General features: G+C 56.3%; 190 protein-coding genes, 10 tRNA genes, 9 rRNA genes and 1 pseudogene (1 of these 210 only partly in view). 76 read left to right on the forward strand and 134 right to left on the reverse strand.

The window, feature by feature from the left end; translation table 11 throughout:
* The 5 genes from aspA to DVA44_RS21920 all read left to right on the forward strand — a co-directional run.
* Window positions 1-46: the 3' portion of an aspartate ammonia-lyase gene (aspA, locus tag DVA44_RS21900; RefSeq protein ID WP_114388122.1), read on the forward strand. Its footprint begins 1391 nt before the window's first position; 46 of the gene's 1437 nt are visible here — the last part of the coding sequence; its start codon lies beyond the left edge, outside the window; the stop codon is at window positions 44-46.
* 114 nt (window positions 47-160) lie between these two features.
* On the forward strand, window positions 161-1462 hold the full coding sequence (locus DVA44_RS21905) for an anaerobic C4-dicarboxylate transporter (RefSeq protein WP_103791334.1): 1302 nt from the start codon (window positions 161-163) through the stop codon (window positions 1460-1462).
* A gap of 112 nt (window positions 1463-1574) precedes the next feature.
* Complete coding sequence (gene cutA, locus DVA44_RS21910; protein WP_114388123.1) at window positions 1575-1898, forward strand: divalent cation tolerance protein CutA; 324 nt, start codon at window positions 1575-1577, stop codon at window positions 1896-1898.
* Window positions 1874-3577: a protein-disulfide reductase DsbD gene (locus tag DVA44_RS21915; protein ID WP_114388124.1), complete on the forward strand. Its 1704-nt coding sequence runs from the start codon at window positions 1874-1876 to the stop codon at window positions 3575-3577. The genes cutA and DVA44_RS21915 overlap by 25 nt, the downstream gene beginning before the upstream one ends.
* A gap of 47 nt (window positions 3578-3624) precedes the next feature.
* Window positions 3625-4200, forward strand: a complete 576-nt coding sequence (locus tag DVA44_RS21920; RefSeq protein ID WP_103822969.1) for a transcriptional regulator — start codon at window positions 3625-3627, stop codon at window positions 4198-4200.
* On the opposite strand, the gene DVA44_RS21925 is transcribed toward DVA44_RS21920, so the two are convergent.
* Both DVA44_RS21925 and DVA44_RS21930 read right to left on the reverse strand, forming a co-directional pair.
* Window positions 4197-4787, reverse strand: a complete 591-nt coding sequence (locus DVA44_RS21925; RefSeq protein ID WP_114388125.1) for a LysE family translocator — start codon at window positions 4785-4787, stop codon at window positions 4197-4199. The genes DVA44_RS21920 and DVA44_RS21925 overlap by 4 nt on opposite strands.
* A gap of 36 nt (window positions 4788-4823) precedes the next feature.
* A complete protein-coding gene (locus DVA44_RS21930) occupies window positions 4824-5666 on the reverse strand; it encodes an AraC family transcriptional regulator (RefSeq protein ID WP_114388126.1) in 843 nt (280 codons plus the stop codon).
* A gap of 172 nt (window positions 5667-5838) precedes the next feature.
* On the opposite strand from DVA44_RS21930, the gene DVA44_RS21935 reads away from it, so the two are divergent.
* A tRNA-Phe gene (locus DVA44_RS21935) sits at window positions 5839-5914 on the forward strand.
* 532 nt (window positions 5915-6446) lie between these two features.
* Here DVA44_RS21935 and rrf (DVA44_RS21945) read toward each other — a convergent pair.
* From rrf (DVA44_RS21945) to DVA44_RS21970, 5 genes are all read right to left on the reverse strand, one after another.
* Window positions 6447-6562 (reverse strand): 5S ribosomal RNA (gene rrf / locus DVA44_RS21945).
* Between the two features lie 64 nt (window positions 6563-6626).
* Window positions 6627-9525, reverse strand: a 23S ribosomal RNA gene (locus DVA44_RS21950).
* 181 nt (window positions 9526-9706) lie between these two features.
* Window positions 9707-9782: transfer RNA gene (locus DVA44_RS21955), tRNA-Glu, on the reverse strand.
* 85 nt (window positions 9783-9867) lie between these two features.
* Window positions 9868-11406 (reverse strand): 16S ribosomal RNA (locus DVA44_RS21960).
* Together the 16S, 23S and 5S rRNA genes with 1 tRNA gene alongside form the textbook arrangement of a ribosomal RNA operon.
* Window positions 11407-11912: 506 nt before the next feature.
* Window positions 11913-13331: a DUF4832 domain-containing protein gene (locus DVA44_RS21970; RefSeq protein WP_371413875.1), complete on the reverse strand. Its 1419-nt coding sequence runs from the start codon at window positions 13329-13331 to the stop codon at window positions 11913-11915.
* 236 nt (window positions 13332-13567) lie between these two features.
* Between DVA44_RS21970 and DVA44_RS21975 the strand changes: the two genes are divergently transcribed.
* Together DVA44_RS21975 and galE are read left to right on the forward strand one after the other, a co-directional pair.
* The gene (locus DVA44_RS21975) at window positions 13568-14494 is read left to right on the forward strand and encodes a hypothetical protein (protein ID WP_114388128.1); all 927 of its coding nucleotides are present in this window, start codon (window positions 13568-13570) and stop codon (window positions 14492-14494) included.
* Window positions 14495-14615: 121 nt separating this feature from the next.
* Window positions 14616-15632 (forward strand): UDP-glucose 4-epimerase GalE, encoded by a 1017-nt coding sequence (gene galE / locus DVA44_RS21980; protein ID WP_114388129.1) that lies wholly within the window; start codon window positions 14616-14618, stop codon window positions 15630-15632.
* 39 nt (window positions 15633-15671) lie between these two features.
* Here galE and DVA44_RS21985 read toward each other — a convergent pair whose 3' ends face one another.
* From DVA44_RS21985 to proP, 11 genes are all read right to left on the reverse strand, one after another.
* A complete protein-coding gene (locus DVA44_RS21985; RefSeq protein ID WP_114388131.1) occupies window positions 15672-16079 on the reverse strand; it encodes a hypothetical protein in 408 nt (135 codons plus the stop codon).
* 2 nt (window positions 16080-16081) lie between these two features.
* Window positions 16082-17194 (reverse strand): glycosyltransferase family 4 protein, encoded by a 1113-nt coding sequence (locus DVA44_RS21990; RefSeq protein WP_114388133.1) that lies wholly within the window; start codon window positions 17192-17194, stop codon window positions 16082-16084.
* A gap of 1 nt (window position 17195) precedes the next feature.
* Entirely contained in the window at window positions 17196-18407 is a 1212-nt protein-coding gene (locus DVA44_RS21995; RefSeq protein WP_114388134.1) for a glycosyltransferase family 4 protein, read from the reverse strand.
* Window positions 18407-19405 carry a glycosyltransferase family 2 protein gene (locus DVA44_RS22000; RefSeq protein ID WP_114388136.1) on the reverse strand — a complete coding sequence of 333 codons (999 nt, stop codon included), beginning with the start codon at window positions 19403-19405 and terminating at the stop codon, window positions 18407-18409. The genes DVA44_RS21995 and DVA44_RS22000 overlap by 1 nt, the downstream gene beginning before the upstream one ends.
* Window positions 19402-20778: a capsular biosynthesis protein gene (locus DVA44_RS22005; RefSeq protein WP_114388137.1), complete on the reverse strand. Its 1377-nt coding sequence runs from the start codon at window positions 20776-20778 to the stop codon at window positions 19402-19404. The genes DVA44_RS22000 and DVA44_RS22005 overlap by 4 nt, the downstream gene beginning before the upstream one ends.
* On the reverse strand, window positions 20775-21986 hold the full coding sequence (locus DVA44_RS22010; protein WP_114388139.1) for a lipopolysaccharide biosynthesis protein: 1212 nt from the start codon (window positions 21984-21986) through the stop codon (window positions 20775-20777). Before DVA44_RS22010 ends, DVA44_RS22005 begins: the two co-directional genes overlap by 4 nt.
* The gene (locus DVA44_RS22015; RefSeq protein ID WP_114388140.1) at window positions 21983-24109 is read right to left on the reverse strand and encodes a polysaccharide biosynthesis tyrosine autokinase; all 2127 of its coding nucleotides are present in this window, start codon (window positions 24107-24109) and stop codon (window positions 21983-21985) included. Before DVA44_RS22015 ends, DVA44_RS22010 begins: the two co-directional genes overlap by 4 nt.
* Window positions 24110-24111: 2 nt before the next feature.
* Complete coding sequence (locus tag DVA44_RS22020) at window positions 24112-24669, reverse strand: polysaccharide biosynthesis/export family protein (RefSeq protein WP_114388141.1); 558 nt, start codon at window positions 24667-24669, stop codon at window positions 24112-24114.
* 1 nt (window position 24670) lies between these two features.
* Complete coding sequence (locus DVA44_RS22025; protein WP_114388143.1) at window positions 24671-25957, reverse strand: outer membrane beta-barrel protein; 1287 nt, start codon at window positions 25955-25957, stop codon at window positions 24671-24673.
* Window positions 25947-27362: an undecaprenyl-phosphate glucose phosphotransferase gene (locus DVA44_RS22030; protein WP_114388144.1), complete on the reverse strand. Its 1416-nt coding sequence runs from the start codon at window positions 27360-27362 to the stop codon at window positions 25947-25949. Before DVA44_RS22030 ends, DVA44_RS22025 begins: the two co-directional genes overlap by 11 nt.
* A 405-nt stretch (window positions 27363-27767) precedes the next feature.
* Window positions 27768-29270, reverse strand: a complete 1503-nt coding sequence (gene proP, locus DVA44_RS22035) for a glycine betaine/L-proline transporter ProP (RefSeq protein WP_114316117.1) — start codon at window positions 29268-29270, stop codon at window positions 27768-27770.
* Between the two features lie 654 nt (window positions 29271-29924).
* Here proP and kdgT point away from each other — a divergent pair.
* Window positions 29925-30920 carry a 2-keto-3-deoxygluconate transporter gene (gene kdgT, locus DVA44_RS22040; RefSeq protein WP_114388146.1) on the forward strand — a complete coding sequence of 332 codons (996 nt, stop codon included), beginning with the start codon at window positions 29925-29927 and terminating at the stop codon, window positions 30918-30920.
* Window positions 30921-31379: 459 nt separating this feature from the next.
* Here kdgT and DVA44_RS22050 read toward each other — a convergent pair whose 3' ends face one another.
* The gene (locus tag DVA44_RS22050) at window positions 31380-32258 is read right to left on the reverse strand and encodes a diguanylate cyclase regulator RdcB family protein (protein WP_103825447.1); all 879 of its coding nucleotides are present in this window, start codon (window positions 32256-32258) and stop codon (window positions 31380-31382) included.
* Window positions 32255-34612 carry a clamp-binding protein CrfC gene (gene crfC / locus DVA44_RS22055; protein ID WP_114388147.1) on the reverse strand — a complete coding sequence of 786 codons (2358 nt, stop codon included), beginning with the start codon at window positions 34610-34612 and terminating at the stop codon, window positions 32255-32257. The genes DVA44_RS22050 and crfC overlap by 4 nt, the downstream gene beginning before the upstream one ends.
* A gap of 591 nt (window positions 34613-35203) precedes the next feature.
* Here crfC and DVA44_RS22060 point away from each other — a divergent pair.
* The 15 genes from DVA44_RS22060 to phnP all read left to right on the forward strand — a co-directional run bounded on the left by DVA44_RS22060 (window position 35204) and on the right by phnP (window position 46453).
* On the forward strand, window positions 35204-35539 hold the full coding sequence (locus tag DVA44_RS22060) for a zinc ribbon domain-containing protein YjdM (RefSeq protein WP_103825445.1): 336 nt from the start codon (window positions 35204-35206) through the stop codon (window positions 35537-35539).
* 156 nt (window positions 35540-35695) lie between these two features.
* Window positions 35696-36484, forward strand: a complete 789-nt coding sequence (phnC, locus tag DVA44_RS22065) for a phosphonate ABC transporter ATP-binding protein (protein ID WP_114316119.1) — start codon at window positions 35696-35698, stop codon at window positions 36482-36484.
* Window positions 36485-36507: 23 nt separating this feature from the next.
* A complete protein-coding gene (phnD, locus tag DVA44_RS22070) occupies window positions 36508-37524 on the forward strand; it encodes a phosphonate ABC transporter substrate-binding protein (protein ID WP_103825443.1) in 1017 nt (338 codons plus the stop codon).
* 50 nt (window positions 37525-37574) lie between these two features.
* Complete coding sequence (phnE, locus tag DVA44_RS22075; RefSeq protein ID WP_103825442.1) at window positions 37575-38354, forward strand: phosphonate ABC transporter, permease protein PhnE; 780 nt, start codon at window positions 37575-37577, stop codon at window positions 38352-38354.
* 20 nt (window positions 38355-38374) lie between these two features.
* Window positions 38375-39100: a phosphonate metabolism transcriptional regulator PhnF gene (gene phnF / locus DVA44_RS22080; protein ID WP_114388149.1), complete on the forward strand. Its 726-nt coding sequence runs from the start codon at window positions 38375-38377 to the stop codon at window positions 39098-39100.
* Window positions 39101-39553 (forward strand): phosphonate C-P lyase system protein PhnG, encoded by a 453-nt coding sequence (gene phnG, locus DVA44_RS22085; protein ID WP_114388150.1) that lies wholly within the window; start codon window positions 39101-39103, stop codon window positions 39551-39553.
* Complete coding sequence (gene phnH, locus DVA44_RS22090) at window positions 39550-40134, forward strand: phosphonate C-P lyase system protein PhnH (protein WP_103825439.1); 585 nt, start codon at window positions 39550-39552, stop codon at window positions 40132-40134. Before phnG ends, phnH begins: the two co-directional genes overlap by 4 nt.
* The gene (locus DVA44_RS22095) at window positions 40134-41198 is read left to right on the forward strand and encodes a carbon-phosphorus lyase complex subunit PhnI (protein WP_114388151.1); all 1065 of its coding nucleotides are present in this window, start codon (window positions 40134-40136) and stop codon (window positions 41196-41198) included. The genes phnH and DVA44_RS22095 overlap by 1 nt, the downstream gene beginning before the upstream one ends.
* A complete protein-coding gene (phnJ, locus tag DVA44_RS22100; RefSeq protein WP_103177903.1) occupies window positions 41191-42036 on the forward strand; it encodes an alpha-D-ribose 1-methylphosphonate 5-phosphate C-P-lyase PhnJ in 846 nt (281 codons plus the stop codon). The genes DVA44_RS22095 and phnJ overlap by 8 nt, the downstream gene beginning before the upstream one ends.
* A complete protein-coding gene (gene phnK, locus DVA44_RS22105) occupies window positions 42033-42788 on the forward strand; it encodes a phosphonate C-P lyase system protein PhnK (RefSeq protein WP_114388152.1) in 756 nt (251 codons plus the stop codon). Before phnJ ends, phnK begins: the two co-directional genes overlap by 4 nt.
* A 108-nt stretch (window positions 42789-42896) precedes the next feature.
* Window positions 42897-43577 (forward strand): phosphonate C-P lyase system protein PhnL, encoded by a 681-nt coding sequence (gene phnL, locus DVA44_RS22110; RefSeq protein ID WP_103825435.1) that lies wholly within the window; start codon window positions 42897-42899, stop codon window positions 43575-43577.
* Window positions 43574-44710: an alpha-D-ribose 1-methylphosphonate 5-triphosphate diphosphatase gene (gene phnM, locus DVA44_RS22115; protein WP_114388154.1), complete on the forward strand. Its 1137-nt coding sequence runs from the start codon at window positions 43574-43576 to the stop codon at window positions 44708-44710. The genes phnL and phnM overlap by 4 nt, the downstream gene beginning before the upstream one ends.
* The gene (gene phnN / locus DVA44_RS22120; protein WP_114388156.1) at window positions 44707-45264 is read left to right on the forward strand and encodes a ribose 1,5-bisphosphokinase; all 558 of its coding nucleotides are present in this window, start codon (window positions 44707-44709) and stop codon (window positions 45262-45264) included. Before phnM ends, phnN begins: the two co-directional genes overlap by 4 nt.
* A complete protein-coding gene (gene phnO / locus DVA44_RS22125) occupies window positions 45251-45685 on the forward strand; it encodes an aminoalkylphosphonate N-acetyltransferase (RefSeq protein WP_114316128.1) in 435 nt (144 codons plus the stop codon). The genes phnN and phnO overlap by 14 nt, the downstream gene beginning before the upstream one ends.
* Before the next feature lie 9 nt (window positions 45686-45694).
* Window positions 45695-46453 carry a phosphonate metabolism protein PhnP gene (gene phnP, locus DVA44_RS22130; RefSeq protein WP_114388158.1) on the forward strand — a complete coding sequence of 253 codons (759 nt, stop codon included), beginning with the start codon at window positions 45695-45697 and terminating at the stop codon, window positions 46451-46453.
* An 82-nt stretch (window positions 46454-46535) separates the two neighbouring features.
* On the opposite strand, the gene yjdP is transcribed toward phnP, so the two are convergent.
* The 3 genes from yjdP to DVA44_RS22145 all read right to left on the reverse strand — a co-directional run bounded on the left by yjdP (window position 46536) and on the right by DVA44_RS22145 (window position 49953).
* Window positions 46536-46859 carry a DDRRRQL repeat protein YjdP gene (yjdP, locus tag DVA44_RS22135; protein WP_103177896.1) on the reverse strand — a complete coding sequence of 108 codons (324 nt, stop codon included), beginning with the start codon at window positions 46857-46859 and terminating at the stop codon, window positions 46536-46538.
* A gap of 69 nt (window positions 46860-46928) precedes the next feature.
* Window positions 46929-47561 carry a GNAT family N-acetyltransferase gene (locus DVA44_RS22140; RefSeq protein ID WP_114388159.1) on the reverse strand — a complete coding sequence of 211 codons (633 nt, stop codon included), beginning with the start codon at window positions 47559-47561 and terminating at the stop codon, window positions 46929-46931.
* Between the two features lie 100 nt (window positions 47562-47661).
* Window positions 47662-49953, reverse strand: a complete 2292-nt coding sequence (locus DVA44_RS22145) for an ATP-binding protein (RefSeq protein ID WP_114388161.1) — start codon at window positions 49951-49953, stop codon at window positions 47662-47664.
* Between the two features lie 130 nt (window positions 49954-50083).
* Here DVA44_RS22145 and DVA44_RS22150 point away from each other — a divergent pair, with 130 nt between their 5' ends.
* The 6 genes and pseudogenes from DVA44_RS22150 to DVA44_RS22175 all read left to right on the forward strand — a co-directional run bounded on the left by DVA44_RS22150 (window position 50084) and on the right by DVA44_RS22175 (window position 56191).
* The gene (locus DVA44_RS22150) at window positions 50084-51604 is read left to right on the forward strand and encodes a sugar ABC transporter ATP-binding protein (protein ID WP_114316132.1); all 1521 of its coding nucleotides are present in this window, start codon (window positions 50084-50086) and stop codon (window positions 51602-51604) included.
* Window positions 51601-52596, forward strand: coding sequence for a ribose ABC transporter permease (locus DVA44_RS22155; RefSeq protein WP_114388162.1), 996 nt, complete (start codon window positions 51601-51603; stop codon window positions 52594-52596). The genes DVA44_RS22150 and DVA44_RS22155 overlap by 4 nt, the downstream gene beginning before the upstream one ends.
* A gap of 32 nt (window positions 52597-52628) precedes the next feature.
* Window positions 52629-53570, forward strand: a complete 942-nt coding sequence (locus DVA44_RS22160) for an ABC transporter substrate-binding protein (RefSeq protein WP_103177891.1) — start codon at window positions 52629-52631, stop codon at window positions 53568-53570.
* A gap of 54 nt (window positions 53571-53624) precedes the next feature.
* The gene (locus DVA44_RS22165) at window positions 53625-54311 is read left to right on the forward strand and encodes a D-lyxose/D-mannose family sugar isomerase (protein ID WP_114388164.1); all 687 of its coding nucleotides are present in this window, start codon (window positions 53625-53627) and stop codon (window positions 54309-54311) included.
* A 9-nt stretch (window positions 54312-54320) separates the two neighbouring features.
* Window positions 54321-55181, forward strand: coding sequence for a ketose 1,6-bisphosphate aldolase (locus tag DVA44_RS22170; protein ID WP_114388165.1), 861 nt, complete (start codon window positions 54321-54323; stop codon window positions 55179-55181).
* A pseudogene (locus tag DVA44_RS22175) lies at window positions 55178-56191 on the forward strand (carbohydrate kinase family protein). The gene DVA44_RS22170 and the pseudogene DVA44_RS22175 overlap by 4 nt, the downstream one beginning before the upstream one ends.
* Here the strand turns inward: DVA44_RS22175 and DVA44_RS22180 are convergent.
* Window positions 56188-56922 (reverse strand): response regulator, encoded by a 735-nt coding sequence (locus tag DVA44_RS22180; protein ID WP_114388166.1) that lies wholly within the window; start codon window positions 56920-56922, stop codon window positions 56188-56190. The pseudogene DVA44_RS22175 and the gene DVA44_RS22180 overlap by 4 nt on opposite strands.
* A gap of 266 nt (window positions 56923-57188) precedes the next feature.
* On the opposite strand from DVA44_RS22180, the gene fdhF reads away from it, so the two are divergent.
* Together fdhF and DVA44_RS22190 are read left to right on the forward strand one after the other, a co-directional pair.
* Window positions 57189-59336, forward strand: coding sequence for a formate dehydrogenase subunit alpha (gene fdhF / locus DVA44_RS22185; RefSeq protein ID WP_114388168.1), 2148 nt, complete (start codon window positions 57189-57191; stop codon window positions 59334-59336).
* A gap of 194 nt (window positions 59337-59530) precedes the next feature.
* Window positions 59531-60205, forward strand: coding sequence for a tetratricopeptide repeat protein (locus DVA44_RS22190; RefSeq protein ID WP_114388169.1), 675 nt, complete (start codon window positions 59531-59533; stop codon window positions 60203-60205).
* 76 nt (window positions 60206-60281) lie between these two features.
* Here the strand turns inward: DVA44_RS22190 and gltP are convergent, their stop codons facing one another.
* Complete coding sequence (gltP, locus tag DVA44_RS22195) at window positions 60282-61595, reverse strand: glutamate/aspartate:proton symporter GltP (RefSeq protein WP_103825416.1); 1314 nt, start codon at window positions 61593-61595, stop codon at window positions 60282-60284.
* 420 nt (window positions 61596-62015) lie between these two features.
* Between gltP and acs the strand changes: the two genes are divergently transcribed.
* The 3 genes from acs to actP all read left to right on the forward strand — a co-directional run bounded on the left by acs (window position 62016) and on the right by actP (window position 66067).
* A complete protein-coding gene (acs, locus tag DVA44_RS22200; RefSeq protein ID WP_103177882.1) occupies window positions 62016-63974 on the forward strand; it encodes an acetate--CoA ligase in 1959 nt (652 codons plus the stop codon).
* Between the two features lie 132 nt (window positions 63975-64106).
* Window positions 64107-64421 carry a DUF485 domain-containing protein gene (locus tag DVA44_RS22205; RefSeq protein WP_103825415.1) on the forward strand — a complete coding sequence of 105 codons (315 nt, stop codon included), beginning with the start codon at window positions 64107-64109 and terminating at the stop codon, window positions 64419-64421.
* Window positions 64418-66067 carry a cation/acetate symporter ActP gene (actP, locus tag DVA44_RS22210; protein ID WP_103177880.1) on the forward strand — a complete coding sequence of 550 codons (1650 nt, stop codon included), beginning with the start codon at window positions 64418-64420 and terminating at the stop codon, window positions 66065-66067. The genes DVA44_RS22205 and actP overlap by 4 nt, the downstream gene beginning before the upstream one ends.
* A gap of 210 nt (window positions 66068-66277) precedes the next feature.
* On the opposite strand, the gene DVA44_RS22215 is transcribed toward actP, so the two are convergent.
* On the reverse strand, window positions 66278-67855 hold the full coding sequence (locus DVA44_RS22215) for a hypothetical protein (protein WP_114388171.1): 1578 nt from the start codon (window positions 67853-67855) through the stop codon (window positions 66278-66280).
* A 45-nt stretch (window positions 67856-67900) separates the two neighbouring features.
* Here DVA44_RS22215 and DVA44_RS22220 point away from each other — a divergent pair, with 45 nt between their 5' ends.
* Window positions 67901-69196 carry a Gfo/Idh/MocA family protein gene (locus tag DVA44_RS22220; protein WP_114388172.1) on the forward strand — a complete coding sequence of 432 codons (1296 nt, stop codon included), beginning with the start codon at window positions 67901-67903 and terminating at the stop codon, window positions 69194-69196.
* A gap of 107 nt (window positions 69197-69303) precedes the next feature.
* A complete protein-coding gene (locus DVA44_RS22225; protein ID WP_114388173.1) occupies window positions 69304-70581 on the forward strand; it encodes an ABC transporter substrate-binding protein in 1278 nt (425 codons plus the stop codon).
* A gap of 84 nt (window positions 70582-70665) precedes the next feature.
* Here DVA44_RS22225 and DVA44_RS22230 read toward each other — a convergent pair whose 3' ends face one another.
* Together DVA44_RS22230 and DVA44_RS22235 are read right to left on the reverse strand one after the other, a co-directional pair.
* A complete protein-coding gene (locus tag DVA44_RS22230) occupies window positions 70666-71355 on the reverse strand; it encodes an LrgB family protein (protein ID WP_114388175.1) in 690 nt (229 codons plus the stop codon).
* Complete coding sequence (locus DVA44_RS22235; RefSeq protein WP_103177875.1) at window positions 71348-71758, reverse strand: CidA/LrgA family protein; 411 nt, start codon at window positions 71756-71758, stop codon at window positions 71348-71350. The genes DVA44_RS22230 and DVA44_RS22235 overlap by 8 nt, the downstream gene beginning before the upstream one ends.
* 101 nt (window positions 71759-71859) lie before the next feature.
* Here DVA44_RS22235 and DVA44_RS22240 point away from each other — a divergent pair, with 101 nt between their 5' ends.
* Window positions 71860-72744 carry a LysR family transcriptional regulator gene (locus DVA44_RS22240; RefSeq protein WP_103177874.1) on the forward strand — a complete coding sequence of 295 codons (885 nt, stop codon included), beginning with the start codon at window positions 71860-71862 and terminating at the stop codon, window positions 72742-72744.
* A gap of 78 nt (window positions 72745-72822) precedes the next feature.
* Here DVA44_RS22240 and DVA44_RS22245 read toward each other — a convergent pair whose 3' ends face one another.
* The 4 genes from DVA44_RS22245 to soxR all read right to left on the reverse strand — a co-directional run bounded on the left by DVA44_RS22245 (window position 72823) and on the right by soxR (window position 77674).
* Entirely contained in the window at window positions 72823-74469 is a 1647-nt protein-coding gene (locus DVA44_RS22245; protein WP_103825409.1) for a Na+/H+ antiporter, read from the reverse strand.
* 151 nt (window positions 74470-74620) lie between these two features.
* The gene (ghxP, locus tag DVA44_RS22250) at window positions 74621-75970 is read right to left on the reverse strand and encodes a guanine/hypoxanthine transporter GhxP (protein ID WP_103825408.1); all 1350 of its coding nucleotides are present in this window, start codon (window positions 75968-75970) and stop codon (window positions 74621-74623) included.
* Window positions 75971-76268: 298 nt separating this feature from the next.
* Window positions 76269-76940, reverse strand: coding sequence for a glutathione S-transferase family protein (locus tag DVA44_RS22255; protein WP_114388177.1), 672 nt, complete (start codon window positions 76938-76940; stop codon window positions 76269-76271).
* A 275-nt stretch (window positions 76941-77215) separates the two neighbouring features.
* Window positions 77216-77674: a redox-sensitive transcriptional activator SoxR gene (gene soxR / locus DVA44_RS22260; RefSeq protein ID WP_103177870.1), complete on the reverse strand. Its 459-nt coding sequence runs from the start codon at window positions 77672-77674 to the stop codon at window positions 77216-77218.
* A gap of 98 nt (window positions 77675-77772) precedes the next feature.
* Here soxR and soxS point away from each other — a divergent pair, with 98 nt between their 5' ends.
* Window positions 77773-78099 (forward strand): superoxide response transcriptional regulator SoxS, encoded by a 327-nt coding sequence (gene soxS, locus DVA44_RS22265; protein WP_103177869.1) that lies wholly within the window; start codon window positions 77773-77775, stop codon window positions 78097-78099.
* On the opposite strand, the gene DVA44_RS22270 is transcribed toward soxS, so the two are convergent.
* Complete coding sequence (locus DVA44_RS22270; RefSeq protein WP_114316146.1) at window positions 78096-79682, reverse strand: EAL domain-containing protein; 1587 nt, start codon at window positions 79680-79682, stop codon at window positions 78096-78098. The genes soxS and DVA44_RS22270 overlap by 4 nt on opposite strands.
* A 339-nt stretch (window positions 79683-80021) precedes the next feature.
* Window positions 80022-81425 (reverse strand): sensor domain-containing diguanylate cyclase, encoded by a 1404-nt coding sequence (locus tag DVA44_RS22275; RefSeq protein ID WP_114388178.1) that lies wholly within the window; start codon window positions 81423-81425, stop codon window positions 80022-80024.
* Window positions 81426-81972: 547 nt separating this feature from the next.
* Here DVA44_RS22275 and DVA44_RS22280 point away from each other — a divergent pair.
* The gene (locus DVA44_RS22280) at window positions 81973-82254 is read left to right on the forward strand and encodes a YjcB family protein (protein ID WP_103825404.1); all 282 of its coding nucleotides are present in this window, start codon (window positions 81973-81975) and stop codon (window positions 82252-82254) included.
* A gap of 84 nt (window positions 82255-82338) precedes the next feature.
* Here DVA44_RS22280 and ssb1 read toward each other — a convergent pair whose 3' ends face one another.
* Window positions 82339-82863: a single-stranded DNA-binding protein SSB1 gene (gene ssb1 / locus DVA44_RS22285; protein WP_114316148.1), complete on the reverse strand. Its 525-nt coding sequence runs from the start codon at window positions 82861-82863 to the stop codon at window positions 82339-82341.
* A gap of 251 nt (window positions 82864-83114) precedes the next feature.
* Here ssb1 and uvrA point away from each other — a divergent pair, with 251 nt between their 5' ends.
* Window positions 83115-85940: an excinuclease ABC subunit UvrA gene (uvrA, locus tag DVA44_RS22295; protein WP_114388180.1), complete on the forward strand. Its 2826-nt coding sequence runs from the start codon at window positions 83115-83117 to the stop codon at window positions 85938-85940.
* Here the strand turns inward: uvrA and DVA44_RS22300 are convergent, their stop codons facing one another.
* The 5 genes from DVA44_RS22300 to dnaB form a co-directional block, all read right to left on the reverse strand.
* Window positions 85941-86294 (reverse strand): MmcQ/YjbR family DNA-binding protein, encoded by a 354-nt coding sequence (locus tag DVA44_RS22300; protein WP_103825401.1) that lies wholly within the window; start codon window positions 86292-86294, stop codon window positions 85941-85943.
* Between the two features lie 2 nt (window positions 86295-86296).
* Window positions 86297-86713, reverse strand: a complete 417-nt coding sequence (locus tag DVA44_RS22305; RefSeq protein ID WP_114388182.1) for a secondary thiamine-phosphate synthase enzyme YjbQ — start codon at window positions 86711-86713, stop codon at window positions 86297-86299.
* Window positions 86714-86885: 172 nt separating this feature from the next.
* Complete coding sequence (gene tyrB / locus DVA44_RS22310) at window positions 86886-88079, reverse strand: aromatic amino acid transaminase (protein ID WP_114388183.1); 1194 nt, start codon at window positions 88077-88079, stop codon at window positions 86886-86888.
* 533 nt (window positions 88080-88612) lie between these two features.
* Complete coding sequence (alr, locus tag DVA44_RS22315; RefSeq protein WP_114388184.1) at window positions 88613-89692, reverse strand: alanine racemase; 1080 nt, start codon at window positions 89690-89692, stop codon at window positions 88613-88615.
* A gap of 31 nt (window positions 89693-89723) precedes the next feature.
* The gene (gene dnaB / locus DVA44_RS22320) at window positions 89724-91136 is read right to left on the reverse strand and encodes a replicative DNA helicase (RefSeq protein ID WP_103177851.1); all 1413 of its coding nucleotides are present in this window, start codon (window positions 91134-91136) and stop codon (window positions 89724-89726) included.
* Window positions 91137-91207: 71 nt separating this feature from the next.
* Between dnaB and DVA44_RS22325 the strand changes: the two genes are divergently transcribed.
* Complete coding sequence (locus tag DVA44_RS22325) at window positions 91208-92191, forward strand: quinone oxidoreductase (protein WP_114388186.1); 984 nt, start codon at window positions 91208-91210, stop codon at window positions 92189-92191.
* 187 nt (window positions 92192-92378) lie between these two features.
* On the opposite strand, the gene pspG is transcribed toward DVA44_RS22325, so the two are convergent.
* The 4 genes from pspG to DVA44_RS22345 all read right to left on the reverse strand — a co-directional run bounded on the left by pspG (window position 92379) and on the right by DVA44_RS22345 (window position 95802).
* A complete protein-coding gene (pspG, locus tag DVA44_RS22330) occupies window positions 92379-92621 on the reverse strand; it encodes an envelope stress response protein PspG (protein ID WP_039031939.1) in 243 nt (80 codons plus the stop codon).
* Window positions 92622-92762: 141 nt separating this feature from the next.
* On the reverse strand, window positions 92763-93758 hold the full coding sequence (gene dusA, locus DVA44_RS22335) for a tRNA dihydrouridine(20/20a) synthase DusA (RefSeq protein WP_114388188.1): 996 nt from the start codon (window positions 93756-93758) through the stop codon (window positions 92763-92765).
* 80 nt (window positions 93759-93838) lie between these two features.
* Window positions 93839-95149 (reverse strand): conjugal transfer protein TraF, encoded by a 1311-nt coding sequence (locus DVA44_RS22340; protein ID WP_114388189.1) that lies wholly within the window; start codon window positions 95147-95149, stop codon window positions 93839-93841.
* Between the two features lie 164 nt (window positions 95150-95313).
* Window positions 95314-95802, reverse strand: coding sequence for a cupin domain-containing protein (locus tag DVA44_RS22345; RefSeq protein ID WP_114388191.1), 489 nt, complete (start codon window positions 95800-95802; stop codon window positions 95314-95316).
* Between the two features lie 112 nt (window positions 95803-95914).
* On the opposite strand from DVA44_RS22345, the gene zur reads away from it, so the two are divergent.
* Window positions 95915-96430, forward strand: a complete 516-nt coding sequence (gene zur, locus DVA44_RS22350; RefSeq protein ID WP_039031935.1) for a zinc uptake transcriptional repressor Zur — start codon at window positions 95915-95917, stop codon at window positions 96428-96430.
* A 68-nt stretch (window positions 96431-96498) separates the two neighbouring features.
* On the opposite strand, the gene DVA44_RS22355 is transcribed toward zur, so the two are convergent.
* From DVA44_RS22355 to DVA44_RS22370, 4 genes are all read right to left on the reverse strand, one after another.
* Window positions 96499-96708: a CsbD family protein gene (locus DVA44_RS22355; RefSeq protein WP_103177846.1), complete on the reverse strand. Its 210-nt coding sequence runs from the start codon at window positions 96706-96708 to the stop codon at window positions 96499-96501.
* Window positions 96709-96849: 141 nt separating this feature from the next.
* Window positions 96850-98169 (reverse strand): MATE family efflux transporter DinF, encoded by a 1320-nt coding sequence (dinF, locus tag DVA44_RS22360; RefSeq protein WP_114388192.1) that lies wholly within the window; start codon window positions 98167-98169, stop codon window positions 96850-96852.
* A gap of 63 nt (window positions 98170-98232) precedes the next feature.
* Window positions 98233-98841 (reverse strand): transcriptional repressor LexA, encoded by a 609-nt coding sequence (gene lexA / locus DVA44_RS22365; protein ID WP_103825393.1) that lies wholly within the window; start codon window positions 98839-98841, stop codon window positions 98233-98235.
* A gap of 109 nt (window positions 98842-98950) precedes the next feature.
* Window positions 98951-99319 carry a diacylglycerol kinase gene (locus DVA44_RS22370; protein ID WP_103177843.1) on the reverse strand — a complete coding sequence of 123 codons (369 nt, stop codon included), beginning with the start codon at window positions 99317-99319 and terminating at the stop codon, window positions 98951-98953.
* A 155-nt stretch (window positions 99320-99474) separates the two neighbouring features.
* On the opposite strand from DVA44_RS22370, the gene plsB reads away from it, so the two are divergent.
* Window positions 99475-101895 carry a glycerol-3-phosphate 1-O-acyltransferase PlsB gene (gene plsB, locus DVA44_RS22375; protein ID WP_103177842.1) on the forward strand — a complete coding sequence of 807 codons (2421 nt, stop codon included), beginning with the start codon at window positions 99475-99477 and terminating at the stop codon, window positions 101893-101895.
* Window positions 101896-101989: 94 nt separating this feature from the next.
* Here plsB and ubiA read toward each other — a convergent pair whose 3' ends face one another.
* From ubiA to malK, 5 genes are all read right to left on the reverse strand, one after another.
* Complete coding sequence (gene ubiA, locus DVA44_RS22380; RefSeq protein WP_114388193.1) at window positions 101990-102859, reverse strand: 4-hydroxybenzoate octaprenyltransferase; 870 nt, start codon at window positions 102857-102859, stop codon at window positions 101990-101992.
* 12 nt (window positions 102860-102871) lie between these two features.
* On the reverse strand, window positions 102872-103369 hold the full coding sequence (gene ubiC / locus DVA44_RS22385) for a chorismate lyase (protein ID WP_114316159.1): 498 nt from the start codon (window positions 103367-103369) through the stop codon (window positions 102872-102874).
* A 181-nt stretch (window positions 103370-103550) separates the two neighbouring features.
* Entirely contained in the window at window positions 103551-104513 is a 963-nt protein-coding gene (malM, locus tag DVA44_RS22390; protein WP_114388195.1) for a maltose operon protein MalM, read from the reverse strand.
* Between the two features lie 113 nt (window positions 104514-104626).
* Entirely contained in the window at window positions 104627-105934 is a 1308-nt protein-coding gene (locus tag DVA44_RS22395) for a maltoporin (protein ID WP_114388467.1), read from the reverse strand.
* Between the two features lie 71 nt (window positions 105935-106005).
* Window positions 106006-107115 carry a maltose/maltodextrin ABC transporter ATP-binding protein MalK gene (gene malK / locus DVA44_RS22400; protein WP_103825387.1) on the reverse strand — a complete coding sequence of 370 codons (1110 nt, stop codon included), beginning with the start codon at window positions 107113-107115 and terminating at the stop codon, window positions 106006-106008.
* Between the two features lie 370 nt (window positions 107116-107485).
* Here malK and malE point away from each other — a divergent pair, with 370 nt between their 5' ends.
* The 3 genes from malE (at window position 107486) to malG (ending at window position 111243) form a co-directional block, all read left to right on the forward strand.
* Complete coding sequence (malE, locus tag DVA44_RS22410) at window positions 107486-108676, forward strand: maltose/maltodextrin ABC transporter substrate-binding protein MalE (protein WP_139157118.1); 1191 nt, start codon at window positions 107486-107488, stop codon at window positions 108674-108676.
* Window positions 108677-108793: 117 nt separating this feature from the next.
* Window positions 108794-110338, forward strand: coding sequence for a maltose ABC transporter permease MalF (malF, locus tag DVA44_RS22415; protein WP_114388197.1), 1545 nt, complete (start codon window positions 108794-108796; stop codon window positions 110336-110338).
* Between the two features lie 14 nt (window positions 110339-110352).
* On the forward strand, window positions 110353-111243 hold the full coding sequence (malG, locus tag DVA44_RS22420) for a maltose ABC transporter permease MalG (RefSeq protein ID WP_032615951.1): 891 nt from the start codon (window positions 110353-110355) through the stop codon (window positions 111241-111243).
* 94 nt (window positions 111244-111337) lie between these two features.
* Here malG and psiE read toward each other — a convergent pair whose 3' ends face one another.
* Both psiE and pgi read right to left on the reverse strand, forming a co-directional pair.
* Window positions 111338-111748 carry a phosphate-starvation-inducible protein PsiE gene (psiE, locus tag DVA44_RS22425; RefSeq protein WP_103825384.1) on the reverse strand — a complete coding sequence of 137 codons (411 nt, stop codon included), beginning with the start codon at window positions 111746-111748 and terminating at the stop codon, window positions 111338-111340.
* A gap of 176 nt (window positions 111749-111924) precedes the next feature.
* On the reverse strand, window positions 111925-113574 hold the full coding sequence (gene pgi / locus DVA44_RS22430) for a glucose-6-phosphate isomerase (RefSeq protein ID WP_114388198.1): 1650 nt from the start codon (window positions 113572-113574) through the stop codon (window positions 111925-111927).
* A gap of 304 nt (window positions 113575-113878) precedes the next feature.
* Between pgi and lysC the strand changes: the two genes are divergently transcribed.
* Window positions 113879-115228, forward strand: coding sequence for a lysine-sensitive aspartokinase 3 (gene lysC, locus DVA44_RS22435; protein WP_114388200.1), 1350 nt, complete (start codon window positions 113879-113881; stop codon window positions 115226-115228).
* A 64-nt stretch (window positions 115229-115292) separates the two neighbouring features.
* On the opposite strand, the gene DVA44_RS22440 is transcribed toward lysC, so the two are convergent.
* Window positions 115293-116519 carry an RtcB family protein gene (locus DVA44_RS22440; protein ID WP_114388201.1) on the reverse strand — a complete coding sequence of 409 codons (1227 nt, stop codon included), beginning with the start codon at window positions 116517-116519 and terminating at the stop codon, window positions 115293-115295.
* A 221-nt stretch (window positions 116520-116740) separates the two neighbouring features.
* Here DVA44_RS22440 and rtcR point away from each other — a divergent pair, with 221 nt between their 5' ends.
* The 3 genes from rtcR (at window position 116741) to DVA44_RS22455 (ending at window position 119711) form a co-directional block, all read left to right on the forward strand.
* On the forward strand, window positions 116741-118321 hold the full coding sequence (rtcR, locus tag DVA44_RS22445; RefSeq protein ID WP_114388203.1) for an RNA repair transcriptional activator RtcR: 1581 nt from the start codon (window positions 116741-116743) through the stop codon (window positions 118319-118321).
* Between the two features lie 110 nt (window positions 118322-118431).
* Window positions 118432-119376 (forward strand): ketopantoate/pantoate/pantothenate transporter PanS, encoded by a 945-nt coding sequence (gene panS / locus DVA44_RS22450; protein WP_114316165.1) that lies wholly within the window; start codon window positions 118432-118434, stop codon window positions 119374-119376.
* A 62-nt stretch (window positions 119377-119438) separates the two neighbouring features.
* Entirely contained in the window at window positions 119439-119711 is a 273-nt protein-coding gene (locus tag DVA44_RS22455) for a DUF3811 domain-containing protein (RefSeq protein WP_103177828.1), read from the forward strand.
* Here DVA44_RS22455 and rluF read toward each other — a convergent pair whose 3' ends face one another.
* The 5 genes from rluF to metH all read right to left on the reverse strand — a co-directional run bounded on the left by rluF (window position 119712) and on the right by metH (window position 127024).
* Window positions 119712-120587: a 23S rRNA pseudouridine(2604) synthase RluF gene (gene rluF / locus DVA44_RS22460; protein ID WP_103825377.1), complete on the reverse strand. Its 876-nt coding sequence runs from the start codon at window positions 120585-120587 to the stop codon at window positions 119712-119714.
* Window positions 120588-120638: 51 nt separating this feature from the next.
* Window positions 120639-120977, reverse strand: coding sequence for a helix-turn-helix domain-containing protein (locus DVA44_RS22465; protein WP_114388205.1), 339 nt, complete (start codon window positions 120975-120977; stop codon window positions 120639-120641).
* Complete coding sequence (locus DVA44_RS22470; RefSeq protein WP_114388207.1) at window positions 120974-121330, reverse strand: type II toxin-antitoxin system RelE/ParE family toxin; 357 nt, start codon at window positions 121328-121330, stop codon at window positions 120974-120976. Before DVA44_RS22470 ends, DVA44_RS22465 begins: the two co-directional genes overlap by 4 nt.
* A 108-nt stretch (window positions 121331-121438) precedes the next feature.
* Window positions 121439-123070, reverse strand: a complete 1632-nt coding sequence (locus DVA44_RS22475; RefSeq protein ID WP_114388208.1) for a Na/Pi cotransporter family protein — start codon at window positions 123068-123070, stop codon at window positions 121439-121441.
* 270 nt (window positions 123071-123340) lie between these two features.
* Window positions 123341-127024 carry a methionine synthase gene (metH, locus tag DVA44_RS22480; protein ID WP_114388210.1) on the reverse strand — a complete coding sequence of 1228 codons (3684 nt, stop codon included), beginning with the start codon at window positions 127022-127024 and terminating at the stop codon, window positions 123341-123343.
* 195 nt (window positions 127025-127219) lie between these two features.
* Here metH and iclR point away from each other — a divergent pair, with 195 nt between their 5' ends.
* Entirely contained in the window at window positions 127220-128044 is an 825-nt protein-coding gene (gene iclR, locus DVA44_RS22485; protein ID WP_103177822.1) for a glyoxylate bypass operon transcriptional repressor IclR, read from the forward strand.
* Window positions 128045-128125: 81 nt separating this feature from the next.
* On the opposite strand, the gene aceK is transcribed toward iclR, so the two are convergent.
* The 12 genes from aceK to pepQ form a co-directional block, all read right to left on the reverse strand.
* On the reverse strand, window positions 128126-129853 hold the full coding sequence (aceK, locus tag DVA44_RS22490) for a bifunctional isocitrate dehydrogenase kinase/phosphatase (RefSeq protein ID WP_114388212.1): 1728 nt from the start codon (window positions 129851-129853) through the stop codon (window positions 128126-128128).
* A 69-nt stretch (window positions 129854-129922) separates the two neighbouring features.
* Window positions 129923-131227, reverse strand: coding sequence for an isocitrate lyase (gene aceA / locus DVA44_RS22495; RefSeq protein ID WP_114388214.1), 1305 nt, complete (start codon window positions 131225-131227; stop codon window positions 129923-129925).
* 32 nt (window positions 131228-131259) lie between these two features.
* The gene (gene aceB / locus DVA44_RS22500; RefSeq protein WP_114388215.1) at window positions 131260-132861 is read right to left on the reverse strand and encodes a malate synthase A; all 1602 of its coding nucleotides are present in this window, start codon (window positions 132859-132861) and stop codon (window positions 131260-131262) included.
* Between the two features lie 270 nt (window positions 132862-133131).
* Window positions 133132-134061: a homoserine O-succinyltransferase gene (gene metA / locus DVA44_RS22505; RefSeq protein WP_103177818.1), complete on the reverse strand. Its 930-nt coding sequence runs from the start codon at window positions 134059-134061 to the stop codon at window positions 133132-133134.
* A gap of 215 nt (window positions 134062-134276) precedes the next feature.
* Window positions 134277-134392: ribosomal RNA gene (rrf, locus tag DVA44_RS22510) — 5S ribosomal RNA — on the reverse strand.
* 63 nt (window positions 134393-134455) lie between these two features.
* A 23S ribosomal RNA gene (locus DVA44_RS22515) occupies window positions 134456-137357 on the reverse strand.
* 180 nt (window positions 137358-137537) lie between these two features.
* Window positions 137538-137612 (reverse strand) — tRNA-Glu (locus tag DVA44_RS22520).
* 87 nt (window positions 137613-137699) lie between these two features.
* Window positions 137700-139237: ribosomal RNA gene (locus DVA44_RS22525) — 16S ribosomal RNA — on the reverse strand.
* A gap of 377 nt (window positions 139238-139614) precedes the next feature.
* Entirely contained in the window at window positions 139615-140157 is a 543-nt protein-coding gene (hemG, locus tag DVA44_RS22530; protein WP_103825366.1) for a menaquinone-dependent protoporphyrinogen IX dehydrogenase, read from the reverse strand.
* 11 nt (window positions 140158-140168) lie between these two features.
* Complete coding sequence (trkH, locus tag DVA44_RS22535; RefSeq protein ID WP_114316445.1) at window positions 140169-141620, reverse strand: Trk system potassium transporter TrkH; 1452 nt, start codon at window positions 141618-141620, stop codon at window positions 140169-140171.
* A gap of 40 nt (window positions 141621-141660) precedes the next feature.
* Window positions 141661-142275 (reverse strand): IMPACT family protein, encoded by a 615-nt coding sequence (locus tag DVA44_RS22540; RefSeq protein WP_114316444.1) that lies wholly within the window; start codon window positions 142273-142275, stop codon window positions 141661-141663.
* A complete protein-coding gene (pepQ, locus tag DVA44_RS22545; protein WP_114388217.1) occupies window positions 142275-143606 on the reverse strand; it encodes a Xaa-Pro dipeptidase in 1332 nt (443 codons plus the stop codon). The genes DVA44_RS22540 and pepQ overlap by 1 nt, the downstream gene beginning before the upstream one ends.
* A 187-nt stretch (window positions 143607-143793) precedes the next feature.
* Here pepQ and fadB point away from each other — a divergent pair, with 187 nt between their 5' ends.
* Both fadB and fadA read left to right on the forward strand, forming a co-directional pair.
* Window positions 143794-145983 (forward strand): fatty acid oxidation complex subunit alpha FadB, encoded by a 2190-nt coding sequence (fadB, locus tag DVA44_RS22555; protein WP_114388219.1) that lies wholly within the window; start codon window positions 143794-143796, stop codon window positions 145981-145983.
* Window positions 145984-145992: 9 nt separating this feature from the next.
* Window positions 145993-147156 carry an acetyl-CoA C-acyltransferase FadA gene (gene fadA, locus DVA44_RS22560; RefSeq protein WP_114388220.1) on the forward strand — a complete coding sequence of 388 codons (1164 nt, stop codon included), beginning with the start codon at window positions 145993-145995 and terminating at the stop codon, window positions 147154-147156.
* Window positions 147157-147339: 183 nt separating this feature from the next.
* Here the strand turns inward: fadA and fre are convergent, their stop codons facing one another.
* Together fre and ubiD are read right to left on the reverse strand one after the other, a co-directional pair.
* Window positions 147340-148041, reverse strand: coding sequence for an NAD(P)H-flavin reductase (fre, locus tag DVA44_RS22565; protein ID WP_114388222.1), 702 nt, complete (start codon window positions 148039-148041; stop codon window positions 147340-147342).
* 43 nt (window positions 148042-148084) lie between these two features.
* Entirely contained in the window at window positions 148085-149569 is a 1485-nt protein-coding gene (ubiD, locus tag DVA44_RS22570; RefSeq protein WP_114388224.1) for a 4-hydroxy-3-polyprenylbenzoate decarboxylase, read from the reverse strand.
* Between the two features lie 183 nt (window positions 149570-149752).
* Between ubiD and rfaH the strand changes: the two genes are divergently transcribed.
* Window positions 149753-150244 (forward strand): transcription/translation regulatory transformer protein RfaH, encoded by a 492-nt coding sequence (rfaH, locus tag DVA44_RS22575; RefSeq protein WP_114316438.1) that lies wholly within the window; start codon window positions 149753-149755, stop codon window positions 150242-150244.
* Here the strand turns inward: rfaH and tatD are convergent.
* The 9 genes from tatD to udp all read right to left on the reverse strand — a co-directional run bounded on the left by tatD (window position 150241) and on the right by udp (window position 158108).
* On the reverse strand, window positions 150241-151023 hold the full coding sequence (tatD, locus tag DVA44_RS22580; protein WP_114388225.1) for a 3'-5' ssDNA/RNA exonuclease TatD: 783 nt from the start codon (window positions 151021-151023) through the stop codon (window positions 150241-150243). The two genes, rfaH and tatD, sit on opposite strands and share 4 nt — an antisense overlap.
* Before the next feature lie 41 nt (window positions 151024-151064).
* Window positions 151065-151817: a Sec-independent protein translocase subunit TatC gene (gene tatC / locus DVA44_RS22585; RefSeq protein WP_103825356.1), complete on the reverse strand. Its 753-nt coding sequence runs from the start codon at window positions 151815-151817 to the stop codon at window positions 151065-151067.
* Window positions 151818-151819: 2 nt separating this feature from the next.
* A complete protein-coding gene (gene tatB / locus DVA44_RS22590) occupies window positions 151820-152347 on the reverse strand; it encodes a Sec-independent protein translocase protein TatB (protein ID WP_103177420.1) in 528 nt (175 codons plus the stop codon).
* A 3-nt stretch (window positions 152348-152350) separates the two neighbouring features.
* Window positions 152351-152605, reverse strand: a complete 255-nt coding sequence (gene tatA, locus DVA44_RS22595; protein WP_103177421.1) for a Sec-independent protein translocase subunit TatA — start codon at window positions 152603-152605, stop codon at window positions 152351-152353.
* A gap of 76 nt (window positions 152606-152681) precedes the next feature.
* Window positions 152682-154322 (reverse strand): ubiquinone biosynthesis regulatory protein kinase UbiB, encoded by a 1641-nt coding sequence (gene ubiB, locus DVA44_RS22600; RefSeq protein ID WP_114316436.1) that lies wholly within the window; start codon window positions 154320-154322, stop codon window positions 152682-152684.
* Entirely contained in the window at window positions 154319-154924 is a 606-nt protein-coding gene (ubiJ, locus tag DVA44_RS22605) for a ubiquinone biosynthesis protein UbiJ (RefSeq protein WP_114388227.1), read from the reverse strand. The genes ubiB and ubiJ overlap by 4 nt, the downstream gene beginning before the upstream one ends.
* Before the next feature lie 13 nt (window positions 154925-154937).
* On the reverse strand, window positions 154938-155693 hold the full coding sequence (gene ubiE / locus DVA44_RS22610; RefSeq protein WP_103177424.1) for a bifunctional demethylmenaquinone methyltransferase/2-methoxy-6-polyprenyl-1,4-benzoquinol methylase UbiE: 756 nt from the start codon (window positions 155691-155693) through the stop codon (window positions 154938-154940).
* Between the two features lie 89 nt (window positions 155694-155782).
* Complete coding sequence (rmuC, locus tag DVA44_RS22615; RefSeq protein ID WP_114388229.1) at window positions 155783-157207, reverse strand: DNA recombination protein RmuC; 1425 nt, start codon at window positions 157205-157207, stop codon at window positions 155783-155785.
* 139 nt (window positions 157208-157346) lie between these two features.
* Window positions 157347-158108 carry a uridine phosphorylase gene (udp, locus tag DVA44_RS22620; RefSeq protein ID WP_114388231.1) on the reverse strand — a complete coding sequence of 254 codons (762 nt, stop codon included), beginning with the start codon at window positions 158106-158108 and terminating at the stop codon, window positions 157347-157349.
* 251 nt (window positions 158109-158359) lie between these two features.
* On the opposite strand from udp, the gene DVA44_RS22625 reads away from it, so the two are divergent.
* From DVA44_RS22625 to DVA44_RS22640, 4 genes are all read left to right on the forward strand, one after another.
* Window positions 158360-159163 carry a dienelactone hydrolase family protein gene (locus DVA44_RS22625; RefSeq protein ID WP_114388232.1) on the forward strand — a complete coding sequence of 268 codons (804 nt, stop codon included), beginning with the start codon at window positions 158360-158362 and terminating at the stop codon, window positions 159161-159163.
* Window positions 159164-159407: 244 nt separating this feature from the next.
* Window positions 159408-159905: a type VI secretion system tube protein TssD gene (locus DVA44_RS22630; RefSeq protein ID WP_114388234.1), complete on the forward strand. Its 498-nt coding sequence runs from the start codon at window positions 159408-159410 to the stop codon at window positions 159903-159905.
* A complete protein-coding gene (locus DVA44_RS22635) occupies window positions 159902-160270 on the forward strand; it encodes a tlde1 domain-containing protein (protein ID WP_114316431.1) in 369 nt (122 codons plus the stop codon). Before DVA44_RS22630 ends, DVA44_RS22635 begins: the two co-directional genes overlap by 4 nt.
* A gap of 32 nt (window positions 160271-160302) precedes the next feature.
* Complete coding sequence (locus DVA44_RS22640; RefSeq protein ID WP_220436651.1) at window positions 160303-160713, forward strand: Shiga toxin A subunit; 411 nt, start codon at window positions 160303-160305, stop codon at window positions 160711-160713.
* A gap of 63 nt (window positions 160714-160776) precedes the next feature.
* Here DVA44_RS22640 and metE read toward each other — a convergent pair whose 3' ends face one another.
* Complete coding sequence (gene metE / locus DVA44_RS22645; protein WP_114388238.1) at window positions 160777-163038, reverse strand: 5-methyltetrahydropteroyltriglutamate--homocysteine S-methyltransferase; 2262 nt, start codon at window positions 163036-163038, stop codon at window positions 160777-160779.
* A 117-nt stretch (window positions 163039-163155) separates the two neighbouring features.
* Between metE and metR the strand changes: the two genes are divergently transcribed.
* On the forward strand, window positions 163156-164109 hold the full coding sequence (gene metR / locus DVA44_RS22650; protein ID WP_114388239.1) for an HTH-type transcriptional regulator MetR: 954 nt from the start codon (window positions 163156-163158) through the stop codon (window positions 164107-164109).
* Here metR and DVA44_RS22655 read toward each other — a convergent pair.
* From DVA44_RS22655 to pldB, 3 genes are all read right to left on the reverse strand, one after another.
* Window positions 163997-164896 (reverse strand): carboxylate/amino acid/amine transporter, encoded by a 900-nt coding sequence (locus DVA44_RS22655; protein WP_114388241.1) that lies wholly within the window; start codon window positions 164894-164896, stop codon window positions 163997-163999. The two genes, metR and DVA44_RS22655, sit on opposite strands and share 113 nt — an antisense overlap.
* Window positions 164897-164978: 82 nt before the next feature.
* Window positions 164979-165779: a sugar/pyridoxal phosphate phosphatase YigL gene (gene yigL / locus DVA44_RS22660; protein WP_103177433.1), complete on the reverse strand. Its 801-nt coding sequence runs from the start codon at window positions 165777-165779 to the stop codon at window positions 164979-164981.
* Between the two features lie 25 nt (window positions 165780-165804).
* A complete protein-coding gene (pldB, locus tag DVA44_RS22665) occupies window positions 165805-166797 on the reverse strand; it encodes a lysophospholipase L2 (protein WP_114388243.1) in 993 nt (330 codons plus the stop codon).
* Between the two features lie 109 nt (window positions 166798-166906).
* On the opposite strand from pldB, the gene rhtB reads away from it, so the two are divergent.
* Window positions 166907-167527 carry a homoserine/homoserine lactone efflux protein gene (rhtB, locus tag DVA44_RS22670; protein WP_114388245.1) on the forward strand — a complete coding sequence of 207 codons (621 nt, stop codon included), beginning with the start codon at window positions 166907-166909 and terminating at the stop codon, window positions 167525-167527.
* Here rhtB and rhtC read toward each other — a convergent pair.
* From rhtC to pldA, 3 genes are all read right to left on the reverse strand, one after another.
* Window positions 167524-168144: a threonine export protein RhtC gene (gene rhtC / locus DVA44_RS22675; RefSeq protein WP_114388247.1), complete on the reverse strand. Its 621-nt coding sequence runs from the start codon at window positions 168142-168144 to the stop codon at window positions 167524-167526. The genes rhtB and rhtC overlap by 4 nt on opposite strands.
* Before the next feature lie 61 nt (window positions 168145-168205).
* Window positions 168206-170035 (reverse strand): ATP-dependent DNA helicase RecQ, encoded by a 1830-nt coding sequence (gene recQ, locus DVA44_RS22680; protein ID WP_103825341.1) that lies wholly within the window; start codon window positions 170033-170035, stop codon window positions 168206-168208.
* Window positions 170036-170126: 91 nt separating this feature from the next.
* Window positions 170127-170987 (reverse strand): phospholipase A, encoded by an 861-nt coding sequence (gene pldA / locus DVA44_RS22685; RefSeq protein ID WP_114388249.1) that lies wholly within the window; start codon window positions 170985-170987, stop codon window positions 170127-170129.
* Between the two features lie 156 nt (window positions 170988-171143).
* On the opposite strand from pldA, the gene yigI reads away from it, so the two are divergent.
* Both yigI and rarD read left to right on the forward strand, forming a co-directional pair.
* Window positions 171144-171611: an acyl-CoA thioesterase YigI gene (yigI, locus tag DVA44_RS22690; RefSeq protein ID WP_114388251.1), complete on the forward strand. Its 468-nt coding sequence runs from the start codon at window positions 171144-171146 to the stop codon at window positions 171609-171611.
* A gap of 51 nt (window positions 171612-171662) precedes the next feature.
* Window positions 171663-172559 carry an EamA family transporter RarD gene (gene rarD / locus DVA44_RS22695; RefSeq protein WP_103825339.1) on the forward strand — a complete coding sequence of 299 codons (897 nt, stop codon included), beginning with the start codon at window positions 171663-171665 and terminating at the stop codon, window positions 172557-172559.
* Between the two features lie 80 nt (window positions 172560-172639).
* Here rarD and corA read toward each other — a convergent pair whose 3' ends face one another.
* The 8 genes from corA to DVA44_RS22730 form a co-directional block, all read right to left on the reverse strand.
* Window positions 172640-173590: a magnesium/cobalt transporter CorA gene (gene corA, locus DVA44_RS22700; protein WP_039031208.1), complete on the reverse strand. Its 951-nt coding sequence runs from the start codon at window positions 173588-173590 to the stop codon at window positions 172640-172642.
* Window positions 173591-173738: 148 nt separating this feature from the next.
* On the reverse strand, window positions 173739-173795 hold the full coding sequence (gene ysgD, locus DVA44_RS26130; protein WP_212743980.1) for a YsgD/CorL family protein: 57 nt from the start codon (window positions 173793-173795) through the stop codon (window positions 173739-173741).
* A 149-nt stretch (window positions 173796-173944) separates the two neighbouring features.
* Complete coding sequence (gene uvrD, locus DVA44_RS22705; RefSeq protein WP_114316423.1) at window positions 173945-176107, reverse strand: DNA helicase II; 2163 nt, start codon at window positions 176105-176107, stop codon at window positions 173945-173947.
* A gap of 107 nt (window positions 176108-176214) precedes the next feature.
* Window positions 176215-176931, reverse strand: coding sequence for a 5-amino-6-(5-phospho-D-ribitylamino)uracil phosphatase YigB (gene yigB / locus DVA44_RS22710; protein ID WP_114388252.1), 717 nt, complete (start codon window positions 176929-176931; stop codon window positions 176215-176217).
* Entirely contained in the window at window positions 176931-177833 is a 903-nt protein-coding gene (gene xerC / locus DVA44_RS22715) for a tyrosine recombinase XerC (RefSeq protein ID WP_114316422.1), read from the reverse strand. Before xerC ends, yigB begins: the two co-directional genes overlap by 1 nt.
* Window positions 177830-178537 carry a DUF484 domain-containing protein gene (locus tag DVA44_RS22720; protein ID WP_103825334.1) on the reverse strand — a complete coding sequence of 236 codons (708 nt, stop codon included), beginning with the start codon at window positions 178535-178537 and terminating at the stop codon, window positions 177830-177832. Before DVA44_RS22720 ends, xerC begins: the two co-directional genes overlap by 4 nt.
* Window positions 178534-179358: a diaminopimelate epimerase gene (gene dapF, locus DVA44_RS22725; RefSeq protein WP_114388254.1), complete on the reverse strand. Its 825-nt coding sequence runs from the start codon at window positions 179356-179358 to the stop codon at window positions 178534-178536. The genes DVA44_RS22720 and dapF overlap by 4 nt, the downstream gene beginning before the upstream one ends.
* Before the next feature lie 32 nt (window positions 179359-179390).
* Window positions 179391-179594: a lipoprotein gene (locus DVA44_RS22730; protein WP_114388255.1), complete on the reverse strand. Its 204-nt coding sequence runs from the start codon at window positions 179592-179594 to the stop codon at window positions 179391-179393.
* Between the two features lie 136 nt (window positions 179595-179730).
* On the opposite strand from DVA44_RS22730, the gene cyaY reads away from it, so the two are divergent.
* The gene (cyaY, locus tag DVA44_RS22735) at window positions 179731-180051 is read left to right on the forward strand and encodes an iron donor protein CyaY (RefSeq protein WP_114388257.1); all 321 of its coding nucleotides are present in this window, start codon (window positions 179731-179733) and stop codon (window positions 180049-180051) included.
* Window positions 180052-180142: 91 nt separating this feature from the next.
* Here the strand turns inward: cyaY and cyaA are convergent, their stop codons facing one another.
* Complete coding sequence (gene cyaA, locus DVA44_RS22740) at window positions 180143-182689, reverse strand: class I adenylate cyclase (protein WP_103177448.1); 2547 nt, start codon at window positions 182687-182689, stop codon at window positions 180143-180145.
* A gap of 345 nt (window positions 182690-183034) precedes the next feature.
* Here cyaA and hemC point away from each other — a divergent pair, with 345 nt between their 5' ends.
* From hemC to DVA44_RS22770, 5 genes are all read left to right on the forward strand, one after another.
* Entirely contained in the window at window positions 183035-183976 is a 942-nt protein-coding gene (gene hemC, locus DVA44_RS22750; RefSeq protein ID WP_103177450.1) for a hydroxymethylbilane synthase, read from the forward strand.
* On the forward strand, window positions 183973-184713 hold the full coding sequence (gene hemD, locus DVA44_RS22755) for a uroporphyrinogen-III synthase (protein WP_114388259.1): 741 nt from the start codon (window positions 183973-183975) through the stop codon (window positions 184711-184713). Before hemC ends, hemD begins: the two co-directional genes overlap by 4 nt.
* 21 nt (window positions 184714-184734) lie before the next feature.
* Entirely contained in the window at window positions 184735-185913 is a 1179-nt protein-coding gene (gene hemX / locus DVA44_RS22760) for a uroporphyrinogen-III C-methyltransferase (protein WP_114388261.1), read from the forward strand.
* Between the two features lie 2 nt (window positions 185914-185915).
* Window positions 185916-187115 carry a protoheme IX biogenesis protein HemY gene (gene hemY, locus DVA44_RS22765; RefSeq protein WP_103825327.1) on the forward strand — a complete coding sequence of 400 codons (1200 nt, stop codon included), beginning with the start codon at window positions 185916-185918 and terminating at the stop codon, window positions 187113-187115.
* A 160-nt stretch (window positions 187116-187275) separates the two neighbouring features.
* Window positions 187276-188481, forward strand: coding sequence for an MFS transporter (locus tag DVA44_RS22770; RefSeq protein WP_114388263.1), 1206 nt, complete (start codon window positions 187276-187278; stop codon window positions 188479-188481).
* Between the two features lie 501 nt (window positions 188482-188982).
* Here the strand turns inward: DVA44_RS22770 and DVA44_RS22775 are convergent.
* The 17 genes from DVA44_RS22775 to trxA form a co-directional block, all read right to left on the reverse strand.
* Window positions 188983-189059: transfer RNA gene (locus tag DVA44_RS22775), tRNA-Pro, on the reverse strand.
* A 43-nt stretch (window positions 189060-189102) separates the two neighbouring features.
* Window positions 189103-189188, reverse strand: a tRNA-Leu gene (locus DVA44_RS22780).
* Between the two features lie 21 nt (window positions 189189-189209).
* Window positions 189210-189285 (reverse strand) — tRNA-His (locus tag DVA44_RS22785).
* Window positions 189286-189359: 74 nt separating this feature from the next.
* Window positions 189360-189436 (reverse strand) — tRNA-Arg (locus DVA44_RS22790).
* Window positions 189437-189541: 105 nt separating this feature from the next.
* The gene (locus DVA44_RS22795; protein WP_114388265.1) at window positions 189542-190924 is read right to left on the reverse strand and encodes an amino acid permease; all 1383 of its coding nucleotides are present in this window, start codon (window positions 190922-190924) and stop codon (window positions 189542-189544) included.
* Window positions 190925-191192: 268 nt separating this feature from the next.
* Window positions 191193-191933, reverse strand: a complete 741-nt coding sequence (gene wecG / locus DVA44_RS22800) for a lipopolysaccharide N-acetylmannosaminouronosyltransferase (RefSeq protein WP_114388267.1) — start codon at window positions 191931-191933, stop codon at window positions 191193-191195.
* A 12-nt stretch (window positions 191934-191945) separates the two neighbouring features.
* The gene (wzyE, locus tag DVA44_RS22805) at window positions 191946-193298 is read right to left on the reverse strand and encodes an ECA oligosaccharide polymerase (protein WP_114388269.1); all 1353 of its coding nucleotides are present in this window, start codon (window positions 193296-193298) and stop codon (window positions 191946-191948) included.
* Entirely contained in the window at window positions 193295-194374 is a 1080-nt protein-coding gene (locus DVA44_RS22810) for a TDP-N-acetylfucosamine:lipid II N-acetylfucosaminyltransferase (RefSeq protein ID WP_114388271.1), read from the reverse strand. The genes wzyE and DVA44_RS22810 overlap by 4 nt, the downstream gene beginning before the upstream one ends.
* On the reverse strand, window positions 194371-195621 hold the full coding sequence (gene wzxE, locus DVA44_RS22815; protein ID WP_114388273.1) for a lipid III flippase WzxE: 1251 nt from the start codon (window positions 195619-195621) through the stop codon (window positions 194371-194373). Before wzxE ends, DVA44_RS22810 begins: the two co-directional genes overlap by 4 nt.
* A gap of 1 nt (window position 195622) precedes the next feature.
* A complete protein-coding gene (gene rffA, locus DVA44_RS22820) occupies window positions 195623-196753 on the reverse strand; it encodes a dTDP-4-amino-4,6-dideoxygalactose transaminase (RefSeq protein ID WP_114388275.1) in 1131 nt (376 codons plus the stop codon).
* Between the two features lie 4 nt (window positions 196754-196757).
* A complete protein-coding gene (gene rffC / locus DVA44_RS22825) occupies window positions 196758-197435 on the reverse strand; it encodes a dTDP-4-amino-4,6-dideoxy-D-galactose acyltransferase (RefSeq protein ID WP_114388277.1) in 678 nt (225 codons plus the stop codon).
* Window positions 197432-198694 carry a UDP-N-acetyl-D-mannosamine dehydrogenase gene (gene wecC / locus DVA44_RS22830; RefSeq protein WP_114388278.1) on the reverse strand — a complete coding sequence of 421 codons (1263 nt, stop codon included), beginning with the start codon at window positions 198692-198694 and terminating at the stop codon, window positions 197432-197434. Before wecC ends, rffC begins: the two co-directional genes overlap by 4 nt.
* The gene (gene wecB / locus DVA44_RS22835; protein WP_114316407.1) at window positions 198691-199821 is read right to left on the reverse strand and encodes a non-hydrolyzing UDP-N-acetylglucosamine 2-epimerase; all 1131 of its coding nucleotides are present in this window, start codon (window positions 199819-199821) and stop codon (window positions 198691-198693) included. The genes wecC and wecB overlap by 4 nt, the downstream gene beginning before the upstream one ends.
* Window positions 199822-199878: 57 nt before the next feature.
* Window positions 199879-200925: an ECA polysaccharide chain length modulation protein gene (gene wzzE, locus DVA44_RS22840; RefSeq protein WP_114388279.1), complete on the reverse strand. Its 1047-nt coding sequence runs from the start codon at window positions 200923-200925 to the stop codon at window positions 199879-199881.
* A 12-nt stretch (window positions 200926-200937) separates the two neighbouring features.
* Window positions 200938-202041 (reverse strand): UDP-N-acetylglucosamine--undecaprenyl-phosphate N-acetylglucosaminephosphotransferase, encoded by a 1104-nt coding sequence (gene wecA, locus DVA44_RS22845; RefSeq protein ID WP_114388280.1) that lies wholly within the window; start codon window positions 202039-202041, stop codon window positions 200938-200940.
* A gap of 240 nt (window positions 202042-202281) precedes the next feature.
* The gene (gene rho / locus DVA44_RS22850; protein ID WP_001054528.1) at window positions 202282-203541 is read right to left on the reverse strand and encodes a transcription termination factor Rho; all 1260 of its coding nucleotides are present in this window, start codon (window positions 203539-203541) and stop codon (window positions 202282-202284) included.
* A gap of 337 nt (window positions 203542-203878) precedes the next feature.
* Window positions 203879-204208 carry a thioredoxin TrxA gene (gene trxA / locus DVA44_RS22855; protein WP_006179218.1) on the reverse strand — a complete coding sequence of 110 codons (330 nt, stop codon included), beginning with the start codon at window positions 204206-204208 and terminating at the stop codon, window positions 203879-203881.
* Window positions 204209-204352: 144 nt separating this feature from the next.
* Between trxA and rhlB the strand changes: the two genes are divergently transcribed.
* Window positions 204353-205618 (forward strand): ATP-dependent RNA helicase RhlB, encoded by a 1266-nt coding sequence (rhlB, locus tag DVA44_RS22860; RefSeq protein ID WP_103825314.1) that lies wholly within the window; start codon window positions 204353-204355, stop codon window positions 205616-205618.
* A gap of 4 nt (window positions 205619-205622) precedes the next feature.
* Window positions 205623-207107 (forward strand): guanosine-5'-triphosphate,3'-diphosphate diphosphatase, encoded by a 1485-nt coding sequence (gene gppA / locus DVA44_RS22865; protein ID WP_114388281.1) that lies wholly within the window; start codon window positions 205623-205625, stop codon window positions 207105-207107.
* A 45-nt stretch (window positions 207108-207152) separates the two neighbouring features.
* On the opposite strand, the gene rep is transcribed toward gppA, so the two are convergent.
* On the reverse strand, window positions 207153-209174 hold the full coding sequence (gene rep / locus DVA44_RS22870) for a DNA helicase Rep (RefSeq protein WP_114388282.1): 2022 nt from the start codon (window positions 209172-209174) through the stop codon (window positions 207153-207155).
* A gap of 112 nt (window positions 209175-209286) precedes the next feature.
* Between rep and ppiC (DVA44_RS22875) the strand changes: the two genes are divergently transcribed.
* Together ppiC (DVA44_RS22875) and ppiC (DVA44_RS22880) are read left to right on the forward strand one after the other, a co-directional pair.
* Complete coding sequence (gene ppiC, locus DVA44_RS22875) at window positions 209287-209568, forward strand: peptidylprolyl isomerase PpiC (RefSeq protein ID WP_103825311.1); 282 nt, start codon at window positions 209287-209289, stop codon at window positions 209566-209568.
* A 49-nt stretch (window positions 209569-209617) separates the two neighbouring features.
* Window positions 209618-209899 carry a peptidylprolyl isomerase PpiC gene (ppiC, locus tag DVA44_RS22880; RefSeq protein WP_001140251.1) on the forward strand — a complete coding sequence of 94 codons (282 nt, stop codon included), beginning with the start codon at window positions 209618-209620 and terminating at the stop codon, window positions 209897-209899.
* Window positions 209900-210066: 167 nt separating this feature from the next.
* Here the strand turns inward: ppiC (DVA44_RS22880) and ilvC are convergent, their stop codons facing one another.
* Complete coding sequence (ilvC, locus tag DVA44_RS22885; protein WP_114316402.1) at window positions 210067-211542, reverse strand: ketol-acid reductoisomerase; 1476 nt, start codon at window positions 211540-211542, stop codon at window positions 210067-210069.
* Window positions 211543-211693: 151 nt separating this feature from the next.
* On the opposite strand from ilvC, the gene ilvY reads away from it, so the two are divergent.
* Window positions 211694-212584: an HTH-type transcriptional activator IlvY gene (gene ilvY, locus DVA44_RS22890; RefSeq protein ID WP_006179210.1), complete on the forward strand. Its 891-nt coding sequence runs from the start codon at window positions 211694-211696 to the stop codon at window positions 212582-212584.
* Here the strand turns inward: ilvY and ilvA are convergent.
* From ilvA to ilvL, 6 genes are all read right to left on the reverse strand, one after another.
* Window positions 212581-214125 (reverse strand): threonine ammonia-lyase, biosynthetic, encoded by a 1545-nt coding sequence (gene ilvA, locus DVA44_RS22895; protein ID WP_114388468.1) that lies wholly within the window; start codon window positions 214123-214125, stop codon window positions 212581-212583. The two genes, ilvY and ilvA, sit on opposite strands and share 4 nt — an antisense overlap.
* Before the next feature lie 2 nt (window positions 214126-214127).
* On the reverse strand, window positions 214128-215978 hold the full coding sequence (gene ilvD, locus DVA44_RS22900) for a dihydroxy-acid dehydratase (protein ID WP_114388283.1): 1851 nt from the start codon (window positions 215976-215978) through the stop codon (window positions 214128-214130).
* Between the two features lie 60 nt (window positions 215979-216038).
* Window positions 216039-216968 (reverse strand): branched-chain-amino-acid transaminase, encoded by a 930-nt coding sequence (gene ilvE, locus DVA44_RS22905; protein WP_103825309.1) that lies wholly within the window; start codon window positions 216966-216968, stop codon window positions 216039-216041.
* Window positions 216969-216985: 17 nt separating this feature from the next.
* On the reverse strand, window positions 216986-217255 hold the full coding sequence (gene ilvM / locus DVA44_RS22910; protein ID WP_103177473.1) for an acetolactate synthase 2 small subunit: 270 nt from the start codon (window positions 217253-217255) through the stop codon (window positions 216986-216988).
* On the reverse strand, window positions 217252-218898 hold the full coding sequence (gene ilvG, locus DVA44_RS22915; protein ID WP_114388284.1) for an acetolactate synthase 2 catalytic subunit: 1647 nt from the start codon (window positions 218896-218898) through the stop codon (window positions 217252-217254). Before ilvG ends, ilvM begins: the two co-directional genes overlap by 4 nt.
* Before the next feature lie 139 nt (window positions 218899-219037).
* Window positions 219038-219136, reverse strand: coding sequence for an ilv operon leader peptide (gene ilvL, locus DVA44_RS22920; protein ID WP_001311244.1), 99 nt, complete (start codon window positions 219134-219136; stop codon window positions 219038-219040).
* Between the two features lie 342 nt (window positions 219137-219478).
* Here ilvL and DVA44_RS22925 point away from each other — a divergent pair, with 342 nt between their 5' ends.
* Window positions 219479-220999, forward strand: coding sequence for a YifB family Mg chelatase-like AAA ATPase (locus DVA44_RS22925; protein ID WP_114388285.1), 1521 nt, complete (start codon window positions 219479-219481; stop codon window positions 220997-220999).
* A 25-nt stretch (window positions 221000-221024) separates the two neighbouring features.
* Here DVA44_RS22925 and DVA44_RS22930 read toward each other — a convergent pair whose 3' ends face one another.
* Window positions 221025-221363 (reverse strand): DUF413 domain-containing protein, encoded by a 339-nt coding sequence (locus tag DVA44_RS22930; RefSeq protein WP_039031246.1) that lies wholly within the window; start codon window positions 221361-221363, stop codon window positions 221025-221027.
* Between the two features lie 118 nt (window positions 221364-221481).
* On the opposite strand from DVA44_RS22930, the gene hdfR reads away from it, so the two are divergent.
* Window positions 221482-222303: an HTH-type transcriptional regulator HdfR gene (gene hdfR, locus DVA44_RS22935; protein WP_114316399.1), complete on the forward strand. Its 822-nt coding sequence runs from the start codon at window positions 221482-221484 to the stop codon at window positions 222301-222303.
* Between the two features lie 101 nt (window positions 222304-222404).
* Here the strand turns inward: hdfR and DVA44_RS22940 are convergent.
* From DVA44_RS22940 to btuB, 8 genes are all read right to left on the reverse strand, one after another.
* Window positions 222405-222480 (reverse strand) — tRNA-Trp (locus tag DVA44_RS22940).
* 50 nt (window positions 222481-222530) lie between these two features.
* A tRNA-Asp gene (locus DVA44_RS22945) sits at window positions 222531-222607 on the reverse strand.
* Between the two features lie 55 nt (window positions 222608-222662).
* Window positions 222663-222778, reverse strand: a 5S ribosomal RNA gene (rrf, locus tag DVA44_RS22950).
* Between the two features lie 64 nt (window positions 222779-222842).
* Window positions 222843-225744: ribosomal RNA gene (locus tag DVA44_RS22955) — 23S ribosomal RNA — on the reverse strand.
* Window positions 225745-225924: 180 nt separating this feature from the next.
* Window positions 225925-225999 (reverse strand) — tRNA-Glu (locus tag DVA44_RS22960).
* Window positions 226000-226086: 87 nt separating this feature from the next.
* Window positions 226087-227625: ribosomal RNA gene (locus DVA44_RS22965) — 16S ribosomal RNA — on the reverse strand.
* A 381-nt stretch (window positions 227626-228006) separates the two neighbouring features.
* The gene (gene murI, locus DVA44_RS22970) at window positions 228007-228858 is read right to left on the reverse strand and encodes a glutamate racemase (protein WP_114388286.1); all 852 of its coding nucleotides are present in this window, start codon (window positions 228856-228858) and stop codon (window positions 228007-228009) included.
* Complete coding sequence (gene btuB / locus DVA44_RS22975) at window positions 228803-230656, reverse strand: TonB-dependent vitamin B12 receptor BtuB (RefSeq protein ID WP_114388287.1); 1854 nt, start codon at window positions 230654-230656, stop codon at window positions 228803-228805. The genes murI and btuB overlap by 56 nt, the downstream gene beginning before the upstream one ends.
* Between the last annotated feature and the right edge of the window lie 30 nt (window positions 230657-230686).

Genomic DNA, 230686 nt, shown 5'->3' on the forward strand with positions numbered 1-230686 from the left:
CCCGGCCTATAAAGCAAAAAGATATACGGATGAAAGTGAACAATAACAGTTCAGGTTAAACTTCATGAAGGCACGTCAGATGACGTGCCTTTTTTCTTTTTAGGCGTTACCAAAACACAACAATTTAATATCAACTTGTTAATAAGCAAGGTAGGAACTTATGTTCGGAGCAGAACTCGTCATCGTCCTGTTGGCGATATACTTAGGCGCAAGACTCGGGGGGATCGGCATCGGTTTCGCCGGGGGTCTCGGCGTGCTTGTCCTCACTCTCTTTCTCCAGATTAAACCCGGTGCTATCCCGTTTGACGTTATTGAAATCATCATGGCGGTTATCGCCGCTATCGCAGCCATGCAGGTTGCAGGCGGTATGGACTATCTGGTGAGTCTGGCGGAGCGTATGCTGCGCCGTCATCCAAAATACATTACCTTCCTTGCTCCGCTGGTCACCTGGTTTATGACCATTCTGGCCGGTACCGGCCATACTGCATTCTCCACCCTGCCGGTGATAACCGAAGTGGCGAAAGAGCAGGGCATCCGCCCCTCCCGTCCGCTCTCTATCGCCGTTGTCGCATCGCAGATTGCCATCACCGCCTCGCCCATCTCGGCGGCAGTGGTGTTCTTTGCCGGTATCCTTGAGCCGCTGGGCGTGAGCTACCTGACGCTGCTGGCGATCTGTATTCCGGTGACCCTGATTGCCGTGATGATCACCGCGGTGTTCTGTAACTTCCTCGGCGCCGAGCTGAAAGACGATCCGGTCTATCAGGAGCGTCTGGCAAAAGGCGAAGTGAAGCTGCGCGGCAGCCAGGCGTTTATCCTGAAGCCACACGCTAAGCGCTCCGTGCTGCTGTTCCTGATCGGCATTGTCGCGGTGATGTTCTACGCCACCGCCATCAGCGATACCGTTGGGTTGATCAAGAACCCGGTCCTGCCGCGTAACGAAGCGATCGTGGTGTTTATGCTGACCATCGCCACGCTGATTAGCATCACCTGTAAAATCGACACCAGCGAAGTGCTCAACGCCAGCACCTTCAAATCCGGTATGAGCGCCTGCGTGTGTGTGTTGGGCGTGGCCTGGCTGGGCGATACCTTTGTAAAAGCGCACATCACCGATATCCAGACCGTGGCGGGCGACCTGCTGCATAATTATCCGTGGTTGCTGGCGGTGGTGTTGTTCTTTGCCGCGACCCTGCTCTACTCTCAGGCGGCCACCACCAAGGCGCTGATGCCTGCGGCACTGATGCTGGGCGTCTCACCGCTCACCGCCATTGCCTCTTTTGCTGCCGTCTCCGCGCTGTTTGTGCTGCCAACCTACCCGACCCTGCTGGCCGCGGTCGAGATGGATGACACTGGCTCAACCCGCATCGGTAAATACGTCTTCAACCACGCCTTCCTGATCCCGGGCGTGATCGCCATTACCCTGTGCGTGATCCTCGGCTTCATCATCGGTGGGATTGTGCTGTAAATTCTTTTTGGTTGTAAAAAGAGTTAAAGTCGGGCCGCTTAGCGGCCCGATTCATTAATGAGCAGCGTCCCGTCGTGGTATAGTGATTTTTTTGCGATAACGAGGTCGACCTGTGAACACGCCTGACACTGTTGTTGTACTCTGTACCGCCCCCGATGAAGCGACCGCTCAGGATTTGGCTGCCAAAGTCCTGGCAGATAAGCTCGCCGCCTGCGTGACCATCCTCCCCGGCGCCACCTCCCTTTACTACTGGGAAGGCAAACTGGAACAGGAGTATGAAGTGCAGATGCTGCTCAAATCGAGCGTGGCGAAACAGCAAGCGCTCCTCGACTGCCTCAAATCGCATCACCCTTACCAGACTCCGGAGCTGCTGGTGCTGCCAGTGCTCCACGGCGATAACGACTATCTCTCATGGCTCAACGCTTCCTTACGCTAATCCTGCTGCTGTGCAGCACATCCGTCTTTGCCGGGTTGTTTAATGCACCCGGCCGCTCGAACTTCACCCCTGCCGATCAGGCTTTCATCTTCGATTTTCAGCAAAACCAGCATGAACTAAATCTCAACTGGAATGTGAAGGAGGGCTATTACCTCTATCGCAAGCAGATCAGCATCACGCCCGCTCAGGCGCAGGTCGGCAAACTCCAGCTGCCTGCGGGCGTCGCCCACGAAGATGAATTCTACGGCAAAAGCGAAATCTACCGGGGCCAGCTGTCAGTTCCCGTGACGGTGGATCAGGCCGCTAAAGGCGCCACCCTGACGGTCACTTATCAGGGCTGTGCCGACGCCGGGCTATGCTATCCGCCAGAGACGAAAGTGGTGCCGCTGAGCGAAGTCAAAGCGGCTGCTGCACCTCTTCCCGTCTCTCCTGAGAAGAGGGAAACGGCCCCAGAAAAAACCGGCAGTGAACTGCCCTTCTCCGCCCTCTGGGCCTTGCTGATCGGCATTGGCATCGCCTTCACGCCGTGTGTGCTGCCCATGTACCCGCTCATCTCCGGCATCGTGCTCGGCGGTAAGCAGCGCCTCTCTACCACCCGCGCGCTGTTGCTGGCGTTTATCTACGTGCAGGGGATGGCGCTCACCTATACCGCCCTCGGTCTGGTGGTCGCGGCGGCCGGGCTCCAGTTTCAGGCGGCGCTCCAGCATCCATGGGTGCTTATTGGGCTTTCGATCGTCTTTGTCCTTCTGGCGCTTTCAATGTTTGGTCTCTTCAGCCTGCAGTTGCCTTCCTCCCTGCAAACCCGCTTAACGCTGATGAGCAACCGTCAGCAGGGCGGCTCCGTGGGGGGCGTGTTTGCCATGGGCGCCATCGCCGGGCTGATCTGCTCGCCCTGCACCACGGCGCCACTCAGCGCGATCCTGCTCTACATCGCCCAGAGCGGCAATATGTGGCTCGGCGGCGGCACGCTCTATCTCTACGCCCTGGGAATGGGTCTGCCGCTGATTCTGGTGACGGTATTCGGTAACCGTCTGCTGCCGAAAAGCGGCCCGTGGATGGAGACGGTCAAAACCGCGTTTGGCTTTGTCATCCTGGCCCTGCCGGTCTTCCTGCTCGAGCGCGTGATCGGTGATGTCTGGGGCCTGCGTCTGTGGGCGATGCTGGGCGTGGCCTTCTTTAGCTGGGCCTTTATCAGCAGCCTCAGTGCCCGCAAGCCCTGGGTCCGCATTGTGCAAATCCTGCTGCTGGCCGCCGCGCTGGTCAGCGTGCGTCCGCTACAGGACTGGGCATTTGGCGCACCGGCCGCGCAAAACCAGGCCCACCTGAATTTTATGCCGGTTAAGAACGTCAATGACTTACATCGCGCGCTGGCTCAGGCGCAAGGTAAACCGGTGATGCTTGACCTCTACGCCGACTGGTGCGTCGCCTGCAAGGAGTTTGAAAAATACACCTTCAGCGACCCGCAGGTGCAAAATGCTCTCAACGATACCGTTCTTTTGCAGGCTAACGTCACGGCAAACGGTCCAGAGGACAAAGCCCTGCTGAAGGCGCTGAATGTACTCGGTCTGCCCACCATCCTGTTTTTCAACGCTCAGGGTGAGGAGCAGCTCGCTCAACGGGTAACCGGCTTTATGAATGCCGCCGCGTTCAGTGCGCATTTGCGCAATCGCCAACCGTAAACGACACTTTAAGCGGGAAAGTACGAAAGTAGACGGAGGAATAAACCGTGCAACGTGAAGATGTTCTGGGCGCAACCCTGCAGTTGCTTGAAATACAAGGGATAGCCAGCACCTCGCTGGAGATGGTTGCTGAACGTGTTAATTATCCTCTGGATGAACTACGTCGTTTCTGGCCCGATAAAGAGGCGCTGCTGTACGATGCCCTGCGCTACCTGAGCCAGCAGGTGGATACCTGGCGCAGGCAACTGATGCTTAACACCGAGCTCTCGGCGGAGCAAAAACTCATGGCGCGCTATTCCGCGCTCACCGAATGCGTGCGTAATCACCGCTATCCGGGCTGCCTGTTTATTGCCGCCTGTACCTTTTACCCGGATCCCGACCATCCGATCCATCAACTGGCCGATCAGCAAAAACGCGCCTCTCATGACTTTACGCATGAATTGCTGACCACCCTTGAAGTAGACGACCCGGCGATGGTGGCGAAGCAGATGGATCTGATCATAGAGGGCTGTCTTAGCCGGATGCTGGTGAATCGAAGCCAGGCCGATGTCGATACTGCCCAGCGGCTGGCGGAAGATATTCTGCATTTCGCGCAATGTCGCAAAGGTGGGGCGCTGACTTAAGCCAGCATCCCCGCCCAGGCAGAAATAAAGAGACAGAGCGCCATCAGGCGCTGAAAACGCACCATGGCGGCAGGGGTGCGAAACAGCCTGTTTACCGCCTGCCCCAGCCATGCCCAGCCCAGCAGGCAGGCCACCGAAATCAGTAAAAACCAGAGCGCCATCAGCGCGATCTCCCGCAATGCCCCCTCTCCCGCCGGTGCAAACAGGCTGACAACCGCCAGCGCCATCATCCAGGTTTTGGGATTGATAATCTGCAATAGCGCCGCGGCACGCGCGGTGAAGCGGGTATAGGTATCCCCGGATAAATTTGCCGCAGGCGCGCAAAAAAGCTGCCAGCTCATCCAGCTTAACCACAACACCCCGGCCCAGCTCATCACCTGGCGCACCAGCGGATACTGCCGCAGCATCTCGCCCGCTCCGGCTCCCGAAATCAGCACAATGGCGCTGGCTGCCGCGCAGGCACTCACCAGCGCAGGCAGGGTCGCCTTCACGCCGTAATGCTGGCTGTTGGTCAGAATCAGGATATTGGTGGGGCCTGGGGTTATCGAGGCGACAAAAGCAAACAACAGAAACGGCAACATATTCACAGGTAGCTCCTTTTTATAAGAGCCCTGACATTGCCGTTATTTTCTGGAAACGTCTGGAAGGTTTGTGCACAACCTCCGGTAGTGGGCTGGCGTAATGCGATAGGCGCGCTGGAACCAGCGCCCGAGATGGCTTTGATCGGCAAAGCCCAGCGCTGCCGCTACATCGACGGGCTGATCCCCGCGGGCCAGAAACTGCCGCGCTTTTGCCAGCCGCAGCTGAATCAGCCACGCATGAGGGGCCAGGTGAAACTCACGCTTAAAGCAGCGGGTGAGCGTGAAGCGATCGGTGCCGGTCTCCCGGGCCAGATCGGAGAGGCCAATATTGTCGCCCAGGTGGGCATAGAGATAGTCCCGCGCCCGGTGCGCCACCGCCGCGCTCTGCAACTGTGAGGGCAATTTTCTGCGCCAGTGGCAATGGGAGGTCAGTTGAGAGAGCAGATTATCCATCGTGCTTTGCTGGACGATCTTCATCTCGTCAGTGTGCAGCGTCGCAAAGGTGTCGCCAATGGTCCGTACCAGTTGCGGCTCGCGGGTCAGGGTCTGCGTGAAATGCAGCGAATAGCTGCCGGGCGTCGAGTCATACAGGCCATGCAGGGTCTGGGTCAACCAGCGCTCATCAAGATAGAACGTCAGATAGGTGAAGCCCCCCGCGACAGGGGCATCACCGTCGTGGATCTCACCCGGCTCAAGCAGGAACGCATCACCCGGATGGCTACGATGACGTTCACGACGGCAATGAAACTGCTGGGTACCGCTGAGGGTGATGCCAACCAGATAACTGTCGTGCCAGTGAGGATCAAAGGCATGCCCTTCAAAGTGCGCCTTGATCGTTTCTATTCCCGTATCTGCATGCTGTCGCAGCTCAAGCCAGTCTTTCACCGTCGCGCCCCCTTTTTGGCGGTCAGCATTGCCCGAGAGGACCTTTCTGTCTGGAAGATTTGTGCAAAATCGACGCGTAAACCGACAGATTGCCGCAAACTTAAGCAGTTGAACAGCGATTCCCGAAATAAGGTTGACGATTGTACGTGATTACGGTTTAATGCGCCTCGTTGCCCGGATAGCTCAGTCGGTAGAGCAGGGGATTGAAAATCCCCGTGTCCTTGGTTCGATTCCGAGTCCGGGCACCACTATTTAAAGAACCCGCCCAAAAGGCGGGTTTTTGCTTTCTGAGAGCCGGACTCTTCATCGAACGATGTTCGATTATTCGCCGCAAGCGGCTCACCCCTCCGGGGCCAGCGCGACAAGCGCGCTGTTCAACGCCTGCGGCGTTAGTCCGAGTCCGGGCACCACTATTTAAAGAACCCGCCCAAAAGGCGGGTTTTTGCTTTTCAGGGTTCTGTCAGCTCCCCCTCCTTCAAGCCTGCTTATCGCCTATTGCATCTCTCACGTAACGTATCTCTGCGTACCGCAGACAGCGGTTCACCCCACTGACATTTTTGGTACAACATCGCTTAAAAAGGGCCTCATAACGCGACTCAGGGCGCCAGACATGCATCAGTTAAAAGATCGACTGCTGGTACATGCGCGATCCTGTTGAAAAGGGGAAATAAACGAAGGAAGAAATACATTCAGGCCGATAAGCGCAGCGTCGTTCGGCGTGCTGCGGCGCAGAAACGCAAAAAGCCCGTCCTTGCGGACGGGCTCTCGGCTTTAATTGATGCCTGGCAGTTCCCTACTCTCGCATGGGGAGACCCCACACTACCATCGGCGCTACGGCGTTTCACTTCTGAGTTCGGCATGGGGTCAGGTGGGACCACCGCGCTACAGCCGCCAGGCAAATTCTGTAATCTGTATCAGCTGAAAATCTTCTCAAATCCACCGAAACAGCTTCGGCGTTGTAAGGTTAAGCCTCACGGTTCATTAGTACCGGTTAGCTCAACGCATCGCTGCGCTTACACACCCGGCCTATCAACGTCGTCGTCTTCAACGTTCCTTCAGGACTCTCAAGGAGTCAGGGAGAACTCATCTCGGGGCAAGTTTCGTGCTTAGATGCTTTCAGCACTTATCTCTTCCGCATTTAGCTACCGGGCAGTGCCATTGGCATGACAACCCGAACACCAGTGATGCGTCCACTCCGGTCCTCTCGTACTAGGAGCAGCTCCCCTCAATTCTCCAGCGCCCACGGCAGATAGGGACCGAACTGTCTCACGACGTTCTAAACCCAGCTCGCGTACCACTTTAAATGGCGAACAGCCATACCCTTGGGACCTACTTCAGCCCCAGGATGTGATGAGCCGACATCGAGGTGCCAAACACCGCCGTCGATATGAACTCTTGGGCGGTATCAGCCTGTTATCCCCGGAGTACCTTTTATCCGTTGAGCGATGGCCCTTCCATTCAGAACCACCGGATCACTATGACCTGCTTTCGCACCTGCTCGAGCCGTCACTCTCGCAGTCAAGCCAGCTTATGCCATTGCACTAACCTCCTGATGTCCGACCAGGATTAGCTGACCTTCGTGCTCCTCCGTTACTCTTTAGGAGGAGACCGCCCCAGTCAAACTACCCACCAGACACTGTCCGCAACCCGGATTACGGGTCCACGTTAGAACACCAGCCATTAAAGGGTGGTATTTCAAGGACGGCTCCATGCAGACTGGCGTCCACACTTCAAAGCCTCCCACCTATCCTACACATCAAGGACCAGTGTTCAGTGTCAAGCTATAGTAAAGGTTCACGGGGTCTTTCCGTCTTGCCGCGGGTACACTGCATCTTCACAGCGATTTCAATTTCACTGAGTCTCGGGTGGAGACAGCCTGGCCATCATTACGCCATTCGTGCAGGTCGGAACTTACCCGACAAGGAATTTCGCTACCTTAGGACCGTTATAGTTACGGCCGCCGTTTACCGGGGCTTCGATCAAGAGCTTCGCGTTACCGCTAACCCCATCAATTAACCTTCCGGCACCGGGCAGGCGTCACACCGTATACGTCCACTTTCGTGTTTGCACAGTGCTGTGTTTTTAATAAACAGTTGCAGCCAGCTGGTATCTTCGACTGATTTCAGCTCCACCCGCAGGGGCTTCACCTACATATCAGCGTGCCTTCTCCCGAAGTTACGGCACCATTTTGCCTAGTTCCTTCACCCGAGTTCTCTCAAGCGCCTTGGTATTCTCTACCTGACCACCTGTGTCGGTTTGGGGTACGATTTGATGTTACCTGATGCTTAGAGGCTTTTCCTGGAAGCAGGGCATTTGTTGCTTCAGCACCGTAGTGCCTCGTCATCACACCTCAGCGTTAAAAAGGTACCGGATTTACCTGGAACCTCCGCCTACATGCTTAAACCGGGACAACCGTCGCCCGGCCAACATAGCCTTCTCCGTCCCCCCTTCGCAGTAACACCGAGTACAGGAATATTAACCTGTTTCCCATCGACTACGCCTTTCGGCCTCGCCTTAGGGGTCGACTCACCCTGCCCCGATTAACGTTGGACAGGAACCCTTGGTCTTCCGGCGAGCGGGCTTTTCACCCGCTTTATCGTTACTTATGTCAGCATTCGCACTTCTGATACCTCCAGCATGCCTCACGGCACACCTTCGCAGGCTTACAGAACGCTCCCCTACCCAACAACACATAGTGTCGCTGCCGCAGCTTCGGTGCATGGTTTAGCCCCGTTACATCTTCCGCGCAGGCCGACTCGACCAGTGAGCTATTACGCTTTCTTTAAATGATGGCTGCTTCTAAGCCAACATCCTGGCTGTCTGTGCCTTCCCACATCGTTTCCCACTTAACCATGACTTTGGGACCTTAGCTGGCGGTCTGGGTTGTTTCCCTCTTCACGACGGACGTTAGCACCCGCCGTGTGTCTCCCGTGATAACATTCTCCGGTATTCGCAGTTTGCATCGGGTTGGTAAGCCGGGATGGCCCCCTAGCCGAAACAGTGCTCTACCCCGGAGATGAATTCACGAGGCGCTACCTAAATAGCTTTCGGGGAGAACCAGCTATCTCCCGGTTTGATTGGCCTTTCACCCCAGCCACAGGTCATCCGCTAATTTTTCAACATTAGTCGGTTCGGTCCTCCAGTTAGTGTTACCCAACCTTCAACCTGCCCATGGCTAGATCACCGGGTTTCGGGTCTATACCCTGCAACTTAACGCCCAGTTAAGACTCGGTTTCCCTTCGGCTCCCCTATACGGTTAACCTTGCTACAGAATATAAGTCGCTGACCCATTATACAAAAGGTACGCAGTCACACCGAAGGTGCTCCCACTGCTTGTACGTACACGGTTTCAGGTTCTTTTTCACTCCCTCGCCGGGGTTCTTTTCGCCTTTCCCTCACGGTACTGGTTCACTATCGGTCAGTCAGGAGTATTTAGCCTTGGAGGATGGTCCCCCCATATTCAGACAGGATACCACGTGTCCCGCCCTACTCTTCGAGTTCACAGCATGTGTGCTTTCGTGTACGGGAGTATCACCCTGTACCCTGCGACTTTCCAGACGCTTCCACTAACACACAAGCTGATTCAGACTCCGGGCTGCTCCCCGTTCGCTCGCCGCTACTGGGGAATCTCGGTTGATTTCTTTTCCTCGGGGTACTTAGATGTTTCAGTTCCCCCGGTTCGCCTCGTTAACCTATGTATTCAGCTAACGATAGTGTGACGAATCACACTGGGTTTCCCCATTCGGACATCGCCGGGTCAAGGGTTCATATCACCTCGCCGGCGCTTTTCGCAGATTAGCACGTCCTTCATCGCCTCTGACTGCCAGGGCATCCACCGTGTACGCTTAGTCGCTTAACCTCACAACCCGAAGCTGTTTCACTTCGCGTTGTGAAAATTTGAGAGACCCGAACACACTTAACGTGTGTCGTTTCAATTTTCAGCTTGATCCAGATTTTTAAAGAGCAAATATCTCAAACGTAACTCGATGAGTTAGTTTTGAGATATAAAGGCAGGTGACTTTCACTCACAAACCAGCAAGTGGCGTCCCCTAGGGGATTCGAACCCCTGTTACCGCCGTGAAAGGGCGGTGTCCTGGGCCTCTAGACGAAGGGGACACTGAAGTCTCAATCGCAAGACGCCTTGCTATTTACTTTTCATCAGACAATCTGTGTGAGCACTACAAAGGCAGGTTCTTTAAGGTAAGGAGGTGATCCAACCGCAGGTTCCCCTACGGTTACCTTGTTACGACTTCACCCCAGTCATGAATCACAAAGTGGTAAACGCCCTCCCGAAGGTTAAGCTACCTACTTCTTTTGCAACCCACTCCCATGGTGTGACGGGCGGTGTGTACAAGGCCCGGGAACGTATTCACCGTAGCATTCTGATCTACGATTACTAGCGATTCCGACTTCATGGAGTCGAGTTGCAGACTCCAATCCGGACTACGACGCACTTTATGAGGTCCGCTTGCTCTCGCGAGGTCGCTTCTCTTTGTATGCGCCATTGTAGCACGTGTGTAGCCCTACTCGTAAGGGCCATGATGACTTGACGTCATCCCCACCTTCCTCCAGTTTATCACTGGCAGTCTCCTTTGAGTTCCCGGCCGGACCGCTGGCAACAAAGGATAAGGGTTGCGCTCGTTGCGGGACTTAACCCAACATTTCACAACACGAGCTGACGACAGCCATGCAGCACCTGTCTCAGAGTTCCCGAAGGCACCAAGCCATCTCTGGCAAGTTCTCTGGATGTCAAGAGTAGGTAAGGTTCTTCGCGTTGCATCGAATTAAACCACATGCTCCACCGCTTGTGCGGGCCCCCGTCAATTCATTTGAGTTTTAACCTTGCGGCCGTACTCCCCAGGCGGTCGACTTAACGCGTTAGCTCCGGAAGCCACGCCTCAAGGGCACAACCTCCAAGTCGACATCGTTTACGGCGTGGACTACCAGGGTATCTAATCCTGTTTGCTCCCCACGCTTTCGCACCTGAGCGTCAGTCTTTGTCCAGGGGGCCGCCTTCGCCACCGGTATTCCTCCAGATCTCTACGCATTTCACCGCTACACCTGGAATTCTACCCCCTCTACAAGACTCAAGCCTGCCAGTTTCAAATGCAGTTCCCAGGTTGAGCCCGGGGATTTCACATCTGACTTAACAGACCGCCTGCGTGCGCTTTACGCCCAGTAATTCCGATTAACGCTTGCACCCTCCGTATTACCGCGGCTGCTGGCACGGAGTTAGCCGGTGCTTCTTCTGCGAGTAACGTCAATCACTGTGGTTATTAGCCACAATGCCTTCCTCCTCGCTGAAAGTACTTTACAACCCGAAGGCCTTCTTCATACACGCGGCATGGCTGCATCAGGCTTGCGCCCATTGTGCAATATTCCCCACTGCTGCCTCCCGTAGGAGTCTGGACCGTGTCTCAGTTCCAGTGTGGCTGGTCATCCTCTCAGACCAGCTAGGGATCGTCGCCTAGGTGAGCCATTACCCCACCTACTAGCTAATCCCATCTGGGCACATCCGATGGCAAGAGGCCCGAAGGTCCCCCTCTTTGGTCTTGCGACATTATGCGGTATTAGCTACCGTTTCCAGTAGTTATCCCCCTCCATCAGGCAGTTTCCCAGACATTACTCACCCGTCCGCCACTCGTCACCCGAGAGCAAGCTCTCTGTGCTACCGTTCGACTTGCATGTGTTAGGCCTGCCGCCAGCGTTCAATCTGAGCCATGATCAAACTCTTCAATTTAAGTTTGATGCTCGTGAATTAAACTTCGTAATGAATTACGTGTTCACTCAGAGACTTGGTATTCATTTTTCGTCCGAGGACGTTAAGAATCCATGTCACTTTGAGTGCCCACACAGATTGTCTGATAAATTGTTAAAGAGCAGTGCAACGCGGCTTTCGCTCACCGTTGCGAGGTGGCGTATATTACGCTTTCCTCTTTCAGAGTCAAGCGATTATTTTCGCTTTTCTCCTCAACCGGCCCGGCTGTTAGTGTGAAGTGATTCACATCTGCCGTGTCGATGGAGGCGCATTATAGGGAGTTCTCCGGCGCCCGCAACCCTTAAATGTCATAAAAATGACTGACTGCTGCATTCCCCAGCAAAAGCCCGCCTTATACCTGCTTGCCCACAGAGTTATCCACAAAGAGAACGATATTCTTCATCAGGAAGCCCAGGAAAGGGCTTCCTGAGCGCATCGGGAGAAGCTTTCTATATAGAAGAAGCTTTCTCTATATAGAAAGAAACTGGTCAGTTAATCACGATCGACGACAGCCTGTACCAGCCATCATTGAGTTTCCCCTCGTTAGCCAGCTGAATACGCGCTTTGTTGTGTTTATCCACCAGCGCCACGTCCAGTTGATAGCGCCCCGCCGCAAGGTTACGCGGAGTAGCAAGTTGATAAGCCGAACTGTGCCTGCCTGGCAGCCACTGGCGGATGTCATCCCCGGCGCTGCCCTGGGCAACCGTGCTCCCGCCATTATCCTGCAGCCGCCAGGCCAGGGTATAACGCAGATAAACGGGCGCCACGCCATCATTTGACCATTGGCTATTGAGCGATACGGCCTGTCCTGCATGCACGCTCGCCGGATGGGTCAGCGATACCACCCGGAAGCGGTAGCCTATTTTGGCCAGCGCCTTGTCGACGATATCGCGATAGACCTTCGGTATTTCGGTAGATTTAATATTCAGGGTGCTGGCATGCTGCGCCAGCGCCCAGTCAAAGGTGGCCTGTACCTCTTGGCGCGTATACTTCTGCTCGGTCAGCCATTCCGCCATATGACCGCAAATCTCCAGGCTGACAGGCGCTTTTTTCCATGCCTCGTTGAACCCTGGCCAGGCTGACTGCGTCGCCGCGATACGTTCCGGGTAATCTTTGGCCATGTGACTCCAGGTGGGGCTGAAGTTGCGCCAGTCTCCCCAGCAGTCCGCCCGCCATCCAGCCCCTTTTTTTGCCGCATAGGCCACGGAATCATAGCCGTTAATCAGCATGATTTTAGGTGTGTCAGGAAAGGCGCTGAAATGCATATCAACGTATTGGTTAAGCAGCGCGGGCGGGTAGCGCTCCTGCAACGGCGGCAGGTTCGGGAAGTTACTGTTATGCCACTCTCCCCATGCGCCCACCATCCCGATATCGATGAACGCCAGTTCCGGGTTATTGTTATAGCGCGCGCCAAATGCCTGCAGCAGGCGCCGGGCATAAGCCATATAGGTGGGATCGTCCAGATCGGGGGCAAAGGTTTTATGATCCAGCGTCCAGGTGCCTTTGATCCCTTTATCGATAAGCCATTGGGGGATCTCTGAGCCCGACTCCGGCCCATCGAGGATCATAAACCGCAGACCGACATTCATGGCTGGCTGATGCGCGGCCGCAGCAGCAAACCCCTCGTCTACCAGCGCAAAATTGTACTGCCCTTCTCGCGGCTCCACTTCGCGCCAGTAATAGCGTCGATACTCAAGACCCGTCGCCGGATAGTCGGCAATGCTTAAGTCCTGATCGTGAAAACGGGCAACACCGTTTCCCGGGTTTGCCAAAGGGCCGTTAAGGGCGGGCGGATTCACCGTTTGTAACCGGTCTGCGCTCTCCGCCCAGGCGCCACCTGAAAGGAGTAGCACTGCTCCGGCGACAAGAAGTAACAACCGCTTTTTACGGCGTGGCAGTTTGTTAATGCACATTAAATACTCCTTTCCCCAGAGTGTTACGTCCAACAGAGAAGATTTTATTTCACACGATATATTCCCGGACTCACCCAATATTACTATTTCCATGCGTAAACGCTGGGCTAATGTTGATATGTTACTGCGCGGGAAGAGCGAGTGTTATGATTCACCTTTCATACTTCTGGGACTAAAGACACCGCTTATTTCTGAGTTTATTCATATTTATTCATGAGTACCATGGTAAAATGTTCAATAAAAATAATAGAATAATCAAGAAGCTGTTCTTCCATGAGTCCTGGGACATTATGGTCATCAACAGCCACGGCCAGCATGTTTTCCCGGAAAACACGCTGGATATTCTTTGTAATGCGAAAGCACGGCAGCTTGATAAAAAATATATTTTCCAGGCCGATCCTTTTATTATCGATAAAGGTGAGCGGCTGTATGTTTTTTATGAAGCTTTCTCCTTCCTCACCTCAAAGGGAGTACTGCGCTGCCGTGTCCTTAATAAAGACCTGGAGGAGATAGAGGACGTTAAGCTCGAGGGGTTTGACGATTTAAAATGCCACCTCTCCTTTCCCTTTCTGTTCGAACTCGACGGCAAACTGTTTATGATCCCGGAATCGGCAGAGCGGAAAGAGGTCATTTTGTTCCAGTCGGTTGATTTTCCCGCGCGCTGGGAAAAGGTGAAAGTCCTGGTTTCCGATATGGCCGTGACGGATAACGTGATCTTTGAGCTGAATGGCGTGAATTTCATGGCCTCCACCACCATGGACAATGAGCTGGTGATCCACACCTCAGACGCTATTCTCGGTGACTGGCAGCAAATTTCTCCTGACCTGGATATCTGTAATATGCATGCCAGAGGCGCCGGAAAGCCCTACTCGGTCGACGATAAAACCTACCTCTTTACCCAGGAGTGCAGTGCTGGATTTTATGGGAAATCCATATTCATCAAGGAATTGACCAATCTGACGCCGCATAAATATGAAGAAAGGTTGGTCGGTAAAATAAGCCCGTCGATTAATAACAGTGACGGTATCCACACGTTAAACTTTACCGATAACTATATTGTCTACGATACAAAGCACCTGACTTTCAGCCTACTTTCCACCCTTAAAAAGCTGGCCTATAAAGTGATGGTGAATCACCGCAAGCGTCTTTTTAGCTAAGTGACAATATCGGTATTCAGAACTAATCTAACCAGAGTGACAGGATAAAACACTGTAAAAGAGCTCCCCTGTTCCGCCACGTCAGTGCGCGGGCCACTGCTGGCTTTTTGAGGGCGTTAATATGGCGATTCTGGTTACGGGCGGTGCAGGCTATATTGGTTCACATACGGTACTGGCATTACTCGAGCGGGGAGAAGAGGTCGTTGTCATTGATAACCTTTCAAATGCCTCGCAGGAGTCATTAATCCGGGTTGCAGAATTAACGGGCAAACGGCCAATAGTCTGTATTGCTGACATTCTGGATCGCGACGCTTTAAAAACCCTTTTCACTCAACACAGCATCACCGACGTCATTCACTTCGCTGGTCTTAAATCGGTTTCTGAATCTATTGCACACCCTCTCGCCTATTATGAAAATAATGTGGCCGGGACGATGGTGCTTCTACAGGAAATGCAGCAGGCGAGTGTGTCCAGCCTTATTTTCAGTTCCTCGGCCACGGTTTATGGCAATCCCGATACCGTTCCCTTAAGCGAAAAGTCCCCTACCGGCGGTACAACTAACCCATACGGCACTTCCAAGCTGATGGTGGAGCAGATTTTGCGAGATTTCGCGGCGGCGCAACCGCAATTCAGGATCACTTGCCTGCGCTATTTTAATCCGGTGGGGGCGCACCCTTCCGGACGCCTGGGCGAAGATCCAAACGGGATCCCCAATAATCTTGTACCCTATATTTCTCAGGTTGCTATCGGCAAGCTGGCGTGTCTGACCGTCTTTGGCGATGATTATCCCACGCCTGATGGAACGGGCATTCGTGATTATATCCATGTGATGGACCTGGCCCACGGCCACCTGGCGGCGTTGGATCATAAAGACGAAGGGGACGCCTTCAAGGTTATCAACCTCGGTACCGGCGTCGGTTATTCGGTGATTGACCTGATCAAAGCATTTGAAAAAGCGGCGCAGACCAGAATCAATTATCGCATCGTCGGCAGGCGCTCCGGCGATGTGGCAGAGTGCTGGTCAGATTCATCGCTGGCGCGCCAGCTCCTCGGATGGCAGGCGACGCGCAATCTAGATGAGATGATGCGCGACGCCTGGAACTGGCAAAAGAACAACCCCGGCGGGTATAACGCCTGATTACCAGCAGGGTAACAGGTGCCATGAGGCACCTGTTAATTACTGATACTTCAGGTTAAGCCACCAGTCCCAGATCCCGACGTGAAAGTGCTGGAACAGATCTATCTCCAATGCCGATTTGATCATATAGAGCGTCAGCAGCACGCAACACAGCAGGAAAAGCGTGGCGAACAGAATGAGAAAAGTGACCACGATACGCGACAGTCTTGACTCCGGGCGCGACCGCGTGCGGAGATCCCGCCCCAGTAAAAACACCATATAGAGGCGTTTGCCGAAGAAAGGGAAACTTTTACGGATATCGATCCGGTGCCGCGACGCCAAGGTGATCGAGACAATCGCGCTCTCGATCTCCTCTTTTTGCTCAGGCGTCAGCTGAGCGGTAACGTTCTTATCAAGCACTTCGTAAAAACGATCGATAACGATCGGGTTTCTGGGCTTACTGGTCAATTTTAACCTATTGATTTGTCTAATCCGTGGTAAATGGAGACGGTTTTCCTGGCGATTTCATCCCAGTTGTAACGCTTCAGAAAATCGCCGTAATCAACGCGGGGCAAATGCGCCTGACTTGCCATTTTTGCTGCTAAATCAGCAACGTTTCCCAGCTTAAAACTGGTCTCATCCGGCAAACCGACCTCGAGGTTCGGCAGAATATCGCTCACCACCACTGGCAGGGAATAGGACATCGCCTCAAGTAGCGCAATGGGTAAACCCTCATGGTACGACGGCATCACAAAGAGCGACGCCTGAGAGAAGACCACCTGCAACGCCTCGCCCTTTAAAAACCCCGTCATCACTACGCCAGGCGTGTCAAACGCGAGCTGTTTCAAACGCAAACTGTACTCCGAGGGATGATCCGCATCCCCCACCAGCACCAGCGGCAGCGTCAGGCCCGACTGTTGATATGCGGCGATGGCATCATGCATCCCCTTCTCTTCAACAAAACGCCCGACCATCACAATGTAGCGCCCTGGCTGCAAATCATACCGTCCGAGGATCTTATCGATTGTCTCTTTATCCAGTGGGCCCGGCACGTTAACCCCGTTATAAACCAGATGCGCATCATAACGGTGGTATTTCTGCTGGATCAGCTGGTTGATCACCTCGGAGATCACAATCACTTCGTTGGCATACTTCACCGCCACTTTCTCGCCGAGCATCAGGATTTTTTTCGCCGTCTTGCCCCACTTCTGGCGATCGTAATCTGGCCCATGATGGGTAAAGACCACGCGTTTACCCAGCAGGCGTAACAGCGGCACCACGAGGCCCGGTCCGATGGCGTGAACATGCACAATATCGGATCGATCGACGAATGTCCTCAACGCAGCAATAACAGAGTGCACAATGGCCTCAAAACTGCGTTTTTTGGGCGCCCACAGCGCCAGGGTCTCCACGTTTTTGTAGCGTGAGCGCCGGTAGGGTACATAAGGTGACCGGGCGATGACGCAAATCTCCACCTCATACTGCTGGCGGATAGCCGGGTAGAGATTCTGACAATGGGTTTCAACGCCGCCTAAGACATCCGGGATGCCGCGGGTACCCAACACCGTGATTTTTTTTGCCATGTTATCGCCCGTCGAGCAGCTCGCGGTAGAGCGCCTGCAACGTCTCCATGTGCTTACGCAGTGAGTATTTCTGGCAAAGTCGTTCGCGGCCTTTCTGCCCCATCTCCCGGGCCTGCTGCGGATTTTCCGCTATCACGTCCAGCGCATCGGCCAGATCCTGAGCGTTGCCAGGTTCAAACAGCAATCCTTCAATACCGTGTCGTATCTGCTCCGGGATGCCGCCAATGCGGGCCCCCACCACCGGGCGGGCGAACGACATCGCCTCCAGCACCGCCATGGAGCAGTTCTCATAACATTCAGAGGGCAGCACCACCGCCCGGGCATGTTTAATCAGCGCATCCAGCTCCGGTCCCTGTTGCACATAGCCGAGGAACTCCGCATGGGGGAAGGTTTTTACCATGTCGTCATACAGCGGCCCGTGGCCGACCACCTTTAACGGCATTTTATTCCGCATAAGCTGATGCGCCTGAGTCAGCGTCGGCACCCCTTTTTCACGGCTCAGGCGTCCGACATAGAGTAGATAACCTTCATCCGGGCCCTCTTCCGGCTGCTGGCTATCGTCGATACCGTTCACGATGACATCGATACGGGAGTCCGGCAGCGAGCGCCTCAGCTCGTTACGCAGAAATTCGCTCGGGGAGACAATCACGTCCAGCGCCTGATAATTTTGCGCGATGTACTGCCAGGTCGCTTCTAACGACAGCAGCAGACTCTTCGCTGCCGAGCCCTCCTGGCAGCGATAGCGAAACGCATTAAACACGCTGCCGGTCACGCAGGCATCACATACCTTGCCATCACGCAGCATGGAGTAGGAGGGACACATAATTTTATAGTCGTGAGCGGTTAGCACCGTCTTACAGCCGAAATCCCGGGCGACTTTAATCAGCGCAGGCGTCAGCTGATGATAAATATTGTGGAAATGGACGATCTCCGGGCGCGTCTGTTGCAGCAGCGCCACCATTTTTTTGCACGCTTCCCGGTTGTGAATAAAGCTGATGGCGGTTTTTGCTCCCGCCAGCAGGCCGCCCTCTTTGTGGTAATCCACATTAGTGACGAAGTAGTCCGCATAGTCAGAGGGAAAATTTTTCTCGTGCTGCATTGAGAAATCAATCACCTCCACCCCGGCCTCTTTCAGCATGTTACGTTCCTGAAAATAGACCGTTTCAGCTCCTCCTTTGATAAAGAAGAACTTATTCACCAGTAAGACTTTCATTACTCTACCTGCTCATGAATAACTTTATTGCCCGGTGGCACCCTGGGATCGCGAAGGGGGTGGAAAAGGCCTTTAACCAGCCCGGCAGAGAGCACCGCCAGATTAATCACGCTGTTGAGGCCGTTTTTTAATGAGCGGTTGCGAATGGTTTTCAGCAGGATGAAGGCCAGAAGCGGCAGCAACGCAATGTCGATCAGGCTGACGTCGAAAGTGAAGAACACAATCAGAACGATAAAGATGTAACTTGCGAAAATCACTTCGTTTTTCACCAGCATCAGCGCATCGCGAAACCAGGGCTTGCCCCATGCGCTGCGCAGCAGTTCTCCCGGCGCCTGATGAAACCCGCTCTTCCAGCGATAGCGCAGCATTTTAAAGGTCGGCATGGTGTAGGAGGTATGGCGGAAATAGGGCACGTTCAGGCGATGCAGTTTGTAGCCCGCGGTCAGCAGGCGAATGCCCAGCTCCGCCTCTTCATAGGCGTGCAGGCTGCGGTTGGTCAGATAACCGATGTCAGCAATTGCCGACAGGCGATACAGGCCACCACCGCCTAAATGGTCGCAGTCGCCCAGCGGATAGATCTTATTGATGCGCTGTTTGCGGGAGGTAAATTCATAGTTTGAGGCGTCGTCCATCTCCACCGTGCCGGCCACGCCAGCATACTCAGGGTTTTCCTGCAGAAACGCCACCGCCCGATCGATAAAGCCCGCCTCCAGCTCCATATCGCCATCCATCAGCAGAATGAACTCCCCTTCGCTGTGAAGGTAGCCCAGCTGATGCCCGACACCGCAACAGCGGTCTGCCGGTTCGGTTAACGACACCACCATCACCCCTTTATTGCTGGCCAGCTGCTGGGTGTTATCCGTAGAAAGACTGTCGGCAACGATAATTTTATGCGGATACTCCACAATCTGGCTGCGAATACTGTCGATGGTCTTCTCAATACATTCAGCTTCGTTAAACGTTTTAATACTTACGGTAATAAACGGTTTGTACATCAATAGAGCCCCGTATAACGGCGTACGGTCCGGCGGATAATCAAGCTGGAACCTAAAGATAAATAGAATAAGAATTGCAGCATTGGTACGATCATCAGTATCTGACTGTAGGGCAGACTAAGCAGACAGGCGATGGCAAAAACATTAAATGCCGGTGCAAAGCTCAGAAGCTGGAGATCTTGTTTATCAATTTGGTCAACGGATAACAGAGGTTCAGGCTGAACCACTTTCAGTATATAAACAAATAGCCCAATAAATATCAGTGTGCCCACCACGCCCACTTCCCAGAGCAGCATACTCATGGCGGTACTGTCGAGGATCAGGTTATAGACCTGATTCAGGAAACCTGGCGAGAGGAAGCTGCCGCTGTTGGTGGCATTCAGCCCATAGCCGAACAGCGTGCCTGGCAGCCCCGACAGGTCGTTATGCTGGAGCCAGAACGTCAGGGTGGTAAAACGCCCAATCTCCCCGCCTGGCAAGATGAAATTCGGATCGAAAATATAGCTGAGTGAACCAAAGAAAACCGTGAACGGGTTTTCTGACATGTCGATGCCATAGGCTGCGGTATAGCTGTAGGCGAGAATGACAATGGCCAGCCCGATTAACAGTACCATCGCCGCCAGAATGGAGAGCAGCACGGCTAAATTCACCTTACTCGCCTCTTTGACCCAGGAGGGCATAAGCCACACCCAGCCCAGCAACAATGGCGACAGCAGGATCACGAATTTCACTTCACCAATAATGCACATCACAAACCCCAGCGCGATATGCAACGCCATGTTTTTAAAGCTGGTCAGCCCATGCTTATACTCCGAAACCTTCAGCAGCATGATCAGAAGACAGAACAACCCCATCGCCGCGGTGTTGCCGCCGCCCATCGGGTCGCCACCGAACGTCCCCACCACCGAGTCCCATTTTTCCTCTTCGCCGCGTAACGCCACGCGCTGCGGCACCACAAAGAGGAGCTGGTAGAGCGCAACCGGGAACTGGATATAAAAAATCCAGTACAGGCCGCGCGTCACCTGATAGATCTGCGATTCCCGGCAGAACCCCAGCAGCAGGCAGAGCATCACCAGCGAGAGCGCAATCTCATTCTTGAATCCGATCAGGGTGATCAACGCCCCGCCCTGAAACAGGGTCGAAATTCCCGCCAGCACGACAAAGGAGAGATAGAGCGTCAGAACAATCGCTTCCTGAGCATCCAGCCGCACGGGTTCATAACGGGTCTGCAGCACGAGGAAACCGGCCATCAGCATCGTCATAAAGAAGGGGAGCCACAGCACCGCCAGCTCACCGGTGAAGTACTGCACCAGCCCGATGAAGATGAGGGTCAGCAGGGTGAAGGTTTGTAAGTAATGTCCGGTATTAAGATTCATGATGCCACTGACCCGTTTTTCAGAATGTCGGCGCGCTTATTCACCTTCAGGTAGATGAAGGCGTAGCGAATGAACGTCAGAATCGAAAATAAGATAATGGAGGTCGCATAGTCATTGTAGACATACGGCACGATGACAAACGCGATGACCACGATCGCCAGTTGCTCCAGCTGGATCCGCAGGAAATAGCGATGGGAGCCAAAAATCAGCTCAATCACCGTCAGCGGACAGACCGCCAGCGCCGGGAAGAGGTACGGCAGCATATAGCGCGAGGTCGGCACGGAGGCGATCCACTCCTCGCTGAAGCCCAGGTTCATCACAATCGGATAGAAGATGAAGACCCCCAGCGTGCAGATCACCCCCAGCACCAACAGCAGCAGGCGGACCTTCGTATACTCTTCGTAGTTGAAGACGTTGTTTCTGAAATCAATCGACCATTTTGAGAAAATGGTGTTCCGCACCGCATTGCCGACAATCACCACCGGGGCCAGGCAGAAGCGGCTCACCACCGAGAAGTAGCCCGCCGTTAAGGCCGAGAACCAAAAGTTGATGAGCATGATCGGCAGGTTGTTATTAGCCATCGCCAGCACTTCGGCACTGCCCACTTTGGTAATGTGGTGGATATTTTTTTTCAGGAACGCCAGGTTACTGGAGGGCCACAGGTGATGCAGGGTGACGGTGCGAATATCAAACGCCCGCAAGATGCAGGCGCTGGTCAGTGCCATCATCAGGATCGCCCACATCCAGTAAAAGGCCATCACCTGGTGGGTGAGCAGCACGGAGACCACCACCACCACCGAGACGGAGATGCGTTGCACCACCAGAAAGCGAAAGTTTGCCGTACGCAGCGACAGGTTCTCGGCTATCAGCACCCAGGTATTCGAGAGCGTGAGCAGGTAAAGAAAAAGCATATTCTGGTGAAACAGCCAGCCCGTCAGCACCGCATAAGGAATGGCGATGGTCAGGCTTTGCAGAAGACAAAACACCACATTCTGGGCCAGCTCGTCATCCTGTTGTCTGGGGATCAACAGCTGCGAGGCAAAGGTACAGACCTGGGCCCCAATCAGGGCAATACTGTAGTTGAGCGCGTAGAGCCCCACTTCGCCAAGATCGTACTTATGCGAAATGAGCCAGATCGACAGGGCACCAATCAGCTGTGAAATAACTGATGACCCTGCGATCGTGGAGGCGCTCTTGAGAAGACTCATGCCCGGCCTGTGTTATTCATCAGTTCATGCGTATGGTAGTTAAGTGAACGCAGTCCCTCTTTACTCTCCAGATTTTTATCCACGACCTGGTTCAGCACGCCGCCGATAATCACATTGTGGTGGTGGGTCGCTTTCTCAATCGCCGGTCCAGTGGTGTCGGCGGTGTTCAGACCCGCTTTGAGGACAAAGATCAGACCGTCCGTTACCTGGTTAACCAGCTGCACTTCCTGGCTCTGATTCACGGCGGCGACATCGACAATGATGCGCTGGTAGCAGCTACGCAGCGAATCAATCAGCGGTTTTAACCGTTCAGGCGACAGCAACAGCAGCGCCGAGACCGGCGTATTGCCGCGCGGCAGAAAATCGAGATTATCGTTGATCTTCACCAGCACGTTGTCGGTCGCGTTGTCGCCGCGCAGTACTTCTGCCACGCCAGGCGCCTTCGGTGAGCCCAGCTCGCCCGACAGCCCGTCGCTGTTAAAGAAGTCCATATCGATAAGCAGCGTTTTCTGGTCGAAGCTGAAGGAGCTCGCCAGCAGATTCGCCAGCAGCGTCCGTCCCTCGCCGCCTTCCGCAGACGTCACGGTAATCACCTGCAGCGGATGGCTGCTGAGCATGATCTGCGTGCGCATGCTGTGAATAACGTCCGCGTTCAGCGGATCGCTCATCATCAGATCGCTGATTTTGCTGCGTCCGCCCACGCCTTTAAAGCGGCGGATCTCACCCAGCGGCATCAGATTCAGCCGTTTTTGCATCTGGCTGAGGGTATTCACCGACTTGTCCGTGGCCGTTTTCACCATGATGTACATCACGTAGAAGAGCATCACCAGCAGCACAATCATCAGCATCAACAGCGGCTTGTTCGGTTTAGCCGGCTGCGCTGCGGGCACGGCAGGATCGTAGATCTCCGCATCCGCATCGGAATAAGAGCCGGGTAGTGCCAGCTCCTGCGTACGCTGATAGGCCATCTTGTACATCTCTTCCGTTTTATCCAGCGCCAGCTTGAGATCGTTGTAGCCGTCACGCTTCAGGGAGAGCTTCTGGAAGTTCGCTTTCTGCTCTTCCAGCTGCTTCTGGTAATTTTTTTCGTCCGCCAGCGCCGCCTCGTAGGTCTGGCGTATTCCAGCCTCCTGCTCTCTGAGCGTCATCGCCGTTTGCGCCTGAATGGCGCTGATACGCGCCCGGGCCTGGATCACTTTGTCATGCTGGGGACCGTAGGATTTCTCCAGTTGGGAAAGCTCGCTGTTGGCCTGGATCAGGGCAATGCGTAAATCCTGGATCTGGGCGTGATTTGAGATGGATGGCAGCGAAATGACTTGCCCCCGCGAGCCACCGGAGCGGATTTCGTTATAAACAGATTCCGCCGCTACCCGGCGCTCGGTCGCATTCGCCAGGCGGTTGGTGATAATGCCCATCTGCTCCGTTTCAAAGCCATCAACGCCACGGAAGGTTAGCAGCCCCTCTTTTGCCAGATAGCTATCCAGCGCGGTCTTTTGCTGCACCATTTGCTGCTGGAGTTCCTGCAGCTTCTGCTGGTTATCTTCCCTCGCCTTCGCCGTTTTTTGCTGCTTGAGCGCAAGGGTGTAATTAATAAACGACTCCGCCACGCCATTGGCGATATCCGCCGCCAGCTGTGGCGAGGTGGATTCATAGGAGACGGTAGACAAATGGGTCGTACGCACGTTGCTGATCGTCAGATCCTTCTGTAGCGTTTTCAGGGCATGATCAACCCGCTGCTGTTCGTTCGCCGGGGTTGCGCTGCTGCCAGCCCCCTCGCCGTTAAACGCCGGGTTTTGATCGAGTTTCAGCGTGCGAATGGCTTGCTCAAGCACCACGCGTGATTGCATCAGCGCATTTTGCGTTTCGTAGTACCCGTTACGGGTGGAGTCATAGCCTTCCACTTTCTGGAAAGGTGAAACATTGTCCGGCTGAGCTTTAATCAGTACCGTGGCAGTGGAAACATACTTCGATGACATCAAACTCATTAATGGCCAGGCAATCGCCCCGGCAATCACGCCGGAGAGAACGATTTTCCAGGAGTTCTTTTTAATTTCTCTGGCAAATCTGGCGATATCGATAGCGCTTTCTCGCTTTTTGCCATTTTCCACTATTGATAGTTTCATGGTCAGAAGAACCCTATGCCAATAATTACGAGATCGCCCGGGAGAACGGAGTGGGTAACATCAACATTTTCAAGTAACTCACCGGAGGATGATTGACGAATGCTGAGATCCGTACGGTCTGCCCGGTCGGTATAACCCCCCGCAAGCGCGATGGCTTTTTCCACGGTCATACCCGGCTCATAGGAATAGCCATTCGGGTTCTCAACTTCACCAGAGATATAGAACTTACGGAATTCGGCGATATTTACGGTCACCATTGGATTAAGCACAAAGCCATTACGCAGGCGTTGCGTAATCTCTGCATCAACCTGACTGGCGGTTTTGCCCTTTAATTCCAGCTTGCCAATATAGGGGTAATTAATAGCCCCACTATTATCAAGTACTACTTTCATGGTCAGGTCAGGTTGACCGGCAACGTTAATGTTGACGATATCCCCGGAGCCCAGTAAATAATTTGCTGTATCGACCACACTATTGTCCTTTAACGTCGGCTGCGGTGATTTGCAGCCAGCAACAAGGACACTGAGAAGTAAAAACGCGTACAGTTTCATTATTTTCATTTTAAATCTGAACCTTAGCTGTAAGCATAATCAAAGATTGATCGTAGCCCAACGTTTCAGTCACCACGCGATCGTCGTTAGGGCCGATGGTAAAGGTATCGGTATCTTTATTAGACTTAAGCGTATCTAGATGATATTCCACACCAAAGTTAATCGATGGTGTGAGGTCATAACCTACAATAAATGAAAACACGCCATTCTTATCGTGACGGTCCTTGTCCTGATCTTTGTAGTCTTCCGTAATGTATGCGTAATCAAGTAACGTCGTTAACCGGTTGTTCATCCAAAAATGTTTGTATGAAACGCCGTACTCCGTGACTAAATTATATCCTCCCGCTTCGGAAGGGTCTTTAATACTTTGGGATGTTCTTAACGTAAAAAGTGACTGTTGGAGAGGTCGCCATTCACCCAGAATATCCCAGTTAATCCCGTTAAAATCCTTCGAACCCGGGTTATTTTCAAAGGTTTTATAAAGCCACGACACGTTCATATCAACGTTCGTTTTGCCCGTCAGCTGCGACTGAATGCCATAACGCAAATAGTATTCATTACTGTCTTTTTCCGACGCATGGCCATAGCGAAACTGGTTGGTAATAAAACTATAGCGAAAACGCGTCTTAGATGTGTATTGATCGAAAATTTCTGCAATCAGCGTATTTTCGTCCCACTCCTGTTCGCGAATATATTGTGCGAAATCTTCATCCTTACTCTCAACCTGGCCAGTATTGCCGAAGGTCCACTTGCGGTGCATCAACGCCAGGTCTGCCCTTCCACGGCCATCTGGCGCACCGTAACTATAGCGCAGCTCACTGTTGACCAAATTGGTAGTTAACGGTGACCTCACGCCAAATTGCCGGAACTGTTCAGGCAGGAAGCCTTCCGTCACGCCGCGCCCGCGCTCCTCATGGCCAAGGGAATCTTCCAGATTCAGGGTCAGGCCATGCATCAGCCCAAAACGCCAGTCACCTTTAAAGCGGAAAAAGTGATCGTCATAATCATCCGCAGAATCGCTCGAGTAGTGGCGATAATCCCCGGAGTATATCAGCAGGTACTTATCCTGACCTCGCTCCCCGTTCATGCTCAGGACAGGTTTGAGCCCTTGGAAGTCAGAGCCTTTTTCATCGCTGTCGTGAGGCTGGAAAGTCACGTTATCGTTGTGTCCATACTCCACCCCAACGTTGCTCTGAAAGTCGATGCCCGCCCAGCCGATATGTGATTTTGGCGTTAATTCTGCTAACGCGACCGGAGACGCTATCATCCCAGCGATAATAATAATTTTAGTATGCATTCTTACCGACAAATCCCTTAAAAATGGTTTTAATGATGATTTTTATATCTAACCAAAAGGACCAGTTCTGAATATATTCAATGTCGTACTGGACTCGCTTTTCCATTTTATATAGCGCATCAATTTCGCCACGATAGCCATTAATTTGCGCTAAACCTGTGATCCCAGGCTTTACTTTATGGCGAATCATGTAGTTTTCGACCTGCTTACGGTAAAGCTCGTTGTGCGCCACAGCATGAGGCCGCGGGCCGACAATCGACATATTTCCTTGAATAACATTGATGAACTGCGGCAGTTCATCTAGAGACGTCCGACGTAAGAATGCGCCAAAGCGCGTGACCCGGGGGTCATCTCGTGTCGCCTGTATCACCGTGTCGGTATTTTCCATGACTTTCATGGTCCGGAACTTCCAGACTTTGATCTTCTGCCCGCTCAGGCCATAACGATCCTGTTTAAAGAAAACCGGGCCGCGCGAGGTGAGCTTGATGCCGATGGCAATGACGATCATTAACGAGACAATCATTACCATAATCGCGCTGCCCAGCACCAGATCTTCTGCGCGTTTAATAAACGAACCTCCGCCATCCAGCGGCGAAGTGAAAATACCGATCGTTTGTAAGTTATGGATAGAGCGTATCTGCGACGTATTGGTACTGTAAGCGTAAAAATCTGGCACGATGTACGTATTGACAGTGGTGTCGGACATCATGGCTAAAAAATGGCGTATACGTTGCAGCGCCACCATCGGCAGGGCTATGTAGATTTCATCCACTCTGCCCGCCTTCGCCTCCTCCACCAGCTTGATCACCGGCCCGTTATACGGGCTGGTAATTCTTTTCGCCAGTTCACCCAGCCGTTCCGGGCCACGTTCATCGTAGAAGGCCAGCTCCAGTTGCACATCCGCATATTCAAGGCGCAGAGCCTTTTCCGCCGCCAGGCCGTTATCGGTGATCCCGATAATCGCCACTCTGATACGCTTTTTAGCCGACAGCTTAAAAATAATCAGCCGGATCACATAAAGAAAAGGGATCGGCGAGGCATACCAGAGCGGCATTGCCGGGATATTTCGGACATCAATAAAGCTCAGGTAGCCTAAAGAATATAATTTCGCGACTAAAATGCGCACCATGCCGATAAACAGGATGGCTAAAAATGCCGTCAGAAAAAGACGCCGCTGGTTACGTAATTTATTGTTTTTAGGTCGATACAGATAACACTCAGTGTACTCACCAAACAGTAAAAAGGTAATGGAGTACAACAAGCTGATCAAAATCACAGTGTCGAAAGACTCCATTTTCAACCACCAACCGCTGAGCATCAGAATTAAATTAATTGAGAAGAAATCAATTAATTTAATGAATACTGAGTAACCTCCATGGGTGATCTTCTGCGAATTTCTCAGCATGTCCTGACCTACTTATAATTAAGCATCGGTATTACTTTTTTTGTGCTAATTGCACCAGTAAGCGTATTAAAAATAATAAAATGCTGTTTCGCGCAAGAATACGTTACCGAAAAGATTCAGCATCTCAGGGTCTGTCTGCATTCATAACTATGTTGGTGTAAAACCCGGCATACACATCTCTCATAGCGCTCTGAGCGTCGATTTTTTAGAGGCATCTGCTTATATACAGCGTAAGCACTATTCAATCAAAGCGCCAATAAACTTTAGTCGTATTCCTTTTAGGTATGAAAAAAAATGATTACGCAGGCAAAATCAGGAAAACCATAGAAAATATGATCTACCTTATATGCTGTGACGTTATGGTGACGAAAGACGCAAAACCCGGCCGAAGCCGGGTTTTGTTATTTACTCATTGATGCGGGGATGTTGATCGACCAGTCGGGAACGCTTCGCCTGCAGCTCGGCAATTTCAGCATCGATATCTTCTATCTTCTGCTCAATGTTGTCGTGGTGCTCACGCAGGATCTCTTTCGCTTCCTGAAGGTCAGACGCAGCAGGCGTCGCCCCTTTCAGCGGCAGGTTCGCCGTCTCTTTCATATAAATGCCGGTGACCAGACCGATGACCGCAATCACCATCAGGTAATACGCTGGCATCATCAGGTTCTGGGTACTCTCCACCAGCGACGCCGCCAGAGTCGGGGTCAGACCGGCAATCAGCACCGAGATATTAAACGCCGCCGCCAGAGCGCTGTAACGGATGTGCGTCGGGAACATCGCCGGCAGGGTTGAGGCCATCACGCCGATAAAGCAGTTAAGGATCACCGCCAGCATCAGCAGGCCGGCAAAAATTAGCCCGATCACATTGCTGTTGATCATAATGAAGGCCGGGATAGCCAACAAGAACAGCGCGACACTGCCGAAAATAATGAAGGGACGACGGCCAAAGCGGTCGCTCAGCAGACCCATGATCGGTTGGACAAACAGCATCCCCACCATAATGGCGATAATAATCAGTACGCCGTGATCTTCCGAGTAGTGCAGGTTATGCGACAGATAGCTCGGCATATAGGTCAGCAGCATGTAATAGGTCACGTTGGTGGAGATCACCATACCGATACAGGTCAGCAGGCTGCGCCAGTGTTTGGTGGCAATTTCTCTGAACGAGACTTTCGGTCCATCCTGCAGGCCCTCGCGGTCGCCCTGCTCCAGCTTATCAACATGCTGCTGGAACGCCGGGGTCTCTTCTAAGGCGTGGCGCAAGTAGAGGCCGATAATGCCCAACGGCAGCGCCAGGAAGAACGGAATACGCCAGCCCCAGGAGAGGAAGTTCTCTTCACCCACCACGGTAGAGAGCAGCACCACCACGCCCGCGCCCAGTACGAACCCGGCAATGGAGCCAAAGTCGAGCCAGCTGCCCATAAAGCCGCGCTTACGGTCCGGGGAGTACTCGGCAACGAAGATCGACGCACCGGTATATTCGCCCCCGACCGAGAAGCCCTGTGCCATCTTACAGAGCAGCAGCAGGATCGGCGCCCAGATACCAATACTGGCGTACGACGGGATCAGACCAATACAGAAGGTACTGACCGACATAATCACAATCGTGATGGCGAGGATTTTCTGACGGCCATACTTATCCCCCAGCATGCCGAAGAACAGGCCACCCAGTGGTCGGATAAGGAAAGGAACAGAGAAGGTCCCGAGGGCGGCAATCATCTGCACGCTGGGATCGGCATCCGGGAAGAAGACTTTACCTAGCGCATAGGCCACGAAGCCATACACACCAAAATCGAACCATTCCATCGCATTACCGAGCGAGGCGGCGGTGATCGCTTTGCGCAGTTTGCTGTCGTCAATAATGGTGACGTCGCGCAGGGTGATCGGTTTAACTTTTTTCCTTTTAAGCATTGCTATCCTCATAGACTAAGCCCAGTCCTCACCACAGCGCTGAAAAATGCGCTCTATGGAACCCGGGAAGCGCCTCATGCGCATTCTCCTTTCTCAAGCGTAGCAGGTTTACTTACACTGACCTTTCGGAGCGGTACAACCGAACCTGTGACGCCTGTCTGGGCTGTTAATGATGCCCTTACCCTACCAGCGTTTATATTTGTGATCAACTTCACACATTTATTAGGGTTTTTACCGGAAGAGTCAAAACTGTAAATACATGCCAATCAGTTGTTTCTTATGTCTGGCTCGGTAGATATCTTTTCAGCCGTTATTATTTGCTGTGAAATCAAAAAAGAACGACATTATTTTACAATGCATTTACAGCGGTTTTAATAATCAAGAGGCAAATATCGTGTTTCCTCAAAATATGTGACGCAGATAACTAAAACACTGTTTTATTTTCATTGAATCATCATTCCAACGATCGCATCATAAGCCCGTCACAACGAGTCTGGTGGCCTTTGAGTGAAGGCTTAAAAAAACCAAACTGGTTATATCTGCTGTATGAATGACGAGTCCGCTGACGCCACTGCGTCACAATTCGTTGAATTCATTAGATTATTAAATATGACTTGTCCGCTGGCGATGCGCGATGAGATGTGAGGGTTGATGATGAAGATTAAAGCCGCGATTGAACGCATCCCCGGAGGGATGATGCTGGTTCCGCTGGTATTGGGTGCAATTTTAAATACCTTAGCACCTAATACTGGAGCCTATTTTGGTGGATTCACCAAAGGCATGATTACCGGCACAGTACCGATCCTTGCGGTCTGGTTCTTCTGTATTGGCGCTTCCATTAATTTACGTGCAACGGGCACGGTATTACGTAAATCCGGTACGCTGGTAATTACCAAAATTGCCGTAGCGTGGATTGTGGCGATGGTTTGCGCCATGTTTATTCCGGAAAACGGTATTCAGACCGGCTTCTTCGCAGGCCTCTCGGTGCTGGCGATTGTCTCTGCAATGGACATGACCAACGGTGGCCTGTATGCCAGCCTGATGAACCAGTACGGCACTAAAGAAGAGTCCGGCGCCTTCGTTCTGATGTCTCTGGAATCTGGCCCGCTGATGACCATGCTGATCCTCGGCTCCGCCGGCCTGGCCTCCTTTGAACTTCATCACTTTGTCGGCGCCGTGCTGCCGTTCCTGATCGGTTTTGCCCTCGGCAACCTCGACCACGATCTGCGCGACTTTTTCAGTAAAGCAACCCCGGTTCTGATCCCGTTCTTCGGCTTCGCGCTGGGTAACACCATCAACCTGAACGTGATTCTGGATACCGGCCTGCTGGGTATCGTGCTGGGTGTGGCGGTTATCATCATCACCGGTATCCCACTGATTATTGCCGACCGCGTTATCGGCGGCGGGAATGGTACTGCGGGTGTCGCCGCCTCTTCCGCAGCAGGCGCTGCGGTGGCAAACCCAGTGATTATCGCCCAGATTAACCCGGCGTTTGAACCAGTTGCCGCCTCCGCTACCGCGCTGGTTGCAGCAAGCGTCATCGTCACCGCAATTCTGGTGCCGATTATTACCGCGCTGTACGCCAAACGCTTTGGCAACGTTCCATCCACGACCGAAGAACAGCGCCCGGTTGAATCACTGCACCACTAATACCTGACCCTCCCTCCCGGGAGGGTTTTTTATTTAAAGCCACAAAGTAGTAACAGAATAATTAATAGCTTACAGCGGCTCCCAGGTCCGGCTGAAAATCGCCGAAGCGTTTCCGGAAGGCCGGGGCGAGGCGCAGGGACGCGCCGAGAGGGCATAGCCTGCAGGGATGCAGGCTGGTGCCCGACCCGAAAGCCTGAAGGAATAAGCTGAGGACAAAATTGCCGGGAGCAATTTTGGACAGCGCTTGCGCTGGCCCCGGAGGGGTGAGCCCCAGGGATGGGGCGAACAATCCGCGAAGCGGCGATTTTCTTGCCGGGTGCCGGGATTGTTAAGGGGGCGCGATAGCCCCCTTAACACGTTCACAGGTGACGTGGTTTACCGGGAAGCAGAGAACATAAAGTGAACGGAACCACCACTGCAGCCACATATTCCCTCACCGCTGCAACATGCTCATTCCCCCTACTCCCCAAACACCTCCTCCACCATCGCTTTCGCCAGCCTCGCCGCCGAACACAACCTCGGCATCCCCAGCGCCACATTCTGCCAGCTTTGCGTCACCGACCAGCACACCGGATGCCTGTCGGCATCACACCAGTCACCCAGCCAGCCCAGCATATCTTTATGGTCGATAATCCCCGGCGTACTGGGCGTGGTAAGCCACTGGTGATAAAAATGGCGGGTATTAGGTGCAGCGTTGATCCCCTGCGCCAGATAGTTAGCCACCATACTGCACAGGTTATCTTTCAACATGGCGCTGACGTCTGCATTTGCCAGTCGACAGGCATCACCGAACGCCCCCCAGCGCAGCTCCTCCAGCACCACATAACCGCGACCGGCCAGCGACCAGCCGTCGTAGTGCCCGGCGCGCCAGCGGGTAAAAATCTGCTCGCTGTGAACGCCTGCCTGCACCGTTAATCCGCGCTGGGTTAATGCCTTCTCTTTGAACTGCGCACGTTGCTGAAAATGGGCGGAGAGGGTTTCGTATTGATGCACCACACCAATCGGCGGCTGATTGCGCAGGCTGGCCTGCTGGCGCAGCGTGGAGAGAATGTGCGTCATGCGGGTCAACGCCAGATGGCCGGGGTCAAACATGCCCGCCAGCTTCTCCGCCAGCCCGAGCCGCAGCACAGCATTTTCGCTGAACATTCCCCCCATGGCCCACTGACGAAGCTGAGACTGCGCCATGATCTCCTGGGTTAAACGTTCACGAAAGTGCTGCTGTTGCGACACCACAGAGGTGTGACGCTGCGCGTCAGCCCCCTGCACCAGGTCGACCATAAATTTAGGATGGATACATTCCAGCGTCCGTCCGGGACCGTCCAGTAGTTGTTTTGTCATGGTTGCTCTGCCGCGAATAACGTTTGAATATCATCGCGTAACAGTCGGGTATCTTCCTGAATCCACGTCGCAGTCGTAATGCATTGCTGCAACAGCTGGCTGAGCGCCCGTGTGGCATGCTCATTTTGCTGACGCACTGCGAGGCTATCACGCAAGCTTTCCTGTAACCCTGCAAGGCATAACGAGAATTCCGCAAAGAATGTCGCCATACCCGCTGTAACAGAGACATCGACCTGCGCAGCCAAAGCTTTACGAATTTGTTCACAAAAGTGATCTATATGCTGTTTAAATTTTTCATGAAGCTCTGACACGTTAATAACATAGCGCGTCCGCGTCATCACATAATCTTCCCAGCCCCAGCCCGGATTGTTTAACCAGCGGGAGACCGTGTCGCGCAGCGCACTGCTGGTTCCCTGCCCCTGGCCAGCCGGCAGGCTCTCCTGAGCGATAGCATCGCTGAACAGCCCCCGGGTATTAAAGTTAAGCTGGTTTGCCTGAAATGCCGGGAAGCTGATCCGCGCGCGGAATCCGGCATGGCTTAGCTCCTCTTTAATCCGCGTTTCAATGGGCCGCATGGCGTCGTTCAGGGAGCGGGCCAGCGTGGTTTCCAGCTGGTCAAACCGCAGCGCCAGCTCGCGACCGATTTTGGCCTGAGCATCCAGCAAGATCATTTCACAGGAGGAGCGGATTTTGCTCAGCAGGATCTGCGCCTGACCTTCATCGTCCAGCACCAGATGCCCCGGCGTAGCTAACGCCTCGGCATGCAGCGTGTGCGGCTTAAACCCGGCCAGATCGAGCAAATTATCCGGATTGAAAATGTGCGCTACCGCAAGTTTGATATCGTTCTGCTGCGTGCTGATAAACAGGTCGGTCGCCGCCAGCGCCTGTCCGACTTCATGCCGCACCTCATTGCTTACCGACACCTGACGGGACTGCAACAGCGCCATATCCTCTTCCAGGCGAGCGATATTCAGCTCCAGCTCGTCGAAGGCGACCGTTAGCCCCTGATAGCGGAAATCCAGGTATTCCCGGGCATTCTGGGCATAGTTCAGCAGCTTATGCGAGGCCGAGCGTAACGCATACAGCGAGGCATTGGCGTAGGCGGTATAAATCAGCTTGCGGATCGGCTGCTCAAAGAGGGAATCTTCCCACAGCAGATCGGCTGAGTGGCGAACATGTTCAATATCGTCCAGATCGGCAGTCCGCCAGCGGCGGCCCAGCGCAGCTTCGGCAAAATCCTGCACCCAGCGCTGCTCCTGGTGATCCGGCAACTTGCCGTGCTGATTCAGCTCATGACGCGCCCGATTCGCCAGGTACCCCCACATCGAGGAGACCGGGAAGATCTGCCCTGGGGAAATATGGCCTTTCATCAGGGTGCCGGAGATCATCGCCCGCACCTGCTCTTCATCATCGCTGTTGCGGTCTTTCTGATCGAATTTGTTGACCAGCGCATAGAGCGGTACCGATTTGCTGACGGCAGAAATAGCCAGCCGCACTTCGGCGTCGGAAATCGACTTCAGTTGCGTATAGTCCATTACCGCCAGCACCGCCGAAGCGCGGGCGAGCTGCTCGGTAAGCATTTTTTGCAGATGCGGTTGCCCGGCCTCATTCGGCCCGGGGGTATCCAGCAAAGTTAATTGCCCCAGATGGCCATCCAGCCCGGCCAGATGGACAAACTCCACCTCAATAACCGGGATATTCTCAATCGCTGCATAGGCAGAGAAGGGAAAATCTGTTCCCAGCGCCTGAGAAAGTCGCACTAAATCATTCAGGTTTTTTAAACAATTAAATATCGGCTGCGCGCCTAAATAATGTTTTTCAAACGCTACGCCGGTTTCAATGCGCCCCAGCAACGCATTCATATCTTTATCAATTTCAAGTTGCTGGGCCAGCTTGCCGCGATCGTAATTGGCCAGCTTCTTTTGCATTTGTTTTATTAATGTATCGATCGGCGCCACGTGAGAAAAATGCAGCACCGGCTCCTTCTGACCAGGCGTATGACGGATCAGCGTCGGCAACGCGGTCATGGGACGGTTGCGATTGGGCAACACCTCCGTTCCCACAATGGCGTTAATAGTCGTCGATTTACCGGCTTTCATGGTGCCCACAATCGCCAGCACCATCTCCAGACGGGTAATTTTGCGCAGTTCATTATTCAGCATGGACTGCTGCGCTTCTAAACCACGGGCACTAAAATGTAGAGGTAAAACGTTGCTGGTTTCGCCGGTAAGGGCCGACGTTGCATTGTCCAGCATCGCAGCAGGCATGGCGCTTAGTGACTCGAGATTCTGCAATGAGAGTTGCAGCAGTCTTTCAGCTTCCTGGCTTAACTCAAATATTGTTTGTGTATGCATAGTAAAAAGCCTTCCCTTAACACAAATTTTATATAACCGAATTATTTTAAGAATGAAGGATCGGCTTATATGATTCCGTGTAGCAAATATGTTCGACGCAAAATAATTGTCTGATGACAATCAAATATATTCTTTAAGCGCATAAAACAGCGGAGCGCGCTCCTTCGGTCAGGGAAACCGAAAGACTAAGAGCGTAGCTCAAATTTAATAAATTTCAGGATAAACCATCTTTAATCGCCCACCAAAAATGAGGGGGTAATCATCCCTGCAAGCCCGGGGATGGCTATAAAAACCTTTACGGTGAATATCATTAGCACCTTAACCTTATCCGAAATGACACGGCGTATCAATTTGCCGCAATAAAATATTATTGCTTTCATTCGCAAGCATTTCATTCTCGCGCCGGGTACTTATCATTACCTGAGTCACTGACAGACTCTGTCATCAGAAACGCTTTTTTTAGCCAAAAGCGAAAAATAATATCACCGACAAAAGTAAGGACATGCGCTATACTTGCCGCCTTTTTCGACAACCTGTCGATTTTTGGCGGGCCTCATTGCCGCCGGTTCGCACTATTTTGAGGAGAACACCATGTCACTGCCACACTGCCCGAAATGCAACTCTGAATATACCTATGAAGATAACGGTATGTTCATCTGCCCGGAATGCGCTCACGAATGGAACAACGCAGAACCCGTAGCCGAGAGCGATGAGCTGATCGTTAAAGATGCCAACGGCAACCTGCTGGCGGATGGCGATAACGTCACCGTCATTAAAGACCTGAAGGTCAAAGGCAGCTCTTCAATGCTGAAGATCGGCACCAAAGTGAAGGGCATCCGTCTGGTCGAGGGCGACCACAACATCGACTGCAAAATTGACGGCTTCGGCCCGATGAAGCTCAAATCCGAGTTCGTTAAGAAGAACTGATTTGTCTTTTATAGGCCCGGCAAGCGAAGCGCCGCCGGGCCTGCAGTCACTGTCATCGCTTTCACCTCAACTCTTCAAACTCCCGCAACCAACACTTAACCTAAATGTCACATTGATCCGCCAGCATGAGGCCACATTTGAATTGAGGCCTTACCCATGCACACTGTCATCCGCGTCGAGAAACTGAGCAAAACCTTTCATCACAATAAGGCTCTGCATGCCGTTGATCTGACCGTCCAGCAGGGCGAAATGGTAGCGCTGCTGGGACCATCCGGTTCAGGTAAATCCACTCTTCTGCGCCACTTAAGCGGCCTCATCACCTGCGACAAAACCTCAGAAAGCCACGTTGAGCTGCTGGGCAATACCGTGCAGCGCGCGGGCCGTCTGGCGAGTGATATCCGCAAAAGCCGCGCCCAGACCGGCTACATCTTCCAGCAGTTCAACCTGGTGAACCGCCTGACGGTGCTGGAGAACGTGCTGATTGGCGCGCTCGGTAGCACCCCATTCTGGCGCACCTGTCTGCGCTGGTTCTCCCCGTCCCAGAAGCAAGAAGCTCTGCAGGCGCTCACCCGCGTCGGCATGGCCCATTTCGCCCACCAGCGCGTCTCCACCCTGTCCGGTGGACAGCAGCAGCGCGTGGCGATTGCCCGGGCGCTGATGCAGAAAGCGAAAATCATTCTCGCCGATGAGCCGATCGCCTCGCTGGACCCGGAGTCGGCCCGCATCGTCATGGAAACCCTGCGCGACATTAACCGCAAGGACGGCATCACCGTGGTGGTCACGCTGCACCAGGTGGATTACGCCCTGCGCTACTGCGAGCGCATCGTCGCCCTGCGTCAGGGGCACGTCTTCTTCGATGGCGCCAGCCACCAGTTTGATAACGAACGTTTTGATCATCTCTACCGCAGCATTAACCGCGTCGAAGAGAGCGCGCAGGCTGCTTAACGTCCCCACAATGAGGAATGGAAATGAGCTATAAGACGGTTGCCGCGCTGGCCTTTACCAGCATGTTCAGCATCAGCACCCTGTTCAGCCCGGCGTTTGCAGAGGAGCAGGAAAAGGCGCTGAATTTCGGCATTATTTCGACGGAATCACAGCAGAACCTGAAGCCACAGTGGGAACCCTTCCTGAAGGACATGGAAAGCAAGCTGGGGATCAAAGTGAACGCCTTCTTCGCCCCGGACTACGCGGGCATCATCCAGGGGATGCGCTTCAATAAAGTAGACATCGCCTGGTACGGCAACCTCTCGGCGATGGAAGCGGTGGATCGTGCCAACGGTCAGGTCTTTGCGCAAACCGTGGCCGCCGACGGCTCCCCGGGTTACTGGAGCGTGCTGATCGTCAACAAAGACAGCCCGATCAACAACCTCAACGACATGCTCGCCAAACGTAAAGAGCTCACCTTTGGTAACGGCGATCCCAACTCCACGTCGGGCTTTCTGGTGCCGGGCTATTACGTCTTTGCCAAAAACAATGTTTCCACCAGCGAATTCAAACGCACGGTCAACGCCGGGCATGAAACCAACGCCCTGGCCGTCGCCAACAAGCAGGTGGATGTTGCCACCAACAACACCGAAAACCTCGACAAGCTGAAGACCTCCGCGCCGGACAAGCTGAAAGAACTGAAGGTGATCTGGAAATCCCCACTGATCCCGGGCGACCCGATTGTGTGGCGTAAAAATCTCTCCGAAAGCACCAAGGAGAAGGTATACGACTTCTTTATGAACTACGGCAAAACCGCGGAAGAGAAAAACGTGCTGGAACGCCTGGGCTGGGCGCCGTTCCGCGCCTCCAGCGACCTGCAGCTGGTGCCGATTCGCCAGCTGGCGCTGTTCAAACAGATCCAGGGCGTGAAAGACAACAAGACGCTGAAAGAGGAAGAGAAGAACAGCAAGCTGTCTGAAATTCAGGCGCAGCTGGACGATCTCGACCGCCTGACCGCCGCGCTGGGCGCGATGACCAGCGTGACCAAAGCGGTGCAGTGATTACGTTCCCTCTCCCTTGAGGGAGAGGGAGAACAGATTAAGGAGCACACATGCAAACCATCACTCTCCCACCGCCAAAGCGCAGCTGGTTCTCGCTGATCAGCTGGGCCGTACTGCTGGCAGTGCTCGTCGTCTCCTGGAAAGGGGCGGAAATGGCCCCGCTGACGCTGATCCAGGACTCCGGCAACATGGCGACCTTCGCCGCCGACTTCTTCCCGCCGGACTTCAGCCAGTGGCAGGACTACCTCAGCGAGATGGCCGTCACGCTGCAAATTGCCGTCTGGGGCACCGCCCTGGCCGTGGTGCTCTCCATTCCGTTTGGCCTGATGAGCGCCGACAACATTGTACCGTGGTGGATTTACCAGCCGGTGCGCCGCCTGATGGACGCCTGCCGCGCCATCAACGAAATGGTCTTTGCGATGCTGTTCGTTGTCGCCGTCGGTCTCGGTCCCTTCGCCGGGGTGCTGGCGCTTTTTATTCACACCACCGGCGTGCTCTCCAAGCTGCTTTCGGAAGCGGTGGAAGCCATTGAGCCCGGCCCGGTCGAAGGCATTCGCGCCACCGGTGCCAACAAAATTGAAGAAATTCTTTACGGCGTGCTGCCCCAGGTGATGCCGCTGCTCATCTCCTACTCCCTCTACCGCTTTGAGTCCAACGTCCGCTCCGCCACCGTTGTCGGCATGGTGGGCGCAGGCGGGATTGGCGTCACCCTGTGGGAAGCGATTCGCGGTTTCCAGTTCCAGCAAACCTGCGCCCTGATGGTGCTCATCATCATCACCGTCAGCCTGCTGGACTTCCTCTCTCAACGTTTGCGTAAGCACTTCATCTGAGAAGCGAGGCTTTGATTTGTATGCACTTATCCAGACATCCGACCAGTTACCCCACCCGCTGGCAAGAGATTGCGGCAAAGCTCGAAGTGGAGCTGCGCACGCACTACCGCTGCGGGGATTATCTGCCTGCGGAACAGCAGCTTGCCGATCGCTATGAAGTCAACCGTCACACCCTGCGGCGGGCCATTGACCAGCTGGTGGAGCGCGGTTGGGTACAGCGCCGCCAGGGCGTCGGCGTGCTGGTGCTGATGCGCCCGTTCGACTACCCGCTCAACGCCCAGGCGCGTTTCAGCCAGAACCTGCTGGATCAGGGCAGCCACCCCACCAGCGAAAAGCTGCTCTCGGTGCTGCGTCCGGCCTCCAGTCACGTGGCGGATGCGCTGGGGATCCAGGAGGGAGACAACGTCATCCACCTGCGCACCCTGCGCCGGGTTAACGGTATCCCCCTCTGCCAGATCGACCACTACTTCGCGGACCTGGCCCTCTGGCCGGTGCTGCAACATTTCACCAGCGGCTCGCTGCATGACTTTCTGCAGGATGCCACGGGCATTGCGCTCAAACGTACCCAGACGCGCATCAGCGCCCGCCGCGCGCAGGCCAAAGAGAGCAAGGTGCTGGAGATCCCCAACATGGCGCCCCTGCTCTGCGTACGCACCCTTAACCACCGTGACGACGAGGTGAATGCGACGGAGTACTCCGTCAGCCTGACCCGCGCCGACATGATCGAATTCACCATGGAGCACTGAATGCATTTCGATACCTCCACCCGCCAGCACTGGATGGCCGTGCTCGCCCATAGCCAGCCTGCGGCGCTTGCCGCGCGGATGTCGGCGCTGAGCCTGACGCCCGCTTATGAACTGATCCGCGCCCCGGAAACCGGACTGGTGCAGATCCAGGCGCGGATGGGCGGCACCGGGGCCCGCTACTTTGCCGGCGATGCCACCCTGACCCGCGCCGTGGTGCGTCTTGCAAGCGGCACCCTCGGCTACAGCTACCTGCTCGGGCGTAACAAACCCCACGCCGAGCAGTGCGCCGTTGTGGATGCCCTGCTGCAGGAAGCTTCCCATTTTCAGGCCCTGATGGAAACCGTTATTGCCCCGCTGGATGCCGACCGCGCCGCACGCCTTGCCGCCCGTCAGGCCGAAGTGAACACCAGCCGGGTCGACTTCTTTACGCTCGTTCGCGGAGACAACGCATGACCCTTCAACCCGCTTTTACTCTTGCCGTGCAGGATGCCCAGCACAGTTTTCGTCGTCTGCTGAAAGCGATGAGCGAGCCGGGCGTCATCGTCTCGCTGCATCAGCTTAAGCATGGCTGGCAGCCGCTGAACCTCGCCACCACCAGCGTGCTGCTGACCCTGGCCGATAACGACACCCCGGTCTGGCTGTCGGGCTCCGTCAGCAACGATATCGTCAGCAGCAACCTGCGTTTTCATACCAGCGCCCCGCTGGTGGAGCAGCCGCAGCAGGCGGTGTTCGCCGTCGCCGACGAGCAGATCGGCCACGAGCAGCTCAACGCCCTGAGCGAGGGCAGCGCTGTGGCGCCGGAGACCAGCGCCACCCTGATTTTGCAGGTCTCCAGCCTGAGCGGCGGACGCATGCTGCGCCTGACCGGGGCCGGCATCGCCGAGGAGCGGATGGTCGCCCCGCAGTTACCTGAGTGCATCATTCACGAGCTGACCGAGCGCCCGCACCCGTTTCCGCTGGGCATCGACCTGCTGCTGACCTGCGGCGAGCGCCTGCTGGCGATCCCGCGAACCACCCACGTGGAGGTGTGCTGATGTACGTTGCCGTCAAAGGGGGGGAGAAGGCGATCGCCGCCGCCCACGCGTTGCAGGAGCACAGACGCCGGGGCGATGAGCAGATCCCCGAGCTGAGCGTCGCCCAGATTGAACAGCAGTTGAACCTGGCCGTTGACCGGGTGATGACTGAAGGCGGCATCGCCGATCGCGAGCTGGCGGCCCTGGCGCTGAAGCAGGCCAGCGGCGATAACGTCGAGGCCATCTTCCTGCTGCGCGCTTACCGCACTACGCTGGCAAAGCTGGCGGTGAGCGAGCCCATCAACACCGCAGAGATGCGCCTGGAGCGCCGCATTTCGGCGGTCTATAAAGACATTCCCGGCGGCCAGCTGCTTGGCCCGACCTACGACTACACTCACCGCCTGCTCGATTTCACCCTGCTGGCAAACGGCGAAGCCCCTCGCCTTACCCCCTCACACACCGAGCAGAATGCCGCGCCGCACGTCTTTAGCCTGCTGGCCAACCAGGGGCTGGCGAAAGCGGAAGAGGATTGCGGCGATGAGCCAGACGACATCACCCGCACGCCGCCGGTTTACCCCTGTTCACGCTCATCGCGCCTGCAGCAGCTGATGCGCGGCGACGAGGGCTATCTGCTGGCGCTGGCCTACTCCACCCAGCGTGGCTATGGCCGTAACCACCCCTTCGCCGGGGAGATCCGCAGCGGCTATATCGACATCGATATTGTGCCGGAAGAGCTGGGATTTGCGGTGAACGTCGGTGAATTGCTGATGACCGAGTGCGAAATGGTAAACGGCTTCGTCACTCCGGATAACGACGCACCGCACTTCACCCGCGGCTATGGTCTGGTGTTTGGCATGGGCGAGCGCAAGGCGATGGCGATGGCGCTGGTTGACCGCGCCCTTCAGGCCCCCGACTACGACGAGAACATTACAGGCCCGGCGCAGGACGAGGAGTTTGTACTGGCCCATGCGGATAACGTTGAGGCCGCAGGCTTTGTCTCGCACCTCAAGCTGCCGCACTACGTCGATTTCCAGGCTGAACTGGAGCTGCTTAAACGTCTGCAACAGGAGCGCAACAATGGCTAACCTCAGCGGCTACAACTTTGCTTATCTGGATGAGCAAACCAAACGCATGATCCGCCGCGCCATTTTAAAAGCGGTGGCCATCCCCGGCTATCAGGTGCCGTTCGGTGGCCGTGAAATGCCCATGCCCTACGGCTGGGGCACCGGTGGCATTCAGATCACCGCCAGCGTGATTGGCGAAGCGGATGTGCTGAAGGTGATTGACCAGGGGGCGGACGACACCACCAACGCCGTCTCGATCCGCCAGTTCTTTACGCGCGTGACGGGGGTGAACACCACCGAGCGCACCGAAGACGCCACGCTGATCCAGACCCGCCACCGCATCCCGGAGACCCCGCTCGTTGAAGATCAGATTTTGATTTTCCAGGTGCCGATCCCCGAACCGCTGCGCTTTATCGAGCCGCGCGAAACCGAAACCCGCACCATGCACGCCCTGGAAGAGTACGGCGTAATGCAGGTGAAGCTGTACGAGGATATCGCCCGCTTCGGCCACATCGCCACCACCTACGCCTACCCGGTGAAGGTTAACGGGCGCTACGTGATGGACCCGTCGCCAATCCCGAAATTCGACAACCCGAAGATGGACATGATGCCCGCCCTGCAACTTTTTGGTGCCGGTCGCGAAAAACGCATCTACGCCGTGCCGCCCTACACGCGGGTTGAGAGCCTCGACTTTGACGATCACCCATTTACGGTGCAGGAGTGGGATGAGCCGTGCGCCATCTGTGGGTCGAAGCACAGCTATCTCGACGAAGTGGTGCTGGATGACACCGGCAAACGGATGTTTGTCTGCTCCGATACCGATTTTTGCCGCCAACAGAGCGAGGCCAACAGCCAATGAAACCGCTGCTTTCGGTCAATAACCTGACCCACCTTTATGCGCCGGGCAAAGGCTTCAGCGACGTGTCGTTTGACCTGTGGCCGGGGGAAGTGCTAGGGATTGTCGGCGAGTCCGGCTCCGGTAAAACCACCCTGCTGAAATCCCTCTCGGCGCGCCTGACGCCGCAGAACGGCGACATTCTCTATGACGGCCACTCGCTGTATGGCATGAGCGAGGCCGAGCGCCGTCGCCTGCTGCGCACCGAGTGGGGCGTGGTGCACCAGCATCCGATGGACGGCCTGCGCCTCCAGGTGTCGGCGGGGGGCAATATCGGCGAACGGCTGATGGCGACCGGCGCGCGCCATTACGGCGACATCCGCGCGACGGCGAAACAGTGGCTGGAGGAGGTAGAGATCCCGGCGTCGCGCATCGACGACCTGCCCACCACCTTCTCCGGCGGGATGCAGCAGCGCCTGCAGATCGCCCGCAACCTGGTTACCCATCCGAAGCTGGTCTTTATGGATGAACCCAGCGGTGGGCTGGACGTGTCGGTGCAGGCCCGCCTGCTGGATCTGCTCCGCGGTCTGGTGGTGGAGCTGAACCTGGCAGTGGTGATTGTCACCCATGATTTAGGCGTCGCCCGCCTGCTAGCGGACCGTCTGCTGGTGATGAAGAGCGGCGAAGTGGTGGAAAGTGGGCTGACCGACCGGGTGCTCGACGATCCCCATCATCCGTACACCCAGCTGCTGGTGTCATCGGTATTGCAGAATTGAGGTTGCTGTTGCCGGGTGGCGGCTTCGCCTGACCCGGCCTACGGACCGCGCTCTTTGTAGGCCGGGTAAGCGAAGCGCCACCCGGCAAGAAAACGCCACGAGGCCAAGATGATCCACGTACAAAACGTAAGTAAGACCTTTGTGCTCCACCAGCAAAACGGCGTGCGCCTGCCGGTGCTGCAGAATGCCTCTCTGAAAGTGAACAGCGGCGAATGCGTGGTGCTGCATGGCCACTCCGGCAGCGGCAAATCGACCCTGCTGCGCTCGCTGTATGCCAACTACCTGCCGGATGAAGGCCATATCCATGTGCGCCACGGCGACGAATGGGTCGATCTGGTGCAGGCCCCGGCGCGTAAGGTGCGGGACGTCAGGCGCACCACCATTGGCTGGGTCAGCCAGTTTTTACGGGTGATCCCGCGCGTTCCGGCGCTGGAGGTGGTGATGCAGCCGCTGCTGGATCTGGGCGTGCCGCGGGACACCTGCGCTGCCAAAGCCGCCAGCCTGCTGACGCGCCTGAACGTGCCGGAACGTCTGTGGCATCTCGCCCCCTCCACCTTTTCCGGCGGCGAGCAGCAGCGGGTCAACATCGCTCGCGGCTTTATCGTCGACTACCCGATTTTACTGCTCGATGAACCGACCGCCTCGCTGGATGCCAAAAACAGCGCAGCGGTTATTGAACTGATCGAAGAGGCCAAAGCGCGCGGCGCGGCGATCGTCGGGATCTTCCACGACGACGCGGTGCGGGATCGCGTGGCGGATCGTCTGCACCCGATGGGGATCACCGCATGATCGTGAACAACGTAAAACTGGTGCTGGAAAACGAGGTCGTTGACGGCTCCATCGATATTCAGGACGGCATCATTCGCGCCTTTGCCGAAACCCAAAGCCGCCTGCCGGAAGCGATGGACGGTGAAGGCGGCTGGCTGCTGCCGGGGCTGATTGAGCTACACACCGACAACATGGATAAGTTCTTCACCCCGCGACCCAAAGTCGACTGGCCAGCCCATTCGGCCATGAGCAGTCACGACGGGATGATGGTCGCCAGCGGCATCACCACGGTGCTGGATGCGGTGGCGATTGGCGACGTGCGCGACGGCGGAGATCGTCTTGAGAATCTGGAGAAGATGATCAACGCCGTGGAGGAGACGCAGAAGCGCGGCCTTAACCGCGCCGAGCACCGCCTGCACCTGCGCTGCGAGCTACCCCATCACACCACCCTGCCGCTGTTCGAGAAGCTGGTGGGCCGCGAGCCGGTGACCCTGGTGTCGCTGATGGATCACTCTCCGGGCCAGCGCCAGTTCGCTAACATCGAAAAGTATCGCGAATATTATCAGGGCAAATATGCCCTCAACGACGCGCAGATGGCGCGTTACGAAGAGGAACAGCTTCAGCTTGCTGCCCGCTGGTCGCAGCCCAACCGCCAGGCCATCGCTGCCCTCTGCCGGGCGCGCAATATCGCCCTCGCCAGCCATGATGACGCCACCGCGGAGCACGTGCTTGAATCCCGCCAGCTTGGCAGCGTAATCGCCGAATTTCCTACCACGTTCGAAGCCGCAGAGGCCTCCCGCCAGCACGGAATGAACGTGCTGATGGGTGCGCCCAACATTGTGCGCGGCGGCTCGCACTCCGGCAACGTGGCGGCAAGCCAGCTCGCTTCGCTCGGCCTGCTGGATATCCTCTCCTCCGATTACTACCCGGCCAGCCTGCTGGATGCGGCGTTCAGGGTGGCGGACGACGAGGAGAATCGTTTTACCCTACCGCAGGCGATCCGCCTGGTGACCCGCAACCCGGCGCAGGCGCTCAACCTGCACGATCGCGGGGTGATTGGCGAAGGCAAGCGGGCAGACCTGGTGCTGGCGCACCGTAAAGGCGAGCATATTCATATCGACCACGTCTGGCGTCAGGGAAAAAGGGTGTTCTGATGGGAAGAGTGATCTGGTTAATGGGGCCTTCCGGCTCCGGAAAAGACAGCCTGCTGGCGGCGTTGCGCGAGCAGCCCCATCCACAACTGCTGGTGGCGCACCGCTACATCACGCGCGCCGCTACTGCCGGGAGCGAAAACCACATCGCCCTCAGCGAGCCGGAGTTTTTTACCCGCGCCGGGCAGCACCTGTTTGCCCTGAGCTGGCACGCTAACGGCTATTATTATGGGGTGGGCCTGGAGATCGATCTCTGGCTGCACGCCGGATTTGACGTGGTGGTAAACGGCTCGCGCGCTCATCTGCCCCAGGCGCAGGCGCGCTATGCCGGGGCGTTGCTGCCGATCTGCCTGCAGGTGTCGCCGGAGATCCTGCGTAGCCGACTGCAGGCGCGTGGGCGGGAGAGCGCTAAAGAGATCGACCAGCGGCTGGCGCGCGCCGCCCGTTACACGCCGTCCGATTGCCCGATCCTTAACAATGACGGCAGTTTGCACCAGTCTGTCGACAACTTCCTTTCACTCATTAGCCAGAAGGAGAGAAACCATGCCCGAGTGTGAGTTGCGCCCCGCCACCGCGGAGGACGTTGACGCGGTCTATGGCCTGATCTGTGAGTTAAAACAGGCGGAGCTTGACCGTTCGGCGTTCCATGCGGGGTTCGCGGCCAATCTGCAGGATCACAATATGCGTTACCAGCTGGCCGAACAGGATGGACATATCATCGGGATGATCGGCCTGCACATGCAGTTTCACCTGCATCACGCCAACTGGATCGGCGAGATCCAGGAGCTGGTGGTGATGCCGCAGGCCCGCGGTCTGAAGGTCGGCAGCCAGCTGCTGGCCTGGGCGGAAGAAGAGGCCCGCCACGCCGGGGCGGAGATGACCGAGCTCTCCACCAGCGTAAAGCGTCTCGATGCGCACCGCTTTTATCTTCGTGAAGGGTATACCCAGAGCCACTTCCGCTTCACCAAACCTCTGTAAGGAGGCGTCATGAGTCTGACCATTACGTTAACGGGAACCGGTGGCGCCCAGCTGGTGCCCGCTTTTGGCTGCGACTGTCCGGCCTGCCGTCGGGCGCGTTTGCAGGAAGATTATCGCCGTCGCCCCTGTAGCGCGGTGGTCAAATTCAATGATGCAGTGACGCTGCTGGATGCCGGGATCCCGCATCTGATGGACGACTGGCCTGCGGGCAGTTTTCAGCAGATTTTACTCACCCATTACCATATGGATCATGTCCAGGGGCTGTTTCCGCTGCGCTGGGGGGTGGGGGCGACCATTCCGGTCTACGGCCCGCCAGATGAAGCCGGGTGCGACGATCTCTTTAAACATCCCGGCCTTCTCGACTTTAGCCATACTCTCGAGCCGTTTGTGATCTTTGAACTCCAGGGCCTGCGGGTGACGCCGCTGCCGCTCAACCATTCGAAGCTGACTTTTGGCTATCTGCTGGAGAGCGCCCACAGCCGCGTGGCCTGGCTCTCCGATACCGCCGGACTGCCGGAGAAAACGGTGAAGTTTCTGCTCAACAACCAGCCGCAGGCGATCGTGATCGACTGTAGCCATGCGCCGCAGGACGAGCCCCCGCGCAACCACTGCGATTTAAATACGGTTATTGCGCTCAATCAGGTAATTGGCTGCCCGCAGGTGATCCTGACCCATATCAGCCATGAGTTTGACGTGTGGATGATGGACAACCCGCTCCCTGTGGGGTTTGAGGCGGGGTATGACGGGATGGTGCTGGCGCTGGACTGAGGCATTGCCGGGTGGCGGCTTCGCCTTACCCGGCCTACAAAACCGTAGGCCTGTGCAAGCGACGCGCCGCCGGACACTGGCATTACCGCCGATCGTAATCCTCTTCCAGCCTGCGCTCGTCATCTTCTAAGCGACGCCGATCCTCATCCAGCTGGCGCTGACGTTCATCCAGACGACGACGGCGATCGTCCAGCTGGCGCTGGCGCTCTTCATACTGTCGGTTATCGCTGCTACGACGCCGATCGTAACGGTCATCGTCATCGTTACTGCGGTCGCTGTTAGGGTTGTAGGCGTCGTTAATCGCCTGCTGAATATTGCCGATGGTGTCGTCAACAATATCAGCGTGAGCCAGATGGCTGGTTAAAGAGAGCAAACCCAATAACAGGGCGGTAGAGTAGTGTTTCATAAAGCCAGTCTCGCAGGTGAGCTGGCTTTACGGTAATAAACAGCGGGTGGAGCGAGTAGCGGAGGAATCTCAAATGCTGTAAGGGGAAGTTTCTTCCATAAGGTGATTCGCACGTTGCCTGTTCTCGGCCACTAAAACAACGCGATGGCATTTTTGGTCAGGCGAAACACTCCAGATACGCTCCTCAGGAATACAGCCGCCATCGTAAATCACTTTACTGCCATCATAAGGCCAAAATGCGCCTTGCTCGGTATCCAGTACGAACACAGCGATTTGATCCGATTCACGGGCAATCTTTTGCCAAAGCATTTTACCGCCTTCGTACTGATCAAAATCGCTTATTAGCGTAATACCGCACTGGAGGATTAATGCCTCATAAAGTCGGGTTGCCAGCCCTTTATCCCGCTCGCCAGGATCAACACAGATGCCTTCAACCTGAAGGATGTGGGCATCTTCCCAGCAGCGTTCAACGGCAACGATATCTTTACCGAGTGCAGGTTTGCGCTGTAAATCCAGCGCTGCCACAACCCGATGTCGCGGTATGCCTTCAAAGATTTCGATATCCGCTTCAATGATTGCCGCGCGAGGAGTCTGGGGATCATAGATGACATGCAGCAATCGCCCTGAGAGTTCAATCTCTTCCACCCGCGTAAAGGCGCGCGCGACTGTCATCGGGCTATAGGTTGTAGGCATCACGATCATATGTGAGTCCCCTCTCGTCAGTACCGGCATAAGTCCTTTTATATCCTAATCCGCTCATTTTTGCGCAGATTAACATCACTAATGCAGCGGTTACGATTGATTAATTCTTAAACATGGCACCGATTTTTTGCAGCGCCTGCGCCAGCTGCGCACGGGTAAAAGGCTTGCGCAGCAGCTCCACGTCCGGCAGCTGTGGGTTATGTGCCGGGCGCAGATCCTGGCCGCTCATCAATAGCACGGGGAGATGCGGGAACTGCTGGCGGACCTGCTGGATCACCTCCGCGCCGCTCAGGGTGCCGGGAAGCATTAAGTCGCTAATAAACATCTCGATATCCGACGATGCGCTCAGCATATGCAGCGCCTGCTCGCCGGTTTCCGCCTCCAGCGTCAGGTAGCCCAGCTGGTGCAGCTGTTCGCACAGGGTCTGGCGGACATCGCTCTGGTCGTCCAACACCAGTACCAGCCGGTCGCTTCGTACCGCTGCGGCGGCTGCCAGCGTCTCTGGCTGGGGAAGTGCCTGCTGGGTGGCGCGGGGCAGATGCAGCCGCACGGTGGTGCCTTGCCCGGGCGCGCTTTCGATCTCCACCCGCCCGCCGGACTGGCGCACAAAGCCATACACCATCGACAGCCCCAGCCCGCTGCCGCTGCCGGTCTGCTTGGTGGTGAAGAAGGGTTCAAAGACCCGGGATTTGATGGCCTGCGACATCCCGCAGCCGTGGTCGATCACCTCCAGCGCTATCATATCCTGCCTGCGTCCGTCGCTGCGGGTGACGCGCTGGTTCCAGGTGCGGATTTTTATCACTCCACTTTGCCCTTCCATCGCATCCCGGGCATTCATCACCAGGTTGATGATGGCGTTTTCCAGCTGGCTGATGTCAATCCACGCCGGCCACGCCGGGGTCTGCGCTTCGATCTCCAGCGAAAGGGTGGCGGGAAGGGAGTGGCGCATCAGCTCGGCCAGGTTTTCCAGCAGGGGTTTCATCTCCACCGCGTGCGGGTTCAGGGACTGCTTGCGAGAGAAGGCCAGCAGGCGCTGGGTTAACAGCGCCCCGCGCTCGGCGGCCTTCAGCGCGCGGCTGATGCGCGGCGCATCCGGTGAATGGGGGTCGGCCAGCTCCAGGCTGCCGATGATCACCGCCAGCAGGTTATTGAAATCATGCGCCAGCCCGCCCGTCAGCTGACCCACCGCCTTCATCTTCTGGCTGTGGAGTAGCGCCTCCTCCAGCCCCTGACGTTCAATGCGATCCACCTCCATCTGGGAGGTTTTCTCTTTCAGCAGCCGGGTGGTGTGCTCCAGCGAGGCGGTATTGCGGGCAAAGACGTTAAATGCCCGCGCCAGCTCGCCCAGCTCATCCCGGCGTTGCAGCGCAGGCACCGAGACATCCTGTTCCCCATGGGCCAGCCGCGACATCGCCCGGGAGATGGCGGTCAGGTTGGTGCCCAGGTTGCGGTAGATGTACCAGCAGGCAAAGGCGGTAATGATCAGCGCCAGCACGGCGGAAAGGGTGATAAAGACGCTGATGGAGCGCAGCTCCTGATGGCTCTGGGCGGTACGCAGCTGGGATGCCTGCGCCACCTGCTCCACATACTGATTGATATCGCTGTTGAGGATCGCCACCAGCGCTTTGATGTGAAACATATACCAGCTGATCGACAGGTCGCTCTCTTCCAGCTGCCGGGAGAGCGGGCCGAGCTTGTTCAGCTCGGCGTTAAAATCGGGCAGCACAAAGCCCACCACCGGCTGAGTGGCTCCTGGGGGCAGCATCGCCGTCACCGTATCAAGCTGCTGGATGGTCGCTCGCGGCGAAGGGGTTTCGATGGCGGCGACGATCAGCCGGTCCATCTCGCTGAGCAGGCGAGCATCGGGCACATTACTGGCGTAGCGGCGGTTGATCTCCTGGAGATGGCGGAGATAGCTCTGGCTCTGGTAGAGCGCGCTGAGCAGGGCATTACGCTCCAGGTGGCGTCGTTGCCCGCGTTCCAGCATCCCGGTCACGCTTTGTTGCAGCTCGTTGCTGCGCCGGATGATCCGCGCCACCAGTGCGGGCTCCTGCTGCGCCAGCGGCGCATCGGCAAGCTGCGCCAGCGAATGGCCCAACGCCGTCTGGGTCTGCTTTAGCCGGTTGGCTTCGTCTTTATATTCCAGCGCCCCCACCACCTGCGACAAACGTACCGCCGCCGTCGCCACGTTGGCGGTTTCCCGCGACAAATTCATGCTGCCGGTCATGTCGTCCAGCGTCTGGCGCTGCACCTGCTCCTGGATATGGCTGGCGTGGCGAAAGCCCAGCACCGCCACGCCGCTGACCATTAAGGTCACCGCCACCATCAGCAGATTGAAGATCAGCAGGCGGCCACGGGCGCTGGCGAAAAAGGGAGGACGGCGTGAAGGCATGTTGGCTCCGTGGCGTAACTGTGATCCACATTAACTATTCATAACTATGACAAATATGAACGACTTCTGACATTTTGCATTTACCGGGCTGTGATGAAGTGCGGATATCGAACGTCACAGGAGATCCGCCATGAGCAGGACCCCGGTTTTAGAGATGCGCAACATTGCCAAAACCTTTGGCAGCTTTCACGCGCTGAAGGGTGTGGATCTGACGGTCTTCCCCGGTGAGATCCACGCGCTAATGGGTGAAAACGGCGCCGGAAAAAGTACGCTGATGAAAATTCTCGCCGGGGCTTATATCGCCACCAGCGGCGAGATCCTGATCGACGGCAAGCCGTTTCACATCAAAGGCCCGAAAGATGCCCTGGCGGCGGGCATCACCCTGATTTATCAGGAGATGCAGCTCGCCCCCAACCTTACCGTGGCCGAAAACATCTTCCTCGGCAGCGAGCTGTCGCGCGGCGGACTGGTGCAGCGTAAAGAGATGGCGGCCCAGGCCCAGGCGGTGATTGACCGGCTCGGCGCCCAGTTTAAGGCCACCGATCTGGTGATGAAGCTGACCATCGCCGAGCAGCAGCAGGTGGAGATTGCCCGCGCGCTGCACCGCAACAGCCGCATTCTGGTGATGGATGAACCCACCGCCGCCCTCTCCTCTCGCGAAACCCATCGTCTGTTTGAACTGATTTTGCGCCTGCGCGATGAAGGGATGGCGATTATCTATATCAGCCACCGCATGGCGGAGGTGTATGAACTGTCGGATCGCGTCAGCGTGCTGCGTGACGGCCAGTATGTCGGCAGCCTGACCCGCGACAAGCTCAACGCTGCTGAACTGGTGCGGATGATGGTCGGGCGTCCGTTGAGCGATCTGTTCAATAAAGAGCGCGATATCCCTCTCGGCAGCCCGCGCCTGAATGTCCACCATCTGACCGACGGTGGCAAAGTGCAGCCCTGTAGCCTGCTGGTGCGCTCCGGCGAAATCGTCGGGCTCGCCGGGCTGGTGGGGGCCGGGCGTTCGGAGCTGGCCCAGCTGATTTTTGGCGTGCGCAAGGCCACCGGCGGCATGATTGAGGTCGATGGCGAGCCGGTGGTGATCCACTCTCCGCGTGCCGCCATTGAACACGGCATCGGTTTTTTAACCGAGAACCGCAAGGAGCAGGGGCTGTTCCTTGAGCTGGCGGCGCAGGAGAACATCACCATGGCGACGCTGGAGCGCGACGCCACCTTCGGCATGCTTAACCGCAAAAAAGCGCAGTCGATCTCCGATGACGCCATCGCCCTGCTTAACATTCGCGTGCCGCATTCCCAGGTGCGGGCGGGCGGCCTCTCCGGTGGCAATCAGCAGAAGCTGCTCATCTCCCGCTGGGTGGCGATTGGCCCACGCATTCTGATCCTCGACGAGCCGACCCGCGGCGTGGATGTCGGCGCCAAAAGCGAGATCTACCGGATCATGAACCAGATGGCGCGCAAAGGGGTGGCGATCCTGATGATCTCCAGCGAACTGCCGGAAGTGGTGGGCATGAGCGATCGCGTCTATGTGATGCGCGAAGGGAGCATCGCTGGCGAGCTGCATCGGGCCGATATCACACAAGAAAACATCATGACGCTGGCGACCGGCGTCAACGACTCTCATCACCAGGCGGTAAAATCATGAGCCAACAAAATAGTCCGCAACAGGTGGCCAAAGCGGCCTCCGCCAAAAAAATGCTGATGGGCGATCTGATGCAAACCATCGGGATCCTGCCGATATTGATCCTGATTGTCGCCGTCTTTGGTTTTATCGCCCCTAACTTCTTTACCGAAAGCAACCTGCTGAACATCACCCGTCAGGCCTCCATCAATATCGTGCTGGCGGCGGGGATGACCTTCATCATTCTGACCGGCGGCATCGACCTCTCGGTAGGCTCGATTCTGGGCACCACCGCGGTGGCGGCGATGGTGGTGTCGCTGATGCCGGAGCTCTCCATGCTCTCGGTCCCGGCGGCCCTGATGCTCGGACTGGTGCTGGGCACCATCAACGGGGCGCTGGTGGCCTTTGCCGGATTGCCCCCCTTTATCGTCACGCTCGGCACCTACACGGCGCTGCGCGGGGCGGCCTACCTGCTGGCGGACGGCACCACGGTGATTAACTCCAGCATCAGCTTTGAGTGGATCGGCAATAACTACCTCGGGCCGGTGCCATGGCTGGTGGTGATCGCCCTCGCGGTCATCGTCATCTGCTGGTTCATCCTGCGCCGCACCACCCTCGGGGTACACATCTACGCGGTGGGCGGCAACATGCAGGCGGCGCGCTTAACGGGCATCAAGGTCTGGATGGTACTGCTTTTTGTCTACGGCATAAGCGGCCTGCTCTCGGGTCTGGGCGGAGTGATGAGCGCCTCGCGGCTCTACAGCGCCAACGGCAACCTTGGCACCGGCTATGAGCTGGACGCCATCGCCGCGGTGATCCTCGGCGGCACCAGCTTTGTCGGCGGCATCGGCACCATCACCGGCACGCTGGTGGGGGCGCTGATTATCGCCACCCTTAACAACGGCATGACGCTGATGGGCGTCTCCTACTTCTGGCAACTGGTGATCAAAGGGGCGGTGATCATCATTGCGGTACTGATCGACAAATACCGTACCCGACACCATCAAAGTGCATAACAACAATACCCTACATAACGAGGACGAAAAATATGCGTTTAAAACCTCTTGTTACCGCGCTCTGTGCTGGCGCACTGCTTGCAGCAACCCCGTTTGTCCAGGCCAAAGAGCTGAAGTCCATCGGCGTGACGGTGGGCGATCTGGCGAACCCGTTCTTTGTGCAGATCACCAAAGGGGCGGAGCTGGAAGCGCGCAAACTGGCGGGAGATAACGTGAAAGTGACGCTGGTCTCCAGCGGTTACGATCTCGGCCAGCAGGTGTCGCAGATTGATAACTTCATCGCTGCGAAGGTCGATATGATCATTCTCAACGCCGCAGACTCGAAGGGGATCGGCCCGGCGGTGAAGCGCGCGAAAGATGCCGGGATCGTGGTGGTGGCGGTTGACGTGGCGGCAGAAGGCGCCGATGCGACCATCACCTCCAACAACACCCAGGCGGGCGAGATGGCCTGTAAGTTGATTACCGACCGTCTGAAAGGCAAAGGCAACGTGGTGATCATCAACGGACCGCCGGTTTCTGCGGTACAGAACCGCGTGGAAGGGTGCCAGACCGAATTTAAAAAACATCCGGATATCAAGGTGCTCTCGGATAACCAGAACGCCAAGGGCAGTCGTGAAGGCGGGCTGGAGGTGATGACCTCCCTGCTGGCCGCCAATCCGAAGATCGACGGCGTGTTCGCCATCAACGATCCGACGGCGATCGGGGCCGATCTGGCGGCGAAACAGGCGCAACGTAACGAGTTCTTTATCGTTGGCGTGGATGGTTCCCCGGATGCGGAAGAGGCGCTGAAGCGCGAAAACTCCCTCTTTATCGCCACCCCGGCGCAGGACCCGCAGGTGATGGCGGCGAAAGCGGTAGAGATTGGCTATGGCATTCTGCAGGGCAAACCGGCGCCGAAAGAGCCGGTGCTGATCCCGGTGACGATGATCGATAAGAACAACGTCGGCACCTATAAGGGCTGGACGGTTAAGTGAGATCGGTGCAGAGCCTCTTTATCAGGGGCTCTGCATATCACGTAAGGAGTTACCATGAAACGCTCCGAAATTAACGAAATCCTCGGCCACACGCGGCAGTTTTTCTCCATGCACGATGTGCATTTGCCCCCCTTTGCCAGCTTCCCCCCTGCCCGCTGGCAGCAGCTCGACGCACAGGCCTGGCGCGAAGTGTTCGACCTGCGTCTTGGCTGGGACGTGACCGCCTTCGGCGGCGATAACTTTGCCGTCCAAGGGCTGACCCTTTTTACCCTGCGCAACGGCTCGCCCGGCGGCAAGCCGTGGGCCAGATGTTACGCGGAAAAGATCATGCACGTGCGCGACGGCCAGGTCACGCCGCTGCATTTCCACTGGCGTAAACGCGAGGACATCATTAACCGCGGCGGCGGCAATCTGATTCTTGAGCTGTGGAACGCCGATGAAAATGAGCAGAAAGAGGATGGCGATATTACGGTCTCCATCGACGGGTGCCAGCAGACTCACGCGGCAGGCAGCCATATCCGTCTCGCGCCGGGAGAGAGCATCTGTCTGCCGCCCGGTTTGTACCACAGCTTCTGGGGTGAAGAGGGCTTTGGGGATGTGCTGGTGGGCGAGGTCTCCTCGGTGAATGATGACGATACCGACAACCATTTCCTGCAACCCACCGCCCGCTATAACAACATTGATGAAGACGAACCGGCCGTGCTAGTGCTGTGTAACGAGTACAACCTGTTTCGTCTGTAAGGAGTGAACATGCCGCTTATCTCTCTCGCCGACGGGCTGGCGCATGCCCGGGAACAGCGTTACGCGCTGGGGGCGTTTAACGTCCTCGACTCTCACTTCCTGCGGGCGCTCTTTGCCGCGGCCCACCAGGAGAGCTCGCCCTTTATCATCAACATTGCCGAAGTGCACTTTAAGTACGTGTCGCTCGATTCACTGGTGGAGGCGGTGAAATTTGAAGCCGCCCGGCATGACATTCCGGTGGTGCTGAACCTCGATCACGGTCTGCATTTCGAGGCGGTGGTACGGGCGCTGCGCCTGGGGTTCAGCTCGGTGATGTTCGACGGCTCAACGCTGAGCTACGAAGAGAACATCCGCCAGACGCGGGAAGTGGTGAAGATGTGCCACGCGGTGGGCGTGTCGGTGGAGGCGGAGCTGGGCGCAGTGGGGGGCGATGAGGGCGGCGCCCTGTACGGTCACGCCGACGAAGCCTTTTTCACCGATCCGGCCCTGGCGCGGGAATTTGTCGACCAGACCGGCATTGATGCCCTGGCGGTAGCCATCGGCAATGCCCACGGCAAGTACAAGGGGGAGCCGAAGCTCGATTTCGCCCGTCTTGACGCTATCCGCCAGCAAACCGGCCTGCCGCTGGTGCTGCACGGCGGCTCCGGGATCGGTGACGCCGATTTTCGCCGCGCCATTGAGCTTGGGATCCACAAAATTAACTTCTATACCGGCATGTCCCAGGCGGCGCTGGGGGCCGTGGAGCAGCGCATGGCCAACCGGCAGCCGCTGTATGACGAGTTTGCTGAGCTGTTGCTGGGCATCGAAGAGGCGATTACCGACACCGTCGCCGCGCAGATGCGTATCTTCGGCAGCGCGGGGCAAGCATAATGGAACGCCGGGGCATTATCGCGGCGGGTAATATGCTGGTGGACCATGTCCACCAGATTGTGCAGTGGCCGGAGCGCGGCTGGCTGGCGGAGATCACCCACAGCGAGCGCGCCACCGGCGGCGCACCGCTCAACGTGCTGTTAACCTTGGCAAAAATGCATACCGGGATCCCGCTGCAGGCGGTCGGGCTGGTGGGGGAGGATAACGACGGGGATTACATTCTCGCCATGCTCGACCAGTATCACGTCAACCGCCAGCGGGTAGAGCGCACTACCTTTGCCCCCACCTCCATGTCGCAGGTGATGACCGACCCCAGCGGCCAACGTACCTTTTTCCACTCACCGGGGGCGAACCGCCTGCTGGATCTGCCCGCCTTTGACCGGCTCGATTACAGCATGAAGATCTTCCATCTGGGTTACCTCCTGCTGCTCGACAGCCTGGATATGCCGGACGACGAATATGGCACCCGCAGCGCGCGGCTGCTGGCGCGGATGCGCGATCTGGGGTTTAAAACGTCCCTCGATCTGGTGTCGCGTAAGGGTGATCCGCGCTATCAGCCGCTGGTGCTCCCTGCCCTACGCCATCTCGACTATCTGGTGATTAACGAGCTGGAGGCGGGCGAGTTCAGCGGCCTGCCGATGCGCGATGACTAGGATGCGCCGGTGATCGCTAATATTGCCGCGGCGGCGGCAGATCTGCTGGCGGCGGGGGTGAAGTCACGGGTAGTGATTCATTGCCCGGAGGGGGCGTGGGGAGAGGAGCCGGGCCAGGCGGGAAGCTGGATCCCCTCGTGGCGGCTTACGCAGGAGGAGATTGTCGGCAGCGTCGGGGCTGGCGATGCCTTCTGCGCCGGATTTTTGTATGGCTGCCACGAATCGCTGTCGCTGACGGAGAGTATTCAGATGGCGCACGCCTGCGCCCGCGCCAGCCTGCTGGCCGCCAACGCCATCGACGGGGCAAAAACGTTGCAGGAGCTGCAGCTGTTTATTGAGGAGAACCGCCTGGTCTAGGCCGCCCTGTCGCCATGCTGCACGTCGGCGGCAAAGACGTAGCCCAGCCCGCGGATGGTTTTAATCAGCAAGGGCTGATGAGGATTGATTTCGATTTTGCGTCGCAGGCGCATGATCAGCACGTCGATGGTGCGGTCAAACACCTCCGCGCTTTCGCTGTGGGTCAGCTCCAGCAGCTGTTCCCGGCTCAGTACACGCCGGGCATTCTGGGTGAGCGCCAGCAGCAGACCGTATTCGCCCTGGGTCAGGGAGACCACGTTGCGCGCGGCGTCAATTAGCTCGCAGCGGGCGGTATCCAGCGTCCAGCCGTTAAAGCCGATCCCGCCTGCCCGCGGGACCGCTGCAGGCTCCGCCGCCAGCGCGCCGGTGCGACGGAGCACGGCCTTGACGCGCGCCACCACCACCCGGGGGTTAAAGGGTTTGCCGATATAATCGTCCGCCCCCATCTCCAGCCCCACCACCACATCCGACTCGCTGCCAAGACCCGTGAGCATAATGACCGGCAGCTCAGGACGCTGCTTTTGCAGTTGCTGTAATACCTGCAGGCCGTTGATATCCGGCAGCATCATATCGAGCAAAACCAGCGCAATATCCGGCATCTGGCAGGTCAGACGCAGCGCATCCTGCCCGTTGTGGCAGACATGGACGGTAAAGACGTGCTCGTTGAGAACGTCCTGCAACAGTTCGCAGACCGCGGTGTCGTCATCGACCACCAGAATTGCTGGTTTCATTACGGGACCCCATAGAGAAGATAAAGATCAGTCTGGCCCATTCTGTGCAAGGCTCCAGCCCAAACGCCTTTTCCATCACGAATCTTCAACCGCCGTCACATCCCCCGTCACTTCCGCTGTCGCAATTTTTGCCGCAGGCCTGTTTTTCGTCAGGGTATTGCCCAGGATTCACCCGTAAAGTCAGGGAAAAACCACAACAAGAATGCGGCTTAGAGGCGGCATACTCAACCGACATATCAGCATCATGTGAAACTGGAGCGAGATCGATGAAAAACGTCATCACGGTTTGCCCCTATTGCGCATCAGGTTGCAAGATCAACCTGGTGGTCGATAACGGCACAATCGTCCGGGCGGAGGCGGCCAACGGCAAAACCAACCAGGGCACGCTGTGCCTGAAGGGCTACTTCGGCTGGGATTTTATTAACGATACCCAAATCCTCACCCCGCGGCTGAAAAGCCCGATGATCCGCAGAACGCGCGGCGACAAGCTGACGCCCGTTTCGTGGGAAGCGGCGCTGGATTACGTCGCCAGCCGCCTCACCGCCATCAAGGAAAAGCACGGCCCGGACGCGATCCAGACCACCGGCTCGTCACGCGGCACCGGGAATGAAACCAACTATCTGATGCAGAAGTTTGCGCGCGCCGTTATCGGCACCAATAACGTCGACTGCTGCGCCCGCGTCTGACACGGCCCCTCGGTTGCAGGTCTGCACCAGTCGGTCGGCAATGGCGCCATGAGCAATGCCATCAACGAGATTGATAACACTGCGTTAGTCTTTATTTTTGGCTATAACCCGGCGGATTCGCACCCGATTGTCGCCAACCATATTCTGCGCGCGAAACAGAACGGGGCAAAAATCATTGTCTGCGATCCACGGCGCATCGAAACCGCCCGCATTGCCGATATGCATATCGCGTTGCGAAACGGCTCGAATATCGCCCTGCTCAATGCCATCGGCCACGTGATTATTGCCGAGCAGCTCTACGATCGGGCCTTCGTTGCCAGCCGCACGGAGGGCTTTGATGAGTACCGTAAAATCGTTGAACGCTATACGCCCGAGTCGGTGGAGACCATCACCGGCGTGAGCGCGGGAGAGATCCGCCAGGCGGCACGCCTGTATGCCGGGGCCAACACCGCTACCCTGCTGTGGGGCATGGGGGTGACCCAGTTCTGGCAGGGGGTGGAAACCGTGCGTGCGCTCACCAGCCTTGCCATGCTTACCGGCAATCTCGGCAAAGCCCACGTGGGGGTCAACCCGGTGCGCGGGCAGAATAACGTGCAGGGTGCCTGCGACATGGGGGCACTGCCGGATACCTATCCGGGCTACCAGTACGTTAAGTTTCCGGAAAACCGTGAGAAATTTGCCAAAGCCTGGGGCGTGGAGAGCCTGCCGGCGAACCCCGGCTACCGTATCAGCGAGCTGCCGCACCGCGCGGCCCACGGCGAGGTGCGGGCGGCGTACATCATGGGCGAAGACCCGCTGCAAACCGATGCTGAGCTCTCGGCAGTGCGCAAAGCTTTTGACGACCTTGAGCTGGTGATTGTCCAGGATATCTTTATGACCAAAACCGCGGCAGCAGCGGACGTGATCCTGCCCTCCACCTCCTGGGGCGAGCATGAAGGGGTCTACACCGCAACCGATCGCGGCTTCCAGCGCTTCTTCAAAGCCGTGGAGCCGAAGTGGGACCTGAAAACCGACTGGCAGATTATCAGCGAGATTGCCACCCGGATGGGTTATCCGATGCACTACGACAACACCCAGCAAATCTGGGACGAGCTGCGCCAGCTCTGCCCGGCCTTTAAGGGGGCAACCTACGAGAAGATGGGCGAGCTGGGCTATATTCAGTGGCCCTGCCGGGACGAGTCGCCGGAAGATCGGGGCACCTCATACCTGTTCGCCGAGAAATTCGATACCCCGAACGGGCTGGCGCAGTTCTTCACCTGCGACTGGATGGCGCCGATGGATACGCTGTCGCCAGAGTATCCGATGGTGCTCTCCACCGTGCGCGAAGTGGGTCACTACTCCTGCCGCTCCATGACCGGCAACTGTGCGGCGCTGTCGGCGCTGGCAGATGAGCCCGGCTATGTGCAAATCAACACCGGGGATGCCAAACAGCTGGGCATTGAGGATGACGCCCTGGTGTGGGTCACCTCCCGTAAAGGCCGGGTCATCACCCGGGCCCAGGTGAGCGATCGGCCAAACAAAGGTGCGGTATACATGACCTACCAGTGGTGGATTGGTGCCTGCAACGAGCTGGTAACGGAAAACCTGAGCCCGATAACCAAAACGCCGGAATATAAATATTGTGCCGTGCGCCTCGAGCCGATAGCGGATCAAGCTGCCGCCGAGCGCTATGTTATCGATGAATATAATGCGTTGAAAAAGCGTTTACGGGATACCGCGATGGGGTGATGTAACACTTGAAGTATGACGGGTATAAAGAGTGAACAACACGAAGTGGCGGCTAATTAGCCTGCGCAGCAGGCTAACTTCAGCGGGCGGGGAGACCCGCCCGGCTTGTAGGTAGTGGAGGTCTTAACGCACCCATTTTTTTCTTCACATCGCCCGCTTATACTGCCCGCTATCTACCCCTACGAAAATAACGCATGAAACTTCTTTATCTGTTGTTGATCCTTTTTACTTCTCTGGCGAGCGCCGAGGAGATTGGCGGCCAGTACCGGAAGCAGGCTGAAGCGGGCGACAGTCGGGCCCAGTACTATCTTGCCGAAACCTGGTACAGCTCGGGTGATGATAAGCAGGCCGAAATCTGGGCCGAAAAAGCAGCGAAAAACGGCGATATCGATGCCATGGCGCTGCTGTCCCAAATCAAGTTAAAGCACGGCGATTTAGCCCAGGCCAAAGGACTTGCGCAGCAGGCGACCGTCGCCGGGAGTTCACCGGGGGCCGTAATGCTGGCGCGGCTGCTGGTAAACACCCGGGCCGGGAAGACCGACTATCCGCAGGCGCTGAGCTTACTGCACAAGGTCGCTGAGAATACCGAAGACGACGCCGCCGTTGATGCCCAGCAGCTGCTGGGGCTGATCTACGCCAACGGCGTGGAAGTGGCGCAGGATGATGTGCAGGCCGCGCGGTGGTTTAAGCAGAGTTCCACCCTGTCGCGCACAGGCTATGCGGAGTACTGGGCGGGCCAGATCTTTAAGCAGGGCGAGGAAGGATTTATCACCCCCAATAAACAGAAGGCGCTCTATTGGTTGAATCTGAGCTGTAGCGAAGGGTTTGATACCGGATGTGAGGAGTTTGATGCGTTAAGCGGGGAGTAAATGCCCGGCGGCACTACGTTTGCCGGGCCTACGGTGATGTAGGCCGGGTAAGCGAAGCGCCACCCGGCTTTTCACTTTACTGGTCAGCCGTCTTATCAAACCGCCCCAGCACCTCGCGCTCATAGGCCAGCGCTTTTTTACGGTCAAACTTGTGTTCCCACTTGGCAATCACCAGCACCGCCAGCGCGTTACCCACCACGTTCAGCGCGGTACGCGCCATGTCGAGGATACGGTCAACACCGGCGATAAACGCCAGTCCTTCCAATGGAATGCCCACACTGCCCAGGGTCGCCAGCAGCACCACAAACGACACGCCCGGCACACCGGCAATGCCTTTTGAAGTCACCATCAGCGTCAGCACCAGCACAATCTCCTGCCACAGGGAGAGGTCAATGCCGTACAGCTGGGCAATAAAGATCGCGGCGATACTCTGGTACAGCGTGGAGCCATCAAGGTTAAAGGAGTAGCCGGTCGGCACCACGAAGCTGGTGATCGACGCCGGCGCGCCGTAAGCCTCCATCTTCTGGATGATGCGCGGCAGCACGCTTTCAGAGCTGGCGGTGGAGTACGCCAGAATCAGCTCGTCCTTCAGAATGCGGATCAGGATCCAGATGCTCAGCCCGCACATACGCGCCACTAAACCCAGCACCACCAGCGCGAAGAAGATGATGGCGAAATGGACCAGCAGTACCAGCTTCGCCAGCGGCCACAGGGAAGCAAAACCGAAGTTCGCCACCGTCACGGAGATCAGCGCAAACACCCCTACCGGCGCATAGCGCATCACCATGTGGGTCACTTTAAACATGGTTTCAGAGATGGAGCGGAACACGGTCACCAGCGGCTCGCGGTGGGCGGAGGGCAGCGACGCCAGCCCCAGACCAAACAGCACCGAGAAGAAGATGATCGGCAGCATTTCTCCCTTCGCCATCGACGCCACGATATTGGTCGGCACCAGCGACAGGATCGTCCCCATCAGGCCATGGGAGTGACTCTGCACATCGGCGGTTGTGCTCTGGTATTTCGAAATATCCACCGTCGCCAGCTGCGACATATCAATGCCCGCGCCCGGCTGGAACACATTCGCCAGCGTGATGCCGAGAACGATGGCCACCGTAGTGATCACTTCGAAATAAAGGATAGTTTTCGCGCCGATGCGGCCCAGTTGCTTCGCGTCACCCACCCCGGCAATCCCCACCACCAGCGTCGAGATAACAATCGGCACCACAATCATCTTGATCAGATGAATAAAGATATCGCCAGCAGGCGACAGTAAGTTGGCGATCAGCCATTCGCGGCTGTCACTGTGATAATGCAGATAACTACCCAGCAAGATACCCAGCACAAGGGCCAGCAAAATTTGCCAGGCCAGGCTGACTTTCAAATTTTTCATAACAAGAGACTTCCTCAACGAAGTGTTCGTACTCGTAAAACGAAGGGGACGACACATACTGAAAGGGTATGAATTGTGTTGCGTTCATTTATGGGGTTTTTTAACGCGCGGTATCAGTACCATTTGCACGGCATGCTGCGCAAGCCTTTAAGAACGAGGCATTTGACTGACAAAAGAGGTGGTTACGCTAATTTGTATCGATGATGATAAATAACCTTTTGTAATGAAAACGCTTTTTTATCCATAAAAGCAAATAATCCTCAAGAGCAATTATTTTCCTTCAAAGTGTCATTTGCGCGTTTTTTGTTCTCTTTAACATTTGCGTGATCTGTCGCCCAAATAGTAAACAAAGCTGCCAAAGCCCCTACAATTAACGTTTTTGCGACATATTATTAACATCCTACAAGGAGAATAAAAGCCATGAGCCAAGTCCATAAACACGACATTCCCGCAAATATTGCGGACCGTTGCCTGATTAACCCTGAGCAGTACCAGGAGAAGTATCAACACTCCATCACCAACCCTGACGCTTTCTGGGGCGAACAGGGCAAAATCCTTGACTGGATCACGCCCTATCAGACGGTCAAGAACACCTCTTTTGCCCCAGGTAACGTCTCTATTAAATGGTATGAAGACGGTACGCTGAACCTGGCCGCCAACTGTCTGGATCGCCACCTCGCCGAGCGCGGTGACCAGACGGCGATCATCTGGGAGGGCGACGACGCCACCCAGAGCAAAAATATCACCTACCGCGAACTGCACCGCGATGTCTGCCGCTTTGCTAACGTGCTGCTGGCTCAGGGCATCAAGAAAGGCGACGTGGTTGCCATCTATATGCCGATGGTGCCGGAAGCGGCCGTGGCGATGCTGGCCTGCGCCCGCATCGGCGCCGTGCACTCTGTGATCTTTGGCGGCTTCTCGCCGGAAGCGGTGGCCGGGCGCATTATCGACTCCAGCTCCAAACTGGTGATCACCGCCGACGAAGGCGTGCGTGCTGGCCGTGCCGTTCCGCTGAAAAAGAACGTCGATGACGCGCTGAAAAACCCTAATGTAAACAGCGTCAACAGCGTGATTGTGCTCAAGCGCACCGGCAACGCCATTGAATGGCATGAGGGGCGCGACCTCTGGTGGAGCGACCTGATTGAGCAGGCCAGCGACCAGCACCAGCCGGAAGCGATGAACGCGGAAGATCCGCTGTTTATCCTCTATACCTCCGGCTCAACCGGTAAGCCGAAGGGCGTCCTGCACACCACCGGCGGCTATCTGGTCTATGCGGCCACCACCTTTAAGTATGTCTTTGATTATCATCAGGGCGATATCTACTGGTGCACCGCTGATGTGGGCTGGGTCACCGGCCACAGCTACCTGCTGTACGGCCCGCTGGCCTGCGGCGCCACCACCCTGATGTTTGAAGGGGTGCCAAACTGGCCGACCCCGGCGCGCATGAGCCAGGTGGTGGACAAACACCAGGTCAATATTCTCTACACCGCCCCGACCGCGATCCGCGCCCTGATGGCGGAAGGCGATAAGGCGATTGAAGGCACCGACCGCTCATCCCTGCGTATCCTCGGTTCCGTGGGTGAGCCGATCAACCCGGAAGCCTGGGAGTGGTATTGGAAGAAGATCGGCAACGAGAAGTGCCCGGTGGTCGACACCTGGTGGCAGACCGAAACTGGCGGGTTCATGATCACCCCGCTGCCGGGCGCCACCCAGCTGAAAGCCGGTTCCGCGACCCGTCCGTTCTTTGGCGTTCAGCCTGCGCTGGTGGATAACGAAGGCACGCCGCTGGAAGGGGCCACTGAGGGCAACCTGGTCATCACCGACTCCTGGCCGGGTCAGGCTCGCACCCTGTTTGGCGATCACGATCGCTTTGAGCAGACCTACTTCTCCACCTTCAAAAATATGTACTTCAGCGGCGACGGCGCGCGTCGTGATGAAGACGGCTACTACTGGATCACCGGGCGCGTGGACGACGTGCTGAACGTCTCCGGCCACCGTCTGGGGACCGCCGAGATCGAATCTGCCCTCGTGTCACATCCGAAAATCGCCGAAGCGGCGGTGGTCGGTATTCCACACAACATCAAAGGCCAGGCGATCTATGCCTACGTCACCTTAAACCACGGCGAAGAGCCGTCACCCGAGCTCTATACCGAAGTGCGTAACTGGGTGCGGAAAGAGATTGGCCCGCTTGCCACCCCGGACGTGCTGCACTGGACCGACTCGCTGCCGAAAACTCGCTCCGGCAAAATCATGCGCCGTATTCTGCGCAAGATTGCGGCGGGGGATACCAGCAATTTAGGCGACACCTCTACGCTCGCCGATCCTGGCGTGGTGGACAAACTGCTCGAAGAGAAGCAGGCCATCGCAATGCCATCGTAATACCCTCACCTTAGCCCTCTCCCTTAAAGGGAGAGGGGAATATAAAAACCACCCCAAAGGATTTCGCGTTGCAGGTACGTGACTGCTCAGGCTGCGTGAAAACCGAAGGGGGATACCTCTGGAGATTCTGTGATGAATGACAATATTTGTCAGCAGATAGAGAACAGTGCGCACTACAGGGAACTGGTGGATAAACGGCAACGGTTTGCCTTCATTCTCTCTATTATCATGCTGATCATCTACGTGGGCTTTATCCTGCTGATCGCCTTTGCGCCGCACTGGCTGGGCACGCCGCTGCATGCGGGCACCAGCGTCACGCGCGGCATCCCTATCGGCATCGGTGTGATTGTCGTTTCGTTTGTGCTGACTGGCGTCTACGTCTGGCGCGCTAACGGTGAGTTCGACCGTCTGAACAAAGCGGTTCTGCGCGAGGTAAAAGCATCATGAAGAGAGTCCTGACGGCGCTTGCCGCCGCCCTCCCCCTCGCGGCAAATGCCGCCGATGCCATTGGCGGCGCGGTTGAACGCCAGCCGACCAACTGGCAGGCGATTGTGATGTTCCTGATCTTCGTGGTGCTGACGCTGTACATCACCTACTGGGCGTCGAAACGCGTACGCTCCCGTAACGATTACTACACCGCGGGCGGCAACATTACCGGTTTTCAGAACGGGCTGGCCATCGCCGGTGACTTTATGTCGGCGGCCTCCTTCCTCGGCATCTCCGCGCTGGTCTATACCTCCGGCTACGACGGGCTGATCTACTCTCTGGGCTTCCTCGTCGGCTGGCCGATTATTCTGTTCCTGATCGCCGAACGCCTGCGTAACCTGGGACGTTATACCTTTGCCGACGTGGCATCTTATCGCCTGAAACAGGGGCCGATTCGTACCCTTTCCGCCTGCGGCTCGCTGGTGGTGGTGGCCCTCTACCTGATCGCCCAGATGGTGGGAGCCGGCAAGCTGATCCAGCTGCTGTTCGGCCTGAACTACCATGTCGCGGTGGTGCTGGTGGGGGTGCTGATGGTGATGTATGTCCTGTTTGGCGGCATGCTCGCCACCACCTGGGTGCAGATCATCAAAGCCGTGCTGCTGCTGTTCGGCGCCAGCTTTATGGCCTTTATGGTCATGAAGCATGTCGGCTTCAGCTTTAATAACCTCTTTACCGAAGCGATGGCGGTACACCCGAAAGGCGAAGCGATCATGAGCCCCGGCGGGCTGGTGAAAGATCCGATCTCGGCGCTGTCGTTAGGGCTGGGCCTGATGTTTGGTACCGCGGGCCTGCCGCACATTCTGATGCGTTTCTTCACGGTGTCAGATGCGCGCGAAGCGCGTAAAAGCGTCTTCTACGCCACCGGCTTTATGGGTTACTTCTACATCCTGACCTTTATCATCGGCTTCGGCGCCATCATGCTGGTGGGTGCAAACCCGGCCTTCAAGGATGCGGCGGGCGCGCTGATTGGCGGCAACAACATGGCGGCAGTCCATCTGGCTGACGCGGTGGGCGGCAACCTGTTCCTCGGCTTTATCTCCGCCGTGGCCTTCGCCACGATTCTGGCGGTGGTGGCTGGCCTGACCCTGGCGGGTGCTTCTGCGGTCTCCCACGACCTCTATGCCAACGTCTGGCGTAAAGGCGCCTCTGAACGCGACGAACTGAAGGTCTCCAAAATCACCGTTCTGGTCCTGGGGGTCGTCGCCATTCTGCTGGGGATCCTGTTCGAGAATCAGAACATCGCCTTTATGGTGGGGCTGGCCTTCTCCATTGCGGCAAGCTGCAACTTCCCGATCATTCTGCTCTCTATGTACTGGTCGAAGCTGACCACCCGCGGAGCGATGATTGGCGGCTGGCTCGGCCTGCTGACGGCGGTGATCCTGATGATCCTCGGCCCGACCATCTGGGTGCAGATCCTCGGTCACGAAAGCGCCATCTTCCCGTATGAGTACCCGGCGCTCTTCTCCATTGCCGTGGCCTTTATCGGCATCTGGGTCTTCTCGGCAACCGATAACTCGCCGGAAGGCAACCTGGAACGCGAGAAGTTCCGCGCCCAGTTTATCCGCTCCCAAACCGGCCTGGGTGTCGAACAGGGCCGCGCGCACTAAAATCCCCTCCCCGGCCGCTGGTCGGGGATCACATTTTTTTCCCCTTCTGGTGACGTTTATCACGTCGCCAGAACAGAAAAAGCCGATGCGGATCACAGGCTTTATCTGCAATCCGCAACCTCCATCACACTTTTCCCGATTCCACGCCGATCCCCCGCATTCCCTACCCGCAGCATACAGACAACCCCGACCGCAGTTTTTATTCTTTAGTTACAGCGACTCGCCGAGGCTTCTGGCAAAGCGCTCCAGCCGAGCCGGGCTCAGCAACAGCGGCAGGAAGAGCGGGCTGCTGGCGGGCGGTTCTGTCAGCCAGCGATCCAGGGTGTCGCTGAAGTGCAGCAGCCGCTGCTGATGCTGCTTCAGGATGTCGGCAGGCAGACTTTGCGGACCGTAGTGATCCAGCCACACGACGTCGGTCACGGCGGCGGCGACATGAGAGAACATCTGGCTGTAGATCTCCGCGCTGCGCCAGGCGGCCAGCAGGATCGCCAGGGTGTCGTCCGGGCAGGTTATACGCGGCATCAGTTCACGCAGGTTGTGCAGCGTACGTGACGCCAGGAAGCAGGCGGCCTCTTTTTCCAGCGCCACCCGTTCACGCTGCTCTTTGCCAAGAACAGGATCGTCGGCGGGCATCAGCGGCTGCCAGGCGTGCAGCCAGTTGGCGCTGCGGGTGTCCGTATGGAGCAATTGCTGCGCCTGGGCAATGCTCTCCGGGATCTGGCTCTGGTAGTGCAGCCGCCGTCCGAGGAAGTTTGGCGTTTTGCACAGCCAGTCGTAGCTGGCGTGGAGGATGGCCGAAAGCTGATGTTTGTCCGCCAAAGCGCGAAAGCCGAACTGATGGTGTTCAGCCCAACGCTCGAAGGTAGCGGGCAGCGCGGCATCGGCGGCATGGTTGGCGGCAGAGAGGCCAAACAGGTTGATGGCGTTGACGGAGTCCATCACCCGGCTGTCGGGCAACCACTGCCAGCTCACGCGGGAGGTAATCGCTTCGATTTCGTTTTCTGTGGCGCTGAGCGCCCAGCTTAAGCGGCCACCAATCTCATCGGCCAGATAGCATGGCAGGGCAGTCCAGCCGTAGCCGATACCGAAGAGATCGTATTCGATCCACTTTTTATGCCCCGGCAGGTTGGCGATGTTGGGATGGTTGGCAAAACCGGGGTGGTAATCCAGCTCGGTGGCTTTTACCGAGGCGCGCACGTCGTCCGGGAGCGTCGCCAGAATGCCGGAGAGCTGCTGTCGCGGCCAGCTGTTGTCAATGAAGTCGCGCAGGATGAGCTTTTTTCCCTGGGCGCGCAGTAGGCTCCAGACATCATGCAGGCTTTGCTGCCAGCGGCTGGTCTGAAAGTCTGGCGTCGTCAGGCTGAGAATAAGCCCGCCGAGATGGGGCAGCGCCTGTAAAAGCGGATGCAGTATCGCGGCATAAAAAGGGTGCCAGAAATCGGGCGCGTGCTTTTCGTCGAACGTCAGTTCCGGAAACTTACGCTTAATAATGTCGTCATTGGGCGCGGCCTCACCCTGAAGCCAGAACGATAAATTATTTTCCGCCAGGTAACTGTCGACGCGTTTTAAATAGTGCAGGGCGTAATTTTGCTGATGAATAAGGTTCTCGACGTTGAGTTTCTGGCTTAGCGGCGAGGGCGTCGCAAGTATTGAAAGCAGTTCCTGTTGGTGCAGGATGATGCCAGTGAAACCGTGCTGTTTCGCGCTTTTCACCCCCTGAATAAACCAGGGCCAGTGCCAGATAAACGTGCTGTTCAGCTCCATCAGTTGATGGGGAATACGTTTCATTGCGTCACCTGCTGATATTAATTCTGTTATTTAATCGAGGATGCCATGAAAAAATATGCTCTGGTCGGAACCGGCGGTCGCGCGGGTTTATATATTTCCGCCATCGGTGGCGCCTGGCGGGAAAATGCCAGACTGGTCGCGTTCTGTGATACTAACAAGACGCGCATGCAGTACGCCAATCAGTTATTAAAAAACGAAAGGGCGGAGCCGGTTTCCACCTGGCTGGCGGCGCAGTTTGAAGAGATGATCCGCGAGACGCAGCCCGATATCGTCATTGTTACCACCATGGACCGTACCCATGATGACTACATCGTGCGCGCCCTGCACGCTGGCTGCGATGTGATCACCGAAAAGCCGATGACCATCGACGAACAGCGCGCCTTGCGCATACTCGATGCCATTGAAGAGACGGGCCGTAGCGTGCGCGTGGCCTTCAACTACCGCTACGCGCCGCACCACAGTAAAGTGCGCGAACTGCTGATGCAGGGGACCATCGGCAAGGTCACCTCGGTCCATTTCGAGTGGCTGCTCAACACCGAACACGGCGCGGACTACTTCCGCCGCTGGCACCGGGAAAAGCGCAACAGCGGCGGCCTGCTGGTGCATAAATCCACCCACCACTTCGATCTGATGAACTTCTGGCTGGGCAGCTACCCGGAACGGGTTTACGCCGAAGGCAGCCTGCAGTTCTACGGCAGAGAAAATGCGGAGAAACGCGGCGTGACCCGGTTCTACCCGCGCGCCCACGGCTTTGCCGACGCGAAAGACGACCCGTTTGCGCTGCATATGGAAGAGAATGCGCAACTTAAGGCGCTCTATCTGGACGCCGAACACGAAGATCGCTACTTCCGCGATCAGAGCGTCTTCAGCGACGGGATCACCATCGAAGATACGATGTCGGTGCTGGTGAAATACCAGAACCAGGTCCAGCTCACCTACTCCCTCAATGCCTACCTGCCGTGGGAAGGGCTGAACGTGGTCTTTAACGGCACTGAAGGACGTCTTGAAATGAAGATCGTCGAGAAGTCCTACGTCAATGCCGGGGGCGAGCGCGAAAATGAGGGCAGCCTGGAGCAGTGCGACCTCACCGTCTTCCCGATGTTTGCCGAACCCTGGAAAGCGGAATTCAGCCTCGGCGAAGGGGGCCACGGCGGCGGCGACAACGCGATGCTGGCCGACCTGTTCGGCGAGCCACGCCACGATCCGCTGCAGCGCGCAGCCGACCACCGTGCCGGGGCTATGTCTATCCTCACCGGCATTGCGGGCAATATCTCCATGCAGCAGCAGCGTCCGGTCAACTTTAAGGAGTTTGAGCTGGTATCCCGTCTGACGAAACGCTAAGCGTCTCACCCCGGCGCGGCCCGCTGCCGCGCCGGAACCGCCGGTAGTATTTTGCAGTTACTCACCTGTTTAATAACAATATTTATGCCTCTGTTCCGGAGACAATAATGAAAAAACTCGTTTCAGGTGTTATCGCATCGCTGTTATTTTCCTGTACCTCTGTCTGGGCACAAGCGCCCGTTGAACTACGCATGTCGTGGTGGGGTGGCAACAGCCGCCACCAGGCCACACTCAAGGCGCTGGAAGCCTCCGAAAAAGCGCATCCGGAGATTAAGGTCAAGCCCGAATACACCGGCTGGGACGGGCATCTTTCGCGCCTGACCACCCAGATGGCGAGCGGCACCGAGCCGGATGTAATGCAGACCAACTGGCCCTGGCTGATCCTCTTTTCCAAAAACGGCGAAGGGTATTACGACCTGAATAAGCTGAAAGCGGAGCTCGATTTAAGCCAGTACCAGGCGCAGGATCTGCAATCGACCACGGTGAAAGGCAAGCTCAACGGCCTGCCGATCTCGGTCAACGCCCCGGTCTTTTACTACAACGACGTCACCTGGCAGAAAGCCGGGCTGGCGTATCCGAAAACCTGGGACGACTTTTTTGCCGCCGGGAAAGTGTTCCAGCAGAAGCTCGGCAACAACTACTACCCCTACGCCATGGTCGATCAGGATGTCATTTTGCTGCTCAATGCGTACATGATGCAGACCCACCAGAAGCCGATGTTCAACAGCGATGGCACCTTTGCATGGAACGATGCCCAATGGGTCGAGGCCTTCGATTTTGTGAAACGTCTGAGCGATGACCACGTTCTGCCGTCGCCAAAGACCCTCTCCTCCTACGGCAAGGGCAATCTCTATGAGATGAAGCCGTGGATTAACGGCGAGTGGGGCGGGCTCTTCACCTGGAACATCACCATTCGCATGTTTGCCAACAACATGACGCCACCGGCGAAGCTGGTGCTGGGCGACTACGTGATGCAGCCCGGCACAGAGGAGTCCGGAGTTTACTTCAAAACGGCGCAGATGCTGTCGGTGGCAAAATCCACTAAACATCCGAAAGAGGCGGCGATTCTGGTGAATTATCTGCTTAACGATCCGCAGTCGGTGGAGGCTCTTGGGCTGGAGCGCGGCATTCCGCTCAACAAGGCGGCGGAGGCGCAGCTGACGGAGAAAGGGGTGATTGACCCGCAGGATCCGGTAATTGCCGGGCTACGCCAGGCACAGTCGCTGCACACCACAGTCGTCGCCACGCCCTATATTGAGGATTTACAGGTGATCGACCAGTTCACCTCGGCGCGGGAAAAACTGGAACAGGGCCAGGCATCCGCTCAGGTCGCGGCGGATTTCCGCCAGAAGGTGGAGCGGATTGTGCGCAGACTTAACCGTTAGAGTATTGCCCGGCGGCGCTGCGCTTGCACGGGCCTACGGTCTTTGTAGGCCGGGTAAGCGCAGCGCCACCCGGCAGAAAACGGCTCAGAACATCAACCAGCCCACCAGCGGGGCCACCAGCACCATCACCACGCCGGAGAGCATCATCACCAGGCTGGCCACCACGCCCTCCTGCTGGCCCAGCTCGTAGGAGCGCGCGGTGCCCGCTCCGTGGGAGGCCGCGCCAAACCCGGCCCCTTTCGCCATCCCTTCGCGGATCGAGAGCCGCAGAAACAGCATATCCCCTACCGCCATACCAAACACCCCGGTGACCACCACGAACAGCGCCACCAGATCCGGCTGTCCGCCGAGCGGTTTTGCCGCGGCCAGAGCAAAGGGCGTGGTGACGGAGCGAACCGCCAGGCTACGCTGGATCTCGTCCGACAGGGTAAACAACCGCGCCAGCCAGACCGAGCTGGTGACGGCCACTACCGTGGCGGTGATCACCCCGGCGGAGAGCGACATCCAGTGGCGCTTTATCACCGCGAGGTTATCGTAAACCGGCACCGCAAAGGCGATGGTCGCCGGACCCAGCAGCCACAGCAGCCAGTGCGCTTCGCCAATATAGTTCTGCCACGAGATATGCCCCCACACCAGCATCATCACCAGCAGGATCGGGGTGAAAACCAGCGGCATCAGGGGCAGTTTACGAAAGCGGCGGTAGAGGCGCTTGTTGGCAAAATAGACCACCAGCGTCACCACCAGACAGAGGACGCTGACCTGAAAGTTAGTCATGTTTCTGCCTGCTGATCTCAAAGCGGTAGACTTTATCCACCACCCACGCGGTCGCGCCCAGCACCATTAGCGTGCTCAGGGCGATCACCGCAAAGATACGCCAACCGTCCACCATCAGCAGCTGAACGTAATTGACCACTGCCACCACTGCCGGAACGAAAAAGAGCAGCATCTCCGCCAGCAGCCAGCGCGACCCCGCCCGCACCCAGCTAAGAGGAATGACGCGACAGAGGATCAGGCTGAACATCAGCACCATGCCGACCAGATTGGCTGGCAGCGGCAGATGGAGCCAGCGAACAAGGTATTCAGCGAAGACAAAAAGAGCGGCATAGAGCAGGACCTGAACCGGTACCTGGAGTCGTTGCACGACGGCAGGCGTAACGCGACCTAACGCCACGGTCATGGGGGATTTCCTCAAAATGAGACGGAGCGCCAGTATAGTCAGCGCACGTAATTGACTGAAATGAATTAAAATCATCAAAGGTATAGTTTCGAGGAATAGTCATGGACATACGCACGCTGCGTTACTTTGTCGAAGTGGTCCGCCAGCAGAGTTTTACCCGCGCCGCGGAGAAGCTCTTTGTTACCCAGCCCACCATCAGCAAAATGCTGAAAAACCTCGAAGATGAACTGAACTGTACCCTGCTGATCCGTGACGGGCGCAAGCTGCTGCTGACCGACACAGGCCGCGTGGTGTTTGAACGCGGGCTGGCGATCCTGGCGGAGTTTCGCCAGCTGGAGGCCGAGCTTGGCGACATTAACCACCTGAACAAGGGCATACTGCGCCTCGGCATCCCGCCAATGGTGGGAATGATGATGGCCGGCCCTATCGGTCTGTTTCGCCAGCGTTACCCCGGCGTGGAGCTAAAAATTTCTGAATTTGGCGGCTTAACCGTCCAGCAGGCGGTGATCAACGGCGAGCTGGATCTGGCCATGACCGCCCTGCCGGTGGAAGAGGATAGCGGTCTGACGGCGCTGCCGCTGTTCAGCCATCCGCTCTGTGTGCTGGTGCCGCGCTCCGGCAGCTGGTTGTCGCTTGACGCCATCAATCCTGAACTCCTCGCCGAGCATCCGCTGCTGATCTACAACGAAGATTTTGCCCTCAGCCGCCAGCTGATGCAGCTGTTTAACCAGCACGGCGTTAAGCCGCGTATCGCGGTGCGTAGCGGGCAGTGGGACTTTCTGGCGGCGATGGTGCAGGCGGGGGTCGGGATTGCAATATTGCCGCAGCCCATCTGCGAGCGGCTGGATAAAAAGACCCTGCGCTGGATCCCGCTCCAGAGCGATCTGCACTGGCAGTTGGGGATGATCTGGCGGGAAGGGGTCTATCTGTCGCACAGCGCACAGGCGTGGTTGAAATGCTGTGAAGGGTTTTGGGTGGGAGAGTAGCGCCGGGTGGCGGCGTCGCCTTACCCGGCCTACGGTTTAGCAGGCCCGGTAAGCGCAGCGCCACCGGGCAATCAACCACTACGGCTTCTCAACCAACAGCGCTTCCATCAGGTCGAGATCGTGCAGCAGTTTTTGCAGCGTCTCGTTGCTGATCTCCCGGGTGGCGCGCAGATGATACAACTCCGCACGTTCGGCGCGCAGGGCGGCCAGGCGGAAGCGACGCTCCAGGTTCTCTTCCTGCAGCGAGCTCTCTACATCATTTCGGCCATCCGCGCGGCGGCGCAGGTTACCAATGACCCGCGAGCTCACCTCTTTCAGCAGCTGCGTATCGAGGTTCTCTTCGGTATCTGCGGCCATTCGCTCTTCCATCTTCTGGATGGTGACAATCGCCACTTCCGCGGTGGCCGCCCGGGCGATACGCGCCTCTTTATGCTGTTGAACGTGATCGCCCACCTCCATATGTTGCAGCAGGATGGGCAGCATCACCACGCCGACAAACAGCGAGAACAAGATCACCCCCGCCGCCAGGAACACCAGCTCATAGCGGGCCGGGAAGACGTCGCCGGTCGGCAACAGCAGCGGAATGGAGAGCACACCGGCCAGAGTGATCGCCCCGCGCACCCCGGCGAAGGTGGAAATCAGCAGCTCACGAGTGGACCAGGAGCCAAACTCCATCGGTTTCTTTTTCAGGAAACGCATGCTGAACTTTTTCATCGTCCACAGCCAGCCGAAACGCACCAGCATCAGCGCGGCGTAAATCAGCACAATATCGGTAAACAGCATCCAGGTTTCGACATTCGGGTCGGCCTCAGCCGCCACCAGGGAGGACTCCAGGATGCCCGGCAACTGCAGGCCCAACAGCAGGAAGACCATGCCGTTAAAGACAAACTCCAGCATCGACCAGGTGCTGTTGGCGCGCAGGCGCATCGCCAGCGGCGCGCGGCGCATGACACCAGCACGCGTGATGGTCATCCCCGCCGCCACCGCGGCCAGAATGCCCGATACACCAAGGTGTTCCGCAATCAGGTACGACGCGAACGGCAGCAGGAACAGCAGCACGATTTGCGTGGCAGGCTCGTCGCCGCCCCAGCGGCTGAGGAAGCGCAGCGAACGGCCATACAGCCAGCTCACCACAAACCCGGCGAGGATACCGCCAATCGCCACTTTAAAGAATTCAACGGACGCTCCGCCGACGGTGAAGACCATGGTGCCCATCGCCACGGCGACGGCAAACTTCAGCGCCACCAGGCCTGAGGCGTCGTTCATCAGCGCCTCACCTTGCAGGATGCCCATGATTTTCTTCGGAATGCGTCCTTCGCCCACGATCCCGGAGAGCGCCACGGCATCGGTTGGCGACAGCACCGCCGCCAGCGCGAAGGCCGGTATCAGCGGGATCCCCGGCACCACCCAGTAGATGAGAAAGCCAATCCCCACCACGGTGACCACCACCAGCGCCAGCGCCAGGCCCAGGATCTCGCGCCCGTGTTCGAGGAACTCACGGGTTGGCGTTTTCCAGCCGTCGGCAAACAGCAAAGGAGGAATAAACAGCACCAGAAACAGTTCGGGATCAAACTCGACATGCAATCCGAACGTCGGCCACGCCAGCAGAGCACCGATGGCGATCTGCATCAGCGGCAGCGGTAACTGAAAGGGCAGTACGCGGGTGACTACCCCGGAAAGTGAGACCAGAAGGGTCATGATGAGTATTGTGAAGAAAATTTCCATGCGATCCCTGTTTGCGATAAATCTGTTCGTTTAAGCCATTGGCATCTTGCCTTAGTCTACCTTCCCCAGAGTAACGCATAAGACAACGAGATGTGTTCCGAAAATGAAAACGGGCGGCCTGAGCCACCCGTCTTTTTGCGCAGTTGACAGCTTAGATCGCCCAGCCGCCCGCGTAAAACGCCACCAGTGCCACGGCAATCACCACCGTACCGATGTTCAGCTTACGCCATTCACCGGAGACGATACGCCCGATCACCAACGACGCGAAACCGATCATGATGCCGGTAACGATGTTACAGGTCAGCACGATAAATACCGCGGTGATCAGACCGGCCATTGCGTCAACGAAGTCGGCAAAGTCAATTTTCGCCACGTTGCTCAGCATCAGCAGGCCCACATACATCAGCGCAGGTGCGGTGGCGTACGCCGGCACCAGATAGGACAGCGGCGCGAGGAACAGGATCAGCAGGAACAGCACGCCGATGGTGATCGCCGTCAGACCGGTTTTACCGCCTGCCGCCGTACCCGCCGCCGATTCGATATACACCGCAGCAGGTGCCGCACCTACCAGACCCGAGAAGACGCTACTCAGGGAGTCGGTGGTCAGCGCTTTGCCGCCGTCGATAATCTGGCCATCTTTATCCAGCAGGTTCGCCTGACCGGCTACCGCGCGGATGGTGCCGGTGGCATCAAAGACCGCGGTCATCACCAGCGCCAGCACGCTTGGCAGCACGACAGGGTTGAGCGCGCCCATGATATCCAGGCTGCCAATCAGCGAGTTGCCGTTTTCGTCACTCAGGGATGGCATGGCGAATACGCCGGAGAAGTGTACGGCAGGGTCGAAAATCAGGCCGACAATGGAGACGCCGATGATGGTCAGCAGGATGCCGCCCGGCACTTTCAGTTTTTCCAGACCAATGATCACCGCCAGGCCAATCAGCGACATGATCACCGGGAAGCTGGCGAAATCACCCAGCGCAACCGGCAGACCGTCCAGCGGGTTTTTGATCACCAGACCCACGCCGTTGGCGGCAATCAGCAACAGGAACAGACCGATACCAATCCCGGTGCCGTGCGCAACGCCTTGCGGCAGGTTGCGGAGGATCCAGCTACGGATGCCGGTGGCAGAGATAATGGTAAACAGCACACCCATCAGGAACACGGCGCCCAGCGCAACCGGCACGCTGATCTGCTGGCCCAGCACCAGGCTGAACGCGGTGAAGGCGGTCAGCGAGATGGCGCAGCCGATCGCCAGCGGCAGGTTAGCCCACAGGCCCATCACGATGGAGCCGACACCGGCCACCAGACAGGTGGCGACGAAGACCGCCGCCGGTGGGAAACCGGCTTTACCCAGCATGCCCGGCACCACGATCACCGAGTAGACCATCGCCAGGAAGGTCGTCAGACCGGCAACGATCTCCTGACGCGCGGTGCTGCCGCGGGCAGAAATTTTAAAAAAGGCGTCGAGTGAACCGCCGGTACGCGCAGATGGCGTAGACATAGAAAACATCCCCTGAAAATTATGATTGTCGTCTGTCAGCGTGACGGACACTCCACGACCCGCTAAACCTCATATCCTTGTGCTGCGTTTATGACAAAAAGGGGAGTCATAAAAAAAGCAAACGTTTAGCTTTGCGCTGACAAAACGGGTGTCGAAATGAAGGCAAACGATTATCCGTCCTCAATGCGGGCATTTTCAACTTAACTTTGACGTTTTTCGCCAAAATGCGTGCGAGGCGGTGAAGAAGTGAACAGAGTATGCGCAAACGTTATCGTGAATGCGCAATTTGATAACAATTTCAGGACCCGCCTGGGATCTCGAACGGCCCGCCCTGCTGGATCGCCCGCTGCCAGGCCGGACGCATTTCGACGTTTTTCTTCCAGCTTTGCAGGCGGGGAAGATTGTCTATGCCGCCGCGTTCCAGCAGGGCGAAGACCGGAAAACTCATCTGCACGTCCGCCATGCTGAGATGATCCCCGGCGAACCAGCGATGCTTCTCCAGCGAGGATTCCAGAAAGCGGGCGTGCGTTTCCAGCTGACGGTTAAGATAGGCCTTCTCAACCCCCTGCCCCAGCACCTTGCCGAGCGTTCGCAGGCCAAACGGGACGGGCGGTTTACCGAGGCTGGCGAAGACCAGCTTCATCAGCAGCAGCGGCATTAACGATCCTTCTGCGTAATGAAGCCAGAAACGGTATTGCAGCTTTAGCTCACGATCCTGGGGCTTCATCTGCGACCCGGGATCGTAAGTTTCCTGCAAATATTCGAGGATAGCGCCCGATTCCGCCAGGATCAGGCCGTTGTCCTCCAGCACCGGGGATTTTCCCAGCGGGTGGATTTTACGCAGCGTGGCGGGGGCCATCATGGTCTTATCCCGCTGATAACGAACGATCTGGTACGGTAGAGAGAGCTCTTCCAGCGCCCAGAGCACGCGCTGCGATCGGGACTGGTTGAGGTGGTGGACCTTAATCATCGTCATCTCCAGTTGGGCTTATCCACTAACTATAGAAAATTGCACAACCTGGCAAAAAAATTTTGCCGAGTTTTTGCGCGATGAGGCTGGTAAAGCTAAGGCCGCGGCCTAGACTTAAAGTGTCAGCACAAGCCGGAACCTCCACCAGATGCTCGACTGAGGGGTGTTGATGTCGGGGGAAACCCTCCTGTGAACCAGCGGGATAGAGAGAAAGACAAAGACCGGGAACAAACTAAAGCGCCCTGTTGTGGCGCTTTAGTTTTTTATGCGGCCGGTTAATCCTCTTCCAGCAGCCGCGCGCCGGTTCCCTGCTCCCCCAGCTTATCGCCAGGGTTACGCAGCGGGCAGTCGCTGCGCGACAGGCATCCGCAGCCAATGCATCCATCCAGCTCATCGCGCAGCGCCACCAGGGTGTGAATGCGCCGGTCCAGCTCATCGCGCCACTGGGAAGAGAGTGCCTTCCACTCCTTTGCGCTCAGGGTATGCCCTTCCGGCAGGATACCAAACGCCTCGCCAATGGTGGCCAGCGGGATACCAATACGCTGGGCAATCTTAATGATCGCCACATAGCGCAGCACGTCACGGGTATAGCGGCGCTGGTTGCCGGCGTTGCGGATGCTTTTAATTAACCCTTTGCTTTCATAGAAGTGCAGTGCAGAGACCGCCACACCGCTACGCCTTGCCACCTCGCCCGGAGACAGCAGCGGTTTAATCCGCGGTAATTTCTTTTCCATAAAACCTCTTTACCTCAAGTTAACTTGAGGAATTATACTCGCCCGCAGACAAAACGACGAATCAACCGATACAGGTGTATCCAGAGAGAGGCTGCTCTATGTCACATCAACAAATTATTCAGACACTTATTGAATGGATGGATGACCATATCGATCAACCTTTGAGTATTGATGTGGTGGCGAAGAAGTCGGGTTACTCGAAGTGGTACTTACAGAGAATGTTCCGCGCCGTCACGCATCAGACGCTGGGCGAATACATTCGTCAACGCAGATTATTGCTGGCTGCCCAGGCGTTACGCACCACCCAGCGGCCCATTTTTGATATCGCCATGGATCTGGGATATGTCTCCCAGCAGACTTTCTCTCGCGTCTTCCGCCGCGAATTTGATCGCACCCCCAGCGACTATCGCCATCAGCTCAATTAGTGGCTATGAGCAAGGGCTGTCGCGACGGGTTGATGTTGCCAGGTCATGAAATCCTGCGGTGACATCGCCTTGGCAAAGTGCCAGCCCTGGCAATACTGCACGCCGCGCTTGTTCAACCACATCACCTGCTCTACGGTTTCTACCCCTTCCGCGATGGTTTTCAGGCGCAGGCTTTGGGCCATTTCGATAATGTGCTCAACGATAAGATGGCTGGTGCTGTTGGTGGTCAGCGTATCGATGAAGGTCTTGTCGATTTTCAGGATATCCACGTTCAGCGAGTAGAGGTTGTGCAGGTTGGAATAGCCGGTACCAAAATCGTCAATCGCCACCTCATATCCCGCCTGGCGGAATGCCTGAATCACCGGCGTAGTCCTGGGGACATCAATGAAACCGCGCTCCGTCACTTCAATTTTGATCTGCTGGGCCCGCACATTATAGTGCCGGGCTTTATCGGTGATCATCGCAATCAGGCGCGAAGAGTGGAAGTCCGTTGCCGAGAGGTTAATGGAGATATAAAGATGCGGGTTACAGGCCAGGAAATGGCCCAGATCGCTGAAGACTTCTTCTACCACGTAATCGGTAATGCGTTCGCTCATCCCCTCTTTTTCTGCCAGCGGGATAAACTCTACCGGGCTCATTACCGGGCCGTTAAAGCCTGGCCAACGCAACAGCGCTTCTGCGCCGACACACGCATTTGTTTTAATGTCGATAATGGGCTGGTAATGCAGGCAAAGTTGTCTTTTATTTAATGCCCGATGCAATAAGCGACCCGGAGAATTAAATTCGCGTCGCGTCCGAGACCACATCAATAAAATGATAATACTGCTGATCATGCCCAGCGGCAGGGTTAATGTCGCCTGATGATAGAGCACTTCGTAAAAGCGCTGATTAGTCGTGGAAACAATAGCGGCAATCGGGCGTTTGTCCGAATGAACAATAGTGTAAAAGCGGCCTTCGTTCTGGAATATAGCTTCGTTATCGCCAATCAGCTTTTTTAATGCCTTTTCTTTTGCCTGTTCACTGATAGAGAAAAAGTCGTTGTTCACCGTATCAAATACCCCCCACGCCAGGGAGCGGTCGGCTGACATGACTTCGCTATAGGTCAGGGGATTAACTACCACCACATAATTACCGACCTGCATATAGGTCATTTTATATCCCGCATAAAAAGGCGTATCGCGGTAATAATAGATAGAGACGTCAGGGGCGCGTTGGTAATTGGCAGCAGAGATTAAATAGGGGTTTTCAGGCGTGCTGGTGGTTGAGCAGAGAAACGCTTTACCTTCGGCGTACAACAGGTCGGCAATGTAGAGTCGGCCCCGGACGATATTTAACATATATTGCCGGTGTTCCGGTGTGCAAATATTACCCGAGTATTTTTCAGCCGCATGACGTGCCAGCTCAACCTGCTGAATAACCAGTTCAGTTTTGTCTAAAGCAAGAGCAGCAAATGAGCGAAGTTGACTGCTTGTTTCGTTGACCGCGCGTTGCTGAGCAAACCATAGCGCAAGCATCACAGGTAGCAAAACTACCATGATAACCCCGACTATCCTCAGCACCTTGTCCCGTGCGTTACGATTCATTTCCGCCCTATTATCCCTGCTTTTTATGTGCCTGTAGTCATGAAGGCCGGATGCTTTGCTAAACAGGTGATTACGTTGCATGAATCATGCGAAGTTAGCAACTGACTTTTAACGCCAATAACCTAATATTGAGTTATGCCGATAATATTTGTCCGTAAGCCAAACTGAAAGTATTCGTTTCGTGTTTATTAAGTTAAATAATTACCGATCCAGGAAGCCAGGCTCCCGGATAACTCAACAGAAAATCGTCGATTAAGCCAAACTACCTACAGAATGAAAAAAGCGCAACTTCATCATGAAATTTTGTGCTATTTAACCCTTCAGGATGATTGAAGTGATTTATAAATAATCAACCGCGACGATTGTTTTACCTCTTCCACCACGCTTGGCATCGTAAAGTGCCTTATCTGCGCTAATGAGTAGCGATGAGGTATCGCGTGGTTTTCCGCTCACCTCCACCACGCCCGCACTGAAAGAGAGCCTTAAGGTGCGGCTGCCGACCTTAAGCGGCGTGAGGGAGAGCGCCTGACGGAGCACCGTGGAGAGCTGCACCGCCGCGTCGCTGTGAGTTTTGGGCAGCAGCAGTAAAAACTCCTCTCCCCCTACCCGGCCCAGCGCTGCCCCCGAGGGGATCACCGTCCGCAGGCAGTCGCAAAAATGCACCAGCGCGGCATCGCCCACCAGATGCCCCCACTTATCATTAATCTGTTTAAAGAAATCCAGGTCGAGCATCATGACAGAGAAGTGGCTGTCGGCCTCTTCGCGCTGGCAGGTCTCCAGCGCAGCGCCAATCTGCTGCAGGATGGCAGAGCGGTTCAGACAGCGAGTCAGATCGTCGGTGGTGGCCTTCACCTCCAGCTGCTGCTCCGCTTTTTTACGCGCGGTAATATCGAGCCCGATATTAAGGATAGAGCCGTCCGGCAGAGAGATGTTTGACCACAGGATCGTCAGCTGAACGCCGTCCCGCCGCAGCGGATGCCATTCATACATATCGTTCAGCGGGGTGGTATTGACCGACTCGCGCACCCGGCGGCGCTCCTCCGGGTCAGGGTAAAAGAGCGCCAGCGGATCGGCATGGGCGTTGATCTCCGCCATCGTCCAGCCAAACACCTTTTCGCATTCGGCATTCCACAATACGCAGCGGCTATGCCGGTCAAAGGAGTTCATCAGTACCGGCGCCCGCTCAAACAGGGTTTTATACTGGGTGATCATCCGCTGCATCTCTTTTGCCGTGCGCTCGCGGGCAACGAGGCCGGTCAAATAGTCCTTCAGTTTTTCGACCAGGATCACCACCACCTCTTTTAGCACGGTGATGCTGCTTTGCGGTTGCGTAAAGCCGAGGAAGAAGTAGCCGTTGCAGCGATCCTGTTGCAGCGACAATTTATACAGCACGCCACACTGTAAATGCGTATGGCCCGGATGGGCGGCAGGAAATAAAAGCGTACCGATCTTCTCTTTCCAACAGATCACCCGCCATGCCCGGTGGTGACGTTGCAATAACGCACTGGAAAGAAAGGCTTTAATTTCTGGAGAATGGCAGGTTAATTCGCCGACGCTGACAAACTGCGGCTGGCCCACATCGTCCTCCATCATCACCCAGCTGGTCTGGGCGCCAAAGGTATGGTTAATCGTCTGGAGAAGATCGGTTAAGGTTTGCTGCGACGATAATTTTGGCATTAATTTAGCTAATGCGTGCAGAGCCCGCGTGCTGTCATTTATATTCTCTCGATTTGCTTGCTTCATCGTTTTATTCGTCGCTCATTTAACGAGATAAAAAATGTCGCAACGAATAAATCAGGAGTGAAAGGATACGCAGCCAGCATCTATTATTGCGGCTGTCTGACCCTGTCGAAAAAGAAAGTGTGTGTAAAATTAAAAGTACAGCAAATAATAACCAGTAAAAGCCTGATTTATTTATTACGGGCTAGTCACGTAACCGGATGAAGCATAATCCATAGCCCTGAGGCTGTAAATATTGTACATCGGCATGCTGCCTGTACATGTTTTCTTATCTCAATGAATTTTCAATAAAGTTGTCGCAAACGGGCACTTAGCAGACTAAAGAAATATTTCTTCGGGCTATTTATACAACAAAAGCCGGGTTAAAAAACGCCATTTTCATGCATTTGCCCACTGGCGAATAAAAGAACAAGTGTGATATAGTTCACACATCTGATGTAACAAAAAACATCGTTTCATTTTGTCAGTCTGAGCTTGCCGGTAGCCAGTTTGCCACGTCCGGGCAACGTCGCGCTACACCCGGCGGCGGTTATCTTTGAGGATCGGTCTTATGGCAGCTATTACCACCGGTGTTGTCTTTGCACGCTGGGAGTTGTTGAGCGCGGTGCTGATGTTTCTGGCCAGTACGCTGAATATACAGTTCAAGAAATCGGATTACGCGGTACTGGCGGTGATCAGCACCTGTCTGGGTCTGGCGGCGGCCTGCTGGTTTGCCACCGGCCTGTTGGGCATCACCCTGCTGGATATGGCCGCGGTCTGGAATAACGTTAAAACGATCATGGTTGAGGCAATGAGCCATACGCCGCCGGACTGGCCGATGATGTACACCTGATGCCCGCGGGCATAAAGGCTGAATACAAAAAACCCAGACATGCGTCTGGGTTTTTTTGTTTTTGCGAATCGCGGGTTCTGGCTATCAGAACGGGATGTCGTCGTCGAAATCCATTGGCGGTTCGTTGGACTGCGCTGGCGCAGACGGCTGCTGCGGACGGGACTGCGCGCCGCCGCTGAACTGGTTGCCGCCCTGCGGCTGCTGAGGCTGACCCCAACCGCCCTGCTGCTGGCCGCCACCTGCCGGCGCGCCGCCACCCTGACGACCACCCAGCATCTGCATGGTGCCGCCAACGTTCACCACCACTTCAGTGGTGTATTTTTCCTGACCGGATTGATCGGTCCATTTGCGGGTACGCAGCTGGCCTTCAATATAGACCTGAGAACCTTTACGCAGATACTCACCGGCCACCTCGGCCAGTTTGCCAAACAGCACGACGCGGTGCCATTCGGTCTGCTCTTTCATCTCACCGGTCGCTTTATCACGCCAGGATTCGGAGGTAGCCAGCGTAATGTTGGCCACTGCACCACCACTCGGCATATAGCGTACTTCCGGGTCCTGGCCCAGATTACCGACGAGAATCACCTTGTTTACGCCTCTGCTGGCCATGATCGTGTCTCCTGAAAACAATTTCTAAATAGTGTAAACGCGCGAGTGTACCATTTCCATGCCGCATGTTCATAGCTACGAGGCGGATTCCACCCAACTCTTTTCGTGGTCTATTTTTGCACAACGAATCTGAATTTGCATCTCAATACTGTATATCCAGACAGGTCAATTTGTGTCATAATTAATCGTTTATGCCGGTTGTCCTTCAAACAAACCAGGCATTCCGTGTATCTACCTACCGGGAAAGGTGAATGGATAAGATCGAAGTTCGGGGCGCCCGCACCCACAATCTCAAGAATATCAACCTCGTCATCCCTCGCGACAAGCTGATTGTCGTCACCGGGCTTTCAGGCTCAGGCAAATCCTCTCTGGCTTTCGACACCCTCTATGCCGAAGGACAGCGTCGTTACGTTGAGTCGCTCTCTGCTTATGCGCGTCAGTTCCTGTCGCTGATGGAAAAACCGGACGTCGACCATATCGAAGGGTTGTCGCCTGCCATCTCCATTGAGCAGAAGTCGACCTCCCATAACCCGCGCTCCACCGTCGGGACCATCACCGAAATCCATGACTACCTGCGTCTGCTCTATGCCCGCGTGGGCGAGCCGCGCTGCCCGGACCACGATGTCCCGCTGGCGGCCCAGACCGTCAGCCAGATGGTGGACAACGTGCTGGCGCAGCCGGAAGGCAGACGCCTGATGCTGCTGGCGCCAATCATTAAAGAGCGTAAGGGCGAGCACACCAAAACGCTGGAAAACCTGGCAAGCCAGGGCTATATCCGCGCCCGTATCGACGGGGAAGTGTGCGATCTCTCCGATCCACCGAAGCTGGAGCTGCAAAAGAAACACACCATTGAGGTGGTGATCGACCGCTTTAAGGTGCGTGACGACATGACCCAGCGCCTGGCGGAGTCGTTCGAGACCGCGCTGGATCTCTCCGGCGGTACGGCGGTGGTTGCCGATATGGACGACCCGAAAGCGGAGGTGCTGCTCTTCTCCGCCAACTTCGCCTGCCCGGTGTGCGGCTACAGCATGCGCGAGCTGGAACCGCGTCTGTTCTCGTTCAACAACCCGGCGGGCGCCTGCCCGACCTGTGATGGCCTGGGCGTACAGCAGTACTTCGATCCCGATCGGGTGATCCAGAACCCGGAATTGTCGCTGGCTGGCGGCGCTATCCGCGGCTGGGATAAGCGTAACTTCTACTATTTCCAGATGCTGAAGTCGCTGGCAGAGCACTATAAATTTGACGTTGAAGCGCCGTGGGGCAGCCTGAGCCCAACCGTGCACAAAGTGATCCTGTTCGGTTCCGGCAAAGAGAACATCGAGTTCAAATACATGAACGATCGCGGCGATACCTCGGTGCGTCGCCATCCGTTTGAAGGCGTGCTGCACAATATGGAGCGCCGCTACAAAGAGACCGAATCCAGCGCCGTGCGTGAAGAGCTGGCGAAGTTCATCAGCAACCGCTCCTGCGCCACCTGTGACGGTACCCGTCTGCGTCGTGAAGCGCGCCACGTATATGTGGAAAACACGCCGCTGCCGGCCATCTCAGACATGAGCATCGGTCATGCGATGGACTTCTTCACCAACCTGAAGCTCTCCGGCCAGCGGGCGAAAATCGCCGAAAAAGTGCTGAAAGAGATTGGCGATCGTCTGAAATTCCTGGTGAACGTTGGCCTGAACTACCTGACGCTTTCCCGCTCCGCAGAGACGCTTTCCGGCGGCGAGGCCCAGCGTATCCGTCTGGCGAGCCAGATTGGTGCGGGCTTAGTGGGCGTCATGTACGTGCTGGATGAGCCGTCTATCGGCTTGCATCAGCGTGACAACGAGCGTCTGCTTGGGACCCTGATCCACCTGCGTAACCTCGGTAACACGGTGATTGTGGTTGAGCACGATGAAGATGCCATCCGCGCCGCCGACCATGTGATCGACATCGGGCCGGGTGCGGGTGTCCACGGCGGCCAGGTAGTGGCGGAAGGGCCGCTGGACGCCATCATGGCGGTGCCGGAGTCCCTGACCGGCCAGTACATGAGCGGTCAACGCAAGATTGAGGTGCCAAAACAGCGCGTGCCTGCCAACCCGGAAAAAGTGCTGAAGCTCACCGGCGCTCGCGGCAACAACCTGAAAGACGTGACGCTCACCCTGCCGGTCGGCCTGTTCACCTGTATTACCGGGGTGTCGGGTTCCGGTAAATCGACGCTGATTAACGACACGCTGTTCCCGATTGCCCAGACCCAGTTGAACGGGGCGACGCTGGCTGAACCGGCGCCGTATCGCGAGATCCACGGTCTGGAGCACTTCGACAAAGTGATCGATATCGACCAGAGCCCAATTGGTCGTACCCCGCGCTCTAACCCGGCGACCTATACCGGTGTCTTCACGCCGGTACGTGAACTCTTTGCCGGCGTGCCGGAATCGCGCTCACGCGGCTACACGCCGGGCCGCTTCAGCTTTAACGTGCGCGGCGGGCGCTGCGAAGCCTGTCAGGGCGATGGTGTGATCAAAGTTGAGATGCACTTCCTGCCGGATATCTACGTACCGTGCGATCAGTGCAAAGGCAAGCGCTATAACCGCGAAACGCTGGAGATTAAATACAAAGGCAAGACCATCCACGAAGTGCTGGATATGACCATCGAAGAGGCGCGCGAGTTCTTTGATGCCGTTCCGGCGCTGGCGCGTAAGCTCCAGACCCTGATGGATGTTGGTCTGACCTACATTCGTCTGGGCCAGTCAGCAACCACCCTTTCCGGCGGGGAGGCGCAGCGCGTGAAGCTGGCGCGTGAGCTCTCCAAACGCGGCACCGGACAGACGCTGTACATTCTGGATGAGCCGACCACCGGTCTGCACTTTGCCGATATCCAGCAGCTTCTCGACGTGCTGCACCAGCTCAGAGATCAGGGCAACACCATCGTGGTGATTGAGCACAACCTGGACGTGATTAAAACCGCGGACTGGATTGTCGATCTCGGTCCCGAAGGCGGCAGCGGCGGCGGTGAAATACTGGTTTCCGGCACCCCGGAAACCGTCGCGGAGTGTGAAGCCTCGCACACCGCCCGCTTCCTTAAACCGCTTCTGAAGTAGTTACACTGACAGCTGCTGCCGGGTCATCTCCGGCAGCAGTTCCACCGCCTGCTTGTAAGAGGCATCCACCAAATAATAAATCTGCGAATCCGGAATCGACCCGTCCAGATAGACCGTGCTCCAGTGAGCTTTATTCAGGTGCTTGCTGGGACGCACGTCGTTGTGCTGCTGGCGCAACAGTTCCGCCAGTTCAGGGCTGGTTTTTAACGAGGCCGCCGGACGGCCCTCCACATCTTTCACCATCGCAAACAGCACGTCGGCGACTTTGATCTGGGTTGCCTTCCAGTCGCTGTGCACACTTTGCTCCGCACCCGGCTTATTCATGCAGTACTGAAGTATCTCCGAAATTGTCATCTTTATTCCCCTTGTAGCGTGGCGATGATTTTGCGCGAACCGCCGTGGATACGATGTTCTCCCAGCCAGATCCCCTGCCAGGTGCCCAGCTGCAGACGGCCATGATTGACCGGCAGCAGTAAAGAGACGCCTAGCGTGGAGGATTTAATATGGGAAGGCATGTCGTCTGGCCCCTCGTCATCATGTTCCCAGCGGGCACTGTCGGGAATGGATTTGAGAAAATGCTGCTCCATATCGGAACGGACGGTGGGATCGCAGTTCTCGTTAAGAGTGAGAGAGGCTGACGTATGTTGCAGCAACAGATGAAGTAAACCCACGTTAATGCGGGGAAGATCGCGAATCTGACCGATGATCTCGTCCGTCACCAGGTGAAAACCGCGAGACCTGGCGCGCAGGGTCAGGGTTTGCTGATACCACATGTGCTGCTCCGTTTTACAGGTTGATCCCTCTAAGTGTGCAGCAATACGTCGAAAGGTAAAACCCGCAGCGGGTAAATCTGCTTAAAAAGTGTTCCTGTCTGCGCCAGGGACCAGTGAGGGATGATCTCTTTACGGCCCCCTTCGCCAAAAGAAGGAGGCCGTGAGTAAGTGCTTACATTACAGCAGCGAAGGCCTTCGCCACGCGCTGAACGTTGCCACTGTTCAGGCCTGCAACGCACATGCGTCCGCTGGCAATCAGATAGACGCCGAACTCGTCGCGCAGGCGGTCTACCTGCTGCGCGCTGAAGCCGGTATAGCTGAACATGCCGCGCTGCTGTAGCAGGTAGTCGAAGTTGTGCCCCGGAACGGCATCCTTCAGCACATCCACCAACGTCTGGCGCATGGCGAGAATGCGGGTGCGCATCGCTTCCACTTCTGCCAGCCACTCGGCTTTGAGTTCGTCATCACCCAGCACAGTTGCCACCACCTGCGCACCGAAGTTTGGTGGGCTGGAGTAGATACGACGCACGGTCGCCTTCAGCTGACCCAGCACGCGCCCGGCGGCGTCCTGATCTTCACAGACCACCGACAGGCCGCCGACACGCTCGCCATACAGCGAGAAGATTTTGGAGAAGGAGTTGCTGACCAGCGCCGGCAGGCCTGCGCTGGCGATAGCGCGGATGGCGTAAGCATCCTCTTCCATCCCGGCGCCAAAGCCCTGGTAGGCGATGTCGAGGAACGGGATCAGATTGCGGGCCTTCAGCACCCCGATAACCGCATCCCACTGCGCATTCGTCAGATCGGCACCGGTCGGGTTATGGCAGCATGGGTGCAGCAGCACGATGCTGCGTTCCGGCAGGGTACTCAGTTTTTCCAGCAAGGCGCCAACGCGTACGCCGTTGGTCTGGTCGTCGAACCACGGATAGGTATTCACCGTGAAGCCCGCGCCTTCGAAGATGGCGACGTGGTTTTCCCAGGTCGGGTCGCTCACCCAGACACCCGATTCCGGGAAATATTTGTGCAGGAAGTCGGCGCCGACCTTCAGCGCGCCGGAGCCGCCCAGCGTCTGGATGGTTGCGACACGCTTCTCCGTCAGCACCGGATGGTCTGCGCCAAACAGCAGCGGGGCGATGGTGTGACGGTAGCTGTTAAGCCCTTCCATCGGCAGATAGAGCGACGCACCGTGCGGCGTGGCGTTCAAACGCGCTTCGGCTTTGGCAACGGCCTGCAGCTGCGGGATGATGCCCGCTTCGTTGTAGTAAAGACCGATACTGAGGTTAACTTTATCGCCACGCGGATCGTCTTTGAAACGCTCCATTAAGGAGAGGATGGGGTCGCCAGCATAGGCGTCGACTTTCTGGAACACGCGATGGTTCTCCGGATAATAATGAGGCAGGGAATTCAACAATAAACCGGAAGTGGCAGAAGATCGAGAGGATGTTAATGAAGATGGGGTGTGGGCGACACGTTGCGTGGCACTTCATAAAAAACGGGCGTAGTCGGTTTCTTCAACCTGAGGATGAGGGGGAACATGCGACTCAGGTGGTGGTTCCGTTCACCTTACGTTTCTTGCTTCTCTGATACATCTGAACCGGTGAACGTGCCAGGGTGGCTCAATCGCCACCACCCTGGCGACCCGGGCTCCCGGCAAGAAAATCGCCGCTTCGCGGTCCCCTCAGCTTATTCCTCCAGGCTTTCGGGTCGGGCACCAGCCTGCATCCCTGCAGGCTATGCCCTCTCGGCGCGTCCCTGCGCCTCGCCCCGGCCTTCCGGAAACGCTTCGGCGATTTTCAGCCGGACCAGGGAGCCGCTGTAAGTTCTTTATTCACTTATTAATATTCATCGCTTAAGCACAAGATAATTACTGGCGATCTCTCATCCCTACAAGGAAAGTCGCGTTCAATCAAGATACCGCATCGCCAGGCGCGACGTCAGCCGCGTGATAAGTTCGTAAGCACTTACTTTTGTGATTTCCGCGATTCGCTCCACGGGCAAACCTTCGCCCCACAGCGTCACCGGATCACCCGCTTTCTCCTCGGCCTCTGGCCCAAGGTCAACGCAGATCATATCCATCGCCACGCGGCCAACAATGGTCACTTCCCGGCCATTCACCAGCACTGGCGTCCCGGATGGCGCCGCGCGCGGATAGCCGTCGCCGTAGCCCATCGCCACCACGCCTAAACGGGTGTCGCGTTCGCTGATCCAGGTCCCGCCGTAGCCAACCGGCTCCCCGGCTTTGTGCTCGCGCACCGCAATTAGGCTGGAGGTGAGTGACATTACCGGCTGAAAACCGAGGTCCGGTCCCCAGGGCTTACCCTCCAGCGGCGAGACGCCGTACAGGATTATGCCTGGACGTGCCCAGTCGAAATGAGACTGCGGCCAGAGCAAAATGCCGCCGGATGCCGCAATCGAGCGCATCCCCGGCTTACCTTCGCAGAAGGTATTGAAGATATCGAGCTGCTGCTCAGTGGCACCACAGTCAGGCTCATCGGCGCGGGCAAAATGGCTGACGATATTGACCGGCTGACGGACATTCCTGCACTGGCTTAAGCGCTGGTAAAACGCCTCCGCCTGCTCCGGGCGCACGCCCAGACGGTGCATGCCAGTGTCGAGCTTCATCCACACGGTGACGGGCTCGCTGAGCACCGTATTTTCCAGTGCTTCGAGCTGCTCCAGATTGTGTACGGCGGTATGCAGCCGTTGCGTGGCGATAGTCGGGAGATCGGCGGCGTTAAAGAAGCCTTCGAGCAGCAGAATCGGCTGGGTGATCCCCCCTTCGCGCAGGCGCAGGGCTTCTTCGAGACGGGCGACGCCAAAGGCGTCGGCATCAGGGAGCGTTCGCGCGGTCTCAATGAGACCGTGTCCGTAAGCGTTCGCTTTCACGACTGCAACGAGCTTGCTGGCGGGCGCCAGTTCACGCAGGCGTTGCAGGTTGTGTCGCAGAGCGCGGCGGTTAATGACTACTGTTGCCGCTTGCATTGCAAATCCTTGTTAAAAGAAGGTCGGAGAGTTATTCGTCATCGTATTGCGGGCCAGCGTAGTTGTCGAAACGCGACCACTGGCCGTTAAAGGTAAGCCGCACCGTACCGATGGGGCCGTTACGCTGCTTACCGATAATAATTTCCGCGATCCCTTTCAGGTCGCTGTTCTCGTGATAAACCTCGTCACGATAGATGAACATAATTAAGTCGGCATCCTGCTCGATAGAGCCGGATTCACGCAGGTCGGAGTTAACCGGACGTTTGTCGGCACGCTGCTCCAGGGAGCGGTTAAGCTGCGACAGCGCAACCACTGGCACCTGCAACTCTTTCGCCAGCGCTTTCAGCGAGCGGGAGATTTCGGCGATCTCAAGCGTTCGGTTATCAGAGAGCGACGGGACGCGCATCAGCTGGAGGTAGTCGATCATAATCAGGCCAATGCCGCCGTGCTCGCGGGCGATACGGCGCGCGCGGGAGCGCACTTCCGTTGGCGTCAGGCCGGAGGAATCATCAATATAGATATTACGTTTTTCCAGCAGAATGCCCATGGTGCCGGAGATCCGCGCCCAGTCCTCATCGTCCAGCTGCCCGGTACGAATACGGGTCTGGTCCACGCGGGACAGCGAGGCCAGAGAACGCATCATAATTTGCTCGGAAGGCATCTCCAGACTGAAGATTAAAACCGGTTTATCCTGCAACATCGCCGCATTTTCGACGAGGTTCATCGCAAATGTCGTCTTACCCATCGACGGGCGCGCGGCGACGATAATCAGATCCGATGGCTGCAAACCGGCGGTCTTTTTATTCAGATCGTCATAGCCCGTGTTAACGCCTGTAACCCCGTCGTGCGGCTGCTGGAACAGCTGCTCAATACGCGAGACGGTGGCGTCCAGCACGTCGGCGATGTTCTTCGGCCCTTCGTCTTTATTGGCCCGGCTTTCGGCGATTTTAAATACCCGGGATTCGGCCAGGTCGAGTAGTTCATCACTGTTACGCCCCTGCGGATCGAAACCAGCTTCGGCGATTTCGTTGGCAACGGAAATCATGTCGCGTACCACCGCACGTTCACGCACGATGTCCGCATAGGCGCTGATGTTCGCCGCGCTTGGGGTGTTTTTTGACAGTTCAGCCAGATAAGCGAAGCCGCCTACCGACTCCAGCTGCCCCTGACGCTCCAGCGATTCCGCGAGCGTGATCAGGTCGATGGGGCTGCCGGACTCCTGCAACCGCGCCATTTCGGTAAAGATATGGCGGTGCGGGCGGGTGTAGAAATCGTCAGTGACCACGCGCTCGGCGACGTCGTCCCAGCGTTCGTTATCCAGCATTAAACCGCCCAACACCGACTGTTCCGCTTCGATCGAGTGAGGCGGAACCTTTAATCCGGCTAACTGGGGATCGCGTTCCCGGGGTTCAGTCTGTTTGTTGAAGGGTTTGTTTCCTGCCATAGTGAATGGAGTTACCGAGATAGAGAGTGGGTCGAAAGATTACCATATTTTCTAATTCTAATGGAGGGAGCATGGCAACGCGTATTGAATTTCATAAACACGGCGGCCCGGATGTTCTTAGGGCGGTAGAGTTCACTCCCACCGCGCCTGGGGAGAACGAAGTCCAAGTCGAAAACAAAGCCATTGGTATTAACTACATCGACACCTACATCCGCAGCGGGCTCTATCCGCCCCCTGCTCTGCCGAGCGGTCTGGGTACCGAGGCGGCGGGCGTGGTGGTGAAAGTCGGTAGTACGGTAAAACATATTAAAGAGGGCGATCGCGTGGTGTATGCGCAATCGGCTCTCGGCGCCTACAGCTCGGTCCACAACGTCCCGGCAGATAAAGCAGCGATTCTGCCCGGCGCCATCTCCTATGAGCAGGCAGCCGCCTCCTTCCTGAAGGGGCTGACGGTCTTCTACCTGTTGCGCAAAACCTACGAAATCAAACCTGACGAACAGTTTCTGTTCCACGCTGCCGCCGGCGGTGTGGGCCTGATCGCCTGCCAGTGGGCAAAAGCGCTGGGGGCTAAACTCATCGGCACGGTGGGTAATGCGCAAAAGGCGCAGCGCGCGCTGCAGGCGGGCGCCTGGCAGGTGATTAACTACCGTGAAGAGAGCATTGTTGAGCGGGTGAAAGAGATCACCGGCGGCAAGAAGGTGCGTGTGGTGTATGACTCGGTGGGGAAAGATACCTGGGAAGCCTCGCTGGACTGCCTGCAACGTCGCGGCTTGATGGTTAGCTTCGGCAATGCTTCCGGCCCGGTGACCGGCGTTAACCTCGGCATTCTTAACCAGAAGGGGTCGCTGTTTGCCACCCGTCCTTCGCTGCAGGGCTATATCACCAACCATGACGAACTGGTCGAGGCCAGCAACGAACTGTTCTCGTTGATTGCCAGCGGCGTGATTAAGGTGGATGTGGCCGAGGCGCAGAAGTATCCGCTGAGTGATGCGCAACGCGCACATGAAGTGCTGGAGAGTCGGGCGACGCAGGGGTCGAGTTTGCTTATCCCTTGATAAAAAATTGGGCTTCCCGTGGGAAGCCCTTTTCTTTCTTTGCTTTTTTTAGTTCGGCTGTATGTAGGGTACAGCGCGATGAATTCTTTAACGGCGGTCATAGTGACAGATTCGATAACTAAATCCTATTCTGTTCTAAGTGATGATGCCGTAAAAGTTGCAAGGATGTGACGAACCGCTCAATACCTTAGTAACGAAAACGGTTATTGCGCTGATAGCGTGGGAGTTTTGGCGATTTAATCGCCCGTATTGCCCACACCACCGCCACGGCTAACAGCAACCACGGCAACAGTTTCAACATCAGGGCAAACAGTCCCCCGATAAACATCACGACTGTCGCAACCACCAGTGCGGCGATGATCCCCAGCAACGAGACGCCGGTTGCCAACAGCATGACAAAAAATCCAATCACAAAAAGTAGTTCCAGCATGGCTCTCTCCCAAATGCATCACAACGATACGCTGATGTGATATTTACAAGATCCGTGCCAAAAATAACCTATTGATATTGAAACAAAACGCCCGGCAATGCGGTGCCGGGCGTGGTGAATTTGACGAAGTTTTGGTGAAAATTATCGTTTGTCTGCCACCAGACGCAGCGCCTGCTCCAGCACCTCGATATCGGCACCCGCTTTATGGGCGTTTTCGCTCAGGTAACGACGCCACTGGCGCGCCCCCGGAATTCCCTGGAACAGCCCCAGCATATGACGGGTGATATGGCCCAGATAGGTGCCGTTGCTCAGCTCGCGCTCAATGTAAGGGTACATCGCCCGCACCACCGCCACCGGGTCACGATCGGCAACGTCCACACCAAAGATTTCGCGATCTACTGCCGCCAGCACGCCCGGGTTCTGGTACGCCTCACGGCCCACCATGACGCCGTCCATATGCTGCAGATGTGCTTTCGCCTCTTCAAGGGACTTGATGCCGCCGTTAATGGACATGGTCAGCTGCGGGAAATCGCGCTTCAACTGGTAAACACGTGGGTAATCCAGCGGCGGGATCTCGCGGTTCTCTTTCGGGCTCAGGCCAGAGAGCCAGGCTTTGCGGGCATGGATGATAAACATCTCGCACTCCCCCTTGCCAGCCACCGTGCCGATAAAATCACAGAGAAATTCGTAGCTGTCCTGATCGTCGATGCCGATACGGGTTTTTACCGTCACCGGAATGGAGACTACGTCGCGCATCGCTTTCACGCAGTCGGCCACCAGCTGCGCATTACCCATCAGGCAGGCGCCGAACATGCCATTCTGCACGCGATCGGAAGGACAGCCGACGTTGAGGTTAATCTCGTCGTAGCCACGCGCCTCAGCCAGCTTCGCGCAGTGCGCCAGCGCCGCCGGATCGCTGCCGCCCAGCTGTAACGCCACCGGATGCTCCTCTTCGCTGTAGGCGAGATAGTCACCCTTGCCGTGAATGATCGCCCCGGTGGTCACCATCTCCGTATAGAGCAGGGTGTGGCGCGACAGCAGACGCAGGAAGTAGCGGCAATGTCTGTCTGTCCAGTCGAGCATCGGCGCGATGGAAAAACGGTGGGCAGGATAGCGGGACGAGTTTTCTGACGACATGGCGAAGTTTTAAGCATCTGGTGAAAATGGGGCGCTACTATAGCACATATTCGCCGGAGGCCGAGCGCCTCCGGATGCCTTCAGAAGGTCAGGCTCAACTGGGCCCCGGCTCCCCAGGTTTCATCTTCCCCGTAAATACCGGTCAAATCGATATGCACGGTATTAAACGGCGCAAAGCCTAACCCGCCCGTGAAGACGTTGCTGTCGTTGCCCCTCACATCACCGCGAAAGCCTGCGCGCACCGCCAGCCAGCTCAGAGGAGTCACTTCTGCCCCCACGCCGACATACTGCGCGTCTTCTTCGCTCTTAAAGCCGCGGCTTTCGGTCAGATCGCCATCGGCGCTGAGGGTAAGCAGGCCGGTATGCCAGGCGACACCCGCCGTGACCAGCGGGCGGATCTGGTATGTGTCCTGATAGCTCACTACTTGCCCGGTACGCCCGTTGAGAATGCGGATGTCGTTGGTATCAATATCACGTGATAAGAGGTTCTGCCCGCTCAAGCCCACCGTCCAGTTCTCACCAAAGTCCACCGCGACGCCGACATCAACGTTAAAACTGGTATCGTCGTTACGGTAGCGGCTGCTGTTAAAGTCGCCGCTGTCGTAGGTATAAATGGAGGTGGTGTAGTTATAGAGCCAGGTTTGCTGTAATTTCGGCGTGACGCCCACCGAAACCGGCAGGCCGCTTACCGTAAACTGACGGGCAATCGCCAAGCCATAGTCGGAGACGATAGCCCCTCTGCCCATGGCAACAGAGTTAAGATTGCGGGTAATCACGTCACTGCCGTTGCGCGCCGCGCTCAGCGCCATCTGGTTGGTCATTCCCGGGCTACCCTGCAATCGGCGTAAAAAATCGATGTCCTGAGGATCGATTTCTGAGCTGATGCGGGCATGAGCATTAGCTTTGGCGACAAACGCCAGCGACAAGCCGGAACCCGGGATGCTCACGGCTATCCCACCGCCGGCGTTGGCATGCGCCGTTTTGCCATCAAGAAATTCCAGCTGATCGGCAAGGTTGCCGGCGGCTCTCTGCAGCTCACTGAGCGTGCCTTGCGGATCGGCGGCGATCTGCGCCACGGTCAGATCGTCGATCATCTGCCGATCGTCGGTGATCTCATCGCTGATTTCATCGATCTTATCCTGCAAATTGTCTTTATCGCTAATTTGCGCTCCCACGGAGGGGAAAATGATGGCGACATCATCCTCTTCTTTTGATTTAGCCAACAGCGCCGGGTTAATTAACACCCCGCTGCCATAATGGGCCGATGCAACGCCTGTTCCGCCCATTGCATCGCCGCGTGCTTCCGTCCAGGTATTTGCGGCTCCAGCCTGATGAGACAAAAGAATACCGGTGGCAATTCCAGCCACAGAAAGTTTGAGTTTTATTTTCACAGGACACCTGACTTATTTTGGGTAAATTAACCCCGGCGGCTATACGCCGCGCAGGGAAATACGTCCTCTGTGAAAAAAGTATTAGAAGCTAAATATGTCTTAAACTTTAGTATTAGATAAGCTATTGATTTACTTATGTCTTTAAATAGGTATAGAACAAGAATTTATTTTCGCCCGGGTTTTCCATCATGCGGACCAAAAAATTGTGGCGGGTGATCGATCCAGCGATCTTCGCGGGTGGCGGCATATACTGCATTTAGCGGATAATAAATTCGGTTATATTTTTTATTGGCTTCGCCCACCACTAATAACCGCACTTCTTCAGTGGTGTTATTAATAAAGGTGTGGCAGACACCCGTCCCGGCCGGAAATCCTACGCTGTCTCCCGGCTCCAGCTTCCATAAATACCCGTTGATCCAGGCTTCAGGATAGCCCTCCAGCACATAGATAAATTCCTCTTCATCGCTTTCGGCATGTGGATAAGAGGTACGACGCCCAGGCGGCAGGCGTTCATGGTGAATACCGAGGCGGCCTAAGCCAAGCGCTCGAGCCAGGGGCGCGCCAATGGAGAAACGCTCTGTGCTGTCGGGATAGGTTGAGTTATCGGCCCCTTCTACCTCACGCCAGTGTCGAATACAGTCCGGTCTTTTCATCTTTTAGTCCCCCGTGGTTTTTCGTCAGGGTAGCACACCTGCTGGATCTCGGCGTTTAGGCCAGAACATGGTAAACTGGCGGTTTGTTATTCCACGTCATTCGAGGTGCAAAATGGAAACGACCACAATGCAGGCACTGTTAGCGCAAGCCGAAAAGCTGTGCGCGCAACGCAATGTGCGCCTGACTCCGCAGCGCCTTGAAGTGTTGCGCCTGCTGAGCCTGCAAAATGGGGCCATCAGCGCTTACGACCTGCTCGATCTGCTGCGCGAAAGCGAACCGCAGGCAAAGCCCCCTACCGTATACCGGGCGCTCGATTTTCTGCTTGAGCAGGGTTTTGTGCATAAAGTGGAATCGACCAACAGCTATGTGCTGTGCCACCTGTTTGATCAGCCTACCCACACCTCAGCGATGTTTATCTGCGATCGCTGCGGCAGCGTGAAGGAAGAAGGTGCGGAAGGGGTAGAAGACATCATGCATACTCTGGCGGCGAAAATGGGATTTGCCCTGCGTCACAATGTGATTGAAGCGCACGGCCTGTGCCGCAACTGCGTGGAAGTCGAGGCCTGCCGCCATCAGGAAAATTGCCAGCATGACCACTCTATCCAGCTGAAAAAGAAGCCGCGCTGAGCACAAAAAAAGGGGCGACCTGAAGGTCGCCCTGGGTGCACATCCCTGTACCTGCGGGTAGAGCTGAATTACCAGCGATAGTTGTTACGGGTTTCCCAGTCACCAACTTCTTTCTCCGCCTGGTCTTTCTCATAACCATAGCGTTCCTGAATTTTCCCCACCAGCTGGTCACGTTTACCTTCGATAACGGTCATGTCATCGTCAGTCAGGTCGCCCCACTGTTCTTTTACTTTACCTTTGATCTGTTTCCAGTTACCGCCGACTTGGTCTTTATTCATCATCGATTCCTCTTCGCTCGGTCGTTAAGGATAAGTTCGTCCTGAAATACATTTCGTGCTGGACGTGATAATAATTATAGATAAGCGTGCGGCGTTGGGTTTGTTATTCGGAATCTTTTACCATTCAGTAAGGTGAAGCCGTTATTGAAACCAGGTACCGTTGCGCCAGTGCCGGTGCCAGATCCAGCCCAGAGAGAGCCCCCGCAGGGCCAGGAACACGCTCAGGGCCAGCCACAGGCCATGATTCCCCAGCCAGGGCAAGGTGAACAGCGTCAGACCAAACCCGGCGGCCGCGACGGCCATACTGTTGCGCATCTCTGCGCCACGGGTTGCGCCGATAAACATGCCGTCGAGCAAATAGCACCAGACCCCCACCACCGGCAAAATCACCTGCCAGACAAGATAATGGCTCGCCAGCGTACGCAGCTCTGGCAGCGAAGTCAGCAGCGCCACGATCGGGTTGCCCGCCAGGGCATAGACAAGCGCGAAGGCCAGCGCCACCATGCCAGACTGACGGCAGGCTGCCCGCCATACTTCACGCAGCTGGCCGCTTTCCCGGGCGCCATAGGCCTGCCCGGAGTGCGCCTCAACCGCATAGGCAAAACCATCCAGCGCGTAGGCAGTAAAGGTGAGTAGCGTCATCAGCACGGCGTTAACGGCGATAATCTCCGGCCCCAAACGCGCGCCCAGCACCGTCAGCGCGCCGAAACAGAGTTGCAGCAGCAGCGAGCGCAGCATAATGTCCCGGTTCAGGGCCAGCAGCTTGCGGATATTGCCCCGCCAGCTCGCTTTCAGCAGCGCCAGGGAAATGCCGCGCAGAGCCAGCACCCGCCAGACCATCCAGAAGCCGAGCAACAGGGTGGCGTATTCGGCGACAGCGGTCGCGAGAGCGGCCCCCTGCACGTTCATTTTCAGCCCGATCACCAGCCATAGATCCAGCACGATATTGAGCAAGTTACCCACCACCAGCAGGATCACCGGTGCCCGGGCATACTGCACCCCCAGCAGCCAGCCGAGCAGCACCAGGTTAGCCAGCGATGCCGGGGCGCTAAGCCAGCGGATCTCAAGGAAGCGCCGCGCCTGATGCAGCACATCCTCACTGCCGCCCACGATATGCAGCGCCAGATCGATAAGCGGTGTGCGCAGCAGCACAATCAGTAACCCGGCGCCGAGCGCGAGGATCAGCGGTTGCACCAGTGCCCGGGCCAGACGCAGCGGATCTTTCGCGCCATAGGCCTGAGCGGTGAGACCGGTGGTGCTCATGCGTAAAAAGAGCAGCAGCATAAACAGGAAGCTGGTTGCCGTGGCGCCGATGGCGACACCGCCCAGATAGACCGGAGAGTCGAGATGGCCGATAACGGCGGTATCCACCAGCCCCAGCAGCGGGACGCTGATATTGGAGACGATCATCGGGAGGGCAAGACGCCACAACGCCTTGTCTGAAGCAGTCAGCAGAGACATGTGTATGACCGGGAGAAAAAAGAAAAGCAGACTGCGGCGTTGCCGCAGTCTGTCAGAAAGAGGTTATAACCATTCACCGTTGCGGATGACGCCTACCGCCAGCCCTTCGATGGAAAAGTTATGTTCACGCAGATCGACAACAATCGGGGAAAACTCGCTGTTTTCCGGCAGCAGCTGTACCGTGTTGCCCTGTTTCTTCAGGCGTTTAACGGTCACTTCGTCATCTATGCGCGCCACAACGACCTGGCCGTTGCGCACATCCTGCGTTTTATGTACCGCCAGCAGATCGCCGTCGAGAATGCCGATATCCTTCATGGACATCCCGCTGACGCGCAGCAAGAAGTCCGCGCTCGGTTTGAACATGCCCGGATCGACCTGATAGTGGCCTTCAATATGCTGTTGCGCCAGCAGCGGTTCCCCGGCGGCGACACGACCGACAAGTGGAAGGCCCTCTTCTGCTTCAACCAGCAGACGAATACCACGAGACGCGCCGGAGACAATCTCAAGCACACCCTTACGCGCCAGGGCTTTCAGGTGCTCTTCAGCGGCGTTTGGAGAACGGAAGCCCAGACGCTGCGCGATTTCTGCACGCGTCGGCGGCATACCCGTCTGGCCGATATGATCCCGAATGAGATCAAACACCTCTTGCTGCCTGGTCGTTAACGCTTTCATTCCGCCCCCTGGGTGTATATACAGTTATGCTGTGAGTATATACAGCTAAAGGCGATTTTGGAACCACAAACCGCATAAAAAACCAGAGACTTGTTCGGTTTCTGAAGGCTTATCGCAAATGTCCCCAAAGCAGCGTGACCCAGGTAAACAGGGCAACGATAATCGCCATCAGCACAGCGGCAGAGCCCATATCTTTCGCCCGGCCCGAAAGCTCATGGAAGTCGCTGCCAATGCGGTCGACCACCGCCTCGATCGCACTGTTCAGAATTTCGACTATCATCACCAACATTACCGATCCAATCAGGAGTACACGGGTGATGGGATCAACATCCAGCCAGCAGGCAATAATAATCGCCGCGATGACTGCTACCCCCTCCTGGCGAAAAGCGGCTTCATTGATCCAGGCAGCACGAATGCCTTTCCAGGAATAGCCGGCAGCTTTAATGATTCGGGTTAACCCAGTGGTATTGTTGGCCATTAAAAGAAACCTTTCTTCGAAAATAGCGTCAGAAACGGTGGCTTAAGCGCGCTGCGCTGCCGCCGGAAGTATGACGGGTAACAACAGAAATTTTGCGCGCTTTCTGTTATCCTTGCGCCGCAATTGCATTTTTAACCAGAGGCTTTACATCGTTTATGTCTGGCTGGCCACGAATTTACTACAAATTACTTAATTTACCATTAAGCGTCCTGGTAAAAAGCAAGTCTATTCCGGCGGTTCCCACGCTGGAATTGGGACTCGATACCTCGCGTCCTATTATGTACGTTTTGCCTTACAACTCGAAGGCCGACTTGCTGACGCTGCGCGCCCAGTGCCTGGCGCACGATCTCCCGGATCCGCTGGAACCGCTGGAGATCGACGGCACCCAACTGCCACGCTACATCTTTATCCACGGCGGACCTCGCGTATTCACCTGGTACACGCCGAAAGAAGAGTCCATTAAGCTGTTCCATGATTACCTCGACCTGCACCGCAGCAATCCGCTGCTGGATGTGCAGATGGTGCCGGTATCGGTGATGTTTGGCCGTCGTCCGGGGCGCGATAAAGGCGAAGAGAACCCGCCGTTGCGCATGCTCAACGGGGTGCAAAAGTTTTTTGCCGTAAACTGGCTGGGCCGCGACAGCTTTGTCCGTTTTTCACCGTCCGTTTCCCTGCGCCGCATGGCCGATGAACACGGCACGGATAAAACCATCGCCCAGAAGCTGGCCCGCGTGGCGCGCATGCACTTTGCCCGCCAGCGTCTGGCTGCGGTAGGCCCGCGCCTGCCTGCTCGCCAGGATCTGTTCAATAAGCTGCTGGCGTCGAAAGCCATTGCCCGTGCCGTCGAAGACGAAGCGCGCAGCAAAAAGATCTCCCATGAGAAGGCGCAGCAAAACGCCATCGCCCTGATGGAAGAGATTGCCGCCAACTTCTCCTACGAGATGATCCGCCTCAGCGACCGTATCCTGAGCTTCACCTGGAACCGTCTCTATCAGGGAATTAACGTGCACAACGCCGAGCGTGTGCGCCAGCTGGCCCATGACGGCCATGAAATTGTCTACGTGCCCTGCCACCGTAGCCACATGGACTACCTGCTGCTCTCGTACGTGCTCTATCACCAGGGGCTGGTGCCACCGCACATTGCGGCGGGCATTAACCTCAACTTCTGGCCGGCAGGGCCGATCTTCCGCCGTCTGGGTGCGTTCTTTATTCGCCGTACCTTTAAAGGCAACAAGCTCTACTCCACCGTGTTCCGTGAGTATCTGGGCGAGCTGTTCAGCCGCGGCTATTCCGTCGAGTACTTTGTGGAGGGTGGCCGTTCCCGTACCGGGCGTCTTCTCGATCCGAAGACCGGCACCCTGTCGATGACCATCCAGGCGATGCTGCGCGGCGGTACGCGTCCTATCACCCTGGTGCCGATCTACATCGGTTACGAGCACGTGATGGAAGTGGGGACCTACGCCAAAGAGCTGCGCGGCGCCACCAAAGAGAAAGAGAGCCTGCTGCAGATGCTGCGTGGTCTGAGCAAGCTGCGCAACCTCGGCCAGGGGTATGTTAACTTCGGCGAGCCGATGCCGCTGATGACCTACCTCAACCACCGTGTACCGGAGTGGCGTGAGTCCATCGATCCGATCGAAGCGGTGCGTCCGGCCTGGCTGACGCCGACGGTGAACGCCATTGCTGCCGATCTGATGGTGCGCATTAACAACGCCGGGGCGGCGAACGCCATGAACCTGTGCTGTACCGCCCTGCTTGCTTCGCGCCAGCGCTCGCTCACCCGCGAGCAGTTGACCGAGCAGATCGACTGCTACCTGAACCTGATGCGCAACGTGCCCTACGCCGCCGATGCCACGGTGCCGACGGCCAGCGCCAGCGAGCTCATCGATCACGCATTGCAGATGAACAAGTTCGAGGTCGAGAAAGACACAATCGGCGATATCATCATTCTACCGCGCGAGCAGGCGGTGCTGATGACCTACTACCGCAACAACATCGCGCATATGCTGATGCTGCCGTCACTGATGGCCGCCATCGTGACCCAGCATCGCCAGATCAGCCGTCAGGCGCTGCTGGAGCATGTCACTGCCCTCTACCCGATGCTGAAAGCCGAGCTGTTCCTGCGCTGGAACAGCGACGAGCTGGCTGAAGTGCTGGATAAGCACACTGAAGAGCTGGTCCGCCAGGGGCTGATGACGCAGAAAGAGGACGTTCTGGTGATCAACCCGTCCCGCTCACGTACGCTACAGCTGCTGGCGGCGGGTGCGCGCGAGACCGTACAGCGCTACGCCATCACCTTCTGGCTGCTGAGTGCTAACCCGTCAATCAACCGCGGTACGCTGGAGAAAGAGAGCCGTACCCTGGCTCAGCGTCTGTCGATGCTGCACGGCATCAACGCACCGGAGTTCTTCGACAAGGCGGTCTTCAGTTCGCTGGTGTTGACGCTGCGTGATGAGGGTTATATCAGTGACAGCGGTGATGCCGAGCCGGAAGAGACGATGAAGGTTTACCAGATGCTGGCAGAGCTGATCACCTCTGACGTGCGCTTAACGATTGAGAGCGCGACGCAGGGCGAGTAATGCGTAAAAAAGCCGGGTGACGCTAACGCTTACCCGGCCTACATATTCGGCCAAATCGTAGGCCGGGTAAGGCGAAGCCGCCACCCGGCTTTTTTTATGCCCAATAGCTAATCGCTAACCCGACAAACAACACCAGACCAACGTAGTTATTGTTCAGAAACGCTTTAAAACAGGCCTCGCGCTCACGGTTGGCAATAAGCTTTTGCTGGTAGATAAAGAGCACGCCCGCCGCCGCGACCGCCGCATAAAATGCGCCGTTCAACTGGTTCAGGTAACCAATTGCCATCATCAGCGCCAGCACCGCGACTTGCAAAATCCCGATGATTAGCTTGTCCTGACGACCAAACAGAATGGCCGTCGATTTAATGCCAATCTTCAGATCATCGTCGCGGTCAACCATCGCGTACTGGGTGTCGTAGGCCACCGCCCAGAGGATATTGGCCAGGAACATCAGCCAGCAGCTCAGCGGCACGCTTTCGCTGACGGCGGCAAAGGCCATGGGGATCGACCAGCCAAACGCGGCGCCCAGTACCACCTGCGGCAGATGGGTGTAGCGCTTCATAAACGGGTAGACCCAGGCCAAGGCCAGCGCTGCCACGGAGAGCAGGATGGTCATGGTGTTGAGGGTCAACACCAGCAGGAACGAGAGCAGGATCAGCACCACAAACAGCGTCCGCGCCTCTTTCTCTGTGACATCGCCGCTCGGCAGCGGACGATTCGCGGTGCGTTTCACGTGGCCGTCAAATTTGCGATCGGCATAATCGTTAACCACACAGCCCGCGGCTCGCATCAGCCAGACACCCGCCACAAATACCGCCAGGATCCACAGCGGCGGCAGCCCGGGTGTCGCAACCCACAGCGCCCACAGGGTCGGCCACAGCAACAGCAGCGCACCGATCGGCTTATCCGTTCGCATCAGCCGGTGGTACGCCAGCAGCTTGTTCTGCGTCAGACTCCTCTCCATTTTCTCTTCCTCTTAGTACAACGGTGACGCCGGTAAAAACAGCTCGGTCAGCAGTAAGGGTTTGCCGCTCAAGCGCAAGCGGGAACGGCGTCCCCATAATCCGGCATCGCGTCCAATTTCAATAAAATCACGGGTCAGCTCGGAGGAGGTGAACAGATAGCGCCCCAGTGGGGTTTTGCCCATCTGCTGCAGCGCCATCTCCGGCCCGGTAAGGGTGGATTCTGGCACCACCGTGCGCCCGGCCAGCCACGGCTCGCCGTCGGCGCAGAGCAGGATCTCCCGCAGCCAGTAGCGCGCCTCTTTCGGCAGCAGCGGCAGTTCATCCGCTATTGCGTCAGGCGTGACGAATCCCTCCTGAATGAGGGTGACGGTGACCTTTTTGCCCTGCTGCTCAAAACGTTTAGTCATGGAATCTTCCAGCAGCAGCCAGTCGAGCTGCTCCGGTTCCAGGGCAGGGATTTCGTCAAAATAGCGCAGCGCACGCAGTTGCGTTAGCGCGGGGTGTGACATGCCAGACTCTCCGATACATAACGTAAAGCTATTGTATCGCAGAAACGCGCAATGCGGGCGGGCAAACGTGAGTTAGCGAACATTATCGCAACAGAGATGCAACAGCGGTGTAAATCACAAAAAAAGTGCGCCCGTAGGGGCGCACCAAACTACTGACAAAATCAGCATTGTGGGGAGACGGTCACCCCTTGCCTTTTACACTGCTGATAAAGGTGGAACGGGCAGTGGTCGAGCCTAAACGCTCTGCTTCATCCAACAGTTTCAGCGCTTTGTCGACATCACCTTTTGCGACTGCCTGCTTAATGGCCTGATTAAAGTAGGCTTCGGTATCGGTCAGTACCGGCTCGCTCTTCTTCGCCGGGGCCGGGGCAACGGCTGGCGCAGCAGCCGGAGCCGCAGCAGGTGCAACCGCTGGCGCAGCATAGACCGGTGCCGCGGTATTGCCTACGGTGACCGGGCCAGGGCCGGAGGAGCCAAACAGCGGGCCGACCAGCACGCTGGAGGTGCTGTTAGTGGAGACTTTCAGCTTCAGCTGGCCATCCGTCACGTGACGGGCAATCGGGTCTGGAATATCCGGTACGGCGTTGCCGGTGCCTTTGGCATAGGCTTTCGCCGGATCAATCAGTTTGGTGGTTTGCTGCAGATCTTTGTCGGTGGTAAAGACCAGGACGTACAGTTTCTGCTGACCCAGGGCTGGCGTCAGGCGCATAACCCCTTCCAGACGATCGGCGCTCATCACGCCCGGCTCCTGGTAGGTGAAGTATTCGCTTGGGAAGTAGGCAGATGGCGTCAGGTTCTGATCCAGAATCAGCACGTTCGGTGCAAATACGCTGGTCTGTTTATCTACCACGCTTGTCAGCGTCAGGGTGATTTCGCCGATATTAGCTGGCACACTGTACGCTGCCACCGGGCCGGCGATGCCCGCCACGTTTAAGGTCTGGCCGCCGGCAGAAAGCTGGGTGGTCTGGGCTTTGGACTGATCGACAGGCGTCCAGACCAGCTGTTGCAGCGCGGCTGCCGGAACCGCAGGCGCAGCGCTGGTGTTTTGTGGGACGAAATTGACGTTTGCAAGCGTGATGGCTGGAGCTCCTGCCAGCAGACCTGCGGAGAGGCACAGCGCGACGAGACTTTTTTTCATTTTCATTATGTTTACCTCAGATTGCGTTAGCACTGCGGTGGCCAGGCAATAGCGCGCAGCACCCTATGAAGAGAGGGGCTTGCGCCCCTCTTTTAGGTCAATACATCAGGTGTTACGACTTACCACCAGATTTCCATCTGGGCACCGAAGGTCCACTCATCGTTGTCGCCACGGCTGAAGGTTTTCGCGGAGGTGTCGTTGTACGCTACGCCAGAGGTGTAACCTGCATCGCCATTGTTCGCGTAACCCCATTTCTCATCCCACTTGGCGTAGGTTGCGAAGACGCGGATAGCCGGACGAGACCAGATGCTGTCGCCAGCCTGCCACTGTTGGGCCAGGGTGATTTTGTACTGGCTGTTGGTGTCGTCAGTTTTCTGAGATTTGACGTTGTCGTAGCCCACTTCCAGCAGGGTGGACATGATTGGCGTCCATTTGAACATCGGACGAACACCGACGGTCCACCACTCGGTACCGTTGTTGTTGTCCAGGTCGATGTTCTGGTACATACCGACGTACATCAGATCCCACTGGTCAGCCAGGGTGACAGCACCGTGGTCAAGAACGCGGATCATGGAGCCGTCGTTGTTCAGGCTCGCACCCTGCGGAATACCTTTACCGTTAGAAGTCATGGAGTCTGTTGCGTACTGAACAACAAACTTGTTAAAGCCTTTCAGCATGCTCTGGGTGTGTTCAGCGGTGAACATCCAGCCATCTTTAGAGGCGCCAGGCTGCAGGTAGTAGTCGTCAGGAATGTTGGTGTGACCGTAGTCAACGCCCAGCTCCAGCGTACCGCCTGGGTTGATTTCCATACCGGCTAAACGAACGTCAAAGACATCGTTTGGTACGATATTGTCGTAAATACGGTCGCCATTTGCATCGAAGTCGGCAAATGCAGAAGAGCCGCCGGACTCAGAAGAACGGGTCGCTGCCAGAGAGAGTTTACCGAAGCCCAGATCGATGTTTTCGATACCTGCACCAGGACCGGAGATATCCCAGTAGTAGAAGTCGATCATGTGAACGTCATGACGCTGATAGAAGCGCTTACCGGCCCAGATAGTGGAACCTGGCAGCCATTCAATCAGATTTTTACCCTGCACGTTAGCTTCGCGGAAGGCCGGGCTGGTTGATTCCCAGTCGTTCTGTTGAGAAACAGAGTAGGCTACGTTGGTGTCGAAGTAGAAGCTCTTGTCGCCCTCTTTCCACACTTCCTGACCCAGTTTCAGTTCGGCATAGGTTTCACATTCGTTACCAAGACGGTATTTGCTCTGTGCACCTGTTGCCTGGAAACACTGTTGTTCGCCACCACTCCCGGTCCAGCCAATGCCAGAACGAGCATAACCTTTGAAGTCTACAGCGCCGGCCTGGGCAGACATGATGCCTGCCGCAATGGCGAGTGCCAGAGGGACTTTGCGCAGAGTAATCATTATTCTATCTCCTGAGATCATTGCTTTTCTTTGAACACTTCACCTGATGGTTTCGTGCTTATTATTGGGATTGCTTAAACGCCGGGCTCTTGATGCAGCCGACGACATGCGGTGCCATCCTCACGGAACAGATGGCAGCGCTCTGGCGGCAAGCCGATAGCGAATGTGGCACCCTCTTTTACCAACACCACGTCGTTCTGGCGGTAGACCAGGTTCTGACGAATGGCTGGGATCTGGATATGAATCTGTGTTTCGTGACCTAACTGCTCAACCACCTGAACCTCGCCCTCCAGGGTCACATCAGCGATGTGGCTTGGCAGCAGATGTTCAGGACGGATCCCGAGGGACATGTTGGCCCCCACGTTGACGTTTACGCTGTCTACCGGCAGCCACACCTGCTGGCGGTTCGGCAGCTCAACCTGAACCTGATCGATGGCAGTAGCGGTGACTTTTACCGGCAGGAAGTTCATCTTTGGCGAGCCAATAAAGCCCGCAACAAAGCGGTCTGCCGGGTAGTGATAGAGCTCCAACGGTTTACCCACCTGCGCCACGCGACCGGCATCCAGCACCACAATCTTGTCGGCGAGGGTCATTGCTTCGACCTGATCGTGGGTGACATAAATCATGGTGCGACCAAGACGCTTGTGCAGACGGGAAATCTCGATACGCATCTGCACGCGCAGCGCGGCGTCGAGGTTCGACAGCGGCTCATCGAGCAGGAACACGCGCGGCTCTGCCACCAGCGTACGGCCAATCGCCACACGCTGGCGCTGACCACCGGATAGGGCCTTCGGCTTACGGTCCAGCAGATGCGCCAGCTGCAACACTTCAGCAACCTGGGTCACGCGCTGGTTGATGGTCTCTTTTTTGGCGCCCGCCAGCTTGAGACCGAACGACATGTTCTCGGCAACGGAGAGGTGGGGATAAAGCGCATAGGACTGGAAGACCATCCCGACGCCGCGCTCCGCAGGCGGAATATCGTTCATGCGGGTATCGCCAATCATCAGATCGCCGCTGGTGATGGTTTCCAGACCGGCAATCATACGCAGCAGCGTAGATTTACCGCAGCCTGACGGGCCAACAAAAACCACGAATTCACCTTCCTGGATATCGAGGTTGATATCTTTCGATACCACCACGTCACCCCAGGCTTTCGTTACGTTACGCAGTTCTACGCTCGCCATGCCCTACTCCCTTCGTTACAGCCTGTCATCAACAGAAACATTCAATATGGGCTGACTATGCGGTATCGGGGCGTTTCGCGAATCCTCCACCCCCAGCCTTTTTTATGGGGGAGGAGGCGGGAGGATGAGAGAGTGGACTCCGCCAGCGCCCCCCGGGGGCGGAGGCAAAATTCGTGATGTCACCGGCAAAATTCATCGCTCTTTTGTGTGCGCCAGGACACATAACTGAAATTTATGCAACGCAGATCACATAAAGCGGGGGTGGGGCGTAGGGGCCAGGAGGATGGAAAGAGGATGTCAAATAAGGAGACTGAGCGACGTTGAACCACCTCAATGTATCCACAGCACATCACCAAAAAGGATGGCAGATATGAATATCAAGACTGGCGCACGCGTTTTCGCATTGTCCGCCCTTGCAGCAATGATGATCTCCGCACCGGCGCTCGCCAAAATTGAAGAAGGTAAGCTGGTAATCTGGATTAACGGCGACAAAGGCTATAACGGCCTGGCTGAAGTGGGTAAAAAATTCGAGAAAGATACCGGCATTAAAGTCACCGTTGAACATCCGGACAAGCTGGAAGAGAAATTCCCACAGGTTGCTGCAACCGGCGACGGCCCGGACATTATCTTCTGGGCCCATGACCGTTTCGGCGGCTATGCTCAGTCTGGCCTGCTGGCCGAGATCTCCCCGGATAAAGCCTTCCAGGACAAGCTGTTCCCGTTCACCTGGGACGCCGTGCGTTACAACGGCAAGCTGATTGCTTACCCGGTTGCGGTTGAATCGCTCTCCCTGATCTACAACAAAGACCTCGTACCGAACCCGCCAAAAACCTGGGAAGAGATCCCGGCGCTGGATAAAGAGCTGAAGGCGAAAGGTAAGAGCGCGCTGATGTTCAACCTGCAAGAGCCGTACTTCACCTGGCCGCTGATTGCAGCCGACGGCGGTTATGCGTTCAAGTTTGAAAACGGCAAATATGACGTGAAAGACGTCGGCGTGGACAACGCAGGCGCGAAAGCGGGTCTGACCTTCCTGGTAGACCTGATCAAGAACAAACAGATGAACGCGGACACCGACTACTCCATCGCAGAAGCGGCCTTCAACAAGGGCGAAACCGCGATGACCATCAACGGTCCGTGGGCGTGGTCCAACATCGACAAGAGCAAGATCAACTACGGCGTTGCGGTGCTGCCAACCTTCAATGGCAAGCCGTCTAAACCGTTTGTTGGCGTGCTGAGTGCCGGTATCAACGCCGCCAGCCCGAACAAAGAGCTGGCGAAAGAGTTCCTGGAAAACTACCTGCTGACCGATCAGGGTCTGGAAGAAGTGAACAAGGATAAACCGCTGGGTGCCGTCGCGCTGAAATCCTTCCAGGAAACCCTGGCGAAAGATCCACGCATCGCCGCCACCATGAGCAACGCTGAGAAGGGCGAAATCATGCCTAACATCCCGCAGATGGCTGCCTTCTGGTACGCCACCCGTACCGCGGTGATCAACGCCGCCAGCGGTCGTCAGACTGTGGATGCTGCGCTGAAAGATGCTCAGGGTCGTATTACCAAGTAAGTAAAAGCGGCGGGTGGCGCTTCGCTTACCCGCCCTACAACTACGGTTCGAGCCGTAGGTCAGGTAAGCGGAGCGCCACCTGACAATAAGTTTTCACAGTTGTAGAGGAAGAACCCCATGGATGTCGTTAAAAAGAAACACTGGTGGCAAAGCGACACGCTGAAATGGTCAGTGATTGGTATGCTGGGTTTGCTGGTGGGTTACCTTATTGTTTTGATGTACGCCCAGGGGGAGTACCTGTTTGCCGCCATGACGCTGATCTTAAGCTCGGTCGGCCTCTATATTTTTGCTAACCGCAAAGCCTACGCCTGGCGCTATGTCTATCCGGGTGTTGCCGGGATGGGGCTGTTTGTCCTGTTCCCGCTTATTTGCACCATCGCCATCGCTTTCACCAATTACAGCAGCACCAACCAGCTCGCGCAAGAGCGCGCCCAGCAGGTGCTGATGGACCGTTCCTATCAGGCCGGTAAGACTTTTAACTTTGGTCTCTATCCCGCAGGTGACGAGTGGAAGCTGGCGCTGACCGACGATGCCGCAGGCAAATATTACGTCTCCGACGCCTTTACATTTGGCGGCGAGCAGAAACTGGCCCTGAAAGAAGCCGATGCCCTGCCGGAAGGGGAACGCGCCAACCTGCGCATCATTACCCAGAATCGCCAGGCGCTGACCCAGATCACCGCTGAGCTGCCGGACGAAAGCAAAGTCATCATGAGCTCGCTGCGCCAGTTCTCCGGCACCCGCCCGCTGTACACGCTGGGCGATGACAGCACGCTCACCAACAACCAGACCGGCGTGAAGTACCGTCCGAACAACGAGATTGGCTTCTACCAGTCCGTGAATGCTGACGGCACCTGGGGCGACGATAAGCTCAGCCCGGGCTATACCGTCACCATCGGCTGGGACAACTTTACCCGCGTCTTTACCGACGAAGGCATCCAGAAACCGTTCTTCGCCATCTTTGTCTGGACCGTGGTCTTCTCGGTACTGACCGTGATCCTGACCGTGGCCGTTGGCATGGTGCTGGCCTGCCTGGTGCAGTGGGAAGCTCTGAAAGGCAAAGCGATTTACCGCGTCCTGCTGATCCTGCCGTATGCCGTACCGTCATTCATTTCAATTCTGATTTTCAAAGGGCTGTTCAACCAGAGCTTTGGTGAAATCAACATGATGCTGAGCAGCCTGTTTGGTATCAAACCGGCATGGTTCAGCGACCCGACCACCGCCCGTACCATGATTGTTATCGTCAACACCTGGCTCGGCTATCCGTACATGATGATCCTGTGCATGGGGCTGTTGAAGGCGATCCCGGATGACCTGTATGAAGCATCTGCCATGGACGGAGCCACCCCGTTCCAGAACTTCTTTAAGATTACGCTCCCGCTGCTGATCAAGCCGCTGACGCCGCTGATGATTGCCAGCTTCGCCTTTAACTTTAACAACTTCGTGCTGATTCAACTGTTGACCAACGGTGGCCCGGACCGTCTCGGCACTACTACGCCAGCCGGTTATACCGACCTGCTCGTGAGCTACACCTACCGCATCGCCTTCGAAGGCGGCGGCGGCCAGGACTTTGGTCTGGCGGCAGCGATTGCCACCCTGATCTTCCTGCTGGTGGGCGCGCTGGCAATCGTGAACCTGAAAGCAACCCGCATGAAGTTTGACTAAGGAGGGTACTGAAAATGGCTATGGTCCAACCCAAATCACAAAAGTTACGTTTACTGATCACCCACCTGGGTCTGCTGATTTTTATCGCGGCAATCATGTTCCCGCTGCTGATGGTTATCGCCATCTCCCTGCGTTCGGGTAACTTCGCCACCGGTAGCCTGATCCCGGAGCAAATCTCCTGGGAGCACTGGAAGTTAGCGCTGGGCTTCAGCGTGGAGCATGCCGATGGCCGCGTCACCCCGCCGCCGTTCCCGGTGTTGCTGTGGCTGTGGAACTCGGTGAAAGTCGCCACCATCACCGCGATCGGTATCGTGACGCTCTCCACCACCTGCGCCTACGCCTTTGCCCGTATGCGCTTCAAAGGGAAAGCGACGCTGCTGAAAGGGATGCTGATTTTCCAGATGTTCCCGGCAGTCCTGTCCCTGGTGGCGCTGTACGCCTTGTTTGACCGCCTCGGCCAGTATGTGCCGTTTATCGGTCTGAACACCCACGGTGGGGTGATTTTCGCCTACCTCGGCGGGATCGCGCTGCACGTCTGGACCATCAAAGGCTATTTCGAAACCATCGACAACTCGCTGGAAGAGGCCGCGTCGCTGGATGGCGCGACCCCGTGGCAGGCGTTCCGTCTGGTGCTGCTGCCGCTCTCCGTACCGATTCTGGCGGTGGTCTTTATTCTGTCGTTTATCGCCGCCATCACCGAAGTGCCGGTCGCGTCACTGCTGCTGCGTGATGTGAACAGCTACACCCTGGCGGTAGGGATGCAGCAATACCTCAACCCGCAAAACTATCTGTGGGGCGACTTTGCCGCCGCCGCCGTACTCTCCGCTATCCCGATCACCGTCGTCTTCCTGCTGGCCCAGCGCTGGCTGGTGAACGGCCTGACTGCGGGGGGCGTGAAAGGTTAAGTTTCATTGTTATTCCACTGCAACCCTCAACTTTGCCTTGATGTCTTGATCCAAACTTGTGACTGTATTCGGCGGCCCTCGGGCCGCCCTTTTTTTATTCCCGCTTCAGTCGCTTCGAATTGCACAGCCAGAGGGTGACCACCAGCAGCAGAATAGCCGCCGAGTAGAGCAGCACGTCGAGGGGCGATTTATGATCGACGATGATCAGCCGCACAATCGCGGTGATACCAATGTAGACAAAGTAGCGCAGCGGGAAGTGGAAGCCAGACTGAAAGTACTTGACGATCAGGGCGATAAATTCGAAGTAGAGAAAATAAACCACCAGCCCTTCAACCAGCTCGTATTTGCTGGTTTGCTCAGGGGCGAAAAGCACATCAGCCAGATGCACCGTCTCTTTACCGAGGAAGACGACCAGGATCAGGCCAAGGCTCAGCAGACCCAGGTTCAGCACGGTCTGCAGAATGGTTGAGATAAACTCAACGCGTGGGCGAGTCAGGGATGTCATACAGCACCTCATTCTCCGGGACGAGATTCCTGTATAACGCAAAAATGTGACGGGGATCTATATTTTTTGTTTATATTTTGTGCAGATCTGCCGGGCGGCACTCCGTTTGCCCGGCCTACGGGGGTATTGTAGGCCCGGTAAGCGTAGCGCCACCGGGCAGACAGACATCAGCGGAATTATGCGCGCCAGGCTTTATAACGGTTAATCAGGCCGTTGGTGGAGCTGTCGTGGCTGCTAATCTCCTGGTTATCACCCAGCTCAGGCAGGATGCGGTTAGCCAGCTGTTTGCCCAGCTCAACGCCCCACTGGTCAAAGGTGAAGATGTTCAGGATCGCGCCCTGGGTGAAGATTTTGTGCTCATACAGGGCAATCAGCGCGCCCAGGCTGAACGGGGTGATCTCACGCAGCAGGATGGAGTTGGTCGGACGGTTGCCTTCGAACACTTTGAACGGCACCACGTGATCCAGGGTCGCTGGATCTTTACCCTGATCGCGATACTCCTGCTCAACCACATCACGCGCTTTACCGAACGCCAGCGCTTCGGTCTGCGCGAAGAAGTTCGACAGCAGCTTCGGATGGTGGTCAGACAGCGGGTTATGAGTGATAGCCGGGGCGATGAAATCGCACGGTACCATTTTGGTGCCCTGGTGGATCAGCTGGTAGAACGCGTGCTGGCCGTTGGTGCCAGGCTCACCCCAGATGATTGGGCCAGTCTGGTAATCCACGGCGTTGCCGTTACGGTCAACATATTTACCGTTGGATTCCATGTTGCCCTGCTGGAAGTAGGCCGCGAAACGGTGCATGTACTGGTCGTACGGCAGGATCGCTTCGGTTTCGGCACCAAAGAAGTTGTTGTACCAGATGCCGATCAGCGCCAGCAGCACTGGCAGGTTTTTCTCTGCCGGAGTAGTAGAGAAGTGTTTGTCCATCGCATGCGCGCCGGAGAGCAACTCAACAAAGTTGTCGTAGCCCACGGAGAGGATGATGGACAGACCGATCGCGGACCACAGGGAGTAACGGCCGCCAACCCAGTCCCAGAACTCGAACATGTTGGCAGTATCGATGCCGAACTCGCCGACCGCTTTAGCGTTGGTGGAGAGCGCCGCGAAGTGTTTCGCCACGTGCTGCTCATCACCGGCAGTTTTCAGGAACCAGTCGCGCGCGCTGTGGGCGTTGGTCATGGTTTCCTGGGTGGTGAAGGTTTTGGACGCCACCAGGAACAGGGTGCTTTCCGGGTTCACTTTTTTCAGCACTTCGGCGATGTGGGTGCCATCGACGTTAGAGACAAAGTGCATGTTGAGGTGGTTTTTGTACGGGCGCAGCGCTTCGGTCACCATGAATGGGCCGAGGTCAGAGCCGCCGATACCAATGTTCACCACGTCGGTGATCGGTTTGCCGGTGTAGCCTTTCCACTGACCTGAGATGATTGCTTCCGAGAAGGTTTTCATCTTTTCCAGCACGGCGTTCACTTCCGGCATCACATCTTTGCCGTCAACGATGATTGGAGTATTGCTACGGTTACGCAGTGCAACATGCAGTACGGCGCGATCTTCGGTGCGGTTGATCTTCTCGCCAGAGAACATGGACTTGATGGCACCGCTCAGATCGGTCTCTTTCGCCAGATCCTGCAGTTTTGCCAGCGTCTCTTCGGTGATGCGGTTTTTGGAAAAATCGACCAGCATCTGATCGTCGAAGGTCGCGGAGAACTTATTAAAACGATCGCCGTCTTTCGCGAACAGCTCCGCGATGGTGACGTCTTTCATCTCATCAAAGTGTTTCTGTAATGCCTGCCAGGCTGCAGTCTGCGTTGGATTGATATTTTTCATAGCAATACTCTTCTGAATTGAGAATTGTGACCTCGGTCGATTGTAGCCTCTGTCGCCAAAAATTGTGATGGTTTTTATGCCATTGGCCTGGCCTGCATCAAGTGCAGTGCAAAAGCCCCAAAAGTATAGCTGTTATAAGTCCTGTTTCTCATATGGAAGGCAGCATGAAAAATCCGCATAATCCCGGCGTTGACAGGATCCTCTGCACATTTTATTTATACACACGGTATTTGCGCCTGCACCGATAAAACTATTTTGTCCTTGTGCCATGGTCGCTCTTTTCCTTCCCTGACACGAGGTTGTTATGACGAGTTTTGTTGTCGCCAAGTTTGGCGGTACCAGCGTGGCCGATTTTGATGCCATGAACCGCAGCGCCGATGTGGTGCTGGCCGATCCGAATACCCGGCTGGTGGTGTTGTCTGCTTCGGCGGGCGTCACCAATCTGCTGGTTGCCCTGGCAGAAGGGCTGGAAGCGAGCGAGCGCCAGGCGAAGCTGGAAGCGCTGCACAAAATTCAGTTCGATATCCTTAGCCGCCTGCGCGATCCTAGCGTCATCAGCGAAGAGATTGAGCGCCTGCTGGAAAATATCATCACCCTGGCGGAAGCCGCCTCGCTGGCCACCTCCACTGCCCTGACCGACGAGCTGGTCAGCCACGGTGAGCTGATGTCGACCCTGCTGTTTGTCGAAGTGCTGCGCGAGCGTAACGTTCAGTCGCAGTGGTTTGACGTGCGTAAAGTGCTGCGCACCAGCGACCGTTTCGGTCGTGCCGAGCCGGATATTGAGGCCATTGCCGAACTGACCACCCAACAGCTGGCGCCGCGCCTGGCGGAAGGGATTGTCATCACCCAAGGCTTTATCGGTAGCGAAGCCAAAGGCCGCACCACCACGCTGGGCCGTGGCGGCAGCGACTACACCGCAGCCCTGCTGGGTGAGGCGCTGCGCGCCTCCCGCGTGGATATCTGGACGGACGTGCCGGGCATTTACACCACCGACCCGCGCGTGGTGCCAGCGGCAAAACGTATTGACGAGATCGCCTTTGAAGAGGCCGCCGAGATGGCGACCTTCGGCGCGAAAGTGCTGCACCCGGCGACATTACTGCCGGCAGTGCGCAGCGACATTCCTGTGTTCGTCGGCTCCAGCAAGGATCCAAAAGCGGGCGGCACCATGGTGTGCAACACCACCGAAAACCCACCGCTGTTCCGCGCCATCGCCCTTCGTCGCAAGCAGACCCTGCTGACCCTGCACAGCCTGAGCATGCTGCACTCCCGCGGCTTCCTGGCCGAGGTGTTCAGCATTCTGGCGCGCCACAGCATCTCGGTTGATCTGGTCACCACCTCAGAGGTGAACATCGCCCTGACGCTGGACACCACCGGCTCAACCTCCACCGGGGATACCCTGCTGACGCAGTCCCTGCTGATGGAGCTTTCCGAACTGTGCCGCGTTGAGGTGGAAGAAGATCTCGCCCTGGTGGCGATCATCGGTAACGAGCTGTCCCGCGCCAGCGGCGTGGGCAAAGAGGTGTTTGGCGTGCTGGATCCATTTAACATCCGCATGATTTGCTATGGCGCATCCAGCTACAACCTCTGCTTTCTGGTACCAGGCCATGAAGCCGAGCAGGTCGTGCAGAAACTGCATCATAACTTGTTTGAATAACAAAAAAGGGCCCGGTCAACCGGGCCCTTTTTTATCCTGCCAGCACCGTTCTCAGCCATCTCTTTTATCCTTTTACACATACCACCTGGCGCAAGGTATGGACGATCTCGACCAGCGAGGCCTGCGCCGCCATGACGGCATCGATGTCTTTATAGGCCATTGGGATCTCATCGATAACCTCGCTGTCTTTTCTGCACTCAACGTGGGCCGTGGCGCGAACCTGATCGGCGACGGTAAAACGTTTTTTGGCCGCCGTACGGCTCATCACCCGCCCTGCCCCGTGGCTGCAGGAGCAGAAGCTCTCTTCATTGCCCAGGCCGCGCACGATAAAGCTTTTCGCCCCCATCGACCCGGGGATGATCCCCATCTCGCCCTTCTGCGCCGACACCGCCCCTTTGCGCGTCACCAGAACCTCTTCACCAAAATGACGCTCTTTCTGCACATAGTTGTGATGGCAATTCACCGCCTCCTGCTGGGTCAGGAAAGGCTTTGGCACAATGCGCGAGAGCGCGGCCAGCACGCGCGACATCATCACCTCGCGGTTATGGCGCGCAAAATCCTGTGCCCACTCCACGGCTTCGATATAGTCGTTATAGTGCCGGCTCCCCTCCTGGAAATAGGCCAGGTTTCTGTCAGGCAGGTTGGCAATATGCTGCTGCATATCCTTCTGCGCCAGCGTGATAAACACGTTGCCGATGGCATTGCCCACGCCACGCGAACCGCTGTGGAGCATGACCCAGACGCGTTGCTGCTCATCCAGGCAGATCTCGATAAAGTGGTTCCCGGTGCCCAGCGTCCCCAGATGCTGATGGTTATTGGTTTTCAGCAGTTGCGGATATTTATCCGTCAGCCGTTTGAAGCGCGGTGCCAGCCGGGCCCAGTGGTTATCCACTTCATCCGGCGTCTTTGCCCATGCTCCCTTATCGCGATGGGAGCGGGTATTGGTCCGCCCGTGCGGCACCGCCTGTTCAATGGCGCTGCGCAGCCCGTGAAGGTTATCCGGCAGGTCGCCTGCCAGAAGCGATGTTCGTACGGCAATCATCCCGCAGCCGATATCCACCCCCACCGCCGCCGGAATGATGGCCCCTTTGGTGGGGATCACGCTGCCAATGGTGGAGCCTTTTCCGAGATGCACATCCGGCATCACCGCCAGATGTTTAAAGATAAACGGCATCTTTGCGGTATTGAGCAACTGCTCGCGCGCCTCTGGCTCAACGGGCACCCCGTGCGTCCACATTTTTACCGGTGCGCTGTGATGCGCGCTTAAAACATCAAAATCAGTCTGTTTCATGGTACTCACCCTCAGGGTCGCCTGAAACTTTCACGGCCAACCCATTTACTTTGTCTGTTAGTAACAGGTATTGCCAGAAGCGTGCCAAAAGGTACAGTCAGCACCGATTAAATATATCTCATTGATTAAAATGAAATTAATCGAGAAGCCCTTCACGGGCATTGCTTAATCCACAGAATATTTTTATCTTTCAATATCACTTTTTATCTTTCAGGATAAACATGATAAAACGGCGAGTGGTTATTGGGGTACTGGGTACGGTGATGGATAAGCGCGGCAAGCGGGCTAACCGCTTACGTAAATGGCGCCCAACGGTCGCACTTTGTCTGCAGCCCGCTCTCCCCGTCGACAGGCTTGAACTACTCCACCAGCCGCAGGACCGGGGGATGGCGGAACAGATAACGGAAGATATCAGCCAGCTTTCCCCCCATACCACCGTGCGCGCATGTCCCGTCACCATAGCCGATCCCTGGGATTTTGAAGAGGTCTACGCCGCCTTCCTCGACTTCGCCACACACTATCAGTTTGACACCGAACATGAAGAGTACCTGGTCCATATCACCACCGGCACGCACGTGGCGCAGATTTGCTGGTTTTTGCTGACCGAAGCGCGGTATCTCCCCGCCAGCCTGATCCAGACCGGCCCTGCCAGCAGGGAGGCGCCAGAAGAGGCCGTCCCCGTCGGACGTTATTCGATCATCGACCTGGATTTAAGCCGTTATGCCACATTGACCAGCCGCTTTCAGCGTGAACAGCAGGAATCCGTTTCGTTCCTGAAAGCCGGGATTGATACCCGCAATGCCACCTTTAACGCCCTGATCGATCAGATTGAGCGTGTGGCGCTGCGCTCAACCGCTCCTCTCCTGCTGACTGGCCCAACGGGGGCCGGAAAATCGTTTCTCGCCAACCGCATTTACCAGCTTAAGCAATCCCGTCATCAGCTTTCCGGCAGGCTGGTGGCGGTAAACTGCGCTACGCTGCGGGGCGACAACGCCATGTCGACTCTTTTTGGCCATGTTAAAGGGGCATTTACCGGGGCAGTCGCCGCCCGCGCCGGGCTGCTGCGTGAGGCCGACGGCGGCGTGCTGTTCTTAGATGAGATTGCCGAACTGGGTCTCGATGAACAGGCCATGCTGTTAAAAGCTATCGAAGAAAAAACCTTCTTCCCGTTTGGCTCCGATAAAGAGGTCAGGAGCGATTTTCAGCTGATTGCCGGCACGCACCGGGATATGCGCCAGTGGGTGGCGGAAGGTCGTTTTCGCGAAGATCTCTACGCCCGTATCAATATGTGGAGTTTTGCCCTGCCCGGCCTGGCACAACGCCGGGAAGATATCGCCCCCAACGTGGAGTACGAACTGCAACGCTTTGCGGCCGAAGCACAATCTCAGGTTCGTTTCGACAAAGAGGCGCGCGAGCGCTATCTGCGTTTTGCTGACTCTCCGCAGGCGTTATGGCGCGGTAACTTTCGTGAACTGGGATCCTCTGTGGCGCGAATGGCCACGCTTGCTGAGCAGGGGCGTATTACGCTGGCGTTGGTTGAGGAGGAAATTGCCCGTCTGCTTAGCGACTGGCAGGCTATTTCGCTACCGGCTACGGCAGAAATGGCGATCGACCTTTTCGATTTGCGTCAACTGGAAACCGTGCTGGAGGTCTGTCGCCGCAGTGCCTCCATGTCTGAGGCCGGACGCGAACTTTTTGCCGTCTCGCGTTTGAAAAAAGCGAATCCTAACGATGCCGACAGGCTCCGCAAATATCTGGCCCGCTTTGGCCTGAGCTGGGAGAGCGTACGTCAGCGATCATGAATATTATTTGATTGAACAAAATTACTTAGCACGATAAACAATACCTCTAAGCCGGGCTCGATCCCGGCTTTTTAATAACGATACAACACAACAAATCGCAAGGAATCCGTATGTTATCCGCCATCACCCGGCTGTTCCCGCTATGGGCGCTGCTGCTCTCTGTTATAGCCTATTATACGCCCGCCACGTTTACCCCTGTGGGCCCGTGGGTCACCACGCTGCTGATGCTGATCATGTTCGGCATGGGCGTGCATCTGAAAATCGACGATTTTAAACGCGTCCTGTCACGCCCGGCCCCGGTTGCGGCGGGGATCTTTCTGCACTATCTGGTGATGCCCCTGGCAGCATGGGCGCTCGCTATCGCCTTTAAGATGCCGCCGGACCTCTCCGCCGGGATGGTGCTGGTGGGCAGCGTGGCCAGCGGTACCGCCTCCAACGTGATGATCTATCTGGCGAAAGGGGATGTGGCGCTGTCGGTGACTATCTCCTCTGTCTCCACCCTGGTTGGCGTGGTCGCCACTCCACTGCTGACCCGTCTGTATGTGGATGCCCACATTCAGGTGGATGTGATGGGAATGCTGCTGAGCATTCTGCAAATCGTGGTGATCCCGATTGCGCTGGGGCTGGTGATTCATCACCTGTTCCCACGCGTGGTGAAAGCCGTCGAGCCCGCTCTGCCCGCGTTTTCAATGGTATGTATTCTGGCGATCATCAGCGCCGTGGTCGCCGGCTCTGCGGCGCATATTGCCTCTGTCGGTTTTGTGGTGATTATCGCCGTGGTGCTGCACAACATCATCGGCCTGATGGGCGGCTACTGGGGCGGGAAGCTGTTCGGCTTTGACGAATCCACCTGCCGCACGCTGGCGATTGAAGTGGGGATGCAGAACTCTGGGCTGGCCGCGGCTCTCGGCAAAATCTACTTCTCGCCGCTGGCAGCGCTGCCGGGCGCGCTCTTCTCGGTATGGCATAACCTTTCCGGCTCGCTGCTGGCGGGTTACTGGTCGGGTAAGCCGCTCGAGGGGCAAAAGAAAAGCGATGTGGTGAAGGAAGGTTAATTCACTTCGCCGCAGCGAAGGCATGCTTTACACTGAAGCCTCTTTCACAGGAGGCTTCAGGTATGTCCACACCAAGATTGACCCAGAAAGAGATGACGGAAAGCGAGCAGCGCGAACTGAAAACCCTGCTCGACCGCGCGCGTATCGCCCATGGCCGTCTGCTGACCAACGCCGAAACCAATCACCTCAAAAAAGAGTACATCGACAAACTGATGGCGCAGCGTGAGCTGGACGCCAAAAAAGCCCGCAAACTTCGAAAAGAGCAGGCTTATAAAGTGGATAAAGAGGCGACGTTTTCCTGGTCGGCGAATACCCCAACCCGTGGAAGGCGCTGATTAGCGCCCTTTCTTTTTACGGCCTGGCGACGTAAAGCGCTTTCCGTTTCCGGCAGGCTTCGCCCGGCTTTTCTCTTCCGATTGCGGAGCCTTAACCACCGGGCGTTTGATGCCCTGGGTTTTCGGTTTGGCTTTGGCTTTGGGTTTCGCTTCCGAGGATGAATTCTCAATCAGCTTAAAGAGCTCAATCAGTTCATCATCGGTCAGATCGCGCCACTCGCCCAGCGGGATGCCGGAGAGGCTGACGTTCATAATGCGCGTACGTTCCAGCTTCGTCACTTCGTAACCGAAATATTCGCACATGCGGCGGATCTGCCGGTTTAACCCCTGAACCAGGGTAATGCGGAACGCGAACGGCGCCTCTTTCTTCACCTTGCACTTTTTCGTCACCGTGCCGAGGATCGGAACGCCTGCGCCCATGCCGCGGATAAAGTCGTCCGTCACCGGTTTGTTAACCGTGACGATGTACTCTTTTTCGTGGTCGTTACCGGCACGCAGGATCTTGTTCACCAGATCGCCGTGGTTGGTGAGGAAAATCAACCCCTGGGAGTCTTTGTCCAGGCGGCCAATCGGGAAGATACGGCTGCTGTGGTTGACGAAATCCACGATGTTGTCACGCTCGCCATCTTCCGTGGTACTGACAATGCCAACCGGTTTATTCAGCGCGATAAACACCAGGTCTTCTGCGTTACGGGGCTCGATCGTTTGACCATTCACTTTGACCACATCGCCAGGAACGACCTGATCGCCAATGGTGGCGCGTTTACCGTTGATAAACACGTTGCCCTGTTCGATGTAACGGTCAGCCTCGCGGCGCGAGCAGATCCCGCTCTCGCTAATGTATTTGTTTAATCGGGTGGATTGAGTTGGCAGCATAATTTCTCCTGTAGAGGCGAAATATACCTTAGGTTTCGGCTGGTAAAAAGATCAGCCTACCGTCACTGAGACAGGTTTCCCAAGTTTGCTGAGCATCATCACCAGGGTATCAAGAGTAAACTTGCTGGTTTTAAGATTCACGACATCTGACACACGCGGTCGTGAGACATTGAGCTTCTCCGCGGCGTCCGCCTGACGAAGGTTATGCTCAGCAATCCATGCTGAAATTTCTTGCATCAGCTGTCGTTTAAGCAGCAACAGTTGTTCGACTTCTTTCTGGGCATCCTCCTGCAGATGTTTAGCTTCATGCTCGTTAAAGCCGAGTTCGGCAAAAATATTTGCCTCTGTAGGGGTGATATGGCGAATTTTACAATCAATGGCCTGACTCATTTTCCACTCCTTAGCTCCTCCAGTACGCTCTGAAAACGCGCTTTCGCGATACGCTTATCGTGCTCGGATGTACGTCGGCTTTTTTTTATAAAACAGTGCAGAATATAAACAGCCTCTTCAAAACGGGCCAGGTAGAGGATACGGTAAGCCCCAGAACTACTGCGCAATCTGACTTCTTCCACGCCTCTGCCAATCTCTGTCATTGGCTTCCAGTCTGCCGCCTCTAACCCTGCCTGCAGGCGGTGCAACTGATAGCCAGCCTCCCGGCGGACCTCTTCGGGAAAACAGAGCAAATCATCGAACGCACTCCCTACCCAGGCTATCGGGCGCAGGGTCGGTCTTTCTGGCAGCATAACACATCCCTGTATAAAATTTTATACATATCATCCATGGCATAACATTAAACCAGGCGATGTGTTTACTCACGCCTCGCCGCTCCGTTCTGCGAGGCGCTTTCCAGATCAATACTCATCCCGTCCATCGTCCTCATCCGGCTGCTCCATTACGCTGTAAGCCACCGCGCAGAACAGGGAGTTAAGGCGCTTCATGTCGCCAAGCAGCCCCAGGTGCAGGGAGCTGGTCTCGATGCTTTGCACGTTCTGCTGGTGCAGCCGGTCAACGTGTGCGTGGGAATAGCGACGGTTAAGAATACGGAACCGGTGTTTATTACGGCGCAGACGGCGGGCGCTCGGTACGTCGCCGGAGAAAAAGACCGACATCGCCAGCTTCAGGTTGGCGAGCAGCTGATCATGCAGTGCGTCCAGCTCTTTAACCCCTTCCAGGGAGAATGCCCGGCGAGCCGCCAGCGACTTGTCGGCAATTTCACTCCCCATGCGCTCGACGATATCGGAGGCCTGTTCCAGGTTGAGCGACATTTCGATGATCTCCGCCCAGCGACGGGACTCCTCTTCCGCCAGCTCATCTTTTGGCATCCGCGCCAGGTAGAGTTTGATGGCGGTATAGAGCACGTTGATATCGTCGGCGAGTTTACGCAGCGCTTTCTCTTCCCGCGGCTCGCCATGTACCACCTTTTTCAGCCCCTCCAGCATTAACTCCATCGCATCGCCCATGCGCAGCGTTTCGCGAGCGGCATTGGCCAGTGCCAGCGCCGGGGTATCCAGCGCGGTGGTATCGAGATGTTTCGGTTTCAGGCGGGCATCGAGCTCCGGTTCATCACGGATGATACGTTCACAGAAGCGCGCCATTGGTCCAGCAAAGGGCACCATCGCCACGCAGCGCACCAGGTTATAGAAAACGTGGAAGTAGATGACCATCTCCGATTCAGGCAGCGACAGGTTATCCATCAGGTCCGCCAGCGGCTTAACGAACGGCAGAATAATCAGGCTTCCCACCAGCTTAAACAGCAGGCTGCCAAGCGCCACGCGGCGCGCTGCGGCATTGGCTGCGCTGTTGTTAAGTACCGCCAGCAGGCCGGAGCCAAGGTTCGCACCAATCACCAGACAGAGGGCGACCGGGAAGGAGATGATCCCCGCCGCGGTCAGGGTCGCGGTTAACAGTACCGCCGCCAGGCTGGAGTAGCTGATAAGCGCAAACACCGCACCAATCAACGCATCCAGCATGATATCGCCGGTCAGCGAAGCGAAGATAACCTGGACGCCGCTGGCCTGCGTAATGGGGGTGACGGCCTGAACGATCAGCTCCAGGGCCAGCAGAATCAGCCCAAGGCCGATCCCCACGCGCCCCAGCTGTCCGGCCCGGGTCTGCTTACGGCCAAGGAAAAATATCACGCCGATAAAGATCAGCAGCGGCGACAGCCAGGAGAGATCAAAGGTCAATACTCGCGCCATCAGCGCGGTCCCTACATCGGCACCGAGAACAATCACCAGCGCAGGCGTCAGCGCCACCAGATCCTGGGCCACAAACGAGGTGACCAGCATGGTGGTGGCATTGCTGCTTTGCACCAGCGCGGTGACGCCAATGCCTGCACAGAACGCGAGCGGCTTTTTCTCAACGCTGCGGCTGAGAACGGTACGTAAGCGGGCGCCAAAAACGCGCATTACGCCGGTACGAACAATATGGGTGCCCCAGACCAGCAACGCCACGGCAGAAAGCAGATGTAGCAGAGTCAGCACGGATACAGGTTCTCCTTTTCGTTATCGGTTCCTTAAGCCCATGCCAGAAACGCCGGATGGCGCTTCGCTTATCTGACCTACGCCTGGCCTGAGCTCTTCTCAAGTATAAGGGGTCAAACGTAAGAAAGAGACAGGGCACCCATTGGGTGCCCTGTTTGTTGTAAGGAAACGTGACGTGAGCCGGGCCCTGACCGTCGGCGGCGCAGTCAGATTGCACACGGACTGCCCGCAGTGAGGACAGCCCTGATGCAAGCTGGCAAGTAAGCCAGGTCAGTCGGCGTCGTAGCCGAGGTTCGGCGCTAACCAGCGCTCCACCTCCGGCACGCTCATCCCTTTACGCAGGGCATAATCTTCCACCTGGTCACGCTGGATCTGCGCCACGGCGAAGTATTTGCTGTCAGGGTGACTGAAGTACCAGCCGGAAACCGATGCACCCGGCCACATGGCGAAGGACTCGGTGAGCTTCATGCCGGTATGGGCTTCGACATCCAGAAGCTGCCAGATAGTGCCTTTCTCGGTGTGCTCCGGGCAGGCAGGGTAGCCTGGCGCCGGACGGATCCCCTGGTAGTTCTCGCGGATCAGATCCTCATTGCTGAGATTCTCGGTAGGCGCGTAACCCCAGTGCACCTTACGCACCCGCTCGTGCAGGTATTCCGCAAACGCCTCGGCCAGTCGGTCGGCAATCGCTTTGATCATGATTTTGTTGTAATCATCATGCTGCGCTTCGTAGGCCTCCGCCAGCGCGTCCTCCTCCAGCCCGCCGGTCACGGCGAAGGCACCGATGTAGTCCGCTTTACCGCTCAGCTTCGGCGCGACAAAATCGGCCAGGCAGTAGTTAGCAAAACCCACCTTTTCGGTCTGCTGACGCAGATGATGGCTTACGGTCAGCACGTGAGTACGCGTCTCATCGCGATAAATTTCGATATCGTCGCCTACGCGGTTCGCCGGGAACAGCCCCACCACGCCGCGCGGGTTGAGGGTTTTCTCGGCGCTGAGCTTATCGAGCAGGTCGTTGGCGTCTTTAAACAGGCGCTTCGCCTCCTCGCCCACCACCTCATCTTCCAGAATGCGCGGGTACTTCCCGGCCAGCGACCAGGTCATAAAGAACGGCGTCCAGTCGATGTAGTTGCGCAGGGTCTCGATGCTGGCCGTTACCTCCTGTACGCCCAGACGATGGGCAACTGGCGGCGTATAGCTCGACCAGTCAAAGGCCAGATCGTTATCCCGCGCCGCAACCAGCGTTACCGGCGGGGTGCGCGGCTTTTTACGCCCGTGCTGAATGCGCACCGTTTCATACTCTTTGCGGGTTCTGGCAACAAAGTCGTCGCGCTGGGTTTCGGACAGCAGCGCCGAAACCACGCCAACCGTGCGCGAGGCGTTTTGCACATAGACCGTCGGTCCGCTGTAGTTCTGCTCGATCTTCACCGCCGTATGCGCTTTCGAGGTGGTCGCTCCGCCAATGAGCAGCGGAATGGTAAAGCCCTGGCGCTCCATCTCTTTCGCCACGTTGACCATCTCATCCAGCGACGGGGTAATCAGTCCGGAGAGGCCAATCAGATCGGCATTCACTTCGCGTGCGGTTTTGAGGATTTTCTCCGCCGGCACCATCACGCCCAGATCGATAATCTCGTAGTTATTACACTGCAGCACCACGCCAACGATGTTTTTGCCGATGTCATGCACATCGCCTTTTACGGTGGCGATGACCATCTTGCCGTTACTGGAGCCTTTCTCTTTGCTGGCTTCGATAAACGGCTCCAGATAGGCCACGGCCTGCTTCATCACGCGGGCGGATTTCACCACCTGCGGCAGGAACATTTTGCCCTCGCCGAACAGATCGCCAACCACGTTCATGCCGTCCATCAGCGGCCCTTCGATCACTTCAATCGGGCGCGCGGCCTGCTGGCGGGCCTCTTCGGTATCCAGCTCGATAAACTCGGTGATCCCTTTTACCAGCGAATATTCGAGGCGTTTTTTCACATCCCAGGTACGCCACTCCGCCTGCTGAACGTTGGCACTGTCATCAGCTTTGCTGCCGCGATACTTTTCGGCCAGATCCAGCATGCGCTCGGTGGCGTCGTCGCGGCGATTCAGGATCACATCCTCAACCGCATCGCGCAGCTCCAGTGGCAGGTCGTCATAAATCGCCAGCTGGCCGGCGTTGACGATCCCCATATCCATCCCGTTACGGATGGCGTAATAGAGGAACACCGCATGGATCGCCTCACGCACCGGGTCGTTACCGCGGAACGAGAACGAGACGTTGGAGACGCCGCCGGAGATCAGGGCATGCGGCAGCTCGCGCTTGATGTCTTCGCAGGCGCCAATAAAGTCCTGGGCGTAGTTATTGTGCTCTTCGATCCCGGTGGCGACGGCAAAGATGTTCGGGTCAAAGATAATGTCTTCCGGTGGGAAGCCGACCTCTTCGGTCAAAATCTGGTATGCGCGGCGGCAAATCTCAATTTTGCGCTCACGGGTATCCGCCTGGCCCACTTCGTCAAAGGCCATCACCACCACGGCGGCACCGTAGCGGCGCACCATCTTCGCGTGATGGATAAAGGGCTCAACCCCCTCTTTCATTGAGATGGAGTTAACGATCCCCTTGCCCTGAATGCACTTCAGCCCTTTTTCGATCACTTCCCACTTCGAGGAGTCGATCATAATCGGCACGCGGGCAATGTCCGGCTCACCGGCGATCAGGTTGAGGAAACGCACCATCGCCGCTTCGGCGTCGAGCATCCCCTCATCCATGTTGATATCAATGATCTGCGCCCCGCTCTCGACCTGCTGGCGGGCAACGTCCAGCGCTTCGCTGTACTTCTCTTCTTTGATCAGGCGCTTGAACTTCGCGGAGCCGGTCACGTTGGTACGTTCGCCCACGTTCACAAACAGGCTGTCATCGCCAATGTTCAGCGGCTCAAGACCAGACAGTCGACAGGCCACCGGCAGGTCGGGGAGCTTACGTGGCGCCAGGCCCGCCACCGCATTGCTCATAGCGGCAATGTGCTCTGGTGTGGTGCCGCAGCAGCCGCCGACGATATTCAGGAACCCGGATTCGGCCCACTCGCGGATCTGCGCCGCCATGGTGGCGGCATCGAGATCGTACTCACCAAAGGCGTTCGGCAAGCCGGCATTCGGGTGAGCAGTGACGTAGCACTCCGCGATGCGCGACAGCTCCTGCACATACTGGCGCAGTTCGTCCGGCCCCAGCGCACAGTTCAGGCCAAAGGACAGGGCATCGGCGTGGCGCAGAGAGTTGTAAAAGGCTTCGGTCGTCTGCCCGGAAAGGGTACGGCCAGAGGCATCGGTGATGGTGCCGGAGATCATAATCGGCAGGTCGACACCCAGGGCTTCGAACTCCTCTTTCACCGCGTAGATGGCGGCTTTGGCGTTGAGCGTATCGAAGACCGTTTCAATCATGATCAGATCGACACCGCCTTCCACCAGCGCTTTGGTGGACTCGCGGTACGCGGTCACCAGCTGGTCAAAGGTGATATTACGAAAAGCCGGATCGTTCACATCTGGCGAGATAGAGGCGGTGCGGTTGGTCGGGCCAAGTACGCCCGCCACATAGCGCGGTTTCTCTGGCGTGCGGGCCGTCCACTCATCGGCGCAGGCGCGGGCCAGCTTCGCAGCCTCGTAGTTGATCTCCGCCGACAGGGATTCCATCTCGTAATCCGCCATGGCGATGGTTGTCGAGTTAAAGGTGTTGGTCTCAACGATATCCGCACCCGCCTCGAAATAGGCGTAGTGAATGGCGGCGATAATCTCTGGCTTGCTGAGTACCAGCAGGTCATTGTTACCTTTTAGATCGCAGGGCCAGTCGGCGAAACGGTCACCGCGAAAGTCGTCTTCACTCAGACGATAGCTCTGGATCACGGTGCCCATACCGCCATCCAGTACCAGAATGCGTTCATTTAACTGCGCACGCAGTTGATCTACTTTGCTGCTCACACTTGCTCCCGACAACGCTCAACCAGGCCAAAAGGCCAGCAGTCCATACTGGCATAATCTTGCTAAGGGGAAAAGTCACACCGCGGTAACATGAGACATGTTCAGCATGACTCATCCGATCAGTCAGGATAACGGTTGCAAAACACCCAAATAAAACGAAAATGATTTCCACGATACAGAAAAAAGGAGCCTGCCATGGTCGCCACCGTTCCCGCTAAACGCGGCAGAAAACCCGCCGCCGCGACCGCCCAGGCGGGCGGTCAAGTCCAGTCCCTGACCCGGGGGTTAAAGCTCCTCGAATGGATAGCCGAGTCGCACAGCAGCGTGGCGCTAACGGAGCTGGCCCAGCAGGCAGGTCTGCCAAACTCCACCACCCATCGCCTGCTGACCACTATGCAGCAGTTGGGCTTTGTTCGTCAGGTGGGCGAGCTCGGGCACTGGTCCGTGGGTGCCCACGCGTTTATTGTCGGCAGCAGCTTTTTGCAGAGCCGTAACCTGCTCGCCATTGTCCACCCGATCCTGCGCAAGCTGATGGAAGACTCCGGCGAGACGGTCAACCTGGCGGTGCTCGATCAGAGCGATCACCAGGCGATTATTATCGACCAGGTGCAGTGTACCCAACTGATGCGCATGTCGGCCCCGATTGGCGGCAAGCTGCCGATGCACGCCTCCGGGGCAGGAAAAGCGTTTTTGTCCCAGCTCAGCGAAGAGCAGGTAACGGGTCTGCTGCACCGCAAAGGCTTACATGCCTATACCCATGCGACGCTGGTGTCCCCGGTGCATCTGAAAGAGGATTTAGCCCTGACGCGCAAGCGCGGCTACTCCTTCGATGATGAAGAGCATGCTCTCGGCCTGCGCTGTATTGCCGCCTGCATTTATGATGAGCATCGCGAGCCGTTTGCCGCTATCTCTATCTCCGGGCCAATCTCACGCATGACCGACGACCGGGTGACTGAGCTGGGGGCGCTGGTGATTAAAGCGGCGAAAGAGGTGACGCTGGCGTATGGTGGGATTCGTTAAGTTTTCAATGCCCGGCGGCGCTATGCTTGCACGGGCCTACAAATTTCTGTAGGCCGGGTAAGGCGCAGCCGCCACCCGGCGTTAAGCCGCATACTTCACGCTAAACCGCTGCTTACGCCGGTAAGCATAAACATCTTCCACATGCCCGTTCTTAATGCGGGTCTGCAGGCCACGCCAGTAATCGGCGCGAAACAGATCGGCATGCATCTCTTCAAACAGTGCTCCGATACGCGGGTCAGCGCATAACCAGTGGCGAAACTCCTCCGGGAAGATATCTCCCGGCGAGACGCTGTACCAGGGCTCGCTGGCGAGCTCATCTTCCGGATAACGCGGCGGCGGGATTTCACGAAAATTCACTTCCGTCATGTAGCAGATTTCGTCGTAGTCATAGAATACGACCCGCCCGTGACGGGTGACGCCAAAGTTTTTAAACAGCATGTCGCCCGGGAAGATATTGGCTGCCGCCAGCTGCCGGATGGCATTGCCGTACTCTTCAATCGCATCGTGCAGCGCCTGCCCCTCTGACTGCTCCAGCCAGATATTGAGCGGCACCATGCGCCGTTCAATGTAGAGATGGCTAATGACGATTTTATCCCCCAGATCGCTGATTTTTTCTGGCGCTTCCTGGAGCAACAGCGCCATCAGCTGCGGCGCAATCTGTCGCTTATCGAGAACAAAATTCTCAAACTCCTGGGTATCCGCCATGCGCCCGACGCGATCGTGCTCCTTAACCAGCTGGTAGCAGGCGCGCACATGGGCGGCAGACATCTCTTTCTGCGGGGCGAATTTATCCTTTATCACCTTAAACACCCGGTCAAAACCCGGCAGGGTAAAGACCAGCATCACCATGCCGCGAATGCCTGGCGCCTCGATAAACTGCTCATCGGCATGGGCGATATAGTGCAGGTATTCCCGGTAGCTCTCGGTTTTCGCATGTTTCTGGCATCCTATCGCCATATACAACTCAGCGGTGGTTTTGCCGGGCAGGATCTCACGCAGCCACTCCACCAGCGCGCCTGGCAGGGGGGCGTAAACCATAAAGTAGGAACGGGCGAAGCCGAAAACAATGCTCGCTTCGGCGCTGGTGGTCAGGCAGGTATCCACCACCAGTTCACCTTCGTCGCTGCGGTGAATGGGCAATAAAAACGGCAGCGTGGCGTCCGGGGTAATCAGTTTCCCCACCAGCCAGGCGGCTTTGTTGCGGTAGAACAGTTCATTCGCCACCTGTAAATGAGAGTCTGGCAGATTGTCCGCGCCGAGCGTTTCCGAAAGATGGGCAATGATATACCCGACATCACGCGGGCGATTTTGCCACGGCAGACGCAGGGGAAGATCGGCCAACGCTTTGGTTAACAACGCCTCCCATCCCTGTTCAGGGTAGAAATCTTTCGCCAGCGGACGCGGCAGGGCGCGGAAACGTTGCCCCGGCTGAGAGCTGAAAATAAAAAGCCGCTCCGGTGACAGCGAGCGGTGATCAAACAGCCGACAGTAGATGGAGTTGAAAAAGCTTTCCGCAATCTCATAGAGCGGATAATCCGGCAGCAGCTGGGTGTAATGGCTTTTCACCCGCAGCAAAAAGGCGGCATTGATATCGATGCTGCCGGTGATGCAGCGCAGCTGCTCTACCACCAGACCCACATGATGATCGTAGAGATGAATACGCTGTTTCATGGCCTGCTGCACGGCGTGCCAGTCTGCCTGCTCGAAGCGCTGCTGCGCTCCGCCCGTCACTTCCAGAAAACGGCCATACTGAGCATCAAAGCCCTGCAAGATAGTCTGCGCAATCAGTAATTCCAGGCCACGCGACATAGATGTCCCTCACCTCAGGAAACAGAACCGTAGGCCCGGTAAGCGCAGCGCCACCGGGCATTTCCGTTATCAGAACTGCGCTTCTTCGGTCGACCCGGTCAGGGCGGTGACGGAGGAGGCGCCGCCCTGAATGATGGTGGTCACTCTGTCGAAGTAGCCTGTTCCTACTTCATGCTGGTGCGAGACGAAGGTATAGCCCTTTTGACTTGCTGCGAACTCCGGCTGCTGGACCTTCTCAACGTAGTGCTTCATGCCCTCGCCCTGCGCGTAGGCGTGCGCCAGGTCGAACATGTTAAACCACATGCTGTGAATGCCTGCGAGTGTGATGAACTGATACTTGTAGCCCATGTCCGACAGTTCCTGCTGGAAGCTGGCGATAGTCTTATCGTCCAGGTTTTTCTGCCAGTTAAAGGACGGTGAACAGTTATAAGCCAGCAGTTTGCCCGGGTATTTCGCATGGATGGCGTCAGCGAAGCGTTTCGCCAGCGCCAGATCCGGGGTGGAGGTTTCGCACCACACCAGGTCAGCATACGGTGCATACGCCAGACCGCGGCTGATCGCCTGCTCAATACCGGCATGGGTACGGTAGAACCCTTCGCTGGTGCGTTCGCCGGTAATAAACTGGCTGTCGTAAGGGTCGCAGTCGGAGGTGATCAGATCTGCAGCATCTGCATCGGTACGGGCAATCACCAGCGTCGGAACGCCCATGACGTCAGCGGCCAGACGAGCAGCCACCAGTTTCTGGATCGCCTCCTGAGTCGGAACCAGCACTTTGCCGCCCATATGTCCGCACTTCTTCACGGAGGCCAGCTGATCTTCGAAGTGGACAGCCGCTGCACCGGCTTCAATCATCGATTTCATCAGCTCAAAGGCATTCAGAACCCCACCAAAGCCCGCCTCGGCGTCGGCCACAATCGGCAGGAAGTAATCGACGAAGCGCGGATCGTTTGGCTCAATACCGGATGCCCACTGGATCTGATCCGCACGACGGAAGGTATTGTTGATTCGCTCCACCACGGCCGGGACGGAATTCGCCGGATAGAGGGACTGATCCGGGTACATGCTGGACGCGAGGTTGGCATCTGCCGCCACCTGCCAGCCTGACAGATAGACCGCTTCAATGCCCGCTTTCGCTTGCTGCAACGCCTGGCCGCCCGTCAGCGCGCCGAGGCTGTTGATGTAGCCTTTCTTCGACTCGCCGTGCAGCAGACGCCACATTTTGGCGGCACCCAGCTGCGCCAGGGTGCATTCCGGGTTTACCGAGCCGCGTAACTTCACCACATCCTCAGCGCTATAAGGGCGCTCAATGCCTTCCCAGCGCGGCTGAGTCCACTCGTTCTGTAATGCTTCGATCTGTTGGGTACGGGTTTTCATGTGCAGATGCTCCATATTGTTATGTGGTGAAATCAGGCCAGCAGGCGGTAGCCCGGCAGCGTCAGGAAGTCGATTAAGTCATCTGAGGTGGTGATCTGTTCCATCAGGCGCGCGGCGGCGTCGAAGCGACCGCTGCTGAAGCGGTGCTCGCCCAGCTCTTCCTGAATGTTCAGCATCTCTTCCGACAGCATCTGGCGGAACAGGGCTTTGGTGACGGGCTTGCCGTTGCTGAGCGTTTTCTGATGATGGATCCACTGCCAGATAGAGGTGCGGGAGATCTCGGCGGTGGCGGCATCCTCCATCAGACCGTAAATCGGCACACAGCCGTTACCGGAGATCCACGCTTCGATGTACTGCACGGCCACGCGGATGTTGGCGCGCATTCCCTCTTCGGTGCGCTCGCCCTCACACGGTTCGAGAAGCTGTGCAGCGGTAACGGGCGCATCATCTTCGCGGGTCACGTGCAGCTGGTTTTTGTTATCGCCCAGGATGCGGTTGAAGACCTCCATGGCGGTATCTGCCAGGCCGGGGTGCGCCACCCAGGTGCCGTCATGGCCGTTGCTGGCTTCCAGCTCTTTATCAGCCTTCACTTTGTTCAGCACCTGGGTGTTACGTTCGCTGTCTTTGCTGGGAATAAAGGCTGCCATGCCGCCCATCGCGAAGGCGCCGCGCTTGTGGCAGGTTTTGATCAGCAGACGCGAATAGGCATTCAGGAATGATTTGTCCATGGTCACCACCTGACGATCCGGCAGGACGCGATCGGGGTGGTTTTTCAGCGTCTTGATATAGCTAAAAATGTAATCCCAGCGGCCGCAGTTCAGACCAACAATATGGTCACGCAGGGCATGCAGAATCTCATCCATCTGGAAAACCGCGGGCAATGTTTCAATCAGCAGCGTGGCCTTGATGGTGCCGCGCGGCAGTTCAAAACGGTCCTCAGTGTAACTAAAGACCTCACTCCACCAGGCCGCTTCCTGCCATGACTGCGTTTTTGGCAGATAGAAGTAAGGTCCGCTGCCTTTTGCCAGCAGGTTTTTATGGTTATGGAAGAAGTAGAGCGCAAAATCGAACAGGCTGCCGGGGATCGCCTCATTGTTCCAGGTGACATGCTTTTCCGGTAAATGTAGGCCACGTACGCGGCAAACCAGTACCGCCGGGTTGGGCTTAAGCTGGTAGATTTTGCCAGCTTCGTTGGTGTGGCTGATGGTGCCATCAACCGCATCACGCAGGTTGATCTGCCCATCAATCACTTTATTCCAGTCGGGTGCCAGTGAATCTTCAAAATCGGCCATAAAGACCTTCACATTGGCATTCAGCGCGTTGATCACCATCTTGCGTTCTACCGGGCCGGTGATTTCAACGCGTCGGTCCTGCAGATCCTGCGGGATACCGCGGATCGTCCAGCTTCCTTCTCGAATGGAAGCAGTTTCCGAAATAAATTCAGGCAGCTTGCCGTTATCAATGTCTTGCTGCTGCTGGATGCGTGCCGCCAGTAATTTATTGCGCTTTGGCGTGAAGCGAGTCACCAGCTCGGTAAGGAACTCTACGGCATCGGCGGTCAGGATCTGCTTCTCCTGCTCACCATGCGGTTGAGTAAAGGACAGTTCATCGATAATGGTTGCCTGTTGATTCATTGCGCTGCTCCTCGTCATTGATCCGAATTTACTTCCCCCACGCGAACGAAAGATCGTTGTGTAGTTTTCGTTCAGCAGAATTAAGACTATCTCGCTCTACGATAAAATCAAAAACAATTTCCATTTTTAATTTAAATGCTCGTTAACTTGCTGATAAAAATGAATTTAAAAATTTTTCTACAGGCGGAGAGAATTTCGGAAATAAAAAAGGCACCCGAAGGTGCCTTAACTGGAGAGCTGAAACGCTACAGGATAAGGATCGTCAGAGGATTAATCCAGCGTCGGATTCATGTGGCGCAGATCGTACGGCGTGATCTGGTAGACGTAGTAGTTAAGCCAGTTGGTAAACAGCAGGTTGCCGTGGCTGCGCCAGGTGGCACGTGGTTTGTTCTGCGGATCGTTTTGCGGGAAATAGTTGTACGGTACGTCCGGATTCAAACCCGCTTCCACATCGCGGAAATATTCGCTCGCCAGGGTATCGGGATCGTATTCCGGATGGCCAGTGACAAAGGCAATACGTTTGTCTTTGCTGGCAAACAGATAGGCATCGCCCTCTTCGGTTTCCGCGAGGATCTCAAGATCGGTGTAGTCGCGGATCAGGGCAGCCGGGAAATCAGCATAGCGTGAATGCGGCGCCAGGAAGGAGTCATCAAACCCGCGAGTCAGCAGCGCATGAGGGTGCAGAATATGATGCTCGTAGACACCAGAGAGCTTTTCGGTACGGGTTTGTTTAGGGATGCCGTAAAGAATGTTGAGCGCCGCCTGGACCGCCCAGCAGACGAACAGGGTTGACGTGACATGATCTTTGGCCCACTCCAGCACCTGCTTGATTTGCGGCCAGTAGGCAACGTCGTTGAATTCAACCAGGCCAAGCGGCGCACCGGTAACGATCAAGCCATCAAAGTTCTCGTTACGGATATCTTCAAAGTTGCAGTAGAAGTTATTGAGATGCTCAGAAGGCGTATTACGGGACTCGCGCGCATCAATACGCAGCAGCTGAATATCGACCTGCAGCGGGGAGTTTGAGAGCAAGCGGAGGAACTGGTTTTCCGTCTCAATCTTCTTTGGCATCAGGTTCAGGATAAGCACCTTCAGAGGGCGAATTTCCTGACCTGTAGCGCGCGAAGCCGTCATGACAAAGACATTTTCTTCACGCAAGAAATTGACGGCTGGTAGCTCGTCCTGCACCCGAATCGGCATAACCTTACATCCTCACAGCATACGTATAAACGTTTAGACATCCAGATAGCTGACAATAACCAGGAATCGGGCAAATGTCGAGTCTGCATGTGAAAGGTGAGAAAGTTTCAAGAAAGGGATAGCCGTAGGCCGGGTAAGGCGAAGCCGCAACCCGGCTTTTTTAACGTCCAACGCAAAAAGCCCATCCGTGAGGATGGGCTTTCGGCTTGTTTGATGCCTGGCAGTTCCCTACTCTCGCATGGGGAGGCCCCACACTACCATCGGCGCTACGGCGTTTCACTTCTGAGTTCGGCATGGGGTCAGGTGGGACCACCGCGCTACAGCCGCCAGGCAAATTCTGTAATCTGTATCAGCTGAAAATCTCTCAAACCCACCGAAACAGCTTCGGCGTTGTAAGGTTAAGCCTCACGGTTCATTAGTACCGGTTAGCTCAACGCATCGCTGCGCTTACACACCCGGCCTATCAACGTCGTCGTCTTCAACGTTCCTTCAGGACTCTCAAGGAGTCAGGGAGAACTCATCTCGGGGCAAGTTTCGTGCTTAGATGCTTTCAGCACTTATCTCTTCCGCATTTAGCTACCGGGCAGTGCCATTGGCATGACAACCCGAACACCAGTGATGCGTCCACTCCGGTCCTCTCGTACTAGGAGCAGCCCCCTCAATTCTCCAGCGCCCACGGCAGATAGGGACCGAACTGTCTCACGACGTTCTAAACCCAGCTCGCGTACCACTTTAAATGGCGAACAGCCATACCCTTGGGACCTACTTCAGCCCCAGGATGTGATGAGCCGACATCGAGGTGCCAAACACCGCCGTCGATATGAACTCTTGGGCGGTATCAGCCTGTTATCCCCGGAGTACCTTTTATCCGTTGAGCGATGGCCCTTCCATTCAGAACCACCGGATCACTATGACCTGCTTTCGCACCTGCTCGAGCCGTCACTCTCGCAGTCAAGCCAGCTTATGCCATTGCACTAACCTCCTGATGTCCGACCAGGATTAGCTGACCTTCGTGCTCCTCCGTTACTCTTTAGGAGGAGACCGCCCCAGTCAAACTACCCACCAGACACTGTCCGCAACCCGGATTACGGGTCCACGTTAGAACACCAGCCATTAAAGGGTGGTATTTCAAGGACGGCTCCATGCAGACTGGCGTCCACACTTCAAAGCCTCCCACCTATCCTACACATCAAGGACCAGTGTTCAGTGTCAAGCTATAGTAAAGGTTCACGGGGTCTTTCCGTCTTGCCGCGGGTACACTGCATCTTCACAGCGATTTCAATTTCACTGAGTCTCGGGTGGAGACAGCCTGGCCATCATTACGCCATTCGTGCAGGTCGGAACTTACCCGACAAGGAATTTCGCTACCTTAGGACCGTTATAGTTACGGCCGCCGTTTACCGGGGCTTCGATCAAGAGCTTCGCGTTGCCGCTAACCCCATCAATTAACCTTCCGGCACCGGGCAGGCGTCACACCGTATACGTCCACTTTCGTGTTTGCACAGTGCTGTGTTTTTAATAAACAGTTGCAGCCAGCTGGTATCTTCGACTGATTTCAGCTCCACCCGCAGGGGCTTCACCTACATATCAGCGTGCCTTCTCCCGAAGTTACGGCACCATTTTGCCTAGTTCCTTCACCCGAGTTCTCTCAAGCGCCTTGGTATTCTCTACCTGACCACCTGTGTCGGTTTGGGGTACGATTTGATGTTACCTGATGCTTAGAGGCTTTTCCTGGAAGCAGGGCATTTGTTGCTTCAGCACCGTAGTGCCTCGTCATCACACCTCAGCGTTAAAAGGTACCGGATTTACCTGGAACCTCCGCCTACATGCTTAAACCGGGACAACCGTCGCCCGGCCAACATAGCCTTCTCCGTCCCCCCTTCGCAGTAACACCGAGTACAGGAATATTAACCTGTTTCCCATCGACTACGCCTTTCGGCCTCGCCTTAGGGGTCGACTCACCCTGCCCCGATTAACGTTGGACAGGAACCCTTGGTCTTCCGGCGAGCGGGCTTTTCACCCGCTTTATCGTTACTTATGTCAGCATTCGCACTTCTGATACCTCCAGCATGCCTCACGGCACACCTTCGCAGGCTTACAGAACGCTCCCCTACCCAACAACACATAGTGTCGCTGCCGCAGCTTCGGTGCATGGTTTAGCCCCGTTACATCTTCCGCGCAGGCCGACTCGACCAGTGAGCTATTACGCTTTCTTTAAATGATGGCTGCTTCTAAGCCAACATCCTGGCTGTCTGTGCCTTCCCACATCGTTTCCCACTTAACCATGACTTTGGGACCTTAGCTGGCGGTCTGGGTTGTTTCCCTCTTCACGACGGACGTTAGCACCCGCCGTGTGTCTCCCGTGATAACATTCTCCGGTATTCGCAGTTTGCATCGGGTTGGTAAGCCGGGATGGCCCCCTAGCCGAAACAGTGCTCTACCCCCGGAGATGAATTCACGAGGCGCTACCTAAATAGCTTTCGGGGAGAACCAGCTATCTCCCGGTTTGATTGGCCTTTCACCCCCAGCCACAGGTCATCCGCTAATTTTTCAACATTAGTCGGTTCGGTCCTCCAGTTAGTGTTACCCAACCTTCAACCTGCCCATGGCTAGATCACCGGGTTTCGGGTCTATACCCTGCAACTTAACGCCCAGTTAAGACTCGGTTTCCCTTCGGCTCCCCTATACGGTTAACCTTGCTACAGAATATAAGTCGCTGACCCATTATACAAAAGGTACGCAGTCACACCCGAAGGTGCTCCCACTGCTTGTACGTACACGGTTTCAGGTTCTTTTTCACTCCCCTCGCCGGGGTTCTTTTCGCCTTTCCCTCACGGTACTGGTTCACTATCGGTCAGTCAGGAGTATTTAGCCTTGGAGGATGGTCCCCCCATATTCAGACAGGATACCACGTGTCCCGCCCTACTCTTCGAGTTCACAGCAAGTGTGCTTTCGTGTACGGGAGTATCACCCTGTACCCTGCGACTTTCCAGACGCTTCCACTAACACACAAGCTGATTCAGACTCCGGGCTGCTCCCCGTTCGCTCGCCGCTACTGGGGGAATCTCGGTTGATTTCTTTTCCTCGGGGTACTTAGATGTTTCAGTTCCCCCGGTTCGCCTCGTTAGCCTATGTATTCAGCTAACGATAGTGTGACGAATCACACTGGGTTTCCCCATTCGGACATCGCCGGGTCAAGGGTTCATATCACCTCGCCGGCGCTTTTCGCAGATTAGCACGTCCTTCATCGCCTCTGACTGCCAGGGCATCCACCGTGTACGCTTAGTCGCTTAACCTCACAACCCGAAGCTGTTTCACTTCGCGTTGTGAAAATTTGAGAGACCCGAACACACTTAACGTGTGTCGTTTCAATTTTCAGCTTGATCCAGATTTTTAAAGAGCAAATATCGCAAACATGACTCGCAAGTCAGTTTTGAGATACTGATTGGTTGTGCCTTTCACTCACACCCAGCAAGTGGCGTCCCCTAGGGGATTCGAACCCCTGTTGCCGCCGTGAAAGGGCGGAGTCCTAACCGCTAGACGAAGGGGACACGAGGTGTCACGACTTCGCAGCCGTCTTGCTTTTCACTTTCTATCAGACAATCTGTGTGAGCACTACAAAGGCAGGTTCTTTAAGGTAAGGAGGTGATCCAACCGCAGGTTCCCCTACGGTTACCTTGTTACGACTTCACCCCAGTCATGAATCACAAAGTGGTAAGCGCCCTCCCGAAGGTTAAGCTACCTACTTCTTTTGCAACCCACTCCCATGGTGTGACGGGCGGTGTGTACAAGGCCCGGGAACGTATTCACCGTAGCATTCTGATCTACGATTACTAGCGATTCCGACTTCATGGAGTCGAGTTGCAGACTCCAATCCGGACTACGACGCACTTTATGAGGTCCGCTTGCTCTCGCGAGGTCGCTTCTCTTTGTATGCGCCATTGTAGCACGTGTGTAGCCCTACTCGTAAGGGCCATGATGACTTGACGTCATCCCCACCTTCCTCCAGTTTATCACTGGCAGTCTCCTTTGAGTTCCCGGCCGGACCGCTGGCAACAAAGGATAAGGGTTGCGCTCGTTGCGGGACTTAACCCAACATTTCACAACACGAGCTGACGACAGCCATGCAGCACCTGTCTCAGAGTTCCCGAAGGCACCAAGCCATCTCTGGCAAGTTCTCTGGATGTCAAGAGTAGGTAAGGTTCTTCGCGTTGCATCGAATTAAACCACATGCTCCACCGCTTGTGCGGGCCCCCGTCAATTCATTTGAGTTTTAACCTTGCGGCCGTACTCCCCAGGCGGTCGACTTAACGCGTTAGCTCCGGAAGCCACGCCTCAAGGGCACAACCTCCAAGTCGACATCGTTTACGGCGTGGACTACCAGGGTATCTAATCCTGTTTGCTCCCCACGCTTTCGCACCTGAGCGTCAGTCTTTGTCCAGGGGGCCGCCTTCGCCACCGGTATTCCTCCAGATCTCTACGCATTTCACCGCTACACCTGGAATTCTACCCCCTCTACAAGACTCAAGCCTGCCAGTTTCAAATGCAGTTCCCAGGTTGAGCCCGGGGATTTCACATCTGACTTAACAGACCGCCTGCGTGCGCTTTACGCCCAGTAATTCCGATTAACGCTTGCACCCTCCGTATTACCGCGGCTGCTGGCACGGAGTTAGCCGGTGCTTCTTCTGCGAGTAACGTCAATCACTGCGGTTATTAGCCACAATGCCTTCCTCCTCGCTGAAAGTACTTTACAACCCGAAGGCCTTCTTCATACACGCGGCATGGCTGCATCAGGCTTGCGCCCATTGTGCAATATTCCCCACTGCTGCCTCCCGTAGGAGTCTGGACCGTGTCTCAGTTCCAGTGTGGCTGGTCATCCTCTCAGACCAGCTAGGGATCGTCGCCTAGGTGAGCCATTACCCCACCTACTAGCTAATCCCATCTGGGCACATCCGATGGCAAGAGGCCCGAAGGTCCCCCTCTTTGGTCTTGCGACATTATGCGGTATTAGCTACCGTTTCCAGTAGTTATCCCCTCCATCAGGCAGTTTCCCAGACATTACTCACCCGTCCGCCACTCGTCACCCGAGAGCAAGCTCTCTGTGCTACCGTTCGACTTGCATGTGTTAGGCCTGCCGCCAGCGTTCAATCTGAGCCATGATCAAACTCTTCAATTTAAGTTTGATGCTCGTGAATTAAACTTCGTAATGAATTACGTGTTCACTCAGAGACTTGGTATTCATTTATTGTCCGAGGACATTAAGAATCCATGTCACTTTGAGTGCCCACACAGATTGTCTGATAAATTGTTAAAGAGCAGTGCCGCTTCGCTTTTTCGCTGCGGCGCGGGGTGTGCATATTACGCTTCCCCGCCTCAGAGTCAAGCGATTATTTTCGCTTTTCTCCGTGAGGTTCTTACCGAACCCCGCTGACCCGGCGGCGTGTTTGCCGTTGTTCCGTGTCAGTGGTGGCGCATTATAGGGAGTTATCTGACGGTGACAAGCAGAAATATTAAAAAGTTTACCGTTCGCTTATTTTTCGACCTGTGCGGCTATTAAAGCCGCGGATTGCGGGTTAATTGCGCAATTTCCCGGGCAAAACTGGCGACCTGGGACCAGTCGGTGTAGACCACCTCTTTACGGGTATCCGTTTCGCCGCCTGTCATCTTCATAATAAGGCGGATCATAAAGCGATCGTACCAGCGGTAACGCGGATAACGCAGCGCGCCCGCAAAAACGGCACAGGCAGTTGGCTTCCAGGGTGAGTTCAGTAAAAATTTGCGCGTGTAGCTGTTGGTTTGCGGCGTACGCTTTTCCGCTTTACGCGCCACCAGATTCACAGAAAAGAAAGCGCCCGGCAGGCTATTCAGCGTTGCCGTGTGTTTTTTCACGAAGCGATCCACTGCAGGATGGAAATGGCCGTAACGAATCGAGGCGCCAATCACCACGCGGTCATACTCCTGCCATGCAATCTCTTCGGTGCGGTTCAGATTGACGACATCCGCATAGATACCCTGCTCTTTTAACTCAGAAGCCAGAAAAGCGGCAATCTCCCGCGTCTGCCCGTCGCGCGTTGAAAATAGAATTAATGTTTTCACAAACGGCTCCCTTATTCGCGCCAGAATGTTGGTGTCAGGAGAACCAACAGCGTGAAGACCTCAAGACGCCCGAACAGCATGTTGGCAATCAGGATCCACTTCGCGGTTGGATTCATACTGGCAAAGTTGTCTGCGACCACGCCAAGGCCCGGCCCCAGGTTGTTCAGTGTGGCGACAACGGAAGCAAACGCCGAAAAGTCATCCACGCCCGTCGCGATGATCGCCAGCATACTGACGATAAAGACCAGCGCGTAGGCAGAGAAGAAGCCCCACACCGCCTCCAGAATACGCTCCGGCAGTGCGCGGTTGCCCAGTTTGATGCTGTAAACCGCATTCGGGTGCACCAGACGCTTAAGTTCGCGGTTCCCCTGTTTAAAGAGCAGCAGGATGCGGATCACCTTCAGGCCACCGCCCGTCGAACCGGCACAGCCGCCGATAAAGGCCGAACAGAGCAGCAGCACAGGCAGGAAGAGCGGCCAGCGCGCGATACTGTCGGTGGTGAAACCCGCAGTGGTCGCCATCGACACCACCTGGAAAAATGCCTGATTAAGGGTGGTGACCGCCGAGTCATAGACATCGTGTAGCCACAGCACCAGGGTACAGATAGCCACCAGCGTCAGCTGCACGCCAATGAACATGCGAAATTCTGGATCGCGCCAGTAGACCTTCAGACTACGGCCACTGAGTAAAGAGAAGTGCAGGCCGTAGTTACAGCCGGAGATAAGCAGGAAGATAGCAATGATGGTGTTGATTGTCGGGCTGTCAAAATAGCCGACGCTGGCATCATGGGTTGAGAACCCACCAATGGCGATGGTGGCAAAGCTATGGCCAATGGCATCAAAGGCTGGCATCCCGGCGAACCACAGCGCCAGCGCACAGGCGACCGTCAGCAGCACATAGATCAGCCATAACGTTTTGGCCGTCTCGGCAATACGCGGGCGCATTTTATTATCTTTCAGCGGCCCCGGCATTTCGGCACGGTAGAGCTGCATCCCCCCGACGCCCAGTATCGGCAGAATCGCCACGGCTAATACGATGATCCCCATACCGCCGAACCATTGCAGCATCTGCCGGTAAAAGAGGATGGCATGAGGTAGTGAGTCCAGCCCCACCAGCGTGGTGGCCCCGGTGGTGGTCAGCCCGGAAAAGGATTCAAAGAAGGCATCGGTGATGGTCAGGTTGGGCTGTTCCGAGAAGATGAAGGGTAATGCCCCCACGCTGCCCAGCACGGTCCAGAACAGCACCACGATCAGGAAGCCTTCCCGGGATTTCAGCTCCCCTTTCTGACGGCGGTTAGGCCACCACAGCAGGGAGCCAATCATCAGCGCGACGAAAAAGGTCTGCGTAAAGGCGCGGCCCGCACCATCCCGATAAATAAGCGCTACCAGTCCCGGGAGGATCATCGTCCCGGAGAAAAGTATGACCAGCAATCCAACGATTCGGGTTATGGCACGAAAATGCATCTCTGCCGCTTCCTTTGGTATTCAATAAGTAGGGTGGGGATTATTCTTCAATCGGCCGTAATTGCAACGAACCACGACTAAAATCAGCCAGTTTTGCTGAGAATGCCGGAAGCGAAGCCTGGGGTAATGCCACCCGCAAGTGCACCATCGCCTGGTAGTCACTGTGTACGATGAGGCCCTGATACTGCTTCAGCAATGCCTCGATGCCGGATAACTGGGCGTAATCGCACAATAAAGTATATTCGGTAAGTGGCGTTTTGCGGATAGTCGTCAGCTGATTAAGCGCCTGCTGGACGCCGCCGCCATAGGCCTTGACCAGCCCGCCCGTTCCCAGTAACACGCCGCCGTAGTATCGCACCACGACGGCGGTGATTTCGCCAACGCCGCTGCCCATGAGCTGCGAGAGCATGGGTTTGCCCGCCGTGCCCGCCGGTTCACCATCATCCGAGAACCCGAGCTTTTGCGAGTCGTCAGGCGGCCCGGCCACCCATGCCACGCAGTGGTGGCGGGCGTCGGGATGTTCCGCTCTTACTGCCTCTACAAACGCCTTCGCCGCCTCCACGCCGTCGGTATGCGCCAACAGCGTGATGAAACGGCTTTTCTTGATCTCTTCCGTAAAGGTGACCGGCGCTGCCGGTATGAGCCAGCTTTCCATTACGCCAGCTTCAGATCTCGCGTCATGTTTTCAGTACCGTTCTCGTGGATCACCACGTTATCTTCGATACGGATCCCACCAAACGGCTTCAGCGCTTCGATTTTCTGCCAGTTGAAGTGCTTGCTGAACTGCCCTTCACGCCACGGCGCCAGCAGCGACTCAATAAAGTAGATGCCCGGCTCGATGGTCAGCACCATGCGCGGTTGCAGAATGCGGGTGCAACGCAGGTAGGGGTATTTAGACGGCGCCGCCAGGTGCGTACCAGTGTCATCCTGCATAAAGCCAGCGGTATCATGCACCTGGAGACCCAGAGGATGACCAATCCCGTGCGGCATAAAGGGCCCGGTCAGGTCGTTTTCCACCATCGCCTCTTCGCTCATATCGCTGACGATCTGATACTTACGCAGCAGTTTCGCAATGCGCTGATGGAACTGGATGTGGTAATCCACGTAGCTCACGCCCGCCTTCATGGTGGCGATCAGGGCAAGCTGTTCATCATTCACGTCTTTGATAAGCGCAGCGAACTCGGTGTCGCTATTTCCGGCCCAGGTACGGGTCAGGTCAGCGGCATAGCCGTTATATTCCGCACCGGCATCCAGCAGGAAGCTGCGCATTTCGGACGGCGCGCGGTGATCGAGTTTGGTGTAGTGCAGCACCGCCGCGTGTTCGTTCAGCGCCACGATGTTGCTGTAAGGCACATCGGTATCACGATGGCCGGTGGCCGTCAGGTAGGCCTGGTTAATATCGAACTCGCTCATGCCGGACAGGAACGCTTCATGCGCCGCACGATGGCCGTTAACCGCGTTTTTTTGCGCTTCACGCATGCACGCCAGTTCATAGTCGGTCTTATAGGAGCGATAATAGTGCAGATAGTCGATCACCCCTTTCGGGTTCACGTTTTCCGCTGTGATCTCCATGGCGAGAGCCCGTTCAGGCACCGGGCCAATATAGGCAATGTTGCCGCGAGCTGCAGGTAACTGGCTGCTAATACCGTCCGCTTTCGGCAGGGCAATCACCTCTACCTCGTCCGTCCAGAATGAGGTCGGCAGCGGCTCCACGTTGTGCCAGTAATCCACCGGCAGGTAGAACCAGAGTTTCGGCTTGTTCACGCCATCCACCCGCAACCAGCAATTGGGAACCTGCGTTACCGGCACCCAGGCTTTAAATTGCGGATTCACCTTGAAGGGATAAGCATGATCGTCAAGGAAGACATTAAACAGTTCGCCGGAGTGGATGAGCAGCGCATCCAGCTTAAAGCGAGCCAGTACGTCGCGTGTACGTTCCTGTAACGTAACAATATGATTTTTGTAGAGCGCGGCCAGTGAGTCCATCATTATTCCTTTCGTTTTGACCTCAAGTCCCCGCATCTTAGCACACCTCAGAAAAGCTGCGTGATCTTCGCCGAGCGTGATCAGCCCTACAATTATTTAATGACTAATTTGCATTTCATTAACACAAAACCCACACTCCGTTTCATCTGGTATGACCAGATCCAATTGCTGGATTCAGGAGACTGACATGCTCTACAAAGGCGACACCCTGTACGTAGACTGGCTGGAAGGTGGCATTGCCGAACTGGTGTTCGACGCCCCCGGCTCAGTGAACAAGCTTGATACCGCAACCGTGGCCAGCCTTGGCCAGGCGCTGGACGTTCTTGAAAAACAAACCGATTTAAAAGGTCTGCTGCTGCGTTCCGAAAAAGCGGCATTTATCGTCGGCGCAGACATCACCGAATTCCTCTCGCTGTTCCTGGTACCCCAGGAGCAGTTGAGCCAGTGGCTCCATTTCGCCAACAGCGTCTTTAACCGTCTGGAAGATCTGCCGGTCCCGACCCTTTCTGCGGTCAATGGCTATGCGCTGGGCGGCGGCTGTGAATGCGTGCTGGCGACCGATTACCGTCTGGCAACGCCGGATCTGCGCATTGGTCTGCCTGAAACGAAGCTGGGCATCATGCCGGGCTTTGGCGGCTCGGTACGCCTGCCGCGCCTGCTGGGTGCCGACAGCGCCCTGGAAATTATCGCCGCAGGTAAAGATGTCAGTGCCGATCAAGCGTTAAAGCTCGGTCTGGTGGATGGCGTCGTTAAGCCGGAAAAACTGCATGAAGGGGCTCTGGCGATACTGCGCCAGGCGATTAACGGCGATCTCGACTGGAAAGCGAAACGCCAGCCGAAACTGGAGCCGCTGCACTTAAGTAAAATTGAAGCCACCATGAGTTTCACCATCGCCAAAGGCATGGTGATGCAGACGGCGGGTAAACACTATCCGGCGCCGATCACCGCGGTGAAAACCATCGAAGCCGCCGCACGTCTGGGCCGTGACGAAGCACTGAAATTAGAAAACCAAAGTTTCGTCCCACTGGCTCACACCAACGAAGCCCGTGCGCTGGTCGGTATTTTCCTTAACGATCAGTTCGTGAAGGGCAAAGCGAAGCAGCTGACTAAAAACGTTGAGACGCCAAAACAGGCTGCGGTGCTGGGTGCGGGCATTATGGGCGGCGGCATCGCCTACCAGTCGGCCTGGAAAGGCGTGCCGGTGGTGATGAAAGATATCAACGATAAATCCCTGACGCTGGGCATGACCGAAGCGGCCAAGCTGCTGAACAAACAGCTGGAGCGCGGCAAGATCGACGGTCTGAAGCTCTCCGGCGTGATCTCCACGATTCATCCAACGCTGGAATACAGCGGTTTCGACCGCGTGGATGTGGTCGTCGAAGCGGTAGTTGAAAACCCGAAAGTGAAAAAAGCGGTGCTGGCGGAAACAGAAGAGAAGGTTCGCCCGGAGACTGTGCTGGCCTCCAACACCTCTACCATTCCAATCAGCGAACTGGCCAGCGTGCTGAAGCGCCCGGAAAACTTCTGCGGCATGCACTTCTTTAACCCGGTGCACCGTATGCCGCTGGTTGAAGTGATTCGCGGAGAAAAGACCTCCGATGAAACGATCGCCAAAGTCGTGGCCTGGGCCAGCAAGATGGGCAAAACCCCAATTGTCGTTAATGACTGCCCGGGCTTCTTCGTCAACCGCGTGCTGTTCCCCTACTTTGCCGGTTTCAGCCAGCTGCTGCGCGACGGGGCGGATTTCCGCAAGATCGACAAAGTGATGGAAAAACAGTTTGGCTGGCCGATGGGCCCGGCCTATCTGCTGGATGTTGTGGGTATTGATACGGCCCATCACGCCCAGGCGGTGATGGCGGCAGGCTTCCCGCAGCGCATGCAGAAAGATTACCGCGATGCCATCGACGCCCTGTTCGAATCGAATCGCTACGGTCAGAAAAACGGCCTCGGCTTCTGGCGTTATAAAGAAGACAGCAAAGGTAAGCCGAAGAAAGAGGAAGACGCAGCCGTGGACAGCCTGCTGGTAGAGGTCAGCCACGCGAAGCGCGATTTCAGCGACGAAGAGATTATTGCCCGCATGATGATCCCGATGGTCAACGAAGTGGTGCGCTGTCTCGAAGAGGGCATTATCGCCAGCCCGGCGGAAGCGGATATGGCGCTGGTGTACGGCCTGGGCTTCCCTCCGTTCCACGGCGGCGCGTTCCGCTGGCTGGATACGCTCGGCAGCGCCCGCTATCTGGATATGACGCAACAGTACGAGCATCTCGGCGCGTTGTATCATGCACCGGAAGGTCTGCGTACCAAAGCGCGTAATAACGAAGCGTACTATCCCCCGGTTGAGCCTGCCCGTCCGGTTGGCGCACTGAAAACGGCTTAAGGAGTCACAATGGAACAGGTTGTCATTGTCGATGCAATTCGCACCCCGATGGGCCGTTCGAAGGGCGGCGCATTTCGTAACGTGCGCGCGGAAGATCTCTCCGCACATTTAATGCGTAGCCTGCTGGCGCGCAACCCGGCGCTGGACGCCACCGCGCTGGACGATATCTACTGGGGCTGCGTGCAGCAGACTCTGGAGCAGGGCTTTAACATCGCCCGTAACGCCGCGCTGCTGGCGGAAATCCCGCACTCGGTACCGGCTGTCACCGTCAACCGCCTGTGCGGTTCGTCGATGCAGGCCCTGCATGATGCGGCACGCATGATCATGACCGGCGACGCGCAGGTATGCATGATTGGCGGCGTGGAACACATGGGCCATGTGCCGATGAACCACGGCGTCGATTTCCATCCCGGCATGAGCCGTACCGTGGCGAAAGCCGCAGGCATGATGGGACTGACGGCGGAAATGCTCTCCCGTCTGCACGGTATCAGCCGTGAAATGCAGGACAGCTTTGCCGCCCGCTCGCACGCCCGTGCCTGGGCCGCGACGCAGTCCGGCGCCTTCAAAAATGAGATCCTGCCGACGGGCGGTCACGACGCCGATGGCGTGCTGAAGCAGTTCTACTTCGACGAAGTGATCCGTCCGGAAACTACTGTTGAAGCGCTCTCCACGCTGAAACCGGCCTTTGATCCGGTGACCGGCACCGTGACAGCGGGCAGCTCTTCCGCCCTCTCCGATGGTGCTGCCGCCATGCTGGTCATGAGCGAAAGCCGCGCCCGCGAGCTGGGTCTGACGCCGCGCGCCCGTATCCGCTCGATGGCGGTAGTGGGCTGCGATCCGTCGATTATGGGTTATGGCCCGGTACCGGCCTCAAAGCTGGCGCTGAAAAAAGCCGGGCTTTCCACCAGCGATATCGACGTGTTCGAGATGAACGAAGCCTTCGCCGCGCAGATCCTGCCGTGCATTAAGGATCTGGGCCTGATGGATCAGATCGACGAAAAGATTAACCTCAACGGCGGTGCCATTGCGCTGGGCCACCCGCTGGGCTGTTCCGGGGCGCGTATCAGCACCACGCTGATTAACCTGATGGAACGCAAAGATGCCCAGTTTGGTCTGGCGACCATGTGTATCGGCCTGGGTCAGGGGATCGCGACGGTGTTTGAGAGGGTGTAATCGAAGAATATTCCCCTAAATCATTCGCGTTGCATCGCGGCGGCAACTGCGCGAATCCCCGGGAGCATAGTTAACTATGTGACCGGGGTGAGCAAAGGCAGCCAACAAAGAGGCAGCGTGAATGATGACGGGGAAAGTTTTAGTTGCCGTTTTCCCGCCTGTCAGGGGCGGGTTTTTTTCGTCTCAAATAAAGGCAAACGCGTCGCCAAACAGACGATCTTCACGCGCACCGCGCTCATTGCAGAACAGGTCACGGGCAATTTTCGCCATTTCGAAACGACCGGCAATATAGATATCGTGATTTACCAGGGTGCCATGATCCTGCAGTACCGCCGTTAACACGGTGCCGCTGCGGCCGCGCCATCCCTCTTCCGGCTGCTCCACCACCGGCTCAACGCGCAGGTTTGGATGGATCACGCTCAGCGCTTCCAGCTCGGACAGATCGTAAAGGTGCTTCGACTCGCGGCCACCCCAGTAGATGGTGATATCCCGGTCCGGGTTACGCGCCAGCGCCGTCAGCAGGATAGAGCGCGCGTAAGAGAAACCGGTACCGCCGGCAATCAGGATCAGCGGACGCTCTTCGTCATCACGCAGCCAGGCTTCGCCGTGAGGCATATCAACTTCAATCACGTTCTCTTTCAGAATGCGATCCATCACCGCCATCGCATACAGGTTGAGCTCTGACGCCCCAATGTGCAGCTCGATAAACTCTTGCTCATCCGGCGTGGAGGCCATTGAGAAAGGGCGCTTATCCCGCTCATCCATCACCACCATCAAATACTGGCCAGCGCGGAAGGAGAACGCCGATTCAGGTACTAAACGGACGCGATATACAGTGTCGGTGATAGCGTCTACCGAGGTCACTTTACAGCTTAAGGTTGTCATTCGCTCTCTCTGTCGGGAAGTCTATAGGGCATAACGGGCGCATTCAGGCGTCTTTACCGTTATTCATTATGGCCAGTTCATCCCAGATCGCGTCAATTCGCGCAGTCACCTCAGGATCCTTTTTGATCGGTCGACCCCATTCACGTTGGGTTTCGCCGGGCCATTTATTGGTGGCATCCAGTCCCATTTTTGAGCCAAGACCGGAAACCGGCGAGGCAAAATCCAGGTAATCAATTGGCGTGTTTTCGACTAAGACCGTATCGCGTGCCGGATCCATACGGGTGGTAATGGCCCAGATCACGTCATTCCAGTCGCGGGCGTTGACGTCATCATCGCAAACGATCACAAACTTGGTATACATAAACTGGCGCAGGAAAGACCATACGCCCATCATCACCCGTTTAGCGTGACCCGCATACTGCTTCTTAATGGTTACCACCGCCAGGCGATAGGAGCATCCTTCCGGCGGCAGATAGAAGTCAATGATCTCCGGGAACTGCTTTTGCAGGATCGGCACTAACACTTCGTTGAGCGCCACGCCCAGTACGGCAGGTTCATCTGGTGGACGGCCGGTATAGGTGGAGTGGTAAATCGCATCTTCCCGCTGGGTAATGTGGGTCACGGTAAATACCGGGAAGTTATCTATTTCATTGTAATAGCCGGTGTGGTCGCCATACGGCCCTTCCGGGGCCAACTCCCCTGGCTCGATGTAGCCTTCGAGGACAATTTCAGCGCTGGCGGGCACTTCCAGATCGTTAGAAACGCACTTCACCACTTCGGTTTTGGTGCCACGCAGTAACCCGGCAAAGGCATATTCCGACAGCGTGTCTGGCACCGGCGTCACTGCGCCGAGTATGGTGGCCGGATCGGCACCCAGCGCCACGGAGACCGGGAAGCGTTCGCCCGGATGGGCCGCGCACCACTCCTGGAAATCCAGCGCGCCGCCGCGGTGCGACAGCCAGCGCATAATGAGTTTGTTTTTACCGATCAGCTGCTGACGGTAGATCCCGAGGTTCTGCCGCTCTTTGTACGGACCGCGCGTCACGGTCAGACCCCAGGTGATCAGCGGGGCGGCATCTTCTGGCCAGCACTGCATGATGGGAATCCGGGTCAGATCGACCGCATCGCCTTCCACAATTTTCTGCTGGCAGGGCGCGCCGCGCAGCCGTTTGGTCGGCATGTTCAATACCTGCTTAAACTGCGGCAGCTTATCAAAGAGATCGCGAAAACCTTTTGGTGGCTCAGGCTCTTTCAGAAAAGCCAGCAGCTTACCCACTTCACGCAGCGCACTGACATCTTCCTGCCCCATCCCCATCGCCACACGCCTGGGTGTGCCAAACAGGTTACAGAGCACCGGCATGGTGTAGCCTTCCGGGTTTTCAAACAGCAGCGCGGGCCCACCGGCACGCAGGGTGCGGTCGGCAATCTCTGTCATCTCCAGATAAGGATCGACAGGCAGGGTAATGCGTTTGAGTTCGCCCTGCTTTTCCAGCAGTTCCAGGAAGTCGCGTAGATCGTTGTATTTCATGCAGTTAGTCAAGCTCTCTCTGTATGCGGTTCATTATACGGCGTAAGACTGCGTGATGCTGTATTTTTGTTAAATTAGCGTGAAGATTCACGGCTTCTTCTGCGTACGGCCATTATAATCAGCTTAGCGATCCCGCCAGGGTTTTGATATGCTTGCCGGCATAACAAGCGGAAAAGAGTCATTATGCGGGCCTGGTATTTACTGTATTGCAAGCGTGGGCAACTTCAGCGTGCTCAGGAACATCTGGAACGCCAGGCGGTGAACTGTCTGACGCCCGTGATCACGCTGGAAAAAATGGTTCGCGGTAAGCGCACAACCGTCAGTGAACCACTGTTCCCGAACTATCTGTTTGTTGAATTCGACCCTGAAGTAATCCACACCACCACCATCAGTGCGACGCGCGGTGTCAGTCACTTCGTACGCTTTGGCATTCATCCGGCCACGGTGCCCTCTTCCGTCATCCACCAGCTCTCGGTTTATAAACAGCCAGAAGGCATGACCGATCCTGATACGCCCTTCTCCGGCGATGATGTGGTGATCACCGAAGGGGCGTTCGAAGGGCTGGTAGCGATTTTCGCTGAACCGGACGGGGAAGCCCGCTCCATGCTGCTGCTGAACTTACTGAATAAAGAAGTGAAGCAGAGCGTGAAAAACACCAGTTTCCGCAAAGTTTAAAAGTCGATGCCAAACAGACGACGCACGTTGTCATCCGTCTGCGCAGCCAGCCACTGCGTCTCTTCGCCGCGCCAGTGGGCGACCCGTTCAATGATATGTCCCAGATAAGCCGGTTCATTACGCCGTGAGGCCGGTTTAGGGCTGAGATCGCGCGGCAGCAGGTAAGGCGCATCGGTCTCAATCAGCAGGCGCTCGGCAGGAATAACCGGCAGCAGCTCGCGTAGCGCCAGCCCGCGTCGCTCATCACATACCCAGCCGGTGATCCCCAGATACAATCCACGATCCAGACAAGCTATCGCCTCTTCACGCGTGCCGGTAAAACAGTGCAGCACCGCGCCGGGCAGTTTATCCAGCCAGGGTTCCAGCAGCGCCAGAAAGCGTTCGTGAGCGTCACGGCAGTGCATAAATACCGGCATACGCAGCTCAGCGGCTAACGCCAGCTGGGCGCTAAAGGCATGCTCCTGCTCGCCGGGGGTAGAGAAATTGCGATTAAAGTCGAGACCACACTCTCCGATTGCCACCACCTCAGGCGAGGCGGCTAATGCCCGCAGCGTGGCTGCGCTCTCTGTCGTCCACTGGCTGCTGTCGTGAGGATGAACGCCTGCCGTTGACCAGCAGCGATCATAACGTTGCGCCAGCTGCTGCGCCTGCTCACTTTCATGCAGGTTGGTGCCCGTCAGCAGTAAGCCCTTTACCCCGGCGGCAAAGGCCCTGGTAACGACCTCATCGCGATCCTGGGCAAACTGCGGGCTGGTCAGGTTCAGACCGATATCAAACATACTCGCTCCCATATGACAACCGCCCTGGCGGGCGGTTGGTTTTATTCTTCTGACTCTTCCTCGTGATCTTCACGTCGCTTTCCGATATAGAAGCGCGAGAAGAAGACGCCGACCTCAAACAGGCAATACATCGGGATTGCCAGCAGGGTTTGCGAGAAGACATCCGGCGGCGTCAGCAGCATGCCAATGACAAAGGCACCCACCAGAATGTATGGCCGTTTTTTACGTAAGTCTTCCGGCGTGGTGATCCCCACCCAGCAGAGCAGCACGATGGCAACCGGCACTTCAAACGCCACGCCGAAGGCCATAAACAGCGCCATCACAAAGCTCAGATAACTGGCGATGTCCGTCGAGACCTGAACCCCTACCGGCGCGGTGTTTGCCAGGAAGCCAAAGGCCAGGGGAAAGACCACGAAGTAGGCGAAGGCCATGCCGATATAAAACAGCAGCGAGCTGGAGACCAGCAGCGGGATCACCAGACGGCGTTCATGCTTATACAGCGCAGGGGCAATAAAGGCCCAGACCTGGTAAAGGATTACTGGCGCAGAGGCAATCAGCGACACCCAGAAGGTCAGCTTAATCGGCGTGAAGAAGGGCGACGCGACATCGGTCGCAATCATGGTTGCGCCCAGCGGCATCTGTTTAATCAGCGGCGCAGAGACCACCTGATAGATGTCGTTGGCGAAATAGACCAGGCCTATAAAAATGAGGAAGACCGCAATAATGCAGTTCAGCAGGCGCTTACGCAGCTCGATCAGGTGCGTAATCAGCGGTTGAGTGTCATCTACAGCCATATTTACGCTTTATCACTCGACGAGGGGGACGCATCAGCGACGGGGGCAGGCTTCTTCTCTGCGGACGCTGGCGTCGGTTCTGAATTTTTGATCACCGGCTCTGAAGGCGTCTGTTCGGGCGCACTGGCCTGGTGTTCTGCGGTAGCAGGCGTCACGCCTTCGTGCTGCGCTTCGTTATCTTTGACCAGTGGATTGCGAATGGTGTTGGCTTCATCACTCGCTTTTTCCGGGTCGTTAACGCTGTAGGAGCGCTTCATGGATTCCGCCGCTTCGCGCAGTTCATCCATGGAGGCTTTGAGTTCCGGCGTCAGGTTATCCATGCTCGCCTTCTCCACTTTTTTCAGGCTGTCCTGAAACTCCTGCAGCTTAAGCTCCTGCGCCAGCTCGTTTTGAACCGTTGTCGCAAGCGAACGCAGCGCGCGCACCCAGCCTGCAATAGTTTTTACTGCCACCGGCAAACGCTGTGGCCCCAGTACAATGAGGCCAATCACGAATACCAGCAGCAGTTCGCTAAAACCAATATCAAACACGGATTACACCTGCTCGTTATCGTGGCGTTTAGCATTTTCCTTTTTGACGTCGTCTGGTTTATCGGCGATAGATTTAGCAGTGAAATCCGCGTCCTGGCTGGATTTGTCCTGCTTCTCGTCATCATCTTTGATCGCTTTCTTGAAGCCTTTGATGGAGGCACCAAGATCGGAACCGATAGAACCCAGTTTTTTGGTACCGAAAAGCAGCACGACGATGACGGCAATAATCACCAATTGCCAGATACTGATACCACCCATACTTCTTCCTCAGTTGTAGATGATAAATTAATCAGGCCGCATTATACGTTATGCGGCCCTGCGATAGCGATGCAATTCAGCGTGTTTTACGCCATCCAGCCAGCCAGACCACCACTCCACCGGCCATCAGCCAGGCGGGCATCAACTCCCAGTCAGGACGGTTGATTAGCAATAGCGTGCCGCTTAACAACAGCGTGGCGCCTATGCCAAACAGATACCGGGACTGGCCCTGACGCACATGGTTGGTCTGCAACTCGCGAGCGATTTTATCTACGCTATGTTGCAAGTTTTTGCTCTGACGCAAACTGTCGTACACCAGTTCCGGCAGTTCGGGCATTTTTTCGATCCAGAAAGGCGCTTTCTCTTTCAGGGAGCGGACCAGCGCGGGCAGCCCAACCTGGTCTTTGATCCATGACTCAAGGAACGGTTTTGCCGTTTTCCATAAGTCTAACTGAGGATAGAGTTGCCGCCCCACCCCTTCAACGTAAAGTAATGTTTTCTGGAGTAAAACTAACTGCGGCTGCACTTCCATATTGAAGCGTCGGGCGGTATTAAACAGGTTCAGCAGCACATGGCCAAACGAGATCTCCGCCAGCGGTTTCTCGAAAATGGGCTCACAAACTGTACGAATGGCGAACTCAAACTCTTCGACGTTTGTGTCCGGTGGAACCCAACCGGAGTCGACGTGCAGTTCAGCCACTTTACGGTAATCGCGGTTAAAGAAAGCGATAAAGTTCTCAGCCAGATAGCGCTTATCTTCTTTGTTCAGCGAGCCGACGATACCGCAGTCAATGCCGATGTACTGCGGATCTTCTGGGTGCTCGTAGCTAACGAAGATATTGCCCGGGTGCATATCGGCATGGAAGAAGCTGTCGCGGAACACCTGGGTAAAGAAGACCTGCACGCCACGTTCGGCCAGCAGCTTCATGTTGGTGCCCTGCTTTTCGAGGGTCGCGACGTCCGATACCGGGATGCCGTAGATGCGCTCCATCACCATCATGTCCTGGCTGCAATAGTCGGAATAGACCTCCGGCACATACAGCATCGGGCTGTTTTCAAAGTTGCGGCGCAGCTGAATGGCGTTCGCCGATTCACGCAGCAGATTTAGCTCATCAATCAGCGTCTTTTCATATTCACGCACCACTTCCATCGGACGCAGGCGACGGCCATCAGGCAGCAGACGCGGCACCCAGCGAGCCAGACGGTAGATGAGTCTCATGTCGGCTCGGATGATCGGCAGAATGTCCGGGCGGATCACCTTGATGACCACCTCTTTGCCGTTCTCTTTCAGCCGCGCGGTGTGAACCTGAGCGATAGAGGCTGAAGCCAGCGGCTGGATGTCGAAGTCATCGAACCAGCTTTCTACCGGGATATCACCCATCGCTTTTTCGATCTGCCGCTTTGCCAGCCGGCCATCGAACGGGGCGACTTTATCCTGCAGCAGAGCCAGCTGATCGGCAATCTGAGGGGGGAAGAGATCGCGGCGGGTCGAGAGCATCTGGCCGAACTTGATCCATACCGGACCCAGCTCCTGCAACGCCAGCCGAAGACGCTCACCGAGCAGCTTGTCTTTATGGCGATTTGGCATCCAGAATAGCGTTTGCCGCCAGAGGCGCAGCGGCAAGGTAATGCGCATTCGAGGGATCAACTCATCGAGCCCGTAGCTCAAAAAGGTGTGGATGATAAAATAGAGGCGCCGAATTTCACCTGGCGTCATTTGCCCTCCAGCTTTTCAAGCCTTTTAGTCATTGCATCAACCGAACGTTCAACAGCGGCGGTTTCTTCTGCAAACCATGCTGCTTCCAGCGGCCCGGGGGCCATGCGCCACTCTTCGGTAAGCACCTCCGCAGCATAGCGCTGCTGACGCTGAAAACCTTTTTTCAGCAATGAGGCGCCGCCGCGCAGCACTTTACTGATCCCCTCTGCGGCAATATCGCCCGTCCAGGGGGCCAGCAGTTCTGCCGGATCAAATTCCGCCAGGTCAGCCAGCGAAACGAAGTTTTGTACCACCTGGATATCGCCTTCGACTTCCAGCTCACCGCTACGGATCAGGGCGGTGAGCTGCTGGCGATCGCGCAGTTTAGGTAGCGTACTCATATGGGTGATAACAGAGCAGTCAGCCTCGCCCTCCCACTCGCCCAGCACGTCGAGCTGACGCTCGCTGAATACCAGCACCAGCGGGGTCGAAAACTCTTTTACCACCACACGCAGCACTTTACCGTTCAGTCGCTGGCGTGCCGTTTTGAGCGCGTGCGAGCGATACAGAAAGGTATTGAGTACGTTTTCAACACCGGCTGTGATCAAGGGTTTAAACGGCATCTGCCACCTCCACTCAGAACTTGTACCCGCGATGCAGGGCGACAACGCCCGCGGTCATGTTGAAGTAATCAACATTGTCAAAGCCCGCATCCTGCATCATGGCCTTTAACGTGTCCTGGTTAGGGTGCATACGGATGGACTCCGCCAGGTAGCGATAGCTGTCGGCGTCGTTAGCAACCACTTCACCAATGCGCGGCAGAATGTGGAAAGAGTAAGCGTCGTACGCTTTGCTCAGCGGTTCAATAATCGGTTTAGAGAACTCCAGCACCAGCAGGCGTCCACCCGGTTTCAGCACGCGGTACATGGAACGCAGCGCTTTCTCTTTATCGGTGACGTTACGCAGACCGAACGAGATGGTGATGCAGTCAAAAGTGTTATCCGGGAAAGGCAGCGCCTCGGCGTTCGCCTGGACATATTCAACGTTGCCGACCACACCGAGATTGCGCAGTTTCTCACGCCCCATTTTCAGCATGGAGTCGTTGATATCAGCCAGCACAACGCGGCCTGTTTCCCCTACCAGACGCGAGAATTTCGCGGTAAGGTCGCCGGTCCCGCCCGCCAGATCCAGCACCGTTTGCCCACGACGTACGCCGCTACAATCAATAGTGAAGCGCTTCCACAAGCGATGAATGCCGAATGACATCAGGTCATTCATTACATCGTACTTCGCCGCCACGGAATGGAATACGTGGGCCACCATGTCAGCTTTCTGCGCTTTAGCGACAGTCTGAAAGCCAAAGTGCGTTGTGTCTTGTGAATCTTCAACCATCTCAGAGCCTGCTTATCAATCAAATGTACGAGAAGTGTAACAGATTGGGCGAATTTGCCCTACGATTCAACCACCCCAGGAATAACGTCCTACAGGTCTGCCGACGCGTGTGCTTCTGCTAACGTATTGTTTGTCTTTTGAACATCGCCCTCGCCACGCAACCGGTACTCTTCATCCTGCGCGGTGGCCTGCTCGACTAAATCCGGATTAATCTCGCGTTTTACCTCCACGCCAAGGCTGCGGAACGATTCGGCCTGAGCCAGCAGGTTGCCGCGCCCGGAGGCCAGCTTTTTCATCGCCTGGCGGTAATTATCCTGGGCGCGATCCAGACTCTGCCCAACGGACGACATGTCATCGACGAACAGGCGCATTTTGTCGTACAACCGGCTGGCGCGATCGGCAATCTGCTGGGCATTGCGGCTCTGGTGCTCATAGCGCCACAGATTCGCAATGGTGCGCAGCGCCACCAGCAGCGTGGTGGGGCTCACCAGCATAATGTTGTTTTTCAGCGCTTCGGAGATCAGCTCCGGCTGACGGTCCAGCGCCAATAAGAAGGCGGGTTCAACCGGAATAAACATTAGCACGTAGTCAAGCGAACGCAGGCCGGGTAACTGCTGATAATCTTTACGCCCCAGCAGGCGAATGTGGTTCCGCACCGAGGCGATATGCTCCTGCAACGCTGTCTCGCGGGTGTAGTCGTCCTCGGCATTGAAGTAACGCTCGTAGGCCACCAGCGTCATTTTGGCGTCGATGACCACATCCTTCTCCTGCGGCAGGCGGACAATAACATCCGGCTGCATCCGCGCGCGGGATTCTGTTTCGATACTAACCTGGGTCTGATATTCATGCCCTTCACGCAGGCCGGAGGCTTCCAGTACGCGGGTCAACACCACTTCGCCCCAGTTGCCCTGGGTTTTATTGTCGCCTTTCAGCGCCCGGGTCAGGTTGATCGCCTCCTGGGCCATCTGGGCATTTAGCTGCTGGAGATTGCGAATTTCATGGGCCAGCGTGTGTCGCTCCCGCGCCTCCTGACCAAAGCTGTCCTGCACCTGGCGACGAAAACCGTCCAGCTGTTCGCGCAGGGGGGTCAGCAGACCGTTCAGGCTCTGGCGGTTTTGCTCGTCAACACGGCGGTTGCTCTGTTCAAAGATGCGGTTCGCCAGGTTTTCGAACTGCTCGCTCAGGCGCTGTTCGCTGTTCATCATCTGGCGGATTTTGTCTTCCGCATGCAGCTGGGTCGATTCCAGCCGGGTAGTCACTTCGCGCAGGTCGGCTTCCAGCGAGGTGTTGATATCCCGCAGATTACGCAGTTCGTTATTGAGTAGCTCGCACTCGTCGCGCCAGTGTCCGCTTTGCGCCGCCTGTTGTTTCAGCGCGCTTAAGGCAGCCACCATCTCCTCACGTTCGGCCAGCTGATCGGCTTTTTGCTGCGCATGCTGATAGCTGGCGAACAACCAGCCCACGCCGACGCTGACCAGCGCGATAACGACATAAAAAAGGATGGAAATATCCACGACGCCCCCTGCATCAAGGTATGACCCGCACAAAATAGAATTGTGCTGTATAAACGTCCAGTTTGAAAAGGGTTTTCTGCGAGGGGCTACGCAAAGAAAAAGGCCGAACGGGTCGGCCTTTGGCAAAGAAAAGGAGTAATTACAGCAGGCAGCGGGCCGCTTCCACGACAATTTTCACCGCGTGGCTTTCGGTCTGCTTCATGGTCTCGGCGTTCGGGATCTCTTGCTGGGTACGGTTCACAATGACACCCGCGACCATACCGGCACGCAGCCCCTGGCTTGCGCACATGGTCAGCAGCGTAGCAGATTCCATTTCATAGTTCATAACGCCCATGGACTGCCACTCTTCCATCGAGCCTTTGAAACGGCTGACCACGCGACCGGAGAAGGTGTCATAGCGCTCCTGGCCCGGGTAGAAGGTGTCAGACGAGGCGGTGACGCCAACGTGGGTGGTTGCGCCAACGGATTTCGCGGCTTCCACCAGCGCGGTGGTGCACTCGAAGTCGGCTACTGCCGGGAACTCCATCGGGGCAAAGTGCAGGCTCGCACCGTCCAGACGTACAGACGCCGTGGTGACCAGCACGTCGCCAACGTTGATATGCGGCTGGATCGCACCGGTCGTACCGATACGCAGGAAAGTACGGATGCCCAGCTGTGCCAGCTCTTCAACGGCAATAGAGGTAGACGGGCCACCGATACCGGTTGAGCACACGATCACCGCTTTACCATCCAGCTCTGCCCGCCAGGTCGTGAATTCGCGATGGGCTGCCAGCTTAACCGGCTTATCCATCAGCGCGGCGATCTTTTCCACACGCTCAGGATCGCCAGGGACGATAGCGAGCGTAGCCCCTTGTAAATCGTTTTTAGTGAGGCCGAGATGAAAAACATCAGACTTAGACATAGAAAACTCCTCTGTGGGTCAGTTTGTCAGCAGAAGCAAAGCGGTACTTTACCGAAGGAACTGGCTTCATTTCGTGATAGACATCACCGCTAATGAAATTGATTGCAGTTAATTACCATGAAATAGTGATTAACATCACATTAACGACTTATATCGTTATCTGTTGCACAAAAGATAGCCTGTTTCGGGCACTGTGGATTGTTAACCTGCGGACTATATTTACTTTTGCGCTAATTGGTACGGAGAATGCCATGACTGGAACATCTGGATTTGCCCCTGCTGCTGATCTGCAAGCCTCAACCGTTGTCACTACCCCCGACGAGGCGATTACCGCCGGGGAGACCTCGATTCCGACCCAGGGCGATAATATGCCCGCTTACCATGCCCGGCCCAAAAATGCGCAAGGGGCATTGCCGATCGTCATCGTGGTTCAGGAAATTTTCGGCGTACATGAGCATATTCGCGATATCTGCCGTCGCCTGGCGCTGGAAGGATATCTGGCGGTCGCGCCGGAGCTTTACTTCCGTCAGGGCGATCCGAACGAGTACAGCGACATCCCTACCCTGTTCAGCAACCTGGTCAGTAAAGTGCCGGACGCGCAGGTGCTGGCGGATCTTGACCACGTCGCCAACTGGGCAGCGCGCAATGGAGGCGATCCCCATCGTCTGCTGGCGACCGGTTTCTGCTGGGGCGGACGGATCAGCTGGCTCTATGCCGCCCATAACCCGCAGCTGAAAGCAGCCGTGGCGTGGTATGGCAAACTGGTCGGCGAGAAAACCCTGAATTCACCAAAACATCCTGTCGATATTGCTACCGATTTAAACGCCCCCGTGCTTGGGCTCTATGGCGCCGAAGACACCGGCATTCCACTGGATACCGTCGAGACGATGCGTCATGCCCTGCGGGCGGCGAACGCAACGGCGGAGATTGTGGTCTATCCGGGAGCGGGACATGCATTTAATGCCGATTACCGTCCGAGCTATCACGAAGAGTCAGCGAAGGATGGCTGGCAGCGGATGCTGGCCTGGTTTGCGCAGTATGGCATCAAAAAATAATACCCTTACGCCCGGCACGTCTGCCGGGCGTACAATCCATGGTTATTAATCCCAGCAATATAAACATGTATTTATATATACTACATAGTAGGATTACTATTTAAATAATAATCGCCTCCCTGATTTTGTGAGCCATCATAAATTAAAAACGCTTTAGGAAATTAACCATACAGTTATGCTTTTCTCTCCTGTATGTGGGGCGTACGCTGGCATTCATATTACTTGCCAAACAGGAGGTTACAGGATGGCTATACCGGTATATCTTTGGTTAACAGACCATACAGGAAATCAGGTTAAAGGTTCAGTTAATATACAAGGAAGAGAAGGAAGCATTGAGATTATAGAGTTTATGCATTCTGTCGATCTTCCCACGGACAACCTTACAGGTAAAATTACTGGCAAACGAATCCATGGTGACTTTGCTTTAATCAAAGAAATTGATAGCTCATCGCCTTACCTTTATAAAGGCGTATCTACTGGTCAAAAATTTAAGCAAGCAGAGCTTAAGTTTTTCCGTATAAATTATAATGGTCAGGAAGAGGAATATTTCCGTATAATGATGGAAAATGTCAGGGTTAATGGAATAGAGCCGTTAATGTTAGACATTAAAAATACCACCTTTGAAAGGCACAATCACCTTGAAGCATTTTATTTAGCTTATGAAATAATCACATGGCACTATCTGGATGGAAATATTATTCATACAGACAGATGGGATGCTGAGCAGGAGGCTGTGGTATGACGTGGGTTTATAAAGTAAGTTCGCACTCATTTTATCTGGATGGCACTTATCAGTTTGATGGTCAGTATGCAGGTAGGCCTGGGTTTAAAAACGACTCAGCAAATGAATGCGTAAAAAACAAAGGCCCGCTACCAAGAGGAACGTATACAATAGGACCCGCTTTTTATCATTCTAAAACTAAAGCATGGACAATGAGATTAACTCCCTACGCCGGGAACGATATGTGCGGTCGGGATGGCTTCATGATACATGGGGAAAGTTCATTGCACCCGGGAGAGGCATCCGACGGATGTATCATCCTAAATTTATCCAGTCGTAAAATCATTGCTGCAAGCAGTGATAAAATACTTGTTGTGGAGGATTAATGTTTAATAAAAAATCTCTCTACATATTAATTATGTATCCTTTTCTTGCGCACGCGAATAATAATGGATGTGCTATTGTCGGTGCGTCAATGGAGACCGCTTTATTCAATGCCATTTCGCGAGACTTACAAATCGATACGTCGACTATTCAGCGGAACAAAACAACCATTAAAATCATTGACCTTTCTCCTGTATCAAAGCTGTACGCGCAATCATTAGCAAAAATCGATTATGAAATGGCTGTGGCACAGGGTAAAGCGACAATACCCGAGGGTGCTTACATGGACAGTTATTATGAAAATAATACTCAATCCCTGACGGTAAAATACACATACATCAACAAGGAGAAAAAGGAAGATATATTCATTACTTCTGGCCTTATAAATGACGATGAATGCTCAGTCAGGTTTAATGGTTATATGGTAATAGCAAGAGAGTTTTAATTATTCAGGAAGGTCGTACGTAGGCCGGGCAGCCACACGCCGCCCGGCAAACGTGTGCCAGGGTTAACCCTGACGCAAATTCTGCGCCGCTTTCACCATATTTGCCAGTGCGGCGCGCGTTTCAGGCCAGCCGCGGGTTTTCAGGCCGCAGTCCGGATTCACCCACAGGCGCTCAGCCGGAATACGCTGGGCCGCTTTTTGCAGCAGGCTTTCAATCCACTCCACGCTCGGGACGTTCGGGGAGTGAATGTCATAGACGCCCGGCCCGATCTCGTTCGGGTAGTCGAACTCTTCAAACGACTCCAGCAGCTCCATATCCGAGCGTGAGGTTTCGATGGTGATCACGTCAGCATCCAGCGCGGCGATGGCGTCCATGATGTCGTTGAACTCGCAGTAACACATATGGGTGTGGATCTGGGTCTCATCCTTCGCCACCGCAGCGTTGATGCGGAACGCTTCCACGCCCCACGCCAGGTAGGCATCCCAGTCGCTGCGACGCAGCGGCAGCCCTTCGCGCAGTGCCGGTTCGTCAATCTGAATGATGCCGATACCGGCGGCTTCCAGATCCGCCACTTCGTCACGCAGCGCCAGCGCGATCTGCTTCGCGATAGTCTCACGCGTCACATCCTCACGCGGGAAGGACCAGCAGAGAATGGTCACCGGCCCGGTCAACATGCCTTTTACCGGTTTGTCGGTCAGGGACTGGGCATACTTCGCCCACTCGACGGTGATCGCTTCCGGGCGGCTGACGTCCCCGATCACCACCGGCGGCTTCACGCAGCGGGAGCCGTAGCTCTGCACCCAGCCATTCTGGGTAAAGACGAAACCGTCCAGATGCTCACCAAAATACTCCACCATGTCGTTACGCTCGGCTTCGCCGTGGACCAGCACATCCAGCCCCAGGCGCTCCTGCTCCAAAATCGCCTGCTTGATGTGTTCAGCGATGCCGGTGCGGTAGTTGCCTGCATCCAGATTGCCCTTTTTGAAGTCCAGACGCAGGCCGCGGATCTCCGTGGTCTGCGGGAAGGAGCCGATAGTGGTGGTCGGCCAGGCCGGGAGCTTAAAGCGGGCACGCTGGGCTTCAGCACGCACCTCATAAGGACTCTGACGCTGGCTCTCCTTCGCGGTGATGGCGGCCAGACGTTTCTCAACGGCCGGGTTATGCACGCGGGTAGAGTGGCGGCGGGCCTGAATTGGCGCGCTCCAGGCGGTAATCGCCGCCGTGTCGCCCGTATTTAGCGCATCGCGCAGCAGTGCCAGCTCTTCACATTTTTGCAGGGCGAAGGCAAACCAGCTCTTCACTTCGGCATCCAGACGGGTTTCGACGCTGAGATCGATCGGGCTGTGCAGCAGGGAGCAGGATGAGGCGATCCACAGATCGCGTTTGCCTATGATGTCTTTAATCTGACCATATTTTTCCGTCAGATCGGCGCGCCAGACGTTGCGACCGTTCACCAGCCCGGCAGAGAGCAGCCAGTCGGACGGCAGACGGGAATGGAGTTCTGCCACGTCATCTTTACCGTGCACCAGATCAACATGCAACCCCTGCACCGGCAGCGCAGTGAGGGTATCGAGATTTGGTGTTACCCCTTCAAAATAGGTGGTGAGCAGCAGCTTAACCTGCCCCGCGAGGGCGTCGTATGCCGGTTTGAAGGCATCCAGCCATGCCTGTGGCAGCTCCAGCACCAGCGCCGGTTCGTCGATCTGTACCCACTCAACGCCCCGTTTCGCCAGTTCGCCCAGCACCTGCTGGTACACCGGCAGGATCTCATGCAGCAGGCTCAGGCGATCAAACTGTTCGCCCTTCACTTTACCCAGCCACAGGTACGTTACCGGCCCCAGCAGAACAGGTTTCACCTGATGGCCGAGGGCCAGGGCTTCGTCCACTTCATCCAGCAACTGGGTCCATGTCAGTCTGAACTGCTGGCCCTTCACGAACTCCGGCACCATGTAGTGGTAGTTGGTGTTGAACCACTTGGTCATCTCTGCCGCCGCCGCGGGTTCACCCGTTGGCGCACGGCCACGGCCAATGCGGAACAGGGTGTCGATATCTACCGAGCCATCTTTGCTCTGATGACGAGCCGGCACGTTGCCAAGCAGCAGGCTGGTGGTCAGAACATGGTCGTACCAGGCGAAATCGCCCACCGGCAGCAGGTCAATGCCCGCCTGCTTCTGCTGATCCCAGTGGCGGGCACGGAGTTCACGCCCCACCGCCAGCAGTTCATCACGGGTGGCATTACCCGCCCAGTAGCTTTCGAGCGCTTTTTTCAGCTCGCGGCGCAGGCCGACGCGCGGGAAACCGAGGGTGTGGTTGCGAATTGTCATGATGTGCTCCTTATGGAATTTTCAGTATTTAGCCGTCCAGATGTTTACACTTCCATAATGTGTAGGTACTGTATATTCCTCAAGCGCAAATTGTTCATGGCGAAGTGAAGGACATTCATGATCGAGATAAAACACCTGAAAACGCTCCAGGCGTTGCGGAACTGCGGCTCTCTTGCGGCGGCGGCGGCGGCGCTGCACCAGACGCAATCCGCCCTTTCCCACCAGTTCAGCGATCTGGAACAGCGCCTTGGCTTTCGTCTGTTTGTGCGTAAGAGTCAGCCGCTACGCTTCACGCCGCAGGGTGAGATCCTGCTGCAGCTGGCGAATCAGGTGTTGCCGCAGATCGCCAGCGCGTTGCAGGCCTGCCATGAGCCCCAGCAAACCCGGCTGCGCATCGCCATTGAGTGCCACAGCTGTATCCAGTGGCTGACCCCCGCGCTTGAGAACTTCCGCCAGAGATGGCCGCAGGTGGAGATGGACTTTAAATCCGGCGTGACCTTTGACCCGCAGCCGTCGCTCCAGCAGGGCGAGCTGGATCTGGTCATGACCTCGGATATTCTGCCGCGCAGTGGCCTGCACTATTCGCCAATGTTTGATTTTGAAGTACGCCTGGTGCTGGCCCCGGATCATCCGCTGGCTGCCAGAACGCGCATTAAGCCAGAAGATCTGGCGACCGAAACGCTGCTGATCTACCCGGTCCAGCGCAGTCGTCTGGATATCTGGCGTCACTTCCTGCAACCGGCGGGTATCAGCCCGCAGCTGAAAAGCGTGGACAATACCCTGCTGTTAATTCAGATGGTGGCAGCCCGCATGGGGATTGCCGCATTACCACACTGGGTGGTGGAGAGTTTTGAACGCCAGGGCCTGGTGGTGACCAGAACCCTGGGTGAGGGATTGTGGAGCCGGTTGTACGCCGCCGTGCGCGATGGCGAGCAGCGTCAACCGGTTACCGAGGCCTTTATTCGCTCAGCGCGGAATCACGCTTGCGATCATCTGCCGTTTGTCCGGAGCGCGGAGCGACCCAACGGCGATGCACCCACAGTGAAGCCAGGATCACCGTCCCCCCAATAATGAAGCTCGGCCAGTGCGGTTGTTCCTGCCAGATGGCGAGGTTCACCAGCAGGCCTGCCGGGACGTGAACGTTGTTCATAATCCCAAGCGTCCCGGCGTCCACCTGCGTGGCGCCGTAGTTCCACATGAAGTAACCCAGCCCGGATGCCACCACTCCCAGCCAGACCAGCACGCCCCATTGCACTGAAGTGGTCGGCAGTTTTTGTGGGTTCCCCAACATGAACCATGCCGCCACTGCCACAATCGCCGCCCCCATATAAAACCAGGCAAAGGCGTTGTGCTGCGGCATCGGACGGGTTTCCATCAAACGCTTATACCCCACCATGCCGATGGCAAAGCTGATGTTGGCGAGCTGGACGAACATCAGCCCGGTCCAGAAGTGGTCGCTCACTTTGTCATAGCGAATGATCGCCGCGCCCAACACCGCCAGCGCCGCGCTCAGCAGGTAGCCCCAGCGCAAACGGCGTTTGCTCAGCAGGTCATAAATCAGCGTGATATAGAGCGGCGTGAGCACGGTAAACAGCAGGAATTCCGACACCGACAGGTAGACGTAAGCGCGGAAGCTGAACAGGTACATGATGCCGAGCTGCATCGCGCCTACCAGCATGTACAGCAGAAGGGTTTTCAGCGTTTGTCCGCGCGTACGCAGGAACGGCAGGAACACCAGCGCCGCCAGCCCCACGCGCATCAGCACCGAGAAATAGCTATCGACCGAACCGGCAAGGTATTCGCCAATCAGGCTAAAGGAGAAGGCCCACAGAATAGTGGTGATAATGAGTAGCGCCACAATGCTTGTCTCTTGAAAAGATGGACAGGCATTGTAGCGAACTCCTTGGTTGACAACTGAACGTTAAACAACCAAATGAAGATTATTCAAGAAACAGCTTACGCAGGTATTTTGGTACCGCGTTATCACCGTTGGTGCCGATCACTTCCAGCTCCGGGTGCAGATCTTTCAGGCGCTGGTGGGCGTTTTCCATGATGCAGCCCTTACCCGCCATGGAGAGCATTTCGGCGTCGTTCATGCCGTCGCCAAAGGCGATGCAGTCCTTAAGATCAAAGCCTAAACGTTTGGCTACCGCTTCCAGGGCATGCCCCTTGGAGACGCCGCCCGCCATCACTTCCAGGCAGGTCAGCGTGGAGAAGCTGACGTTAACCCGATCGCCCCAACGGGCGTTAATCGCCTGCTCCAGCGGCAGCAGCGCTTCGTGGCTGTCGGTGGTGAAGAACACCTTGCTGATGCCTTCCGGCTCCAGCAGGCCCGGCTCATACAGCGAATAGTTGAATACCGCCTCTTTAAAGAAGCGCATCTCGTCCGGGCGGTGACGGTTCATAAACCACTCGTCGTCACGATAGACGTTGGTGATGATGTCGGGGTTGTTGTGCATGATCCCGAACAGATCGGTGGCGATGTCGCGATCGAGGTTATGGGTGAAGATCAGATTCCCGTCCAAATCGTGCACGCGGGCGCCGTTGGAGGTGATCATGTAGGATTTGATCTCCAGATTATCGCGGATCTGCCCCACATCAACGTGGTGGCGGCCGGTGGCGAAGACAAAGTTCACGCCACGGGCAGTCAGGAGTTTTAAGGTCTCTTTCGCGTAGGGCGATAAAGTGTGATCGGGGGAGAGCAGCGTGCCATCTAAATCAGACGCGACAACCTGGTACATAGAAAAATTTAACCTCTGGTGAATATCAGTTATGCCTGTCGAAAAAGTCGACGATGGCGTGGAGTGCGACTGAGCGCATGGCGTCCTTTTCGAAAAGGATCTCATGGTACGCGCCGTTTATGACCAGCGGTTTACCCCCTTCGCAAGGGTGACCGGCTGCGGCTCGCAGTTCACAAAAGCGGTCGTGCATGCGGTTATCCACTACCCGCTCCTCTTCAGCCTGAAGGATGAGCGTGGGCGTATCGTCCTGACCGGCACCCGCCAATACCTCTTCACCCGCCAGAATACCTTCGCGTACCCAGTGCCAGGTAGGGCCGCCAACGCGCAAGCGCGGTTCATCGGCATAAAAACGCAGGTTGCGGCGATAACGCTGCTGGCTATGGGTTAAGGCGTTGATGGCAAAAGGCAAAGCCCGCCAGCGTCCTGTTCCGATGGCGTAGCCTTCACGAATGCGCTGATGGCCCTCAGCCCAGTCGAGAAGATGGCGCACCATCCAGTCCGGAAAACGTATCACAATGCCATACATCGGCGCGGTAAGCGCAATGGCATCGCACTGGTGATCGTAGCGCTGCAAAAAGAGCGTAGAAATGGCGCCGCCCATGGAGTGCGCAAGAATATAGCGCTTGCGCCACGGGCCGGGCTGCACTTCCTGCTGCCAGAATGCGGCCAGATCGTCGACGTAATCGCTGAAGTTTTCCACGTGGCCACGATGGGTATCCGGCAACATCCGACCGGAAAGCCCCTGCCCGCGATGGTCGATAATTAACACATCAAAACCCAGATGGAACAGATCGTACGCCAGCTCGGCATATTTGATGTAGCTTTCGATACGCCCAGGGCAGACGACAATCACCCGGTCATTTTTTTCATCACGGAAACGAACGAAGCGTACCGGGATATCCCCGACGCCCGTAAACTCATCTTCCTCGCGCTGACGCCAGAAATCGGTCAACGGTCCCATGGAGAAAGCAGCAAATGCCTTTTCTCGCGTTTCCCAGTCCTTATTCAGCTGAAACATCGGGTTTACGCCCCTGTAAGCCAAGGAATATCGTTTTTTTGTGACAGGCCGTAAAATGACGCAACATTAGCGTATTGTGGCATAAAAATAGACGATTCGGGAGTTTCAAATGACCTTTGAGTGGTGGTTCGCCTACCTGCTGACATCCATTATCCTCAGCCTTTCACCGGGCTCAGGGGCGATCAATACCATGACCACCGCCATGAACCACGGCTATCGCGGCGCAGCGGCGTCGATTGCCGGCTTGCAAACCGGGCTGGCTATTCACATTGTGCTGGTCGGCGTGGGGCTCGGCACGCTCTTCTCCCGTTCGGTGCTGGCCTTCGAAGTGCTGAAATGGGCCGGGGCAGCCTATCTGATCTGGCTGGGTATTCAGCAGTGGCGCGCCGCAGGGTCCCTTGACCTCAACACGCTCGCCCAGACGCAAAGCCGGGGAAAACTGTTTAAGCGGGCAGTGTTTGTGAACCTGACCAACCCGAAGAGCATCGTCTTCCTGGCGGCCCTGTTTCCGCAGTTTATCGTGCCGCATCAGCCCCAGATCATGCAGTACGTGGTGCTCGGCGTGACCACCATTGTGGTCGATATCATCGTGATGATTGGCTATGCGACGCTGGCTACGCGGATTGCGGCATGGATTAAAGGGCCTCGTCAGATGAAGGCCCTGAATAAAGTGTTCGGTTCGCTGTTTATGCTGGTGGGTGCGCTGCTGGCATCAGCAAGGCACGCTTAACGCGACAGGATCAGATGAATGCCAAAGCCGGCGAATAACGCGCCGGCAACGCCGTCAATCCACTTCGCCAGACGTTGATAGCCGCGTCGCATGGAGGGTAACGCAAACAGGCTTGCTACCACGGTGAACCAGGCAAACGTCTCCAGGACGATCAGCAGGAAGATGCCCCAGCGCGCCCCGGCACCGACATCCTCACCCACGAACAGTGAAAATACCGAGCCGAAATAGATAATGGCCTTTGGATTAGCCAGGTTCGTCAGCAGCCCTTTCACAAAGCTGCGTCCGCTGGCCGCCAGCTCCATTTTTGGCTCAGACGCTTCGCTGTCCTCTTTTTTGAACGCCCCGCGCAGCATCTGATAGCCCATCCAGCACAGATAGAGGCCGCCGCCGACCATAATGATGTTATGCAGCCAGGCCATCTTAGCGAGGATCAGGTTCAGGCCCAGCAGTGCCAGGGCAGCCCAGACCATAACGCCAAGGGTAATGCCCAGCACACCCATCATCGCCTCTTTGCGCGAACGGCTCACCGCCGTTTGGGACACGAAGAAAAAGTCGGGGCCAGGGCTCATCAGCGCCACAATATGCACCAGCGCCACGGTCAGAAACAGGGTTAACATAATTAACTCGCGGGGAAATAGTTCAGGGAGCAATCATCCTGGCACTTTTTTGCCGGGCTGACTACTCCTCATCATCACCATCGGTATGAGAACGAATAAGCGCCATAAACTCTTTGCCGAAGCGCTCCAGTTTGCGGGTGCCCACGCCATTGACGCTGAGCATTTCGCTGGCGCTGAGCGGCATCTGCTCGGCCATCTCAATCAGCGTCGCATCGTTGAACACTACATAAGGCGGGATATTCTCTTCATCCGCAATGGCTTTGCGCAGCTTACGCAGCTTGGCGAACAGCTTGCGGTCATAGTTGCCGCCGTAGGATTTCTGCATCACACGCGGTTTCAGCGCCACCACGCGCGGCACGGCAAGCTGCAATTCGACTTCGCCGCGCAGCACCGGACGGGCGGCTTCGGTCAGCTGCAGCGCGGAATGCTGGGCAATGTTCTGGGTCGCAAAGCCCAGGTGGATCAGCTGACGGATAACGCTGACCCAGTGCTCATGGCTCTGATCGCGGCCAATGCCATACACCGGCAGCTTGTCATGCCCCATCTCGCGGATACGCTGATTGTTAGCACCGCGCAGCACTTCCACCACGTAGCCCATCCCGAAGCGCTGATTGACGCGGCCAATGGTGGAGAGCGCCTTACGCGCGTCCATCAGCCCGTCGTACTGCTTCGGCGGGTCGAGGCAGATATCGCAGTTGCCGCACGACTCCTGGCGCCCCTCGCCAAAATAGTTCAGCAGCACCAGACGGCGGCAGGTTTGCGCTTCGGCAAAGGCGCCCATCGCGTTGAGCTTGTGACGCTCGATATCCTGCAACTGCCCCTGGGGTTTCTCTTCCAGGCAGCGACGCAGCCAGGCCATATCCGCCGGATCGTAAAACAGCATCGCCTCGGCGGGCAGGCCATCACGCCCGGCGCGGCCCGTCTCCTGATAGTAGGATTCGATATTGCGCGGAATGTCGAAATGCACCACAAAGCGCACGTTCGGCTTGTTGATACCCATCCCGAAGGCGACAGTCGCCACCACAATTTGCAGGTCGTCGCGCTGGAATTTCTCCTGCACGTCGGCACGGATGTGGTTTTCCAGCCCCGCATGATAGGCCGCGGCGCTGAAGCCACGGCTTTGCAGACGGGCGGCGGTGTCTTCAACCTTCGCCCGGCTGTTGCAGTAGATAATGCCGGATTTGCCGCGCTGCTCCTGCACATAGCGCAGCAGCTGATCCAGCGGCTTAAATTTCTCCATCAGCATATAGCGGATGTTCGGGCGGTCGAAGCTGCTGACCTGAATCAGCGGATCGTTGAGCCCCAGCAGACGCACGATGTCCTGCCGGGTGGTGTCGTCGGCGGTAGCGGTAAGGGCCATAAACGGCACCGACGGGAAGCGCTGACGCAGCTGACCGAGGGCGGCATACTCCGGGCGGAAATCATGCCCCCACTGGGAGATACAGTGCGCTTCATCTACCGCCAGCAGTACCGGATTCCAGTGCGCCAGATGCTCAAGGAAGTTATCCAGCATCAGGCGCTCCGGAGCGATATAGAGCAGACGAACCTGCCCGGTGCGGCACCCGGCCATCACCTCCTGCTGCTGCTCGCGGGTCTGGGTAGAGTTGAGGCAGGCCGCCGCCACGCCGTTCGCCAGCAGCTGGTCGACCTGGTCTTTCATCAGCGAGATCAGCGGTGACACCACCACCGTCAGACCATTCAGTACCAGCGCGGGAACCTGATAGCACAGCGATTTACCGCCGCCTGTCGGCATGACCACCAGACAGTCACGCCCCTCAAGGGCCGTGTTTATGATGGTTTCCTGGCCCGGGCGGAACTGGTGATAGCCAAAGGTTTCATGCAAAACCTGTTTAGCCAGCGACTCCTGATTAACGACTTCCGCCTGCACCACATCAACCCCATTTGCCCGAAATTAAAACAGGCGCTATTTTCAGCGCCTGCGAGAGAAACTTCAACGTTTAAGAGAAAAACATTCGAGGAGGCTAGAAAAGATCGTTCAGCATCACGCCCACACCCACGCGGGTCTGGTTGAAGTTGTAGTCGATGAGGGATTCGCCATAGCCGCTATAGACCTGGGTATACAGACGAACATGTTTGGTCAGCGGGTAGCTGACGCCCATCTCTGCACCACCATAGCCGGTGTTCCAGTTGTACTGCCCCTTCACGCTGAGCACCGCTTCACCCAGCTGATAGCCCACCCGCAGCTGGTAGTAGCCCATGTATTTGGTGATATCCGGATTATCGTCGGTGTTACCCACGACATACCAGGGTTTCACCTCCACCAGCCAGTTGCCGTTCTGCGCCATCAGGCGGCTATAGATACGGTTCCAGCTGCGCGAGGTGGGGTCGGAGCGCCCGTTGGATTGATGGTTGTAGCCAAACTCCACGTCCCGCAGCGTCCAGCCCGCCAGCGAGTAGTCGGTGGCAAACCCGAGAAAGAGCTGGGGCTCGTAGTTGGTCTCGCGGAACGGTGACGATTCATCGCTGTTAGATAACTGCCACCATGACTTCTGCGTATAGGAGGCGCCCAGAATGGAATTCTGCCCCAGAATACCGCGCCACAGCGGGAAGGCGAGACTCAGCTGGAATTTCACCTCATCTTTCTGCGAATCGTCGGCCCAGTCATAGGTTTTGATCGCCTCTTTATTGAGGTCGCTGGTCACGGTATAGATCAGATAATTGCTGTCGTAAGGATAGAGCGTAAAAGGATTATCGTGCTCCTCCAACAGGTTAGCGATGATGCTGCCCCGCACGGCAGGCACCTCCTGAGTTGTCGCGTCCTGCGCAAATGCCGAAAGAGGCAGCGCAGCCGCCGCCATGAGTACGGCCTGATATGTCCGCATCGGTGATGCTCTCCTGCAAAGCGTTTTAATGAGAAATATTTTGATCCCTTTTAGCATATTTAATGGTGAGTAGCTTCACCTGTGCTCCGAATCTGGCAATTCAATTTGATGGGGCATAAAATCAACATTCTTTTAACAATAAGGATGTGACGTGTTATGTCTGCCACGCTTACTGCCGAAGAAGCGCTGAAGCTTGTCGGCGAGATTTTCGTCTACCACATGCCGTTCAACCGTGCTCTGGGGCTGGAGCTGGAGCGCTACGAAAAAGATTTCGCCCAACTGAGCTTTAACAACCAGCCAATGATGGTCGGTAACTGGGCACAAAGCATTTTGCATGGCGGCGTTATCGCCTCCGCCCTCGACGTTGCTGCCGGTCTGGTCTGCGTTGGCAGCACCCTGACCCGCCACGACACCATCAACGAAGATGAGCTGCGCCAGCGCCTGTCGCGAATGGGAACCATCGATCTGCGCGTCGATTATCTGCGCCCGGGTCGCGGCAATCGCTTCACTGCCAGCAGCAGCCTGCTGCGTGCGGGCAATAAAGTCGCCGTCGCCCGCGTGGAGTTACATAACGAAGATCAGCTCTATATCGCCAGCGCAACTGCCACATATATGGTGGGTTGAGACGGTAAAATCGGGTAAAATTGCGTGACATATTTGTAACGGATTTTCCTGATGGATGCTAAACAGACGCGGCAAGGCGTTTTACTCGCGCTTGCCGCTTATTTTATTTGGGGTATCGCGCCCGCGTACTTCAAGCTGATTCACTACGTTCCTGCCGATGAAATTCTCACTCACCGCATAATCTGGTCGTTTTTCTTTATGGTGGCGCTGATGAGCGTAAGCCGTCAGTGGTCAGGGGTGAAAACGCTTCTGCAAACGCCTAAGAAAATTTTCCTGCTGGCGCTCTCCGCCGTATTGATTGGCGGTAACTGGTTGCTGTTCATCTGGGCGGTGAACAACCAGCATATGCTGGAGGCGAGCCTCGGCTATTTCATTAACCCGCTGGTGAATATCGTGCTGGGGATGTTGTTCCTCGGCGAGCGCTTCCGTCGGATGCAGTGGCTGGCGGTGCTGCTGGCCTTTTGTGGTGTGCTGGTTCAGCTGTGGACCTTTGGCTCGCTGCCGATCATCGCTCTGGGGCTGGCGTTCAGCTTCGCCTTTTATGGTCTGGTACGTAAAAAAATCGCCGTCGAAGCGCAAACCGGGATGCTGTTTGAAACCCTGTGGCTGCTGCCGGTAGCCGCCATTTATCTGTTTGCTATCGCCGACAGCAGCACCAGCCACATGGGCAGCAACCCGTGGACGCTGAACGTAATGCTGATGGCGGCCGGTGTGGTCACGACTATCCCGCTGCTCTGCTTTACCGGTGCGGCAACGCGCCTGCGTCTGTCGACGCTGGGCTTCTTCCAGTATATCGGCCCGACGCTGATGTTCCTGCTGGCGGTGCTGTTCTACGGCGAAGTGCCGGGGGCAGATAAGATGGTGACCTTTGCGTTTATCTGGGTGGCGCTGGCGGTGTTTGTGGCGGATGCGATTTATACCCAACGCAGGACACGTAGAGGACTATAGTATTGCCCTCACCCTCTCCCACAGGGAGAGGGAATCCGATCGTAGGCCGGGCAAGGCGTAGCCGCCACCCGGCACAACACTCAAAGCCAGTTACGGCGCTTAAAGTAGAGATACGGCGCCAGCCCGGCAAGCACCATAAAGACAATCGCCCCCGGGTAGCCAAAGCTCCATTTCAGCTCCGGCATAAACTCGAAGTTCATCCCATAGCTGGACGCCACTAAGGTAGGCGGCAGGAAGACTACCGACACTACCGAGAAGATCTTGATGATGCGGTTCTGCTCGATGTTGATAAAGCCCATCGCCGCCTGCATCAGGAAGTTCACCTTCTGGAACAGGGATTCGTTGTGCGGTAGCAGGGATTCGATATCGCGGAGGATCTCACGCGCCTGCTCCAGCTGCCCACCCGGCAGACGCGCCTTGCGTACCAGGAAGTTCAGCGCGCGCTGGGTATCCATCAGACACAGCCGGACTTTCCAGCCGATATCTTCCAGCTCTGCCAGCGTTGACAGCGCTTCGTCATACTCATCACCCTGATGCCCTTCCATGATCACCCGGCTCAGCTCTTCCAGATCGCTGTAGATGTTCTCAATCTCATCCGCCAGCTGTTCGATTTTGGTTTCAAACAGGTCGAGCAGCAGCTCGTAGGCGTTGCCGTCCACCATCGCCTGGTTACGGGCGCGCATACGGTAGAGGCGGAACGCAGGCAGCTCACGCTCACGCAGGGTAAACAGGCGGCCATCGCGGATGGTGAATGCGACGGTGGAGTTACCGGCGTGATCTTCTGCATCTTCAAAGAAGAAAAAGGAGTGAATATGCAGGCCGTCTTCGTCTTCGAAGAAACGGGCCGATGCTTCGATGTCTTCCAGTTCCGGGCGGGTGGCCAGGCTTTGTCCGAGCTCAGATTGTACGCGCAGGCGTTCGTCGTCATCCGGTTCGACCAGATCCACCCAAACGGCATCAATGAGGGGTTGTGACTCTTCAGCTTCAAGCCGAATCAGTCGGTTTTTTTCCAGTTGAAATGCGCTCAGCATGACCGGGACTCCCAATGCAAAAAATATCGGACAGTTCGGTGGGCACACAGAAACAATTTGGGTTTCAGACCATTAAACAGCCTGACTCAGCGCGACGGGAAGAAGTGTCGCTGACAACCACTAAGGCCATCAGCGTGAGGAGATAGCCTTAGGAGTTGTTCCTGGATGACAGCGAATTGAGCCAGTATCTACTGGGTGTGTCCAAGGCGAATGTCCTCTTAGCGTAATCGTGCGCGCATGTTACGCCAGCAGTAACGGCGGCGTCAACTCGCAACGGAACGCTGAAGGGTAATAAATAGCCTTATACATATAAGGCTAGCAGATAGTTACAAAATAGTGATATTTTTCTGAAAGTTACACGGTTTCCAGCTTGGCGTAAGCGGCCACCAGCCATTTGATGCCCTGCCCCTGGAACGCCACCTGCAGACGGCTGTGCTCGCCACTGCCTTCCAGATTGACGATGGTGCCTTCGCCAAATTTGGCATGGCGAACACGCTGGCCCAGCTTAAAGCCGCTGTCGCTTTCCGAGACCGGCGTCCCCAGACGCTGATGGCTCACCGGGCGGCTGATGCTGGCGCGCAGGCGTACCTCTTCCACGCACTCCTCCGGCAGCTCGCCGACAAAGCGTGACGGGCGGTGATAGACCTCTTTGCCGTACAGACGGCGGGTTTCGGCATAGGTCAGGGTCAGCTTTTGCATCGCGCGGGTCACGCCCACATAGGCCAGACGACGCTCCTCCTCCAGACGGCCGCCCTCATCCAGCGACATCTGGCTCGGGAACATCCCCTCTTCCATGCCGACGATAAACACCTGCGGGAACTCCAGACCTTTGGCCGAGTGGAGGGTCATCAGCTGCACCGCGTCCTGCCAGGTGTCGGCCTGCCCTTCGCCCGCCTCCAGCGCGGCATGGGACAGGAACGCCTGCAGCGGCATCAGGTCTTCATCTTCTTCGTTGTAGCTGAACTGACGCGTGGCGGTCACCAGTTCCTCTAAGTTCTCAATACGGGTCTGGCCCTTCTCGCCTTTCTCCTGCTCATACATCATGCGCAGGCCGGAGTCTTTGATCACCCGGTCGGTCTGAACGTGCAACGGCATGTCGGCGGTTTCTTGCGCCAGAGCTTCGATAAGCTCCAGGAAGCGCTGCAGCGCGCTGGCTGCGCGTCCGGCAAGCGCCCGCTCCTGTAGCAGCTCGCGACTCGCCTGCCACAGCGTCAGCTGGCGATCCCGGGAGGTCTGACGCACCACATCCAGGGTGCGATCGCCGATGCCGCGGGTTGGCGTGTTGACCACGCGCTCGAAGGCCGCATCGTCGTTGCGGTTGGCGATCAGACGCAGATAGGAGAGCGCGTCTTTGATCTCCTGACGTTCGAAGAAGCGCATGCCGCCGTAGATGCGGTAGGGCATGCTGGCCTGTAGCAGCGCCTCTTCCAGCACACGCGACTGGGCGTTGCTGCGATAGAGAATGGCGCACTGCTCCAGCGCCCCGCCGTTGTCCTGCCAGGTTTTGATCCGGTTGACCACAAAGCGGGCTTCATCCAGCTCGTTAAAGGCGCAGTAGAGAGAGATCGGCTCGCCGTCGATGCCCTCGGTCCAGAGCTTTTTGCCCAGGCGGCCATTGTTATTTTCAATCAGGGCGTTGGCGGCGCTCAGAATGTTGTTGGTGGAGCGGTAGTTCTGTTCCAGGCGAATGGTCTCTGCGCCCGGGAAATCTTTGAGGAAGCGCTGGATATTCTCGACCTGCGCGCCGCGCCAGCCGTAGATCGACTGGTCATCGTCGCCGACGATCATCACTTTGCTGGAGTCGCCCGCCAGCAGGCGGATCCACGCGTACTGAATGTTGTTAGTATCCTGGAATTCGTCCACCAGGATGTTGGTAAAGCGTTCGCGATAGTGCTGCAGAATATGCGGTTTGTTCAGCCACAGCTCATGAGCGCGCAACAGCAACTCGGCAAAATCCACCAGCCCGGCGCGATCGCAGGCTTCCTGATAGGCCTGGTAGACCTTCTGCCAGGTCTGCTCAATCGGATTACCAAAGCTCTGGATATGGTGCGGACGCAGCCCTTCGTCTTTCTGGCTGTTGATGTACCACATCGCCTGACGCGGCGGCCACTGCTTCTCGTCGAGATTCATCGCCTTGATCAAGCGCTTCAGGAGACGCAGCTGATCTTCGCTGTCGAGGATCTGAAAGTCCTGCGGCAGGTTGGCGTCCAGATGGTGCGCACGCAGCAGGCGGTGCGCCAGCCCGTGGAAGGTACCCACCCACATGCCGCCCTGGCTGGTGCCCATCAGCTGGGCGATACGGTGGCGCATCTCCGCCGCCGCTTTGTTGGTGAAAGTCACCGCCATAATGGAGTATGGCGAGCAGTTCTCCACGCTCTGCAGCCAGGCGATACGGTGCACCAGCACGCGTGTCTTACCACTGCCCGCCCCTGCCAGCACCAGCATATTGGTGCGCGTCGCGGCAACCGCGTCACGCTGTTTGTCATTGAGGCTGTCGAGCAGGTAAGAAACGTCCATTGGCACCGTCACGTAGTAATCAGGAACACTGCAAAACGCCCGCTGGCGCTTCGCTTACCGGGTCTTCGACCGCAAAACCCTGGTAATTTATACAATATTACTGGTGATTATATCAGCGTGGTGAGGGATGCCAACCGTGAAATTTCCAGGTGCGGCAGCAGACGGCTGTCCAGGGTGGTCATCAGATCGGCATTTTCAGGCTTGATCCAGCAGGCCTGCATGCCGCAGCGGATCGCCCCTGCAACATCGGTGGTCAGGTCATCGCCCACGTGAAGAATATTCCCCAACGGCAGGTCGAGCTTCTCCGCCGCCAGATGGTACATATCGTTAAACGGCTTCGAGCGCCCATGCGGGCCTGCGCGCAGCACAAACTGGAAGTAGTCGCCAAGGCCGAACAGTTCCGGCTGGGCATTGCCGTTGGTGATAGCCACCAGCGGCCACTTTTCGGCAAGCGCAGCCAGCGTGTCGTGCGACTCCTGTGGGACGTCGATACGGCTGCGCCATGTCGCGAAGTGCGCCATCGAGGCTTCTGCGCCAAGCGCGGCCTCGGCAGCGGTCAGACCCGCGTTGAGCATAGCCAGCTCAACGGCCCGACGGCGCCATTCCGTCACATCGTGATAGATTTCCGGTTCGGTCTGCCGTAACGCCTGGCGCAGACGGTGGAACTCTTTGTTTTCCAGCGTTTTTAACGCCGGATGGTAGTTTTGCACAAACGCCAGCGCTTCCTGCTCGGTACGCAGGATCACCTGGCGGTTGTCGTAAAGGGTGTCATCAAGGTCAAACGTCAGGGCAGAGATTTGGCCTAATGGACGATAAAAACGCATTATTTCCCCCGTTTGGCGCGTGGATGCGCCGCGTCGTACACCGAGGCAAGGTGTTGAAAATCGAGATGGGTATAGATTTGGGTGGTGGACAAATTGGCGTGGCCCAGCAGCTCCTGGACGCCACGCAGGTCACCGCTGGACTCCAGCATGTGGGTGGCGAACGAATGGCGCAATTTATGGGGATGAACATGGCTGTTCAGCCCCTGCTTAATCCCCCACTCGGCAAACCGTTTTTGCACGTTACGCGCCGAGATGCGCTTGCCCAGCTTCGAGAGGAACAGCGCATCGTCTTCGGTACCGAACAGGCCGCGCAGATCGAGCCAGTGCTCAATCCACACCACGGCATTGCGGCCAATGGGCAAGCGCCGCTCTTTGCTGCCTTTGCCCATCACCCACACTTCCCCGGTATCCAGATCGAGATGTTTGATATCCAGGTTAACCAGCTCGGAAAGACGCAGGCCGGCGCCGTACATCACCTCAAGCATGGCGCGGTCACGCACCGCCAGCGGATCGTTGAGATCGATATCCAGCAGGCGGTTAACGTCATCCACGTCGATATTTTTGGGCAGATGGCGCGGCGCTTTCGGGGCGGCGATCCCTTTGGCCGGATTGGCGCTGAGTTCGCCCTGGCTGACCAGCCAGTCAAAGAAGCTGCGCAGTGCCGAGAGCCGAAGCGCAAGGCTGGCCGGGCCTAGCCCTTTACGACGGCTGCGAACGGCAAACGTGCGCACCGTGGCGGCATCACATTGTTGCCAGCTCGTCAGGCCGATTTCATCGGCTAACTGCATGATGGCATCAAGCTGACGCTGATAGTTCAACAGGGTGATCGGGCTGAGCTGGCGCTCAACGCCCAGATAGCGCAGAAAACGGGTAACGGCAGGTGCCAGCTGAGCGTCCGTCATACGCGTTCAATCCAGCGCTCCAGCAGCTCGGGCAGCATCTGCGCAATCTCCTGCAGCAGTTGTGTGCCTTGTCCCTGCTGGTAATGATGCGGATCGCGGCTGGTAAACAGCATCACACCAAGCTCGCCGTCGCGCCCCATCAGGGACATGGCTACCGACCCGATAGCTTTGGCCTCTGGCAGCACCACCAGGAGCTCAGGACCATTCAGCTGCCCAAGATAGTGGTTCGCTTGTCCCATACGCTGAATGCGCAGCGGCTCAAACGCCTGACGCGACAGGGCCAGATGGGTAAAACGTGAGGGCGCGCCAATGCGCCAGCGGTCCGGGAAGAGGCGTATCGTGGCGCCCGCCAGCCCCAGATCCCGCGCCCAGCGATGCAAACGAAGAAGAAATTCGTCCAGGCTGCTGGCCGACGCCAGTCGGGATTGCAGGTGCAGGAGGCGATAGAACAGCCCTTCATTACTGCTCGCCTGCTCCATCAGCAGGGAGATGTTCTCTTCAAGATGGTTAATATGGTTGCGCGCGCGCGCCATATGCCACTCAACCAGCGAGACCGTACCGCGGACCGGGTGCGGGACGCGCATCTCTTCAACGACACGCGCATTGCGAATAAAGAAATCAGGATGGCGCAGCAGGTAATCAACAACCGCCCGGTCGTCCATTGCCGTCAGCGTCTCCTGCAGTTCTTCTCCTGGTTGTTTCATAGATGGATAAACCCGTCATAAACTTGTGTCGCCGGGCCGGTCATATAGAGCGGCTGGCCCGGGCCTTTCCAGGCGATATCAAGACGCCCGCCTGGTAAATCCACGCGAACCTCTGGTGCCAGTAAACCCTGCGTAATCCCCACCGCGACGGCCGCACAGGCACCGCTGCCGCACGCCTGCGTCTCGCCTGCGCCACGTTCAAAAACGCGCAGACGAATGTGTTCGCGGGTGAGAACCTGCATAAACCCAATGTTGGCGCGCTCAGGGAAACGCTCATGGCTCTCCAGCACCGGGCCAAGGGTTTCGACGGGCGCCGTCGCCACGTCATCAACCTGGATCACGCAGTGCGGGTTCCCCATGGAGACCACGCCGCACAAGACTGTCTGTTCCGCCGCGCGCATGATATAGGTCTTTTCCGCTTTGTTGGCGCGGAACGGCACCTGCGAGGGTTCGAAGTTTGGCTCGCCCATATTCACCCGCACCAGCTCGTCGTCGGTCACGCTCAGTACCATCCGTCCGTTGGCGGTGCTGACGCGAATATCGCGCTTGTTAGTGAGCCCCTTCAGACGGACGAAACGGGCAAAACAGCGCGCGCCGTTGCCGCACTGGGAGACTTCGCTGCCGTCGGCATTAAAGATACGGTAGTGAAAATCGAGATCCGGATCGTAGGGCGGCTCAACCACCAGCAGCTGATCAAACCCCACCCCCAGGTGCCGATCGGCCAGACGGCGGATCAGCTCAGGGGAAAAGAAGACATTCTGCGTTACCGCGTCGACGACCATAAAGTCATTGCCAAGGCCATGCATCTTAGAAAACTGCATTATTTACTCCATTGCGCGGACAGGAGCGCTTGTCAGTAATTGGCCTGGCTTGGACCGTTGTTATCGCCACGATCGTTACGATCCGGCATAGTGGTTTGCACTGGGCTTTCCACTTTTTTGGTCGGTGGCGGCGCGGTTTCATCTGCTGGCGGGAAATAGAGCGGCCCTTTCAGACCACATCCGGTCAGACTAAACAGCGTAAGGAGAACGGCAAGCGTTCGAAAAACGTTTTTCATTATCATGTTGCCTGTAAGTTCAAATCTGTTTTCTATCATCGCAGGAGAAGGCACAAAAGCAAGAGTTTGCCGCTAACCTGCAACCGGAATTATTTAGCGTTATACTGCCGCCATCACGAAAAACAGGAACAGAACCATGAATGACAGTGAATTCCATCGCCTTGCCGATAACCTGTGGCAAACCATCGAAGAACGCCTGGATGACTGGGATGGCGACAGCGACATCGATTGTGAAATCAATGGCGGCGTGCTGACCATCAGCTTCGAAAACGGCAGCAAAATCATTATTAACCGCCAGGAGCCGCTTCACCAGGTGTGGCTCGCCACCAAACAGGGCGGCTACCACTTCGACCTGAAAGGCGACGAGTGGATTTGCGATCGCAGCGGTGAGTCCTTCTGGAATCTGCTTGAGCAGGCAGCAACGCAGCAGTCGGGTGAAGAGGTGAGCTTCCGCTAAGGCTGTTTTGCCGGATGGCGCTTCGCTTATCCGGCCTACGGGTTCGTGCCTTTGTAGGCCCGGTAAGCGTAGCGCCACCGGGCAATGGCCGTCAGGAGAAATACTGCTGCAACAGCGGGGTGCTGGCGTCCTGTCTGTCAGGGACGACCGGGGTAATCGCCTGGGTGCGGAACGGGATCACCTGCGCACGGCCATCCACCTTCACAATCTGATAGAACTGCGGCAGGTTAAAGTTGATAAAACTTGAGCCGTAGGTGAAGCGGTCATGGGAAGAGGAGTAGAAGCGGCTGACGTCGCGCACCAGCTCCTCTTTGCTGCCTTCACAGTGGTGATACACCTCGGCGCGGTTGGTTTCGTCGAGGATGTAGATATTGAACCCGGCATCCTCCCCCGTCTCTTCAAAGAAGAACTGAATAATCCCTTCACTGGCGAAGCCGTCCACCACCTGCGGCAGTTTAACGTGGTTGGTCTCAACCTGTACCGACAGACCGTGCAGCTTGTTATGCGAAATGGCGCCGTAAAACTCGATAGCGTTTTCCAGCTTCTGCACCGAGACGTTCAGACGTTCAAAGAAGAGGCCCCAGGTCTGGCCGGAGACGCGCAGCGCTTTAAAGCGCCCGGTTTCCTGACGGGTACTGGAGAGGCGCAGATCGATACATTCAGAGACCAGCTGCTGTACGCGGGTACGGATCAGGCCGCGCAGATGCTGGCTGTAACAGAAGACCTCGACGCTGTCCGGCGGCGCAGCATCCTGGTGCATTTTGCCGAGAATCGTTTTCAGCGCTTCGATCATCGCCTGCTCGCCGTTGAAGTGCAGGGTACGCACTTCGTTCCACGAGTTGCGGTAGAGCAGATCGACGCTGCCCACCAGGCAGTTTTGCTGCTCGCCAAAGCTGAAGACGTCCAGCTTGCGGAAATCGAAATGGACCACCTGATTGCGGAAGGCCGCCGTCGGGTCATATTCCAGGTTGACGATAATTGCCAGATGGCGAATTTCGCACGGGCTGTAGAGCGCTTTCGGCGTCGGCGCAGGCAGACGCAGCGGGAAGTGGTGCGACACATCCGCCACCATCTCCTGCAGTTTAGCCAGATCGACAATCTCGTTACCTTTAATAAACAGGCGGGTACGTGACGTCAGCAGGCCGTTAAACCAGGCCCACGCCACCAGCTTGTTCAGGTAACGGTTATATTCCAGCGGCTGATGGCTGATGATCGAATCCATGCTTGGGGCACGGTTGTAGAGATACCAGCCGGTACGGTTCGCACGACCCGGTGGAACATAGATAAAGGTCAGGTTCGGTTCAGACAGGTCCGGCGAAATCTGTGGGTTCACCAGCGTCACTTTACCCGGCAGCGCTTCAAACGCCGCGTACAGCTTACGGGTCAGCACCCCGATGTCCTGCGGGCTGGCGGAAACGCTGAGGTTGTTACGACGGGCAAAGCGGATCAGGTTACGGTAGCTCTGCATCATCGCATCGAGCAGTTCGTTGTGCGCTTCACGCACCTGATCGATCTTCCAGTTGGCGCGGTTATCCAGCATCGACAGGCGCTCTTCGTCCCATCCCCACTCTTTGACTAACTGACTGACCACTTCACGACGCCAGCCAACGCAGGCGCGCTCGCGACTGAGCTTCTCACAGACTTTGAGATAGAAACATCGACGGACCAGGTCGAGACGGGTCGGATCGTCGATGGCTTTCAGGTATTCGGTGACGCGCTCGAGCATCATGCAGTAGGCATCAAGACCGAAAGAGACGATCTCGCCGTCATGCAGACGCTGTTTAATGTCTTTCGCCAGCAGGCGCGGGGTCGGATATTCCCAGGAATAGGCTTCGAGCAGCAGCGTTTTCAGCACCGCTTTGTACGGGGAATCGATACTTTTATAGAGCTGCCACAGGCTGGCGCCGAAGTACTCTTCCGCAGAGAGCGAGCTCAGGCCGCCCAGATCCAGCCACTCGTTTGGCGTCAGGACCCCCTGGGCATAGAGCTTCATGACGTAGTCGTCGTAATGCTCTTCTTCGTCGCACGGCACCATACTCCACAGGATACGCTTCCCGGCCAGGCGCACGGCGGTACGGTAAAACTCATCCAGCAATAAGATGTGCTGGGTCGAGCCGCAGTCTTCGCCTCCCAGACTGCCGCTTTCATTATGGCGGAAACGGTTTTCATCAATCAGGAAGAAGCTGACTTCCACGCCGAGCGATGCCGCCCAGCTCTCCAGCAGGCTGCATTTACGCTGCAGCAGTTGACGTTCTTCATTATCAAGCCAGGATTGATGACAGACCCAGATATCGAGATCCGACGAGCAGCTCTGCCCTACCGAAGAGGTGCTGCCCATGGTGTAGACGCCGGTGATAGGCAGTTCGCCTTTTGGCGACTCCTGCGCTGGCATACCGCGATAGAGTTCCAGCTCTTTCAGATAGTGCTGTTGGGTTTCATCAGGCGTGAAAAGGCAGATGCCTTTGGGAACGTTACCATCAAGGTAACCCGGCATCAGCGGATGGTGATAATGCAACAATGTCGGCAGTAGACTGTAAACCTGCTGGAAAGCAGGTCCCATGGCAGCAAGCGCGCGATCGACGCGCAGTTGATTGATGGCATCCAGTCGCTGTTTCAGAGTCTCAATATAGAGGTACAAGACGTATCGCCTGATGTTCAGAAAGCGCTCACCTTCAGCAAGACCGAGGATTACGCATTCACAGTATTTCGAAAGTAGCCGTCGCCCTTTTTCGCCCTTATCTTTATGGTCTCGGAGACGAAAAAATGGTCTAAAACGTGATCAATTTAACACCTTGCCGTTTGACCGTAAAGAAAGATGCGCTACATACAAGTGTAGCACCGTTCTGTACGTGTAAATTCCTGAATACGGCAGCAGGCAACCTGTATCGCAGCCCTGTCCTGAACCCCTTCTACGTCCGTAAACCTGACAGTCCTGAGACAACAATGTTAGGATGGTCAGCAGACGATTAAGACGGTAACAAGCATGTTAGACAATGTTTTAAGAATTGCCACACGCCAAAGCCCCCTTGCGCTCTGGCAGGCACATTATGTTAAGCAGCGCCTTGAGGCCTGCCATGCAGGTTTGCGTGTAGAGCTGGTACCAATGGTGACACGCGGTGATGTCATCCTTGATACACCGCTGGCGAAAGTGGGCGGGAAAGGCCTGTTCGTAAAAGAGCTTGAACTGGCACTGCTTGAAGGTCGCGCCGATATCGCGGTTCACTCCATGAAGGACGTCCCGGTTGATTTCCCTGAGGGGCTGGGTCTGGTCACGATTTGCGAGCGGGAAGATCCACGCGATGCCTTTGTCTCAAATCACTACGACTCCCTGGATGCTCTGCCACAAGGGAGCATCGTTGGCACGTCAAGTTTACGCCGCCAGTGCCAGCTGGCCGAGTATCGCCCGGATCTCATCATCCGCTCCCTGCGCGGTAACGTTGGTACCCGCCTGAGCAAGCTGGACAACGGTGAATATGACGCCATTATTCTGGCGGTGGCTGGCCTGAAACGACTGGGACTGGAGTCGCGTATCAAGGCGGCGCTCTCCCCGGAACAGTCGCTGCCGGCCGTGGGCCAGGGCGCGGTGGGCATTGAGTGCCGACTCGACGATACTCGTACCCATGCGCTGCTGGCGCCGCTCAATCACGACGAGACCGCAATCCGCGTGCAGGCGGAGCGCGCTATGAATACCCGCCTGGAAGGGGGATGTCAGGTGCCGATTGGCAGCTATGCTGAATTAACAGATGGCGAACTGTGGCTGCGCGCGCTGGTTGGCGCGCCGGACGGTTCGCAGATGGTGCGCGGTGAACGACGCGGCAAACCGCAGGACGCCGAACAGCTGGGTATTTCGCTGGCGGAAGAGCTACTGGACAATGGCGCCCGTGAAATTCTCGCGGATGTCTATAATGGAGAACCCCCGGCATGAGTATTCTCGTCACCCGCCCTTCTCCCGCAGGAGATCAGTTAGTGAGCCGTCTGCGCGCACTGGGGCAGGTGGCGTGGAGCTTTCCGCTGATTGAGTTCACCCCGGGCCGGGAACTTCCCCTGCTCGCGGGCCATCTTGCCGCGCTGCGGGCCGATGACATGCTGTTTGCCCTGTCACAACATGCCGTGACATTTGCCCACGCCCGGCTGCAGCAGGAGGGCCAGCGCTGGCCGGATGCGCCGTGCTATTTCGCTATCGGCAGAACCACCGCCCTGGCGCTGCACACCGAAAGTGGCAAGCATGTTCGCTACCCGCTGGATCGGGAAACCAGCGAAGTGTTGCTACAATTACCTGAATTACAAACCGTTGTGGGAAAGCGCATTCTGATTTTGCGCGGCAACGGTGGGCGGGAACTGCTGGGCGACACGCTGCGTGAGCGTGGAGCAGAAGTGACATTTTGCGAATGTTATCAACGTTGTAATAAATACTATGACGGTGCAGAAGAGGCGATGCGCTGGCAGTCGCGCGGCGTCACTACCCTTGTGGTGACCAGCGGCGAAATGTTGCAACACCTCTGGTCGCTGATCCCACAATGGTATCGTGAAAACTGGTTACTCCGCTGTCGGCTTCTGGTCGTCAGTGAGCGTCTGGCGAACCTCGCCCGGGAACTGGGCTGGCAAGATATTCGGATCGCTGATAACGCCGACAACGATGCGCTGCTGCGCGCATTACAATAACTCTCATAATGGGAAGCCATAATGACGGAACAAGAAAAATCCTCCGCCGTGGTTGAAGAGACCAGGGAGACTGTGGACACCACGCCACAGCCAGAAACGACAGAGAAAAAGCATGGCAGCAATAAAACCAGTCTGGCGTTAAGCGCGATTGCTATCGCCATTGCGCTGGCCGCTGGCGTCGGTCTGTATGGGCTGGTGAAAAAACAAGCTACCAATCAGGTTGCCACGAACGACGAACTGGTGACGCAAATTACCGCCTTACAACAGGCGCAGCAGTCGCAAAAAGCCGAGCTGGATGGGGTAATTAAACAGCAGGCCGATCAGCTGGCCGCCGCCACCCGTAAGCAGGACGAGCTGACCAAACAGCTGGATGAAATGCAGCAAAAAGTGGCGGCCATTTCCGGTACCGATGCCAAAACCTGGCTGCTGGCGCAGGCTGATTTCCTGGTCAAACTGGCCGGGCGCAAGCTGTGGAGCGATCAGGATGTCACCACCGCTGCCGCGCTGCTGAAAAGCGCCGATGCCAGCCTGGGCGATATGAACGACCCAAGCCTGATCACTGCCCGCCGGGCACTCACTGCGGATATCGCCAGCCTGTCGACCGTTTCCCAGGTGGACTACGACGGCATCATCCTGAAAGTGAATCAGCTGTCGAACCAGATCGATAACCTGCGTCTGGCAGATAATAATGACGACGACTCCCCGATGGATTCCGACAGCAGCGAACTCTCCAGCTCCTTGAGCGAGTGGCGTATCAACCTGCAAAAAAGCTGGCAGAACTTTATGGACAGCTTTATCACCGTTCGCCGCCGCGATGAGACCGCCGTACCGCTGCTCGCGCCGAATCAGGACGTCTACCTGCGCGAGAACCTGCGTTCACGTTTGCTGGTGGCCGCGCAGGCTGTGCCTCGTCATCAGGAAGAGACCTACAAACAGGCGCTGGATAACGTCTCCACCTGGGTACGCGCTTACTACGATACCGACGATGCCACCACTACCGCCTTCCTCGAAGAGGTGGACAAGCTGAGTCAACAGAACATCACCATGAACGTACCGGATAAGCTGGAGAGCCAGCCGATTCTGGAGAAGCTGATGCAGACGCGCGTGCGTAACCTGCTGGCACAGCCGGGCGAAGCGGCGGAGCAGTCTCCTGCTCCAGCCCCTGCTCCCGCCCCTGACAGCGCACCGCAAGGAGAGTAATTATGTTAAAAGTTTTATTACTCTTCGCACTGCTGCTCGCCGGGATCGTGCTGGGTCCTATGCTGGCGGGTCATCAGGGCTACGTGCTGATCCAGACCGATAACTACAATATCGAAACCAGCGTCACCGGGCTGGTGATCATTTTGATCCTGGTAATGGTGGCGTTTCTGGCGATCGAGTGGATCCTGCGCCGCATCTTCCGTACCGGGGCCCATACCCGCAGCTGGTTTGTCGGCCGCAAGCGCCGCCGTGCCCGCAAGCAGACCGAACAGGCCCTGCTGAAGCTGGCCGAAGGCGACTATCAGCAGGTTGAGAAGCTGATGTCGAAGAATGCCGATCATGCTGAACAGCCGGTGGTCAACTATCTGCTGGCGGCGGAAGCCGCACAGCAGCGCGGCGACGAAGCACGCGCCAATCAGCATCTGGAGCGCGCCGCCGAGTTGGCTGAAAACGATCCGATCCCGGTGGAGATCACCCGTGTGCGCCTGCAGCTGGCGCGTAACGAAAACCATGCCGCCCGTCACGGCGTCGATCGTCTGCTGGAGATTGCGCCGCGTCATCCGGAGGTGCTGCGTCTGGCTGAGCAGGCCTATATCCGCACCGGCGCCTGGGGTTCGCTGCTGGACATCATCCCGTCGATGGCAAAAGCCGACGTCGGCGACGAAGAGCAACGCGACAGCCTGCAACGTCAGGCCTGGATCGGGCTGATGGACCAGGCGCGAGCCGATCAGGGCAGCGATGGCCTGAAAGCCTGGTGGAAAAATCAGAGCCGCAAAACGCGCCAGCAGGTGCCCCTGCAGGTGGCGATGGCGGAACACCTGATTGAGTGTGACGATCACGATACCGCCCAGAGCATCATCCTTGATGGCCTGAAACGCCAGTATGACGATCGGCTGGTAATGGTGATCCCGCGCCTGAAAACCAATAATCCGGAGCAGATCGAGAAAATGCTCCGCCAGCAGATCAAAACCGTGGGTGACCGCCCTCTGCTGTGGAGCACTCTGGGACAGTCGCTGGCCAGACATGGCGAATGGAAAGAGGCCAGCCTCGCCTTCCGCGCCGCGTTAAAACAGCGCCCGGATGCGTTCGATTATGCCTGGCTGGCGGATACGCTGGATAAACTGCATCTGCCGGAAGAGGCTGCCGAAATGCGCCGCGACGGTCTGTTGCTGACGTTGCAGAATAATCCCCCGCAGCAATAATTGCACAGGAGGCCTGACGGCCTCCTTTTTTATTTGCTACATTCTTTGCATCTTCTTCAGAGACCCATCTCCGCCAATGTAACGATCTCCTTTCATTGAACATTTTTTCTGTACACGCCTTTTACGGCGTGGATTAAATCGTTTTTGAAAGGATCGTTTCATGAACACGCTTTTGTATGCGCTTTTTTGCGCGCTCCGCAGCCACCGTTGGCTGCGCCTGCTGGCCTGCCCTTTTCTGTTTACCTCTGTGGGAAATGGCTTAACCCAGGTGATGGTCTTTGGTCTGCTGCTGGAGTGGCAGGCACCCGCCTCTTTACTGACCCTGGCATATCTGTTTGCCCTGCTACCGGGATTTCTGGGCAGCCTCGTCGGGGAGAAGTTCTGTATGCGTTTTTCACCCATCGGCCTGCTGCTCCTGACCGAGTGGCTGGGCCTGCTCGCCCTGCTTTTTCCTCTGCTGGGCATTCAGTTTCACAGCATGATGGCGCTGCTGGCGGTGCAGTCCACCGAGGCCTTTCTGACGGGCATGAGCTGGCCCGCGCTGGCCCTGCTGTTCCGACGAGGATTGTCCGAAGCCGAGCTGCCTGCGGCGACCTGCCTGGAGACGATGATTTTTGCTTCGCAGGTGCTACTGGGTACCGGGCTGGGTATTGTGCTGTTTCATCATCTACCCGCGCTGGCACTGCTGGGGATCGACGCGCTCACCTTTGCGGGCTCCTTGCTGATGCTGCGCCTCACCGGCAGCGCGTTGCCTTCTCTGGCGCCTGAGCAGGCAGCAGAAACCGAAAGACCGGTGGCGATGCGCTGGCAGGCACTGGGAGCGCAGCAAAAACGCAGCCTGTTGCTGCTTCCTGCCCTCGCCGCCGTGGGTTCACCCGCTATGGCGCTGCTGCCTGCACTGGCGCAGCAGATCGAGCCGAATGATGCTGCCGGGCTGGCCCTGCCTCTGCTTTTTGCCCGCAGCATGGGGCAGCTGTGCGGCCCGCTGCTGTTGAAAAGAGAGAGCCTGCCCCGCTACGCCGGGCAAAACCGCCTCCTGCTGACCTGCCTCGGCCTCTTTTTACTTGCCTACGGGACGATCCCGCTGCTATCGGGGATGCAAGCGCTGGGAGCCGTGTTTGTCGCTCATCTCGCCTCGAACGTCGTTTTTGCGGTGGGCACTTTTAGCCTGTTAAGCAGCTTTCAGGCTGACCTGATCTCCTCGGCCAGCGGCAGGGTCTGGCGATGGCAAACCGCCAGCGCATCGCTCTTTACCGGCCTCACGGCACTGGTTGCTGACGTGCTGGGGCCGTTGCAGGCGCTGTATGGCGTTTCGGGCTGTGCCCTGCTGATGGTGGTGGGGATCCTGACGCGCTACTGCAGATAAGGCATAAAAAAACGCCTGCTAAAAAGCAGGCGTTAAACAGGTCTGTTCGACAACTTGTGGTGCTTCACTCAACGTTGTGTCCATGGTGTTTGATGAGGCCGAAGCGACATCTGTCAGTGGACGATAAGCACCGTAAATGGCTCTGCGTCATTCCGGAGTTTATGAGGCACTAAGGCGAACATAAGAGGTGGAATGAGCATCTACACGTATATTATTGCATGCAATGTGCCAATGTTGCATCACGAAGTTGTATGGATCTCAACTTTTTAAGATAAAAGGAAATTATCCCTTTCAGCCAGGAAACAGGCAGCAGATTGGGCCGAAAACCAGGCCAAAGTGTCTCCAGGAAGAGACAGGCTGATGAGTGAAGCAATATATTGATTTACTTCAATAGGTTATATGTCACTTATTCACGACAGGCCAGGATATCGCTGTCGGCAATAAACAACAGGGGCAGGAAAAAAAGAAAACAAAAAACCCCGCCGAAGCGGGGTTCAAAATTGGTCGGCGAGAGAGGATTCGAACCTCCGACCCACTGGTCCCAAACCAGTTGCGCTACCAAGCTGCGCTACTCGCCGTTGTACTGCTTTTTGAATTTTTAGTTCAATTCATTAAAAGTCGTGGTGCGAGGGGGGGGACTCGAACCCCCACATCCTAAGGACACTAACACCTGAAGCTAGCGCGTCTACCAATTCCGCCACCTTCGCATTTCACAACTCTTTAAATAATGGGGTGGCTAATGGGATTCGAACCCACGACAACTGGAATCACAATCCAGGGCTCTACCAACTGAGCTATAGCCACCACTACTTGATTCTTTACTCTTTCACGCGGTTCTGCCTACTTAACAGACCACCGCAGCTCCAGCACCGGGTGAATGGTGCGCCCGACAGGATTCGAACCTGAGACCTCTGCCTCCGGAGGGCAGCGCTCTATCCAGCTGAGCTACGGGCGCTTAGCGCCGTTGCGGGGCTGGATATTACGGAGGTCTCGCTCTGCTGTCTAGTGCTTTTTTAAAATAAATGCGCGTTTGATTACAGTTTGCGCACTTTGCCGCATATTACTGCGTTTTGGCCCTTTCCACGTGTCGCCCCAGGCCAAAAAGCTTGTATCCCGCGCTAACGGCCGCCAGGAATATCGCCCCGACATACAGCGACATGCGGGTGTCTTCGTTGAAGTACATGCCGATCAGCACGCAGATCAGGAACGCCATCGTTAAATAGTTAGCCCACGGGAAGAGAATGGAGCGGAACGGATGGCTGGCGATCGCGTTTTTATGCGCCTGACGAAAACGCAGCTGGCTAATCAGGATCACAAACCACGGCACCATACCCGGCAGAACGCTGGCGCTGTAGACATAAACGAAGACACGCTGCGGGTTCGGGATGATGTAGTTCAGGCATGACCCCACCAGCAGAATAATAATCGAGATGGCAACGCCCACCACCGGCACTCCGGCGCGGGAGACTTTCCCCACCGCCGCCGGCAGCTGGCGGTTGTTCGCCAGCGCGTAGAGCATACGTCCGCAGCTGTACATGCCGCTGTTACAGCCGGAGAGCGCCGCCGTCAGCACCACAAAGTTGATAATCGCCGCCGCTGCGGTAATGCCGATTTTGGCAAAGGTGAGCACGAACGGGCTGCCGTTACTGCCAATCTCATTCCACGGGAAGATAGTGACGATGACAAAAATCGCGCCGACATAGAAGATGAGAATACGCCACAGTACCTTGCCCACCGCGCTGCGCAGGGTCACCTGCGGGTTTTTCGCCTCCCCGGCAGTGATCCCGATAAGCTCAACCCCCTGATAGGACGCCACCACAATGCAGAGCGCGGTCAGGAAGCCCTTCCAGCCGCCAGCAAAGAAGCCGCCGTGCTCGGTCAGGTTGCCAAACCCAATCGCCTGGCCGCCGTTACCCAGGCCGAAGAAGATCACCCCCACGCCGATGACAATCATCACGATAATGGTGGTTACTTTAATCATCGCAAACCAGAATTCGATCTCACCGTACAGACGCACGGCGGCCAGGTTCGCCAGCGCCACCAGCCCCACGGCGATAAGCGCAGGTATCCACTGCGCCATTTCCGGGAACCAGAACTGCACATAAACCCCAATGGCGGTGATCTCCGATATGCCCACAGCCATCCACATAAACCAGTACGACCAGGCCGTGAGATAGCCAAAAAACGGGCTCATATAGCGGTGCGCATAAACGGCAAACGAACCGGCGACCGGCTCAAGGAACAGCATCTCACCCATGGAGCGCATGATAAAGAAGACGAACAGCCCGGCGATGATATACGCCAGCAGGACCGACGGCCCGGCCCATTTCAGGGTGCTGGCGGAGCCCATAAACAGGCCCACGCCAATCGTCCCGCCAAGGGCGATGAGTTCGATATGACGAGCTTCCAGCCCACGCTGAAGCTCCGGTTTTTTCTCTGACATAAATCCTCGGTTGTGCTTGCGACTCTCCCGGCCTGCGCCGGTTATTGTTATAGGTACAGATGCGCTATCACAGGCTGTGCGTTATGGACCGTTTATGTTTACGGTTGATGCAAAAACAGCCTGGTACGGTAGTGACGGGGGGGAATGGTTTCTTAAATTTTGTGAAATGGCAAACGATGCGTTAAATAAATGAATATATTGTTGAGAAAAGCAGCAGATTTAAGGGGGGATCGCAGCGCGAGCAGTATATCGCGCTGCGTTTCAGATATTACAGGCGACCGGAGTAGTGCCAGCCGAGATAACGCAACAGACGGAGCTGGCGGGTGATCCGGCTCGGCTGGGATAACAGGCGATACAGCCACTCCAGCCCCAGGTTCTGCCACACTTTGGGCGCGCGCTTTACGTGGCCGGTAAAGACATCGTAAGTGCCGCCCACGCCCATATAGAGCGCATCCGGATAGACCTGACGGCAGTCGCGCATCAGGATCTCCTGGCGCGGTGAACCCATCGCGACGGTGATGATCTTCGCCCCGCTGTCACGAATGCGGGCAAACAGCGCCTGCTGATCGTCAGGGCTGAAATAGCCATCCTGGCTGCCGACGATATTTACCTGCCACTGGTCACGCAATTTCTGCTCGGTTTGCGCCAGCACCCCAGGTTTGCCGCCGACGAGGAAGACCGGCGTACCGTCTGCCCCCGCCCGCGCCATCAGCGCTTCCCAGAGATCGGCCCCCGCGACGCGAGAGATGTTCGCCCCCGGGTACTTCTTACGCACGGAGCGCACCACGCTTATCCCGTCCGCATATTTAAACTCGGCCGCCTCGATGAGGTCGCGCACCTGGGCGTTATCCTCAATGGTAAGCATTTTTTCTGCATTGATGGCCACCAGCGTGCCGGTTTTGATCCCGTCCCCGGCACAGAGATAGTCCAGCGCATGCTGCATATCACGCCAGCCGATCAGCTTCAGGCCCCGCAGGTCATACTGCGGTGCTGAGGTATTATCAGTCATTATTATCCTTACTCAGACTCGCGAAAGCGCCCTGCCGTTTGCCGGTTCGCGCTTATGCACTAACCCGGCGCTGTCGAACAGCCAGTACAGCAGCTTCGCCATCAGCAGACAGGCGCCAAAAACCACCATGAAAAAGACCACGCGGGAGACGAACGAATCCAGCCCTTCTCGCGCCAGTACGATCATATTGAAAATGGCACCGAAACAGAAACTATGCAAAATCGCTGCCTTATAGCGGTTGGTCTCCTGATTACCCAGCGTATAGAGCCAGTCGAACCATTTGATAATCAGCCCGACGGCAATCGCCCCCGGCAGGATAAACCAGCCGCCGCCCATCACCACCAGGGAACCGATCAGCGTCGGTGAGATGGCCAGTCCGGAATGGTTGTTCAGCACTTCCCAGGTAAAGTAGTTTGCCGTATTCAGCACCACGCCCGGTCTGTCCGGCCACAGCCAGGTGGGGATAAAGACATAAAAATCGCGAACAATGGGCGCCAGCCCCTGAAAATCGATTTTGTCGTAGTTTTGCAGCAGCAGGGCTAAGTTTTCCCACGGCGAGAAGGTGTCGCGGGTGAGGTATAAAAAGGTGTAAAACGCTTCGTCGCCGCTGACATCCATGCCGTAGCGCTTCAGCGCCAGCCAGAACATCCCCACAATTCCCAGCACGCCTGCCGCAGCCAGCATCCACAGCGAGATCCAGCCGCGAATAATGCCGATAAACAGGAAGATCGCGAAGGCGATAATGATGTTTGCGCGCGTGCCGCCGACAATCATATAGGTCAGCAGGCCAAAGGCCACGGTACTGACCAGAAAGAAGAGCCACGCCCGGGCACTCTGATGCAGGAAATAGATCACCAGCATCGCCGGAATGAAGAAATAGAAGAAGCGCTTGAGCGCTACCCCGGAGACTTCGCTGGAGAAGATCTGGCTGTAGGAGTGCAGTTTAAAGAGCAAAAAGCCGTTGTGCATGAAGAAGATACCGACAGTGACAAGGGCAATGCCCATCAGCATCATCCAGGTCAGATGCGTCTCAACCCGGTTCATGGTGAACAAAGGCCGTCGCGATGCGTCACTGCTGGCCGGTTTTAGCCGCGTCTTATAGGCGACGTAATAGACCCCATAGAAGCAGGTCGCCGACAGCAGCGCCTGCATGAGTATCTCCGGCGGTACGACGGCCACATCGAAGCGGAACACCAGCACGCTTGTCAGCGGAAAGCCGAAGTAAAAGGTCAGCAGAAACAGCAGCGAGAAGAAGACGTTGAAGTTAAAGCGCACCCGGCGGAATTCAAACCACGTCAGCGTGGCGATAAACAAGGCGCTCAGAAGCCAGATCACCAGCAGGCCGCTAAATTGCAACTGGCTCATGTATTCTCTCCTGAGGCGATCCGCAGCGCCTGATGCCACGGCGTAAGGTAGTTCGGACTGAAGAAGTCGATGGCGTTTTTATCCACCTGCGCAAGCTGTCGCTGGGCTTCACGCACCACCTCTTCGTTCAGGTCATCGGTGGTAAACAGCACCGGAATGTGCTGTTCAGCCATGTCCTGCCAGAACGGGTTTTCGCGATTAAGCACGCAGGGAATGCCCGCCTGAATCAACAGACAGAGCGTGCCGATCCCCTGCTGGCGCGCAAAGATGAAATAGCCCAGATCGCACTTACGCAGCAATGCCAGGTAGTCATCAAAGGCCAGCTTATCGCTGAGGATCTGCAAATTGTCCGGGCTGAATAATGCCTGTCCGCTCTGACGGACTTCATCGATGTATGCCGCGTTATTAGCAGGATAGCCCATCGGCACGATCACGTTGACCGTATCGCCAAATTGCTGATGCACCGCCTTTAATGCCGCAATATGTTCGTTACTGCGATCCCCGGAGTTACCCACCAGAATCGTCAGTTTACCCTCGCGTTTCACCTCCCGGGCTAACCCGTTCAGCGACGGGTCCATGCGGGTCGGGAAATAGAGCAGTTCACCGCGCACGTTCGGGTGCTGTTTTGCGAAATAGTTCAAATCGCCGCGGGTGGCAAAGATGCAGCCCACCCGCCCCTGCGCCATGCGCCGCAGCGGGTAGAAGAGCCGGAACTTCCAGCCCCGGGAGACTTCATACAGGTCGGCGCCCCAGATATGCCAGTTAAACTGCGCGGGCGTGATCCCACCACTCAACAAGGCCAGCCACAGGCCAGTATTAAACTGCCCGTGAAAAAAGAAACGCTGCTGGCGGTTAGCTTTGGCTTTGGCGATCACCGCTTTCGCAAGCGTAGCTTTGTCCGGCCAGAAGGTCAGCTGCAGTGCCGGGAAGGCGGCGCTGAGGTCGGTGTCCTTACCCACCACCATAAATTCCCGTGCCAGCGCGCTGCCGGGAGCCAGTTCATCGTTAAAGAACCGCAGTACGGTCTGGTTATGGTGTGGGATATCCGATCCCAGGACGTGAATCAGTGCAGTCATGCGCGTTTATGCCAAAGTAAAAAGACGCCGCAACAGGCAGCAAAATAGACAATATAGGTGGCCATATAGGCCTGAGCCGCTCCCAGCGCGCCGTGCGCGGGGATCAGCCAGTGAGAGAATGCCGTCAGCAACGCAAACTGGCTGATTTCCGCCAGAATGTAGAGCCGCAGCGACGCCTTAGCAATCACCAGATAGCCAAAGACGTAAGCGCCTACTTTCAGTACGTCCCCCACCAGCTGCCAGGCGAACAGGTCGCGCATCGCGGTAAATTTGGCGGAAAACAGCAGCCAGATGGCGACATCGCGCAGCAGCCAGACGGTAAAGCTGGCAACAGCCACCGCCGGTAAGACGAAGCGCAGCGAACGGAGGATCTCGCGGGTGATCTCCTGCCGGGCAGTGAGCCGTGAGAGCGTAGGCAGCAGGTAGACGCTAAAGGAGGCGGTAATAAACTGCAGGTAGGCATCCGAGATACTGCTGACCCCCTGCCAGATCCCCACCTCATCCCAGCTGTAATGCGCCGCCAGCAGGTTTCGCATCATCACGTAGGCCACCGGCAGGGTGACGGAGGTAATGAGCGCCATCAGGGTAAATTTGCCCAGCTGTCCCGCAAGGAGCTTGTCCCATTTCGGCTTGAGATAGTGCAGCGGAACAGTGCTTCTGCGCATCAGCATTATCGCCGCCGGGATCACCACCAGCGCTGGGACCAGTGCCAGCCCCAGCAGCGCGCCTTCGTAGCCGCCGAGGCGATAGCAGACGTAATAGGCGATCACGCCAATCACGCTGCCGACGATCAGCGCCAACGCATTGCCGGCGGCATCGCGGAAGCCCTTCATCAGTGCCAGCAGCAGGTTAGCCCAGGCGATGCCCATTTGCACCAGCGCCACCAGCCGTACCAGGCCCTGATAGCCGGTGTGACCAAACAGCCCCTGACTGATGGGTGCGGCCGCCAGTAAAAAGATGACCGCCAGCAGGGTGGAAAAGCCCAGCACCATCGCCGATGAGGTGCCCACCACCGTGCGCAGCTGCGCCGCATCATCATGATACTGCGCGATGTACTTGGTCACGCCGTTGAAGATCCCCGCCCCGGCCAGTACACCGAGGACGGTGACCAGCTGACGGAAGTTACCCGCCTGCCCGACGCCCGCCGGGCCAAAAGAGACGGCCAGCAATTTGACGACCAGCAGTCCCGCGCCGATCTTGACGAGTGTGGACGCGGCGGTCCACACCGATGCTTTTGCCAGAGACATATCAGCCGAAATAACTCAGCAGGGTATTGATCACCGTGCGCTGGTTGACCGCAGCGAGGTTGTAGAACAGCGGTAAGCGGAGTAACCGCTCACTTTCTTTGGTGGTAAAGCGATCCTCACCCGCGAACTGACCAAAGGCTTCCCCTGCCGGACTGGAGTGGAGCGGAATGTAGTGGAACACCGCCAGGATTTCGGCCTCTTTCAGATACGCGATAAGCGCGCTGCGATCGTCGTTATCCCGCAGCTTGATATAGAACATATGCGCGTTATGCACGCAGTCTGCCGGAATGGTCGGCAGCTCGATACGGCCTTTACGCGCCAGCGGGGCCAGCGCATCGTAATAAGTCTGCCACAGCGCCAGACGCTGCTGGTTGATGCGATCGGCCGCCTCCAGCTGGGCCCACAGGTACGCCGCTTGCAGATCCGCCATCAGATAGCTGGAGCCGATATCGCGCCAGGTGTACTTATCCACCTGCCCGCGGAAGAACTGGCTGCGATTAGTCCCTTTCTCGCGGATGATCTCCGCACGCTCCACCAGGGCGCGATCGTTAATCAACGTCGCGCCGCCTTCACCGCCAGCGGTGTAGTTTTTGGTTTCGTGGAAGCTAAAGCAGCCGATGTGCCCGATGGTGCCCAAGGCGCGGCCCTTGTAGGTGGACATTACTCCCTGTGCGGCATCTTCCACCACGTACAGGTTATGCTTTTTGGCAATCGCCATGATGGTGTCCATCTCGCACGCCACCCCGGCATAGTGTACCGGCACGATGGCGCGGGTCTTGTCAGTGATCGCCGCTTCAATCAGCGTCTCGTCGATGTTCATGGTATCCGGGCGGATATCGACAAAGACGATTTTCGCCCCGCGCAGCACGAAAGCGTTGGCGGTGGAGACAAAGGTGTAGCTCGGGATGATCACTTCATCGCCAGGACCAATGTCCAGCAACAGGGCGGCCATCTCCAGCGAGGCGGTGCAGGAGGGGGTCAGCAGGACCTTCGCGCTCTGAAAGCGCTGCTCCATCCACTGCTGGCAACGGCGCGTATAGCCGCCATCGCCGCAAAGTTTGCCGCTGCCCATTGCAGACTGCATGTAATCGAGTTCGGTGCCCACCACGGGAGGCGCATTAAATGGGATCATCTTGTCACCTGTATAGCCAGTAAGCGGTCGTTTCGATGTTGCCGCCGCTTGCGATATAACGTTTAAGCGCGGCGGTGTTGCCCATCTGGGTCGCCACCCGCAAAGTAGAATTCTGCTGTTGCTGCGCCCAGTGCAGCGCCGCCTGCATTAACTTCTCGCCCATGCCGCGCCCGGCCAGCAGACCGATACGCGCCTCGTTGTCGCTGAGCTTGCGCAGGGAGACAAAGCCCTGGATGGTGCCATCCGATGCACGGAACACCAGGCAGAGATGGTCGAAGGTGCCTTTTACCGCATTTTCGATCCATCGGGCATAGAAGCGACCGCTGTCGTCAGGGGCGTACCACGGCGCACGAAAGCGGCTCTGCGCAAAGGCCTGAGCAGCCAGCTGGCGCAGCGCCGGGATATCCTGCTCCGTCGCAGGTTCCGCGCCAGGGCAAGCGTGTTGCGTCACGGTAATGGCGAGATCGGCTTCGCCTTCCACCAGCCTGAAGCCCTGCGCCTGCAACGCGTCCAGCCAGTCGGCACGGGTGGCCGGAACTTTGGCCTGCAGCCGCTGCCAGGCGTCCAGCTCAGATGCCTCCAGCAGCGGAGCATCATCAGAGAGGCGCACAAGCGCCGTGGGAAGGGCAAAAAACTCGCTTTCCCACTCCAGCGGCTGTAACGCACCGTGCAGCTGACTCAACGCCAGACCCCTTTGGTATCGACGATAAATTCCTGACGGACGGCCTCGCCCGGGATCGCTTTGAACTCGCTATGGTCCACCAGCAGCACCAGAACATCGGCGGTTGCCAGCGCCTCTTCAACGCTTGTCAGGGTGCAGTGACCGGCCAGTTTTTTCGGCAGTTCATGAATATTCGGTTCAACCACCTGCGTTTCGCCGCTGTGCCAGTCGGCAATCATCTCGGCAATTTCCATCGCTGGGCTTTCACGCAAATCGTCGATGTTCGGCTTAAAGGCGAGACCAAAACAGGCGATGGTTACTTCGTTCGCCCGCTTGCCGCTCTGCGTCAGGTAATCTGCCACCGTGGCCTTCACCTGGTTCAGTACCCAGTGCGGCTTGCTGTCGTTGACTTCGCGGGCGATACGGATAAGACGCGCCTGCTGAGGGTTCTGCGCCACGATAAACCACGGGTCGACCGCGATGCAGTGACCGCCTACGCCCGGACCGGGTTGCAGGATATTGACGCGCGGATGGCGGTTCGCCAGACGAATCAGTTCCCAGACGTTAATCCCCTGATCGGCGCAAATCAGCGACAGCTCATTGGCAAACGCAATATTCACATCGCGGAAGCTGTTTTCGGTGAGTTTGCACATCTCAGCGGTACGGGAGTTGGTCACCACGCACTCGCCTTCGAGGAAGATGTTATAGAGCTCGCTGGCGCGGGCGGAACAGACCGGGGTCATGCCGCCAATAACCCGATCGTTTTTAATCAGTTCGACCATCACCTGCCCCGGCAGCACGCGCTCCGGGCAGTAGGCGACGTTGATATCGGCCTGCTCGCCCGCCTGCTGCGGGAAAGTGAGATCCGGGCGCGCCTCAGCCAGCCACTGGGCCATTTGCTCGGTGGCACCCACCGGTGAGGTGGATTCGAGGATCACCAGCGCCCCTTTTTTCAGTACCGGGGCGATGGATTTCGCTGCCGCTTCGACATAGGCCATATCCGGCTCATGCTCGCCTTTGAACGGCGTCGGCACGGCAATCAGGTAGGCATCGGCAACCACCGGCGTGGTACTGGCCCTGAGGTATCCCCCTTCAACGGCGGTTTTTACCACCTTGTCGAGATCCGGCTCAACGATATGAATTTCACCCTTGTTGATCGTCTCAACCGCATGCTGGTTGATATCAACACCCACTACCTGTTTTTGACGGGAGGCAAATGCCGCCGCCGTGGGCAGCCCAATATAGCCAAGACCAATGACAGAAATGGTAGTAAAACTCATAGCGATACCCGATTGTGTTTAAGTGCGTACAAAATGCGGTCACAGGCCTGGCCGTCACCATACGGGTTATGGGCCCGGCTCATGGCCTGATACTCTTCATTGTTATGCAGCAGGCGCGTCACCTCTTCCACGATGGTTCGTGAATCGGTCCCTACCAGCCGCACCGTTCCCGCTTTAACCGCTTCAGGACGTTCAGTGGTTTCACGCATCACCAGCACCGGTTTCCCCAGTGAAGGCGCTTCTTCCTGAATACCGCCTGAATCCGTCAGGATCAGCCAGGCATGGTTCATCAGCCAGACGAATGGCAGATAGTCCTGCGGCTCAATAAGTATGACGTTTTTGACATGCCCCAGGATGCGGTTGACCGGCTCGCTGACGTTAGGGTTCAGATGCACCGGATAAACGATCTGAACATCTTCATTACGCGCGGCGATTTCAGCCAGCGCATGGCAGATTTGCTCGAAGCCCTGGCCAAAACTTTCCCGTCGGTGTCCGGTAACCAGAATCATCTTTTTACCGTTGGCGAGGAACGGATACTGTTCAGCCAGTTGCCCACGCAGGCTCTCGTTCGCCAGCACCCGGTCGCGCACCCAGATCAGCGCGTCGATCACCGTGTTGCCGGTGACAAAGATGTGCTGGTCGTTAACGTTTTCGCGCAGCAGGTTTTGGCGGGAGTTCTCGGTTGGCGCAAAGTGATACATCGCCAGATGCCCGGTCAGAGTCCGGTTCGCCTCTTCCGGCCACGGGGAGGAAAGATCGCCCGTACGTAAGCCAGCTTCAACATGCCCAACCGGAATACGTTGATAGAAGGCCGCCAGACTGGTGGCGATGGTGGTGGTGGTATCGCCATGCACCAGCACGACATCCGGCCTGAACGACTCCAGAATAGGTTTTAACCCTTCCAGAATACGGCAGGTAATTTCGGTTAGCCCTTGTCCCGGCTTCATAATATTGAGGTCGTAGTCGGGAACAATGGAAAAGAGTTTAAGGACCTGATCCAGCATCTCCCGATGCTGCGCGGTAACGCAAACTTTCGCCTCAAAATGAGGGTCACTTGCCAGCGCATGGACCAGAGGCGCCATCTTGATGGCTTCCGGCCTTGTACCAAAGACAGTGAGTACTTTCACATCGATTCTCTTCGATTAAGCGATGAAGGCCAGGTGCCTTCATCGTAGATGGCGTTCTTAAATTTTGCGACGACGGGTTAATGCCACGCCTGCGCCAATTAAAGCACCCACAATCCCCCACATAATCATCAGGAATGCGCGACGTGGACTATCGCGTTTTACAGGTTCTTCAGGTGTTCGCAAATAACGATAGGTCTGAAAACGTGGGTCCAGTGTCGGACCTACGTTGAGGGTGTTGAGCATGGCACGGTTCTGGTCATAATCGAGGTCAAAATCTGGCCCTACGGCCTGCAGATTTTCCAGGCGCGCCTGGAGCATAGGACGACCCAGCAGGAACATTTCAGAATCGGGCAGTTCATCGGCAGGCACGTCGGTTTCGCTGCGCGAGATATTGCTCTTTTCAGCAATCTTCAGCGCCTGATCGATGTTATGCACCCGGCGGTTAAAGATGGCTTTGGCCACCTCTTCCTGACGTTTGACCTGCGCTTTCATCTGCACGGTACGTGCCGCCCAGGCGCCTTTCAGCTCATCATTAAGATGGCTTGCCGCGCGCTGGCTGGCAAAAGCGACATACTGACGCAGCAGGTTGTTAGCATCCGGCGCCGTTTCAGCGATCAGCTTGACGCTGTCGTTGATGTTGCGCAGCGGATCGCCCGCCATAAACTGGATGTTGTTGATCAGCTCATCCAGCAGGGCGGCATCGGCTTTGCTGTTGCCGACCATTCGCTGTTTGAAATAGTCGGTCTGGTTCCAGAAATCGCGGCGCGTATCCCAGGAGGCGAGCTGCATAACAAACTCTTTGTAGGACTCGTCCATTACCGAGGACTGGTCGGTGGTCGCAGGATTCGCTTTTACATCCAGATTACGCAAAAACTGTTGCTGAGAGTAGAAGCCTCCGAGCATGTTCACTGTAGGACGGTCGGTAATCGCCGTCGCGCTCCACTCTTGTCTGGCGAAAAAGGTATAGGCCAGGGCGATAAGTGCAAAGCCCAGCGCAATGCCTGCAATCCAAAACTTGCCCGCCCATAACACGCGGAACAAGCCACGAACATCCAGCTCATTCTCAGTTACCACTGATTTTGCTCCCGCCAACGGTTGAGTCATTACAGTCCCGATTTACTTAGTTAAAGTTGGGTTGTTGCCATTATTTCTACGCATACGGCGTTTTACGCGTTTAATAAAGCGCGCCACTTTCCATGCGCGTTTAATACAGTAGCCGTACAGGAAAAATGCTAGCAAGAATAATACCAACATTACCCATTCAGGAATGAAATGTGCATATTCTGCGGCAACGCCAATCCCGGCTAACAGCGCAGCGGCCAGCGTAATTAAGACAAATGCCTGACGTGAGGTGAAGCCGGCGCGCATAATAAGATGGTGAATATGCTGGCGGTCCGGGGAGAAGGGACTCATGCCTTTACGCAGACGGCGGTACATAATTGCCACCATATCCATCAGCGGAATGGCGATGATCCACAGTGCCGTCACCGGACTGATTGGATGGGTATTACCCTGGGTGGTTTCCAGCAGGATCCAGATAACGGTAAAGCCAATCAGCGTACTTCCGGCATCACCCATAAAGACTTTGTAGCGACGCCCCAGTACACCGAGGTTAAGGCAGATATAAGGCAGAATGGCAGCGATCATCGCGAAGCACCACATCGACAGGCTGTACTGGCCGTCGAACCAGAGGATGATGCCGATAGCCGCGAAGGAGACGCTGGAGAGTCCGCCAAGCAGACCGTCAATGCCATCTACCATGTTAAAGGCGTTAATCGCCGCCCACACGGCAAATAGCGTCAGGAAGTAGCCGAATGGCCCCAGTACCATCTCCCAGGTGCCAAAAATGTAGCCAAGGCTGCTGAGATACAATTTCCCCACTACCATCATGATGACGCCGATAGCCGCCTGAACCGCGGCGCGGAATTTGACGCTGATGTCGTATCGGTCGTCCAGTGCCCCAACCAGCACCAGCACACCGGCGCAGGCCAGATAGAGTGCTGCATGAGGAATGTAATAATCCGCAATGGCGAAGGTGAAGCAGATACCCGCGTAAACAGAGATCCCACCAACCAGCGGAATCAAGCCTTGATGGCGTTTACGATAATTGGGCTTATCCACCAGTCCGACTCTCTTCGCGACCTTACGGGCGAGGAATAAAAAGCAGGTGGTGAAAAGAAAAATACTGATTAGCTCAGTCACCGCAGTGAGTAGATTCACAATGGATGCTCTCAACAAATGTTAATCCCGAAAGTATAACCTTGAAGGCTCGGCTCCAGAAGGAAAAAGCAGGCCTCGCCCAAGTCCCTTTGTTTATTTTTCAGACAATTACTTTTCTACTTTGACGAAAATTCCGATTTTCGTCCCTGGCAGAATAATTTGACATCTTACAGTTACAGCGTATAAGCCATAAAAGAAAAACGCCACGTAAAAACGTGGCGTTTCGGCGCTTTATTTATATTACGAGCGTTTCATCATATCGAAGAAATCATCGTTAGTTTTCGTCATCGCCAGCTTGTTAATGAGGAATTCCATCGCGTCGATTTCACCCATTGGATGGATAATTTTGCGCAGGATCCACATTTTCTGCAGCTCTTCCTGAGTGGTGAGCAGCTCTTCTTTACGGGTACCGGAACGGTTGTAGTCGATAGCCGGGAAGACGCGTTTTTCAGCGATTTTACGCGACAGGTGCAGTTCCATGTTGCCTGTACCTTTAAACTCTTCGTAAATCACTTCATCCATCTTCGAACCGGTGTCGATCAGCGCGGTTGCGATGATGGTCAGGCTACCGCCCTCTTCCACGTTACGCGCAGCACCGAAGAAACGCTTCGGACGATGCAGGGCGTTGGCATCCACACCACCGGTCAAGACTTTACCGGACGCCGGAACCACGGTGTTATAGGCACGTGCCAGACGGGTGATGGAGTCAAGCAGGATGATAACGTCTTTTTTATGTTCAACCAGACGCTTCGCCTTCTCGATAACCATTTCCGCAACCTGAACGTGGCGAGATGCCGGTTCGTCGAAGGTAGAGGCCACAACCTCACCTTTCACCAGACGCTGCATCTCGGTCACTTCTTCCGGACGTTCGTCAATCAGCAGTACCATCAGTACGCAGTCTGGGTGGTTGTAAGCGATGCTCTGCGCGATGTTCTGCAGCAGCATGGTTTTACCCGCTTTTGGCGGAGCGACAATCAGACCACGCTGGCCACGACCAATTGGCGAAGCCAGATCCAGAACGCGAGCGGTTAAGTCTTCGGTAGAACCGTTACCACGCTCCATGCGCAGGCGAGAGTTCGCATGCAGCGGCGTTAAGTTTTCGAACAGGATCTTATTGCGCGAGTTTTCTGGTTTGTCGTAGTTAACTTCGTTAACTTTCAACAGCGCAAAGTAGCGTTCACCCTCTTTAGGAGGACGAATCTTACCTGAAATGGTGTCACCAGTGCGGAGGTTGAAACGGCGGATTTGGCTGGGAGAAACGTAGATATCATCAGGACCGGCGAGGTAGGAGCTGTCTGCAGAGCGGAGGAAACCAAATCCGTCCTGCAATATCTCCAGCACACCGTCGCCAAAGATATCTTCGCCACTCTTTGCGTGCTGCTTCAGGATGGCAAAAATGATGTCCTGCTTGCGCATACGAGCCTGGTTTTCCAGCCCCATATTTTCGCCGAGAGTGATCAGCTCAGAAACCGGCGTATTCTTTAATTCGGTAAGATTCATAATGGTGTGGGTTCTTAAACTCGGGGTAATACTCGAACTTAATTTGTGAATGGTATGGCAGGGTCATCCATGCCTGTTAACGGCTATCAACTCATGTCTGTTCGCTGTCTGCTCACAGGGAAAGCACAGAACTGAAACGACAAGACGGATTGAGTGACAAGCCCGGAATCTATCCACTTCTCGCGCTGTTTATGTCAACAACGGGAAGTATCGGGTAAAACAAGATTCAAACAACAAGGTATGTTTAAAACGAAGTCATAGCTAACTTAGCACGACTCAAGCCGGGCGTCCAGAGATCCAAACAATTTAGAAACCCTGGACGCACAGACGAGAAGCCTTACGCCAGATTGGCGTCCAGGAACTCTTTCAGCTGACCTTTGGACAGTGCGCCCACTTTAGTCGCTGCCACTTCACCGTTCTTAAACAGCAGCAGAGTCGGGATGCCGCGGATGCCATATTTTGGCGCGGTGCCCGGGTTCTGGTCGATGTTCAGTTTAGCCACGGTCAGTTTGCCCTGATATTCGTCGGCGATCTCATCCAGAATCGGGGCGATCATTTTGCAAGGACCACACCATTCAGCCCAGAAATCGACGAGGATCAGCCCGTCAGCTTTAAGTACGTCCGTGTCAAAACTGTCGTCAGTCAGGTGAATAATTTTATCGCTCATATATAACTCCACAGGAATAAGCCTGGCGCGTTGATCTCGCATCCATCAACGACCTGTTGATGTAGCATTAACCAACTAAAGGTTGACTTTATTTCACCGGATACGCTTTCGTAAAGCAATAGTAAGCTGATATTCTACCACACTATGAGCAAAACACATTTAACAGAACAGAAGTTTTCCGACTTCGCCCTGCACCCAAAGGTGATTGAAGCCCTTGAAAATAAAGGGTTTCATAACTGCACACCCATTCAGGCTCTCGCCCTTCCGCTGACGCTGGCGGGTCGCGACGTTGCAGGGCAGGCGCAAACCGGTACCGGCAAAACGATGGCGTTTTTAACGTCAACGTTTCATTATTTACTCTCTCATCCGGCAATTGCTGACCGTAAAGTTAACCAACCGCGCGCGCTGATTATGGCACCGACGCGAGAACTGGCGGTACAGATCCACGCTGATGCAGAACCACTGGCGCAAGCTACCGGCCTGAAACTCGGCCTGGCCTACGGCGGTGACGGTTATGACAAACAGCTGAAAGTGCTGGAAAGCGGCGTCGATATTCTGATCGGCACCACCGGCCGTCTTATCGATTACGCGAAACAGAACCACATTAACCTCGGCGCTATCCAGGTTGTGGTGCTGGACGAAGCAGATCGCATGTACGATCTCGGCTTTATTAAAGATATCCGCTGGCTGTTCCGCCGCATGCCTGCCGCTAACCAGCGTCTGAATATGCTGTTCTCGGCCACGCTCTCTTATCGCGTCCGTGAACTGGCGTTCGAACAGATGAACAATGCCGAATATGTCGAAGTGGAACCGGAACAGAAAACCGGCCACCGTATTAAAGAAGAGCTCTTCTACCCTTCTAACGAAGAGAAAATGCGTCTGCTGCAGTCGCTCATTGAAGAAGAGTGGCCGGATCGCGCGATCGTTTTCGCCAACACCAAACACCGCTGTGAAGATATCTGGGGCCACCTGGCTGCGGATGGACACCGTGTTGGTCTGTTGACTGGCGATGTCGCACAGAAAAAACGTCTGCGCATTCTTGAAGAGTTTACCCGTGGCGATCTGGATATTCTGGTTGCAACGGATGTCGCTGCGCGCGGTCTGCACATTCCGGCGGTTACGCACGTCTTCAACTATGACCTGCCGGATGATTGCGAAGATTACGTTCACCGTATCGGACGTACCGGTCGTGCGGGTGCCAGCGGGCACTCCATCAGCCTGGCCTGTGAAGAGTACGCGCTGAACCTGCCAGCAATTGAGACCTATATCGGCCACTCAATTCCGGTCAGCAAATACAACCCGGAAGCGCTGTTGAGCGAACTTCCACCGCCGAAACGCCTGACCCGAGCGCGTTCTGGCAATGGTCCGCGCCGTAACAGCGCACCGCGTAATCGTCGTCGTTCAGGCTAAAAATATGCTCCGGTCTACCTCGCTCTATGCAGCTATTGATTTAGGTTCGAATAGTTTTCATATGCTGGTTGTACGCGAGGTGGCGGGCAGTGTTCAAACGCTGACGCGTATTAAGCGCAAGGTCCGCCTCGCGGCGGGCCTGAGTGCTGATAATCACCTCTCTCCAGAAGCCATGGAGCGCGGCTGGCAATGTCTGCGTCTTTTTGCCGAACGCCTTCAGGATATCCCTTCTCAGCAAATCCGCGTTGTCGCTACCGCAACCCTGCGTCTGGCGGTGAATGCCGGTGAATTTATTGCCACGGCCCAGCAGATCCTCGGCTGCCCGATACAGGTGATCAGCGGTGAAGAAGAAGCCCGCCTGATTTATCAGGGAGTAGCGCATACCACGGGCGGTGACGAGCGTCGTCTGGTGGTAGACATCGGTGGCGCAAGCACTGAGCTGGTCACCGGTAATGGCGCCCAGGCGACATCCCTGAACAGCTTATCGATGGGCTGTGTCACCTGGCTTGAACGCTACTTCACCGATCGCAATCTGGCGCAAGAAAACTTTGATGACGCAGAAAAAGCCGCGCGCGAAGTGCTGCGTCCGGTGGCGGATGAGCTGCGTTATCACGGCTGGAAAGTCTGCGTCGGTGCTTCCGGCACCGTTCAGGCGTTGCAGGAAATCATGATGGCGCAGGGGATGGATGAGCGCATCACGCTGGCGAAACTTCAGCAGTTAAAACAGCGCGCGATCCTCTGCGGCCGCCTGGAAGAGCTGGAAATTGAAGGACTCACCCTTGAGCGCGCACTGGTCTTCCCGAGCGGGCTGGCGATCCTGATTGCCATTTTCACCGAACTGAATATTCAGTGCATGACCCTTGCGGGCGGCGCCCTGCGAGAAGGTCTGGTCTACGGCATGCTGCATCTGGCGGTCGATCAGGATATTCGCGACCATACGCTGCGCAACATCCAGCGGCGATTCATGGTCGATATTGAACAGGCGCACCGGGTAGCGAATCTGGCGACACGTTTCCTCGATCTCGTCGAAAATGAGTGGCATATTGAGCCCATCTGCCGCGAATTACTGCTTAGCGCCTGCCAGTTACATGAAATGGGCCTGAGCGTCGATTTCAAACAAGCGCCGCTACACGCGGCGTATCTGGTGCGCAATCTCGATTTGCCCGGCTTTACCCCGGCGCAAAAGAAATTGTTGGCCACGCTGCTGTTAAACCAGACCAACCCTGTCGATCTCTCTTCGCTCCACCAGCAAAACGCGGTTCCGCCGCGCGTGGCGGAACATCTGTGCCGCCTGCTGCGTCTGGCGATCCTCTTTGCCAGCCGTCGCCGGGACGATCTGTTGCCGGCCATCACGCTGAAGGCGGAAGGTGAGAAGCTGACGCTAACCTTGCCGGAAAACTGGCTGGAGACGCATCCGCTGGGAGCCGAAATGCTGGTACAGGAGTCCCAGTGGCAGAGCTACGTGCACTGGGCGCTTGAGGTTCATTAATTACGACGATATGCCCGGTAGCGCTACGCATACCGGGCCTTCAGACTAGCGGTTTTTCGCTTTTTCCATCATGGCGCGAATATTGGCGATGCTGGCCTGCCCCTTGTGCATCCGCTCTTCGGCGGTAATGACCTTACGTTCCTGCTCCCAGAGTACGTCATCCTGCGGTAACTCCAACAGGAAGCGGCTCGGCTCCGGACGCACCAACTCTCCATACTGACGCCGCTCCTTACACAGCGTAAATGTCAGCTCTTTTTGCGCCCGCGTGATGCCTACATAGGCCAGACGACGCTCTTCATCGACGTTATCCTCATCGATACTGCTCTGGTGCGGCAGTAAGCCCTCTTCCATGCCCACCAGATAGACATACGGGAACTCAAGCCCTTTCGAGGCATGCAGGGTCATCAGCTGCACCTGATCCGCCTCTTCTTCGCTTTCGCCGCGCTCCATCATATCGCGCAGGGTAAAGCGAGTGACGACCTGGGTCAGGGTCATCGGCTCGTCGATATCGGAACCTTCCAGCATCTCAGTCATCCAGCTGAAGAGCTGGTTGACATTCTTCATCCGCATCTTGGCCGCTTTCGGGCTGGCGGAAGTTTCATACAGCCAGGATTCATAGTCGATGCCGCGGATCAGATCCCGCACCGCATTAATCGGTTCCCGCTCGCTCAGTTGCTGGATCTCACGCAACCAGTAGGTAAAGCGGGTCAGCGATTCATAGCCGCGCCCGGTCAAGGTCTGGCTCAGGCCCATATCAAAGCTGGCGTTCAGCAGGCTCTTGTTGCGGGTCATCGCCCACTCGCCCAGTTTTTGCAGCGTCGCCGGGCCAATCTCGCGCTTCGGCGTATTGACGATCCGCAGGAAAGCGCTGTCATCATCCGGGTTGGTCAGCACGCGCAGATAGGCGAGCAGATCCTTGATTTCCGGGCGCGAGAAGAACGAGGTTCCGCCGGAAATTTTGTACGGAATACGGTTCTGCATCAGCATCTTTTCAAAGACGCGCGACTGGTGATTCCCGCGATAGAGAATGGCGTAGTCTTTGTAGTTGGTTTTGTTCACGAAGTGATGGGCAATCAGTTCGCCCGCCACGCGCTCGGCTTCGTGATCTTCGTTATTGGCGCTCAACACCTTAAGCTCAGTGCCATAGCCCAGCTCGGAGAAGAGGCGCTTTTCAAAGACGTGCGGGTTGTTGGCGATCAGGATGTTTGCCGCCTTCAGAATACGCCCGGATGAGCGGTAGTTCTGCTCCAGCTTGATCACCTGCAGTGCCGGGAAATCTTTACTGAGCAGGACCAGGTTTTGCGGACGAGCGCCGCGCCAGGAGTAGATCGACTGGTCGTCATCGCCCACCACGGTAAAACGCGCCCGCTGCCCCACCAGCAGTTTCACCAGCTCGTACTGGCTGGTATTGGTGTCCTGATATTCATCCACCAGCAGGTAGCGGATCTTGTTCTGCCAGCGCTCGCGCACCTCTTCATTACGCTGCAGCAGCAGCGTGGGCAGCAGGATCAGGTCGTCAAAGTCGAGCACGTTGCAGGCTTTGAGATGATCGTTATACAGGCTGTAGCAGTGGGCGAAGATCCGATCCCGCTCCCCTTTGGCGCTTGCGGCGGCCTGGGCAGGGCTCATCAGATCGTTTTTCCAGTTTGAGATCGTGGAGATCAACTGCTGCAACACCATTTTATCATCTTCGATCAGCCCTTCAGTAAGCTCTTTCAGCAATGCCACCTGATCGGTATCGTCAAACAGCGAGAAGTTAGCTTTCATCCCCAACGCCGCATATTCGCGCTTAATGATATCCAGACCCAGGGTATGGAAGGTGGAGATCATCAGGCCGCGGGCCTCTTTGCGTCCTAACGTCTGCCCGACACGCTCTTTCATCTCGCGCGCCGCTTTGTTGGTAAAGGTCACCGCGGCAATGTGGCGTGCCTGATAGCCGCAGCCGCGGATCAGGTGGGCGATTTTGTTGGTGATGACGCGGGTTTTACCGGAACCCGCCCCTGCCAGCACCAGGCATGGTCCAGTAACGAATTCGACCGCTTGTTGTTGTCCAGGGTTTAAACGCATGGGAATATTGCTCAATCTTCGAACGGGGTGGGGATTGTAGCAGAAAGCCGGGCGCAGATTTACCGGCTAATGATAAAGTGAACAAAACGCGATTAACCCCGAGAGCAGAACCATGAAAAAGAGCGCAGCGGCCCTGCACATTCTGGTAAAAGAAGAGAAGCTGGCGCAGGAGATCCTTGCCAAACTGGAACGCGGCATCAGCTTCGATCATCTGGCGAAGCGCTACTCTAAATGTCCCTCCGGGCGCAACGGCGGCGATTTAGGGGAATTTAAGCAGGGTGTGATGGTGGGCCCTTTCGATGAGGCAGTTTTTAGCTGCCCGCTGCTGAAACCCTACGGCCCGGTCAAAACGAAGTATGGCTACCATATCATTAAGGTGCTGTATCGCCGCTAACGCGTGGTATATTGCGCCCCGATTTAACTCAACCCTTCAAGGCACGATCATGGCAAAAACAGCAGCAGCACTGCATATTCTTGTTAAAGAAGAGAAACTGGCTCTGGATCTTCTGGAGCAGATTAAAAACGGCGCCGACTTCGGCAAGCTGGCGAAGAAGCACTCTATTTGCCCGTCAGGCAAACGCGGCGGCGATCTGGGTGAATTCCGCCAGGGTCAGATGGTCCCGGCGTTCGATAAAGTGGTCTTCTCCTGCCCGGTGCTGGAGCCAACCGGCCCGCTGCACACCCAGTTCGGTTACCACATCATTAAAGTGCTGTACCGGAATTAAAAAAACCGGTCTCTTATTGCACCGGTTTTTTATCTCAAAGCATTCCCCTAAGGATTTCTGTTTGCAGGAAGGCGGCAAGTGAGTACAGCCCCAGGAGCATAGATAACTATGTGACTGGGGTGTACGAACGTAGCCAACGCACCTGCAAGCTGAAAGACGACGGGGAATTAGCCTGCTACTGCGATACGTTTCATATCGGTCATATAGCCACGCAGCTTCTGACCCACTTTCTCGATCTCGTGGCTGCGAATCGCTTCGTTCACGTCACGCAGCTGGGCATTATCTACCGCACCTTCGGCAATCGCTTTGCCCAGATCGCCTGGCTGCAGGGTGGTCATGAACTCTTTCAGCAGCGGTACGCAGGCATAAGAGAACAGGTAGTTACCGTATTCAGCGGTATCGGAGATAACCACGTTCATCTCATACAGACGCTTACGGGCGATGGTGTTCGCGATCAGCGGCAGCTCGTGCAGGGATTCATAGTACGCAGACTCTTCAATGATGCCGGAATCCACCATGGTTTCGAACGCCAGCTCAACGCCCGCTTTCACCATCGCAATCATCAGAACGCCTTTATCGAAGTACTCCTGCTCGCTAATTTTGCCTTCATACTGTGGCGCAGTTTCGAACGCGGTTTTACCGGTCTCTTCGCGCCAGGTCAGCAGGTTTTTGTCGTCGTTGGCCCAGTCGGCCATCATGCCGGAAGAGAACTCACCGGAGATGATGTCGTCCATATGTTTCTGGAACAGCGGCGCCATGATGGTTTTCAGCTGCTCGGACAGGGCGAAGGCACGCAGTTTCGCCGGGTTAGACAGGCGATCCATCATCAGGGTGATGCCGCCCTGCTTCAGCGCTTCGGTGATGGTTTCCCAGCCGAACTGAATCAGTTTTTCCGCGTATGCCGGGTCAGTACCCTCTTCCACCAGCTTGTCGAAGCAGAGCAGAGAACCGGCCTGCAGCATGCCGCACAGGATAGTCTGCTCACCCATCAGGTCAGATTTCACTTCCGCAACGAAGGAGGATTCCAGAACGCCCGCACGGTGGCCGCCGGTGGCTGCTGCCCATGCTTTCGCGATCGCCATCCCTTCGCCTTTCGGATCGTTTTCCGGGTGAACCGCGATCAGGGTCGGCACACCGAAACCACGCTTGTACTCTTCACGCACTTCGGTACCCGGGCATTTCGGCGCCACCATCACGACGGTGATGTCTTTACGGATCTGCTCGCCCACTTCAACGATGTTGAAGCCGTGGGAATAACCCAGCGCCGCGCCATCTTTCATCATAGGCTGTACGGAACGCACAACGTCAGAGTGCTGTTTGTCTGGCGTCAGGTTAACCACCAGATCCGCCTGTGGGATCAGCTCTTCGTAGGTACCGACTTTAAAACCATTTTCGGTCGCTTTGCGCCAGGAAGCACGCTTCTCAGCAATCGCTTCTTTACGCAGGGCGTAGGAGATATCCAGGCCGGAGTCGCGCATGTTCAGGCCCTGGTTCAGACCCTGTGCGCCACAGCCGACGATGACCACTTTCTTACCCTGAAGGTAGCTTGCGCCATCGGCAAATTCATCGCGCGCCATAAAGCGGCATTTGCCCAGCTGCGCCAACTGCTGGCGCAGGTTCAGTGTGTTGAAGTAGTTAGCCATGGTGATACCTCGTGATGTTGTGTGTCTTATTGTTCGGTTCGCTGTTCAGCGAGAATGTACCCACATTACAACAGGAAATTTATTGCGGAAATTGATATATTCACAAAGTCACGTTGCAATATTTGCAATGTAAAAAGGGGGGGTGGAATCGGTGGATTTACGCGATCTAAAAATGTTTCTACATCTGGCGGAAAGCCGCCATTTTGGCCGCAGCGCACGGGCGATGCATGTCAGCCCCTCCACGCTTTCCCGCCAGATCCAGCGTCTGGAGGAGGATCTCGGCCAGCCGCTGTTTGTGCGTGATAACCGCACGGTGACGCTCACCGAAGCGGGGGAAGAGTTACGCGTCTTTGCCCAACAGACGTTATTGCAGTATCAGCAGCTACGCCACACCATCGACCAGCAGGGGCCCTCTCTGTCCGGCGAGCTCCACATCTTCTGCTCGGTGACCGCCGCCTACAGCCATCTTCCCCCCATTCTTGACCGCTTCCGCGCGGAGCATCCCTCGGTCGAGATTAAACTCACCACCGGCGATGCCGCCGATGCGATGGAAAAAGTGGTGACGGGTGAAGCGGATCTGGCCATAGCCGGGAAGCCGGAAACCCTGCCGGGGGCAGTGGCCTTCTCGATGCTGGAAAATCTGGCGGTGGTGTTGATTGCCCCGGCGCTGCCCTGCCCGGTGCGCAACCAGGTATCGGTGGAGAAGCCCGACTGGTCAACGGTACCCTTTATCATGGCCGATCAGGGACCGGTGCGCCGTCGCATTGAGCTGTGGTTCCGTCGTCAGAAAATCAGCAACCCTTCCATCTATGCGACAGTGGGCGGCCATGAGGCGATGGTTTCAATGGTGGCGCTCGGCTGCGGCGTGGCGCTGCTGCCGGAAGTGGTGCTGGAGAACAGTCCGGAGCCGGTGCGTAACCGCGTGATGATTCTGGAACGCAGCGACGAGAAAACGCCGTTTGAGCTTGGCGTCTGCGCACAAAAAAAGCGGCTGCATGAGCCGCTTATTGATGCGTTCTGGAAAATATTGCCCAACCACTAACCCGCCAGGAAGAAACGGAACGCCGGGTTGTGGGTTTCGTCATGACACTCGTAGCCCAGTTCATTCAGCCGCGTTTCGAAATCCGGCTCGTGCTCGCCAAGTTCGAACGCCGCCAGCACGCGACCATAGTCGGTGCCGTGGCTGCGGTAGTGGAACAGGGAGATGTTCCAGTGCGTGCCCAGAGTATGCAGGAACTTGAGCAGCGCACCCGGCGACTCCGGAAACTCAAAGCTGAACAGACGTTCCTGTAGCGGCTTCGACGGACGCCCACCCACCATGTAGCGCACGTGCAGCTTCGCCATCTCGTCGTCGGAGAGATCCACCACGCTGTAGCCACCCTGGTGCAGCAGGTTGAGGATCTCCTTACGCTCTTCCACCCCGCGGCTCAGACGCACGCCGACAAAAATGCAGGCATCTTTGGCATCGGCAAAACGGTAGTTAAACTCCGTCACCGAACGGCCGCCCAGCAGCTGACAGAACTTAAGGAAGCTGCCCTTCTCTTCCGGAATGGGCACCGCCAGCAGTGCTTCACGCTGCTCCCCCAGCTCGCAACGCTCGGACACGTAGCGCAGGCCGTGGAAGTTCACGTTAGCCCCCGAAAGCACATGGGCCAGGCGTTCGCCGCGAATGTTGTGCTGGGCGATATATTTTTTCATCCCCGCCAGCGCCAGCGCGCCGGACGGTTCTGCCACCGCGCGCACATCCTCGAACAGATCTTTCATTGCCGCGCAGATGGCATCACTGTCGACGGTGATGATGTCGTCGAGATACTCCTGGCAGAGACGGAAGGTTTCATCCCCGATGCGTTTCACCGCCACACCCTCGGCAAACAACCCAACGCGCGGCAGGTCTACCGGGTGTCCGGCATCCAGTGCCGCCTTCAGGCAGGCAGAGTCTTCCGCTTCCACGGCAATCACCTTGATTTGCGGCATCAACTGTTTGATGAGTACCGCCACGCCCGCCGCCAGGCCACCGCCGCCGACCGGAACAAACACCCGGTCAAGATGGGCATCCTGCTGCAGCAGCTCCAGCGCCAGCGTCCCCTGACCAGCAATCACCATCGGGTGATCGAACGGCGGCACCCAGGTAAATCCCTGCTGCTGTGCCAGCTCGATCGCTTTGGCTTTCGCTTCGTCAAAATTGGCGCCGTGGAGCAGCACTTCGCCGCCAAATCCCCGCACCGCATCCACTTTGATATCCGCCGTGGCAACCGGCATTACAATCAGCGCTTTCAGCCCCAGCCGCGCAGACGAGAACGCCACCCCCTGGGCATGGTTGCCCGCAGACGCCGTGATCACACCACGCGCTTTTTGCTCATCGGTCAGCCCGGCCATCATCGCGTAAGCGCCGCGCAGCTTAAAGCTGTGTACCGGCTGACGGTCTTCACGTTTTACCAGAATGACGTTATCGAGGCGCGCCGAGAGCTTGTCCATTTTTTGCAGCGGCGTGACCTGCACCGCTTCATAGACCGGCGCACGTAGCACCGCCCTGAGATACTCCGCCCCCTCAGGGGCGGCGGATAAGGGTTGGGATTCGGCCATCATTAGCCCCCAAGTTTAGATTTATCGCGCACTGCGCCTTTATCTGCACTGGTCGCAAGGGTCGCGTATGCGCGCAGGGCGAAGGAGACTTCACGCTGGCGATCTTTCGGCGTCCAGGCTTTATCCCCACGCGCTTCCTGTGATTCGCGGCGGGCTGCAATTTCCTGGTCGCTCAGTTTCAGCTGGATACCGCGATTCGGAATGTCGATTTCGATCAGGTCGCCATCTTCGATGATCGCGATGTTGCCGCCGCTGGCCGCTTCCGGCGAAACGTGGCCGATAGAGAGACCAGAGGTGCCGCCGGAGAAGCGACCATCGGTGATCAGCGCACAGGCTTTACCGAGGCCCATGGACTTCAGGAAGGTGGTTGGATAGAGCATCTCCTGCATTCCCGGCCCGCCTTTCGGCCCTTCGTAGCGGATCACCACGACATCGCCTTCGACCACTTTGCCGCCGAGGATCGCTTCTACCGCCTCGTCCTGGCTCTCGTAGACTTTTGCCGGACCGGTAAATTTCAGGATGCTGTCATCCACGCCTGCGGTTTTAACGATACAGCCGTTTTCCGCAAAGTTGCCGTACAGCACCGCCAGGCCACCATCTTTGCTGTAGGCATGTTCCAGCGAGCGGATACAACCTTCAGCGCGATCGTCATCCAGAGTATCCCAGCGACAATCCTGCGAGAATGCCTGGGTGGTACGGATACCGGCCGGACCGGCGCGGAACATTTTTTTCACTGACTCATCTTTGGTCAGCATCACGTCATACTGATCCAGCGCCTGCGGCAGCGTCAGGCCCAGCACGTTTTTCACGTCGCGGTTCATCAACCCGGCGCGATCCAGCTCACCGAGGATCCCCAGCACGCCACCGGCACGGTGAACATCTTCCATGTGGTATTTTTGCGTGCTTGGCGCAACCTTACACAGCTGCGGCACTTTGCGGGAGAGCTTGTCGATATCACTCATGGTGAAATCGATCTCCGCTTCCTGCGCGGCGGCCAGCAGGTGCAGAACGGTGTTAGTGGAACCGCCCATAGCGATATCCAGCGTCATGGCGTTTTCAAATGCGGCTTTGCTGGCGATATTGCGCGGCAGCGCGCTGGCATCGTCCTGCTCGTAGTAGCGTTTGGTCAGCTCAACGATGCGTTTACCGGCATTGATAAACAGCTCCTTACGATCGGCGTGGGTCGCCAGCAGCGAGCCGTTACCCGGCTGAGATAAGCCCAGCGCTTCGGTCAGGCAGTTCATCGAGTTGGCGGTGAACATACCGGAGCATGAGCCGCAGGTCGGGCATGCTGAACGTTCAACCTGTTCGCTCTGCTCGTCGGAGACTTTCGGGTCCGCGCCCTGAATCATCGCGTCAACCAGGTCGAGCTTGATGATCTTATCGGAGAGCTTGGTTTTACCCGCTTCCATTGGGCCGCCGGAGACGAAGATCACCGGAATATTCAGGCGCAGGGAGGCCATCAGCATCCCCGGGGTGATTTTGTCGCAGTTGGAGATACAGACCATGGCATCGGCACAGTGGGCGTTCACCATGTACTCCACCGAGTCGGCAATCAGCTCGCGCGACGGCAGTGAATAAAGCATGCCCCCGTGCCCCATTGCGATCCCGTCATCCACGGCGATGGTGTTGAACTCTTTCGCCACGCCGCCGGAAGCTTCAATCTGCTCGGCAACCAGCTTCCCAAGATCGCGCAGGTGCACGTGGCCCGGCACAAACTGGGTAAAAGAGTTGACCACGGCGATAATCGGTTTCCCGAAGTCGGCGTCGGTCATTCCGGTGGCGCGCCACAGCGCGCGGGCGCCCGCCATATTGCGGCCGTGAGTGGTGGTGGCGGAACGGTACTTAGGCATGCGTTATTTACTCCCGTCTATCTGGTAAATGGGACGGTGCGTGCCGTCCCATATTTATGCTTATGGATTAACCTGATCCAACCAACCCCATTTATCTTCGGTTTCGCCGGTGAAGAGGCCGAAGAAGGCTTCCTGGATACGTTTAGTGACCGGGCCACGGCGGCCTTCGCCGACCTGGATGCCGTCAACGCTGCGTACCGGGGTGATCTCTGCTGCGGTACCGGACATGAACACTTCATCGGCCAGGTACAGCGATTCACGGGACAGCACCTGCTCGCGCACTTCAATACCCAGATCCTGCGCCAGTTTGATAATGGCGTCGCGGGTGATGCCCGGCAGAGCGGAAGAGGTGAATGGCGGAGTGAACAGAACGCCATCTTTCACTTCAAACAGGTTCTCACCCGCACCTTCAGAGATATAGCCGTTCACATCCAGGGCGATACCTTCCTGATAACCGTGGCGACGTGCTTCGCTGCCAACCAGCAGGGAGGAGAGATAGTTACCGCCCGCTTTGGCTGCGGTCGGAATGGTATTTGGCGCCACACGGTTCCAGGAGGAGACCATCGCATCGATCCCCTGCTCCAGCGCTTCTGCGCCCAGGTATGCTCCCCACGGGAACGCGGCGATGATCACATCGGTGGTGTAACCGGCTGGCGGGTTGACGCCCATACCTACATCACCCACGAAAACCAGCGGACGAATATAGGCGCTGGTCAGGTTGTTTTTACGCAGCACCGCGCGGCAAGCTTCCATCAGCTCGTCGACGCTCTGAGAAACAGGGAAGCGATAAATTTTGGCTGAATCACGCAGACGCTGCATGTGTTCACGATGACGGAACACCACCGGGCCTTTGTGTGAGTCGTAGCAACGGATACCTTCAAATACAGACGTACCGTAGTGAAGCGCGTGGGACATCACGTGGACTTTAGCGTCCTCCCAGCGAATCATCTCACCATTGGACCAAATGAAATCAGCTTTTTTCGTCGTCATTTTTCTTCCTTTTGCGCTCAGGCGCGGATTTGTTGTGTTTGTGATGAAGCGGCACGCTGCTGGATATCAACCCGGGCGACGTCGACAAGTTTGCTCAACTGGCTAAACAGTAATTCGACGGGGCGCTGACTGGCAACGGTCAATTCAATATTTATGTTCTGCGCGTCGGTGGCGGTTTCCATGTTCATCGAACAGATCTGGAACCCACGATGGCGCACCACGCGCAATACACGTTCTAACGTTTCCGGGTTGAAGCGAGCCTGAACGGCGACCTGATGTTGCATCATGATAATTTCTCCAGCATTTGTGAGTTACTGGCGCCGGGCGGCACCAACGGCCAGACATTCTCAAGCTCGTCGATTGAGACATGAAGCAGGTAAGGCCCCTTGCTTGACAACATTTCATCAAGTGCCGCTTCAACCTGGTCTTTACGGGTGATGTGCTGACCAGGGATGCCAAAGGCGCTGGCCAGAACGAGGAAATCGGGGTTATCGGTCAGGGTGGTTTCGCTGTAACGCTCCTGGAAAAAGAGCTGCTGCCACTGGCGAACCATGCCTAAACGTTGGTTATCCAGCAGTACGATCTTCACCGGCAGTTGCTTACGCTTGATGGTGCCCAGCTCCTGGACGTTCATCATGAAGGAGCCGTCACCGGAGATACAGATGACCGTATCGTCCGGGCGCGCCACCTGGGCACCCACCGCGGCAGGCAAGCCAAAGCCCATCGTGCCTAAGCCGCTTGAGGTGATGAAGTTTTCCGGACGCGTGTAGGTCATGTGCTGGGCTGACCACATCTGGTGCTGGCCCACGTCGGTAGTGACTACGCTGTCGGCTGGCTTACGATCCGACAGCTGTTTCAGCAGCAGCGGCGCATAGATAGCGTCACCCGGATGGTCATAGCGCCAGGCATGTTTGCGGCGCATCGCTGCCGCATGCTGACGCCAGGCGTCAATCGCTAAGGGCTGTTGTAACGCAGGCAGCAGCGCATTGAGATCGCCCTGCAAAGCCACATGCGCCTGACGGAGCTTATTCATCTCTGCCGGATCGATATCCATATGAATGACTTTTGCATTCGGCGCGAAGGTATTCAGCTTGCCGGTGACACGATCGTCAAAGCGCGCGCCCACAGCGATCAACAGGTCGCACTCCTGCACCGCGAGGTTGGCCGCTTTCGTGCCGTGCATCCCCAACATACCCAGATAGTACGGGTAGTCGGCATCCACCGCGCCCAGTCCTTTCAATGTGCAGGTCGCGGGCATTTGGGTAACCGCGATAAATTCACGCAGGGCTGGAACGGCCTGCGCCATCCCAACACCGCCGCCCACGTAGAGGATCGGCTTTTGCGCATGGGCCAGCATCTGACTCGCTTCATCTACTTCGGTATTCGGGAAATCATCAGCGTTCTCAACGGTAGAGAAGTGAGGCTCCAGTTCGCCCAGCACAACCTGAATATCTTTAGGAATATCAACCAGAACCGGACCAGGACGGCCTGAGTTTGCCACCTCAAATGCCTCCGCCATGACGCGAGGCAGCTCTTCGAGTGACTGGACGAGGAAGCTGTGTTTCGTACACGCCAGTGACAAACCGAGGACGTCCACTTCCTGGAAAGCATCGGTGCCGATGAAGGGAGAGGCAACCTGACCGGTGATGGCCACAACGGGAACGGAATCAAGCAGTGCGTCAGCCAGACCGGTGATCAGGTTGGTCGCGCCAGGGCCAGAAGTCGCCATACAGACGCCGGTTTTCCCTGTAGCACGCGCATAACCGATGGCCGCCATTGCTGCGCCCTGCTCGTGTCGGCACAACAGATGTTCCACGCCGCCGTCATACAGAGCATCGTAAATCGGCATAATTGCACCACCCGGGTAACCGAATACTGTCTCGACTCCCTGCGCCCGCAACGCATGTACTACCCATTGTGCGCCATTCATAGTTAGTTCCCCGTCGTAAATCGGGAGAAACAGAATATTATGCTATTACTCATCATCTGCTCCTCGCTTATGTTTTAAGGTCATAAAAAAACCCCCGGACCTTTCGGTGCGGGGGTCTTAGTTCGTTAAGGCTTGATTATTAAGCCTTTCCTCGTCCAAGTGCAGCCCCGCACGGTGGGATAATAATCACCACCACGCTAATCACGACCAGGCTAATCACTCGTAGAAGGGCTGTCATTTGCTGTTCTTTTTGCATCTTGTTCGAAGGAATACCTAAAGAGTTATCACAGATATCGAATTAAACACAACATTTTTTTATAATTCATTTGATTATTCTGCTAATAGTTCAGATAAAAATCATTGTTTTTTATGACAAAAATAGAAAATGAATTATTTTCATTTTTTCCTGGGCAATCGCTTTGAGAAGACAAGCTTATTACCCTTTTGCGAGCAGGATTCCATGATGATGAAAATATTGCAATTCAGGGAAAATAATCAGGAACAGGGCGCGTAAAAACGCGAACTGACAGTAAAAATCGCGTCGGACAGATGACATAGTGGCACGACAAGGAGGCGATTTATGTCATTGTCGGTTGTCTATACCCGCGCTGCATTAGGCGTTGAAGCACCGCTTATTTGCGTCGAAGTTCATCTCAGTAATGGCCTGCCTGGCCTGACGCTGGTCGGCCTGCCCGAAACCACCGTCAAGGAGGCCAGAGACCGGGTACGCAGCGCGATCATCAATAGTGGTTATACCTTCCCGGCCAAAAAGATCACTATCAATCTGGCCCCAGCCGATCTCCCCAAGGAAGGCGGACGATACGATTTACCTATCGCCATCGCGCTTCTCGTCGCCTCTGAGCAGCTCTCCTCCACCCGGATAAGCGCATATGAGTTTGTGGGTGAGCTGGCGCTTACAGGCGCATTAAGAGGGGTTCCTGGCGCGATATCTGGCGCTCTGGCGGCTATACGCGCCGGTAGAGAGATTATCGTCGCCAGAGATAATGCTGCTGAAGTCAGCCTTGTTGAAGAAAAAGGCTGCCTGGTTGCTGAACATCTGCAGGAGGTATGCGCTTTTCTTGAGGGACGTCATGAGCTGGCCGCGCCCGTTGGGGAGCCGTTTGTTGCCGAACATAACGAGTGTGACATCAGCGATATCATCGGTCAGGAACAGGGTAAGAGGGCGCTGGAGATCACCGCAGCCGGTGCGCATAACCTGTTGCTCATTGGCCCACCCGGCACCGGCAAAACCATGCTCGCGAGCCGGCTCAACACTCTGCTGCCGCCACTCAGCAATCATGAGGCGCTGGAAAGCGCGGCTATCGTAAGTCTGGTCAGCGCCACATCAATGTATAAACAATGGCGTCAGCGCCCTTTCCGGGCCCCGCATCATAGTGCCTCGCTGGTAGCCATGGTGGGTGGAGGCGCAATCCCTGCGCCGGGAGAGATCTCACTGGCACATAATGGCATCCTGTTCCTGGACGAATTGCCTGAGTTTGAGCGTCGCGTGCTGGACGCCTTACGCGAGCCCATCGAATCCGGGCAAATTAATATCTCCCGCACGCGCGCCAAGATCAGTTATCCGGCACGCTTCCAACTTATCGCCGCCATGAACCCCAGCCCAACGGGGCACTATCAAGGCAATCATAATCGCTGCTCGCCCGAGCAGACGCTGCGCTATCTGGGTCGCTTGTCCGGGCCATTCCTTGATCGCTTCGATCTATCGCTTGAGATCCCACTCCCGCCGCCAGGCTTGCTAAGCCAGGCGCATAAAACGGGGGAATCAAGCCTCACCGTGCGAAACCGAGTGATTGCCGCGCAGGAGAGGCAGCTTGCGAGGCAGAAGAAACGTAACGCGCATCTCGATAACGCAGAGATCCGCACCTTTTGTCGGCTAGCGGCAGACGACGCGCTGTGGCTGGAGGAGACACTTATCCATTTTGGTCTGTCAGTACGTGCGTGGCAGCGGTTGTTAAAAGTTGCCCGTACTATTGCCGATCTGGAGGAGTGTGAAAATATTGAACGCAGGCATCTACAGGAAGCGCTGAGCTATCGCGCTATTGACCGCCTGCTGTTACACCTGCAAAAGATGCTGGCATAAAAAAAGGGGCCGTAGCCCCTTTTTATTAATCGTCTGAATCGGTGTAGTCTTCCGCACCTTCCATCTGTGGTTTACCACCAGACAGAGTATGGAAACGCTTTGGACGCTTGATACGCGCCATATATTTGATCCATACGCGCTCCGCTTCCGTTACTGGCTCACGCTCGCCACGGCAGACGGCAACAAATGATTTTTCGTCTTCAGTGGAGGGTTCACGTTTTCCCAAATCCAGTTCATTGAAGGCATAACCATGGCGCTCAAGCAGTTGTGCCTCTTTGATGGTGAAATCACCATGGCGAGAAAATCCGCGTGGATAATTTTTGTTGTCGAAAAAACGATTAGTCGTCGTAAAGCTTTCCGCCATCCTACACGCTCCTATATCTTTGGCCGAGCTATTTATGGCGCGGAGTATTAGTTACGCTTGACAGAGCGTCAAACAAAACATTTAAATCATAACGACAAATAATTTTGCGGAGAATCCCGTGGATACGGAATTGCTAAAAACTTTTCTCGAAGTGAGCAGAACTCGCCACTTTGGGCGCGCCGCAGAAGCGCTTTATCTGACGCAGTCGGCAGTGAGCTTTCGTATTCGACAGCTTGAAAATCAGCTCGGTGTAAACCTTTTCACCCGCCATCGCAACAACATCCGCTTAACGCCAGCGGGAGAGAAACTTCTGCCATATGCCGAAACGCTAATGAACACCTGGCAGGCGGCACGTAAAGAGGTTGCCCATACCTCAAAGCATAATGAGTTCTCTATCGGTGCCAGCGCCTCGCTATGGGAGTGCATGCTTAGCCCGTGGCTGAGTCGGCTATATCGCTCTCACGGGCATCTGCAGTTTGAGGCGCGTATTGCGCAACGGCAGTCGCTGGTTAAGCAACTGCATGAAAGACAACTGGATCTTCTGATCACTACCGAAGCACCGAAAATGGATGAATTCAGCAGCCAGGTTCTCGGGCAGTTCAGTCTGGGACTCTATGCGGCCGAACCTTCCGCTCTGAAAAGCGACCTGAATTATCTGCGCCTTGAATGGGGCCCCGATTTCCAGCCCCATGAGGCGGGGTTGATTGCAGCGGACGATGTTCCAGTCCTGACAACCAGTTCTGCTGAAATAGCCTGCCAACAACTCGCAGCGCTTAAAGGTTGTACCTGGCTGCCACAACGCTGGGCCAGTAATAAACCAGGTCTGTATGCGGTCACCGATTCAGCCCTGCTCCAGAGGCCGCTGTACGCTATCTGGCTTCAGAACAGTGACAAACAGGGGCAGATCAAAGATCTACTTAAAATCAATGTGATGGAGTAAAACTGCCTATTGCAGGGACGCAATTAAAGGCTTAAAGAGCGGGAAAGTTGAAATATTACAGGCAAAAAAAAATCCTTCGCCTAAGCAAAGGATTCTTTATATGGCAGGGGCGGAGAGACTCGAACTCGCGACACCCGGTTTTGGAGACCGGTGCTCTACCAACTGAGCTACGCCCCTAAATTTCTTACTACTAAGCCTGCTACATTAGCAGGCTTAGTTTAAATAAGTGGCGGAACGGACGGGACTCGAACCCGCGACCCCCTGCGTGACAGGCAGGTATTCTAACCGACTGAACTACCGCTCCACCGAATACTTCTGTAACTACCGGTTTATTGCCCCGGTTTACTACGTAATTTGATGCCTGGCAGTTCCCTACTCTCGCATGGGGAGACCCCACACTACCATCGGCGCTACGGCGTTTCACTTCTGAGTTCGGCATGGGGTCAGGTGGGACCACCGCGCTACAGCCGCCAGGCAAATTCTGTAATCTGTATCAGCTGAAAATCTTCTCAAATCCACCGAAACAGCTTCGGCGTTGTAAGGTTAAGCCTCACGGTTCATTAGTACCGGTTAGCTCAACGCATCGCTGCGCTTACACACCCGGCCTATCAACGTCGTCGTCTTCAACGTTCCTTCAGGACTCTCAAGGAGTCAGGGAGAACTCATCTCGGGGCAAGTTTCGTGCTTAGATGCTTTCAGCACTTATCTCTTCCGCATTTAGCTACCGGGCAGTGCCATTGGCATGACAACCCGAACACCAGTGATGCGTCCACTCCGGTCCTCTCGTACTAGGAGCAGCCCCCCTCAATTCTCCAGCGCCCACGGCAGATAGGGACCGAACTGTCTCACGACGTTCTAAACCCAGCTCGCGTACCACTTTAAATGGCGAACAGCCATACCCTTGGGACCTACTTCAGCCCCAGGATGTGATGAGCCGACATCGAGGTGCCAAACACCGCCGTCGATATGAACTCTTGGGCGGTATCAGCCTGTTATCCCCGGAGTACCTTTTATCCGTTGAGCGATGGCCCTTCCATTCAGAACCACCGGATCACTATGACCTGCTTTCGCACCTGCTCGAGCCGTCACTCTCGCAGTCAAGCCAGCTTATGCCATTGCACTAACCTCCTGATGTCCGACCAGGATTAGCTGACCTTCGTGCTCCTCCGTTACTCTTTAGGAGGAGACCGCCCCAGTCAAACTACCCACCAGACACTGTCCGCAACCCGGATTACGGGTCCACGTTAGAACACCAGCCATTAAAGGGTGGTATTTCAAGGACGGCTCCATGCAGACTGGCGTCCACACTTCAAAGCCTCCCACCTATCCTACACATCAAGGACCAGTGTTCAGTGTCAAGCTATAGTAAAGGTTCACGGGGTCTTTCCGTCTTGCCGCGGGTACACTGCATCTTCACAGCGATTTCAATTTCACTGAGTCTCGGGTGGAGACAGCCTGGCCATCATTACGCCATTCGTGCAGGTCGGAACTTACCCGACAAGGAATTTCGCTACCTTAGGACCGTTATAGTTACGGCCGCCGTTTACCGGGGCTTCGATCAAGAGCTTCGCGTTGCCGCTAACCCCATCAATTAACCTTCCGGCACCGGGCAGGCGTCACACCGTATACGTCCACTTTCGTGTTTGCACAGTGCTGTGTTTTTAATAAACAGTTGCAGCCAGCTGGTATCTTCGACTGATTTCAGCTCCACCCGCAGGGGCTTCACCTACATATCAGCGTGCCTTCTCCCGAAGTTACGGCACCATTTTGCCTAGTTCCTTCACCCGAGTTCTCTCAAGCGCCTTGGTATTCTCTACCTGACCACCTGTGTCGGTTTGGGGTACGATTTGATGTTACCTGATGCTTAGAGGCTTTTCCTGGAAGCAGGGCATTTGTTGCTTCAGCACCGTAGTGCCTCGTCATCACACCTCAGCGTTAAAAGGTACCGGATTTACCTGGAACCTCCGCCTACATGCTTAAACCGGGACAACCGTCGCCCGGCCAACATAGCCTTCTCCGTCCCCCTTCGCAGTAACACCGAGTACAGGAATATTAACCTGTTTCCCATCGACTACGCCTTTCGGCCTCGCCTTAGGGGTCGACTCACCCTGCCCCGATTAACGTTGGACAGGAACCCTTGGTCTTCCGGCGAGCGGGCTTTTCACCCGCTTTATCGTTACTTATGTCAGCATTCGCACTTCTGATACCTCCAGCATGCCTCACGGCACACCTTCGCAGGCTTACAGAACGCTCCCCTACCCAACAACACATAGTGTCGCTGCCGCAGCTTCGGTGCATGGTTTAGCCCCGTTACATCTTCCGCGCAGGCCGACTCGACCAGTGAGCTATTACGCTTTCTTTAAATGATGGCTGCTTCTAAGCCAACATCCTGGCTGTCTGTGCCTTCCCACATCGTTTCCCACTTAACCATGACTTTGGGACCTTAGCTGGCGGTCTGGGTTGTTTCCCTCTTCACGACGGACGTTAGCACCCGCCGTGTGTCTCCCGTGATAACATTCTCCGGTATTCGCAGTTTGCATCGGGTTGGTAAGCCGGGATGGCCCCCTAGCCGAAACAGTGCTCTACCCCCGGAGATGAATTCACGAGGCGCTACCTAAATAGCTTTCGGGGAGAACCAGCTATCTCCCGGTTTGATTGGCCTTTCACCCCCAGCCACAGGTCATCCGCTAATTTTTCAACATTAGTCGGTTCGGTCCTCCAGTTAGTGTTACCCAACCTTCAACCTGCCCATGGCTAGATCACCGGGTTTCGGGTCTATACCCTGCAACTTAACGCCCAGTTAAGACTCGGTTTCCCTTCGGCTCCCCTATACGGTTAACCTTGCTACAGAATATAAGTCGCTGACCCATTATACAAAAGGTACGCAGTCACACCCGAAGGTGCTCCCACTGCTTGTACGTACACGGTTTCAGGTTCTTTTTCACTCCCCTCGCCGGGGTTCTTTTCGCCTTTCCCTCACGGTACTGGTTCACTATCGGTCAGTCAGGAGTATTTAGCCTTGGAGGATGGTCCCCCCATATTCAGACAGGATACCACGTGTCCCGCCCTACTCTTCGAGTTCACAGCAAGTGTGCTTTCGTGTACGGGAGTATCACCCTGTACCCTGCGACTTTCCAGACGCTTCCACTAACACACAAGCTGATTCAGACTCCGGGCTGCTCCCCGTTCGCTCGCCGCTACTGGGGGAATCTCGGTTGATTTCTTTTCCTCGGGGTACTTAGATGTTTCAGTTCCCCCGGTTCGCCTCGTTAGCCTATGTATTCAGCTAACGATAGTGTGTCGGAACACACTGGGTTTCCCCATTCGGACATCGCCGGGTCAAGGGTTCATATCACCTCGCCGGCGCTTTTCGCAGATTAGCACGTCCTTCATCGCCTCTGACTGCCAGGGCATCCACCGTGTACGCTTAGTCGCTTAACCTCACAACCCGAAGCTGTTTCACTTCGCGTTGTGAAAATTTGAGAGACCCGAACACACTTAACGTGTGTCGTTTCAATTTTCAGCTTGATCCAGATTTTTAAAGAGCAAATATCGCAAACATGACTCGCAAGTCAGTTTTGAGATACTGATTGGTTGTGCCTTTCACTCACACCCAGCAAGTGGCGTCCCCTAGGGGATTCGAACCCCTGTTGCCGCCGTGAAAGGGCGGAGTCCTAACCGCTAGACGAAGGGGACACGAGGTGTCACGACTTCGCAGCCGTCTTGCTTTTCACTTTCTATCAGACAATCTGTGTGAGCACTACAAAGGCAGGTTCTTTAAGGTAAGGAGGTGATCCAACCGCAGGTTCCCCTACGGTTACCTTGTTACGACTTCACCCCAGTCATGAATCACAAAGTGGTAAGCGCCCTCCCGAAGGTTAAGCTACCTACTTCTTTTGCAACCCACTCCCATGGTGTGACGGGCGGTGTGTACAAGGCCCGGGAACGTATTCACCGTAGCATTCTGATCTACGATTACTAGCGATTCCGACTTCATGGAGTCGAGTTGCAGACTCCAATCCGGACTACGACGCACTTTATGAGGTCCGCTTGCTCTCGCGAGGTCGCTTCTCTTTGTATGCGCCATTGTAGCACGTGTGTAGCCCTACTCGTAAGGGCCATGATGACTTGACGTCATCCCCACCTTCCTCCAGTTTATCACTGGCAGTCTCCTTTGAGTTCCCGGCCGGACCGCTGGCAACAAAGGATAAGGGTTGCGCTCGTTGCGGGACTTAACCCAACATTTCACAACACGAGCTGACGACAGCCATGCAGCACCTGTCTCAGAGTTCCCGAAGGCACCAAGCCATCTCTGGCAAGTTCTCTGGATGTCAAGAGTAGGTAAGGTTCTTCGCGTTGCATCGAATTAAACCACATGCTCCACCGCTTGTGCGGGCCCCCGTCAATTCATTTGAGTTTTAACCTTGCGGCCGTACTCCCCAGGCGGTCGACTTAACGCGTTAGCTCCGGAAGCCACGCCTCAAGGGCACAACCTCCAAGTCGACATCGTTTACGGCGTGGACTACCAGGGTATCTAATCCTGTTTGCTCCCCACGCTTTCGCACCTGAGCGTCAGTCTTTGTCCAGGGGCCGCCTTCGCCACCGGTATTCCTCCAGATCTCTACGCATTTCACCGCTACACCTGGAATTCTACCCCCCTCTACAAGACTCAAGCCTGCCAGTTTCAAATGCAGTTCCCAGGTTGAGCCCGGGGATTTCACATCTGACTTAACAGACCGCCTGCGTGCGCTTTACGCCCAGTAATTCCGATTAACGCTTGCACCCTCCGTATTACCGCGGCTGCTGGCACGGAGTTAGCCGGTGCTTCTTCTGCGAGTAACGTCAATCACTGCGGTTATTAGCCACAATGCCTTCCTCCTCGCTGAAAGTACTTTACAACCCGAAGGCCTTCTTCATACACGCGGCATGGCTGCATCAGGCTTGCGCCCATTGTGCAATATTCCCCACTGCTGCCTCCCGTAGGAGTCTGGACCGTGTCTCAGTTCCAGTGTGGCTGGTCATCCTCTCAGACCAGCTAGGGATCGTCGCCTAGGTGAGCCATTACCCCACCTACTAGCTAATCCCATCTGGGCACATCCGATGGCAAGAGGCCCGAAGGTCCCCCTCTTTGGTCTTGCGACATTATGCGGTATTAGCTACCGTTTCCAGTAGTTATCCCCCTCCATCAGGCAGTTTCCCAGACATTACTCACCCGTCCGCCACTCGTCACCCGAGAGCAAGCTCTCTGTGCTACCGTTCGACTTGCATGTGTTAGGCCTGCCGCCAGCGTTCAATCTGAGCCATGATCAAACTCTTCAATTTAAGTTTGATGCTCGTGAATTAAACTTCGTAATGAATTACGTGTTCACTCAGAGACTTGGTATTCATTTTTCGTCCGAGGACGTTAAGAATCCATGTCACTTTGAGTGCCCACACAGATTGTCTGATAAATTGTTAAAGAGCAGTGCAACGCGGCTTTCGCTCACCGTTGCGAGGTCCCGTATATTACGTTTTCCTCATTCAGAGTCAAGCGATTATTTCGCGCTTTTCTCTGCCGGGTATTCATCGCTGAATCCCGCTGACCCGGCGGCTTGCGTGCCGTTGTTCCGTGTCAGTGGAGGCGCATTATAGGGAGTTCTCCGGCGCTGACAAGAGCTAATTTAAAAAAACTTTTCAACTGCCTTTTTTTTGCACAAAAACGTGCTACACCGCTAGTTTTTCGAGCGTTTCGAAGCCATAACGATGTAAAACGGGTAAAAGTTGCTCAGTCTCAGCGGTCAATGCCATGCAATAAGCAATATTTGCGTCGGCAGATTTTGCATCTGGCGCTTCATGTTCAAGTAGCCACGCGGTGCGGCGGGCAATCGCTGCCCCTGAATCCACCAGCCGGGTACCTTCCGGAAGTACGGCCAACAACTCTTCCTGCAATAAAGGGAAATGCGTACAACCCAGTACCACCGTATCCGGCGGCTCTGTCATCCGCAGCCATGGACGCAGAACACGGCGCAGCTCTTCCAGCGAGACCGCTTTGCCGTGCAGTTTGGCTTCCGCCATTTCAACCAGCTCGGCAGAACCTAACATCGCAATCTGGCATTCATTGGCAAAGCGTTCGATCAGTTCGCGGGTATAAGGACGCTTAACCGTACCGCGCGTTGCCAGGAGCCCCACCACGCCATTTGCCGTCAGGCGCGCAGCAGGTTTAATTGCCGGGACCACGCCCACAACCGGGAACGGGAACTTTTCGCGTAGTGCCGGGAGGGAGACCGTACTGGCGGTATTGCAGGCAATTACTGCCAGTGCGAGGGGATACTGCTGTTGCACGGCGGTAACGATCTCAACGACGCGTTCAACAATAAACGCTTCGCTCTTTTCCCCGTAGGGGAAAGCCACGTTATCGAAGGCATAGATGTAATGAAGATCCGGCAGAAGTTGCCGAATCTCATCATAGACTGAAAGCCCACCGACACCGGAGTCAAACACCAGTACGGTGGGACGTGGGTCAGAAGGTGTAGCTGCCAGACAAGGTGTATTCCCGTCCTGCAGTTTCGTAGCCATAAACTGTCTCGTAGTCTTTATCGAACAGGTTGGCTATTTTACCACGAACTGTAAGGTGAGAGGTGACAGGATATGAAACAGCGAGATCCCACAAACTTACCCCACCCATTTTCACTCGCTCTGAGGTGAACGTATCAGGATCGTACGCTACATCATAACGGGTACCCAGGTAGCGGTAGGCCAGATTCCAGTCGAGATCCCACACCTGCGTATCCAGCTGATACTTCACCTGCTGCTTCGAACGTCGGGCAAGCACTTCGTTCGTTTTGGCATTGCGCGGATCGACGTAGTCATAAGAAATCTGATGGCCTACCGGGCCAGTATCAAACTGCGCCGTGGCTTCAATACCTTTGATACGGGCTTTATCAACGTTGTAGTAGCGGAACGTACGCGGGTCGCTGCTGATCAGGTTGTCGATATCGTTACGATAACCCGATACGCGCCAGGTCACCGGACCCGTCAGCCCCTCGAAACCGCCTTCCCACTGCTTGCTCTCTTCCGGTTTCAGATCCGGGTTGCCGTAGCTCGCACTGTGGATTTGGCTCATGGTCGGTGCTTTATAAGCCGTGCCGTAGGACGCGATGATGCGGTAACCGTCGATGAACTCCCATCCGGCGCTGGTCTGCCAGGTGTTATGGTTACCAAAGTTAGAGTTGTCATCATTACGCGCGGCGGCTTCCAGAGTGACGCTATCGAACTGCTGCATAGCAGACAGGAACACGCCAGTGTTGCGCTGCTCATAGCCTTTATCCAGATAACCCGTTCCCGCCTGGGTTTTTTGCTTCTGCCAGTCCAGACCGGCGCCGATATTGCCGTGGCCCACTGTGACGGTGTTCATCCACTGGGCGGTGTATTGCTTAACGTCATCCGTGGTGGCAGACGAAGCATAACGGCCTTTGCTCGGATCGTAGTTCTGGTCTTTACTGCGACCGTAACCGCCCACCAGCTGAGTCTGGTAGATCCCCTGGTGATAGCGCAGGCCGGTGTCCCAGTTCTGGCTGTAAAGCTGACGGGTATCAGGCAGGCCATCGACCATGAAGTTGTTGTCATAATGCTCATAGCCGTCATACGCGGTGCGGTTGTCGTAGCCGAGGCCACGCACGAAACCGCTCAGGCTGTCAGTGAATTGCTGCTCAACCGAGCCAAACAGCGACTTACTCATAAAACCGTCACGGTCGGGCTGGCGTGGCGCATCCGCCGCATCAATATCAAAGCCGCGGGTATAGGTATAGTTACCGCCCAGGGTAATTTTGGTTTTATCCAGCACCTGCTGGAAGGAGCCATCATAGGATTGATAGCCTTTCGAGCCGACGCTGGCGGTGATTTCCCCCCCTGGCGTGTCCCGACCCGTAATGATGTTAATCACGCCGCCAATCGCATCTGAACCATACAGGGCTGAACGCGGGCCACGAATGTATTCAACACGCTGAATGAGCGAAACGGGGATTTGGCTGAGATCCGGTGAGTTACTGATCCCGGCGTTATTCAGTGGAATGCCGTCAATCAGCACCAGCACATGGCGGGATTCCGTCCCGCGAATAAAGGTAGAAGAGGTAGCGCCCAGGCCGCCGCTTTGGGCGATATCCACACCCGGTAAGCGCGACATCACTTCAACGACGCTTTTTGCCTGCCAACGCTCGATATCTTCCCGGGTAACGACAGAACTCGGAGCCAGAACGGTATTTGCAGGTTGTGCAACACGGTTTGCCGTCACCACCAACGAGTCTGCGCCATCCTGCGCCCAGCCCGAAAATGCCGTGACGGAAAGCGCCGTCAACAGCGATACTTTTTTAATCATTGTAAAAGCATCCAGAATATAAGAAGGATG

Source organism: Leclercia sp. W17 (assembly GCF_003336325.1).
Lineage (GTDB): Bacteria > Pseudomonadota > Gammaproteobacteria > Enterobacterales > Enterobacteriaceae > Enterobacter.

Coding starts and splice junctions, on each gene's coding strand:
- DVA44_RS21905 (WP_103791334.1), top strand. CDS start 161: ATGTTCGGAGCAGAACTCGTCATCGTCCTGTTGGCGATATACTTAGGC.
- DVA44_RS21915 (WP_114388124.1), top strand. CDS start 1,874: ATGGCTCAACGCTTCCTTACGCTAATCCTGCTGCTGTGCAGCACATCC.
- DVA44_RS21975 (WP_114388128.1), top strand. CDS start 13,568: ATGTTCAATAAAAATAATAGAATAATCAAGAAGCTGTTCTTCCATGAG.
- galE (WP_114388129.1), top strand. CDS start 14,616: ATGGCGATTCTGGTTACGGGCGGTGCAGGCTATATTGGTTCACATACG.
- DVA44_RS21990 (WP_114388133.1), bottom strand. CDS start 17,194: ATGGCAAAAAAAATCACGGTGTTGGGTACCCGCGGCATCCCGGATGTC.
- DVA44_RS21995 (WP_114388134.1), bottom strand. CDS start 18,407: ATGAAAGTCTTACTGGTGAATAAGTTCTTCTTTATCAAAGGAGGAGCT.
- DVA44_RS22005 (WP_114388137.1), bottom strand. CDS start 20,778: ATGAATCTTAATACCGGACATTACTTACAAACCTTCACCCTGCTGACC.
- DVA44_RS22010 (WP_114388139.1), bottom strand. CDS start 21,986: ATGAGTCTTCTCAAGAGCGCCTCCACGATCGCAGGGTCATCAGTTATT.
- DVA44_RS22015 (WP_114388140.1), bottom strand. CDS start 24,109: ATGAAACTATCAATAGTGGAAAATGGCAAAAAGCGAGAAAGCGCTATC.
- DVA44_RS22020 (WP_114388141.1), bottom strand. CDS start 24,669: ATGAAAATAATGAAACTGTACGCGTTTTTACTTCTCAGTGTCCTTGTT.
- DVA44_RS22025 (WP_114388143.1), bottom strand. CDS start 25,957: ATGCATACTAAAATTATTATTATCGCTGGGATGATAGCGTCTCCGGTC.
- DVA44_RS22030 (WP_114388144.1), bottom strand. CDS start 27,362: ATGCTGAGAAATTCGCAGAAGATCACCCATGGAGGTTACTCAGTATTC.
- proP (WP_114316117.1), bottom strand. CDS start 29,270: ATGCTTAAAAGGAAAAAAGTTAAACCGATCACCCTGCGCGACGTCACC.
- kdgT (WP_114388146.1), top strand. CDS start 29,925: ATGAAGATTAAAGCCGCGATTGAACGCATCCCCGGAGGGATGATGCTG.
- DVA44_RS22050 (WP_103825447.1), bottom strand. CDS start 32,258: ATGACAAAACAACTACTGGACGGTCCCGGACGGACGCTGGAATGTATC.
- crfC (WP_114388147.1), bottom strand. CDS start 34,612: ATGCATACACAAACAATATTTGAGTTAAGCCAGGAAGCTGAAAGACTG.
- DVA44_RS22060 (WP_103825445.1), top strand. CDS start 35,204: ATGTCACTGCCACACTGCCCGAAATGCAACTCTGAATATACCTATGAA.
- phnC (WP_114316119.1), top strand. CDS start 35,696: ATGCACACTGTCATCCGCGTCGAGAAACTGAGCAAAACCTTTCATCAC.
- phnD (WP_103825443.1), top strand. CDS start 36,508: ATGAGCTATAAGACGGTTGCCGCGCTGGCCTTTACCAGCATGTTCAGC.
- phnE (WP_103825442.1), top strand. CDS start 37,575: ATGCAAACCATCACTCTCCCACCGCCAAAGCGCAGCTGGTTCTCGCTG.
- phnF (WP_114388149.1), top strand. CDS start 38,375: ATGCACTTATCCAGACATCCGACCAGTTACCCCACCCGCTGGCAAGAG.
- phnG (WP_114388150.1), top strand. CDS start 39,101: ATGCATTTCGATACCTCCACCCGCCAGCACTGGATGGCCGTGCTCGCC.
- phnH (WP_103825439.1), top strand. CDS start 39,550: ATGACCCTTCAACCCGCTTTTACTCTTGCCGTGCAGGATGCCCAGCAC.
- DVA44_RS22095 (WP_114388151.1), top strand. CDS start 40,134: ATGTACGTTGCCGTCAAAGGGGGGGAGAAGGCGATCGCCGCCGCCCAC.
- phnJ (WP_103177903.1), top strand. CDS start 41,191: ATGGCTAACCTCAGCGGCTACAACTTTGCTTATCTGGATGAGCAAACC.
- phnK (WP_114388152.1), top strand. CDS start 42,033: ATGAAACCGCTGCTTTCGGTCAATAACCTGACCCACCTTTATGCGCCG.
- phnL (WP_103825435.1), top strand. CDS start 42,897: ATGATCCACGTACAAAACGTAAGTAAGACCTTTGTGCTCCACCAGCAA.
- phnM (WP_114388154.1), top strand. CDS start 43,574: ATGATCGTGAACAACGTAAAACTGGTGCTGGAAAACGAGGTCGTTGAC.
- phnO (WP_114316128.1), top strand. CDS start 45,251: ATGCCCGAGTGTGAGTTGCGCCCCGCCACCGCGGAGGACGTTGACGCG.
- phnP (WP_114388158.1), top strand. CDS start 45,695: ATGAGTCTGACCATTACGTTAACGGGAACCGGTGGCGCCCAGCTGGTG.
- yjdP (WP_103177896.1), bottom strand. CDS start 46,859: ATGAAACACTACTCTACCGCCCTGTTATTGGGTTTGCTCTCTTTAACC.
- DVA44_RS22140 (WP_114388159.1), bottom strand. CDS start 47,561: ATGATCGTGATGCCTACAACCTATAGCCCGATGACAGTCGCGCGCGCC.
- DVA44_RS22145 (WP_114388161.1), bottom strand. CDS start 49,953: ATGCCTTCACGCCGTCCTCCCTTTTTCGCCAGCGCCCGTGGCCGCCTG.
- DVA44_RS22150 (WP_114316132.1), top strand. CDS start 50,084: ATGAGCAGGACCCCGGTTTTAGAGATGCGCAACATTGCCAAAACCTTT.
- DVA44_RS22155 (WP_114388162.1), top strand. CDS start 51,601: ATGAGCCAACAAAATAGTCCGCAACAGGTGGCCAAAGCGGCCTCCGCC.
- DVA44_RS22160 (WP_103177891.1), top strand. CDS start 52,629: ATGCGTTTAAAACCTCTTGTTACCGCGCTCTGTGCTGGCGCACTGCTT.
- DVA44_RS22165 (WP_114388164.1), top strand. CDS start 53,625: ATGAAACGCTCCGAAATTAACGAAATCCTCGGCCACACGCGGCAGTTT.
- DVA44_RS22170 (WP_114388165.1), top strand. CDS start 54,321: ATGCCGCTTATCTCTCTCGCCGACGGGCTGGCGCATGCCCGGGAACAG.
- DVA44_RS22180 (WP_114388166.1), bottom strand. CDS start 56,922: ATGAAACCAGCAATTCTGGTGGTCGATGACGACACCGCGGTCTGCGAA.
- DVA44_RS22190 (WP_114388169.1), top strand. CDS start 59,531: ATGAAACTTCTTTATCTGTTGTTGATCCTTTTTACTTCTCTGGCGAGC.
- gltP (WP_103825416.1), bottom strand. CDS start 61,595: ATGAAAAATTTGAAAGTCAGCCTGGCCTGGCAAATTTTGCTGGCCCTT.
- acs (WP_103177882.1), top strand. CDS start 62,016: ATGAGCCAAGTCCATAAACACGACATTCCCGCAAATATTGCGGACCGT.
- DVA44_RS22205 (WP_103825415.1), top strand. CDS start 64,107: ATGAATGACAATATTTGTCAGCAGATAGAGAACAGTGCGCACTACAGG.
- actP (WP_103177880.1), top strand. CDS start 64,418: ATGAAGAGAGTCCTGACGGCGCTTGCCGCCGCCCTCCCCCTCGCGGCA.
- DVA44_RS22215 (WP_114388171.1), bottom strand. CDS start 67,855: ATGAAACGTATTCCCCATCAACTGATGGAGCTGAACAGCACGTTTATC.
- DVA44_RS22220 (WP_114388172.1), top strand. CDS start 67,901: ATGAAAAAATATGCTCTGGTCGGAACCGGCGGTCGCGCGGGTTTATAT.
- DVA44_RS22225 (WP_114388173.1), top strand. CDS start 69,304: ATGAAAAAACTCGTTTCAGGTGTTATCGCATCGCTGTTATTTTCCTGT.
- DVA44_RS22230 (WP_114388175.1), bottom strand. CDS start 71,355: ATGACTAACTTTCAGGTCAGCGTCCTCTGTCTGGTGGTGACGCTGGTG.
- DVA44_RS22235 (WP_103177875.1), bottom strand. CDS start 71,758: ATGACCGTGGCGTTAGGTCGCGTTACGCCTGCCGTCGTGCAACGACTC.
- DVA44_RS22240 (WP_103177874.1), top strand. CDS start 71,860: ATGGACATACGCACGCTGCGTTACTTTGTCGAAGTGGTCCGCCAGCAG.
- DVA44_RS22245 (WP_103825409.1), bottom strand. CDS start 74,469: ATGGAAATTTTCTTCACAATACTCATCATGACCCTTCTGGTCTCACTT.
- ghxP (WP_103825408.1), bottom strand. CDS start 75,970: ATGTCTACGCCATCTGCGCGTACCGGCGGTTCACTCGACGCCTTTTTT.
- DVA44_RS22255 (WP_114388177.1), bottom strand. CDS start 76,940: ATGATTAAGGTCCACCACCTCAACCAGTCCCGATCGCAGCGCGTGCTC.
- soxR (WP_103177870.1), bottom strand. CDS start 77,674: ATGGAAAAGAAATTACCGCGGATTAAACCGCTGCTGTCTCCGGGCGAG.
- soxS (WP_103177869.1), top strand. CDS start 77,773: ATGTCACATCAACAAATTATTCAGACACTTATTGAATGGATGGATGAC.
- DVA44_RS22270 (WP_114316146.1), bottom strand. CDS start 79,682: ATGAATCGTAACGCACGGGACAAGGTGCTGAGGATAGTCGGGGTTATC.
- DVA44_RS22275 (WP_114388178.1), bottom strand. CDS start 81,425: ATGAAGCAAGCAAATCGAGAGAATATAAATGACAGCACGCGGGCTCTG.
- DVA44_RS22280 (WP_103825404.1), top strand. CDS start 81,973: ATGGCAGCTATTACCACCGGTGTTGTCTTTGCACGCTGGGAGTTGTTG.
- ssb1 (WP_114316148.1), bottom strand. CDS start 82,863: ATGGCCAGCAGAGGCGTAAACAAGGTGATTCTCGTCGGTAATCTGGGC.
- uvrA (WP_114388180.1), top strand. CDS start 83,115: ATGGATAAGATCGAAGTTCGGGGCGCCCGCACCCACAATCTCAAGAAT.
- DVA44_RS22300 (WP_103825401.1), bottom strand. CDS start 86,294: ATGACAATTTCGGAGATACTTCAGTACTGCATGAATAAGCCGGGTGCG.
- DVA44_RS22305 (WP_114388182.1), bottom strand. CDS start 86,713: ATGTGGTATCAGCAAACCCTGACCCTGCGCGCCAGGTCTCGCGGTTTT.
- alr (WP_114388184.1), bottom strand. CDS start 89,692: ATGCAAGCGGCAACAGTAGTCATTAACCGCCGCGCTCTGCGACACAAC.
- dnaB (WP_103177851.1), bottom strand. CDS start 91,136: ATGGCAGGAAACAAACCCTTCAACAAACAGACTGAACCCCGGGAACGC.
- DVA44_RS22325 (WP_114388186.1), top strand. CDS start 91,208: ATGGCAACGCGTATTGAATTTCATAAACACGGCGGCCCGGATGTTCTT.
- pspG (WP_039031939.1), bottom strand. CDS start 92,621: ATGCTGGAACTACTTTTTGTGATTGGATTTTTTGTCATGCTGTTGGCA.
- dusA (WP_114388188.1), bottom strand. CDS start 93,758: ATGTCGTCAGAAAACTCGTCCCGCTATCCTGCCCACCGTTTTTCCATC.
- DVA44_RS22345 (WP_114388191.1), bottom strand. CDS start 95,802: ATGAAAAGACCGGACTGTATTCGACACTGGCGTGAGGTAGAAGGGGCC.
- zur (WP_039031935.1), top strand. CDS start 95,915: ATGGAAACGACCACAATGCAGGCACTGTTAGCGCAAGCCGAAAAGCTG.
- DVA44_RS22355 (WP_103177846.1), bottom strand. CDS start 96,708: ATGAATAAAGACCAAGTCGGCGGTAACTGGAAACAGATCAAAGGTAAA.
- dinF (WP_114388192.1), bottom strand. CDS start 98,169: ATGTCTCTGCTGACTGCTTCAGACAAGGCGTTGTGGCGTCTTGCCCTC.
- lexA (WP_103825393.1), bottom strand. CDS start 98,841: ATGAAAGCGTTAACGACCAGGCAGCAAGAGGTGTTTGATCTCATTCGG.
- DVA44_RS22370 (WP_103177843.1), bottom strand. CDS start 99,319: ATGGCCAACAATACCACTGGGTTAACCCGAATCATTAAAGCTGCCGGC.
- plsB (WP_103177842.1), top strand. CDS start 99,475: ATGTCTGGCTGGCCACGAATTTACTACAAATTACTTAATTTACCATTA.
- ubiA (WP_114388193.1), bottom strand. CDS start 102,859: ATGGAGAGGAGTCTGACGCAGAACAAGCTGCTGGCGTACCACCGGCTG.
- ubiC (WP_114316159.1), bottom strand. CDS start 103,369: ATGTCACACCCCGCGCTAACGCAACTGCGTGCGCTGCGCTATTTTGAC.
- malM (WP_114388195.1), bottom strand. CDS start 104,513: ATGAAAATGAAAAAAAGTCTCGTCGCGCTGTGCCTCTCCGCAGGTCTG.
- malK (WP_103825387.1), bottom strand. CDS start 107,115: ATGGCGAGCGTAGAACTGCGTAACGTAACGAAAGCCTGGGGTGACGTG.
- malE (WP_139157118.1), top strand. CDS start 107,486: ATGAATATCAAGACTGGCGCACGCGTTTTCGCATTGTCCGCCCTTGCA.
- malF (WP_114388197.1), top strand. CDS start 108,794: ATGGATGTCGTTAAAAAGAAACACTGGTGGCAAAGCGACACGCTGAAA.
- malG (WP_032615951.1), top strand. CDS start 110,353: ATGGCTATGGTCCAACCCAAATCACAAAAGTTACGTTTACTGATCACC.
- psiE (WP_103825384.1), bottom strand. CDS start 111,748: ATGACATCCCTGACTCGCCCACGCGTTGAGTTTATCTCAACCATTCTG.
- pgi (WP_114388198.1), bottom strand. CDS start 113,574: ATGAAAAATATCAATCCAACGCAGACTGCAGCCTGGCAGGCATTACAG.
- lysC (WP_114388200.1), top strand. CDS start 113,879: ATGACGAGTTTTGTTGTCGCCAAGTTTGGCGGTACCAGCGTGGCCGAT.
- DVA44_RS22440 (WP_114388201.1), bottom strand. CDS start 116,519: ATGAAACAGACTGATTTTGATGTTTTAAGCGCGCATCACAGCGCACCG.
- rtcR (WP_114388203.1), top strand. CDS start 116,741: ATGATAAAACGGCGAGTGGTTATTGGGGTACTGGGTACGGTGATGGAT.
- panS (WP_114316165.1), top strand. CDS start 118,432: ATGTTATCCGCCATCACCCGGCTGTTCCCGCTATGGGCGCTGCTGCTC.
- DVA44_RS22455 (WP_103177828.1), top strand. CDS start 119,439: ATGTCCACACCAAGATTGACCCAGAAAGAGATGACGGAAAGCGAGCAG.
- rluF (WP_103825377.1), bottom strand. CDS start 120,587: ATGCTGCCAACTCAATCCACCCGATTAAACAAATACATTAGCGAGAGC.
- DVA44_RS22465 (WP_114388205.1), bottom strand. CDS start 120,977: ATGAGTCAGGCCATTGATTGTAAAATTCGCCATATCACCCCTACAGAG.
- DVA44_RS22470 (WP_114388207.1), bottom strand. CDS start 121,330: ATGCTGCCAGAAAGACCGACCCTGCGCCCGATAGCCTGGGTAGGGAGT.
- iclR (WP_103177822.1), top strand. CDS start 127,220: ATGGTCGCCACCGTTCCCGCTAAACGCGGCAGAAAACCCGCCGCCGCG.
- aceK (WP_114388212.1), bottom strand. CDS start 129,853: ATGTCGCGTGGCCTGGAATTACTGATTGCGCAGACTATCTTGCAGGGC.
- aceA (WP_114388214.1), bottom strand. CDS start 131,227: ATGAAAACCCGTACCCAACAGATCGAAGCATTACAGAACGAGTGGACT.
- aceB (WP_114388215.1), bottom strand. CDS start 132,861: ATGAATCAACAGGCAACCATTATCGATGAACTGTCCTTTACTCAACCG.
- metA (WP_103177818.1), bottom strand. CDS start 134,061: ATGCCGATTCGGGTGCAGGACGAGCTACCAGCCGTCAATTTCTTGCGT.
- trkH (WP_114316445.1), bottom strand. CDS start 141,620: ATGCATTTTCGTGCCATAACCCGAATCGTTGGATTGCTGGTCATACTT.
- DVA44_RS22540 (WP_114316444.1), bottom strand. CDS start 142,275: ATGGAAAGCTGGCTCATACCGGCAGCGCCGGTCACCTTTACGGAAGAG.
- pepQ (WP_114388217.1), bottom strand. CDS start 143,606: ATGGACTCACTGGCCGCGCTCTACAAAAATCATATTGTTACGTTACAG.
- fadB (WP_114388219.1), top strand. CDS start 143,794: ATGCTCTACAAAGGCGACACCCTGTACGTAGACTGGCTGGAAGGTGGC.
- fadA (WP_114388220.1), top strand. CDS start 145,993: ATGGAACAGGTTGTCATTGTCGATGCAATTCGCACCCCGATGGGCCGT.
- fre (WP_114388222.1), bottom strand. CDS start 148,041: ATGACAACCTTAAGCTGTAAAGTGACCTCGGTAGACGCTATCACCGAC.
- ubiD (WP_114388224.1), bottom strand. CDS start 149,569: ATGAAATACAACGATCTACGCGACTTCCTGGAACTGCTGGAAAAGCAG.
- rfaH (WP_114316438.1), top strand. CDS start 149,753: ATGCGGGCCTGGTATTTACTGTATTGCAAGCGTGGGCAACTTCAGCGT.
- tatD (WP_114388225.1), bottom strand. CDS start 151,023: ATGTTTGATATCGGTCTGAACCTGACCAGCCCGCAGTTTGCCCAGGAT.
- tatC (WP_103825356.1), bottom strand. CDS start 151,817: ATGGCTGTAGATGACACTCAACCGCTGATTACGCACCTGATCGAGCTG.
- tatA (WP_103177421.1), bottom strand. CDS start 152,605: ATGGGTGGTATCAGTATCTGGCAATTGGTGATTATTGCCGTCATCGTC.
- ubiB (WP_114316436.1), bottom strand. CDS start 154,322: ATGACGCCAGGTGAAATTCGGCGCCTCTATTTTATCATCCACACCTTT.
- ubiJ (WP_114388227.1), bottom strand. CDS start 154,924: ATGCCGTTTAAACCCTTGATCACAGCCGGTGTTGAAAACGTACTCAAT.
- ubiE (WP_103177424.1), bottom strand. CDS start 155,693: ATGGTTGAAGATTCACAAGACACAACGCACTTTGGCTTTCAGACTGTC.
- udp (WP_114388231.1), bottom strand. CDS start 158,108: ATGTCTAAGTCTGATGTTTTTCATCTCGGCCTCACTAAAAACGATTTA.
- DVA44_RS22625 (WP_114388232.1), top strand. CDS start 158,360: ATGACTGGAACATCTGGATTTGCCCCTGCTGCTGATCTGCAAGCCTCA.
- DVA44_RS22630 (WP_114388234.1), top strand. CDS start 159,408: ATGGCTATACCGGTATATCTTTGGTTAACAGACCATACAGGAAATCAG.
- DVA44_RS22635 (WP_114316431.1), top strand. CDS start 159,902: ATGACGTGGGTTTATAAAGTAAGTTCGCACTCATTTTATCTGGATGGC.
- DVA44_RS22640 (WP_220436651.1), top strand. CDS start 160,303: ATGTATCCTTTTCTTGCGCACGCGAATAATAATGGATGTGCTATTGTC.
- metE (WP_114388238.1), bottom strand. CDS start 163,038: ATGACAATTCGCAACCACACCCTCGGTTTCCCGCGCGTCGGCCTGCGC.
- metR (WP_114388239.1), top strand. CDS start 163,156: ATGATCGAGATAAAACACCTGAAAACGCTCCAGGCGTTGCGGAACTGC.
- yigL (WP_103177433.1), bottom strand. CDS start 165,779: ATGTACCAGGTTGTCGCGTCTGATTTAGATGGCACGCTGCTCTCCCCC.
- pldB (WP_114388243.1), bottom strand. CDS start 166,797: ATGTTTCAGCTGAATAAGGACTGGGAAACGCGAGAAAAGGCATTTGCT.
- rhtB (WP_114388245.1), top strand. CDS start 166,907: ATGACCTTTGAGTGGTGGTTCGCCTACCTGCTGACATCCATTATCCTC.
- rhtC (WP_114388247.1), bottom strand. CDS start 168,144: ATGTTAACCCTGTTTCTGACCGTGGCGCTGGTGCATATTGTGGCGCTG.
- pldA (WP_114388249.1), bottom strand. CDS start 170,987: ATGCGGACATATCAGGCCGTACTCATGGCGGCGGCTGCGCTGCCTCTT.
- yigI (WP_114388251.1), top strand. CDS start 171,144: ATGTCTGCCACGCTTACTGCCGAAGAAGCGCTGAAGCTTGTCGGCGAG.
- rarD (WP_103825339.1), top strand. CDS start 171,663: ATGGATGCTAAACAGACGCGGCAAGGCGTTTTACTCGCGCTTGCCGCT.
- corA (WP_039031208.1), bottom strand. CDS start 173,590: ATGCTGAGCGCATTTCAACTGGAAAAAAACCGACTGATTCGGCTTGAA.
- uvrD (WP_114316423.1), bottom strand. CDS start 176,107: ATGGACGTTTCTTACCTGCTCGACAGCCTCAATGACAAACAGCGTGAC.
- yigB (WP_114388252.1), bottom strand. CDS start 176,931: ATGCGTTTTTATCGTCCATTAGGCCAAATCTCTGCCCTGACGTTTGAC.
- xerC (WP_114316422.1), bottom strand. CDS start 177,833: ATGACGGACGCTCAGCTGGCACCTGCCGTTACCCGTTTTCTGCGCTAT.
- DVA44_RS22720 (WP_103825334.1), bottom strand. CDS start 178,537: ATGAAACAACCAGGAGAAGAACTGCAGGAGACGCTGACGGCAATGGAC.
- dapF (WP_114388254.1), bottom strand. CDS start 179,358: ATGCAGTTTTCTAAGATGCATGGCCTTGGCAATGACTTTATGGTCGTC.
- DVA44_RS22730 (WP_114388255.1), bottom strand. CDS start 179,594: ATGAAAAACGTTTTTCGAACGCTTGCCGTTCTCCTTACGCTGTTTAGT.
- cyaY (WP_114388257.1), top strand. CDS start 179,731: ATGAATGACAGTGAATTCCATCGCCTTGCCGATAACCTGTGGCAAACC.
- hemC (WP_103177450.1), top strand. CDS start 183,035: ATGTTAGACAATGTTTTAAGAATTGCCACACGCCAAAGCCCCCTTGCG.
- hemD (WP_114388259.1), top strand. CDS start 183,973: ATGAGTATTCTCGTCACCCGCCCTTCTCCCGCAGGAGATCAGTTAGTG.
- hemX (WP_114388261.1), top strand. CDS start 184,735: ATGACGGAACAAGAAAAATCCTCCGCCGTGGTTGAAGAGACCAGGGAG.
- hemY (WP_103825327.1), top strand. CDS start 185,916: ATGTTAAAAGTTTTATTACTCTTCGCACTGCTGCTCGCCGGGATCGTG.
- DVA44_RS22770 (WP_114388263.1), top strand. CDS start 187,276: ATGAACACGCTTTTGTATGCGCTTTTTTGCGCGCTCCGCAGCCACCGT.
- DVA44_RS22795 (WP_114388265.1), bottom strand. CDS start 190,924: ATGTCAGAGAAAAAACCGGAGCTTCAGCGTGGGCTGGAAGCTCGTCAT.
- wecG (WP_114388267.1), bottom strand. CDS start 191,933: ATGACTGATAATACCTCAGCACCGCAGTATGACCTGCGGGGCCTGAAG.
- wzyE (WP_114388269.1), bottom strand. CDS start 193,298: ATGAGCCAGTTGCAATTTAGCGGCCTGCTGGTGATCTGGCTTCTGAGC.
- DVA44_RS22810 (WP_114388271.1), bottom strand. CDS start 194,374: ATGACTGCACTGATTCACGTCCTGGGATCGGATATCCCACACCATAAC.
- wzxE (WP_114388273.1), bottom strand. CDS start 195,621: ATGTCTCTGGCAAAAGCATCGGTGTGGACCGCCGCGTCCACACTCGTC.
- rffA (WP_114388275.1), bottom strand. CDS start 196,753: ATGATCCCATTTAATGCGCCTCCCGTGGTGGGCACCGAACTCGATTAC.
- wecC (WP_114388278.1), bottom strand. CDS start 198,694: ATGAGTTTTACTACCATTTCTGTCATTGGTCTTGGCTATATTGGGCTG.
- wzzE (WP_114388279.1), bottom strand. CDS start 200,925: ATGACTCAACCGTTGGCGGGAGCAAAATCAGTGGTAACTGAGAATGAG.
- rho (WP_001054528.1), bottom strand. CDS start 203,541: ATGAATCTTACCGAATTAAAGAATACGCCGGTTTCTGAGCTGATCACT.
- trxA (WP_006179218.1), bottom strand. CDS start 204,208: ATGAGCGATAAAATTATTCACCTGACTGACGACAGTTTTGACACGGAC.
- rhlB (WP_103825314.1), top strand. CDS start 204,353: ATGAGCAAAACACATTTAACAGAACAGAAGTTTTCCGACTTCGCCCTG.
- gppA (WP_114388281.1), top strand. CDS start 205,623: ATGCTCCGGTCTACCTCGCTCTATGCAGCTATTGATTTAGGTTCGAAT.
- rep (WP_114388282.1), bottom strand. CDS start 209,174: ATGCGTTTAAACCCTGGACAACAACAAGCGGTCGAATTCGTTACTGGA.
- ppiC (WP_103825311.1), top strand. CDS start 209,287: ATGAAAAAGAGCGCAGCGGCCCTGCACATTCTGGTAAAAGAAGAGAAG.
- ppiC (WP_001140251.1), top strand. CDS start 209,618: ATGGCAAAAACAGCAGCAGCACTGCATATTCTTGTTAAAGAAGAGAAA.
- ilvC (WP_114316402.1), bottom strand. CDS start 211,542: ATGGCTAACTACTTCAACACACTGAACCTGCGCCAGCAGTTGGCGCAG.
- ilvA (WP_114388468.1), bottom strand. CDS start 214,125: ATGGCCGAATCCCAACCCTTATCCGCCGCCCCTGAGGGGGCGGAGTAT.
- ilvD (WP_114388283.1), bottom strand. CDS start 215,978: ATGCCTAAGTACCGTTCCGCCACCACCACTCACGGCCGCAATATGGCG.
- ilvE (WP_103825309.1), bottom strand. CDS start 216,968: ATGACGACGAAAAAAGCTGATTTCATTTGGTCCAATGGTGAGATGATT.
- ilvM (WP_103177473.1), bottom strand. CDS start 217,255: ATGATGCAACATCAGGTCGCCGTTCAGGCTCGCTTCAACCCGGAAACG.
- ilvG (WP_114388284.1), bottom strand. CDS start 218,898: ATGAATGGCGCACAATGGGTAGTACATGCGTTGCGGGCGCAGGGAGTC.
- ilvL (WP_001311244.1), bottom strand. CDS start 219,136: ATGACAGCCCTTCTACGAGTGATTAGCCTGGTCGTGATTAGCGTGGTG.
- DVA44_RS22925 (WP_114388285.1), top strand. CDS start 219,479: ATGTCATTGTCGGTTGTCTATACCCGCGCTGCATTAGGCGTTGAAGCA.
- DVA44_RS22930 (WP_039031246.1), bottom strand. CDS start 221,363: ATGGCGGAAAGCTTTACGACGACTAATCGTTTTTTCGACAACAAAAAT.
- murI (WP_114388286.1), bottom strand. CDS start 228,858: ATGGCTACGAAACTGCAGGACGGGAATACACCTTGTCTGGCAGCTACA.
- btuB (WP_114388287.1), bottom strand. CDS start 230,656: ATGATTAAAAAAGTATCGCTGTTGACGGCGCTTTCCGTCACGGCATTT.